Annotated in this window: 208 protein-coding genes, 1 tRNA gene and 2 pseudogenes (2 of these 211 only partly in view); 95 read left to right on the top strand and 116 right to left on the bottom strand. The window is 36.6% G+C overall.

Features of this window, described 5'->3' with window-relative positions; all coding sequences use genetic code 11:
• Positions 1 to 1011, top strand: partial view of a phenylalanine--tRNA ligase subunit beta gene (gene pheT, locus J4771_RS04005; protein WP_224136668.1) — the final stretch only. 1392 nt of this gene lie to the left of the window's left edge; 1011 of the gene's 2403 nt are visible here — the last part of the coding sequence; its start codon lies off the left edge, out of view; its stop codon occupies positions 1009 to 1011.
• A 134-nt stretch (positions 1012 to 1145) separates the two neighbouring features.
• Positions 1146 to 1559 carry an META domain-containing protein gene (locus tag J4771_RS04000; protein ID WP_224136666.1) on the top strand — a complete coding sequence of 138 codons (414 nt, stop codon included), beginning with the start codon at positions 1146 to 1148 and terminating at the stop codon, positions 1557 to 1559.
• 27 nt (positions 1560 to 1586) lie between these two features.
• On the opposite strand, the gene J4771_RS03995 is transcribed toward J4771_RS04000, so the two are convergent.
• Positions 1587 to 2108 (bottom strand): hypothetical protein, encoded by a 522-nt coding sequence (locus J4771_RS03995; protein ID WP_224136663.1) that lies wholly within the window; start codon positions 2106 to 2108, stop codon positions 1587 to 1589.
• A gap of 177 nt (positions 2109 to 2285) precedes the next feature.
• On the opposite strand from J4771_RS03995, the gene J4771_RS03990 reads away from it, so the two are divergent.
• Complete coding sequence (locus J4771_RS03990) at positions 2286 to 4760, top strand: T9SS type A sorting domain-containing protein (protein ID WP_224136660.1); 2475 nt, start codon at positions 2286 to 2288, stop codon at positions 4758 to 4760.
• A 178-nt stretch (positions 4761 to 4938) separates the two neighbouring features.
• On the opposite strand, the gene J4771_RS03985 is transcribed toward J4771_RS03990, so the two are convergent.
• On the bottom strand, positions 4939 to 6273 hold the full coding sequence (locus J4771_RS03985; RefSeq protein WP_224136648.1) for a PDZ domain-containing protein: 1335 nt from the start codon (positions 6271 to 6273) through the stop codon (positions 4939 to 4941).
• Positions 6274 to 6362: 89 nt separating this feature from the next.
• Here J4771_RS03985 and J4771_RS03980 point away from each other — a divergent pair, with 89 nt between their 5' ends.
• The gene (locus J4771_RS03980; RefSeq protein WP_224136646.1) at positions 6363 to 8906 is read left to right on the top strand and encodes a phosphoenolpyruvate carboxylase; all 2544 of its coding nucleotides are present in this window, start codon (positions 6363 to 6365) and stop codon (positions 8904 to 8906) included.
• An 87-nt stretch (positions 8907 to 8993) separates the two neighbouring features.
• Here the strand turns inward: J4771_RS03980 and J4771_RS03975 are convergent, their stop codons facing one another.
• A complete protein-coding gene (locus J4771_RS03975; protein ID WP_224136644.1) occupies positions 8994 to 10598 on the bottom strand; it encodes a S8/S53 family peptidase in 1605 nt (534 codons plus the stop codon).
• A gap of 226 nt (positions 10599 to 10824) precedes the next feature.
• Between J4771_RS03975 and J4771_RS03970 the strand changes: the two genes are divergently transcribed.
• Positions 10825 to 11952, top strand: coding sequence for a DegT/DnrJ/EryC1/StrS family aminotransferase (locus J4771_RS03970; RefSeq protein ID WP_224136641.1), 1128 nt, complete (start codon positions 10825 to 10827; stop codon positions 11950 to 11952).
• 38 nt (positions 11953 to 11990) lie between these two features.
• Positions 11991 to 13010 (top strand): UDP-glucose 4-epimerase GalE, encoded by a 1020-nt coding sequence (gene galE, locus J4771_RS03965; RefSeq protein WP_224136632.1) that lies wholly within the window; start codon positions 11991 to 11993, stop codon positions 13008 to 13010.
• A 63-nt stretch (positions 13011 to 13073) separates the two neighbouring features.
• On the opposite strand, the gene J4771_RS03960 is transcribed toward galE, so the two are convergent.
• The 7 genes from J4771_RS03960 to J4771_RS03930 form a co-directional block, all read right to left on the bottom strand.
• A complete protein-coding gene (locus J4771_RS03960) occupies positions 13074 to 15623 on the bottom strand; it encodes a TonB-dependent receptor domain-containing protein (RefSeq protein ID WP_224136630.1) in 2550 nt (849 codons plus the stop codon).
• A 103-nt stretch (positions 15624 to 15726) separates the two neighbouring features.
• The gene (gene mltG, locus J4771_RS03955; RefSeq protein WP_224136627.1) at positions 15727 to 16764 is read right to left on the bottom strand and encodes an endolytic transglycosylase MltG; all 1038 of its coding nucleotides are present in this window, start codon (positions 16762 to 16764) and stop codon (positions 15727 to 15729) included.
• Positions 16765 to 16844: 80 nt separating this feature from the next.
• Positions 16845 to 17621: a diaminopimelate epimerase gene (gene dapF / locus J4771_RS03950; RefSeq protein ID WP_224136625.1), complete on the bottom strand. Its 777-nt coding sequence runs from the start codon at positions 17619 to 17621 to the stop codon at positions 16845 to 16847.
• 100 nt (positions 17622 to 17721) lie between these two features.
• Positions 17722 to 18384, bottom strand: coding sequence for a nicotinamide riboside transporter PnuC (gene pnuC / locus J4771_RS03945; protein WP_224136623.1), 663 nt, complete (start codon positions 18382 to 18384; stop codon positions 17722 to 17724).
• 137 nt (positions 18385 to 18521) lie between these two features.
• Entirely contained in the window at positions 18522 to 18956 is a 435-nt protein-coding gene (locus J4771_RS03940; RefSeq protein ID WP_224136621.1) for an OsmC family protein, read from the bottom strand.
• A 4-nt stretch (positions 18957 to 18960) separates the two neighbouring features.
• Positions 18961 to 19272, bottom strand: a complete 312-nt coding sequence (locus J4771_RS03935; RefSeq protein ID WP_224136618.1) for a rhodanese-like domain-containing protein — start codon at positions 19270 to 19272, stop codon at positions 18961 to 18963.
• 68 nt (positions 19273 to 19340) lie between these two features.
• The gene (locus J4771_RS03930; RefSeq protein WP_224136616.1) at positions 19341 to 19949 is read right to left on the bottom strand and encodes a Crp/Fnr family transcriptional regulator; all 609 of its coding nucleotides are present in this window, start codon (positions 19947 to 19949) and stop codon (positions 19341 to 19343) included.
• Between the two features lie 213 nt (positions 19950 to 20162).
• Between J4771_RS03930 and J4771_RS03925 the strand changes: the two genes are divergently transcribed.
• From J4771_RS03925 to J4771_RS03855, 14 genes and pseudogenes are all read left to right on the top strand, one after another.
• Entirely contained in the window at positions 20163 to 21848 is a 1686-nt protein-coding gene (locus J4771_RS03925) for an amino acid permease (RefSeq protein WP_224136614.1), read from the top strand.
• Between the two features lie 76 nt (positions 21849 to 21924).
• A pseudogene (locus tag J4771_RS13285) lies at positions 21925 to 23276 on the top strand (IS3 family transposase).
• 85 nt (positions 23277 to 23361) lie between these two features.
• Positions 23362 to 24396, top strand: coding sequence for a WD40/YVTN/BNR-like repeat-containing protein (locus J4771_RS03910; RefSeq protein ID WP_224136612.1), 1035 nt, complete (start codon positions 23362 to 23364; stop codon positions 24394 to 24396).
• Positions 24397 to 24527: 131 nt separating this feature from the next.
• Entirely contained in the window at positions 24528 to 25910 is a 1383-nt protein-coding gene (hemN, locus tag J4771_RS03905; RefSeq protein ID WP_224136609.1) for an oxygen-independent coproporphyrinogen III oxidase, read from the top strand.
• A 182-nt stretch (positions 25911 to 26092) separates the two neighbouring features.
• On the top strand, positions 26093 to 29014 hold the full coding sequence (gene secD / locus J4771_RS03900; RefSeq protein WP_224136607.1) for a protein translocase subunit SecD: 2922 nt from the start codon (positions 26093 to 26095) through the stop codon (positions 29012 to 29014).
• Positions 29015 to 29309: 295 nt separating this feature from the next.
• Complete coding sequence (locus tag J4771_RS03895) at positions 29310 to 30530, top strand: TCR/Tet family MFS transporter (protein ID WP_224136605.1); 1221 nt, start codon at positions 29310 to 29312, stop codon at positions 30528 to 30530.
• Positions 30531 to 30698: 168 nt separating this feature from the next.
• A complete protein-coding gene (locus J4771_RS03890; protein WP_224136603.1) occupies positions 30699 to 33194 on the top strand; it encodes a cation-translocating P-type ATPase in 2496 nt (831 codons plus the stop codon).
• A gap of 45 nt (positions 33195 to 33239) precedes the next feature.
• Positions 33240 to 33563, top strand: a complete 324-nt coding sequence (locus J4771_RS03885; protein WP_224136601.1) for a Sec-independent protein translocase subunit TatA/TatB — start codon at positions 33240 to 33242, stop codon at positions 33561 to 33563.
• Positions 33564 to 33726: 163 nt separating this feature from the next.
• Complete coding sequence (locus tag J4771_RS03880; protein WP_224136599.1) at positions 33727 to 34293, top strand: phosphatase PAP2 family protein; 567 nt, start codon at positions 33727 to 33729, stop codon at positions 34291 to 34293.
• An 80-nt stretch (positions 34294 to 34373) separates the two neighbouring features.
• A complete protein-coding gene (gene polA / locus J4771_RS03875) occupies positions 34374 to 37217 on the top strand; it encodes a DNA polymerase I (RefSeq protein WP_224136597.1) in 2844 nt (947 codons plus the stop codon).
• Positions 37218 to 37282: 65 nt separating this feature from the next.
• Positions 37283 to 37555 carry a YciI family protein gene (locus J4771_RS03870; protein ID WP_224136595.1) on the top strand — a complete coding sequence of 91 codons (273 nt, stop codon included), beginning with the start codon at positions 37283 to 37285 and terminating at the stop codon, positions 37553 to 37555.
• Positions 37556 to 37615: 60 nt separating this feature from the next.
• The gene (locus J4771_RS03865) at positions 37616 to 38521 is read left to right on the top strand and encodes a glycosyltransferase family 2 protein (protein WP_224136593.1); all 906 of its coding nucleotides are present in this window, start codon (positions 37616 to 37618) and stop codon (positions 38519 to 38521) included.
• 266 nt (positions 38522 to 38787) lie between these two features.
• Complete coding sequence (locus J4771_RS03860) at positions 38788 to 40524, top strand: amidohydrolase (RefSeq protein ID WP_224136591.1); 1737 nt, start codon at positions 38788 to 38790, stop codon at positions 40522 to 40524.
• A gap of 12 nt (positions 40525 to 40536) precedes the next feature.
• Positions 40537 to 41661 carry a hypothetical protein gene (locus tag J4771_RS03855; RefSeq protein WP_224136589.1) on the top strand — a complete coding sequence of 375 codons (1125 nt, stop codon included), beginning with the start codon at positions 40537 to 40539 and terminating at the stop codon, positions 41659 to 41661.
• Here J4771_RS03855 and J4771_RS03850 read toward each other — a convergent pair.
• Together J4771_RS03850 and J4771_RS03845 are read right to left on the bottom strand one after the other, a co-directional pair.
• Complete coding sequence (locus J4771_RS03850) at positions 41658 to 43136, bottom strand: lipopolysaccharide biosynthesis protein (protein WP_224136587.1); 1479 nt, start codon at positions 43134 to 43136, stop codon at positions 41658 to 41660. The two genes, J4771_RS03855 and J4771_RS03850, sit on opposite strands and share 4 nt — an antisense overlap.
• Complete coding sequence (locus J4771_RS03845) at positions 43133 to 43945, bottom strand: FkbM family methyltransferase (RefSeq protein WP_224136585.1); 813 nt, start codon at positions 43943 to 43945, stop codon at positions 43133 to 43135. Before J4771_RS03845 ends, J4771_RS03850 begins: the two co-directional genes overlap by 4 nt.
• A 201-nt stretch (positions 43946 to 44146) precedes the next feature.
• On the opposite strand from J4771_RS03845, the gene J4771_RS03840 reads away from it, so the two are divergent.
• On the top strand, positions 44147 to 45772 hold the full coding sequence (locus J4771_RS03840; protein WP_224136583.1) for an alpha-amylase family glycosyl hydrolase: 1626 nt from the start codon (positions 44147 to 44149) through the stop codon (positions 45770 to 45772).
• A gap of 2 nt (positions 45773 to 45774) precedes the next feature.
• Entirely contained in the window at positions 45775 to 46293 is a 519-nt protein-coding gene (locus J4771_RS03835) for a TlpA family protein disulfide reductase (protein WP_224136580.1), read from the top strand.
• A 63-nt stretch (positions 46294 to 46356) separates the two neighbouring features.
• On the opposite strand, the gene J4771_RS03830 is transcribed toward J4771_RS03835, so the two are convergent.
• Positions 46357 to 47022 (bottom strand): DUF2461 domain-containing protein, encoded by a 666-nt coding sequence (locus J4771_RS03830; protein ID WP_224136579.1) that lies wholly within the window; start codon positions 47020 to 47022, stop codon positions 46357 to 46359.
• 149 nt (positions 47023 to 47171) lie between these two features.
• On the opposite strand from J4771_RS03830, the gene J4771_RS03825 reads away from it, so the two are divergent.
• The 7 genes from J4771_RS03825 to J4771_RS03795 all read left to right on the top strand — a co-directional run bounded on the left by J4771_RS03825 (position 47172) and on the right by J4771_RS03795 (position 54579).
• Positions 47172 to 48872 (top strand): DEAD/DEAH box helicase, encoded by a 1701-nt coding sequence (locus tag J4771_RS03825; RefSeq protein WP_224136578.1) that lies wholly within the window; start codon positions 47172 to 47174, stop codon positions 48870 to 48872.
• A 228-nt stretch (positions 48873 to 49100) separates the two neighbouring features.
• Complete coding sequence (locus tag J4771_RS03820; RefSeq protein ID WP_224136577.1) at positions 49101 to 49739, top strand: DUF47 domain-containing protein; 639 nt, start codon at positions 49101 to 49103, stop codon at positions 49737 to 49739.
• 27 nt (positions 49740 to 49766) lie between these two features.
• Positions 49767 to 50909 (top strand): inorganic phosphate transporter, encoded by a 1143-nt coding sequence (locus tag J4771_RS03815; RefSeq protein ID WP_224136576.1) that lies wholly within the window; start codon positions 49767 to 49769, stop codon positions 50907 to 50909.
• Between the two features lie 107 nt (positions 50910 to 51016).
• On the top strand, positions 51017 to 51988 hold the full coding sequence (locus J4771_RS03810) for a polyprenyl synthetase family protein (RefSeq protein ID WP_224136575.1): 972 nt from the start codon (positions 51017 to 51019) through the stop codon (positions 51986 to 51988).
• A gap of 94 nt (positions 51989 to 52082) precedes the next feature.
• Positions 52083 to 53054, top strand: coding sequence for a GSCFA domain-containing protein (locus J4771_RS03805; RefSeq protein ID WP_224136574.1), 972 nt, complete (start codon positions 52083 to 52085; stop codon positions 53052 to 53054).
• 186 nt (positions 53055 to 53240) lie between these two features.
• A complete protein-coding gene (locus J4771_RS03800; RefSeq protein ID WP_224136573.1) occupies positions 53241 to 53759 on the top strand; it encodes a GNAT family N-acetyltransferase in 519 nt (172 codons plus the stop codon).
• A 52-nt stretch (positions 53760 to 53811) separates the two neighbouring features.
• A complete protein-coding gene (locus J4771_RS03795; protein ID WP_224136570.1) occupies positions 53812 to 54579 on the top strand; it encodes a TatD family hydrolase in 768 nt (255 codons plus the stop codon).
• Positions 54580 to 54659: 80 nt separating this feature from the next.
• Here the strand turns inward: J4771_RS03795 and J4771_RS03790 are convergent, their stop codons facing one another.
• From J4771_RS03790 to J4771_RS03765, 6 genes are all read right to left on the bottom strand, one after another.
• On the bottom strand, positions 54660 to 55910 hold the full coding sequence (locus tag J4771_RS03790) for a DEAD/DEAH box helicase (protein WP_224136568.1): 1251 nt from the start codon (positions 55908 to 55910) through the stop codon (positions 54660 to 54662).
• A gap of 205 nt (positions 55911 to 56115) precedes the next feature.
• Positions 56116 to 56673 (bottom strand): 3'-5' exonuclease, encoded by a 558-nt coding sequence (locus J4771_RS03785; RefSeq protein WP_224136566.1) that lies wholly within the window; start codon positions 56671 to 56673, stop codon positions 56116 to 56118.
• Positions 56674 to 56820: 147 nt separating this feature from the next.
• The gene (locus J4771_RS03780; protein ID WP_224136564.1) at positions 56821 to 57585 is read right to left on the bottom strand and encodes an alpha/beta hydrolase; all 765 of its coding nucleotides are present in this window, start codon (positions 57583 to 57585) and stop codon (positions 56821 to 56823) included.
• A gap of 116 nt (positions 57586 to 57701) precedes the next feature.
• A complete protein-coding gene (locus J4771_RS03775; RefSeq protein WP_224136562.1) occupies positions 57702 to 58559 on the bottom strand; it encodes an alpha/beta hydrolase in 858 nt (285 codons plus the stop codon).
• Positions 58560 to 58625: 66 nt separating this feature from the next.
• Positions 58626 to 59594, bottom strand: a complete 969-nt coding sequence (locus J4771_RS03770; protein WP_224137765.1) for a glycosyltransferase family 2 protein — start codon at positions 59592 to 59594, stop codon at positions 58626 to 58628.
• A gap of 83 nt (positions 59595 to 59677) precedes the next feature.
• A complete protein-coding gene (locus tag J4771_RS03765) occupies positions 59678 to 60556 on the bottom strand; it encodes a lysophospholipid acyltransferase family protein (protein ID WP_224136560.1) in 879 nt (292 codons plus the stop codon).
• A gap of 203 nt (positions 60557 to 60759) precedes the next feature.
• Here J4771_RS03765 and J4771_RS03760 point away from each other — a divergent pair, with 203 nt between their 5' ends.
• Complete coding sequence (locus J4771_RS03760) at positions 60760 to 61233, top strand: thioredoxin family protein (RefSeq protein WP_224137763.1); 474 nt, start codon at positions 60760 to 60762, stop codon at positions 61231 to 61233.
• A 122-nt stretch (positions 61234 to 61355) separates the two neighbouring features.
• On the opposite strand, the gene J4771_RS03755 is transcribed toward J4771_RS03760, so the two are convergent.
• Positions 61356 to 62717 carry an aldehyde dehydrogenase gene (locus J4771_RS03755; RefSeq protein WP_224136558.1) on the bottom strand — a complete coding sequence of 454 codons (1362 nt, stop codon included), beginning with the start codon at positions 62715 to 62717 and terminating at the stop codon, positions 61356 to 61358.
• 96 nt (positions 62718 to 62813) lie between these two features.
• On the opposite strand from J4771_RS03755, the gene J4771_RS03750 reads away from it, so the two are divergent.
• The 7 genes from J4771_RS03750 (at position 62814) to purF (ending at position 73162) form a co-directional block, all read left to right on the top strand.
• Positions 62814 to 63620 (top strand): SDR family oxidoreductase, encoded by an 807-nt coding sequence (locus J4771_RS03750; protein ID WP_224136556.1) that lies wholly within the window; start codon positions 62814 to 62816, stop codon positions 63618 to 63620.
• A 236-nt stretch (positions 63621 to 63856) separates the two neighbouring features.
• Positions 63857 to 65284 (top strand): adenylosuccinate lyase, encoded by a 1428-nt coding sequence (gene purB, locus J4771_RS03745; protein ID WP_224136554.1) that lies wholly within the window; start codon positions 63857 to 63859, stop codon positions 65282 to 65284.
• A gap of 192 nt (positions 65285 to 65476) precedes the next feature.
• A complete protein-coding gene (locus tag J4771_RS03740) occupies positions 65477 to 69166 on the top strand; it encodes a phosphoribosylformylglycinamidine synthase (protein ID WP_224136552.1) in 3690 nt (1229 codons plus the stop codon).
• A 278-nt stretch (positions 69167 to 69444) separates the two neighbouring features.
• Positions 69445 to 70050 (top strand): SatD family protein, encoded by a 606-nt coding sequence (locus J4771_RS03735; protein ID WP_224136550.1) that lies wholly within the window; start codon positions 69445 to 69447, stop codon positions 70048 to 70050.
• Positions 70051 to 70752: a DUF3307 domain-containing protein gene (locus J4771_RS03730; RefSeq protein WP_224136548.1), complete on the top strand. Its 702-nt coding sequence runs from the start codon at positions 70051 to 70053 to the stop codon at positions 70750 to 70752.
• Positions 70753 to 70933: 181 nt separating this feature from the next.
• Positions 70934 to 71653: a phosphoribosylaminoimidazolesuccinocarboxamide synthase gene (purC, locus tag J4771_RS03725; protein ID WP_224136546.1), complete on the top strand. Its 720-nt coding sequence runs from the start codon at positions 70934 to 70936 to the stop codon at positions 71651 to 71653.
• Between the two features lie 21 nt (positions 71654 to 71674).
• Positions 71675 to 73162, top strand: a complete 1488-nt coding sequence (gene purF / locus J4771_RS03720) for an amidophosphoribosyltransferase (protein WP_224136544.1) — start codon at positions 71675 to 71677, stop codon at positions 73160 to 73162.
• A 55-nt stretch (positions 73163 to 73217) separates the two neighbouring features.
• Here the strand turns inward: purF and J4771_RS03715 are convergent, their stop codons facing one another.
• Both J4771_RS03715 and aroB read right to left on the bottom strand, forming a co-directional pair.
• Positions 73218 to 73871 carry a porin family protein gene (locus J4771_RS03715; RefSeq protein ID WP_224136542.1) on the bottom strand — a complete coding sequence of 218 codons (654 nt, stop codon included), beginning with the start codon at positions 73869 to 73871 and terminating at the stop codon, positions 73218 to 73220.
• A 305-nt stretch (positions 73872 to 74176) separates the two neighbouring features.
• Positions 74177 to 75217 carry a 3-dehydroquinate synthase gene (gene aroB / locus J4771_RS03710; RefSeq protein WP_224136540.1) on the bottom strand — a complete coding sequence of 347 codons (1041 nt, stop codon included), beginning with the start codon at positions 75215 to 75217 and terminating at the stop codon, positions 74177 to 74179.
• Positions 75218 to 75342: 125 nt separating this feature from the next.
• Between aroB and J4771_RS03705 the strand changes: the two genes are divergently transcribed.
• From J4771_RS03705 to J4771_RS03680, 6 genes are all read left to right on the top strand, one after another.
• Complete coding sequence (locus J4771_RS03705; protein ID WP_224136538.1) at positions 75343 to 76509, top strand: proline dehydrogenase family protein; 1167 nt, start codon at positions 75343 to 75345, stop codon at positions 76507 to 76509.
• 362 nt (positions 76510 to 76871) lie between these two features.
• Positions 76872 to 79319: a replication restart helicase PriA gene (gene priA / locus J4771_RS03700; protein ID WP_224136536.1), complete on the top strand. Its 2448-nt coding sequence runs from the start codon at positions 76872 to 76874 to the stop codon at positions 79317 to 79319.
• Positions 79320 to 79471: 152 nt separating this feature from the next.
• A complete protein-coding gene (gene dacB / locus J4771_RS03695; protein ID WP_224136534.1) occupies positions 79472 to 80920 on the top strand; it encodes a D-alanyl-D-alanine carboxypeptidase/D-alanyl-D-alanine endopeptidase in 1449 nt (482 codons plus the stop codon).
• Positions 80921 to 80999: 79 nt separating this feature from the next.
• Positions 81000 to 82934: a M1 family aminopeptidase gene (locus J4771_RS03690; protein ID WP_224136531.1), complete on the top strand. Its 1935-nt coding sequence runs from the start codon at positions 81000 to 81002 to the stop codon at positions 82932 to 82934.
• 85 nt (positions 82935 to 83019) lie between these two features.
• Entirely contained in the window at positions 83020 to 84213 is a 1194-nt protein-coding gene (gene kbl / locus J4771_RS03685) for a glycine C-acetyltransferase (protein ID WP_224137761.1), read from the top strand.
• 156 nt (positions 84214 to 84369) lie between these two features.
• On the top strand, positions 84370 to 84798 hold the full coding sequence (locus tag J4771_RS03680; RefSeq protein WP_224136529.1) for a DUF4268 domain-containing protein: 429 nt from the start codon (positions 84370 to 84372) through the stop codon (positions 84796 to 84798).
• A gap of 241 nt (positions 84799 to 85039) precedes the next feature.
• On the opposite strand, the gene gldG is transcribed toward J4771_RS03680, so the two are convergent.
• From gldG to J4771_RS03665, 3 genes are all read right to left on the bottom strand, one after another.
• A complete protein-coding gene (gene gldG / locus J4771_RS03675; protein WP_224136527.1) occupies positions 85040 to 86695 on the bottom strand; it encodes a gliding motility-associated ABC transporter substrate-binding protein GldG in 1656 nt (551 codons plus the stop codon).
• 9 nt (positions 86696 to 86704) lie between these two features.
• Positions 86705 to 87433 carry an ABC transporter permease subunit gene (locus J4771_RS03670; protein ID WP_224136525.1) on the bottom strand — a complete coding sequence of 243 codons (729 nt, stop codon included), beginning with the start codon at positions 87431 to 87433 and terminating at the stop codon, positions 86705 to 86707.
• Positions 87434 to 87497: 64 nt separating this feature from the next.
• Entirely contained in the window at positions 87498 to 88043 is a 546-nt protein-coding gene (locus tag J4771_RS03665) for a CopD family protein (protein WP_224136523.1), read from the bottom strand.
• 152 nt (positions 88044 to 88195) lie between these two features.
• Between J4771_RS03665 and J4771_RS03660 the strand changes: the two genes are divergently transcribed.
• On the top strand, positions 88196 to 90346 hold the full coding sequence (locus tag J4771_RS03660; protein ID WP_224136521.1) for a M12 family metallo-peptidase: 2151 nt from the start codon (positions 88196 to 88198) through the stop codon (positions 90344 to 90346).
• 71 nt (positions 90347 to 90417) lie between these two features.
• Here the strand turns inward: J4771_RS03660 and J4771_RS03655 are convergent, their stop codons facing one another.
• A complete protein-coding gene (locus tag J4771_RS03655) occupies positions 90418 to 91245 on the bottom strand; it encodes an SAM hydrolase/SAM-dependent halogenase family protein (protein ID WP_224136519.1) in 828 nt (275 codons plus the stop codon).
• A gap of 127 nt (positions 91246 to 91372) precedes the next feature.
• On the opposite strand from J4771_RS03655, the gene J4771_RS03650 reads away from it, so the two are divergent.
• Complete coding sequence (locus J4771_RS03650) at positions 91373 to 92332, top strand: PhoH family protein (protein WP_224136517.1); 960 nt, start codon at positions 91373 to 91375, stop codon at positions 92330 to 92332.
• 184 nt (positions 92333 to 92516) lie between these two features.
• Positions 92517 to 92996: a porin family protein gene (locus J4771_RS03645; RefSeq protein ID WP_262900186.1), complete on the top strand. Its 480-nt coding sequence runs from the start codon at positions 92517 to 92519 to the stop codon at positions 92994 to 92996.
• Positions 92997 to 93153: 157 nt separating this feature from the next.
• Here the strand turns inward: J4771_RS03645 and ffh are convergent, their stop codons facing one another.
• Positions 93154 to 94521: a signal recognition particle protein gene (ffh, locus tag J4771_RS03640; RefSeq protein WP_224136513.1), complete on the bottom strand. Its 1368-nt coding sequence runs from the start codon at positions 94519 to 94521 to the stop codon at positions 93154 to 93156.
• Between the two features lie 340 nt (positions 94522 to 94861).
• On the opposite strand from ffh, the gene J4771_RS03635 reads away from it, so the two are divergent.
• The 8 genes from J4771_RS03635 (at position 94862) to atpG (ending at position 100918) form a co-directional block, all read left to right on the top strand.
• Positions 94862 to 95143, top strand: coding sequence for an AtpZ/AtpI family protein (locus J4771_RS03635; RefSeq protein WP_224136511.1), 282 nt, complete (start codon positions 94862 to 94864; stop codon positions 95141 to 95143).
• Positions 95144 to 95231: 88 nt separating this feature from the next.
• Positions 95232 to 95633, top strand: a complete 402-nt coding sequence (locus tag J4771_RS03630; RefSeq protein WP_224136509.1) for a hypothetical protein — start codon at positions 95232 to 95234, stop codon at positions 95631 to 95633.
• Between the two features lie 222 nt (positions 95634 to 95855).
• Complete coding sequence (gene atpB / locus J4771_RS03625) at positions 95856 to 96977, top strand: F0F1 ATP synthase subunit A (RefSeq protein ID WP_224136507.1); 1122 nt, start codon at positions 95856 to 95858, stop codon at positions 96975 to 96977.
• 61 nt (positions 96978 to 97038) lie between these two features.
• Positions 97039 to 97233 (top strand): ATP synthase F0 subunit C, encoded by a 195-nt coding sequence (gene atpE, locus J4771_RS03620; RefSeq protein WP_224136505.1) that lies wholly within the window; start codon positions 97039 to 97041, stop codon positions 97231 to 97233.
• A gap of 99 nt (positions 97234 to 97332) precedes the next feature.
• Positions 97333 to 97830: a F0F1 ATP synthase subunit B gene (gene atpF, locus J4771_RS03615; RefSeq protein ID WP_224136503.1), complete on the top strand. Its 498-nt coding sequence runs from the start codon at positions 97333 to 97335 to the stop codon at positions 97828 to 97830.
• Between the two features lies 1 nt (position 97831).
• Complete coding sequence (atpH, locus tag J4771_RS03610; RefSeq protein ID WP_224136501.1) at positions 97832 to 98371, top strand: ATP synthase F1 subunit delta; 540 nt, start codon at positions 97832 to 97834, stop codon at positions 98369 to 98371.
• Between the two features lie 18 nt (positions 98372 to 98389).
• On the top strand, positions 98390 to 99967 hold the full coding sequence (atpA, locus tag J4771_RS03605; RefSeq protein WP_224136499.1) for a F0F1 ATP synthase subunit alpha: 1578 nt from the start codon (positions 98390 to 98392) through the stop codon (positions 99965 to 99967).
• Between the two features lie 93 nt (positions 99968 to 100060).
• Complete coding sequence (gene atpG / locus J4771_RS03600; RefSeq protein WP_224136497.1) at positions 100061 to 100918, top strand: ATP synthase F1 subunit gamma; 858 nt, start codon at positions 100061 to 100063, stop codon at positions 100916 to 100918.
• A 49-nt stretch (positions 100919 to 100967) separates the two neighbouring features.
• Here the strand turns inward: atpG and J4771_RS03595 are convergent, their stop codons facing one another.
• The 3 genes from J4771_RS03595 to J4771_RS03585 are packed head-to-tail and all read right to left on the bottom strand — an operon-like array spanning position 100968 to position 103594.
• Positions 100968 to 102851 carry a tetratricopeptide repeat-containing sensor histidine kinase gene (locus J4771_RS03595; RefSeq protein ID WP_224136482.1) on the bottom strand — a complete coding sequence of 628 codons (1884 nt, stop codon included), beginning with the start codon at positions 102849 to 102851 and terminating at the stop codon, positions 100968 to 100970.
• 10 nt (positions 102852 to 102861) lie between these two features.
• Positions 102862 to 103137 (bottom strand): LytR/AlgR family response regulator transcription factor, encoded by a 276-nt coding sequence (locus tag J4771_RS03590; protein ID WP_224136480.1) that lies wholly within the window; start codon positions 103135 to 103137, stop codon positions 102862 to 102864.
• Positions 103118 to 103594 carry a LytR/AlgR family response regulator transcription factor gene (locus J4771_RS03585; RefSeq protein ID WP_224136478.1) on the bottom strand — a complete coding sequence of 159 codons (477 nt, stop codon included), beginning with the start codon at positions 103592 to 103594 and terminating at the stop codon, positions 103118 to 103120. The genes J4771_RS03590 and J4771_RS03585 overlap by 20 nt, the downstream gene beginning before the upstream one ends.
• Positions 103595 to 103828: 234 nt before the next feature.
• Between J4771_RS03585 and J4771_RS03580 the strand changes: the two genes are divergently transcribed.
• The 6 genes from J4771_RS03580 to J4771_RS03555 all read left to right on the top strand — a co-directional run bounded on the left by J4771_RS03580 (position 103829) and on the right by J4771_RS03555 (position 109367).
• Positions 103829 to 104299 carry a T9SS type A sorting domain-containing protein gene (locus J4771_RS03580; protein WP_224136476.1) on the top strand — a complete coding sequence of 157 codons (471 nt, stop codon included), beginning with the start codon at positions 103829 to 103831 and terminating at the stop codon, positions 104297 to 104299.
• 43 nt (positions 104300 to 104342) lie between these two features.
• Positions 104343 to 106259 (top strand): autotransporter outer membrane beta-barrel domain-containing protein, encoded by a 1917-nt coding sequence (locus J4771_RS03575; protein WP_224136474.1) that lies wholly within the window; start codon positions 104343 to 104345, stop codon positions 106257 to 106259.
• 178 nt (positions 106260 to 106437) lie between these two features.
• The gene (locus J4771_RS03570) at positions 106438 to 107796 is read left to right on the top strand and encodes a hemolysin family protein (RefSeq protein WP_224136471.1); all 1359 of its coding nucleotides are present in this window, start codon (positions 106438 to 106440) and stop codon (positions 107794 to 107796) included.
• 14 nt (positions 107797 to 107810) lie between these two features.
• A complete protein-coding gene (locus tag J4771_RS03565) occupies positions 107811 to 108119 on the top strand; it encodes an ATP-dependent Clp protease adaptor ClpS (protein ID WP_224136469.1) in 309 nt (102 codons plus the stop codon).
• A gap of 50 nt (positions 108120 to 108169) precedes the next feature.
• Complete coding sequence (locus J4771_RS03560) at positions 108170 to 108826, top strand: rhomboid family intramembrane serine protease (RefSeq protein WP_224136467.1); 657 nt, start codon at positions 108170 to 108172, stop codon at positions 108824 to 108826.
• Between the two features lie 85 nt (positions 108827 to 108911).
• Positions 108912 to 109367 (top strand): DUF1801 domain-containing protein, encoded by a 456-nt coding sequence (locus J4771_RS03555; RefSeq protein ID WP_224136465.1) that lies wholly within the window; start codon positions 108912 to 108914, stop codon positions 109365 to 109367.
• Here J4771_RS03555 and J4771_RS03550 read toward each other — a convergent pair.
• The 3 genes from J4771_RS03550 to J4771_RS03540 all read right to left on the bottom strand — a co-directional run bounded on the left by J4771_RS03550 (position 109364) and on the right by J4771_RS03540 (position 112324).
• The gene (locus J4771_RS03550; protein WP_224136463.1) at positions 109364 to 109732 is read right to left on the bottom strand and encodes a winged helix-turn-helix transcriptional regulator; all 369 of its coding nucleotides are present in this window, start codon (positions 109730 to 109732) and stop codon (positions 109364 to 109366) included. The genes J4771_RS03555 and J4771_RS03550 overlap by 4 nt on opposite strands.
• Positions 109733 to 109835: 103 nt before the next feature.
• The gene (locus J4771_RS03545; protein ID WP_224136461.1) at positions 109836 to 111050 is read right to left on the bottom strand and encodes an acetyl-CoA C-acyltransferase; all 1215 of its coding nucleotides are present in this window, start codon (positions 111048 to 111050) and stop codon (positions 109836 to 109838) included.
• Between the two features lie 161 nt (positions 111051 to 111211).
• The gene (locus tag J4771_RS03540) at positions 111212 to 112324 is read right to left on the bottom strand and encodes an MBL fold metallo-hydrolase (RefSeq protein WP_224136459.1); all 1113 of its coding nucleotides are present in this window, start codon (positions 112322 to 112324) and stop codon (positions 111212 to 111214) included.
• Positions 112325 to 112513: 189 nt separating this feature from the next.
• Between J4771_RS03540 and J4771_RS03535 the strand changes: the two genes are divergently transcribed.
• Both J4771_RS03535 and J4771_RS03530 read left to right on the top strand, forming a co-directional pair.
• A complete protein-coding gene (locus tag J4771_RS03535) occupies positions 112514 to 112939 on the top strand; it encodes an SRPBCC family protein (RefSeq protein WP_224136457.1) in 426 nt (141 codons plus the stop codon).
• A 183-nt stretch (positions 112940 to 113122) separates the two neighbouring features.
• Complete coding sequence (locus J4771_RS03530; RefSeq protein WP_224136455.1) at positions 113123 to 113779, top strand: NAD-dependent epimerase/dehydratase family protein; 657 nt, start codon at positions 113123 to 113125, stop codon at positions 113777 to 113779.
• Positions 113780 to 114006: 227 nt separating this feature from the next.
• Here J4771_RS03530 and tatC read toward each other — a convergent pair whose 3' ends face one another.
• Together tatC and J4771_RS03520 are read right to left on the bottom strand one after the other, a co-directional pair.
• Entirely contained in the window at positions 114007 to 114831 is an 825-nt protein-coding gene (gene tatC, locus J4771_RS03525; protein ID WP_224136453.1) for a twin-arginine translocase subunit TatC, read from the bottom strand.
• Positions 114832 to 115008: 177 nt separating this feature from the next.
• A complete protein-coding gene (locus J4771_RS03520) occupies positions 115009 to 115968 on the bottom strand; it encodes a KpsF/GutQ family sugar-phosphate isomerase (protein WP_224136451.1) in 960 nt (319 codons plus the stop codon).
• 147 nt (positions 115969 to 116115) lie between these two features.
• Here J4771_RS03520 and recQ point away from each other — a divergent pair, with 147 nt between their 5' ends.
• The 7 genes from recQ to J4771_RS03485 all read left to right on the top strand — a co-directional run bounded on the left by recQ (position 116116) and on the right by J4771_RS03485 (position 122827).
• A complete protein-coding gene (recQ, locus tag J4771_RS03515; RefSeq protein ID WP_224136450.1) occupies positions 116116 to 118320 on the top strand; it encodes a DNA helicase RecQ in 2205 nt (734 codons plus the stop codon).
• A 185-nt stretch (positions 118321 to 118505) separates the two neighbouring features.
• On the top strand, positions 118506 to 118697 hold the full coding sequence (locus J4771_RS03510; protein WP_224136449.1) for a hypothetical protein: 192 nt from the start codon (positions 118506 to 118508) through the stop codon (positions 118695 to 118697).
• 41 nt (positions 118698 to 118738) lie between these two features.
• Entirely contained in the window at positions 118739 to 119812 is a 1074-nt protein-coding gene (locus J4771_RS03505; protein ID WP_224136448.1) for a glycosyltransferase, read from the top strand.
• Between the two features lie 126 nt (positions 119813 to 119938).
• Positions 119939 to 121342, top strand: coding sequence for a dihydrolipoyl dehydrogenase (gene lpdA, locus J4771_RS03500; protein WP_224136447.1), 1404 nt, complete (start codon positions 119939 to 119941; stop codon positions 121340 to 121342).
• Between the two features lie 111 nt (positions 121343 to 121453).
• A complete protein-coding gene (locus J4771_RS03495; protein WP_224136446.1) occupies positions 121454 to 121708 on the top strand; it encodes a DUF2442 domain-containing protein in 255 nt (84 codons plus the stop codon).
• 11 nt (positions 121709 to 121719) lie between these two features.
• A complete protein-coding gene (locus J4771_RS03490) occupies positions 121720 to 121908 on the top strand; it encodes an RNA-binding protein (RefSeq protein WP_224136444.1) in 189 nt (62 codons plus the stop codon).
• Between the two features lie 94 nt (positions 121909 to 122002).
• Positions 122003 to 122827, top strand: coding sequence for a CvfB family protein (locus J4771_RS03485; RefSeq protein WP_224136442.1), 825 nt, complete (start codon positions 122003 to 122005; stop codon positions 122825 to 122827).
• A gap of 95 nt (positions 122828 to 122922) precedes the next feature.
• Here J4771_RS03485 and J4771_RS03480 read toward each other — a convergent pair whose 3' ends face one another.
• From J4771_RS03480 to J4771_RS03390, 19 genes are all read right to left on the bottom strand, one after another.
• Complete coding sequence (locus J4771_RS03480; RefSeq protein WP_224136440.1) at positions 122923 to 123267, bottom strand: hypothetical protein; 345 nt, start codon at positions 123265 to 123267, stop codon at positions 122923 to 122925.
• A 120-nt stretch (positions 123268 to 123387) separates the two neighbouring features.
• Complete coding sequence (locus tag J4771_RS03475) at positions 123388 to 124344, bottom strand: T9SS type A sorting domain-containing protein (protein ID WP_224136437.1); 957 nt, start codon at positions 124342 to 124344, stop codon at positions 123388 to 123390.
• A 323-nt stretch (positions 124345 to 124667) separates the two neighbouring features.
• Positions 124668 to 126047 carry an NADH-quinone oxidoreductase subunit N gene (locus J4771_RS03470; protein ID WP_224136435.1) on the bottom strand — a complete coding sequence of 460 codons (1380 nt, stop codon included), beginning with the start codon at positions 126045 to 126047 and terminating at the stop codon, positions 124668 to 124670.
• Positions 126048 to 126139: 92 nt separating this feature from the next.
• Positions 126140 to 127633, bottom strand: a complete 1494-nt coding sequence (locus tag J4771_RS03465) for a complex I subunit 4 family protein (protein ID WP_224136433.1) — start codon at positions 127631 to 127633, stop codon at positions 126140 to 126142.
• 3 nt (positions 127634 to 127636) lie between these two features.
• Complete coding sequence (gene nuoL / locus J4771_RS03460; protein ID WP_224136431.1) at positions 127637 to 129532, bottom strand: NADH-quinone oxidoreductase subunit L; 1896 nt, start codon at positions 129530 to 129532, stop codon at positions 127637 to 127639.
• 7 nt (positions 129533 to 129539) lie between these two features.
• Positions 129540 to 129869: an NADH-quinone oxidoreductase subunit NuoK gene (gene nuoK, locus J4771_RS03455; RefSeq protein ID WP_224136429.1), complete on the bottom strand. Its 330-nt coding sequence runs from the start codon at positions 129867 to 129869 to the stop codon at positions 129540 to 129542.
• A gap of 4 nt (positions 129870 to 129873) precedes the next feature.
• Positions 129874 to 130368, bottom strand: a complete 495-nt coding sequence (locus J4771_RS03450; protein WP_224136427.1) for an NADH-quinone oxidoreductase subunit J family protein — start codon at positions 130366 to 130368, stop codon at positions 129874 to 129876.
• Positions 130369 to 130941: a NuoI/complex I 23 kDa subunit family protein gene (locus J4771_RS03445; protein ID WP_224136425.1), complete on the bottom strand. Its 573-nt coding sequence runs from the start codon at positions 130939 to 130941 to the stop codon at positions 130369 to 130371.
• Positions 130942 to 131170: 229 nt separating this feature from the next.
• Positions 131171 to 132247, bottom strand: coding sequence for an NADH-quinone oxidoreductase subunit NuoH (gene nuoH / locus J4771_RS03440; RefSeq protein WP_224136424.1), 1077 nt, complete (start codon positions 132245 to 132247; stop codon positions 131171 to 131173).
• Between the two features lie 28 nt (positions 132248 to 132275).
• Positions 132276 to 133313, bottom strand: coding sequence for a 2Fe-2S iron-sulfur cluster-binding protein (locus tag J4771_RS03435; RefSeq protein WP_224136422.1), 1038 nt, complete (start codon positions 133311 to 133313; stop codon positions 132276 to 132278).
• Positions 133314 to 133367: 54 nt separating this feature from the next.
• Positions 133368 to 134216, bottom strand: a complete 849-nt coding sequence (locus tag J4771_RS03430) for a hypothetical protein (RefSeq protein ID WP_224136420.1) — start codon at positions 134214 to 134216, stop codon at positions 133368 to 133370.
• 1 nt (position 134217) lies between these two features.
• On the bottom strand, positions 134218 to 135573 hold the full coding sequence (gene nuoF / locus J4771_RS03425; RefSeq protein ID WP_224136418.1) for an NADH-quinone oxidoreductase subunit NuoF: 1356 nt from the start codon (positions 135571 to 135573) through the stop codon (positions 134218 to 134220).
• 81 nt (positions 135574 to 135654) lie between these two features.
• The gene (locus J4771_RS03420) at positions 135655 to 136164 is read right to left on the bottom strand and encodes an NADH-quinone oxidoreductase subunit NuoE family protein (RefSeq protein ID WP_224136416.1); all 510 of its coding nucleotides are present in this window, start codon (positions 136162 to 136164) and stop codon (positions 135655 to 135657) included.
• Positions 136165 to 136257: 93 nt separating this feature from the next.
• A complete protein-coding gene (locus J4771_RS03415; RefSeq protein ID WP_224136414.1) occupies positions 136258 to 137481 on the bottom strand; it encodes an NADH-quinone oxidoreductase subunit D in 1224 nt (407 codons plus the stop codon).
• 66 nt (positions 137482 to 137547) lie between these two features.
• A complete protein-coding gene (locus J4771_RS03410; RefSeq protein WP_224136412.1) occupies positions 137548 to 138048 on the bottom strand; it encodes an NADH-quinone oxidoreductase subunit C in 501 nt (166 codons plus the stop codon).
• Positions 138049 to 138052: 4 nt separating this feature from the next.
• Positions 138053 to 138610 (bottom strand): NADH-quinone oxidoreductase subunit B, encoded by a 558-nt coding sequence (locus tag J4771_RS03405; protein WP_224136410.1) that lies wholly within the window; start codon positions 138608 to 138610, stop codon positions 138053 to 138055.
• 53 nt (positions 138611 to 138663) lie between these two features.
• The gene (locus J4771_RS03400; RefSeq protein ID WP_224136408.1) at positions 138664 to 139035 is read right to left on the bottom strand and encodes an NADH-quinone oxidoreductase subunit A; all 372 of its coding nucleotides are present in this window, start codon (positions 139033 to 139035) and stop codon (positions 138664 to 138666) included.
• A 118-nt stretch (positions 139036 to 139153) separates the two neighbouring features.
• Positions 139154 to 139342, bottom strand: coding sequence for a hypothetical protein (locus J4771_RS03395; RefSeq protein WP_224136406.1), 189 nt, complete (start codon positions 139340 to 139342; stop codon positions 139154 to 139156).
• 59 nt (positions 139343 to 139401) lie between these two features.
• The gene (locus tag J4771_RS03390) at positions 139402 to 140535 is read right to left on the bottom strand and encodes a GNAT family N-acetyltransferase (protein WP_224136404.1); all 1134 of its coding nucleotides are present in this window, start codon (positions 140533 to 140535) and stop codon (positions 139402 to 139404) included.
• A 106-nt stretch (positions 140536 to 140641) separates the two neighbouring features.
• Between J4771_RS03390 and J4771_RS03385 the strand changes: the two genes are divergently transcribed.
• A complete protein-coding gene (locus J4771_RS03385; protein WP_224136402.1) occupies positions 140642 to 141328 on the top strand; it encodes a zinc metallopeptidase in 687 nt (228 codons plus the stop codon).
• A 32-nt stretch (positions 141329 to 141360) separates the two neighbouring features.
• Here the strand turns inward: J4771_RS03385 and J4771_RS03380 are convergent, their stop codons facing one another.
• The 11 genes from J4771_RS03380 to rbfA form a co-directional block, all read right to left on the bottom strand.
• Positions 141361 to 141963 (bottom strand): IMPACT family protein, encoded by a 603-nt coding sequence (locus J4771_RS03380; protein WP_224136400.1) that lies wholly within the window; start codon positions 141961 to 141963, stop codon positions 141361 to 141363.
• Between the two features lie 293 nt (positions 141964 to 142256).
• Positions 142257 to 143285 (bottom strand): bifunctional diaminohydroxyphosphoribosylaminopyrimidine deaminase/5-amino-6-(5-phosphoribosylamino)uracil reductase RibD, encoded by a 1029-nt coding sequence (gene ribD, locus J4771_RS03375; RefSeq protein ID WP_224136398.1) that lies wholly within the window; start codon positions 143283 to 143285, stop codon positions 142257 to 142259.
• 217 nt (positions 143286 to 143502) lie between these two features.
• Entirely contained in the window at positions 143503 to 144093 is a 591-nt protein-coding gene (locus J4771_RS03370; protein WP_224136396.1) for a hypothetical protein, read from the bottom strand.
• 11 nt (positions 144094 to 144104) lie between these two features.
• Positions 144105 to 146222: a DUF349 domain-containing protein gene (locus J4771_RS03365; protein WP_224136394.1), complete on the bottom strand. Its 2118-nt coding sequence runs from the start codon at positions 146220 to 146222 to the stop codon at positions 144105 to 144107.
• Positions 146223 to 146296: 74 nt separating this feature from the next.
• Positions 146297 to 147034: a shikimate dehydrogenase family protein gene (locus J4771_RS03360; protein ID WP_224136392.1), complete on the bottom strand. Its 738-nt coding sequence runs from the start codon at positions 147032 to 147034 to the stop codon at positions 146297 to 146299.
• Between the two features lie 87 nt (positions 147035 to 147121).
• Positions 147122 to 150196: a WD40/YVTN/BNR-like repeat-containing protein gene (locus J4771_RS03355; RefSeq protein WP_224136390.1), complete on the bottom strand. Its 3075-nt coding sequence runs from the start codon at positions 150194 to 150196 to the stop codon at positions 147122 to 147124.
• Positions 150197 to 150263: 67 nt separating this feature from the next.
• Positions 150264 to 150998, bottom strand: coding sequence for an outer membrane lipoprotein-sorting protein (locus J4771_RS03350; RefSeq protein ID WP_224136388.1), 735 nt, complete (start codon positions 150996 to 150998; stop codon positions 150264 to 150266).
• A gap of 287 nt (positions 150999 to 151285) precedes the next feature.
• Positions 151286 to 153343: an endonuclease gene (locus J4771_RS03345; RefSeq protein WP_224136386.1), complete on the bottom strand. Its 2058-nt coding sequence runs from the start codon at positions 153341 to 153343 to the stop codon at positions 151286 to 151288.
• Between the two features lie 236 nt (positions 153344 to 153579).
• Complete coding sequence (locus tag J4771_RS03340; RefSeq protein ID WP_224136384.1) at positions 153580 to 154701, bottom strand: endonuclease; 1122 nt, start codon at positions 154699 to 154701, stop codon at positions 153580 to 153582.
• Between the two features lie 75 nt (positions 154702 to 154776).
• The gene (locus tag J4771_RS03335) at positions 154777 to 155991 is read right to left on the bottom strand and encodes an ABC transporter permease (RefSeq protein ID WP_224136382.1); all 1215 of its coding nucleotides are present in this window, start codon (positions 155989 to 155991) and stop codon (positions 154777 to 154779) included.
• Between the two features lie 19 nt (positions 155992 to 156010).
• Positions 156011 to 156373, bottom strand: coding sequence for a 30S ribosome-binding factor RbfA (rbfA, locus tag J4771_RS03330; protein ID WP_224136379.1), 363 nt, complete (start codon positions 156371 to 156373; stop codon positions 156011 to 156013).
• A gap of 100 nt (positions 156374 to 156473) precedes the next feature.
• On the opposite strand from rbfA, the gene mce reads away from it, so the two are divergent.
• The 4 genes from mce (at position 156474) to J4771_RS03310 (ending at position 161091) form a co-directional block, all read left to right on the top strand.
• On the top strand, positions 156474 to 156872 hold the full coding sequence (mce, locus tag J4771_RS03325) for a methylmalonyl-CoA epimerase (RefSeq protein WP_224136377.1): 399 nt from the start codon (positions 156474 to 156476) through the stop codon (positions 156870 to 156872).
• 237 nt (positions 156873 to 157109) lie between these two features.
• Positions 157110 to 158321 (top strand): site-specific integrase, encoded by a 1212-nt coding sequence (locus J4771_RS03320; protein ID WP_224136375.1) that lies wholly within the window; start codon positions 157110 to 157112, stop codon positions 158319 to 158321.
• 128 nt (positions 158322 to 158449) lie between these two features.
• Positions 158450 to 160090: an FAD-dependent oxidoreductase gene (locus tag J4771_RS03315; RefSeq protein WP_224136373.1), complete on the top strand. Its 1641-nt coding sequence runs from the start codon at positions 158450 to 158452 to the stop codon at positions 160088 to 160090.
• Positions 160091 to 160116: 26 nt separating this feature from the next.
• The gene (locus J4771_RS03310; RefSeq protein ID WP_224136371.1) at positions 160117 to 161091 is read left to right on the top strand and encodes a c-type heme family protein; all 975 of its coding nucleotides are present in this window, start codon (positions 160117 to 160119) and stop codon (positions 161089 to 161091) included.
• 209 nt (positions 161092 to 161300) lie between these two features.
• On the opposite strand, the gene J4771_RS03305 is transcribed toward J4771_RS03310, so the two are convergent.
• The 12 genes from J4771_RS03305 to J4771_RS03250 all read right to left on the bottom strand — a co-directional run bounded on the left by J4771_RS03305 (position 161301) and on the right by J4771_RS03250 (position 173405).
• Complete coding sequence (locus J4771_RS03305) at positions 161301 to 161915, bottom strand: hypothetical protein (protein WP_224136369.1); 615 nt, start codon at positions 161913 to 161915, stop codon at positions 161301 to 161303.
• Positions 161916 to 162029: 114 nt separating this feature from the next.
• On the bottom strand, positions 162030 to 163316 hold the full coding sequence (locus tag J4771_RS03300; protein ID WP_224136367.1) for a DUF389 domain-containing protein: 1287 nt from the start codon (positions 163314 to 163316) through the stop codon (positions 162030 to 162032).
• Between the two features lie 122 nt (positions 163317 to 163438).
• The gene (locus tag J4771_RS03295) at positions 163439 to 164746 is read right to left on the bottom strand and encodes a KamA family radical SAM protein (RefSeq protein ID WP_224136365.1); all 1308 of its coding nucleotides are present in this window, start codon (positions 164744 to 164746) and stop codon (positions 163439 to 163441) included.
• 11 nt (positions 164747 to 164757) lie between these two features.
• Positions 164758 to 165627: a mechanosensitive ion channel family protein gene (locus J4771_RS03290; protein ID WP_224136363.1), complete on the bottom strand. Its 870-nt coding sequence runs from the start codon at positions 165625 to 165627 to the stop codon at positions 164758 to 164760.
• Between the two features lie 3 nt (positions 165628 to 165630).
• Positions 165631 to 166461, bottom strand: a complete 831-nt coding sequence (locus tag J4771_RS03285; protein WP_224136361.1) for a mechanosensitive ion channel family protein — start codon at positions 166459 to 166461, stop codon at positions 165631 to 165633.
• A 4-nt stretch (positions 166462 to 166465) separates the two neighbouring features.
• Complete coding sequence (locus J4771_RS03280; RefSeq protein WP_224136359.1) at positions 166466 to 168208, bottom strand: APC family permease; 1743 nt, start codon at positions 168206 to 168208, stop codon at positions 166466 to 166468.
• A complete protein-coding gene (locus tag J4771_RS03275; protein ID WP_224136357.1) occupies positions 168189 to 168359 on the bottom strand; it encodes a hypothetical protein in 171 nt (56 codons plus the stop codon). The genes J4771_RS03280 and J4771_RS03275 overlap by 20 nt, the downstream gene beginning before the upstream one ends.
• Before the next feature lie 18 nt (positions 168360 to 168377).
• Positions 168378 to 169271: an AraC family transcriptional regulator gene (locus tag J4771_RS03270; RefSeq protein ID WP_224136355.1), complete on the bottom strand. Its 894-nt coding sequence runs from the start codon at positions 169269 to 169271 to the stop codon at positions 168378 to 168380.
• 113 nt (positions 169272 to 169384) lie between these two features.
• Complete coding sequence (locus J4771_RS03265) at positions 169385 to 170500, bottom strand: alanine racemase (protein WP_224136353.1); 1116 nt, start codon at positions 170498 to 170500, stop codon at positions 169385 to 169387.
• 168 nt (positions 170501 to 170668) lie between these two features.
• On the bottom strand, positions 170669 to 171112 hold the full coding sequence (locus J4771_RS03260) for a GNAT family N-acetyltransferase (protein ID WP_224136350.1): 444 nt from the start codon (positions 171110 to 171112) through the stop codon (positions 170669 to 170671).
• Between the two features lie 84 nt (positions 171113 to 171196).
• The gene (locus J4771_RS03255; RefSeq protein WP_224136348.1) at positions 171197 to 172105 is read right to left on the bottom strand and encodes a universal stress protein; all 909 of its coding nucleotides are present in this window, start codon (positions 172103 to 172105) and stop codon (positions 171197 to 171199) included.
• Positions 172106 to 172514: 409 nt separating this feature from the next.
• Entirely contained in the window at positions 172515 to 173405 is an 891-nt protein-coding gene (locus J4771_RS03250) for a universal stress protein (protein WP_224136346.1), read from the bottom strand.
• A 247-nt stretch (positions 173406 to 173652) separates the two neighbouring features.
• On the opposite strand from J4771_RS03250, the gene J4771_RS03245 reads away from it, so the two are divergent.
• From J4771_RS03245 to J4771_RS03230, 4 genes are all read left to right on the top strand, one after another.
• Complete coding sequence (locus tag J4771_RS03245) at positions 173653 to 173931, top strand: rhodanese-like domain-containing protein (protein ID WP_224136344.1); 279 nt, start codon at positions 173653 to 173655, stop codon at positions 173929 to 173931.
• 222 nt (positions 173932 to 174153) lie between these two features.
• A complete protein-coding gene (locus tag J4771_RS03240) occupies positions 174154 to 174759 on the top strand; it encodes a TlpA family protein disulfide reductase (protein ID WP_224136342.1) in 606 nt (201 codons plus the stop codon).
• A 10-nt stretch (positions 174760 to 174769) separates the two neighbouring features.
• Complete coding sequence (locus J4771_RS03235) at positions 174770 to 175240, top strand: methyltransferase family protein (RefSeq protein ID WP_224136340.1); 471 nt, start codon at positions 174770 to 174772, stop codon at positions 175238 to 175240.
• A 118-nt stretch (positions 175241 to 175358) separates the two neighbouring features.
• The gene (locus J4771_RS03230) at positions 175359 to 176558 is read left to right on the top strand and encodes an NAD(P)/FAD-dependent oxidoreductase (RefSeq protein ID WP_224136338.1); all 1200 of its coding nucleotides are present in this window, start codon (positions 175359 to 175361) and stop codon (positions 176556 to 176558) included.
• Positions 176559 to 176614: 56 nt separating this feature from the next.
• Here the strand turns inward: J4771_RS03230 and J4771_RS03225 are convergent, their stop codons facing one another.
• The 19 genes from J4771_RS03225 to J4771_RS03135 form a co-directional block, all read right to left on the bottom strand.
• Positions 176615 to 177361 (bottom strand): thioredoxin domain-containing protein, encoded by a 747-nt coding sequence (locus tag J4771_RS03225; RefSeq protein ID WP_224136336.1) that lies wholly within the window; start codon positions 177359 to 177361, stop codon positions 176615 to 176617.
• 36 nt (positions 177362 to 177397) lie between these two features.
• Entirely contained in the window at positions 177398 to 177598 is a 201-nt protein-coding gene (locus tag J4771_RS03220) for a YgaP family membrane protein (protein ID WP_224136334.1), read from the bottom strand.
• An 86-nt stretch (positions 177599 to 177684) separates the two neighbouring features.
• The gene (locus J4771_RS03215) at positions 177685 to 177990 is read right to left on the bottom strand and encodes a P-II family nitrogen regulator (protein WP_224136332.1); all 306 of its coding nucleotides are present in this window, start codon (positions 177988 to 177990) and stop codon (positions 177685 to 177687) included.
• 89 nt (positions 177991 to 178079) lie between these two features.
• Positions 178080 to 181340: an efflux RND transporter permease subunit gene (locus J4771_RS03210; RefSeq protein WP_224136330.1), complete on the bottom strand. Its 3261-nt coding sequence runs from the start codon at positions 181338 to 181340 to the stop codon at positions 178080 to 178082.
• 79 nt (positions 181341 to 181419) lie between these two features.
• Positions 181420 to 182505 carry an efflux RND transporter periplasmic adaptor subunit gene (locus tag J4771_RS03205; RefSeq protein ID WP_224136328.1) on the bottom strand — a complete coding sequence of 362 codons (1086 nt, stop codon included), beginning with the start codon at positions 182503 to 182505 and terminating at the stop codon, positions 181420 to 181422.
• Between the two features lie 22 nt (positions 182506 to 182527).
• Entirely contained in the window at positions 182528 to 183151 is a 624-nt protein-coding gene (locus tag J4771_RS03200; protein ID WP_224136326.1) for a class I SAM-dependent methyltransferase, read from the bottom strand.
• Between the two features lie 2 nt (positions 183152 to 183153).
• Positions 183154 to 184461 (bottom strand): TolC family protein, encoded by a 1308-nt coding sequence (locus J4771_RS03195; RefSeq protein WP_224136325.1) that lies wholly within the window; start codon positions 184459 to 184461, stop codon positions 183154 to 183156.
• A gap of 133 nt (positions 184462 to 184594) precedes the next feature.
• Complete coding sequence (locus J4771_RS03190) at positions 184595 to 185095, bottom strand: cytochrome b (RefSeq protein WP_224136324.1); 501 nt, start codon at positions 185093 to 185095, stop codon at positions 184595 to 184597.
• An 18-nt stretch (positions 185096 to 185113) separates the two neighbouring features.
• A complete protein-coding gene (locus J4771_RS03185) occupies positions 185114 to 185719 on the bottom strand; it encodes a DUF2202 domain-containing protein (RefSeq protein WP_224136323.1) in 606 nt (201 codons plus the stop codon).
• Positions 185720 to 185738: 19 nt separating this feature from the next.
• Positions 185739 to 186374: a DUF2202 domain-containing protein gene (locus tag J4771_RS03180; RefSeq protein WP_224136322.1), complete on the bottom strand. Its 636-nt coding sequence runs from the start codon at positions 186372 to 186374 to the stop codon at positions 185739 to 185741.
• A 559-nt stretch (positions 186375 to 186933) separates the two neighbouring features.
• Complete coding sequence (locus tag J4771_RS03175; RefSeq protein ID WP_224136321.1) at positions 186934 to 188394, bottom strand: NAD(P)/FAD-dependent oxidoreductase; 1461 nt, start codon at positions 188392 to 188394, stop codon at positions 186934 to 186936.
• A 70-nt stretch (positions 188395 to 188464) separates the two neighbouring features.
• Entirely contained in the window at positions 188465 to 189808 is a 1344-nt protein-coding gene (locus J4771_RS03170) for an aminotransferase class V-fold PLP-dependent enzyme (RefSeq protein ID WP_224136320.1), read from the bottom strand.
• Positions 189809 to 189941: 133 nt separating this feature from the next.
• Positions 189942 to 190817 carry an AraC family transcriptional regulator gene (locus J4771_RS03165; protein ID WP_224136319.1) on the bottom strand — a complete coding sequence of 292 codons (876 nt, stop codon included), beginning with the start codon at positions 190815 to 190817 and terminating at the stop codon, positions 189942 to 189944.
• A gap of 1 nt (position 190818) precedes the next feature.
• Positions 190819 to 191181: a rhodanese-like domain-containing protein gene (locus tag J4771_RS03160; protein ID WP_224136318.1), complete on the bottom strand. Its 363-nt coding sequence runs from the start codon at positions 191179 to 191181 to the stop codon at positions 190819 to 190821.
• 54 nt (positions 191182 to 191235) lie between these two features.
• On the bottom strand, positions 191236 to 191865 hold the full coding sequence (locus J4771_RS03155; RefSeq protein ID WP_224136317.1) for a Crp/Fnr family transcriptional regulator: 630 nt from the start codon (positions 191863 to 191865) through the stop codon (positions 191236 to 191238).
• A gap of 62 nt (positions 191866 to 191927) precedes the next feature.
• A complete protein-coding gene (locus tag J4771_RS03150) occupies positions 191928 to 192182 on the bottom strand; it encodes a hypothetical protein (protein ID WP_224136316.1) in 255 nt (84 codons plus the stop codon).
• Between the two features lie 495 nt (positions 192183 to 192677).
• Positions 192678 to 192751 (bottom strand) — tRNA-Ile (locus J4771_RS03145).
• A gap of 212 nt (positions 192752 to 192963) precedes the next feature.
• Positions 192964 to 193770 (bottom strand): hypothetical protein, encoded by an 807-nt coding sequence (locus J4771_RS03140; protein ID WP_224136315.1) that lies wholly within the window; start codon positions 193768 to 193770, stop codon positions 192964 to 192966.
• 362 nt (positions 193771 to 194132) lie between these two features.
• A complete protein-coding gene (locus J4771_RS03135; protein WP_224136314.1) occupies positions 194133 to 195062 on the bottom strand; it encodes a M23 family metallopeptidase in 930 nt (309 codons plus the stop codon).
• A 194-nt stretch (positions 195063 to 195256) separates the two neighbouring features.
• On the opposite strand from J4771_RS03135, the gene J4771_RS03130 reads away from it, so the two are divergent.
• Positions 195257 to 196285, top strand: coding sequence for an NAD(P)H-dependent glycerol-3-phosphate dehydrogenase (locus J4771_RS03130; protein ID WP_224136313.1), 1029 nt, complete (start codon positions 195257 to 195259; stop codon positions 196283 to 196285).
• Positions 196286 to 196297: 12 nt separating this feature from the next.
• On the opposite strand, the gene J4771_RS03125 is transcribed toward J4771_RS03130, so the two are convergent.
• A complete protein-coding gene (locus tag J4771_RS03125; RefSeq protein WP_224136311.1) occupies positions 196298 to 196765 on the bottom strand; it encodes a hypothetical protein in 468 nt (155 codons plus the stop codon).
• 174 nt (positions 196766 to 196939) lie between these two features.
• Here J4771_RS03125 and mqo point away from each other — a divergent pair, with 174 nt between their 5' ends.
• The 4 genes from mqo (at position 196940) to J4771_RS03105 (ending at position 200097) form a co-directional block, all read left to right on the top strand.
• A complete protein-coding gene (gene mqo, locus J4771_RS03120) occupies positions 196940 to 198445 on the top strand; it encodes a malate dehydrogenase (quinone) (RefSeq protein WP_224136309.1) in 1506 nt (501 codons plus the stop codon).
• 61 nt (positions 198446 to 198506) lie between these two features.
• The gene (locus J4771_RS03115) at positions 198507 to 198896 is read left to right on the top strand and encodes a hypothetical protein (RefSeq protein WP_224136307.1); all 390 of its coding nucleotides are present in this window, start codon (positions 198507 to 198509) and stop codon (positions 198894 to 198896) included.
• A gap of 107 nt (positions 198897 to 199003) precedes the next feature.
• Entirely contained in the window at positions 199004 to 199492 is a 489-nt protein-coding gene (locus J4771_RS03110; RefSeq protein ID WP_224136305.1) for a hypothetical protein, read from the top strand.
• Entirely contained in the window at positions 199489 to 200097 is a 609-nt protein-coding gene (locus J4771_RS03105; protein ID WP_224136303.1) for a DUF1684 domain-containing protein, read from the top strand. Before J4771_RS03110 ends, J4771_RS03105 begins: the two co-directional genes overlap by 4 nt.
• 27 nt (positions 200098 to 200124) lie before the next feature.
• Here the strand turns inward: J4771_RS03105 and queG are convergent, their stop codons facing one another.
• Positions 200125 to 201054 (bottom strand): tRNA epoxyqueuosine(34) reductase QueG, encoded by a 930-nt coding sequence (gene queG / locus J4771_RS03100; protein ID WP_224137759.1) that lies wholly within the window; start codon positions 201052 to 201054, stop codon positions 200125 to 200127.
• 72 nt (positions 201055 to 201126) lie between these two features.
• On the opposite strand from queG, the gene J4771_RS03095 reads away from it, so the two are divergent.
• The 7 genes from J4771_RS03095 (at position 201127) to J4771_RS03065 (ending at position 206986) form a co-directional block, all read left to right on the top strand.
• A complete protein-coding gene (locus J4771_RS03095; protein ID WP_224136301.1) occupies positions 201127 to 201414 on the top strand; it encodes a rhodanese-like domain-containing protein in 288 nt (95 codons plus the stop codon).
• Between the two features lie 248 nt (positions 201415 to 201662).
• A complete protein-coding gene (locus J4771_RS03090; RefSeq protein ID WP_224136299.1) occupies positions 201663 to 202226 on the top strand; it encodes a hypothetical protein in 564 nt (187 codons plus the stop codon).
• 90 nt (positions 202227 to 202316) lie between these two features.
• On the top strand, positions 202317 to 203387 hold the full coding sequence (locus J4771_RS03085; protein ID WP_224136297.1) for a glucokinase: 1071 nt from the start codon (positions 202317 to 202319) through the stop codon (positions 203385 to 203387).
• A gap of 68 nt (positions 203388 to 203455) precedes the next feature.
• Positions 203456 to 204028, top strand: coding sequence for a YceI family protein (locus tag J4771_RS03080; protein ID WP_224136295.1), 573 nt, complete (start codon positions 203456 to 203458; stop codon positions 204026 to 204028).
• A 207-nt stretch (positions 204029 to 204235) separates the two neighbouring features.
• Positions 204236 to 204802, top strand: a complete 567-nt coding sequence (locus J4771_RS03075) for a YceI family protein (RefSeq protein WP_224136293.1) — start codon at positions 204236 to 204238, stop codon at positions 204800 to 204802.
• A 63-nt stretch (positions 204803 to 204865) separates the two neighbouring features.
• Positions 204866 to 205507, top strand: a complete 642-nt coding sequence (locus J4771_RS03070) for an alpha/beta hydrolase (RefSeq protein WP_224136291.1) — start codon at positions 204866 to 204868, stop codon at positions 205505 to 205507.
• A gap of 60 nt (positions 205508 to 205567) precedes the next feature.
• Entirely contained in the window at positions 205568 to 206986 is a 1419-nt protein-coding gene (locus tag J4771_RS03065) for an L-serine ammonia-lyase (RefSeq protein ID WP_224136289.1), read from the top strand.
• 7 nt (positions 206987 to 206993) lie between these two features.
• Here J4771_RS03065 and J4771_RS03060 read toward each other — a convergent pair whose 3' ends face one another.
• The 7 genes and pseudogenes from J4771_RS03060 to J4771_RS03035 form a co-directional block, all read right to left on the bottom strand.
• Complete coding sequence (locus J4771_RS03060) at positions 206994 to 208349, bottom strand: phage tail sheath family protein (RefSeq protein ID WP_224136288.1); 1356 nt, start codon at positions 208347 to 208349, stop codon at positions 206994 to 206996.
• A gap of 61 nt (positions 208350 to 208410) precedes the next feature.
• Positions 208411 to 209253 (bottom strand): prephenate dehydrogenase, encoded by an 843-nt coding sequence (locus tag J4771_RS03055; protein WP_224136287.1) that lies wholly within the window; start codon positions 209251 to 209253, stop codon positions 208411 to 208413.
• Between the two features lie 65 nt (positions 209254 to 209318).
• Positions 209319 to 209690, bottom strand: a complete 372-nt coding sequence (locus tag J4771_RS03050; protein ID WP_224136286.1) for a hypothetical protein — start codon at positions 209688 to 209690, stop codon at positions 209319 to 209321.
• A complete protein-coding gene (locus tag J4771_RS03045) occupies positions 209691 to 210884 on the bottom strand; it encodes an alanine dehydrogenase (protein ID WP_224136285.1) in 1194 nt (397 codons plus the stop codon). It lies immediately after the preceding gene.
• Between the two features lie 84 nt (positions 210885 to 210968).
• The gene (gene tsaE, locus J4771_RS03040; protein WP_224136284.1) at positions 210969 to 211376 is read right to left on the bottom strand and encodes a tRNA (adenosine(37)-N6)-threonylcarbamoyltransferase complex ATPase subunit type 1 TsaE; all 408 of its coding nucleotides are present in this window, start codon (positions 211374 to 211376) and stop codon (positions 210969 to 210971) included.
• Positions 211377 to 211670 (bottom strand): immunoglobulin-like domain-containing protein, encoded by a 294-nt coding sequence (locus J4771_RS13245; protein ID WP_317196380.1) that lies wholly within the window; start codon positions 211668 to 211670, stop codon positions 211377 to 211379.
• Positions 211671 to 211745: 75 nt separating this feature from the next.
• Positions 211746 to 212747, bottom strand: a pseudogene (locus tag J4771_RS03035) (isoaspartyl peptidase/L-asparaginase family protein); the annotation flags it as partial.
• A gap of 202 nt (positions 212748 to 212949) precedes the next feature.
• On the opposite strand from J4771_RS03035, the gene dnaG reads away from it, so the two are divergent.
• The 4 genes from dnaG to clpP all read left to right on the top strand — a co-directional run bounded on the left by dnaG (position 212950) and on the right by clpP (position 216418).
• Complete coding sequence (dnaG, locus tag J4771_RS03030; RefSeq protein ID WP_224136283.1) at positions 212950 to 214875, top strand: DNA primase; 1926 nt, start codon at positions 212950 to 212952, stop codon at positions 214873 to 214875.
• 50 nt (positions 214876 to 214925) lie between these two features.
• The gene (locus tag J4771_RS03025; RefSeq protein ID WP_224136282.1) at positions 214926 to 215222 is read left to right on the top strand and encodes a nucleotidyltransferase family protein; all 297 of its coding nucleotides are present in this window, start codon (positions 214926 to 214928) and stop codon (positions 215220 to 215222) included.
• 70 nt (positions 215223 to 215292) lie between these two features.
• Positions 215293 to 215547 (top strand): HepT-like ribonuclease domain-containing protein, encoded by a 255-nt coding sequence (locus J4771_RS03020; protein ID WP_317196368.1) that lies wholly within the window; start codon positions 215293 to 215295, stop codon positions 215545 to 215547.
• 187 nt (positions 215548 to 215734) lie between these two features.
• Positions 215735 to 216418, top strand: coding sequence for an ATP-dependent Clp endopeptidase proteolytic subunit ClpP (gene clpP / locus J4771_RS03015; protein ID WP_224136279.1), 684 nt, complete (start codon positions 215735 to 215737; stop codon positions 216416 to 216418).
• Positions 216419 to 216662: 244 nt separating this feature from the next.
• Here clpP and tpiA read toward each other — a convergent pair whose 3' ends face one another.
• From tpiA to J4771_RS02995, 4 genes are all read right to left on the bottom strand, one after another.
• On the bottom strand, positions 216663 to 217421 hold the full coding sequence (gene tpiA, locus J4771_RS03010; RefSeq protein ID WP_224136277.1) for a triose-phosphate isomerase: 759 nt from the start codon (positions 217419 to 217421) through the stop codon (positions 216663 to 216665).
• A gap of 56 nt (positions 217422 to 217477) precedes the next feature.
• The gene (locus J4771_RS03005; protein WP_224136275.1) at positions 217478 to 217828 is read right to left on the bottom strand and encodes a tellurite resistance TerB family protein; all 351 of its coding nucleotides are present in this window, start codon (positions 217826 to 217828) and stop codon (positions 217478 to 217480) included.
• A gap of 60 nt (positions 217829 to 217888) precedes the next feature.
• Positions 217889 to 218974, bottom strand: a complete 1086-nt coding sequence (locus J4771_RS03000) for a BT_3928 family protein (protein WP_224136273.1) — start codon at positions 218972 to 218974, stop codon at positions 217889 to 217891.
• A 67-nt stretch (positions 218975 to 219041) separates the two neighbouring features.
• Positions 219042 to 219608, bottom strand: coding sequence for a DUF1599 domain-containing protein (locus J4771_RS02995; RefSeq protein WP_224136270.1), 567 nt, complete (start codon positions 219606 to 219608; stop codon positions 219042 to 219044).
• A gap of 101 nt (positions 219609 to 219709) precedes the next feature.
• On the opposite strand from J4771_RS02995, the gene folP reads away from it, so the two are divergent.
• Positions 219710 to 220558, top strand: a complete 849-nt coding sequence (folP, locus tag J4771_RS02990; protein WP_224136268.1) for a dihydropteroate synthase — start codon at positions 219710 to 219712, stop codon at positions 220556 to 220558.
• Here the strand turns inward: folP and J4771_RS02985 are convergent.
• The 7 genes from J4771_RS02985 to J4771_RS02955 form a co-directional block, all read right to left on the bottom strand.
• Positions 220555 to 220791, bottom strand: a complete 237-nt coding sequence (locus J4771_RS02985; RefSeq protein ID WP_224137755.1) for a hypothetical protein — start codon at positions 220789 to 220791, stop codon at positions 220555 to 220557. The genes folP and J4771_RS02985 overlap by 4 nt on opposite strands.
• A 2-nt stretch (positions 220792 to 220793) precedes the next feature.
• The gene (locus tag J4771_RS02980; RefSeq protein ID WP_224136266.1) at positions 220794 to 223310 is read right to left on the bottom strand and encodes a DUF5686 family protein; all 2517 of its coding nucleotides are present in this window, start codon (positions 223308 to 223310) and stop codon (positions 220794 to 220796) included.
• On the bottom strand, positions 223292 to 225382 hold the full coding sequence (gene recG, locus J4771_RS02975; RefSeq protein ID WP_224136264.1) for an ATP-dependent DNA helicase RecG: 2091 nt from the start codon (positions 225380 to 225382) through the stop codon (positions 223292 to 223294). The genes J4771_RS02980 and recG overlap by 19 nt, the downstream gene beginning before the upstream one ends.
• A 178-nt stretch (positions 225383 to 225560) precedes the next feature.
• Entirely contained in the window at positions 225561 to 226094 is a 534-nt protein-coding gene (locus J4771_RS02970; protein WP_224136262.1) for a thioredoxin family protein, read from the bottom strand.
• Positions 226095 to 226188: 94 nt separating this feature from the next.
• On the bottom strand, positions 226189 to 227700 hold the full coding sequence (locus J4771_RS02965; protein ID WP_224136260.1) for a peptide MFS transporter: 1512 nt from the start codon (positions 227698 to 227700) through the stop codon (positions 226189 to 226191).
• 137 nt (positions 227701 to 227837) lie between these two features.
• Positions 227838 to 229343: a peptide MFS transporter gene (locus J4771_RS02960; RefSeq protein WP_224136258.1), complete on the bottom strand. Its 1506-nt coding sequence runs from the start codon at positions 229341 to 229343 to the stop codon at positions 227838 to 227840.
• Positions 229344 to 229479: 136 nt separating this feature from the next.
• Positions 229480 to 230686 carry the 3' portion of a peptide MFS transporter gene (locus J4771_RS02955; protein ID WP_224136256.1) on the bottom strand. It continues 458 nt past the right edge of the window, so 1207 of the gene's 1665 nt are visible here — the last part of the coding sequence; the start codon falls outside the window, past its right edge; the stop codon is at positions 229480 to 229482.

The following is a 230686-nucleotide window of genomic DNA, read 5'->3' as shown; positions in this document are numbered from 1 at the left end:
TACAGAGCGGATGTGACGAGAGAAATCGATGTGATTGAGGAAATTTTGAGAATCTACGGTTACAACAAAATCGATTCGCCACAGAAAATTTCTTTTACTCCCGTAAAATTGAGTTTCGACGACCAAGATGCGTTGGAAAATTCTTGGGCTAGAACTTTGCAGAGCAACGGCTTCAATGAAGTGATGAACAATTCTTTGACGACGGTGAAAGATGAAACCGATGCCGTGAAATTGCTCAATCCGTTAAGCGGGGATCTGGCCTTCATGAGAACTTCTTTGATGGAAGGACTTTTGGAGAATGCAGATTACAACATAAAGAGGAAAAATTCCGACATCAAGTTTTTTGAATTAGGAAAAATTTATCATAAAAGAGAAGGGAAGTACGAGGAAAGAAAGCAATTGGCGATTTTGGTTTCGGGAAGAAATGTGGCGGAAAATTGGCTTCAACCGAAATCGGCGACGGATTTTTATTATTTGAAATCTTATGTGAAAATTCTTTTGGATAAACTGAATTTGAATATCGAAGAAAAATCCTTGGAAGATGCAAGATTTTCCGATGCTTTAGAATTGGTTTCAGGAGGAAAAACTATTGCAAGATTAGGAAAAGTTTCGCCACAGTCTCTAAAAGATGCAGATTTGGATCAAGACTGTTTCTATGCGGAAATCGAATTGGAAACTTGTCAGTCTTTGCGATCAAAAGAGAATTTGAAATTTGTGGATATTCCTAAATTCAACAAAATCAGAAGAGATTTGGCTTTATTGATTGACAAGAATATTTCTTACAACGATTTATACAAATCAGCGAAAAAGAACCCTTCCAAGTATTTGAAAAACATCAACCTTTTCGATGTATACGAAGGAAAAAATCTTCCGGAAGGAAAAAAATCTTACGCGATGAGTTTCGAATTGCTGAACGAGGAAAAAACCTTGGAAGAAAAAGAGATTTCGGAAGTGATGAACTCGTTAATCAAATCCTTCCAGAAAGAATTTTCTGCGGAATTGAGAGGGTAGAAGCTCATCAATATCTTATAAAAAGCATTTCAAATTTGGAATGCTTTTTTGTTTTTGACAAATTATAAAATATGCTAAAATTACTATTTACCTCAATATTATTACTTAAATTTGGTTTCGATAAAATTTTAAGAATGAAAAATTTAAGCATCAAAAATATTTCACTTTCTGTTTTTGCAGTCGCTGCGATGGCTTCCTGTACTACAATGAGCAGTTCGAAAGTGGGAAGTTCGCAAGCAAATATCTCCAATACCAAATGGATTTTGTCGGACAATGTAAAAGGTAAAACCCCGACACTCAATATAGAAAGTGGCAGAGTTACAGGCAATGGAGGATGCAACAATTATTTTGGTGAGCTTTCCCTGGATGCCACTGCGGGAAATTTTGCTGTAAGAAACATTGGCTCTACTAAAATGGCATGTGATAACATGAATGTAGAAACCAATTTTTTCAGCACTTTGAATGAAGTGAATAAGTATGTAGTGAGTGGAAATACTTTGGAACTTTATAAAGGAAACTTGCTACTTCTGAAATTTAATGCCAATTAAATCGAGGTAGATACACTTTAAACTGTTTTACTGTTCGAAATTTTTGATAGATTCTTCGGCAAACTGCCGAAGTTTTTGCATTTCGTTACCAGCTTTCTTTTGCCCTATTCTCGAAGCAACGTAGGTAACGATCATTGCAGACAACATCACAAAAGATAAGGTAAGTGACCACGGAAAATCATTGCTTTTTATCTGCTTTTCAACAAACCAAACAGTGATAAATACCATCCACAGAATACTGAAAACAAAGTAAAGGAACATGAAGAAAGTCCATACCGCAGAACTTGGCCCGAAAACTCCGCGAATCACCGTTTTATTTTCTTCATCAGTTTCTGTTCTTAAGGAGAGATTGGGTTTCCAATATTCATTCTGATTATTTTTCACGGTAATCACGGCGGTTTCATTATTGATGTTGCCGGAAAATTCGTGCGATTTTTCAGTTAGAAACCTTTTTAGAAATGCAGTGTATTCTTCACGCCTAATTTCTGTGATTATTTTGAATCTGGGTCTTGAGCGGATCTGGTCAAGAACTGTTTCTTCGATCTGCATACCGATGTAATTTTTTTATAAAATTAATTCAAATTTGTGATATGTTTAAATTTTTTCGTCAATGATTTTCTAGTACTTATGTATGTTTGGGAGCGAATTCTCATTTTTTTTTAAAAATTATTAACATTATATTGATTTTATTAGTAAATTTGGAAAACAAATCCAATTTTTTTAATCATGAAAAAAATCTATTCAAGCGTAGGAGTTCTTAGCGCACTCTTACTGTCTGCCTTCGCTTTCGGGCAGCAAAACAAAATTACGGAAGCTCAAATTAAACCTGTTTTCGAAAAACTAGAAGTCTTAGGAAAGCAGAATCCAATGGGGGCAGTTCCGCTCGACAAGTTGTCAAAGGAGGAACTTGCTCTTTACCACAACTACCGCATTCAAAAGCAGGAAGAAAAGTCAAATCCCTTCGGTATTACTGAAAAGGAACTGAAAACCAAAATCCCCAGAAGTGCTGTACAACCAATTTTGGACAAAATTAAATCATTGGAATCCGCATTGGCATTTCCTGATGACAAATTTACAAATCAGGAATTACGTCTGTTGAGAATTTATGAGTTGCAGAATATTCCAAAGAGCAATCTGAACGAAAAACTTTTAAATAAAGCTTATGTGAAAGACGGTAGACAAGCAACCAAAAGCTTTGGTACAATGCCGCTAACTCCGCCACACACAGTATCGGTAATTTCATCAATAACCAACAATATTTATTGTGATGAAATCGCGGGGAATGGGAAGTTATATGCAGTTGACAGTGATGCCAAAAATTTGGTAAGGGTTACGCCAACAGGAACTTTAGTCACTGTTGGTCCTCTTGGAGCTGCGGTTGGAACGGGAACCGTATCCGGACTATCATGGAATGCGAGTAACAGCAAGATGTACGTGTTGACAACCGATTACAAATTATGTACCGTCGATATGACAACAGGTGCTTCAACTTTAGTAGCAACTGTAACAGGAATGGCTACAGGAGCGCTTCCTATTTGGTTGGAAATTGACAATGCAGGAAACGCCTATTCTGCAGACATCACGACAGACAATTTATATAAGATTGATCTTGCAACAGGGGTTTCTACTTTAGTTGGTCCATTGGGTATCAATATTAGTTTTGCACAGGATGCAGATTTTAATAAGGAAACTAACGAACTCTACATGGCCGGTTATACAGGTGGTGGAACAGGAGGAATTTATAAAGTGAACCTTACAACCGGAGCTACAACTTTAGTTGGAAGTACTACACCTAATAATGAGGAATATACCATGTTTTCTATTGCGGATACCATTGATCCACCACTTAATAAAGCATTTGTGAAAAATTCTTACCCTACACCAATGAATTTTTCTACTATTCCGTTAACGCCTCCGCATACTCCTACGGTATTGGGTCCTTTAACTAAGAGCATCTTCGCAGATGATTTGGCAGGTGATGGAAATTTATACGGTTTAGACGACACAAGTAAAACCTTGGTAAAAATTTATAATGATGGATCAGTAAGATTGGTGGGATCCCTTGTAAATGTTCCGGCAACTGATACTGTAACTGGCCTTTCTTGGAACAGAGCAAACAATACGATGTACGCAACCAGTACCAGTGGTACAGCTGGAACACTTTATACTGTAAACTTGACGACGGGCGCGGCTACAGTGGTAGGAAGTACTACAGGTAGTAATACACCGATTTGGCTTGAAATTGATAATAATGGACTTGCTTATTCCGCGGATGTTGGAACAGATACATTCAATTCAATTAATCTATCCACTGGAGCTGCAACCTTAGTTGGCTCACTTGGAGTTGATATTGCTTATGCACAAGATGCAGATTTTAATACCAGTAACAATAAACTGTACATGGCTTCCTTCGGTGGAAGTGGAACATACAATAGTGGAATTTATGAAGTAAATGTAACCACAGGCGCAGCTACATTGGTTGGAGATACTGCTGCTACAGAGTACACAATGTTTACCATTGCAGACAGTCTTCCTGCCGCTCCACCAATTCCACCGACAACTTGTGGCGACAACTTCACAGATTCAGGAGGAACCACTGCAAATTATGGCAACAGCGAGGATATTACTACTGTTATTCAACCGCAAAATGCAGGAGATGCGGTAAAAATTACCTTTACTCAAGTTGAAATTGAGACTTCTACGGGTACCGGAACTGCTGCGGGTTGTTGGGATTATTTAAGTATTTACAATGGTCCAACTGTTTCTTCGCCTGTTTTAGCTGCAGTTAAGTGTGGTAGAACGGGAGGTACACCATCGGTTGCATCAAGTTTACTTTCTGTCGGAGACTCGTTTACTTCCACTGATCCTTCTGGAAAATTAACGGTAAGATTCCGTTCAGACAGTAGTTTAAACTATGCAGGATGGCAAGCAACAGTAAGCTGCGCAGTTTTGGCAGTTGATGAAGCTAATCTTAATAACTTTAGTTACTATCCAAATCCAACTACCGGAATTTTAAATATCAGCTCCAAAGGTAGGGTAGAGGCAATTGAGGTAATGAATGTTTTGGGTCAAAAAGTATTAATGATCAATCCTAAAGACAACAAATCCGAAATTGACATGTCCAGATTGGCGCCTGGAGTTTATTTGGTGAAAGCTACCGTAAATGGCAAAGTAATTACTAATAAGGTAATTAAGAAATAGAATACTGTAGAACAGCTTCTTTGGAAGCTGTTCTTTTTAATTCAAAAAAATCAAAGTCAACTTGACTTTGATTTTTTTTACATAAACCACGAGCGGTTTACAATAGAGGGTGGTAGCTTTTTTTAAATTACAGGTACGGTCGTTTCGAATCTAATCGGTTTTAAAAGCGTACGAAAAATCAATAAGTGTCCCGATACGGTATAGGATCCTGTAAAACCAACGAGAATTTCATGACTTGTCCCCCTCTTTCGATTTCGAAATGAACAGTAGTTCCATCTTCGTCTTTCAATAAGTCATTGATTTTTTGTAATGTAAAATCACCCACCTTTCTTTGATTAATGCTCAAAATTTTGTCATCCTTGCGAATTCCGGCAACGTAACAAGGTGAATCTTTTCTACAGCCAGCTACAGAATATTTTGGTTTTAAAATAAAATTATACTGAAAGCCTTCTCTAGCATCATAAACTCGAATTTCGTCCGATGATTCAGTATTCTTTTTTGTTTCAACTTTTACCAGATCTCTTTCCCAGGTTACTCCGTCGTGTTGGATTTCCAGTCCGCTTTTGTTAAACAGGAAAGGATCATTGAAATTTCGGTTTTTTTTCAAATAGATTTTTTTCTGAGGGTAATTAAAAATGACGGTGAAGCGTTTAAGAATATCGCTTCCAATAGAGCCCTTTCTATCTGGAACCAACTTCAGATGTTGAATGGAGTATTCGTCGGGCATTGCAGTTAATGGTTTCTCGAAGGTGAAATCTCCAATATAAAGCCGGTGTATTCGGCTTCTTTTTCCAAAAATATCGCCATTGAAACCCTGTCCCAAGTAATCATCAATATTGGGTCTGTTATACACGAAATCTTTTATAAGTTTTGGGAAAAGCCAAACTGCATCACTGTTTCCAAGATCGATAAGCATTTTAGAGTCCACCCTGTTGTTTGTCATTTCAACACCTGCCAAAATATAGGGTTTGTTACCTTCAATACTAATGGGAAACTCCTTAAATTTTTTACTTTTCTTTGTGAAATTCTTTTCTTCTTTAAAAACAGTAATCTTTTTGGAGTTAAAATTAATTTCGACAGGAAGATTTTGAAAAAACTCATAACCGATTATACCATGTACAGGAATTCCGACGTGTGAAGAAAAGTTAATGCTTTCATCCAAAATGATAAAAACGGTATGGTTAAAATCCTTAAAATTTTTGCCGATTTTTACGATATTGTTTTCAGACTTCAGTCCTTCAATATTTTTGGTCTCACCTAAACCCGAAAACTTTATTTTCTCAACATCATTGAAATTAATTTCCTTATTTTCCAGACTGAAGAGAATGGTTTCGTTCACCCCGGAATCCAACAAAAAAGTAAGGTCAACACCATTGATATTTAACGTTATAAAAATTAAATTGTTGATGAGCTGAAAGGGTATTACTGTTTTTTTCTCATCAATAATCTGAAATCCATTTTGCCCGAAACAAAAAATGGAAAGAAACACAAAAGCAAACCGTAAAAATTTCATTTAATGAAGGTACAATTTTCTAATGAATTTTTGAGTAATTTTAGAGAAGAGTCGTTCATTTACGAAACAAAATACCCTAAATTTGTTCTATGCTAAACGAAGAAAAAACAGAAAAATTTCGGCAGTTGGTTGAAAATAAATTTCAGATTTACAACTCGCTCTTCATGAGTTTGCCGTATGATAAAATGACGAATATCGGCATGCTGCTCCCGTTTTTATACGAAGAAAGCAAAGTCGGTTACGAAAACGGAAAAAGTCCCGAAGAAATCGTGGAAGAATTTTTCGCCAAACATACCGAACTTCAAACCGAAGAACAAAAAACGGAACTTCTCTTTAAAATCATACAATATATTGAAAGACAGGTGGTTTTATTTGATTCCATTGAAGATGCCGCTTTCGAGCAACTTCATTCGGAAAGCGATGCAGGAACTTTGCTTCAACTTCACGAACGTGCGTCGCAGGAACATTTGTTGGAAGCAACCCGCAACAAGATGAAGGATTTTGCGATTAAAGTGGTTTTCACTGCGCATCCAACGCAGTTTTATCCGAATTCTGTTCAAAGAATTCTACACGATTTAAGAGCAGCAATTATGAAAGATTCCGTTTCGGAAATCGACATGCTATTGCAGCAATTGGGAAAAACGCCGTTCGTTAACAAAGAAAAACCAACTCCGCTCGATGAGGCGATGAGCATTATTTTTTACCTTCGGTATGTGTATTACGACACGATTGGTGAATTGTATAAAAAACTAAAAAACTCCTTTGGAACTTCTCATTTTGTGCCACATCAAGACATGATTCAGCTTGGTTTTTGGCCGGGAGGAGACCGTGACGGAAATCCTTTTGTCACCGCGGAAATCACGCAAAAAGTAGCGCAAGAACTTCATTCCTCGATTTTGAAATCTTATTATGCCCATTTGAAAAATTTAAGGAGAAGATTGAGTTTTCGCGGAGTGTCCGAAGTTTTGGAATCTTTAAGTCACGATCTGTACGATGCTATCTTTAAAGAGGAAATCGGTATTTCTACTGAACAAATTCTAAGTAAAATCAACGAAGCTGAAAAAATATTAACGGAGAAACACAATGGACTTTTCAAAAATCTGCTGGATGATTATAGAGACCGGGTGAAAATCTTCGGAACTCACTTTGCGACTTTGGATGTTAGACAAGACAGCCGAGTTCATCAGCAGATCATCGATGAAATTATCAGCAAAAAATCAGGGAAAATTGCAGAAAACCTTTTAACCGATGAAAAGCTGAAATGGCTTATGGAAACTGAAACTGTTGTTAGTCCCGAGGAATTCGAAGGAATTACAAAAGACACTTTACAGAATGTTTTAAATATAAAAAATATTCAAAAGAAAAACGGCGAACGAGGGTTGCATCGCTATATTATTTCAAATTCAGACGAAATTAAGGATGTGTTGAATGTTTTCGGGCTTTTCCGATTGTGCGGTTACAAAGAAGATGAAATCAACATCGACATTGTTCCTCTTTTTGAAACCATGGAAGGTTTGGATAATGCCGAAAAAGTGATGAAAAATCTCTACGAACTTCCTGTTTACAGAAAACATTTGGAACGACGCGGAAACGGACAAACCATCATGCTTGGTTTTTCTGACGGGACGAAAGACGGCGGTTATCTGAAAGCCAACTGGGAAATTTATGAAACCAAAGAACAGCTGACCAAAATTTCGGAAGAAAACGATATCAAAGTTATTTTCTTCGACGGAAGAGGCGGCCCTCCTGCAAGAGGCGGCGGAAAAACACACGATTTCTACGCTTCGCAGGGAAAAACAATTGCAAACAATAAAATTGAATTAACGATTCAAGGACAAACCATCACCTCTGTTTTCGGGAATAAAGACCAGGCAAAATACAATTTCGAGCAATTGTTAACGGCAGGAATCGAAAATGATGTCTTTAAAAATTCCAAAAAAGATTTGACTGAAAAGGAAAGAAAACTCATCGAAGAACTGGCGGAAATCAGTTTTCAAAAGTATTCGGATTTAAAGGCGAATAAGATGTTTGTCCCGTATCTGCAAGAAATGAGCACACTCGAATATTACGGCAGAACGAATATCGGAAGTCGCCCAACAAAACGGGGTGCAGGAAACGAATTGAAATTTGAAGATTTGCGAGCAATTCCTTTTGTAGGTTCTTGGGCGCAGCTGAAGCAGAATGTTCCGGGATTTTTCGGGTTTGGTTTTGCTTTGAAAAAATTGAAAGATGAAGGCAGATTTGATGAGGTGATTTCACTTTACAAAGGTTCGGATTTCTTTAAAACTTTGGTTCTGAATTCCATGATGAGTATGAACAAATCCTATTTTCCGCTGACTTCCTACATGAAAAACAATGAAAAATTTGGAACTTTTTGGAATATTTTGAATGATGAATATGAACTCTCAAAACAAATGATGCTTGAATTGACAGGATTTAAAATGTTGATGGAAGAAGAGCCGCTCTCAAGAAAATCAGTAAAAATTAGGGAGAAAATTGTGTTGCCGCTTTTGAGCATTCAGCAATATGCTTTGATGAAAATCCAAAAACAGGAAGGTAATCGCGAAGCTTACGAAAAATTGGTGATGCGTTCGCTTTTTGGGAATATTAATGCGAGCAGGAATTCGGCGTGATGAATAAAGCAGTTCTGCAAAATATTTATTAAAAAAAACGCAAAGCCAAATGAATGACTTTGCGTTTTTTTGTAATCTTTTGTAGAACTATTCTTTCACGATTTTTTCTACATATTCGCTTTTGTAGGTTTTTACTTTTACAAAGTAAACGCCTGAATTTAAGCGATCGATATTTTGATTCTTCTCACTTTTCAGCGTTTGAATTTTTTGGCCTAAAGTATTATATAGCTCCACTGAAAGTATATTTTCGCTGGTGCTGATGTTGAAAATATTTTTCACAGGATTTGGGAAAATTTTTAGTTCCGTTCTGTTCAAATTATTGTTGGTTGCTAAAACTGCGGAATAAGAATTCCCGAAATTCAAGATACCGTAACCCATTGGATCTGTATGATTTGGATATAGAGATGCTTTTTGGCGTAAAATATTGCTAATTTCTGCTATTGATTTATTAGGTGCAGCCTGTAAAAGACAAGCAACTCCACCTGCAGCGAGCGGCGTCGCAAATGAGGTTCCACTACTTGTTGTAACTCCGTTGTTGTACGCCATTGCCGTTGAAGTTCCGCGTGCACTTCCGTCCGGTTTTACAACACCAACAGAATTGGGACCGTACGAAGAAAAAGAAGAGCTGGCTCCTGTTGAGGTTACGGCTCCAATCGTGAAAACTTTTTCATTGTCTGCAGGAGTGATGATGTAATGCCATGCATTTTGAGCTTCATTTCCTGCGGCAGCAAGTACAAAAATTCCTTTTTCAACTGCAATTTGTGCCGATCTCGCTATAAATGAAGTCGTACCGTTCATGTCGGAATAAAGCATGTTGTATCGCGTGTCATCAAAATCATAATAACCTAAAGATGTTGTAATTAAATCTACACCTTTACGGTCAGCTTCTTCGGCTGCTTCTGCCCAGTAGATCATTTCTTCAGGTTTTTCGTTGGCATAATCTTCAGAGGCATAAAGATAAAAATCGGCATCAGGAGCTGAACCTGCATACGAACCATCTACATAACCTGCGATCACCCCTAAACACATTGATCCGTGGTTGTTGAGCGCCGTATTGTAAATGTCGGTACTTTTATTTACAAAATTATAACCACCCTTAATTTGTCCGTTATTTCTGATTCTTGCATAGGCTGAACCAGTATTTACTCTTGGGAAACCGGTATCAATTACCGCAATGGTGATTCCCGTACCCGTGAAGCCAGCTACATGAAGGGGACGAAGGTTGATTTGGTTTATTTGAGCCAGACCAGTTCCGTAATTAAAATCGGTTTTTCCGACAGTGCTATTAAATAAATCGAATTTGTTTACTTTTTGGGCAGCCGGTTTTCCGCCAGTTGGATGTTTGATAAATCTTTCAACGGCCTGCACGTAACTCAGCCCTTGAAGTTGAGTGATTTGAGCGGCAGTGGCATTCACCGCTACACCATTCATCCATTTTGAATAATCCGTAACCGTAAAGCCAAGATTTCTGATATTTTGAATGTAGCTTGGTTCGATTGGTGCATCCTTATCATCCAAAGCGATTCCGAATTTTGCTCTTCGGTCAAGAGATTTCTGAGTAAGTTCCGAAAGAGGATTCGCATAAAATGCAGCTTTATTTGGCTTATCCTTAAAGAAGACGAATACAAGTTCTGTTTGAGCACTCGCAAAACTAAAGACCACCAAAATAAAAATTGATAACAGTTTTTTCATTTAAATAAATTTATTAGTGAGCAACAAAAATATAAAAAAATGATAAAGCTTTTAGAATTATTTTAGCATCATTCCATTCTTTTGAAGGATTATTTGCATTAGTTGCGTTTTTAAATTGTTATGATCAACATTTTAAATGCCGCTAATAATTTTGAATGGAAGTATTTTTAGTTGTGTTAAATTTTTTCAACGCATTAATTTTCTTAAATTTGAACAAATATTTTTTATGAAGAAAATACAGATGGTTGACCTTCAAAGTCAATACTATAAAATAAAATCTGAAGTTGACAACGCGGTTTTAAATGTGATGGATTCCGCAGCTTTTATCAACGGACCTGAAGTGAAATCCTTCCAAAACGAGTTGGAAAATTACCTTGATGTAAAACACGTGATTCCGTGCGCAAACGGAACAGATGCCCTTCAAATTGCTTTGATGGCTTTAGATTTGAAGGAAGGCGATGAAGTGATCACAGCAGATTTTACCTTTGCCGCAACGGTTGAAGTAATTCATCTTCTCAAATTAAAATCGGTTTTGGTGGATGTTGACTATGACACCTTTACCATTGATATCGACAAACTGAAAGCCGCAATCACTCCCAAAACAAAGGCGATTATTCCTGTTCATCTTTTTGGACAGTGTGCAAACATGGAAGCAGTTTTAAAAGTCGCTAAAGAGCATCAACTTTATGTGATTGAGGACAATGCACAGGCAATTGGCGCTGATTTTACTTTTTCTGACGGAATCGTAAAAAAATCCGGAACGATGGGGATTTTGGGAACTACTTCTTTCTTCCCTTCGAAAAATTTGGGATGTTACGGAGACGGCGGTGCAATTTTTACTAATGACGATGAACTTGCGCACAAAATCCGTGGTATCGTTAATCACGGAATGTATGAAAGATATTACCATGATGAGGTGGGAGTGAATTCCCGTTTAGACAGTATTCAGGCGACCGTTTTAAGGAAAAAACTCCCGCTTTTGGATTCTTACAATGAAGCAAGAAGAAAAGCGGCAGACTTTTACGATGAAGCCTTTGCCAATCATCCACAAATTCTTACGCCGAAAAGAGCAGAAAACTCAACGCATGTATTTCATCAATATACTTTGAGAATCCTAAACGGAAAACGTAATGAACTGCAACAGTTTTTAACGGAGAAAGAAATTCCCGCTATGATTTATTATCCTGTTGCTTTGAGAAAACAGAAAGCGTACTATCAGGAAAGCGATCCCAAAGATTTTGTAAACACCGACAAACTTTTGAATGAGGTAATTTCGCTACCGATGCACACCGAACTGGATGATGAGCAATTAAAATATATTACTGATGCGGTTTTGGAATTTATGAATTCGTAAACTACAAACCTCGAATCTTAAACCTTAAACAAAAATCAATGACCATACTTCTTACCGGCGGACTCGGCTATATTGGATCACATACTGTTGTGGAGCTTTTAAACAATAATTTTGAGGTAATCATCGTGGATGATTTATCTAATTCAGAAAAATTTATTTTAGACAATATTGAAAAAGTCGCAGGAAAAAGACCAACTTTTTATCCGTTTGATTTGAAGCGAAGAGAACTTCTGGTACAACTTTTAGACGCCCATAAAATTGACGGTTGTATTAATTTTGCAGCCTTCAAGGCGGTTGGCGAAAGTCAGGAAAAACCGGTGGATTATTACGAAAACAATTTGTTTTCTTTGATCAATATTTTGCAGGAATTTAAACAGAGAAACATCTCCAACTTTATTTTCAGTTCTTCGTGCACTGTTTACGGACAAGCCGATCAACAACCCATCGACGAAAATACACCTTTGAAAACTCCCGAATCTTCATACGGAAAAACCAAACAGATGGGAGAGGAAATTTTGAAAGATTTTGCAGTGGCTCATCATAAAAAAGTTACTTTGTTGAGGTACTTCAATCCAATCGGTGCGCATCCTTCGGCTTTTTTGGGCGAACTCCCAATCGGCATTCCGAATAATTTGGTTCCTTATGTTACACAAACTGCGGCGGGAATTCGTGAAAAACTTAATATTTGGGGAAATGATTATCCAACCGAAGACGGAACCGCAATACGAGATTATATTTATGTGGTGGATTTGGCGAAAGCTCACGTAAAAGCATTACAAAAACTCATTGCAGATCCTTCTGAAACGGTCATCGACATTTATAATTTGGGAACTGGAAAAGGTTCATCTGTTTTGGAAGTCGTTCACGCTTTTGAAAGCGCAAACAACGTTGAAGTCCCTTACCAAATCTGCGACAGAAGAGCAGGAGACATCACCATCGCTTATGCAAACGCAGACAAAGCTGAAAAAGAACTCGGTTGGAAAGCGGACACTTCTCTTGAAGAAGCATTGAGGACAACTTGGGAATGGCAGAAATATTTGGAGCAAAGAGCCCATTAAAATTTGCCTGGAAAAAATAAAAAACCGAATCAGATAGGGATTCGGTTTTTTGTATGATGACTTTTACATTGGTGGTACTTGATCATCGCCGCCGCTGTCATTGGAGTTGAAATCTTTTTTCCTTTTCGGTGCTTCCACTTTTTCGCCTTGCTTAAATCGATAAGTTAAAGAGAGTGATAAAGTCCTTGGTTGCCATCTCATATAACGATCAGTAGTGTAATCATCTGTAACAACTGAGACTTGTCTCGCTCTTGTATTGAATAAATCCTGTACGTTCAAGCCGATCGTTCCGTCACCTTTCCAAATCGTTTTTGTAGCACCTAAATTGGCAAAATACATTGCTTTCTGATGATTTGCACCTTCCACCTGTGCTCCACGGAAGTTTCCTTGCAACTGTACGCTGAAAGTTTTGTCGATTTTAAAAGTGTTTGACATTCTCAATCTTGTAGACATCCCGTTTCCAGCGTAGGAAATATGTTTATAAATAGTATTCGCTGCGTTGGTTGGATCAGGGTACGAATAATCATACTCTCCGGAAGTTTTATATCCGTATAAATCGACTTCGCCCATAATTTTCCACCAAGAGAAAGGATCAAAAGTATAATTAATGTCCAAACCAAATCTTCTGTCGTAACCTAAATTTAAAGGTACGGTATTAAAAACATAGCGTTTCTCATAGGTGTCGTACACATAAGCAACGGTCATTTTTACATCGTCCTGCTCATTTCTGTAATAGATAGTGGGATTAATGGAGAATTTCTTTTTAGAAAAATTGTAACCAAACTCAAATGAATCGATATAAGCTGGATTCAAGTCGGTGTTTCCTTTAAAAAGGTTTTGGTTGTCACTGTATGACATAAACGGGGCCAAAAACCACGATCTCGGTCGGTCGATTCTACGTGAATAATTTAGTAATAATTGATTATCCTTTGAGAAATTATAGCTCAAGAAAACACTTGGGAAAAGACCGTTGTATTTTTTGTTTTTGTCTAAATCGTCAGTTCCTGTAAGGTTGTGGTATTTAATAGAAATATCGGAAAGCTCATTTCTCAAACCCAATTGGTAACCAAAATTCCCGATTTTACTCTTGAACTGTGCATAAATTGCGTTGATCGTTTCTTGATAATTCGTGGTACTGTTATATCGTGGTAGCGGAACATAGTTTGCTTGACCGGCTAATTTTTCCTGAACACCAAAATCGTAATCATTTTTGTTGTAATCAAGTTTATAACCCGCATTGAACATGGAGTTTTCGCCAATTGGTAATTCGTAGTCAATTTTTCCTACAGTAGATTTACTCACTGTTTTTTGAGTGGTGATATCAGAAAGTTCAAAAATATTTTTGGTAGTTTGCTCGATGAAAGAATCGCCGTCCGAATCATTTTTCTGCAAACTTAAGGACAATGAAATGTTCTGTCCTTTGTCATCAAACTTATGATCTAACCCGAAATCACCCTGTAAACCAAGGTTTTTGTTATTTCCATTGGACGTTCTGTTTCCAAAATAAGACCCGCCCGTTGAAGGGTAATAGGTGTAATCAACCGGTTGATTGTTTTCCATCAAAAATCCTCTCACCGTTCCAGATGCATTTACAGAAGTGTTGTCATTGATTTGATAAACGATTCCCGCAGTTCCGTTGTAATTTTTTGCCTGGTTTTTTCCTTCACTGATTTGGTATTTTCTAATGTTTCCTTCCGTGTCGGGCTTCGTAAATTGAGTATCGGTCCAGTTTTTTCCTTTGCTTTCGCTATAACCGCCGCCGCCGTTTAAGAACCAAGTTAGATTTCCTTTTCTCCAGCTTAAATTGGTGTTAAGCGAGGTTCTGGGTTGAAGTCCCAAATTTCCTGTGACACTTCCGTTGAAACCCATTTTTGTGGTTTTCTTGAGGATGATGTTTAAAATTCCCGCAGTTCCGGAAGCGTCGAATTTTGCGGAAGGATTTGTGATGACTTCAATCCTGTCGATTTGATCGGCAGGAATTGCCTGCAATGCGTTTGCTCCATCATCAATTCCAAGAAGTGCGGAAGGTTTTCCGTTCACTAAAAATTTCACGTTGGAGCTTCCACGCATCGTAACCGTTCCATCTGGATCAACGGAAACTGATGGTACATTTTGTAAAACATCCTGCAGGTTTCCGCCGATTGCAGTTAAGTCACTTTTTACGTCGTACGTTTTCTTATCAATTTCTACTCTTACTGGTTTTGTAGTTGCAACAATCGTGACACCTTCAATATCTTTGGTCTTCGTGTTGGTCATAGAACCTTCACGCTCAACAGTAAAATTTCCTAAACTTCCACCTGCTGAAATCTGTTTGTTTAAAGAAGATTTTTTGTAATCGATGGCCTCTACAGTGATGTCGTAATTTCCTGGAGTCAAAGCCAATTGATAACTTCCTTTTTCGTCTGTTAGTGTTGCATCGCTGAAGAGTTTGTTGGCTTTGTTGCTAAAGGTAACCGAAGCGTAAGGAACCGCCTGATTCTGTTTGTCGACAATTTTTCCTGAAACATTCACTTTTTGCTGTTGTGCGAACGCTAAACTTGCTGCACCTAGAACGAAGGTTAATCCTAAAGTTCTCTTTCTGATCATTGAAGAAATCTCAATTTTTCCCGTCATAAATTTAGTTTATACATATACTGATGCTTTTTTTCGACATTGGTTAAATTAAATGAATTTTTAAACAATGTTAAATCATCAGTAAAAGTGTTAATTCTTTTTTTTATTTAATATTTTTTGAATTCAACCAATCCTGATAAGCTTTTGCATTTGCGGCGTGTTCTGCTGCACTTGCCGTAAATTTATGGTAGCCAAATCTCGCTGGATCTGCACACATGTAGATATAATCGTTCTTTTCGGCATTCAAAACGGCATCTACCGAATTTTTATCCACCACACAAATAGGTCCAGGTGGAATTCCCACATTTGCGTAGGTGTTGTATGGTGAAGGTTCCCTCAAATGTTTGTACAAAACTCTTCTAATAGGATCGCCCTGAAAATTATTGGCTTTTGAAACGGCATAGATTACGGTGGGATCGCTCTGAAGTTTCATTCCCTTTTTATAACGGTTGATGTACAGTCCTGCAACTGTCTTCATTTCGTCAGGTTTTCCACCAGTTTCTTTATAGACCAAAGAAGCCAGAGCATAAATTTGATCTCTCGTAAATCCTGAAGCCTTTTCTTTGGCAACTCGATCAGTATTCCAGAAACTGTTGTATTGATCCTCAAATTTTTTGAAAAATTCTTTGGGAGTTACCGTCCAGAAAAAATTGTAGGTGTCGATGAAGAAATATCTTTTCAAATCTTCCGCATTGGCAAAACCTTTTTCGGTGGCGATTTTATTAAGGTCGGTTGCGAACCTTAAAGAATCCAGTTCGGTTTTCTTCGCCACTTTTCCCACCATTTGGTAAACAGTAAAGAAATCTCCAATTCTGAACGTGTTTTCGGTTTGGTTTCCAGCTTTAATCATGTTCACCAAATCGGTGTTGTTGGTTCCCGATTTAATTCGGTAACGACCTGCGTTAAAGAATTTGTCGAGGTTTTTCTTCTTCGCTACCTCTGCAAAACTTTCCTTGTTTTTTACATAAGGAGAAATAGAATCCAAAATTGAATTGAAGTTCGCAGAATGAGGAATGAGGACATAACCTTCTTTTTCCACGTTATTTCCGTAATATTTTTGATAATATTTAAAGCCAAAAAATCCGCCGATGAGCAGAATTACTAAACCTGTAATCGCAAAAATTGAACAACCCTTCTTCATATTTTGTAAATGATAATTGATGAATGATAATTGATTATAATAGTTTTATTTAAAGTTTTCTTGTAGCTTCCATCTTCCAGCTACAATGAAATCTTTCCCTTAAAAACCTGTTTTGCAGGACCTTCCAACCAAATGTTTTTGAAGGAATTTCCATCTTGTTCTGCATAAACTTTCAGATTTCCGCCCAAAACTTTTACTTGAACCTCTTTTTGATTTTTATCTGTTAAAAAAACCAAAGCTGAAGCGGTAACTCCAGTTCCACAACTGTAAGTTTCGTCTTCCACACCTCTTTCGTAAGTTCTCACGAAGATTTCTTCGGGCGAAATTTCTTCCACAAAGTTCACGTTGATTCCTTCATTCTTGTAAGTCGCAGAATTTCTGATTTCGTTACCGTTTTTATACACTTCAAAATTTTCCACATCATTGACGAACTGTACAAAATGTGGCGAACCTGTGTTTAACTCGAAGTTTTCATTGATATTTTTAATGGAATTTACGTCGCTCATTTTCAGTTTTACGATACCGTTTTTAATTTCGGCTTCGTGTACACCGTCAATAGCTTCAAAAGTGGTTTTGTCTTCGAAAATATCTAAAAAATGGGCAAAAGCGACAATACATCTTCCGCCGTTTCCGCACATGGTACTTTCATTTCCATCGGAATTGTAATACACCATTTTGAAATCTGAATTGTCATCATTTTCCAACAAAATCAAACCGTCGCCACCGATTCCAAACCTTCTGTCGCAAAGCTTTTCGATGAGGTCTCTTTCTTTTGGAAACTGCAGATCACGATTATCAATCATCACGAAATCATTTCCTGTTCCTTGGTATTTGAAAAATTCTATGGTATTTTGCATAAAAAAAGCGGAAAATTCCGCTGTTTGATTGGTCTGCAAAGTTACGCAAAACATATAAATTTCTGAATTGATGTTTGTTAAATTAATCACAAATATCCATCTATACTTTTTTCAAACTTCTTTTCCATTCAAATAGACCAATTATCGCCATCACCGTGAACACCAAATATTGTATGGAAGTAATTCCCAAACCTTTATAAATCATCATCGGAATGCAAATAATATCGCCAATAATCCAAAAAATCCAGTTTTCAATTCTGCGTTTAGCCATAAACCACATCCCGACAAGGAAAATTGCGGTGGTAACAACATCCAGCCAGTTCGCCCAATCCAAATGATCCAAACCGAGCGTTACGTTTTGCATGGAAAATTTATTGTCAATCAACGGTTTGTAATAATAAACGATGGTAACGAGTAACAAGCTTAAAAAAAATAAAATTCCGCCGTAAATCCACTCTTTTTTCTTTGCCCAAGAAACTTCAACATGAACGTGGTCTTGCGAACTTTTTGCCCACAAAATCCAGCCGTAAATGCTCATCACCGTATAATAAAAATTAATCATCATATCGCCGAGAAGCCCGAAATTAAAGAGGATATAGACGTAGAGTGCTGTAGAAATAATTCCCGTTGGATAAACCCAAATATTCTTTTTGATGGAAAAATAAACACTCAAAATTCCGAAAATGGTTGCCGTAGCTTCCAGAAAAATCTGAAGATGCGTGTACGATTCGTAAGGTTTCAGGAATAGGTCATGTAAATTCATGGTTTCAAAGATAAAGATTTGGCTGCGACAAATTGCGGTTGGTACAAAATCCGAAGTGTTTTAACATTCAATTTTCACATTGAAAAACAAAACCCCGAATAAATCGAGGTTTTATTAAAGTGAAAAGTATATGGTTTTTAACCAACAATGATGGTCGTGTTCATCATCACTTTCGATTTGATGGAATTAGAAATTAAGCAAGCCGCTTCCGATTTTTGCAAAACTCGTTCGGCTTTTTCTTTATCTGCTTCATTTACAATCGTTACAGTTGGTTCAAGAAGAATTTCGGTCATTAAAAATTTACCATCCACTTGTTCCAGTTTTCCTGACGACTTGCATTTGAAATCGACAAATTCTAACCTCGAATTTTCTGCAATCGCTAAAAAAGTCGTCATCAAACAACTCGCGACAGCCGAAGTGAAAAGATGTTCAGGCGACCAAATATTTTCGACACCGTTCGGAAATTGTGGCGGTGTTGCAACTTCCATTTTTTCGGAAAGTTCGGGAGAAGACATTTCGCCCTTTCTTCCTTCCTTCCAATTGATTTCTACGTTATAAAAATGTGCGTCCATTTTTTTAGATTTTATTGTTCAAACTCATCCAACCGCCGCCGTTGTAAACTTCTGCATAACCCGCATTTTTAAGGATGTTTTGCGCCGTAGAACTTCTCATTCCCGATGCGCAGCACGTGATTACAGGTTTATTTTTGTCCTTTAAACGGGATAAATTATTGGCAAGTTGGTCAACCGGAATGTTAATTGAATTTTTAATGTGACCTGAAGCGAATTCACCTTTGGAACGAACATCCACAATGATTGCGCCGTTTTTTACGAGTTCCGCATAATCGGTTTTATCGAGTCCGAAAAGATTTTTGATGGTGTCAAACATAATTTTACGATTTTGATTATTGATACCGCAAAATTAATTGGGTTGCAAATTCTGCACAGTAACAAACATCACAAAAGCCGAATTTTATTTCTGGAAAGTTCCACAATTCCGTCTTTTTCCATCTGTTTTAAAACCCGACTCGTTGCTTCACGCGTAATTCCGAGCTCATCCGCCAATTGTTGGTGCGTAACGGAGATTTCTTTGGAACGGTAAAGTTGAGTTTTCTGTCTGATTAAATGTAAAAGTCGGGCATCCAGTTTTTGAAAGGCAACAGAATTCACCACATCCAAAAGTTCCTCGAATCTTTTTTGATAAAGGTTGAAAATAAAGTCGGTCCATTCAGGATATTTTTTTACCCAATCTTTAGCTTTATCGGCTGGAATCATCATGATTTCTGCGTCTTCTTCTACCACCGCCTTTACTTTTGAAGTTTCGTTTTTCATACCCGAAAGTATAGAAACGATGCAACTTTCGCCGGGAGTCAAATAATATAGCAGGATTTCACGGCCGTCTTCTTCAGTTCGGATAACTTTGATGCTTCCAGAAATCACCACCGGAATACTTTTCACATAAGAATCCATATTCAGAATAATTTCGCCTGCTGCAAAAGTCTTTAGATAACCTGCATCAGCAATTTCTTTCTGTAAATCTGATTGAAATAGATCTTTTAAAACCATGGATTAAAGTTAAGGAAAATAATTGTTGAACTGTTAATCAGTAATCATTGTTTTGCTAACATTTAAGTACACTTTCATTTCCAACTTTGCTACTTTAATATGAAAATCAAAATTTTGCGAAACTAATTTCTGTTTTTTAAAAAGAAAATTGACTTGAAATAGTTAATCATTGCTAAAATTTTATATTTTTGGAAATATTTAAAAAATTAAAAAATGTCGAATCTTTGGAGAACGAAACCTTTGAACCAACTTCTCGCAGAAGCGGAAGAATCTGAAAAAGGACTGAAAAAAACCCTGAGTTCCGGTGCTCTTGTTGCGCTTGGGATTGGCGCAATTATCGGGGCGGGATTATTTTCAATCACCGGAATTGCGGCGGCAAATTACGCCGGTCCTGGAATTATGATTTCATTTATAATCGCAGCTTTAGGTTGTGCTTTTGCCGGATTGTGTTACGCAGAATTTGCGTCCATGATTCCAGTTGCAGGGAGTGCATACACGTATTCTTACGCAACGATGGGCGAATTTATTGCGTGGATTATCGGTTGGGATTTGGTTTTGGAATATGCAGTGGGAGCCGCAACCGTGGCTTCGAGTTGGTCGGGATATCTCGGAAAATTGTTCCACAGTTTCGGCGTAAATCTTCCCGAACAATTGTTGATGACGCCTTTTGACGTAAGTTCTTCGGGAGCGGCGGGATTAATTAATCTACCCGCAGTTTTCATTGTGGTGGTGATGTCTTTGGTTTTAATTAAAGGAACCAGCGAATCGGCGTGGGTAAATACGGCGATTGTGATCTTGAAAGTTGCGATCGTTTTGATTTTTATTTTTGTTGGTTTTAAATATGTAAAAGCAGAAAATTTAACACCACTAATTCCTGAAAACACGGGTAAATTTGGGGAATATGGTTGGTCCGGAATTATTCGGGCGGCTGCAGTCGTCTTCTTTGCCTATATTGGATTTGATGCAGTTTCCACCGCTGCACAGGAAACCAAAAATCCTAAAAAAGCAATGCCAATCGGAATTATGGGCTCGCTTTTAATCTGTACGGTTTTGTATATTGTTTTCGCTTATGTGATGGTGGGAGTTGTACACTACAAAGAATTTACTGCAGGTGGTGGTTCCGACCATTTAGCGCCGGTTGCGATTGCGATTGATGCGATGGGAAGTGTAATTAATGGACAAATGGTTCCGGAATATCCTTGGTTGAATACTTCGATTATTATTGCGATTCTTTTGGGTTACGCATCGGTAATTTTAGTAATGTTGATGGGACAAAGCCGAGTTTTCTATTCGATGAGTCACGATGGTTTGTTGCCGAAAGTGTTCAGTGAAATTCACAGCAAATTCAGAACGCCTTTTAAGTCAAATATTTTCTTCTTGGTTTTCGTGAGTTTATTTGCGGCATTTATTCCGGGTAGAGTTGTTGGAGAAATGACTTCCATCGGAACTTTATTCGCCTTCATCCTGGTTTGCATCGGAGTTTTGGTAATGAGAAAAACGCAGCCGGATGCGCCAAGAGCTTTCAAGACACCTTTGGTTCCGCTGGTTCCAATTTTAGGAGTTCTAACTTGTTTCGGAATGATGGCTTTCCTTCCTTTCGACACCTGGATTCGTTTGGTGATTTGGATGATGATTGGTTTGGACGTTTATTTGTGGAGAGGAATCAAGAATTCATTCCTTGGAAAAGCCAATGGTACGACGAATGACCCGAAAAATTACAGTGTTTCCGCCATTTGTGGAGCTGCATTAACATTAATTTTGATCATCTTAACCTATTTCCACCATCAAGCGGCACTTGCTGATAAAGCGGATGATGGCGGATTGGTAATTTTCTCCGTGGTGATGATTGTTATTCACACAATTTTCTACGGATATTATTTCTTTAAAAACAGAAGGTAAATTTTAAAAATAAATTTTGATCCCGGCAATTGGACTGCCCCCAAAAAGTTAGACACTTTTTAGGGGCATTTTTATTATGGGAGAATCAAAGTATAGTTTAGAATTTAAGGTGAGTTGTGTGGAGAAGATTAAGAAAAATGATCTGTCGATCCACTCTTTGGCACAGGAAGTAGGTTTGGATGCGACGGTTGTTCGCAAATGGAAAAGGTTTTATGATTTGTACGGAATTGAAGGACTGCAACGCAGAAGCAATCGCCGTTATGACGTAAAATTTAAGTTAAGAGTTTTGGAAACGATCAAGGCACAAGACTTATCTCTAAAGCAAGCTGCTGCACGGTTTAATATCGCTGCAGAATCCAGCATCACCAATTGGCGGAGCGCTTACGAAAAAAGTGGTATTTTAGGGTTACAGAATAAACCCAAAGGAAGACCAGCAATTATGAGCGATTACCAACGTAAAAAGAAAAAGTCTGGCAAACCATTGACCAGGGAAGAAGAATTGTTACTGGAAAATGAAAGACTGCGAGCCGAAATCGATTTTCTAAAAAAGTTAGACGCCTTAACTCTCAAAAAGAACAAGCAAAAGCCATCGAAGAGTTAAGGCCTAAATACAATCTGTCCGTATTATTGGATTGTACCGGGATGGCGAGAAGCAGTTTCTATTATCATCAAAACAAGGCTCAAACCGACAAATATTCGGACGTAAAAACAATGATAAAACAGATTTATCATCAACACAAAGGAAGGTTTGGATACCGGCGTATTACTTTGACAATGAGAGATAAAGGAATTATTATCAATCATAAAACAGTATTGAGATTAATGAAATCGCTAGGACTGAAAAGCATTATACGGGTAAAGAAATACAAATCTTACCGTGGAGAACAAGGAAAAATAGCACCCAATATTTTGAAAAGAAATTTCAAAGCCGACCAGCCGAACACGAAGTGGGCAACCGATGTAACGGAATTTAATGTCTCGGGAAATAAGCTCTATTTATCTCCGATAATCGATTTATTCAACGGTGAAATCATCAGCTATAATCTCTCAGAAAGGCCTGTCTTTGCACAGATTACAGATATGCTGAAAAAGGGTTTAAAGAAAATTAAAAATACAGAAAACATCATTTTACATTCAGACCAAGGTTGGCAATATCAAATGAAAGCTTATCAAAATATATTAAAAGAAAAAGGAATTGTTCAAAGTATGTCCCGAAAAGGGAACTGTCTGGACAATGCCATAATCGAAAATTTCTTCGGAACATTGAAGTCTGAAATGTTTTATACCAAAAAGTTTGGTTCTATCGACGAACTCAGGAAAGAAATAAAAGAATACATTGATTATTACAACAACGACAGAATAAGGCTTAATTTAAAAGGAAAGAGCCCGGTACAGTACCGAACTCTTTCCTTTAATAATATTGTTTAATTTTGTCTAAACTTTTGGGTGCAGTCTAAATTCGCCGGGATTTTTTTTGCATCAAATTCACTACTTTTGGTTAAAATTGAATTCAATGAAAAAACTGTTCTACTTCTTAGTCATCATTTTTTTTGGAAATTTTTCTTTCGCTCAAAAAGTAGAAATTCAAACTTTGTTGAAGGATAAAATCTCCATTCGTGCGATTCAGATTTATAATGGAAAAGTTTGGTACGCGGGAACGGATTCTAAATTTGGTTATGTGAGTTTGAAAGATTCTTCGGATAAAAAACAGTTGATTTTATCTGAGAAAAAATTGCAGTTCAGGACATTAGCACAAGATTCCAAAAACTTTCATATGCTCGATATTGATTCTTTACCGCATCATTTTATCGTTAATAAGAAAACACTGAAGAAATCTTACGGATTGGTTCGTACACCGAATAATGAAAAATTTTTCTTTGATGCTTTTATGTTCGACAAAGCGGATCGAGGTTTAGCAATTAGCGATCCCTTCAAAGGGGTGACTCCAAATTTTTTAATGATGATTGATAGAGAGTTTAATCATGGTTTAGAAAAAGCAAAACCAGATTTGCCTGCATATTTTCCAGGTGAAGCTCATTTCGCAGCAAGTAATTCGAATATCGCAATGAAAGGAAATTGGGTTTGGATAGCGAGTGGCGGTACCAAAGCAAGAATTTTTAAATTCAATTGGAATAAACCAGTAGATTGGAAGGTTTTTGATACCCCCTTTATTCAAGGAACTTCTTCACAAGGAATTTATTCCATCGACTTCTATGACAATAAATTTGGAATTGCAGTGGGTGGTGATTACACCAAACAATCTGAAAATATCAACAATATCGCAACCACAAACGATGGCGGTGAAACATGGCAAATTCAGGCATCAGGAAAAAATTCAGGTTACAAAACTTGTGTGAAAATCCGTCCAAAATCTAAAGGAAAAGACATCATTGCAGTTGGTGACCAGAATATAGATTTTTCAACTGATTACGGAAAAACTTGGACTAAAATTTCAGATGAAAAAGGTCTTTATGCTTGTGAATGGATTGATAGAAATACATTGGTTTTCGCGGGGAAGGATAGGATTGTGAAAATGACTCTGAAATAAGGTCTCACAGATTACACAGATTTTCACGGATGATCACAAGAGTTTTATCAGTGAGAATCTGTGAAATCCGTACGGAAAAAATTCCCTACTTTTGCACCACGAAACACGAAACTCGTAGCTCGCAACAAATTATGAATTCCCTAATCGACAAATACAACATTCCCGGTCCCCGTTACACTTCTTATCCCACCGTTCCTTTTTGGGACGAAGCCAATTTTTCTTCGGAACAATGGCAAAACTCTGTGATCAGATCTTTCAATGAAAGCAACGATTCCGAAGGAATTTCCATCTATATTCACTTACCGTTTTGTGAGCAATTGTGTACATTTTGTGCTTGTCACAAAAGAATCACGAAACAACATTCCGTAGAAACACCTTATTTGGTTAGCGTTTTGAAAGAATGGGATTTGTACTTAGAATTACTAAAGAGCCAAGAGCCAAGTAAAAAGAACCAAGTGCCCAAAATCAAAGAATTGCATTTGGGTGGTGGAACTCCAACTTTCTTTTCGCCGGAAAACTTGCGAAAACTTTTGGAAGGAATTTTCGCAAAAGCAGAAATCGCTGAAAATCCAGAATTTTCTTTTGAAGGTCATCCGAACAATACCTCGAAAGAACATTTGCAGACGCTGTACGATTTGGGTTTCCGAAGATGCAGTTTTGGGGTTCAGGATTATGATCCGCAAGTTCAAAAAGCGATCAACAGAATTCAGCCCTATGAAAATGTCAAAAAAGTGACAGAATGGGCGCGAGAAATCGGCTACAAAAGCGTTTCCCACGATTTGGTTTTCGGTTTGCCGTTCCACACTTGGGAAAAAATGGAATTCACCATCCGCAAAACCTTGGAATTAAAGCCAGATCGTTTGGCTTTTTATTCTTACGCTCATGTTCCTTGGATCAAAGGAGTTGGACAACGCGGTTTCGATGAAAATGATTTACCAAGCGGTGAAGAAAAACGCAAACTGTACGAGAACGGAAAAAAATTATTGGAAGATTTAGGCTACATTGAAGTGGGAATGGATCACTTTTCTTTGGAGCACGACGACCTTTATCAGTCAATGGTTTCAGGTGATATTCACCGAAATTTCATGGGATATTCTTCAAGCAAAACGCAACTGATGATCGGTTTGGGAATGAGCGCGATTTCCGATTCTTGGTACGCTTTTGCACAGAATGAAAAGACTGTCGAAGAATATCAAAAAAGGGTAGAAGAAGGTAAAATTCCAGTTTTCCGTGGACATATTTTAAACGAAGAAGATTTAATCATCAGAAAACATATTTTGAATTTAATGTGCCGTTTGGAAACATCATGGGACATTCAAAACGCTTTCCCAGAATTGGAAAATGCCTTGGAAACCTTAAAGGAAATGGAAGACGACGGTTTGGTGGAAATTTCAGAAAACTCAATTAAGATTACCGAAAAAGGTCGGGCTTTCACAAGAAATGTTGCCATGACTTTCGATTTAAGAATGATGCGCAACAAACCTGAAACAAGGATTTTCTCGATGACAATTTAGAATTGTTATTGTTATCTTTTTAAAATTCATCAAAATTAACGTCCTCTGGGAATTGCGGAAATTTAATTTTGATGAATTTTTTGTTTTAAATTTTGATCAGAAATTCTTTGTTAAAAATTCTTAATTCTATTGAAAATCATTATATTTGCCGACTATAATTTTAATGTTGTAAACTATTAACAATGCAAGGAAAAGGACTTATTACGCTTGTCGCGGTCATCTTGGGACTGATCTGTCTTAATGAATTGTTGCCGACTTGGTATGCTGGAAAAATTGAAAAACAAGCCACTGAAATCGCAGGAAACGATCCTGTAAAATATCAGAAAGAAATGGCGAGACTTTCTAAAGATACCCTGAATCTCGGCTTTACAAAACTTTATTATTCAAAGGCAAAAGAAAAAGAAATGAAGTTGGGTCTCGACTTGAAAGGCGGTATCAACGTACTTCTAGAGATCAATGAAAGAGATTTGGTAAACGATTTAACCAACTATTCTACCAACCCTATTCTTCTGGAAACCCTCGATAAAACTGATATCGCTCAGAAAAACTCTACAAAAAATTACATCGAAAATTTCTTCGATCAGTTTGCAGCGGTAAACAAAGCGAAAGGAACCAACCTGAAACTTGCAGATCCTGAAATTTTTGGGAATACCAATTTAAGCGAGATTAAATACAACTCTTCCGATGAGGAAGTGAAAAATATCATCAGAAGAAAAATTTCTGCTGCGGAAGGTTCTGCTTATGAGGTAATTAGAACGCGTATTGACAAAATGGGTGTTACGCAACCAAACGTTCAAAGAGTTCCGGGAACGGGTAGAATTTCTGTGGAAATGCCTGGAATTAAAGACATCGACCGTGTAAAGAAAATGCTTCAAACTTCTGCGAAACTTCAATTTTGGGAAGTGCAGCAAGTTCAGGAGATTTATCCTTATTTCGAGCAGTTAAATACAGTGATAGCTGCGAAAGGCGACTCTTTGGGAATTCCTAAAAACACCAATTTCGTAAACTTAATGCAGTTGAACTCCTTGAGATCAAACGGTGTTGGGAACATCAAACTTTCTGACACAGCGGCAGTTAATAAAATTTTAAATTCAGATATTGCTAAAAGACTTCGTCCTGCAAATGTGAAGTACACCCAATTTATGTGGGGTTACAAACCGGAAGCGAACGATGAAAATAATCTGGTTCTTTACGCAATCCGTGGAAACATCAACCAGAAAGCTCCGGTTGATGGTGCTGTAGAATCTGCAAGAGTAAACTACGACGAACTTGGAAGAGTAGTGGTGGATATGCAAATGGACTCAAAAGGTTCTAAAGATTGGAAAACTTTAACTGGTAAAAACGTAAACAAACCTGTTGCGGTAACTTTGGATAATGTGGTTTATACCGCACCAAATGTTGTAAATGAAATTCCAAACGGTAGAACGCAAATCTCTGGTAACTTCTCTCAACAGGAAGCTCAAGATTTGGTGGATGTTTTGGGTGCAGGTAAACTTCCGGCAAGTGCTAAAATTGTTCAGGCAGATGTTGTAGGACCTTCATTAGGAAAAGCGTCGATCGATGCGGGAATGTTGTCGTTTATCATCGCATTCCTTGTAATTATCGCCTATATCATTTTCTATTACGGTGGAGCAGGAGTTTATGCCGTAATCGCAATGGTCATCAACCTTTTCTACATCTTCGGAATCATGGATTCTGTGGATGCAACGCTTACACTTCCGGGAATTGCGGGGATCGTACTTTCCATGGCAATGGCGGTGGATACGAACGTTATTATTTATGAAAGAACAAAAGAAGAACTTTTCGCGGGGAAAAATATTCTTGAAGCTTACAAAGATGGTTTCAAACACGCACTTTCTGCAATTGTCGATGGTCACTTAACTACAATTTTAACTGCGGTTGTTCTTTATATTTTCGGAACGGGACCAATCAAAGGTTTTGCGGTGACTTTAATCATCGGTATCTTGATGACGTTCTTTACTTCCGTATTGTTATCGAGGGTGATGATTTTTGCGAGATTGAACAAAGGGAAACACCTTTCAGTGTGGACTCCGCCTACAAAAAATCTTTTCAGAAATATTTGGATCGACTTTATCGGAAAGAGAAAATATGCCTACATGATTTCTGCTTTCTTAACCGTTGCGAGTTTAATTTCCATCGCTGTTAACGGCTTTAAATATGGAATCGACTTTACCGGCGGTAGAAACTTCGTGGTAAAATTCGATAAACCTGTTGATGCTAATAAAGTAGAGGAAAACCTAATTAAACTTTTCGCTACACAAGATGGTAAAAACTCTGCAGTAGAAGCAAAAACTTTCGGGACAGGAAATCAGCTGAAAATTTCTACCGATTACCTTATCGATGACGAATCTTTGAAAGCCGACCAAATTATCGAGCAGAAATTGTATGAAGGTTTGAAACCAAATCTTCCTGCAAACATGACTTTACAGGAATTCAAATCTGCGGATAAAGATCATTCAGGAATTGTTTCTTCTGCAAAAGTAGGACCTACTGTGGCAGACGATATCAAATCTCATGGAACTTTTGCCGTTATTGCGGCTTTGGCGGGAATTTTCCTTTATATTTTGTTGCGATTCAACAAATGGCAATTCTCACTCGGTGCGGTTGCGGGACTTTTCCACGATGCGATTATCATTTTGGGAACTTACTCTTTGCTGCACAAATTCATGCCGTTTAACATGGAAATCAATCAGGATTTCATTGCGGCGGTTCTTACGGTTCTCGGTTATTCCATCAATGATACCGTGATTGTATTCGACAGAATCAGGGAGTATTTAAGAGAGAAAAAATCGCTTACTTTGGCGGGACTTTTCGATGACTCTATTTCAAGTACTTTGGGTAGAACGTTCAATACCTCATTTACAACTATTCTTGTAATCTTGGCAATCTTCATCTTCGGTGGAGAAAACTTGAGAGGATTTATGTTTTGCTTGTTAATCGGTATTGGTTTCGGTACGTATTCATCTATTTTCATTTCATCGGCAATCGCTTATGATTTCTTGAAAGGAAAAGGAAAAGAAGAAGAAGTTCACGGAAGAAGCTCCATCGACAAAGAAGTCGTTGAGAAAAAGAAAAAGAAATAATTTCTTATCATATCTAAAATTGTCCTTCGAAAGAGGGACATTTTTTTTAATAACTCTACTTTTAATTATAGATGAGATTTTTCTCCAACTTCGTTCGTTCGAAATGAGGGCTATTTTAATTTTGATGCGGGGATTTCTTGGCGCGGCTTCGCCGCGCCAAGAAATCCCCGCATAAATTATAAAAAGTTGGTCATTCCTCATCGATGAAGCAATGAGGAATCTCAAAAATAATTTTACAAATCGATTTAGAAATTGCAATTCACATCTTTCTGAAAAAACTATCTTTGCAACCTCAATGAAAAGAAATCAAAAATCAGCCGCAATCGGTTTCATCTTTATTACTTTGCTCATCGACATTACAGGATGGGGAATTGTAATTCCTGTGGTTCCGACACTAATCCGCGAACTGATTCACAATCCCGATTTAAGCGTCGCTTCACAATACGGAGGTTGGTTGAGTTTCGTTTATGCAGCAATGCAGTTTGTTTTCGCATCAGTTTTAGGCGGATTGAGCGACAAATACGGAAGAAGACCTATTATTCTTTTTTCACTTTTAGGTTTCTCCATCAACTTTTTTATCCAGGCGATTGCACCAACGATTTTTTGGCTTTTCGTGGGGAGAATTTTCTCGGGAGTTACAGGAGCGAGTATTACCACAGCAAGTGCCTACATCGCAGATATTTCCACGGATGAAGACCGGGCAAAAAACTTCGGGATGATTGGAGCCGCTTTTGGTTTAGGTTTCATCATCGGTCCCGTTATTGGTGGAGTTCTCGGACATTACGGAGCCAGAGTTCCTTTCTACGCTGCGTCGATTTTATGTCTGATTAATTTTCTTTACGGATGGTTTATTCTCCCAGAAAGTTTAGACAAAGAACACCGGCGAAAATTTGATTGGAAACGTGCAAATCCCGTCGGTTCCTTACTTCAACTTCGTAAATATCCACAAATATTAGGATTAATTGCCGCATTGGTTTTCGTTTACATTGCAGGTCACGCTGTACAAACCAATTGGACATTCTTCACCATGTACAAATTTGGCTGGACCGAAAGAATGGTCGGAATTTCTCTCGGAGTTTCGGGATTTATGGCGGCTTTGGTTCAAGGATATTTAATCCGAATCATTCAGCCCAAAATTGGTGATGCAAGAAGTATTTTCTACGGACTCACTTTATACGCCATCGGAATGGTTTTGTTCGCATTTGCAAGTCAAAGTTGGATGATGTTTGCATTTTTAATTCCTTATGGTTTAGGCGGAATTGCAGGTCCCGCTTTACAGTCCGTGATTTCATCGGAAGTTCCAAAAAATGAACAGGGCGAATTACAGGGCGCTTTAGCAAGTTTAATCAGTTTGACGGCGATTGTTGGTCCACCTTTAATGACGAATACTTTCTATTATTTCACCCACGACCATGCTCCGTTTAAATTTGCAGGTGCTCCGTTTTTTCTCGGATTTTTACTAATGACGATTAGTGCGGTGATTGTGTATTTTGTTTTTAAAAGGAAGAAAATCTAAAAGAGATGTTACTCTGCTAAGTGAAACGCCTTTGCGAACTTGAAAACGAAAAAGCAGTTTAAAGAGTCGTCGTCTTTGCGTTTAAATTGAGCGATATTTTCTGACCAACTTCATATTCCATTTGCAAATAATTTTCATTATTTTTAACATTCAATTTTTAAAAATAAAATGGATTTCAATATTCCCGAAAACTTCACCGGACTTAATGACACTCAAGTTCTCGAATCAAGGTCAAAATTTGGCGAAAACAAAATGAAGGAAACCGAAAAATCAACTTGGTTTTCGCTCCTTTTAGATATTCTGAAAGAACCGATGCTGATTCTTTTAATCATCATCACGCTAATTTATTTGATTGTCGGAAATTACGGTGAAGCTGCCTTTATGTTTTTCGCAATTGTGGCAGTTTCAGGAATCTCTTTTTATCAGGACAACCGAAGTAAAAAGGCTTTGGAAGAATTGGAGAAGCTCAACGAACCTTTAAGCAAAGTCATTCGGAATTCTAAAATCATTTCAATTCCCACCCATGAAATTGTCGTCGGAGATTTATGCATTACCGAAGAAGGAAAAATGATCAACGCCGATGGAAAAATTCTTCACAGCAACGATTTTTCGGTGAATCAATCTTCTTTGACTGGAGAAAGTTTTTCGGTTTTTAAAGATAGAGATTCTGATGATAACGAAGTCTTCAGCGGAACTTTAACGGTTTCCGGACTGGCTGTTTTCGAGGTTGAAAAAATTGGCAAGGAAACCAAGCTTGGAAAAATAGGAGATTCCCTTCAGAATATTAAGGAAGAAAAATCGCCGTTGCAGATTCAGATTGAGAAGTTTGTGAAAAATATGGCAATCATCGGAATTGTGGTTTTTCTGATGGTTTGTGTTTTCAATTATTACCACACCCGAGATTTCGTCAACAGTCTTTTGAATGGATTAACACTCGCAATGTCGATTCTGCCAGAAGAAATTCCCGTTGCTTTTACCACATTTATGGCATTAGGTGCTTGGAAATTAATGCGGGAAGGAATCATTATCAAGAAAAGTGCAATCGTGGAAACTTTGGGAAGCACGACTGTAATTTGCACCGATAAAACCGGAACAATTACCGAAAATTCCATGAAACTGAATTCGGTTTATGATTTTAAAAACGATAAAACTTATTCTGAAAATGAATTTAATAATCCTGAAATCTCCCAATTAATCAGTTATGCGATGTGGTCGAGCGAGCCAGTTCCTTTTGATCCGATGGAAAAAACGCTGCACGAAGTTTACAAGAAAACGCAAAAAGAAGATTTACGGACTCATTATAACATGTTCCACGAATATCCGTTGGAAGGAAATCCACCCATGATGACGCATTTTTTCGAGAATGAAAAAGGAGAAAGAATCATCGCCGCAAAAGGAGCTCCCGAAGCAATTTTGAATGTTTCAAAACTCTCCGATTCGCAAAAAGAAGCTTTACAACATAAAATCCACCAATTCGGAAGACAGGGATTCCGAGTTTTAGGCGTTGGAAAATCCAATTTTGAAGGAAGCGATTTCCCGAAAAAACAACAGGATCTTAAATTTGATTTTCTTGGTTTTGTGGTATTTTACGATCCACCGAAAAAGGGAATTCAGGAAGTTTTTAAACATATCTACGATGCCGGAATCAAGGTGAAAGTAATTACAGGCGACAATGCTGAAACTACCAAAACCATCGCCGAAAAAGCAGGAATCAAAAACGCTTCACAAACAACTACAGGAACAGAAATTTTCCATTTAGACGAAACCAAACTCCAAAAAGTTTCCGAAGAAAAAACCTTGTTTACCAGAATGTTTCCCGAAGCAAAACTTTCCGTCATCAACGCTTTAAAGAATAATGGGGAAGTAGTCGCAATGTTGGGAGACGGCGTCAACGATGGTCCCGCTTTGAAAGCATCTCACATTGGAGTCGCAATGGGAAAAAAAGGAACGGAAATCGCAAAAGCAGCCGCTTCTGTAGTTTTGACGAATGATGATTTGGGAAATTTAGTGACCGCAATTGCTTCAGGACGAAGAATTTACACCAACATCAAAAAAGCGGTTCAGTACATTATTTCCATTCACATTCCTATTATTCTTACCGTTTCGTTGCCGTTGTTTTTGGGTTGGGTGTATCCTCAAATTTTCACGCCGGTTCATGTCATTTTCCTTGAGTTGGTGATGGGTCCGACTTGCTCCATCGTCTATGAAAACGAACCGATGGAAAAAAACACCATGCTCCGAAAACCACGACCAATGACGGAGACTTTCCTAAATTTGAGAGAATTAGTGGTGAGTATTATTCAAGGTTTGGTGATTACTTTAGGAGTTCTTTTCATTTACCAAATGACGGCAAGAAGTGGCGGAAGTGAAGAACTGACTCGTTCTATGGTTTTCACGACTTTGATTTTTTCTAACATTTTATTGAGTTTCTGTAATCGCTCATTCTTTTACACGACTTTTGAAACATTGAAAAACAAGAACAATCTTTTGATCTACGTGACTTTGATAACTTTGGCGGTACTTTCATTGATGATTTATTTCCCACCAGTTTCCATGTTTTTCAAATTACAAGAATTAAGTTTAATGCAAATCGGAACTGCGTTTTCTGCGGCGGTGATTTCTGTTTTGTGGTTTGATGTCTTTAAACTTTTAAGAAGAATTTAAGTTGAATAACAAATGCTGTTTCATAAACTTTCGTAATTTTGCCGCATGGAATTAAGTATTGGCGAAATGCTTTTGATTGCCGTTGCAATCGTCGTTTTATTCGGACCCGAGAAATTGCCGCAAATTGCCCGTGATTTGGGAGCAGGCGTTCGCAAAATGCGGGGCGCGATGGAAGACGTGAAAACCGAAATTCTGAAAGAAACGGACAATCCCGTTTCCGAAATCAAAAAGGAAATCGAAAAGGTAAAACAGCAGGCAAAGGATTTCAACCCGATGACCGACCTTGAAAAAGATGCCATCGCCGAACGTTCCAAACCGAAAGAAAACCTCGCCGAGAAAGACGACCATGAAGGACCTGTAAGCAGATAAACTTTTTTTTTCTGAACTAGGAAATTTTTTAGCAAAAAGATCCAGTCTTGATTTTTTGGTTACTTTTGCATCAAGGCAAAAGTAACGAAGAGTTTTTTTATTTTTGTTATCTATTTTCATCTTAATAATTTCAATTTTTGAAATAATATTTCAAAAATTTCTTATGCACGAAATCATCCAAGAAGACAAACAAGCATTCCTCTTCCTTAACAATTTGGGGAGCGAACCTTTCGACCGATTTTGGACGATGGTTTCCGGGACTTGGCTTTGGATTCCGCTTTACGTTATTTTTCTGTATTTACTTTACAAAAATTACAAACTCCGAAATTTACTTTTCATTTTGATTTTCATTGCATTAGGAGTAACAGTTTCTGACCAACTTGCCGGAATTTTCAAAACAGGAATTGCAAGATTGAGACCTTGTCACGATCCAAGTTTAGGCCATTTAATGCGTGAAGTTCAATGCGGCGGACAATTTGGATTTTATTCGGCACATGCTTCAAACACGTTTTTTATTGCGACTTTTATGAGTATGTTGCTTTTCAGAAAATATCGGTTTCTTCCATATTTACTTTTCTTTTGGGCAGCAATGGTTTCTTACAGTCGGATTTATCTCGGGGTACATTTTCCGATGGATGTTTTGATGGGGGCAGGAATGGGATTTTTTCTCGGCGGATTTTTCGCGACTTTAGCAATGAAAGTTATCCATAAGCAGAGTAAGATTAAATAATTTGCAATCCTCTATTTATTGCGGTCATTATCTTCCAGCTTCCCTCATCCAGCTTCCAACTTTTCGCTATCTTTGCTGTTATGACACACGACAACAACGACAAACGTCTTTTCCTCATCGATGCCTATGCGATGATTTTCCGAGGTTATTATGCCCTCATCAGAAGTCCCAGAATGACGAGCAAAGGTTTGGATACTTCAGCCATTTTTGGATTTACCAATTCTTTGATTGAACTGATTCGTAGAGAAAAACCTTCGCATTTGGCGGTAGTTTTTGATGTAGGAGAAGCAAGTGTCAGAACTGCAGATTTTTCTGATTATAAAGCCAATCGCAGCGAAACACCCGAAGCGATTAAAATTGCCATTCCTTATATTCACAGAATTTTGGAAGCGATGTACGTTCCGATTTTGGGTGTGGAAGGTTACGAAGCGGATGACGTGATTGGAACCATTGCCTGCAAAGCGGAAGCAGAAGGTTACAAAGTTTTTATGGTGACGCCTGACAAAGATTTTGCGCAGTGTGTCACTGAAAATATCAAAATTTATAAACCGGGATTAAAAGGAGCAGAATTTGAGATTTTGGGAGTTCCGGAAGTTTTGGCAAAATATGAAATTGAAGACCCCAAACAAGTCATTGATTTTCTAGCCATGATGGGCGATTCTGTTGATAATATTCCGGGATTGGAAGGCGTTGGTGAAAAAACTGCCAAGAAATTCCTGAAAGAATACGGAAGCATTGAAAACCTTTTAGCCAACACCGATAAAATTACCGGCAAACTCCGAGAAAAAGTTGAAAATTCTGCCGAACGTGGAATTCTGTCTAAAAAATTAGCCACGATTTTATGTGATGCACCGATCGAATTTCATCAGGAACAATACGATTTAGAAACGCCTGATTTCGAAAAGGTGAAGGAGGTTTTTGACGAAATTGAATTCCGAAGATTGTACGAAAACCTTTATCGTGCATTTTCAAATGAGCAATCAGCAATCAGTAATCAGCTATCGGCTGATCCGAATAAAGTATCGCGATACGACAAAAAAGCGGAGGAAAAAAGCGGTCCTGTTCAATTGGATTTGTTCGCCAATTTTGAAGAGTTGGAACAGGCAACTACAACGAAAACGACCATTGAGAACAACGACCATCTTTACCAATACATCGATTCCCCGAAAGCACAGAAAATTTTAGTTCAAAATCTTTTAAAACAAAATGCGGTTTGCTTCGACACGGAAACGACTTCGTTAAATGAAATGGAAGCCGAATTAATTGGGATGAGTTTCTCCTACAAAAAAGGTTTGGCTTATTATATTCCACTCTCAGAAAATAGAGAGGAGGTTTTGGAGACTTTAGAAATTTTCCGTCCGTTTTTCGAGAAAAAGGAAATCTTGAAAATCGCCCACAATTTAAAATTCGACTACAAAATTCTGAAACAATACGGAATTGATGTTGATGGAGCCATCTTCGACACCATGATCGCGCATTATCTCCTCAATCCCGATGGAAGACACGGAATGGATTATCTATCTGAAATGTATCTGAATTACAAACCTGTCGCAATTGAAACCTTGATTGGTAAAGGAAAAAATCAAACGACACTTCGTTCTGCCTCAGTTGAAGAACAAACGAAATATGCGGGTGAAGACGCCGATGTAACTTGGCAATTGTACGAAATCTTCGCTCCTCAACTGAAAAAAGAAAACTTAGAAGATTTGTTTTATAAAGTCGAAATGCCTTTGATGAAAGTCTTGGCAAAAATGGAATTGGAAGGAATTTCTTTAGATAAAAATTGGCTCGAACAGGAAAGTAAGGATTTGGAAAGTGATATTAGAGAACTTGAAAAAAAGATTTTTGAATTTGCGGGTGAAGAATTTAATATGAATTCACCAAAACAGTTGGGTGAAATTTTGTTTGAAAAAATGCAGCTCGACCCAAAAGCGAAAAAAACAAAAACTGGTCAGTACGCCACTTCCGAAGATGTTTTACAAAAACTTTCCGCGAAACACGAAATCATTAAATACATTCTCGAATACCGAACTTATCAAAAACTGAAATCGACTTATGTGGACGCCTTGCCGAATCAGATTGATAAGGATGATAACCGAGTTCATACCAATTTCTCGCAAACTACGGCTGCAACGGGAAGATTAGCTTCCGTGAATCCGAACTTGCAAAATATTCCGATTCGAACTTTGCGCGGACAACAAATTCGTGGTGCCTTTAAAGCGGATGAAGGAAACAAAATTATTTCAGCAGATTATTCACAAATCGAACTTCGTTTAATCGCCGAAATTTCGAATGAGGAAAATATGATTAAAGCATTCCAAAATGGAGAAGATATTCACGCTTCAACGGCTTCAAAATTGTTTAATGTTCCTTTGGAAGAAGTTACGAAAACCCAACGTTCACAGGCAAAAACGGTGAATTTTGGAATTATTTACGGACAAGGCGCATTCGGTTTAGCCGAACAAACCGGACTTTCCCGAACTGAAGCAAAGCAGATGATTGAAAACTATTTCGCCACTTATCCTCAACTAAAAAAATATATGGCAGAACAAGTCCAAAAAGCGCAGGATTTGGGTTATGTGGAAACGATTTTAAACAGGAAGCGTCATTTGAAAGATATTAATTCTGCCAATTTTGTAGTAAAAGCTCACGCGGAAAGAAACGCCGTAAATGCACCAATTCAGGGAAGTGCAGCCGATGTTATCAAATTGGCGATGATTAAAATTGACGAAAAACTTCAGGAAAAAAATTTGAAAACCAAAATGCTTTTGCAGGTTCATGACGAATTGGTTTTTGAGGCGCCAATCGAAGAAATAGAAACGGCCAAAAAACTCATCAAAACCGAAATGGAGTCCGCATTTGACACCAAAGTTCCTTTATTGGTGGAAGTTGGAGTAGGTGATAATTGGTTGGAAGCGCATTAGTACGGACAAGCCTCGACTTGTCCAAAATCCGCAGGATTTTTAAAGAAACAACATCAAATAAAATCATGAGAACAGTCGTATTCTACGAAAACACAGCCGATGCAACCATGGAAAAATTAATGGAATTTTTTCCGCAGCATCAGGAAAATGAAGACAAATTTGTGAAAGCTGGAAAAGTCATCGGAATTGGCCCTTTTTCAATTCCCGGACAAGGCGCGATGGGAATTTTCACAGACCGGGAATCTGCCGAAGAATTCGTGAAAAACGATCCCTTTGTTTTGAAAGGATTGGTAACGTACACCATGAAAGATTGGGTAGATGATTTGGAAGGTAAATAGATTTCCAATTATGATTTTCCATTTTCATATTTTCAAATTCGCTCATTTTCAAATTATTAAATGAAATTTCTTATCATCATTCCTGCACATAACGAGGAGAAGAATATTTTCTTTACCCTTGAATCCTTGAAGAATCAAACTTTTCAGGATTTTGAAGTGATCGTGGTGAATGATGGTTCTACCGACAAAACTGCGGATATAGTTCATAAGTTTATAAGCACTGTAACGCTGAGCGGAGTCGAAGCGTCAAATTTCAAACTTTCCAATCTCGAATCTTCAGTTCACGAACCGGGAGCAAAAGTGGTAAGAACTTTCAATAAAGGTTTGCAAACGACGGATTTAAATCACTTCGACATCATCTGTAAATTCGACGCCGATATTATTTTTCCTAAAAATTATTTGAAAAGAATTAATGAGGTTTACGAAAGTAATCCGAAAGCAGGAATGGTTTCAGGTTTGGTAAAAATCAAAAAATCAGTTTTTGAAAAATCTTTGGCGTTTGATTTTAAAGACGAAAAACATCAATGGATTTATGAGAACTTATCTTCGAAAAATCATGTTCGTGGACCGATAAAATCTTACAGAAAGGAATGTTTTCTCGCCATGAACGGACTTCGACCTGTTCTCGGTTGGGACAATATCGATGTGATGTTGGCAAAGAAAAACAATTGGGAAACCGTCACCATCAAAGATTTATGGGTGAAACATCTTCGACCAACTGCCTACAAATACAAAAAGCAAAAAGCCGAAAAACTCGGTGAATATTTTTACAACATCGGTTTGAATTTACCTTTAGCAATGATTTCGTCTGCAAAGTCATCATTAAAAAATAAATCATTTTTTGAGTTTTTTACTACTATAAAATCTTTTTTAAAACAAAATGGTGAAAGAAAATTAACGAAAGAAGAAATACAATACATCCGCAACTTAAGATGGAAACAAATGTGGCGTAAGGACAAATCGTGATTTGTCCAAAAATCGAAGATTTTTAGAATGCAGGACAGAAATAGAAATAGAAAATAGGACTTTGATTACTCGAAAGACGCAATCTGTTTTATCACCATCAACACAAAAAACAAAATCCATCCTTTTGGAAAAATCAGAAATGGAAAAATAGAACTTAATGAATTAGGAAAAATTATTGAGACTCAAATTCTTTGGTGATCTGAAAAATACTTGTATTGATAATTACATCACTAATAATCCTGAAAATTGGGATAAATATAAATATTATGGAATTTAATTTTACAAAAAATCGCATTGAAAACCTGCATTTTTCGGACAAATCACGATTTGTCCCTACACTTGTTATACTACTTTTTTCGGTATTCATCTCCGCACAAAATAACGCCGACTTAATCATCCAAAACGCGAAAATCTATACCGTTAATAAGAATTTTGATGTCGCTGAAGCAATGGCAGTTTCAGAAGGAAAGATTTTAGCGGTTGGGAAAAATGCGGAGATTCTGAAAAAATTCAAATCAAAAAACATTCAGAATCTTGAAGGAAAAACGGTTTTTCCCGGATTCATCGATGCGCATTGTCATTTCACAGGTTATGCGACGGATAAATGGAAATGTGAACTTTTGGGAACAAAATCTTGGGACGAAGTAATTTCCCGAATCACCGAATATTCCAAAAACGCACCAATGGAATGGCTTTACGGCAGAAGTTGGGACCAAAATGATTGGCCCATAAAAGAATTTCCAAACAAGGAAAAACTCGACCAACTTTTCCCGAACCGTCCTGTTTATTTAAAGCGAATCGATGGTCACGCTGCAATTGCAAATCAAAAAGCCCTCGATATTGCGGGAATTGATTTAAACACGAAACTGAACGGCGGTGAAATTGAACAAAAAAACGGCAAACTTACCGGAGTTTTAATTGATAATGCGATGCTTTTGGTGGAAAAACATTTGCCGCAAATCAGCGATGAAATGGCGATTAATTATTTTGGAGAACTGCAAAAAGAATGCTTTTCGTATGGCTTGACTTCACTTCACGATTGCGGAATTACGGAGCATACTTTGTCGCTTTTGGAAAAGGCACAGTCGCAGAATAAACTTCAGATGAAAATCTTCGCATTGCTTGAAGACAATCCTAATTATTACGACCGTTGGGTAAAAAAAGGAAGATATACCAATAAAAATATTACGGTTGGAGGATTTAAAGTGTATTCAGATGGTGCGCTTGGTTCGAGAGGAGCGTGTCTCATCCACGATTATTCCGACAAAAAAGATTGGAAAGGGTTTTTGTTGAGCGAGAGAAAACATTTCGAAAATTTAGCCAAAAAACTCAAAAATAGCGACCTTCAAATGTGCACTCACGCGATTGGAGATTCTGCGAACCGGACGATTCTTCAAATTTATGGTGATGTTTTAGGCATTAAAAATAACAGAAGATGGAGAATCGAACATGCGCAAATTGTCGATAAAAACGATTTCAATCTGTTTGCGAAATATTCCATCATTCCTTCTGTGCAGCCAACTCACGCGACTTCCGATATGTATTGGGCGGAAGAAAGATTGGGGAAAGAGCGCCTGAAATATTCCTACGCTTATGAAGATTTGCTGAAACAAAACGGTTGGCTTCCTCTGGGAACCGATTTTCCAGTGGAAGAAATCAATCCTTTTAAAACATTTTTAGCGGCGGTGGCAAGAAAAGATTCTAAAAATTTTCCAGCCAACGGTTTTCAGAAAGAAAACGCATTGACAAGGCAACAAACCATTCGTGGAATGACAATTTGGGCGGCAAAAGCAGCATTTCAGGAAAATGAATTGGGTAGTTTGGAAGTCGGAAAATCGGCGGATTTTATTATTTTGAATCAAAATTTAATGACGATTCCCGAAACTGAAATTTTGAATACAAAGGTTTTGGAAACTTGGAGTAGCGGAAAAAAAGTGTATTTTTTCAAAAGAGAATTTAAAATTGGTGAAGCAAAAAATATTGTTGAAGATGCCAAAAATTAAATAAAGTTGAATTTGAATTTAAAAAAAATAGCCTTTATCGAACTCGACACCCACGCTGAAATTGCGGCAAACTTTATGGAATTAATGAATGATTCCAAAGAGTTTGAGGTAGATTATTATTTCTCTGAAAAAGTTTTAAAGACGATTGGAAAACATCAATTCAACATTTTTCTAACGGAAAATTCAGAGATTCTGAATCAGTTGAAAGGAAATAATTATGATTTGGTCATCATTGGAACGGTTCATCGCTATTTCAATGTTTTTGAGAATATTTGTAAAAATTGCAATACAGCGATAATTGTTCACAACTTGAATTTTACTAAAATTTCTAAACTTCAACTCTTTAAAAATATCTTTAGAAAGGATTTTAAATATCGGTTAAAACTCCTGTTGAAAGAGGATTTACTTTCTGCAACCGATGTTTACAAAAAGGCGAAAAGTCTTTTGGTTTTGGATAAAAGTTTAGTTCAGCAAAACTTCAAATTTCTTCCTTTATTTTTTAATAAGTTTAATGAAAAGTCTGCCTCTGAAAATTTCACCATTGTCATTCCAGGTGCAGTTTCGCAAGCAAGGAGAGATTATAAAAGGGTTTTAGAAATTGTAAATCAAAAGGTGGAGGTGGAGCGGCGAAGCCGCGAAATGTTGGTAGAAGATGCCGTGTCTGAAGAGGAGGTGCGAAGCACCGAAATGTTGGTTAAGAATTTTGAAATCATTTTTCTCGGCAAAGCCAAAGGAAAAGAACTTCATTGGTTAGAAAATTTCGAGAATTCAAGTCCTGAAAATCTATCCATCAAATATTTTACTGAAAAAGTTCCGCAACCCATTTTTGATGAATGGATGAACAAAGCCGACGTTTTGTGGTGTCCCATTCAGCAAGAAACAGAATTTTTCAGCAACAATGAAACTTACGGGAAAACCAAAATGTCGGGAAATATTGGCGATGCCATTAAATATGGTAAATTCGCTTTCTTTCCCGCAAATTATCATTCAGATTTGGATTTTATAATCAACGAAAATAGAAATCGAACGAATGAAATTTTAGATTTTAACGGAGAAAATTCTTACAACTTCCAAGAAAATTTCAACAAAGAAAAGATCAGAAGGGAATTAGAAAATGTTTTGAAAACGCTAATTTAAAATTTAAATAAACTCTGAAAGAATTTCTTGTTCAAATAATCTTCCACAGGAAAAATTTTCATAAAATAATTTCCCGCAAAAATGATCACCAAAACTAAACCTGGCTTAAAAATTAAATTCGCCAAACTGCTTTTAAAATTCGGTAAGATAATCGCCAAAGTAATCGCCAAAGTACAAATAATTGCGGCGTAAATCATTTCAATACTTAATGGTGAAACTTTGAATTTTATGTAATTAAAAACAATTTTAATGATGTTGAACAAAGTGAGCGAAATTGCGGTTGCCATTGCGATTCCCATGATTCCAAAAGTTGTTTTGGTGAGGAAAATCCAGTTGAGAACTATCGTCGTAATCGCCAAGAAAAGCATCACGATAATATTGAAACGGTAATGGTTGGAAAGGGAAATAATATGTCCGTTAAAACCCGTCGCCAAATCAAAAAGCATCGCAAAACCAAGAATCCAAACAACAGGTTCCGCTTTTCGAAGTTGGTCGCCGTTTTTAATGAAGTCGCATAAATAAGGAAATCCCACCAAAATACAGGCAAATAGAACTGCTCCCAAGAAAAACAATGTCAGTGAAGTCTTTTTGTGGAAACGGTCGAGTTCGTCGAAATCGTTTTCTGCAATGGTTTTATTGATGATTGGTGCGGAAATGTTGAACAAACCCATTTGTGGAATCATGATGAAAGAAAGTACCGACAAAATAATGCTGTAAACTCCGTTTTCCTCGAAGTTCAAAAATTCGCCAATCATGAAGTTATCCACTCTGAAAGCGATGTAATTGCCGATATTTCCTAGAAATCCGAAGAAACTGTAATTCAAGACTTCTTGCCACAAATTGTCTTTTTTAATATAGTCGGTACTGAAATCGGGTGTGATTTTTTCAAGTTTATTGGCATAGAAAATATAGCCTAAAAACGAAAGCAAAAACATTCCGAAGAAAAACGCGTAAGAACCTTTTTCTGAAACCCCGATAAAGAAGAACAAACAGAAAGCGCCTAAATTAGCGAGTTTCGGCATTAAATTCTCAAAAATATTGGGAACAACGATTCTCTTAAAATTGGAAATGTATTTATTGAAAACCGCCGAAAGTGCAAGAATGAAGATAAGAGGCAAAATCAACCTTTTCATTTTCCATAGTTCCAAACTTTTAAATTGAGGGAAAATTAGGAAAAATCCAAAAAATAAAATCGTGAAAATCAGGAAATTAACTCCAATTCCCAGCAAAGACAAACTCAAAAAATTTTGATTTTTTCCGTCTTTTTGGGTTTGATGGAAAAATTTCACATTAGAAAAAGAAAGCCCGAAAACCACGATGGGCAAAAGCATTTCCGCAGTCGGCATAATGTAGCGCAGTTTCCCGTAGAATTCCATATCTCTCGGAAATATGAAAATCGCAGAAAAGGTTCCGAGCAAAAACCCGAAATATCCAATTAAAGAATATTTGAAGCCTTGTCGCGCTACAACACTCATTTATCGTGTTTTTTTTGGTAATTCGGTACGAAAATAATATTGTTGATGTACTGATTTTTATTGATCAACTCATTTTCCTTTTGAATTTCATAAAAATCATCTTCAATTTTTTGCAACCGGAAGTTTTCGCGGTTCAGAAAATGAGCGGTGTAATTCCAATTCTCAATTTCGGAAACCATTTCCTGTAAAGGTTTTTCATGGTGGCGTTGTTCCATTTCCACCATCAAAACGGGTTTGAATTTTTTAATTGTTTTTTCTGCGCCACGCAAAGTTTCCATCTCGTTACCTTCCACATCAATTTTAATGAAATCGAGACGTTTTAGGTTTTCAAGTCCTGCCCAATCATCCAATTTCATTACTTTCACTTTTTCCGTGAAATGATTTTCTTCGCCATTTTCGAAAAATTGGGTGTGCAAAGTTCCGCGGGAATTGTAGGTTTCACCGTTGATTACAGGGATTTTAAAATCAGCTGTTTCATTTTTATCCGACAGAGCCAGTCGGTAAATATGCATTTCGGGAAAAATTCTTTTCAAACGGAAATAGAGTTTCGGATTGGGTTCGAAGGCGTAAATTTGATGAGGAGAAAGTCGTTTTTCAAGACGAAAAAGATAAGTTCCCACATTGGCTCCAATATCGAAAAATACAGCAGCTTTTGGGATATAATCTTTAATCCAAAGCAATTCGGGCTCCATATTTTTTTCCGAAAAGTTGTCCGCAGAAAGTTCTTCCAATTTTTTGAAATACCTTTTTTTATAAAATTCGGGTGATATAAACTGTAATTTTTCGGCTATTTTTTGATAAAGCGTCATGAATCTTTTGGGTTAAGGAAAACAAAGATATAAATTTATGTTAAATATATGTTAAATTGAATGTACGATGGAAAATGATTTTTTGTACAGCCGATTTTGTTTTAACTTTATCAGTCGAATAATAAGCAAATGTGGGGCTTTCTTAAGGTTTTATTCATAATACATTAAGATAAAAACTTCCATTTTATAAAAATTAAAAAAATGAAAAAAATCCTTTTTATCGCAGGTTTTGCGTTATTAACTTCTTGTGGTTCTGTTCATAATACCAAAAAACAACCTTTCACTTGGGAAGGTGCAAATCTCTATTTTTTGTTGACGGACCGTTTTCAAAATGGCGACAAATCCAACGATATTAATTTCGAAAGAACGGAAAAAGCTGCTGTTTTGAGAGGTTTTGAAGGAGGCGATTTGCGTGGAATTATTCAAAAAATTGATGAAAATTATTTTACGGATTTAGGAATCAATGCCATTTGGATGACGCCGCTTGTGGAACAAATTCACAGCGCAACCAATGAAGGAACAGGAAAAACTTACGGTTTCCACGGATATTGGGCAAAAGATTGGACGGAACTTGACCCGAATTTTGGAACAAAGGCCGACCTAAAAGAATTGGTGGAAAAAGCCCACGCAAAAGGAATTAGAGTCGTTTTGGATGCCGTTGTAAATCATACAGGTCCCGTTACAGAAGTCGATCCTGTTTATCCAAATTCTTGGGTTCGAACTTCGCCGCAATGTAAGTACAATAATTTCGAAAATACGACTGCGTGTACTTTGGTGGCGAATCTACCGGATATTTTGACCGAATCAAATGCTCCCGCTGAACTTCCACCAATGTTGGTTGAAAAGTGGAAAAAGGAAGGAAGATACGATGCGGAAATGAAATCCTTAAACGAGTTTTTTGCAAGAACAGGTTATCCGAAAGCGCCGAAATATTACATCATGAAATGGCTCGCTGATTACGTGCAGGAATTTGGAATTGATGGATATCGTGTTGATACCGTGAAACATACCAATGAGGATGTTTGGAAAGATTTCCAAAAAATTTGTCAGGAAGCTTTTGACATTTACAAAAGAAACAATTCGTCAAAAGTGCTCGACAATAATTTATTTTTCACAGTTGGTGAAGTTTACGGTTACGGAATTTCACACAAACAGATTTACGATTTCGGTGATAAAAAGGTGAATTATTATCAAAATGGTTTTAAAGGTTTGATTAATTTTGATTTTAAGGGAGATGCGAACAAATCTTATGAAGAGCTGTTTTCAAATTATTCTAAACTTCTTCATTCCGATTTAAACGGTAAAACGGTGATGAATTATTTAACTTCTCACGACGACGGTTGGCCTTTCGATAAAGAGCGAAAAAGAACTTATGAAGCAGGAACCAAACTTTTGCTCGCTCCTGGAATTTCGCAGATTTATTATGGAGATGAAACCGCAAGAAATTTAACAATAAGTGGAGCAGAAGGAGATGCAACTCTTCGTTCCAACATGAATTGGAGCGACGTGCAATACAATTCGGGAACAAAAAAATTATTGGAACATTACCAAAAATTAGGAAAATTCAGAGCTAATCATCCATCAGTTGGAGCGGGAGTTCATCAAATGATTTCTGCGTCACCGTATTGGTTTACAAGAACTTATAATAATGATAAAGTTTTAGTTGGATTGGATTTGAAATCAGGATTAAAGGAAGTTTCCGTTGATGGGCTTTTCCAAAACGGAACAAAACTGCGTGATGCTTATTCAGGAAAGACTACAAAGGTCGAGAATGGAAAAGCGTTGATTGATACAGAATTTTTCATCGTTTTGTTTGAGAAAATTTAGAAATGAAAGAATCAATAAGTTTCATATTATTACTTTTTACAATAAGCGCTTTCGGACAAAAAGTTCCAACGGAAAATAAAAAAGCCTTTTCTAAAGAAGCTCTTGCTCAAAAAATAGTTTCGCTTGATGGTAAAAAACTTTCCGTTTCCGACGTCATTAAAAAGCATGAAGGAAGAATTTTAATTATTGATTTTTGGGCAAGTTGGTGCAGAGACTGTATTCTCGCGCTTCCTTCCACAAAAGAGTTGAAAGAGAAAAATCCTGAAATTGATTTCGTTTATTTTTCGCTCGACCGTAGTCATGAACAATGGAAAAAAGGACTTGAAAAATATAATATTTCAGCGAACGAAAATTATTGGTTTGATGAAGGTTGGAAAAATAATTTCAATAATTATATCGACTTAAATTGGGTTCCGAGATTTATGGTGATTGACCAAAAAGGAGGAATTGCAAATTATTATTCCATCAATCCAAATGATCCTGAAATTCAGAAAGCGATTGATTTGTTAAAACTAAAATAAGCTTGTTTGCCACGAACGCAGAAATAAAAAAGCAATTAATTATTCCTGCATTCGTGGCAATTTTTATAAGAACGGCGCACTCAGAAAATCATTCAACGGTTTGATTGATTTGTAAATTTTCGCAAAATTTTCAGTTGCATTTTCATCCGTTAAATCCAAATCTGAAATCGGATGAATCACCACAAAACTTTTCAGTTTCAGATATTCCGCCATCGCATCGTCTTTTTCAAAACCTTGCGGAACTTTCTGTAACTTATTTTCAACGCTCAATCCACGAAAGTGATGCCTGAAATCGTCTTGTTCAAGAATTTTCAGAAAATCTTTTCCGTTCATTGAAATTTCTTTTCTGATTTGCTTTAAAACTGAACTTTCGGGTTGATAAACTCCGCCCGCTAAAAACGATTTTCCCGGTTCAATATGTAGATAATATCCTGAAACCCGATTTCCTTTTCCCATTCCCAAACTTGCTCCGATATTGGTTTTGTAAGGTGTTTTATCTTTAGAAAATCTTGTATCTCGGTAAATTCTGAACAAAGATTTTTTCGCAGCAAGTTTTCCAATTTCTTCATCAAATTCTGCAATTTTTTCAATGAGGTCTTCAACAAAATTGACTATGTTTTCATTTGCTGCAACATATTTCTCCTTGTTTTCCGTAAACCAATCGCGGTTGTTGTTTTTGGCTAAATCTTTCAGGAATTTTAGGGTAGAATTTTCTATTTTGGGATTCATAAATTCAATATTATTAAAATCAAATTTAAGGAAAAATCAACTTCAGATAATGAACTGATTTCATTTAACAAAAATTTAATGAAAGCCCCATAAAATTATCAAAAATAAAAAACGTATCTTTGCCGCCGAATTATTAGACGATCATTTACATGAATTTATTTACGGAGACCAATCTAAGTCCTGATCTATTGAAGGCAATTGGCGAATTGGGCTTTACAAGTCCTACAGAAATCCAAAAACAGACTATTCCTTTTATCTCTTCAGATATTCGCGATCTCATCGCACTTGCGCAGACAGGAACAGGCAAAACAGCAGCATTTTCGCTTCCGATTTTGGATATGATTGACGACGGGAGTCGCAAAATCCAACTTTTGGTGCTGTGTCCTACAAGAGAACTTTGTTTGCAAATTACCAAAGACATTAAAAATTACTCGAAATACATGCAAAACATCAAAACCACTGCGGTTTATGGTGGAAGCAGTATTACCGACCAAATCCGCTCCTTGAGAGAGAAACCGCAAATTATTGTGGGAACTCCGGGACGTGTGATCGATTTGATTAACAGAAAAGCCCTCGATTTTTCTGAAATTCATTGGTTGGTTTTGGATGAGGCAGACGAAATGCTTTCCATGGGTTTCAAAGATGATTTGGAAACCATTTTAAGAGAAACACCGGAAACGAAACAAACTTTATTGTTCTCAGCAACGATGAATAAAGAGGTGGAAAGAATTTCTAAAAATTATTTAACGAATCCGCACAGAATTTCTGTTGGTTCCATTAATGAAGTGAAGAAAAACATCAAGCACGAATATTACGTGGTTGGTTACCGTCACAAAAAGGAGGCGTTGAAAAGATTAATCGACGCAAACCCTAATCAATACTCGATTATTTTTTGTAGAACAAGAATGGAAACACAAGAAGTTGCCGATTTCTTGATGCAGAACGGTTATGCAGCAGATGCGCTTCACGGCGATTTGTCACAAGCCCAAAGAGATACGGTGATGAAGAAGTTCCGTTTGAAAAACATCGACATTTTGGTGGCGACAGACGTTGCCGCAAGAGGTTTGGATGTGAATTCTTTGACGCACGTAATCCATTATTCACTTCCGGATGATCCTGAAGTTTTCGTCCACAGAAGCGGAAGAACAGGTAGAGCAGGGAAAGATGGAATTTCAATGGCATTGATTAAACCTGAAGAATCAAGAAAATTAAAGCAGATTAAATCTTCTACTAAAATTGATATTCAGGAAAAGAAAATTCCTACGGGTGATGCGATTATAAAAGCTCAAGTTGGAGGTGTTTTTGAAAAATTATTTACAGAACATGAAAACGTTTTCGATTTTGATGATGAGTTAATTCCAGATTTATCGGCATTTTCTAAAGAAGAATTGGTTCATCAGTTGCTTCAGTTGCAATTAAGAGATTTGGCGCTTTATTACAAAGACAAAAATGATTTGGCGGACCAAAAATTCAACACCGACGAAGGCAGAGAAAGTAGAAGAGATCGTGGTAGAGATCGAGACGGAAGAGGAAGAGACCGCGACAGAGGCGACAGAAGAGAAGGCGGAAGAGGCGAATCTCGCGAAAGAAAACCCAGAAGAAACAGTGGCGACATGACAAGATTTTTCTTCAACCTAGGAAAACGCGACAATTTGAAGAAAATGGATATGCTTGAAATTTTGAACAAGGCAACTTCCAAATCAAAGAAGCGTCCCGATATTGGTGACATCGAAATTTTAGAGAAATTCTCATTCTTTGAAGTAGAAAAATCCTTTAAAGACGAAGTTTTGAGAGGTTTGCAGACTCAAAAATTCAAAGGAAAAGAAATGAGGGCGGAAGTAGCAAACTAACCTTTCCAATAAAATAATTAAAATCAGTTTTGATATTCAAGACTGATTTTTTTTTGAGAAATTTTACACCCTTTAGTGTGGGGAAAAGAAAATTCCAGATTTCAGACAAATTTATTCAGGTTATAAAAACGCAATCTTTTAACTCAATGTTAATAAAACTTAACATTAAATTGCGAAAGTTGTGTCTCTTTTTCGGAAATTTGCACCACTAATTATAAACTCTAAAAAATGGGAATCGGAAACATTTTTAAGGCATTCCAACCAAAAGACAAAGTATTTTTTGTATTGTTTCAAAAAGTGGCAGAAGCACTTACCGCAATGTCGAAAGAATTCCACGAAGGATTGATGGATTTCGATATGAATGACGAAACAATGCTGACTCACATGAGCGATTACGAACACAAACTCGATGACCTCACCCACGAAATTTTTGTACAGTTGGGCGAAAATTTCATTACTCCGTTTGATAGAGAGGACATTAATTATTTAGCAAGCGGATTGGATGATATTGCAGATTTCATGTACGCTTCGGCAAAATATATTTATTTATATAAAACGCCCTTAAATCCTGCATATACAGAGTTTTCACTGTTGATTTACAAATCTTGTCAGGAAATTGAGAACGCTATTAGAAACCTGAAAGATTTTAAGAACCCGAAAGAAGTTAAGGAATCTTGCATCAAAATCAATTCTTACGAAAATATTGCAGACGATGTTTTAAGTCAGGCAACTGTGAAGCTTTTCGAGACTGAAGATGCCATCAACATCATCAAAATTAAATCAGTTCTAGAATATCTTGAAACGGTGACCGACAAAGCAGAAGACGTTGCAAACACCATTGAAAGCATCGTCATCAAATACGCTTAATCTATTCAGAATCAAAAAAATTAAAGAATGGATTTACCTATATTATTGGTCGTCATTATTGTTTTAGCATTAATTTTCGATTATATCAACGGTTTTCATGATGCCGCGAATTCCATTGCGACCATTGTTTCCACTAAAGTTTTAACACCTTTTCAAGCAGTTCTTTGGGCTGCAGTTTGGAATTTTGCCGCATTTTTCCTCGCAGCTTATGTTATTGGAGAATTTAAAATCGGTAATACGATTGCGAAATCCGTTAATGAAGATTTCATCAATCTTGAAGTAATTTTTGCAGGATTAATCGCAGCAATCGCATGGAATTTATTAACATGGTGGTTTGGAATACCGTCTTCATCCTCACATACTTTGATTGGAGGGTTTTTGGGAGCGGCATTAATGTACGCTTTGGTTTCCGATTATCACGCAATTGCTATAGCACAGCCTGATTTGGGAATTTTTGAAAAACTCAAACTCGCTTTCCAACAATTATTTACCCAAAATGTCGTCAAGTACGAAAAAGTAATTCCAATATTCCTTTTCATCTTTTTGGCGCCGGTTATTGGGATGATTATTTCGATCATTATCACTTTGATTATTGTATATATCGCAAAAAACTCAAGCCCGAGAAAAGCAGATAATATTTTCAAAAAACTGCAGTTGGTTTCTTCCGCACTTTTCAGTTTGGGACATGGTACAAACGATGCTCAAAAAGTAATGGGTATTATTGGTGCAGCAGTGATTTATTATCATGTTCAAATGTTGCACGACCCGGTTTATCTTGCATTAGACGGTTCGCATCAGTTTACCTATTTCGTGGAGCACTATTTTTGGGTTCCTTTCACTTCATTCTTGATGATTGCATTAGGAACAATGAGCGGCGGTTGGAAAATCGTGAAAACAATGGGAACAAGAATCACCAAAGTAACGCCTCTTGAAGGAGTAAGTGCAGAAACAGCAGGTGCAATTACTTTATTTTTGACAGAACATTTGGGAATTCCAGTTTCTACAACGCATACTATTACTGGTGCAATTATCGGGGTTGGTTTAACCAAAAGAGTTTCCGCAGTTCGTTGGGGAATCACGGTAAGTCTTTTGTGGGCATGGATTTTAACTATTCCGATTTCTGCAATTGTAGCGGGAATTACTTATTTGATTGTTATTTTAGTAAGATAAAAAAATCAATATTATTTCTAAAACCATTTCCACGGAAGTGGTTTTTTTATGCTTTAAATTCCATAAAAAATGATTAAAATCGTACTTTTGTAAAAACAGAAAAATTTATGCAATTTTTAGATGAATATCAGGAAATCGTAGCCAAAGCGGTTGATAAATACATGTTCAAGGATAAGCCGGAAGAACTTTATGCGCCGATGAATTACATTATTTCTCACGGCGGGAAAAGACTTCGACCGATCATGGTTTTAATGGCGAATGATATGTTCAACGGAAATATCGAGAAAGCATTGAAACCTGCTTTAGCTATAGAGTTTTTCCACAATTTCACGCTGATTCACGATGATATTATGGATGAGGCGCCGCTTCGCAGAAACCAACCCACCATCCATACTTTACACGGAATTAATGTAGGAATTCTTTCCGGCGATGCATTGCTTTTCAAAGCCTATAAATTTTTCGAGGACTTGGAGCCCAATCTTTTTAAAGCCTGTGTTCGAGTTTTTACACATACCGGACTTTTACTTTGTGAAGGACAGCAATACGACATCAATTTTGAGACGCAGGAAGATGTAACCTTCAGCGATTATATCCGAATGATTACCTACAAAACCGGAATTTTAAGTGCTTCTTCTTTTGAAATAGGAGCTTTGATTGCAGGTGCCGATTTTAAGGATGCGAAAGCCATTTTCAATTTCGGGAAACATGTCGGAATCGCTTTCCAGATTATGGATGATTATTTGGATGTTTTCGGAAACATGGAACAGTTTGGGAAACAGCATGCAGGTGATATCGTGGAAAATAAAAAAACCGTTCTCTACCTTCTAGCCAAAGAAAACGGAACGGAAGAGGAGCGTAAAGAACTCGATTACTGGTACTCCAAAAAGACGGATAATGTTGATAAAATTTACAGTGTAGAAAAGATTTTCCGCCGTACGAAAGTGGATGAAAAAACGCTTCATTTGATTCAAAAGCATAATGAGATTGCGCAACATTACCTTAATAAAATCAATGTTCCCGATGAAAAGAAAAAACCGTTCATCGAATTGGCGAACTATTTATTGAGAAGGGAATCTTAAATTATAAAAATATCCAAAATCTACCGAGACTATTCCCCCTCTTTGAAGGGGAGGCAAAAATTTGACAAATTTTTGAAGAGGTAGTAAACGAGTTATGAAATTTCGCACCGAAGTAAACATCGAAAACTCATCCAAAAAAATTGAAGTTGAAGACCAAATATTTTCAATCGGTTCGTGCTTTTCTACGGAGATTTCTGACCTCCTTAAAACGGGGCAGATTCAAACTTTCAATAATCCATTTGGAACGATTTTCAATCCATTTTCGATTAATAATTCCATTAAAAAACTCCACGATTCGCAGTTTTATACCGAAGAAGATTTAATCAGTTACAATGAAGAAGTGATTTCGCTCGACCATCACACCAGTTTTAATTCGAGGTTTGCGCATCAAACTTTAGAGAAAATCAACACCAAAATTGAGGATGCGAATCTCTTCCTACAAAATACGGATTGGGTCATTATCACGTACGGAACTTCTTTTGTCTACGAATTTTTACCCAAGAAAAAATTGGTGGCAAACTGCCACAAAATTCCCGGAAAGTTTTTTGAAAAACGACTTCTAACAAATCTTGAATTGACCGATTCCATTTACGAAACAGTTACCCTTTTAAAAGATATCTGCAAAAAAGAAGTGCAGATTTTGTTCACTGTTTCGCCGGTTCGTCACACCAAAGACGGGATGGTTGAAAATAATTTGAGTAAAGCCAAACTTATTTCCGCCATTCATGAAATTTTGCCGCAGTTTGAAAACTGTTATTATCTCCCGATTTATGAGATTTTGATGGATGATTTGCGGGATTACCGTTTTTACAAAGACGACATGATTCACCCCAATTCACAGGCGGTTCAATACATTTGGAAAAAGTTTGGAAACGCGTTTTTCACAGATGAAACCAAAGAATTCATTACTGAAAACTTCAAAATTGCAAAGTCTTTGGAACACCGAACTTTCGATGAAAAAAATCCCAAATACCAGGAATTTCTAGAAAATTTGAAAGGAAGAATTGCATTGCAACAAACCAAAGTAAAGCATCCTATTTTTACAACAATAATTAAAAGTCAATAGGGAAATTTTTTCCACGAAAAGTCTGTGATGAATTTCTATTAAAGCCACGAAGTGGCGAAATCAATAGCCAATGCTGAAGCCATTGGAACAATAAACAGATTGATATCGTAATTGATTCAACAGGAACGGACTTAAGTCCGTTTTATGTAAGAAAAGTTCTATTGGCTTTAGCCAAAACTTAAAAAAATGGGAGAAATTAAAGTTAGAAAAATTACAAGCGTAGATTTAACAGATTTAGTAAAAATCAGTCGTCAAACGTTTACCGAAACTTTCGAGGAAGTTAATTTCGAAGAAGATATGCAAAAATATCTTTCTGAAAACTTAAGCGAAGAGCAATTACAATCCGAATTAGATAATCCTGAATCCGAATTTTATTTTGCCGAAAACAAGGATGAAATTTTAGGATATTTAAAACTAAATTCAGGAAATTCACAAACCGAAAACAAAAATGAAAATTCAATTGAAATCGAAAGAATATATGTTCGCAAAGAATTTCTGCGAATGAAAATCGGTCAACTTCTTCTAGACCATTCCATTCAAATTGCCAAAGAAAAAAAAGCAGAATTCATTTGGCTTGGAGTTTGGGAACACAACGAACGAGCCCTGAAATTCTACGGGAAAAACGGTTTTGAAGTTTACAGCAAACACGATTTCGTACTTGGAAAAGATGTTCAAACCGACTTATTGATGAAAATGAATTTATAGTAAAATTTCAAACGAATTTTTAAACTTAAACCTTGCATCCTGCACCGATTTTATGATTGATACACACACTCACCTATACTCCGAAGAATTCGACCACGACAGAAAGGAAATGATTGAAAGAGCCATTAATAAAGGCGTTTCAAAATTTTATCTTCCTGCAATCGATTCTGAACATCACGAAAAAATGTTGGATTTAGAGAAGGAATATCCCGATCAAATTTTTTCAATGATTGGACTTCATCCTTGTTACGTAAAACCCGAAACTTGGGAAAACGAACTGCAAATTGTTGCAAGTTATTTGAATCAAAGAAGTTTTCCGGCAATTGGTGAAATTGGGATTGATTTATATTGGGACAAAACGACTTTGGATATTCAAGTTAAGGCATTCGAAAAACAAATTGATTGGGCGATTGAAAAAGATTTGCCCATCGTGATTCACACCCGCGAAAGTTTCGATGAGGTTTTTGAGGTTTTAGAAAGAAAAAAACATCCAAAATTACGTGGAATTTTTCACTGTTTTTCAGGGAATTTAGAACAGGCAAAACATGCAATCGACTTAAACTTTCTGCTTGGAATTGGTGGAGTAGTGACCTTTAAAAACGGCAAGATAGACCAGTTTCTGCATGAAATTCCTTTAGAAAAAATCGTGTTAGAAACCGATTCACCTTATCTCGCTCCAGTTCCACACCGAGGCAAACGTAATGAAAGTTCGTACTTGGATTTGGTGGTCGGAAAACTCGTCAATATTTATGGAAAAGATTTTTCAGAAATCGATAGAATTACCACAGAAAACGCGAATCGTATTTTCAACTCAAAATAGAAATCTGCGAAATCCGCTAAATCTGCGAGCGACTATTTTCTCGCAGATTTAGCAGATGACGCAGATTAAGAAGGGATAATTTATTTCTTCCTAAAAAACCCTTTGTTTTTCGGTTTCTTATAGCCAATATTTTCCTTCGATTGTGGTTTCGGCTTTGGAACAAAAGGTTTATTGTTTGAATCTCTCTTTGTCACTACCAAATCATCGGTGTGAAACGGGTGGTCTTTCTCTACCGGAATTTTTTTTCCAATCAGTTTCTCCGTATTTTTCAGGTTAATCAAATCCAAACCATCAACAAAAGAAATCGATTTTCCTTCTGCACCGGCTCTTCCTGTCCTACCAATGCGGTGAACATAAGTTTCGGAAACATCGGAAAGTTCGAAGTTTACCACGTATTTCAGTTCATCAATATCGATTCCTCTTGCTGCGATATCGGTGGCAACCAAAACTCTCGATTTTCCTGATTTAAAGTTGGTTAAAGCGTTTTGTCTTTGATTTTGAGACTTATTTCCGTGAATTGCTTCCGCAGAAATTTTGTGTTTTTGTAGTTTTCTCGCAATTTTATCTGCTCCATGTTTCGTCCTTGAAAAAACGAGAACGGAATCTGAAATATCGTTCTGAAGAATATGCGTCAACAAATCGAGTTTGTCATCTTTTTCCACAAAATATACTTTCTGCTGGATCGTGTCCGCAGTTGCAGAAACGGGCGCAACAGAAACTTTCACAGGATTATTTAGAATCGAATCCGCCAAGTTTTTAATTTCATCGGGAAAAGTCGCCGAGAAAAACAAAGTCTGTCTTTTTGGTGGTAAAAGCTTCACAATCCTTTTCACATCGTGAACAAATCCCATGTCGAGCATTCTGTCGGCTTCATCAAGAACGAAAATTTCCAAATTTTTCAAAGAAATAATTCCCTGCGAGATAAAGTCGAGCAATCTTCCCGGAGTAGCCACCAAAATATCGACGCCTTTTTTCAAAGACGCTTCTTGCGCTCCTTGTTTCACACCGCCGAAAACAACGAGGTTTCTCAATCTCAAATGTCTTCCGTAAGCGTTAAAACTTTCTTCAATCTGAATCGCCAATTCTCTTGTCGGCGTTAAAATCAAAGCTTTAATTTGGTTGTTTCTGACATTCTTTTCAGTCAGATTCTGTAAAATTGGAATAGCAAATGCAGCCGTTTTTCCGGTTCCGGTTTGTGCGGTTCCGAGCAAATCTCTGCCTTGTAAAATGTTGGGAATTGCTTTTTGCTGAATTGGGGTTGGTTGCGTGTAACCTTCCTCCTGTAACGCTTTCGCGATAGGTTCGATTAGTTTTAAGTCGGTAAAATTCAAATGAAATGTTTTTTTTATTAAAAATGAAACTCATGTCATTCTTTTAATGTAACGAAGAAATGAATGAAAAAGAATTTTCAGCTCCGAAAAGAAATCGGATTCATCAAGAATGACTACGTTCATAAAAAATCCTTCCGCGAAGAAGGAATTTTGTGCTGCAAAGATAGTTTAAATAATTTTAGCAACTTGTTTTTGGTTAAAACAATTATAAAACTTTCAAATTTTTCTTCAAAACATCCCGAACTTCGTCATTTCTTGTCAACATTAATTTCTGAAAAGCAAGAAGTGAAATTTTAGCGCAAACTTCCGCATCGTCTCCTGCTCGGTGATGGTTGAAAGAAATTTGGTGTTGTTCTGCCAAACTTTTCAATCCATATTTCGGCAGATTTTTCCAAGATTTTTTGGCTAAAGAAATCGAGCAAAGATAATTGAGTTTTGGTTTAAAAAATCCGTAGTAATCTAGACAGCCGCGCAAAACTCCCGCGTCAAATCCGGCGTTATGCGCAATCATCAAGTTTCCGTACATCAAATTTTCGGCTTCGTGCCAAATGTCTTCAAACGTGGGTGAATCCTGAACATCTTCGGGTGTAATTCCGTGAACATCAATATTTCTTGGATGAAAATAGGGAAAACTCGGCGGTTTAATGAGCCAAGTCTTGGTTTCCACAATTTCGCCATTTTCTACCACGCAGATTCCCATTTCACAAGCAGAGTTTCGTTCATGAGTGGCGGTTTCAAAATCGATGGCGCAGAAATCAAGCATTAGGAAAATTTTGTCTGAATTGGTTTAATGTTATTTGATGTAGCTTGTTTTTGTTTGTTCCAAGTTTTAAGTTTCAGGTTCCAAGTTAGGTTATCAAATTCATTGCGAAGCAAATTGACCCGAAGAAATTGATTATTCACCTTTTTATTATAATATTTTCTTCATTTCTTCTACAAACTCATCATATTTAATCAAGTCTTCATGCGTTCCGCCTTTAATTTCAATAAATTTTTTTGGAATTTTCGGATGTTCCTTTTCGAAAACCTCAAACAGTTTTTTCCCCGATTTTAAAGGAACAACTGAATCTTTCGTTCCATGAAAATGATAAAGCGGAACTTTTATTTTTAGAATATTTTGGTTAGAGAGAAAGTGATAAGTCATCTTCGGGGAAACTTTGTCGGTGACTTTTCCCGGCAACCAACGGTTTACAATGTCTTGAAGATTGTAAAAGGTGGCTTCTAAAATCACCATTTTTGGCTGGTTTTCTCCTGCAATTTTTGTTGCAAATGCGCCGCCTAAACTTCTTCCGTACACAATAATCTTGTTCTCGCCATAATTTTCCTTGGCAAAATCATAAAAAAATTGAGCATCAGAATAAAGGTATTCCTCATTTCTTGGGCCTGAACTTTTTCCGTAACCACGATAGTCCATCACCAAAACATCATATCCAAATTTCGTAAAATCCACTGCAATTTTTCCCCATCGGTGAAGATTATCCGCATTTCCGTGGAAGTAGGCGATGACTCCTTTTGGATTTTTAATCCTGAAATGAAGCACATTGATTTTCCCATCAAAAGGAGTGTCCCAAAGATATTCCTCAAAATCATTTTCAAAATCGTAAGTGTGGTCATTTGGCAAAATAACCGGCAAAAAAACCACTTTTTCCTGAAAATATTTGAGTAATTCGGACATTGTGCAAAGATAGCAAATGCTTTTGGGTTTCGGCAATTGGCTTTCAGCAAAAATAAATCATCCATCATCTATTCATCATTCATCATTCATTATTCATCATTCATCAGTGATGATAATTACTTCCTGTGCGAATAACCCAAACTCGTTGTTTCGGCATTGATGAAGACTTTTCTTTCCTCAAAAATCTCCTCCATCACTCGGTGATATTCTTCAAACTGATGTACGTTGATGTGTCCTGCTCTCAAAATCACGTAAAGCCTAGTCAATTCGGGATTAATTTCTGACAAATCAACTGCAGTGCTTATTGGAACGAGTTTGTCATCACTTCCGTGAATAATTTTTATAGGACAACGAACATTTTTTAAATAATGAAAAGTCGGAATATTGTAGCGCAAAAAAGGTTTTGCAGGCATAAACGGAAGGTAACGGTGAATCGTCCTTAACAAAGAATAAAGTGGAGAAGTGAGAATCAGAAGTCGCGGATTGTTTTTCGCAGCCAATCGCGCCGCAAATCCCGAGCCGAGAGAACGACCGTAAACAACAATTTTGTCTTCTGAATATTGCTTTTTTGCAAGATTGTAGATGAATTGTGAATCACGTTTCATGGCTTCGACGTTGCGTTTTCCGGTGCTTTTCCCGAATCCGCGATAATCCATCATGATGACTTCGTAACCAAGTCGCGTGAAATCGATGGCGAATTTTCCCCAACCTTTGATACTTTTCGTATTTCCCTTTAAATAAATCACGACTCCTTTCGGGTTATCGACGATGAAATGCAGATAATTGATTTTTGCTCCCGGTTCAGGTTCCACGGTGACTTCTTCGGCTTTCAAATTATCGTACGCAAACTTGAAATCGGGTGGAAGTTTTTCTGGCTGGAAGAAAAATTTGTGTTGAAAAAAATAGATGATCAACCCGATAATCAAGGTACTGGCTACGATAATTCCGATGACGAGATAAATATCTATTTTCATAAATCATTACAAAAGTAGAGATTTTTATTGGAATTAATTAAAAAGAAAAAGAATTTTTCAGAAAATCTACAGGAAATGTCTAAAAATCAACCATTTGGATTGAAAGTAATCATGGATTTGATTATTTCCACGACGTTTTATGGTTTCCGGAACTTGGGCATAAAATCCAAAATGAGCCCTTACAACTCCCCAAAAATGAGGGAAACCGTTTTTTAAGCCAAAATAAATTCCGGCAATTGCGTCCAAACACAAACGGAAAAAGATCAACCAAATCAGTTTTCGAAAAGGCAAGTTTTTCAACAACATCGAAAGATTATTTCGGATGTTGAGATAAGTTTTTTCTGCGCTTTGTTTACTCAAAGTTCCACCACCGACATGATAAACAGTGGATTTCGCGGTGTAGAAAATTTTCTTTCCCGAGTTAATCAAACGCCAACACAAATCAATTTCTTCTTGATGAGCGAAAAATCTTTCATCAAACCCTTTTTGTTCCCAAAAATCCTTGGAGCGAATAAAAAAACAGCAACCTGAAGCCCAGAAAATTTCGGTTTCGTCATCATACTGACCTTTATCTTCCTCGGTTTTTTCAAAAACTCTTCCTCTACAATAAGGATAACCAAGATTATCGATAAAACCACCTGCAGCACCTGCAAATTCGAAATAATTTCTTTTGTTGTAATCCAAAATTTTCGGTTGAACTGCAGCAATGTTTTTGTCTTTTTCAAACAAATTTAAAACAGGTTGCAACCAGTTTTCAGTCACTTCTACATCGGAGTTTAGAAGGCAGTAAATTTCGGCATCAATCTTTTTTAAACCTTCATTGTAACCGCCTGCAAAACCAAAATTTTCTTTATTCTGAACAATTTTAACCGTTGGAAAATTCAAGTTTAAAAATTCTACGGAATTATCAGTTGAACCGTTGTCAACTACATAGACTTCTGCATTTTGGGAATAAAGAATGACTTTGGGTAGAAATTTTTCCAACCAATTTTTGCCGTTCCAACTTAAAATGACGATTGCTAATTTATTCAAGATTCAAATATTCAAGATTCCAAATTCGATTTTGATAAAAACAATTAAGTGGTTTAAATTAATCATTATCAATTATCATTTATCAATCATTCTTTGTCCATTACCTTAATCGCATGTTGATATTTCCATCTTCGGTGCGACCACAAATAATTGTCGGGTCTTTTGTTGATCGTATTCTCCAGCAGTTTATGGAATTTTTTCACCACTTCATGTTCCACAAATTTTTCACCGTCTGGATAAATGCGGTAATAGTTGATTTGGTAAAAACCGCGTTTTACTTTCTTCATGTCGCAATACACAAAAGCCAAATCCATCCTTGTAGAAAGCTTGTCGTAGCCGATGAAAGCGGGAGTTTTTTGGTTAAGGAAATTCAATCCATAAGTTATTTCCGAGAAATGTGGAGTTTGGTCGGCAACAAACATGTATACAGAATTTCCGTCGTTTGGATTTCTGAAAATATGGCGAATCACTTCCTTTGCCTCAATCGCATGATTTCCGAATCGATTGCGGATTGATTTTACTTTTTCTTCCCAAAAATTGCTCTGAACTTTTCGGTAAACCGGGAAGCTGTTTTCTTGCGGAATAATCGTTGCCAAAGCATTGAACCACTCCCAATTGAAAACGTGACCGGAAAGTAGGATCACATTTTTGCCTTCTGCTTTTGCCTCGTGGAAGACGGCCTGATTCAGGTGTTGAACTCTGACCCTCAATTCGTGCGATGACATTGTAAAAGATTTTAAAGTTTCAACAATATAATCTGAAAAATTCAGATAAAAATTCTTCCTTATTTTCTTTAATTCTTCGTTTGTTCTATGGGGAAATGAGTTTCTTAAATTTTCGGAAACCACCTCTTTTCGATATCCGGCGATATGATAAATCAAGAAAAAAGTACAATCGGAAAAAATGTACAGGATTTTCAGCGGAAGTTTGGAGAAAAGTAGAATAATCTTAAATAGGAAGTCCATAAACGGTTGCAAATTTAATCATAAATAAATTTATCATTGGTTCTATTTTTGTTAATTTGCAATGATTTACTCTAAAAAAGAATTTAATGAAAAATAGTAAAGTGAAATTGTTCGCATTTTCCTCATTATTTATAATGGGCTTTGCCTGTTCCCAAAAAACAGATGATTTACAGGCTAAAAAAATCGAAACCGACAAATCATTAATGGTAGAAGCAGACAGTGCAGCCATTGCAGAAGCCAAGAAAAAAGCGGCAGCTGAAGAAAAAGCAAAGCTCCCTAAACCTTATAACGACAAGGAAAATGCGGAAGCAAAAATTGCAGAACTGGTAAAAATTGCGAAGAAAGAAAATAAAAATATTATTCTTCAAGCAGGTGGAAACTGGTGTATTTGGTGTTTGAGATTTAATAATTATGTACAGACAACTCCCGAATTAAAGGAGATTATCGACCAAAATTACCTTTATTATCACTTAAATTATTCACCAGAAAATAAAAATGTGAAAGTTTTCGCAAAATATGGAAATCCTGGTGAAAAGTTTGGCTATCCTGTTTTCATAGTTTTGGATAAGGACGGAAAACAAATCCACACGCAGGACAGCGCAGTTTTGGAGGAAGGAAAAGGGTACAGTTTGGAAAAAGTGAAGGAATTTTTCAACGCTTGGAAACCAAAAGGATAAAAGAGAATTTTCGGTTAATAAATAAAAGGTGGTCAATTTTAAACCACCTTTTTTGATGTATTTTTTGCAATAAAATCTGCGAAATCCCCTAAATCTGCGAGAAAATATAACGGCATGAAAAGTTAAAGAACTCGCTTAATCCAAGTCAATTTTTTCTGTGAATAAGGAGGATATTTCAAATCAGGTTCGCCCCAAGTTGTACGTTCCAATATTGCTTTCTGATGAGAAAAAGTATCGAAACCAAATTTCCCGTGATAATTCCCGATTCCCGAATTTCCCACGCCGCCGAAAGGAAGATGGTCATTACTCAGATGCATCACCACGTCATTAATACATCCGCCGCCAAAAGAAATCCTAGAAGTAAATAGATCTTTTTCTTCGGAATTGTTGGTGAACAAATAGGCAGCGAGTGGTTTTTCATGCTTAGAAATTTGAAGAAGCGCTTCGTTGAAATTTTTGTAAGTCAAAACAGGTAGAATAGGACCGAAAATTTCTTCCTGCATCACCGAATCTTCCCAAGTGACGTTCTGCAAAATCGTAGGTTCGATGAATCTTTTTCTAGCATCAAAATTTCCGCCGTAAAAAACATTTTCCGGGTCGATCATTTTTATCAATCGCTCGAAATTTTTCTCGTTAATGATTTGTGTATATTGTTCGGAATCAGCTTTGTAACTGAACTTTTGAATATATTTCTTTAGGGAAGTAACTAAACTGTCTTTCACTCGTTCATCCACCAAAATATAATCAGGAGCAACGCAAGTTTGTCCTGCATTTAGAAATTTCCCCCAAACAATTCTTCTTGCCGCTACTTCTAAATTTGCCGACGCAGCAACGATTGCAGGACTTTTTCCACCCAATTCCAAAGTAACGGGAGTTAGGTTTTTTGCGGCGGCTTCGTAAACGATTTTGCCCACTTTGGTACTTCCCGTGAAAAATATTTTATCGAATTTTAGTTCTAGAATCCCGGTGATTTCTTCCACACCGCCTTCTACAGCAAACAGATATTCTCTCGGAAAATTTTCGTTGATTATTTTCGCCATCGCTTTCATGGAATTTTCCGCCACTTCACTTGGTTTCAAAATACAGGTATTTCCCGCTGCAACTGCTGCAATTAATGGCGAAAGTGAAAGTTGATACGGATAATTCCAAGCACCGATGACCAAAGTATTTCCCAAAGGTTCAGAATAAATTTTGCTCGAACCTAATTGATTTGCCAAATTAGTTCTCACTTTTTTCGGACTTGAAAGTGAATTGAGATTCTTTAAATAAAACTCAATTTCCTTTAAAACAAAAGAAATCTCCGTGGTAAAAGTATCAAACTTTGACTTGCCAAAATCTTTGTAAATCGCTTCATACATTAAGTCTTCATTTTTAAGGATGGCTTCTTTCAGTTGTTGAAGTGCCCTTTTTCGGAACTTAACATTTTTGGTTTTTTGGGAATTGAAAAACTCCTTTTGTTCGTTTAATATCTCTTGAAAATTCATTACTTTTAAAGTTTTAATCTAAAAATTTTAGACCTGCAGATCATTTCTACAATTTTAAAACAAATTTACTTCAAATAAAATATACCAACATTAAAGATGTATTTCAAAAATAAAACGGTACTCATCACAGGCGGCGCTTCAGGAATCGGTAAAATCATGGCGAGAAAATCCTTGGAAAGAGGATGCAAGAATTTGATTATTTGGGATATAGATGAACTTGGTTCTCAAAAAACAAAAGATGAATTTTCCAAAATTGGTGGTGAAATTTTTATTTTTAAAGTCGATATTTCCAATGTTGACGAAATCCGTATTAATGCACAAAAAGTCCGGACTGACATCGGAAAAGTAGATATTTTAATTAATAATGCCGGAATTGTGGTCGGAAAATATTTTCACGAGCACACGCATGAACAAATCCAAAAAAGTATGCAGATCAATGCAAATGCAGCGATGCACCTCACTTTAGAATTTCTTGCAGAAATGATGAAGGAAAATTCTGGCGCAGTCTGCAATATTGCTTCTTCTGCGGGATTAATTTCCAATCCGAAGATGTCGGTTTACGCCGCCTCAAAATGGTCGGTTGTTGGTTGGAGCGACAGTTTGCGCCTGGAAATGGAGCAACTTGGAAAAAATATTTCGCTGACAACGATTATGCCTTTCTATATTAATACAGGAATGTTCGACGGCGTGAAATCGAAACTTCTTCCCATTTTAGAACCTGAAAAAACTTCAGAAAAAATCATTACAGCGATTGAATCAAAAAGAAAAATGTTGGCAATGCCGCTTCCTTATTGGTTCATCCGGTTTTCGCAAGGGATTTTGCCGCTTCCTGCATTTGATTGGGTGATGAAAAATATTTTCGGAATTTACGATACGATGAACGAATTCAAAGGACGAAACTGAAAGAAATCAAATCGGTAACAAAAACATCTTTTAATTCCTCTATTTTTGACCTGGGAGATTTTTGCGTAAAAAGATCCGGTCTTGATTTTTTGGATACTTTTGCATAAAGGCAAAAGTATCATTATTAAAGATGGAGTTTTACTCAATTTCATAATTCTCCATCTTTTGCAGAAAATCATTTTTATTAAACATTAAAAAATCGTATTTTTGGGCATCTAAAAAAGTAAAAAGAAAGCATGGATTCCTACAAAAACCCACTTGAAGAACGCTATTCAAGTGAGGAAATGCTCTATAATTTCTCGCCCAACAACAAGTTCAGAAACTGGCGGAAACTATGGATCGCACTCGCCGAAATCGAGAAAGATTTAGGTCTCGAAATCACCGACGAGCAAATTTCCCAACTCAAAGAAAACGCTGAAAACATCGATTACGACAAAGCAGAGAAATATGAAAAAAAGTTCCGACACGACGTGATGGCGCATGTTCACACCTATGGTGACGCTGCACCTTTGGCGAAAGGAATTATTCATTTGGGAGCAACTTCCGCATTTGTGGGTGATAATACCGATTTAATACAAATTCGTGACGGACTTTTACTCATCAGAAAACAATTGGTGAATGTCATTAAAAACCTCTCCGATTTTGCCCTAAAATACAAAGATTTACCGACGCTTGGTTTTACACATTATCAACCTGCACAATTAACGACCGTCGGGAAACGCGCGACTTTATGGCTTCAATCCTTAATTCTTGATTTTGAAGAACTGGAATTTTTCCTTGAAACTTTAAGATTTCGTGGCGTAAAAGGAACAACTGGAACTGCGGCGAGTTTCTTGGAATTGTTCAACGGCGATTATTCCAAAGTAAAACATTTGGACAAGGAACTGTCGAAACGTTTTGGTTTTGATAAGGTTTTCGGGGTTTCCGGACAAACTTACGACCGAAAAATTGATGCAAAAGTGGTTTCACTACTATCGAATATTGCACAATCTGCACATAAATTCACGAACGATTTACGTCTCTTACAGAATTTAAAGGAAATCGAGGAACCTTTTGAAAAAAATCAAATTGGTTCTTCTGCAATGGCTTATAAGAGAAATCCGATGCGTTCCGAAAGAATTGGTGCACTCGCAAAGTTTGTGATTTCGCTTTCCACAAGCTCTGCAATGGTCGCTTCAACACAGTGGTTTGAGAGAACTTTAGATGATTCTGCAAACAAAAGATTGACGATTCCACAAGCGTTTTTGGCAGTTGACGCCATTCTTTTGATTTGGAATAATATTATGAATGGAATTGTGGTTTACGAAAATCGAATCCAAAAACATATTATGGAAGAACTTCCTTTCATGGCGACAGAATATATCATTATGGAAGAAGTAAAAGCAGGAGGTGACCGACAGGAAATCCACGAAACCATCCGAGTTCATTCCATGGAAGCTTCGAAAAAAGTGAAAATAGAAGGAAAGGAAAACGATTTGATTGAAAGAATTATGAACGATTCTTCCCTCAAAATGGACAAATCAAAAATCACAGAAGTTCTAGATCCGAAAAACTTTATCGGTTTTGCACCCATTCAGACCGAGGAGTTTATTGAGAATGAAGTTCAACCGATTTTGAAAAAATATTCCGACCTAATTGGTTTAGAAGCCGACCTTAAAGTATAAATGTGTGCAGTCTTTTTGGCTGCATATTTTTTATGATACAGTAAAGCCACGAAGTGGCGACATCAATAACAAAGGATAAAGCCCTTTGAATAAAGAAAAAATGAAATAGTAAAGGTGCGAAGCACCGACATCAATAAAATATTATTAGAGATCAAAAACATCTGAAATCTGATAGCTAGAAAATGAAATCTAATGAAAAAAAGAATTTTCGTAGAAAAAAAAGGAATTTTCGATGTAGAAAGTCCAAAAGTTTTTAATGAGATAAAAAATATCGTTCCCGAAATTCAAAACGTAAAAATCTACAATATTTACGATGTTTTCAATTTGGATGAAAAAGAGTTTAATCAAGTGGTTTTCAACACGTTTGTGGATCCTGTCACGGACATCCTTCATCATGAAAATCCAGCCAGAAATCTTTATTTTTCAACTGAATTTCTTCCCGGACAATACGATCAAAGAGCAGATTCTGCGCAACAATGTATTTCGTTATTAACTGAAATCGAAGATTCTACTGTTCGAAGTGGGAAGCTCGTAGAACTTTTCGGAGTTTCTGATAATGATTTAGAAAAAATCAAAAACCATTTAATCAACAAAGTAGAATCCCAAGAAAAAGATTTGTCTAAACTCGAAATTCCTGCGGAAGAAACTCCCGATAAAGTGATTGTTCATGATGGTTTCAAAGACTTTTCAAAACAGGAATTAGAAAAATTTTACCATAATCACGGTTTCGCGTTTGGTTTGGATGATTTGGAATTTATTCAAAACTATTTCAAATCTGAAAATAGAAATCCTACCGAAACTGAATTAAAAGTTCTCGACACTTATTGGAGCGACCATTGCAGACATACGACTTTTGAAACGGAATTAACTGATATTCAGTTTAATGGACATTTCGAAGAAACTTTAGAGAAAATCTTCAACGATTATTTAGAAAAGAGAAAATTTCTTGGTCGTGAAGCAAAATCAATTTCGTTGATGGATTTGGCAACCGTTTCGGCAAGATATTTCCACAAAACCGGCAAACTTCAAAACCTCGTCGTCTCCGATGAAATCAATGCATGCACTATTGAAATTGAAGCAGAATTTGATGGTAAAAAAGAACAGTGGTATTTGTTATTCAAAAACGAAACCCACAATCACCCGACAGAAATTGAGCCTTTTGGCGGTGCTTCCACTTGTTTGGGTGGCGCGATTCGTGATCCGCTTTCGGGAAGAGCGTTTGTTTATCAGGCGATGCGACTTTCCGGTGCAGCCAATGTTCTGGAACCGATTTCTGAAACTTTACCGGGAAAACTTCCGCAACGAACCATTACCAAACAAGCAGCAAATGGTTATTCGTCCTACGGAAATCAGATTGGTTTGGCGACAACATTAGTTAATGAAATTTACCACGAAGGTTATAAGGCAAAGCGAATGGAAGTCGGTTTCGTTGTAGGAGCCGTGAAAAAAGATTGGGTAAAACGTGAAAAACCACAAAACGGTGACATTGTTATTTTACTTGGTGGAGCAACGGGAAGAGACGGAGTTGGAGGAGCGACAGGAAGTTCAAAAGAACAGGACGAAACCTCGATTCACACACTTTCTACAGAAGTGCAGAAAGGAAATGCGGTGGAAGAAAGAAAAATCCAGCGACTTTTTAGAAATCCGGAAGTCACGACTTTAATAAAAAAATCAAACGATTTTGGAGCAGGTGGAGTTTCCGTTGCAATTGGAGAAATCGCTGATTCACTGGAAATTAACCTCGATATTTTACCTTTAAAGTATGAAGGGTTAAATGGAACCGAACTCGCTATTTCTGAATCTCAGGAAAGAATGGCGGTTGTAATCGAAGCAAAAGACAAAGAAAAGTTCATCAATTTTTGTGAAAAAGAAAACATAAAGGCAGTTGAAGTTGCTAAAGTTACCGATTCCGGAAGGATGCAGATGTTTTGGCAGGGAAATAAAATTGTGGATTTAAGTCGACAATTTCTTGATACCAATGGTTGTACAAAAAAACAGCATGCCGAAGTTTCACACTTGCAACCTGTTGAAAGTCAAAATATAATCTTCAATGAAGAAAACTTTTTGAAGGTACTTTCTGAAAAAAACGCTGCTTCTCAAAAAGGTTTGGCTGAAATGTTTGACGCTTCAGTTGGTTGTACAACCGTTGCAATGCCTTTTGGCGGGAAATGTCAGTTGACTGAAATGGAAGGAAGTGTTCAGACTTTACCTATTCTAGATGCAGAAAACATCGAAACCGTTTCTCTAGCAAGTTGGGGTTTTGATGCGGATATTTCTTCACAAAATTCGATGATTGGCGCAGCAAATGCCGTTGTGGAAAGCGTTGCCAAAATTGTCGCAATGGGTGGAAACTACAAAAACATCCGTTTGAGTTTTCAGGAATATTTTGAAAAATTAGGCAATAACCCTGAAAAATGGGGAAAACCGTTGGCTTCGCTTCTTGGTGCGTATGATGCACAAATGAATTTGGAACTCGCCGCAATTGGCGGAAAAGATTCCATGAGCGGGACTTTTCAGGATATTAATGTTCCGCCGACATTGATTTCGTTTGCATGTGCAAATGGCGAAAAGAAAAACATTATCTCACCTGAATTTAAAAAAGCGGGAAACAAACTTTATCTTTTCCATCACATTCCACAAGAAAATGGGTTGCCGAATTATGAGAAATTAAAAGAAATTTTCGAATTTATTCACGAGAATATTCAGAGCAAAAAAATTGTTTCTGTGAAAACGATCAAAGAAGGTGGAATTGCTGTTGCCGTTGCAAAAATGAGTTTTGGAAATCATTTAGGAGCAGAAATCTCTGTTGATGAAATCTTACTTTTAAATAAAAATAGTGGAAGTTTAATCATTGAATCTTCGGAAGATTTAGAAAACGATGTGCTTCAATTAATAGGTGAGGTAAAAAATGATAATAAATTAAAATTTAATAATTTAGAGTTTAATATATCAAATTTAATTGAAGTTTGGAAAAGAACTTTTGAAGAACTTTTCCCAACAAAAGAAAAGAAAAAGATGGTTGTAGAAATCGACGAAAAATTGAATTCAATCCAACCAAGAACGATTGAAATTATCAAACACGGAATTGCAAAACCAAAAGTTTTCGCCCCAATTTTCCCAGGAACAAATTGCGAATATGAAACCCAAAACGCTTTCCGAAAAGAAGGAGCGGAAGTTTCAAGTTTACCTCTGATAAATCTCAATCATCAATTATTAAATGAAAGTTTGGATGCTTGGATTTCCGAAATCAATCAGTCGCAAATCCTTGTTTTTTCTGGCGGATTTTCTTCTGGAGACGAACCGGATGGTTCCGCAAAATTCATCGTGAATGTGTTGAAAAACGAAAAAATGAGAAATGCCGTTCATCAACTTTTAGAAAGGGACGGAATGATTCTCGGAATTTGCAACGGGTTTCAGGCACTCGTGAAATCAGGACTTTTACCTTACGGAGAGATTCGGGATTTGGATGCGGATTCGCCAACTTTAGCTCACAATGCAATTGGGCGACATATTTCGCAAATGGTTGATGTGAAAGTTGTTAATGAAGATTCACCGTGGTTGAAAGGAATGAAAAACCAAGTTTTCACCATTCCAATTTCTCATGGAGAAGGAAGATTTATGTCGTCGGAAAATGGGATTAAAGAATTGTATGAAAACGGACAAATCGCAACGCAATACATTGATTTTGATGGAAATATTGCACATGGAATGCCTTTTAATCCAAATAATTCACTTTTCGGAATTGAGGGAATCACGTCAAAATCGGGAAAAATTTTTGGAAGAATGGGACATCCTGAAAGATTTGCAGATGGCTTGATGAAAAATATTCCAACTGCAAGTTACCATAACATTTTTAAAAATGGTGTCGAATATTTTCAGTAGGGAAAAATCACGATTTGTCCTAAAATCCGAATGATTTATAAGTATTGGTATAAGCAGAAAGTGAGTTCAGTACCTCGACTTGTCCAAAATCCGTAGGATTTTAATGAAGCTTTAAAACAATCTGACAAAGTAATTATAAGTAGATTTGCTTATATTGTTTGATTATAAGTAAATTCGCTAATATTTTAATTTATAAGTTTTATGGCTAATAAAATCTATTTATAAGTAATTTTGCTTATATTTGTGAATTATAAGCTCAAACGCTTATAGAAATTTGAATGAGAGCGATAATTACAGGAGATATCATCAATTCCCAAGAAACAGATTCAGAGAATTGGTTGCCAAAATTGAAGGAACTTCTCGGAAAATGGGGAAAAACACCCTCCGATTGGGAAGTTTACAGAGGTGATGAATTTCAACTCAAATGCAGTATTGATGGTGTTTTTTGGAAAGCTTTAAGCATCAAATCACTCATTAAACAGTTTGAAAATCTGGATGTTAGAATTGCAATAGGAATTGGTGAAGAGCAATATTCTTCCGAAAAAATTACCGAATCCAACGGAACGGCTTACGTGAATTCGGGACGGCTTTTGAATGAAATTAAAAACGAAGGAAAAACTTTCGCCATTAAAACTCCAAATGAAGGAATCAATGCAGATTTCAATATTTTATTTAAATGGAGTTCGCTGGATTTTGATTCGTGGACGGTTGCAGTCTCAGAAATCGTACATTTATTGATGATGGACAAAAATTTAACGCAAGATGACTTGGCGAAAAAACTTAATATATCCCAATCATCAGTCAGTCAGCGAATTAAACGTGCAAATTTCGACTTGATTTTAGAAACTGACTATTATTTTAGAAAAAAAATCGCCGAATTGTAAATGATTTTTATCCCACTCATATTAGCACATCTTTTGGGAGATTTTCTTCTCCAGCCAAATTCTTGGGTTGCTGATAAAGAACAAAAAAAGGGAAAAAGCAAATTCCTCTATTTTCATGTTTTAATCCATATCGCGTTGGTTTTCATTTTCTTATGGAATATTCAACTTTGGTGGATTGCGCTGATTATCGGAATTACGCATTTTCTAATCGATTGGGCAAAACTTCAATTTCAAACTCCGAAAGCAAAAAGAACCTGGTTTTTTGTTGACCAACTCTTGCATATAGTGGTAATCGTCTTATTATCAGTGTTTTACTATCCGTATTTGAAGTGGGAAGATTTGTTTAATCACGACAATTTAAAAATAATTACAGCTGTAGTTTTTCTCACGGTTCCAAGTTCGATTATCATTAAAACTTTAATTTCCATTTGGACTCCTGTTACCGTTGAACACAGCAAAATTCAAACGGAATCATTGGTGAACGCAGGAAAATATATCGGGATTTTAGAACGGCTACTGGTTTTTGTTTTTATCATCGTGAATCATTGGGAAGGAGTTGGTTTTATGATTGCGGCAAAATCTGTTTTCAGATTTAGCGATTTGGCAGAAGCAAAACAGAGGAAACTCACGGAATATGTTTTAATAGGAACTTTATTGAGTTTCGGAATTGCTGTTTTGACAGGGATTTTAGTAAATACATAAATGTAGAAATTTAACCACGAAAGGCACAAAAGAGTTTTAAGGATATAAATCAATTTTTCAAGTAAAAATTAGTTTTTGGGAAATGTTTATTTTTCTCTTTCGTGAGAAAGAATTGAGTTCTAAAAAATGCAGCTTTTGTGAGTTTTGAGGTGGAAATAAAATATCAAAATAAAAAGTAAAAATGACAAAAGGAAACATGCTTTATGAAGGAAAAGCAAAACAGGTTTTCGAGACCGAAAATCCTGATGAAGTAATTGTACGCTTCAAAGATGATGCAACCGCTTTCAATGCTCAGAAAAGAGGAAGCGTCGATTTGAAAGGCGAAATGAATAATGCCATTACCACGCTGATTTTCGAATATTTGAATGAAAAAGGAATTCCCACACACTTCATCAAAAAATTGGACGAAAGAGAACAGTTGGTGAAAAAAGTGAAAATCATTCCTTTGGAAATGGTGGTTAGGAATTATTCCGCAGGAAGTATGGCGCAAAGATTAGGCGTGGAAGAAGGCATCAAATCTCCGGTGACGATTTTCGATATTTGCTATAAAAAAGATGAACTGGGAGATCCGCTTATCAACGATCATCATGCGGTTTTCCTGGGAGCCGCAACTTATGAGGAACTCGACGAAATGTATGAATTAACTTCCGATATCAATGATATTTTGATTGATTTATTCGATAAAATGAATATTATTTTGGTCGATTTTAAAATTGAACTCGGAAAAACTTCCGACGGAAAAATAGTTTTGGCAGATGAAATTTCGCCCGACACTTGCCGACTTTGGGACAAAGACACGAAGAAGAAGCTCGACAAAGACCGTTTCCGCCGTGATTTGGGAGAAGTTACCGAAGCTTATGTGGAAATTTATGAACGATTGAAAAAAATCTTAAACAAATAATTTTTCCGAAAAAAGTAAAAAATGAAAGATTTACAACAGTACAGAAAAAATTATTTAAACCAGTTTAAAGAAAGAACTTACGGCAGAAATCTTTTAAAAACAGAAGATCCGTTTGATTCTCCAACTGAAGAATGTGGGATTTTCGGACTGTATTCTGAAAATGATTTAGATACGTTTTCACTGTCTCAATTTGGTCTTTTTGCACTTCAACATCGTGGACAGGAAGCATGCGGTATTTCGGTGATGAAAAATGGTAAAATTTTCAATATAAAAGATGAAGGTTTGGTTTTGGATGTTTACAAGGAAATTCGAGAACCCGAAACGTTCATGGGAAATTCCGCAATTGGGCACACTCGTTATACCACCGCAGGTGATAAGAAAAAATATAATTTTCAGCCATTTTTTGCAAAGAATGAATACGACCAAATCATCCTTTCCATCGCACACAACGGAAATTTAACAAACGCAAAACAACTCAAAGCAGAATTGGAAGCAGAAGGTGTTGTTTTTAAAGCCACTTCGGATTCAGAAGTAATTTTAAGACTGATTCAAAAAAATCTTGATTTAGGTTTAAGAGGTGCCATTAAGGAAACAATGGAGAAAATTGAAGGAGCTTATTCTGTGGTGGGAATAACCAGGAATAAGTTTTTCGCCTTCCGTGATTTTCATGGAATTCGTCCGCTGGTTTTGGGTGCAATTGATGAAAAAACGTACGTTGTCGCTTCGGAATCCGTTGCCTTAGACGCAGTTGGAGCGCAGTATGTTCGCGATATTTTACCTGGAGAAATTGTTTATACCAACGAAAACGAAACCGGTTTGCAAAGTTTTTTGGTTAAAGAAAATTGTGAACGAAATATCTGCGCTTTCGAATATATTTATTTTGCGAGACCAGATTCGGCTTTAGAAGGAATTAATGTTCATGAAGTCCGTGAAAAATCAGGCGAAAAAATCTGGGAGCAAGCTCCCGTTGAAGCCGATATCGTGATTGGAGTTCCAGATTCTGGAGTTCCTGCTGCGATTGGATTTTCGATTGCATCGGGAATCCCGTTTCGTCCGGTATTGATTAAAAATAGATATGTTGGACGTAGCTTCATAGTACCAACTCAAGATATGCGTGAACGGTTGGTGAATTTAAAGCTGAATCCCATTATTTCCGAAATCAAAGGGAAAAGAGTCGTCATTATCGACGATTCCATTGTTCGTGGCACGACATCAAAACGTTTGGTTAAAATCCTGAAAGATGCCGGTGTGAAGGAAATTCATTTCAGAAGTGTTTCTCCACCGATTATTGCACCGTGCTATTTAGGAATCGACACGCCTTCAAAGGATGATTTAATTTCCGCCAATATGTCAAAAGAAGAACTTCGAAAATATCTCGGGGTAGATTCTTTAGAATTTCTAAGTATGGAAAATCTTAAAGAAATCCTCGGAAGTTCCAACCACTGTTTCGGTTGTTTTACAGAGAAATATCCCGTTCCAAAGGGAGAGGACGTGGATTTGTTCAAATAAAAAAAGGTTGGGAAAATTTCCCAACCTTTTTGTTTTATGTGTAAAGTGTTTTGTATTAGAACTTGTAGTTTAATCCAACTTGGAAAACATTATTCTTAATAGCGTCAGAACCACTTGGTCTGTTTTTCGCAATGTCGGTGAAACCAGCAACATATCTTGCATTAATTCCAACATTTGGTGTGAAATAATAACCTGCACCAAGACCTACACCGAAGTTGAAACCATTAAGATTGTCTTTAATGTCGGTAGAACCTGAAGAAGAAGTAGTTGTGGTAGTTCCGTTAGTTGTTGTAGATGTAGTAGTATCTCCTTTTACTTTTCCGCTCAACAACATACCAAATTCCGGACCAGCTTCAAGGTAAAATTCTGGAGTTGCTTTATACTGGAACATTACCGGTAAAGCTAAATAATCTAAGTTTGTTGAGCCAGTAGTTTTCGAAGTAATCGTACTGTTTCCAAGTGTGTAAGTGCTTGTACTCGTTGATTTGTTACCATATTGAGAATAAATCAATTCTGGCTGAATACTGAAGTTTTCTGCAAGTGGCGCATTCATGAAAACACCTGCATTAAAACCGATTTTTGATTTAGCATCATCCATTGAAGCATCTTTTGACAATGATGAAACGTTCATACCTGCTTTAATACCAAACTGTTGTGCAAATGTCAATGAACTCATTGCGATTGCTGCACCTAAAAATAACTTTTTCATAATTTTAAATTTTAATTTTTTCTAATTGTTTTTTGCAGATTTCGTAATTAGCAGTCGGTTAATCATTGAAAAAATATTTTAATCTTCCAAAAATTAAAATTGCCGATTACTGCTGCATTTTTAAATTTGTTTTACGAAAACAGTTAGACAAATGCTGTGCCAAAAATTAAAATCGAGAGAAAAAGTTAAACGGTAGTTTAAGTAATTTTAAGTCTAATAAATTGCAAATCAAATACTTATTAATTGTATGTTGAAAATAGTTTAGTAGTTGCTCAATTAGTCAAAATATTGACAAGAAGTAATATTTAGGACAATTTTTGATAAAAATGCAATGAATTGATTATTTTTTCAGTCGGAACAGATACATCATAAACGGATTCACCAATATTTTTAAGAAGAGCAAAGTTGATGTGGCCATCAGAATTTTTTTTGTCGTTCATCATTAAAGCCAAAATCTCTTCAATACTGAAGTTTTCAATGTATTGATAAGGATAGAATCTTCTAATGTTGTTAATGATTTTTAGAGCACTTTCTTCTGAAATTAAATTTTCAAGAACAGAAAGATAGGTTTCACAAATCATTCCCAGTGCAACCGCCTCGCCGTGGAGTAATGGTTTTGCTTTTGCCAGGAAAAGACTTTCTAAAGCGTGACCAATGGTATGTCCAAAATTTAAAGTTTTGCGGATATTTTGCTCCTTAAAATCTTTTTCCACCACGTTTTCCTTAATCTTCGTCGAGGTTTCAATGAACAGGAAAATATTTTCAGCAGTTAAATTTTCAATGGAAATCAAATCGTTCCAATGCTTTTCATCGGCGATTAAACCGTGTTTCAGCATTTCTGCAAATCCGCTTCTTAATTCTTCATAAGGTAAAGTTCTCAAAAATTCTGGATACACGAAAATCATTTCGGGATGGGCAAAAGTTCCCACAATATTTTTTAAATATTGATGGTCAATTCCAGTTTTTCCACCGATTGATGCATCGCACATTCCCAAAAGTGTCGTGGGAATATTAATGAATTTAATCCCACGTTTGTAGGTTGAAGCCACAAATCCGCCCAAATCTGTAATTACGCCGCCTCCAAGATTGATGAGCAAGGACTTTCTGTCGGTTTCAAATTCCGACAAAATCTCCCAAAGTTGCGTGGCGGTTGCAATGGTCTTTATTTCTTCGCCCGCCTCGATTTCGATGATTTCAAAAGGAATTTCGGTTTCCAGATTTCCTAAAAGTGTGGGAAGACAATATTCATGGGTGTTCTCATCTACAAGAATCAAAAGTTTTGAAGGTTTCAGCTCTTTTAAATATTTGTTGAGTTGGGAAAAATCCTGGTCTAAAAACGAGATCATATCTGAAATTTTTACAAATTTAAAGGATAACAAACGATTTTCAATACAGAGAAATTTAATTTTAAACAAAACTTTAGAATCCGATTACAATTACTAAATTTGCAAGAATCTAATTCTTTTCAAAAATGAGTATTTTCGATAATACACAAATCGCATTCGCCGACAAAACTACGCCGCAACTCAAAAAAGCGTATTGGATGTTTAAGGCAATCGAGCAACCTGCTTTAACCCATGTTGGAATTTCAATCCTCAATTTCACCGTTAAAAATAATTTCCCTTTTGTTACAGATATTGTTAAGAATACTTTATTTGAACAGTTTTGCGGCGGAGTGACAAGAGAAGAAAGTATGAAAGTGGTAAAACAAATGTTCAGACACCACATCGGGAGTATTTTCGATTATGCGATCGAGGGAAAAGAAGAAGAAGCCACTTTTGATCATACTTGCGAAGAAATCAAGCAGAACATCAAATTTGCGGAAGGAAATCCAGCAATTCCTTTTGTAGTTTTTAAGCCAACGGGTTTTGGTAGACTGGATTTATATGCAGAAGTTCAGGCAGGAAAAGAACTCACTTCCAGCGAAAAAGAAGAATGGAATCGTGTTGTGAACCGTTATGAAGAAGTCTGCAAAATGGCGCACGAAAAAAACGTGGTCATCATGATTGATGCAGAGGAAACCTGGATTCAAGATGCGGTGGACAAATTGGTGAACGAAATGAAATCACGATACAACCGTGAAAAAGCCATCGTATGGAATACCATCCAAATGTACAGAACTGGTCGTCTTGAATATCTTGCAAAAGATTTGGAAAGAGCGAAAGAGAAAAATTACTTTTTGGGTTATAAGTTCGTTCGCGGCGCATACATGGAGAAGGAGCGAAACCGTGCTCAGGAAATGAATTATCCGGACCCTATTCAACCAACGAAACAGGCGACCGACGATAATTTCAACGCGGCGATTGATTTTGTGATGAAAAATTTAGATAAAGTTTCTGCATTTTTTGGCACGCACAACGAAAAATCTACAGAATTGGTGATGGATAAAATGCGCGAACAAAACTTACCAAACGATTTCGACCACATTCATTTCGGGCAACTGTACGGAATGAGCGACAATATCACCTATTATCTTGGTGCGAAAAAATATAACGCGGCGAAATATCTTCCGTATGGACCAGTAAAAGATGTTGTTCCCTATTTGACGAGAAGAGCGCAGGAAAATACCTCAGTTGCAGGACAAACTGGTCGTGAATTGGGATTGATTGAGAAGGAGTTGAAGAGGAGGAAAGCGTAGTTTTGTTTGAGGGTTTGAGAGTTTGAGTGATTGAGTGATGGTGTGATTGAGCTGGGAGTTTATGAGTGCAATTTTATCATTCAATTTGTAGAACTTGTACAGTTCAATATGAATATGCTCTATTCAATCTACTGAAAAGGATATCAAACGAAATATTGCAAGAAGAATATAAAATCTGTACAATTTCCTAAATCGGACAAGTCTGCGAGAAATATGAAAATCAAGTGCTTTACGCTTCGTCTTTTATTGAAATTCAGTAAAATCCACAAATTTTATTTTCTAAATTTGTAAATCAAATTACAATTGCGAGTACGTAGGGATTTTAAAATTACCCAAACTCTCAAACTCTCAAACCCTCAAGCTTGAATTACGCCCAAATCATTTTACCACTCAACCTCAAAGGAACTTTTACCTACAAAATTCCTGATGAGCTTTTGGCTCAAATCCAAGTTGGAATGCGGGTTTTGGTTCCGTTTGGTGGAAAGAAAATTTACACGGGAATCGTTGCGGAAATTCATGATGACAAAGCTGAAACTTTCATTCCCAAAGAAATCATCAATATTTTAGATGATTTTCCAATTTTGCCGAATGAGCAAATCCGCTTTTGGAATTGGCTTTCGGAATATTATCTCTGCAATTTGGGCGAAATATATCGGTTTGCTTTTCCGTCTTCTTTAAAATTAGAAAGCGAAACGTATTTAAAATTAAAACCCAATATCACCGTCGATTTTGAGAACTTGGATGTGAACGAAATGTATCTCATTCAAGCTTTGGAAGTTCGACAACTGATTAATTTGACCGAAATTGAAGCCTTTATTCCGAAAAAGGAAATCGTGAAAACCATAAAATCCCTCATCGATTTACAGTATATTGAAATTGACGAAAAAATCGCCGAAAAATACAAGGCAAAAGAAATCGCTTACCTTCGGGTGAATGATGACGAACTAAAAAGCAGAAACCTTCCAGAAATTTTATCGGAGTTAAAACGTTCACCAAAACAACAGGAACTTTTCCTTTTAATTTTAGAAAAACAAACAGAAAATCCTGAAAAACCCATCAAAAAATCAGGAATTTTCGATGAAGGAAATTACGCTCATAACCAATTGAAATCGTTGATGGAGAAGAATTTGGTTCAAGAGTATTTTCTGCAAAAAGACCGATTAGATTCTTATGAAGGCGAAATCGAAGATTTGGAAACGCTCACCGAATCGCAGCTTCAAGCAAAAAAGGAAATTGATGCGGCTTTTAATGAAGGAAAAAATGTTTTGCTTCACGGCGTAACTTCATCAGGAAAAACGCATATTTATTTAGAGAAAATTGAAGAAACTGTTTCCGAACGAAAAAATGTTTTGTTCCTGCTTCCGGAGATTTCTTTAACCAAACAAATCGTTCAGCGTTTAGAAAAAAAATATGGGAAACAACTCGGTTTTTATCATCAAAAATTGACCGATTTCGAAAGGGTAGAAGTTTGGCGAAAAGTCCGGAACAACGAACTCAAAATCTTAATTGGAACAAGGAATTCCCTATTTCTTCCGTTCCAAAATTTAGGTTTGGTTGTCGTGGATGAAGAACACGACTCTGCTTATAAACCGAAAGAAGTTTCACCGTTTTTCAATGCAAGGGATTCAGCGCAAGTTTTGGCGAAATTCTATCATGCAAATGTGATTTTGGGTTCCGCAACTCCTTCGGTAGAATCCTATTATTCAGCGAAAAATGATAAGTTGAAATATGTTTTTTTGGGTGAAAGATATGGCAATGTGAAACTTCCTGATTTCGAGCTGATTGATTTCAAGGAAGAACAAAATTCAAAGAAAATCATCGGCAATTTTTCTACAAAATTAATTGACGAAATCCGAAACGAACTAGACCGAAAAAAGCAAACCATGATTCTGCACAACCGCCGCGGTTACGCCAATGTGGTGGAATGTGAAACTTGCGGTTACGTAAACTATTGCTCGAATTGCGACGTGGTGATGACTTATCACAAATTTTCCAACGAGATGAAATGTCATTATTGTGGACAAAAAGCGACCAAACCAAAAATTTGCCCAAAATGTCATTCCGAAAATTTAAATGAAAGAGGAGTTGGTGTGGAACAAATTCACGAAGAAGTTTCAAGAATTTTCCCCGAAGCAGAAGTTGATAGAATGGATGTGGATTCCATGCGGAAGAAGTTTGCCTACGAAAAACTGTATGAAAAATTAGAAGACGGCGAAACCGACATTTTGGTGGGAACACAAATGATTTCTAAAGGTTTAGATTTCGACAATATTGAATTGGTCGCGATTCCAAAAGCAGATTCTTTGTTGTATGTACAAGATTTTCGGGCAGAAGAAAGAGCGTACCAACTGATTACGCAGGTTTCCGGAAGAGCGGGAAGAATTTCGGGAGATGGAAAAGTTTTGATTCAAACTTACAACCCACAACATTCAGTTTTTCAGTTGATTAAAGAACGTGATTCTTCAAAAATTTACGAGCATTTTTTGCAGGAAAGAAAGAAGTTCCATTATCCACCGTTTGTGAAACTTGTTTTAATTGAACTGAAACACCGAAGAGAAGACAAAGTTAATCGCGCCTCTCAATTTTTGGGTTCCATTTTACGAAAGTATTTGCCTGAAGAATGTGTTCTCGGTCCAGAGAAATCATCCATTGGAAAACTGAATTTGATGTACCAGTTTCAGATTTTGCTCAAACTTCCTAGAGGGAAAAAGTATTCGGAATTCAAAAATTTAATTCTGAAAAGTTTTGATGAGTTTGATGAAGTCACCGCTTATCAATCCATCAAAAAGTCGGTTTTTGTCGATTTTTAACAAATTTTAACAACTTTTACCCACTTTTATAAGTGTTAAAGACTTGACTTTCAACAATAATTTATATTTTTGACCGTTGAAAAGTTGTCTTGCAATCCACTTTTAAGCATTTTAACCAAAGAGTTTACAGATAATCAAATAAATAAAATTAAATGATTAGACTAAAAAATATATTTGTATCAACAGCGATTTCGCTTTCGGCATTCGCTTTTGGACAAGGAACTTTCACCTCTAATACTTACCCACAATCTTACGAAACTTCATCATCTATAACGACCTCCTCTGAAAAACTGATGAGCGCAAAAGAATTGGTGGATATCAACATCAATGCGATGATGAACGATCCTGTTTTGCGTAATGCAAATTGGGGTTTCGTGATTTACGATCCAAAAACCAAGAAAGTGGTAAGTTCTTACAATGAAAATGCTTCATTAATCCCTGCTTCCACCACTAAACTTTTAACCACAGAAACTGCAATGAGTCTTCTAGGCGAAAAGTTCAAGTGGATTACGCAGTTGGAACATTCGGGAACAATTGATGATGAAGGAAATCTCAACGGAAATCTTTACATTGTAGGGAGCGGCGATCCTTCAATGGGCACAAACAAAGCTGGAGCAGCTTCTTATCGCGACATTATCACTGATTTCATCATGGCGATGGGAGAGAAGGGAATTAAAAAGGTAAACGGCGATATCATTATTCAAACTGCAGTTTTCAAAGCGAATAAGATGCAAAAACTTCCTGAGAATATTGTTTGGCTCGAAAACGGGAATTATTATTTACCGGTTGGAACTACTTCTGAAATCAACCCAGCAAACGAAAAATTAATCGCGAAGTCATCAAACCCTTTTTCCGAAAGCAAAAACTACTATTATATTTCGCCCTACATCAAACAAATGGTTTATGCGGAAAAATTTGACGGTGGTTATTTAACGACTAAACTTCCAGACGCACCTGCATATCTTGCCAATAGTTTGCGAGCAAGTATGGTGAAAAGCGGAATTCCGGTTATTGGAAAAGTGGTTGCCAAAATGACCGATCCAAATCCTGAAAAACGTGAAATGATTACCAATTATCAATCACCAACTTTGTCTGACATCGTTTTCTATACGAATCAACATAGTGACAATGCTTTAGCGGAGGCGACTTTACGAATGGTAGGTTTTCAAAAAAATGGTGATCAAACGTTGGAATCTGGGAGAAATGTGGTAGTGGAACATTTAAAATCTAAAGGTTTCGATACCAATGGTTTGAACTATATGGACGGAAGCGGACTTTCCAGAAGCAATTTGGTGACACCAATTTCTCAGGTGAAGTTTCTTACCAATTTGATGAATGAGAAATATTACAGATCCTATTTTGATTCTTTGCCAATCGCAGGACAAACCGGGACTTTGAAAAAATCATTTTTTGGAAGTGGATATGGGCAAATCAATGCAAAAACGGGAACTTTGAATAAAGTAAAGACACTTGCTGGATACATGAAAACCAATTCTGGCAAAACTTTAGTATTCTCTTTGCTGATTAACAATTATGCTGGTTCTGTGGATCAGGTTAAGGCAAGAATGGAACAATTACTTGATCCTGCCATGAATCTTTAAACATATTTTTAAAAAAAAATCAAAACCTTTCAATGTATGTTGAAAGGTTTTTTTATCTTTAGCACTCAAAAAATAATCAATGAAAAAATTCTATATCCTTGCTTTGGCAACGATTTTTACGCAGTTGTTTTCACAGAATAACGACGAAGCGGACATGAAAAGTTTAAAGCGTTCTGAAATGCAGCGTTACGCAAAGATGATTAATTATAATGTAAACCCCAATACATTAAATTATGATCTAAAATATCAGAGATTAGAGCTTGAACTGGATCCCGCGCAACAATTTGTCAGCGGAACGGTAACCAGCCATTTTGTGCCAAAACAAAATATTTCGAGCATTTACTTTGATCTTTCAAATGTTCTTACTGTTTCAGAAGTAAAATATCACGGTACGAATCTAAGTTTTTCACAACTATCAACCAAGGAAGTGAAAATAGATTTTCCGGCAAGTATTTCTGCTGCAACATTAGATTCACTTTCCATAAAATATTCCGGAGTTCCCGATGTAAACGGAAGTGCAGGTGATGCATTCACCGTTTCCACTCAAGGAGGAACACCTGTTTTATTTACGCTTTCTGAACCTTATGGCGCACAAGAATGGTTCCCAACCAAACAGAGCTTGAACGACAAAATTGAAAAAGTTGCTCTTAAGATTACAACTCCTTCACAATACAACGTTGCTTCTAACGGCAAATTATTCTCTGAAACATTATTGCCGAACAGTAAAAAACTAACTTATTGGCAAACCAATTACCCGATTCCTGCATATTTAATTGCTTTGGGAATCACCAATTATACCAAGATTAATGACACTATGGGAAATCCGCCGTTTCCTTTTGTGAATTATTTATACCCGGCAACAACTTCCAATACAACAACGATGTCGAATATTGCATTCACAAAAAATATAATGGAAACGTTTGAGCAATATTTTGGGCCTTATCCGTATCGCAGCGAAAAATATGGTCACATGCAGTTCGGTTGGGGCGGTGGAATGGAACACGCCACAATGTCATCAATGGGTGCTTGGAGCAGGTCTATAATTGCTCACGAACTTGCCCATCAATGGTTTGGTGATAAAGTTACATGCGGTACATGGAACGATATCTGGATTAATGAAGGGTTCGCAACATTCGGGGAACATCTTGCCAACGAAAAATTGTTGATGACCAATGCACAGTTCATGACTTATCTATCAAATGCTATTAGCAGTATTACAAGTTCTACCAGTGGAAGTGTTTATGTTGCAGATGCAAACTTGGGAAATGTAAACGCAATCTTTAATAGTAGATTATCCTACACAAAAGGTGGCTTTGTTTTGAGAATGATGAAATGGATTTTAGGTGATGCGGCATTTTATCAAGCCATAAAAGAATATCACGACCGTCCACAACTTGCATATGGTTATGCCGGAACAACTGATTTAAAAAATTCGCTGTTGCAATCCACTGGAAAGGATTTTACAGAATTTTTCAACGATTGGATTTATGGGCAAGGCTATCCAACTTACCAAATTAGATGGAACCAAACTACTGATAAAGTTATTCGTTTTAATGTGAAACAAACTCAGAGTCATTCATCGGTAAGCTTCTTTGAAATGCCATTACCAATAAAAGTCACAGGAACAGCAGGTGAAATTGCATATCTAGTTTTGGATAATACGACCAACAACCAAAATTTTGCCAATCAACTCAACTTCACGGTAGCCACTGTTCAGTTTAATTATGAATATCAAATTATCCACAAAGGTTCTACAGTTATCAAAGATACTGCAGTCTTAGCGGTTGAAAATTCCGGGCATGATGTTACAAAAGTATTTCCTAATCCGGTGAAAGATCTTCTTTCAGTGTCGGGAATTAAAAAAGATTCTAAATATGAAATTTATAGTTTAGATGGTAAACTGATTAAGCAAGGAATGTATAATTCGTCAAGCAAAATCAATGTAAACAATTTGAGCAAGGGGACTTATCTTATAAAAATTGGTGAATCAAATCTAAAATTCATCAAACAATAAACTTGATCTATTTATTAACACCTCAAAGCACTCAGAAATGAGTGCTTTTTTTCTTAAATTTACCAACATCAAAAAAGTAAAGATTATGATTTCTACAACCTATCTCGAAACTCTTCAGAACGAACTGCAAAATATTAAAAACGACGGACTCTTTAAGACTGAAAGAATCATTACCTCGCAACAATCTGCTGAAATTGAAGCAAATGGAAAGAAATTATTGAACTTCTGTGCCAACAATTATCTAGGACTTTCCAATAATGCAGAAGTGATGAAAGCTTCGCAAGAAATGGTTGATGAACGTGGTTACGGAATGTCTTCAGTTCGTTTTATTTGTGGAACACAAGATATTCATAAGGAACTTGAGGAAAAGATTTCAAAATTTTTAGGATTAGAAGACACGATTCTTTATGCAGCTTGTTTCGACGCAAATGGTGGAGTTTTTGAGCCATTGTTTACAGAAGAAGACGCCATTATTTCTGATGAGCTTAATCATGCATCAATTATTGATGGAGTAAGACTTTGTAAAGCAGCAAGATACCGCTACAAAAACAATAATATGGAAGATTTGGAAGCTCAATTAAAGGCGGCTTCCGAAAAAAATCACCGTTTCAGAATTATAGTGACCGACGGTGTTTTCTCCATGGATGGAATTGTGGCAAATTTAAAAGGCGTTTGCGATTTGGCTGAAAAATATGATTGTCTGGTGATGGTCGATGATTCACATGCAACTGGTTTTATTGGAAAAACTGGTCGTGGAACGCACCAAGCCAATGACGTAATGGGAAGAGTCGATATCATTACTTCAACGTTAGGAAAAGCTTTGGGCGGTGCTTTAGGTGGATTTACTTCCGGTAAAAAGGAAATCATTGATATGTTGCGACAGCGTTCAAGACCTTATCTTTTCTCCAATTCTTTAGCTCCTGGAATAGTTGGTGCAGCGATAAAAGTTTTGGACATGATTTCTGAGGACACATCTTTAAGAGATAAAGTCATGGAAAATGCCGAATATTTCAGAACCCAAATGAAAGCGAAAGGTTTCGATATTCCGGATGGTGATGCAGCGATTGTTCCAGTGATGCTTTACGACGCACCTTTGTCCCAAAAGATGGCTGAAAAACTCATGGATGAGGGAATTTATGTGATTGGTTTCTTTTATCCTGTCGTTCCAAAAGGGAAAGCGAGAATCCGTGTGCAACTTTCCGCTGCTCATACGAAAGAACAATTGGATCAAGCGATTGCAGCGTTTGAAAAAGTAGGGAAGGAATTGGGAGTGATTTAATTTCGAAGGGACAATTCGTGACTTGTCCCAATCCCAAAGATTTTCAGATAACAAAACAATTTAAATCAGAATATCAGTGCAAACCACCCCGTCAAATATGCATCAGCAAATTTGCCATCCCTCCACCGGAGAGAAATTGTAATTCATATTTCAAAAGTGTTTTCAAAACAAGAAGCCCAACAATTAAAGAAAGAATTCTGGACTGCTTTCGGGAAAAGTTTTCCCAGGAAGTGGATTTTGTATGATACCAAAATCAAGGATTTTTCCTTTAAATTTCATGCGGATCACAAAAAGGCTGAAGTTTCTATCGATATCGAAATGAAAGATGAAATCTTCAGAAATGCGTATTACGAGAAGATATGGTCGCTTGAAAGTTTATTGGAAGAAGAAGTGGGCGAGGTTCAAAAAGATGAATTTTACAGTTTAGAAAACGGTAAAATTATTTCCAGAATTTGGGTAAGGAAAGAAAACGTTTCGATTTATAACAAAAACACTTGGCGGGAAATATTTGAGTTTTTTGTGGCGAAAATGGATGGTTTTGAAAGGTTCTTTTGGGAGTATGAAGATTTTATAAAAGATATTTGAGTGTGTAAAAATCACCTTAAATAGTTAACAAAAGAATTTTTATTTTATTCTCGCAGATTTCGAAGATAAAATGCTATACATCTGCGCAATCTTATAAATCTGCGAGATGTTATCAATTATTGTCTTAAACAATTGTCTTAAAATAGAAAAAGTTTATTCGAGTAAAATTAAATATACTCTTGAATTTTATTTACCACGAATGCACTAATTAATTGATTAAGAATTATTCGTGGCAATTCTATTATCCGAATTTCCTTTTTCGCAACCAGAAAAACAATCCGCCCAAAAATGCGACGATTGCTAAAGGAAGCAGCAAATTAAACCATTGCCAATTGGTTTTTTCCTCATCAATTCTTTGTCGGTCGAGAAGTCGGGCTTCAATATTTCGGTTTCGAAGTTCCATTAAATTGGAATCGTCGAGTAGAAAATCAAGACAGTTTCTTAAAAATTGTTCGTTGCCATAAGATTGTTTGGTCAGCAAATCTTCACCGAGAGGAAGCGGATTTCCTTTGTACATTTGGTTTCTCCCAACATCGCCGTCTGCAATTACAATCATTTTATTTTCAGGACTTTGCCTTTTAAAATTAGGATAAGAACTTCGTTCGCTTCTATTAGCATAAACGGAAGTGAATTTACCTTCCAGACTTACCGCAAAGATTTTCGGCGCAGTGGGTTTGTCGAATTCGCTTAAAGAGTCGGTTTTTACGATTTCCGCCAAAGCCACATAATTTGGAACTTGCTTAATATTGGTCCTTTCACTCGATTGAAAAAGTACGTTGGTTTTAATATTTTTTCTACCCAAAGTGTCAATGGATGTAGGAAACTCAAACTTTACAGGGTTTAAATTTTTGGTGATTGGATTTTTGGTTTCAGCAATTCCAAGCGGAAAATAAGGCCAAAGAAAACTGCTGTATTGGGGATTTCCAGCGACTTCACCGGAAACAATTCTGATGAGTGCAGATTTTTTCATGTCCTTCACCAAACCTGGATTTATTCGCAAACCGTAATTGAAAAAGAAATCGCCAAGATTCGTATCCATCGGATAAGCCATGATTTTCTTGGCGTGGAAAAGTGTGTCCATTTCAGCATTTACCCCATCAATCATCCACAAAGTTTTTCCACCGTTCATAATATACTGGTCTAGAATTACCTTTTCGCCATCGGTAAATGCTTTTCTTGGTTTTGCGATAACGATCGCATCCATTTTGTTGAGTTTTGGAACATCTGCGACCGTAAGTTCCTTTTGATTTTCGGGAATAATTGGTCCTGCGTTGTAATTTTCCAGCGCCATTTCCATAAATCCACGGAATTCATCGGGGCGCAATTCATCTTGATTAATTAATACGCCAATGTTTTTTTTGTGCTCTTCAATGAGGGATTTAATATTTGAAGCAAAATTATATTCCAAGTTTTCGATGGATTTGCTCAATTGTTCGGAAGCGTCAATTCCGCTTTGGTTGATGATTAAAGGTATTGAAGTTCCATAGTTGTTGTACTGCAGCGTTGCATAAGGAAACATCACGATTTCGGAAATTTTCCCGTCCTTCATGTCGGGAAGAATCGAAGGCTGCATTCCCATAGCCGCTAAAGTATCTTTCGACATTTTGGTTTTGACGGGATCAATGAACTTAAAGTCAATTTTTGGATTAATTTTTCTAAATTCTTCGAGCATGAATTTGGTTTCATTCTGCAACTGTCGGAAGCTTGCCGGGAAATCGCCTTCCAAATAAACATCCACAACCAAAGGTTTTTTTATGGATTCTAAAATTTTTACGGTGGATTTGGAAAGGGTGTATCTTTTTTCCTGAGTTAAATCGAAGCGTTTAGAAAATATTCTGAAAACGCCCATCAACAAGAGAGTGGCAAGAATGATATAGATGATATTTTTTTTGTTCATGCTTAAAAATTACTTTTTCTTTTCAACAAAAACTTTCGCTAAAAACAGGCAGATTCCAATGACTAAAAGAAAATAGCAAATGTCTCCCACATCAATCAGACCTCTGGAAAACCCTAGAAAATGCTGATAAAATCCTACATTAGAAAGTACATAATCAGCGCCACCTAAAAGTTTGTAACTCGCCAATTGCTCAATCCCAAAATAGAAAATGAAACAAAGAAAAACGCCGAGCAAATAAGCCATAATCTGGTTTTGAGAAAGGGATGAAGCTAAAATTCCAACAGCTGAAAAAGCGGCGGTCAAAATAATCAGTCCAAAATAACTGCCGAAAGTGGCACCCAAATCAATATTTCCTTCCGGAACTCCTAAAACATAAACGGTGTACAAATAAACCACCGAAGGAAGCAAACATAAAATCCCGACCAACCAAACCGACAAAAATTTTCCCAAAACGATTTCTGAAATTTTCAAGGGTTGCGAAAAAAGCCAGTTCAAGGTTCCTGCTTGTTGTTCTTCCGCCAAAGTTTTCATAGAAATTGCGGGAATGATGAACATCAACAACCAAGGAACGAGTACAAAATAACTCTGCAAACTTGCCGTTCCGATATCGAAAATATTGGAATCGTTCTCGAAGAAAAATAAAAAGAGCGTCCCGATCAAACTGAAAGCACCAATGATTAACCACGCGCTCCAGTTACCGAAATAACTCCAAAGTTCTTTTTTAAATATAGCAATCATAATAAGCTGGAAGATGGGTGTTGAAAGAGGGAAGTTTACAAAACAACTTCAATTCCTGTATTTTTTATTGTTTTTTCTTGTTCACTAACTTTACCGTCATCATTATTAAAAATACCAAAACGAAAAATCCCACGATTAATTGCCACCATAATTCGATAACCATTGATTTTAGGATCACCGTAAAAACCACAAGAAATAAAAGGAAGGTTGCAATTTCGTTGGCTTGCCGAAGTTTAATGTTTTTGATGGGTAAAGGATTTCCGTTAAGATTTTTGATTTGCAACACTTTTTTCCAACACCAATAATGATAAATGGCGAGTCCGACAAGAAAGGTGATTTTCAGGTGAAACCACGGCATTTTCATTAATCCTGAATTGAGAAAAATCATTGCTAATCCGCTGACTGCCATGATTGTTCCTGCGGGAACGGTGATGATGTTCCACAATCTTCGAGCCATGAAAATGTATTGTTCGCGCAGTATTTGTTTTTTAGATTCATCAAAAGCGTCCGTATCTTTATAATAAACAAACAATCTAACGAGATAAAATATGCCCGCAAAGTAGCTCACCATAAAAATGATATGAACCGCTTTAATTATAGTGTAAAGCATGAAAAGAAATATTTGCAAAGATAGTATTTATACCAATTTCTTTTTAAGCAAAAACGGAAGAATGAATTTAAATGTTAAAATTGTAAATCATTCCGTTATTTTCGAAAAAAATCCGTTTTTTTGTAAATATAAATAATTAAATAGTAAAAATTATGAAGAAAATTTTCCAATTGGGTTTCAGTTTGGCATTTTTCGCATTTGGTTTTTCGCAGGAGCTAAAGCCTATTGCAGAAAAAGTTAAGAATGCACAGCTGAAAAACAAAAGCTTTGTGAAATACGATCTCTTTACCACAGATCGTTCGCCGCAGAAGCAAGATCTTTACAAATCTGCTGCAGAAGGTGTTACCGTAATGAACCTCAATAAATTAGAAATTAAGAGAGTTACCAACGAGCGGCCAGAGACAATGGAGATGACTTTCCCTTTTGAAGGAAAGAGCATTACCGTAGAATTAGTGAAAAACAATATTTTCACCAGCGATTTTAAGGTGAATACCGATAAAGGTTCAGTAAATTATACACCGGGTGTTTACTATCAGGGAATTGTGAAGGGAGATGAGGAGTCTTTGGTTGCAATCAGCTTTTTTAATAATGATGTGGTGGGAGTAACTTCTATTAAAGACGTTGGGAACATCATTTTAGGAAAGGCAAAAAATTCTGAAGACTTTGTATCGTACAGTGACCACAAACTGAAAGGAGAAAATCCCTTCAAATGTGCTGCAGACGAGATTGAAGAAAATAAGCTTCCTGTAATAAAATATGATCCAGCGATGCTTACGACCAAAAAGACGGATAATTGTGTCCGCATTTATTATGAAGTGTGTAATCAACCTTACAAAGATAATGGAAGCAACGTAACAACTACAACAAACTGGTTGACTGCAGTACACAATAATATCGGAACACTTTATAACAACGATGCAATTACTGTGGCTTTAAGTGAAATCTACATTTGGACTACTGCGGATCCTTATACCGGGACATACAGCCAAAATTTGGCGGCTTTTAGAACTAACAGACCTACGTTCAACGGAGATTTGGCTCATTTGGTAAATTCACCTGCGACAACCAGCGTTGCATACGTAAATTCGCTTTGTACAACGTCCAAACATGCTTACTCGGGAATTTCCCTAAGTTACTCCAATGTTCCGGTGTACTCGTGGACGATCATGGCGATGACCCACGAAATGGGACACAGTTTGGGATCACCTCACACCCACGCTTGTGCATGGAACGGAAACAGTACAGCCATTGACGGTTGTGGTCCTTCTGCAGGATATAGTGAAGGATGTAATGCACCGCTGCCTACAAATGGTGGTACAATAATGAGTTACTGTCATTTGGTCCCATCTGTAAAAATTGATTTTTTGAATGGATTCGGACCGCAACCAGCCGCATTAATTAGAAATACTGTAAATTCAAAAGGTTGTTTGGGCACAAATTGTACCACCTCTTGTGCCATAACGGTTACAGGAATGAGCATTACGAACGTGACCAGCAATTCTGCAACAGCAACGATTGTTGATAATACTTCCACCAGCTGGAAATACAGGCTTTCTAAGATGGATGGAACAGTTGTAACTGCTGGGAACACCACCAATAAAGTCATTAATTTCACCAATCTAACGGATGGAACGTACTACAAAATTGCGGTAGGAACGGATTGTTCTGGTCCTCAAGCTTTTGCTTTTGAGCAGCTGTTGCTTACCGATGCAAACTGGTGCAGCGGTACTTTATTTACCGATACAGGTGGTGCAACTGGAAATTATCAGGATGGGCAGAATTTTGTAAAAACTTTTTACCCAGCAAATCCTTCCGATAAATTGAAATTAACATTCACGCAATTCGATACAGAGGCTGGTTACGACTTCATGAATGTTTATGACGGTCCTTCAATCGCGTCGCCACGATTTGCAAATGGTTCGTCGTTAAGCGGAACCACCATTCCGGGACCATTCCAGTCAACACATTCTACTGGTGCAATTACCGTGAGATTTACTTCTGATGCAGGATTAACCGGTGCAGGCTGGGTTGCTTCTTTCAACTGTATTACTTTGGCTACTTCGGAATCAACTATCGGCAATTCCGTGAGCGTAACCAAAGTTTCCAAAGATATTTTCAAAATTTTGTCGAAAGAGAAAATTCTTTCATACCAAATGTTTGATACCTCAGGAAAATTAGTCAAAAACTCAGGTAAAATCAGTTCGTACGAAGAAAAAGTTGATTTGTCAGGTTACCCTTTAGGAACTTATGTTGTAAGCATCGTAACTACTAAGGAAACCATTACGAAAAAAGTAATCAGGTAATATATTTTGTAAGATAAAAAAACAGCCGGTTCACTTGAGCCGGCTGTTTTATTTCAAAATTTTATCTTCTGTTATTCAAACTCTATAAAAATATTTTCTCCCACCTTCAGTCCGAATAGGTTTTTCGCACCGCTCGTGTTGTTACCTTTGTAAACGGTAAGCTCCAACAATCCCGCGTCGTTGAAAATGGCGGCAGACTTTCCGTGGTATTCATGCTCCTTGTTCCAATCGGAAACCAAATCCGTGTACTGATTGTAAATTTTTGACAGAGCAAGATTTCTAAATTTTACAATAAAGCTTTGGAAACCAACGGCATTTTTTTCAAAAAACTTCCTGCTTATGTTTGAAACAACATTTCCAAAATTGTCGATATACATAATTTCACCAATGATCATTTTTTCGCTTTCATTAAAAACAGCTCTTGGAAAAGAAAGTTGTTTCGGGTTTTTCAGTTTTCTGCCAATAACTTCTGGTAAGCCCCCATTTTGAAGATGAACAGCAACGGGTACAAATATATCAGTTGATGGAAAATTTACCTCGTCATCAAATCTGTTGTTCAGCGTAATTTCGTAAACAGCTTCAGGTTTGATATCATAGAAAATCAAACTTAATACGCCATTGTCGGCTGCAATAAAATAATGTCCGTCCGCTTGATAAAGGATACATTTCCGGTCTTTGTGGTAAAAGCTGTCGACCGAAATGATGTGCACGGTTCCCGCAGGAAAAAAAGAATAGGCATTTCTTACAACATACGCTGTTTGCAAAAGATTGTATGCCTGAATATCGTGGGAAATATCAATCACTTTAACATCTTCCTTCAGACTTAATACCTTACCTTTCACCGCAGCAACCCTGTGATCAATAAGTCCGTAATCTGAAGTAAAAGTTATAACTGCCATCTAAAATATCGTGAATGGCAAATTTAAGGCAAAAAAATATTTTTTCCCTCAATGTGGAAAAGTAAAAAACATTTATTTGAAAATTATTTGATACATTTAAGCAAAATAATAATTAATACAATTATAGATGTTTGAACTGAATTATGACCTTGCAGGAATTGATGCCAAAACATTTTACGGCGTAAATAACCAATATTTTAATCTACTCAAATCAAGCTTTCCCACCTTAAAAATTACCGGAAGAGATCATTATGTTTTCGCGATGGGAAACCAGCAAGCGCTTGATGTTTTAAAGCAGAAACTTGACGATATTGTAAACTATATTTCGAAAAACAATTCCATTACTTTAAAAGATGTTGAGAATATTTTGAACATTAAAGACGAAACCGAAAAGCAACTGGTTTTCGATCAAGATATCATTGTGAAAGGCGTTAATGGCAAAGTCATTAAGGCCAAAACTACCAATCTCAAAAAATTAGTTAAAGAGACCGAAAAAAAAGACATGGTTTTCGCAATAGGACCAGCTGGAACTGGCAAAACTTATACCAGCGTCGCATTGGCGGCACGGGCTCTGCGCGATAAGGAAGTTAAGAGAATTATTTTGACAAGACCTGCAGTTGAAGCAGGAGAGAGTCTGGGATTTCTTCCCGGTGATTTGAGAGAAAAACTCGATCCATACTTACAGCCGCTTTATGATGCGTTACGGGATATGATTCCGCACGAAAAGTTGGAAGGCTTCATAGAAAAAAAGGTGATTGAAGTGGCTCCCCTTGCTTTTATGAGGGGTAGAACTTTGGATGAAGCTTTTGTAATACTTGATGAAGCACAAAATACAACACACTCTCAAATGAAGATGTTTTTGACCAGGATGGGAGCCAACGCAAAATTTATTATCACAGGTGATCCAAGCCAGGTGGATTTACCGATGAAACAGAAATCTGGTCTGAAAGAGGCCATGCGAATTTTAAAAGATGTGGAGGAAATTGGTTTTGTGCATCTTACGGAAGAGGACGTTGTAAGACATCCAGTAGTAAGGAAAATTATCAATGCTTACGGAAAAGAGGAGAAAAGACTTCGAGATGAATAGCTCCGAAAATTTATATTATTTGGAGGTTTAAGGTTTTACTACGTTATTTTACGTATTTTGAAAAAAAATTCTCTAAAAATTGTTAAAAATTTGTTAATTAGGAAAAACTTTTTATATTTGCTGCACAATTAATATTTTAATCATGAAAAAATTATTTTTAGCAGCTGCATTTGCAGTATTTGGAATGGGGCTATCACAGGCTCAAGTAGTAACAGGTAATTCATTAATTACCGCAAAAATCGGTTTCGGTGGTAACTATGTTGGAGGTGGTGCAAAGGCAGGTTTACCAATGGGACTACAGTATGAATATCAATTAAACGACAAATTCCGTTTGGGAGCTTCCCTTGATTATCAATCTACAAAACTAGCGAATGCATGGGCTGGAAAAGATTGGAAATGGACTCTTCTTTTTGCAAGTGTTGTTGGTAATTACGTTTTTGTAAATGATGCAAAATATGATGCTTATGTGGGAGCAAAACTTGGTTATGTGAATGTATCTTTTGATGACGGAGGTTCAGGACTTCCTTCAACTTCATCAAGTGGTGTAGGATATGGAGGACACGTAGGTGGTCATTACTGGTTTACAAATTCACTTGGATTAAATGCAGAGGTGGGATATAGTTCTTTTTCAATCGCAAATGTAGGTTTAACTTTCAAACTGTAAACAGAATCAATAAGATAATAAATTCCCAACACAATGTTGGGAATTTTTTTATGATTAATATAAAAAAATCAGAAATCAAAAACATCCCGAATCGCAAAATTCGGGAATTTTCATGTTGTTAATTTCTTAATTCTAATTTCGTAATTGGTACTTCAAATTATCTTCCAAAAAGATTTCCGCCCATTCCAGGCATTTTCGGCATTCCTTTGCTCATCATTTCCATCATCTGTTTTCCTTGCGGTCCCTGCATCATCTTCATCATTTTACCCATTTGCTCGAATTGTTTCATCAACTGATTCACGTCTTCGATTTTTCTTCCCGCACCTTTTGCAATCCTGTTTTTTCTTTGGGTGTTGATGATGGATGGTCGCCTTCTTTCATCAGGAGTCATGGAATGGATAATCGCTTCAATATGTTTAAAGGCATCGTCTTGAATATCCACATCTTTAATCGCTTTACCAACTCCCGGAATCATTCCCATCAAATCCTTCATATTTCCCATTTTCTTGATTTGATTGATTTGTTTTAAGAAATCATCAAAACCAAACTCATTTTTGGCAATTTTCTTGTGTAGTTTTTTTGCTTCCTCTTCATCGAATTGTTCCTGCGCTCTCTCCACAAGGGAAACCACGTCACCCATTCCAAGAATTCTGTCCGCCATTCTTTCAGGATAGAAAACGTCAAGCGCTTCCATTTTTTCTCCCGTGGAAATAAATTTAATCGGTTTTTCAACCACGGAACGAATGGTTAAAGCAGCTCCACCACGAGTATCACCGTCTAATTTCGTCAAAACAACTCCGTCAAAATTCAAGGCATCGTTGAATGCTTTCGCCGTATTCACCGCATCTTGTCCCGTCATGGAATCCACCACGAACAGGGTTTCATTCGGTTTGATGAAATAGTGAACGGATTTTATTTCATTCATCATCTGCTCATCAATCGCCAAACGTCCCGCTGTATCGACGATTACCACATCATGATTATTTTCTTTGGCAAACTTCACTGCATTTTCAGCAATCGCAGAGGGATTGGTTGCTCCGGGTTCTGTATAAACAGGGATTCCGGTTTGTTCTCCCAAAATTTTCAATTGGTCAATCGCAGCCGGTCTGTAGACGTCACAAGCGACCAATAGTGGTTTTTTGCTTCTTTTCTGTTTTAAATAATTCGCCAATTTTCCCGAGAAAGTCGTCTTACCCGAACCTTGCAAACCTGCAATCAAAATAACGCTCGGTTTTCCGGAAAGGTTGATTCCTTCGTGAGTTCCACCCATTAAATCCACCAATTCGTCATGAACAATTTTAGTCATCAACTGTCCGGGAGTTAAACTTGTGAGAACATTTTGTCCCAAAGCTTTGTCCTGAACTCTTTTGGTTAAATCTTTCGCAACTTTGTAGTTCACATCGGCATCAACCAAGGCACGACGGATTTCTTTTACCGTTTCTGCAACGTTGATTTCGGTGATTTTTCCACGTCCGGAAATATTGTGAAGAGCTTTATCTAACTTATCCTGTAAACTGTTGAACATTGTTTTTTATTTAAGATTTGCAAAAATACAAAATAGAATCTAACCAAATTGAATTTTAATCACGCAACGAAAGCAATGACATGTTTAGTTGCTATTCATTATATCTACGCTAAGTCGTTTCACTTATCGAGGTAAGACTTTGAAAACCCACCGTTTCTTTATTTTCAAATGATTTTCAATAATCGTAGGATTTGATTCGCTCGTTTTCAATTGCTAATTGAAAAGCCTTCGCGTGTTTTTAAGAGGTTTTATTTTGAATTTTCTTTACGACTATTGCGTCTATATTTCTTAGCTTATATTGCATTCATTAAATAATTCTAAATTTGCAAAAACAAAAAAAATGTCCCACGAAAATCCAACCGAACAGGAATTCAGCAAACAAGACGAAGAAAAATTTGAGAAAAACGGGCTTCGTCAATACGGCGTTTATTCCGCGATAGTTTTCCAAATGCTTGCAACAATGGGATTCGCTTTTTGGGGCGGGAAAAAATTGAACGATTATTTCGAAATTAAAAACAACCTTTTAACAGTCGGCGTTGGTTTTCTCGGAATGGGACTCGCTTTCTATATGCTTTTGAAGCAACTGAAAAATGTTCAGGGTGAAGCTAAAAATAAGAATTAAATCAATTATTCAATAGGAACGGGCTTTAGCCCGTTTTCAATATCATGAAACTCAATCGGCTTTAGCCAAAACTTAAAATATTCATTAAATGAAATTAAAAAACAACACCTTATATATTATTCTCTATTTTTTAATGTTTTTCGTCCATTTCGGGATTTGGCAACTTTTGAAGGTCGGTTTCGAGACGACTTTCATCAAATATTATCTTTTCCTCACGATGCTTTTTATGATGGTGATTACAATTCTTTCCATTATTAAAAAGATTTACCCGACTTATATTGGTTTCGCTTTTATGGGTTTGGTGATGTTTAAATTGATGATAATGTTCTTGATTATGAAGAAGTTAAATTTAAGCGAGGTTCCCAATTATAAAATGCACTTCATCATTCCTTACTTAATTTCACTTTTATTGGAAACCCTCTATTCGGTGAAACTTATTCAGAAGGAAGATTTTTCAAATGCTGAAAATTCCAAGAAAGAATCTGAATAAGTTGTTGCCCAATATTTTGAAGATATAGTTTTTGATTTCATTATTAAAATCAAATAATTTTTACGAATCATTAAAAGTTTCAATGAATATAAACGAAAAATTAAATCCTCTGATTTCCATTAAGAAAGACAAATCCAAAAGATGAAAAAAATCAGTAAAATTTGACTTTTATATTCTGATAATTTGTCCTATTTTTGCAAAACTTTAAAATAAGATATATCAATGCTGAAAAGAGTAGTACTTGTATTAGGTTTTTTATCGACATTTTCAACAGCATTTGCACAGCACGAAACTGCAGTGGCAACCGCACCTGAACACGGAACTGAAGTTGCAGCGCCGCTTTCGGAAAAAGAAAAAGCTCTAGAGGAAGTTAATGCGTTCAAGCAGCACCACATTTTAGATTCTCACAGTTTCAATATCATGGTGGAGAAAAAAGCCGATGGTACTGAAAAACATTGGGGTTTTCCGTTGCCTGTAATTTTCTACGATAAAGCAAACGGACTTCATACCATGATGAGTTCAGCGTTCGACCATGATCAAGTGGCAGAAAGCAAAGGTGGTCACTACAAACTTTTCCATGAAAAAATCTTAAAAACAGATGCTAACGGAACCATCAACCTTGATGAGCATCACCACGCTACCAACGAAAAAGTATTGGACTTTTCCATTACCAAAAGCGTTTTGATGATTATCGTGACGGCGTTGTTGATGTTGTGGATTTTCGGTTCTATGGCGAGAAATTATAAGAAATCTTTAGTTCCGACGGGAGTTGGTAAAATTTTCGAGCCATTAATTCTTTTCATCAGAGACGATATCGCCAAACCAAACATCGGTCCGAAATACAAGAAATACATGGGTTATTTATTGACGGTGTTTTTCTTCATTTTATTCTTAAATATCTTTGGTTTGATGCCATTCGGAATCAACGTTACAGGAAATATCGCGATTACTTTTGCTTTGGCTTTGATCACGTTTATCATAACTCAATTCACTGCGAACAAAAATTATTGGCAGCACATTTTTTGGATGCCGGGAGTTCCTGTTCCAATGAAGTTGATCATGTTGCCAATCGAACTTTTAGGATTATTTATCAAGCCTTTCTCACTTTTAATACGTCTTTTTGCGAATATGTCTGCAGGTCACTTAATCGTGATGAGTTTGATCGGATTGATTTACGTATTTAAAAATGTGATTGCAGGTGTTGCGTTCCCGTTCCTTACTTTCGTACTTTATTTATTGGAAGTTTTGGTAGCGTTTTTACAGGCGTATATCTTCACGATGCTTTCTGCGGTTTACTTCGGAATGGCAAATGAGGAACATCACCATGAGGAAGCACATCATTAAGAAAGAGGAAGAAACAAGTAAAAATAAACAAGTTTAGACTAATTTTTTAAAATTATATATTATGGAAATGCCAAAAATCATTGGTGCAGGTTTAGTAGTAATCGGAACAGGTATCGGTATCGGTAAAATCGGTGCTGCTGCTTTGGAAGGTATGGCTAGACAACCAGAACAAGCTGGTAAACTTCAAACTGCGATGTTGATCGCTGCGGCTCTTGTAGAAGGGGTTGCGTTTGCTGCATTATTCGCTGTAAACTAAGAAGTTGCAAAATCTATCACTTGCCGGGAACGGTTGGTTACGGCAAGTGGTTTTTTAAAAAATTACAAAAATTAATTACAATTTTATTTTATAACTCTTATGGGATTATTAGAAAATTTTTCATCAGGTTTATTCATCATTCAGTCGGTTATCTTTTTAGTACTGATTTTCGTTCTTAGAAAGTTCGCATGGAAACCCATTATGGATGCCGTAAACGAAAGAGAAGTGACCATCGTTGATTCTTTGAATCAGGCAAAATTGGCAAAACAGGAAGTTCAGAATTTGAAGGCTGAAAACGAAGTAATCATCCGTGAAGCAAAAGTGGAGCGTGATAATATTTTGAAGGAAGCAAGAGAAATCAAAGACAGAATCGTAGGTGAAGCTAAAGATGCTGCAAAAGCGGAAGGTGATAAAATGATTGAGCAAGCGAGACAATCCATCCAAGCTGAAAAAGCTTCTGCAATGGCGGATATAAAAAACCAAATCGGTGCACTTTCTGTAAACATCGCAGAATCGATTTTGAAGCAAAAGTTGGATAACGACGGTGCACACAACACTTTGGTGGAAAATATTCTTAACAAATCTAATTTGAACTAAAATGCTTACAAGTAAAGTAGCAAAGAGATACGCACAAGGTTTGCTGAATTTCACGCAGGAAAGTGGAAATACTTCTACTGTTTTTGGTGAAATGGGCGACGTTGTGAAAACCATCGCGGGTTCGAAGGAATTGCAGAATTTTTTCAATTCGCCGATTATCGACGTGAAAAAGAAAATCAGTGTTGCAGGTGAAATCTTCAAAAGTTTTTCTCCGGTAACGCAGAACTTGATTCAGTTGGTCATCAAACACGGAAGAGAAAATCAGTTGCAGAATATCGCACAGGAATTCATCAATAAAGTGGAAGACATGAACGGTGTTCAAAGAATTACATTGACTTCGGCTTCCCAACTTTCCAATGAAAACATCAACAACATCTTGAAATCAACCAACTTGGTGAATCACGACAACAAATTCGACGTGAAATCCATCATCAATCCTGAAATTTTAGGAGGATATATTTTAAGAGTTGGTGACCAACAAGTGGATGCTTCAGTGAGAACCAAATTGAGCAAACTGAAAAAAGAATTTCAATTAAATTAAGACAAAAACAACCATAAAATGGCAGAAATAAATCCGGCAGAAGTATCTGCAATTCTTAAACAGCAGTTGGCAAACTTCGACACACAAAGCAATGTGGAAGAAGTGGGAACTGTTTTGACCATCGGTGATGGTATCGCTTTGGTGTACGGTTTAGAAAATGTTCAGTACGGTGAATTAGTAAAATTCGAAAGCGGTATTGAAGGTATCGTTTTGAACCTTGCTGAAGACAATGTGGGTGTTGCACTTCTTGGTGAATCCAAATTGGTAAAAGAAGGTGATACCGTAAACAGAACCAAAAGAATTTCCTCAATCAAAGTTGGTGAAGGAATGTTGGGAAGAGTAGTAGATACTCTTGGAAACCCAATCGACGGTAAAGGTCCAATCACAGGCGACCTTTATGAAATGCCACTTGAAAGAAAAGCACCGGGTGTAATTTTCCGTCAACCGGTAAATGAGCCACTTCAAACCGGTATCGTTGCAATCGACTCCATGATTCCAATCGGAAGAGGACAGAGAGAATTAATCATCGGTGACCGTCAAACCGGGAAAACTACCGTTGCGATTGACACGATTTTGAATCAAAAAGAATTTTACGACGCAGGTCAACCAGTATATTGTATTTATGTTGCAGTGGGACAAAAAGGTTCTACCGTAGCACAAATCGTTCAAACTTTGGCGGATAAAGGAGCTTTAGCTTACACGGTTGTTGTAGCTGCAAACGCTTCTGACCCTTCTCCAATGCAGGTTTATGCACCAATGGCGGGAGCTGCAATCGGTGAATATTTCCGTGATACAGGAAGACCGGCTTTGATTATTTATGATGACTTGTCTAAACAAGCGGTTGCTTACCGTGAGCTTTCTCTACTTTTGAGACGACCACCGGGACGTGAAGCTTATCCAGGAGACGTTTTCTACCTTCACTCAAGATTGTTGGAAAGAGCGGCAAAAGTTATTGCCGACGACACAATCGCTGCACAAATGAACGATTTGCCAGAATCTTTGAGACCAATGGTTAAAGGAGGTGGTTCGTTAACAGCACTTCCAATCATCGAAACTCAAGCGGGAGACGTTTCTGCATATATTCCAACCAACGTAATTTCAATTACAGACGGACAGATTTTCTTGGAATCCGACTTGTTCAACTCGGGAGTTCGTCCTGCGATCAACGTAGGGATCTCTGTATCGAGAGTAGGTGGTAACGCACAGATCAAGTCAATGAAGAAAGTTTCTGGTACGTTAAAACTTGACCAAGCGCAGTACAAAGAATTGGAAGCGTTTGCGAAATTCGGTTCCGACCTTGATGCTTCTACACTTGCCGTAATTACTAAAGGTGAGAAAAACGTAGAAATCTTGAAACAGCCGGTAAACTCTCCATTAAGAGTTGAAGACCAAGTTGCAATGGTTTACGCAGGAACTGAAAACTTGTTAAGAAACGTTCCTGTAAGAAAGGTGAAAGAATTTATGAAAGAATATACAGAATTCTTGAAATCTAAGCATCCAGAAACGATGTCTGCCATCAAAGCAGGAAAAATTGACAATGCAGTAACTGATGTTTTGAAGCAGTCTGCTACAGAATTAGCTTCGAAATACAACTAAAATAATTGTTTGATGGATTTGGTATTGTTTGACCTTGTTTGAACAATATCAAACCACTTCAGACTTTCAAACCATATCAAACCTTTTTGAGGAATGGCAAATTTAAAGGAAATACGCGGAAGAATTACTTCAATCTCTTCTACAATGCAGATTACGAGTGCGATGAAAATGGTTTCGGCAGCGAAACTAAAGAAAGCAACCGATGCGATTGTAATGTTGAGACCTTACTCCGAAAAATTGCAGGAAATTATCGAAAATGTAAGTTCCACAACCGATTTGGAAGAAGTAGGAACTTATACTGCTGAAAGAGAAGTGAAGAAAGTTCTTTTCATTGTAGTGACTTCAAACAAAGGACTTGCAGGAGCTTTCAACTCTTCTGTAATTAAAGAACTGAACCACGCAATCAGCAATACAAGGCACGAAGTTGAAATTCTTTCCGTTGGTAAAAAAGTATACGAAGCGGTTAGAAAGAACAGAACGGTTTATGACAACCAAAGTGCAATCTTCGATTCGATGAGTTTTGAGGCGGTTTCCAACTTTATGGAACACGTGATGAAGGATTACAGAGAAGGGAAATTCGACAAAGTTTTTGTGATCTACAATAAATTCATCAACGCGGCAACTCAGGAAGTGAAAACCGAGCAAGTTCTTCCAATCAAGATGGCGGAAAAAACTTCAAGTGTAAACACCGACTATATTTTTGAGCCGAATGCGAAAGAAATTCTTGATGTGTTGATTCCTAAATCAATCAAAACGCAAGTTTACAAATCAGTTTTAGATTCCATCGCATCAGAACACGGAGCGAGAATGACGGCAATGCACAAAGCAACCGACAACGCTCAAGCTTTGAAAAACGACCTTGTTATTTTCTATAACAAAGCGCGTCAAGCAGCAATTACCAACGAAATCTTGGAAATTGTAGGCGGAGCGGAAGCACTGAAGAATTCGTAAGAAATTTAGAAATCTATATTGAGAGCATCGAAGTTTTTCGGTGCTTTTTTTATTGTGGGATTTCCAATTGCACAGAAGTTCCTGTCGCATTTTTTTCTTCGTCGGTCAAATCAAGAATTTTTAAAGAATATTCTTTAGCATAAAAATTTTCAAGTCTTCGTTCAGAAATAATTAACCCTTGCGATTCTTTCCGGTTTGAATTTGCGGAGTTAATTTCCTGTGATTTTTTTCTGCCGATTCCGTTGTCAATAATTTCGATGAATAGTCGGTTGTTTTGGATTTTAGAAATTTTCACCATCAGTATTTTATCTCCCTTCTTTAATGCCAAACCGTGCCAAATTGCATTTTCCACAAAGACCTGCAGAAGAAATGCAGGAACTTTTACCGATTCGGAATCTACGGTTTCATCAACTTCTATCTTATAAAAAATTGAACCCCCAAATCTCATATTTTCAATAGAGAGATAATTTTCAATATTTTCCAGCTCTTGCTTTAAAGTCGTTTCTTTTTGTTGTATTCCAGTGAGGATATTTCGGAAAATTCTTGCGAATTTGTTGAGATAAAATACAGAATTTTGGGTGTCATTCTTAACGATGAACGATTTTATTGAATTCAGTGCATTAAAGATAAAATGTGGATTCATTTGCAGGCGGATCAAATCTTGCTCCATCAATAGCATTTTCCTTTCTTGCCTCAACTGTTTTTGCCTGCTTATGAAATAATAAAAAATCCCACCAATAATAAACAACAGCAGCAAGATCGAAAAGACAACTTTGTTGGAGTTCATTTTGATCATCATTTCTTCCTTCGCCGTTTTCAGCTCGTTGATTTCATTTTTTCGTTTTTCCAGGAGATATTTGTTTTTCAGTTCGCTTATGCTTCGCAAAGTGCTCTGGTTGTTGAACTTTTCTTTTTCCGTAGCATAAATTTTATAGTATTTTAATGCCGAATCTGAATTCTTTTCCTGTTGGTAAAGTTGGGACAGCAGTTCATAAGCATCAATTTTTGAAGAAATGAAATCATTTTTTTCGGCAATATTCAATCCTTTTAAAATGGTACTTTTTGCCTTGGGATTACTTTGCAGCAAGTAAAGCCAACCTGTGTTGATGTAAGAAAGCGAAATATAGAAATTATCTTCGATTGCCTCTGCTTTTGGTATCGTAGGTAGAATGTACTTTTCGGCTTTTGCCAGATTGTTTTGTTTTAAATACACGCTCCCAATGCTGTTGTTACAAATGAGTCTGCCTATTTCGGAATTGATTTTTTCGTTGTAAAGAAGTGATTGCTGGTAATTTTTTAATGCGGTTTCCAGGTCATTTTTCTTTTCGAAAATTCCGCCGATGTTTTGGTAATTTATTGCTAAACCTAATTTATTGTTAATTATTTTTTCAATTTTTAGCGACCTTTGAAAGTATTGCAGGGCGTCATCCAAATGGTTCATGGTGAGGTAAACATTTCCCAGGCTGTTGCACGAAATTGCCACGTTTCGTAAAATGGTTTCGTTTGGATTTTTGATGGATTCTGCTAGTTCCAGCGCTTTTTGATGATGTTCAATGGCCGGAATAATTTCATCCTTTCTTCGAAAAACAACGCCCAATAAATTTTCGCTGATGATGATTTGCTCCAGATTGTCATTGCTTTTCGCAATTTTTAGCGCTTTTTGATGAAGATTAAAAGCGTCTGAATATTTAGATTTGTCGCGGTAAAACACCCCAAGTTTATTCAAGAAAAACGATTGGGCAGTCCCATTTCTATTTTTTTCACTTAAGGTCAGGAGTTTTAGCAAAGAAACCGTGTCGCCGGAAATTTTTCTGTAAGTGGTATCTAAAAGAGCGTTGTCGGTTTTTAAATTTCGGGTAATATCCTTGAAGGTCTCCTGCGATTGGAAAAACAACGAAAAAAATGATATGAAAAAAGTAACGATGGGTTTCATCAGGATAAGTTCAGAAACGGTCCAAGAAACTCGATTTTTTCTGCCTTGAAACCGGAATTTTAATATTGTTGCTCAAAATCACATACGAGTCGTTTTTCAAATATTCCTGCACTTTGTTCATGTTGATGATATACGAATGGTGAATCCTGAAAAAATCGTCTGTAAGTTTTTCTTCAAGCTGTTTTAGGGGAGTTGAGATCAAAATTTTTTTTTCGTTTTCAAGATAAATGGTGGAGTAGTTCCCGTCGCTTTCACAGTAGATGATTTCATCGGGCTGCAGAAACATCAGTTTTCCGTCGGTATTGATGATGATTTTTTTTGTGGCCTTCTTTCTCTGCTTTCCGGTAGAGTTTTTCTTCAAAATAATTGATGAAAAGGTGCTCGTTTTTAAAGTTCTTAATTTTATTGATGCACTCCTTTATTGCAGCAGAATCGGTTGGTTTTTGCAGGAAGTCAAGACATTGTTTTTTGATTGCAGGCAAAGCATAATCCTGATAAGCGGTTGTAATGATCACCGCAAAATTCCTTTTAGCAAACTTTTCCAGGAATTCAAAACCGCTCATTTCCGGCATTTCAACGTCAAGAAAAACGGCGTCTGTTTCATTTTTTTGTAGAAATTCAATGGCATTGTGGGCATTGTTAAAGGTTGCAGCAACTCGAATTTCGTCCTTGAAATTTTCCAATTCCCACTGTAAGCATTCTAATGCGTCGGGTTCGTCATCAATTAAAATTGCAGTAATCATCGGTTTAGTTTTATTCAAAGTTAAAAATTAAATGTGAATAATTATTATCCATCTTTTTACCAGTAAATGCAAAACTGTTTTTTTGAGAATTGTTTTTTTCGAAATAAGAAGTTTCCAGAACCATTTATACAGAATTTCGTGCAAACCGTACAAAAAATATTGTAGTATAATTATTTTCTCGTGAATTTTGAACATCAAAAAAACTAATAACCAATTTTTTAAAAAACACTAACCATGAAAACTTTATTTACGCTCTTGGCTTTTGCTGTTTTCTGTAATTGCCGAGCGCAAACTTCGGTGAACGCATCCGGAGGCGATGTAGGGAGCGCTACGGGTAGCCTCAGTTATTCGGTAGGGCAGGTTTTTCAGGAAACTGTAATTGCCGGTAATAATTCTACTATTCAGGGAGTTCAGCAACCTTTTGAAATCACGACACTGGGCGTGGATAATTTTGCATCCATTACGGTGGAAATGAAAGTCTATCCCAATCCCACCTCATCCATTCTATTCTTGAATTTTGCAGATTTTGCCAAAAGAAGTTCCTCTTATGAACTTTTCGACACGTCTGGAAAAATGATTAGAAATGCTAAAATTCAAAGCAAAGAGTCACAAATTGATTTGCAGCAAAGTCCTTCGGGAATATATATCTTGAAAGTTTCAGCTGAAAATGTCGTTTTGAAAACATTTAAAATCATCAAAAAGTAATTTACCAAATCATTAAAAAATAACAACTAAAAACAACATAACCATGAAAAATTTTACTCTTAAAGTGCTTGCGATTTTTATTCTTTTGCTTTTCCAAGGAATTTATGCGCAATCACCGAATCTCATTAGTTATCAAGCGATCGTAAGAGGCGCAGGAAATGCAGTTGCCGCTAATAAAAGTATCGGGGTGAAAGTAAGCATTTTGCAAACTTCCGCATCTGGAACTGTGGTTTACCAGGAATCATTCACCCCAAATCCAACGACCAATGCAAACGGTCTACTTACGTTGCAAATTGGTTCTGGAACTCCAATTACCGGCACTTTAGCTGGAATTAACTGGAACACAGGTCCCTATTTTGTAAAAACGGAAATTGATCCGAACGGCGGGACTGCTTATTCACTTATATCAACTTCTCAACTATTAAGTGTTCCTTATGCATTGAGCGCAAAAACTGCACAATCTGTTGCAGGAATTACAGGGACAAACAATAAAGTACCCAAATTCATTTCAGCAAACAGTTTGGGTGATTCGCAGATTTCGGACAACGGAACATCGGTAGGAATTAATGTAGGGACATTGGACCCCAACATTAGATTCCAGGTTCAGAGTACAACCGGCGCCAATTCATTCAGGAGTACCTTAGTCGGAGTTCCGGCAACTTCTATTGCAACGGCAGGATCAATTTATGGTGAATCCACAACAGGTATCGGGGTCATTGGTGTGAGCAGCTCTCAAAACGGCATTTATGGCCTCGCTTCAGGAACTCTTGGTGGAACTGTAGGTGTCAACACCGGTACCGGAAAAGGAATATGGGGTGTTGCTACAGGAGCAGGAGTTGCCGGTTTTTTTGACGGCGGAACTTCCGGCAAGGGACTTATCGTAAGCAATGGCGCAACCGGAATAGGTACAGAAAATCCTACCGGAAGACTTACCGTAATGCAACCTTCAACCCCAGTCGCCGGAATCGACAATTACCCGGCTATTTCCGGGTACTCTTATACAGCGGCTGCAAGTTTGAAAGGAGGAGTTTACGGTTATTATAATACAGCGAATTACGGTACCGGAATTCACGGTATAGGGTACAATGGGGTGGAATTTACAGATGCCAATTCTAATTTTGGGACTGGTAATCAGGATGTCGGCGTTTTTGGTTCTGCAAATACAGCGGGAGTTGAAGGCGTTTCCACGGCTGGAATAGGGGTTGTGGGATACAACAAAAACAGTTCGTTTGCAGCAACCACAGGAGTTGGAAATACCTATGGAGTTTATGGTTTTGCAAACACAATTGGAGGTGCCACTGTTCCTGCCACGCGTTACGGAGTTTATGGTTTTGCCTCAGGAGCTGCAACAAATTATGCCGGCTATTTTAGTGGTAATGTACAGGTTACCGGATCACTTGCTAAAGGCAGCGGTACGTTCAAAATCGACCATCCACTCGACCCCGAAAACAAATACCTCTACCATAGCTTTGTAGAAAGTCCAGATATGATGAATGTGTACAACGGAAACATCACCACTGATTCCAATGGAACAGCTTATGTGAAAATGCCGGAATATTTCAGTGCCTTGAATAAGGATTTTAGGTATCAGCTAACGGTCATCGGTACTTTTGCGCAGGCAATTATCTCGCAGGAAATCAAAGAGAATACATTTGTCATTAAAACCGATAAACCAAACATCAAAGTAAGTTGGCAAGTGACGGGGGTTCGTCAGGATAAGTTTGCAAATGCTCACCGAGTAATTCCTGAAGTTGAAAAAGAACAGGAAATGAAAGGTAAGTATCTACATGCCAAAGAATGGGGTAAACCTGAAAGTCAGAGCATTGATTTCAAAAGTAGACCCTTGGATAAAATGCCCGAAACCGGCATGAAGGGAAGAACATCGGAAGGCAATGTGAAAGCTGTACAAAATGAGAAAACAGAAAAAGGCGAAGTAGCAGGTGTGACCATTAAAAATTAATCCCAAAAAAATACATAATTATTTAGCAAATCGGCTGTTCTTAATAAGGCAGTCGATTTTTTTTTATTGTTTACATTTATGATTATCAATTGGTTATTAATTACTTGAATGGGTGGACTCAATCCTCGCTGGAATCAATTTTTTAACTATCTTTGCCAAAATATTTTTAAAATTCTCAATGGACTCAGACGTCGTCAAGCTTTTGCTTGCATTATTTCTTGTATTACTCAATGGTTTTTTCGTAGCCGCAGAATTCTCAATCGTTAAAGTTCGTTACTCCCAAATTCAGCTCAAAGCCGCAGAAGGAAATGCTATGGCAAAACAAGCGGAACACATCATCAAACATCTTGATGAATACCTCTCTGCAACACAGCTCGGGATTACTTTAGCTTCCCTTGCTTTAGGTTGGGTCGGCGAAAGTGCGATGCATCACGTCATTGAAAATATATTCCACTACTTTAATTTTGCGATTGATCAAACTACGGTAACCACGGTTTCTTTGGTTCTTAGTTTCCTTTTAATTACGGTAATGCACATCGTTTTTGGGGAATTAATTCCGAAGTCGATTGCGATTAGAAAATCAGAACCTACAACAATGGCGATTGCAATGCCGCTGAGAATTTTCTACACGATTTTCAAACCTTTTATTTGGGCAATGAATCAAATGTCGAACGCATTTTTAAGGTTGATCAAAATTCATCCTGCTTCCGAACAGGAAATACATTCAACGGAAGAATTGCAACTGTTGGTAAAGCAATCTGCAGATTCGGGTGAGATTGAAGAGGAGAATTACGAAATCATTAAAAACGCATTTGATTTTACAGACCATTCCGCGAAACAAATTATGGTTCCAAGACAGAATATTGCTTCAATTGACATAGAGGATTCTGTAGAAGAAATCATCAATAAAATTATGGATGGAGGTTATTCCCGACTTCCTGTTTATGATGGTTCTATCGACAATGTTATCGGGATTTTTTATGCTAAAGAAATCATCCGTGAATATATTCGGAGAAAAGGTGAAATTTCTCACGAAGATTTGAAGAGTTTAATGCGTGAAGCATTCTTCGTGGTGGGAAGTAAAAAGATTTCCGATCTGCTGAAAGTCTTCCAGCAGAAAAAGCAACATTTGGCAGTCGTTATAGATGAATTTGGGGGAACGGAAGGAATTATCACTTTGGAAGATATTTTGGAAGAATTGGTGGGCGAAATTCAGGATGAAGAAGATGATGAAGACAAAATCGTGGACAAAGTAGGAGAGAACGTTTTTTGGGTACAGGCAACGCAACCTTTAGATGAAATTAATGAACATCTTCCCAAGAAATTTCCACTTTCGGAGGATAATGAATACAATACTTTAGCGGGATATATTTTACACGAGCTGGAAGATATTCCCGAAGAAAATCAGGAGTTTGAAATGAACGATTACCACGTGAAAATTCTGAAGATGCAGAATAAAAGTGTGGATTTGGTGGAATTGGTTTACGAAGAACCAAGTATTGTTGATGAAATTTCAGAAGAAATCGGTGAAATTTAAATTTTTATAATTCAATGTTTAGTCATACTAAATTTTCAAGAAATTACGAAGACCCGAAACGTGAACATCAAGAAGATGTCGCCGTTTTAGAACTGGAAGATGAAGTGTACAAACTCGTTTTATGGAACGACGATGTAAATACTTTCGATTTCGTAATCGAATCGTTAATCGAAATCTGCGGACACACTTTGGAACAGGCAGAACAATGCACGATTCTTGTCCACTACAAAGGAAAGTGTACCGTAAAGACAGGCAGTTTGGAAGTGCTGAAACCAATGCACGAAAAATTAATATCACGAAGTTTAACTTCGGAGATTGTTTAATAAAAATCACGATAAAGTTTCACATTGCTGAAACTTTTCATTTATAAAATATGAGTTCAATTCTGTTAATTATCATTGCGGTTACGGCAATAATCAGTTTTATCGCTTTTAATAATCAGCAACTTTTTGAGAAGTATAAATTCAATGTAGGTGCAATTTTACAGAAAAAGGAGTATATCCGTTTGCTTTCTGCGGGATTTTTACACGCCGATTTAATGCATTTGCTCTTCAACATGATGACGCTGTATTTCTTCGGACCCATTGTTGTTGAAGCTTTCGGAGAAATCGGTTTTTTAATGGTGTATTTCGGTTCGATTCTTCTGGGAAATATTTTTTCACTTTACCTCTACAAAAATCAACCGTGGTATTCTGCAATCGGAGCGAGTGGTGGAGTTTCGGGGATTTTGTTTGCGTCGATCGCGATGATTCCAGATTTGGGAATCATGTTTTTCTTTATTCCAATCCCAATTCCGGGTTATATTTTCGGGTTTTTATATTTTGCTTATTCAGTTTATATGATGCTGAATCCGAACCAACACGATAATATTGGACATGCTGCACATCTTGGAGGAGCATTTTTCGGATTGGTTTACGCAATTGCATTACAGCCGGAACGGGCAATTCAAAATGCTCTTTTCTTGGGAATTATGGCTTTACCATTGATTTACATGGGTTTTCAAGTTTTTGTGAAGAAGAGAATAGGATAATTTATTATAATATTTAAAGTTCTTTCCAGCGGTCTTTATTTGAATTCTAATGAATTAGCAAGGTCTAAATTTTAAAGCCAAAATCATGTCCGAAAACAAAACCAAGCCCACAAAATTTTCAGTAGAAGATTTCATCCGATATTCAGATCCGAAAAAAGTGGATGACTCCTTCAAACTCGTCGAAATCATGGAGAAACTTTCAGGTGAAAAAGCGACAATGTGGGGACCTTCCATTATTGGTTTCGGAAAATATCATTATAAATATGAAAGTGGAAGAGAGGGCGATAGGTGTAGAATTGGTTTTTCACCAAGAAAATCTGCATTTTCGCTCTATGTTTTACATTGCGATGATACTGAAAACAAGTTGCTCTCCCAACTTGGCAAAATAAAAATGGGACAGGGTTCCTGCATTTATTTCAAAAAATTAGCTGATTTGAATTTGGACGTTTTAGATAAATTAATCACAGATTCATTACATCAGACAAAAAAAGTTATACGGTTAATTCAAAAAAAAATGCTGAAAATTTTCAGCATTTTTTAGTTTAGTTTTACAGTCGAAATTAGATTTTGTAAATCTTCCATTTCAGATTCCTGATAATTGTACTTCATCGACCACTCCATAAATCCTTTTACAACCGGGACGAGCTCTAGTCCTTTTTCGGTGATGTTGTAATGATACACGAGCTTGTTTTTCTTGCTCTGTGTTTTGGTAATTAAACCTTCGCCGGTCAATCTTTCTAATCGGTCTGATAAAGTATTGGTTGCAATTTTTTCTGGCATTTGCGAAATTTCTTTGAAAGTGGTTTTCCCAAAAGCACTGATGTCGCGAAGAATCAACAATGTCCATTTATCACCCACGATATCTAGACTTCTTGCCAAAGGACAGTTTGAAAGAAATTCTTTCATGGATATTAAATAATTAATTACTTTAAAAATAAAAGTAAACAAGTGTTTGACAAATTTAAAACAATATTACAAACAGTAAACAAAATTTTTGAAAAAATTCTTTCTACTCTTTTGCGTTTTCAAGAACGACCGCATAACCTTGTCCAACACCAATACACATCGTAGCCAAAGCATATTTTTTGCCTGTTTTTTGTAATTCTAGAGCCGCAGAGTAAGTAATTCTTGTTCCGCTCATTCCAAGAGGGTGACCCAATGCAATTGCGCCGCCGTTTACATTCAATCGCGGATCGTCGATTGCAATTCCCAATTCTTTTAAAACTGCTATACTTTGCGCTGCAAATGCTTCATTGAGTTCAATAATATCAATTTGGTCGAGCCTAAGATTTGCTCGTTTTAAAGCCAATTTCGTTGCGTCAACAGGTCCGATTCCCATAATTCGTGGTTCGCATCCGGTAACAGCGGAACTTACAATTTTTGCTAAAGGTCTTAAACCATAATTTTTCACCGCATCTTCCGAAGCTACGATTACCGCCGCAGCTCCGTCATTTAAACCCGAAGAATTTCCTGCCGTTACGCTTCCATTTTCCTTTGCAAATGCAGGTTTTAATTTCCCTAAGATTTCTAAAGTTGAATTAGGTTTGATGAATTCATCTTTATTGATGACAATCGCATCGCCTTTTCTTTGTGGAATTAGGATATCAGAAATTTCTTCCGCCAATCTTCCGCTTTCCTGTGCTTTTGTGGCTTTTAGTTGAGAGTTTAACGCGAATTCATCTTGCTCTTCACGGGAGATTTTATAAAGTTCCGCCAAGTTTTCTGCGGTTTTGCCCATTGCTTCTGTACCGTACATTTTTTCCATTTCGGGATTGATGAAACGCCACCCAAAACTCGAATCGTACATTTTTTGGGCGGTGTCAAATCCATTTTCAGACTTTGAAATCACGTAAGGTCCTCTAGACATCCCTTCAACACCACCTGCAATAAACAAATCGCCTTCTCCTGATTTTATCGCTCTGGAAGCCTGTACAATCGCGCTCATTCCCGATGCACAAAGTCGGTTTACTGTTTCTCCCGGTACATTTATGGGAAGTCCTGCTAAAAGAAGTGCCATTCTAGCAATATTTCTGTTATCTTCTCCTGCCTGGTTCGCACAGCCAATAATCACGTCGTCGATTTTATCTAAAGGTAGATTGGGATTTTTTGCGACTAAACTTTTGATGACAGAAGCAATCAAATCGTCGGTTCTCACTGCAGCTAAGCTTCCTTTAAAACTTCCAATTGCAGAGCGAGTACCGTCGATGATATAGGCGTTTTTCATTTCTAAATTTTATTGAGCGTAAATTTAATGAATTATGATGAAAAGATAGTTCTATATAAAATGCCGAGAATTCACGAATGTGAATTCTCGGCAAACTATATTTACTGTGCACTACAGAGATGGATTCTGTGCAACAATTGGCTCTTTTTATTTGGGTTCTTCTAATACTTCTCCCACCATTTTTCATAAACCTTCGCATCATCTTCCCAATTCACTTTTTCGCCAATTTTAGGATAAAGGATTCTTAGGTTTTCGGTGTTCAGCTCTGCCATTTGTTCCAAAGGTTCTTTCCAGGAATGGGTAGCTAAAGCAAATTTGGAGTTGTGAACGGGAATCATTCTTTTAGCATTGAGTTCTTTCATCGCCTTAATATTTTCTCCCGGCATAAAATGGATGTAGCGCCAATCTTTATTATATTGCCCATTTTCCAAAATCGCCAAATCAAAACTGCCGTATTTATCACCAATTTTTTTGAAATGCGTGTCGTAACCAGAATCACCACCAATATAGATTCTTTGATTAGGGCTTTCAAAAACAAAACTTGCCCAAATTGCCTGATCTCTTTTTAAACCACGCCCGGAAAAATGACGTGCAGGTTCTGCGGTAACCTTAAATCCATCGCCTAAATCTGAACTTTCAAACCAATCCAATTCAATGATATTTTTCGGATTGTAGCCCCAAAATTCCAAATGTTCACCGGTTCCCAAACCTGTAATAATTTTTTTGGTTTTCGGGAAAAGTTTCACGACCGTTTCGTAATCCAAATGATCCCAATGATCGTGCGTAATCACCAAATAATCCAATGCCGGAATATCTTCGGATTTGTACATGTCGCTTCCTTTAAACGCTTTTGTAGTAAAAGAAAATGGTGACGCATAACCACTTAAAACAGGATCAACCAAAATCTTTTTCCCATCAAGTTGAATAAAATAGGAAGAGTGTCCCATCCAAACATAAAAGCTTTCATTGGGATTTAATTTTTTTAAATCAGTTTTCTCGAAATGAAAAGCGTTTTGTGGGGTTTTGTTGGGCGTTTTCCCGAAAAGAAAGCGAAACATTACTTCGGGCATTGAAGTATCTTCTGCCAATTGTGGAGTGAGGTTCAAATTATAGAATCTGCCGTTTTTATAGTGCGGAGATTTTAAGACTCTTTCCAAACGTTGTCCTGAAGGTGCTTTTCCAAATTTTTTCTGTTTCATAATAAAATAGGCGGAAACCGAAACGATTCCAACAAGTAGTAAAATAGCTGCTAATATTTTCTTTAAAATATTCATTTTGTTTGTTTGACGAAAACGGCTGCAAAATTACTTTAAAAAATATTCTGAATTTTATATTTTTTATCAATCGTTGTGATGAACGGAAATTTGGTTTGATAAAAATCAGCTTACCCACATTTTTATTTTTTTTACTTGCCTTATCATAAAAATTTGGCTAATTTTAATCAACCTTAAAAAATAACAGCTATGCACGAGAATGTAGTCGTTAAACAAAAAGTTAACGCACCTTTAGAAAAAGTTTGGAATGCAATTACTGATAAAAACGCAGTTAAAGAATGGTATTTTGATATTCCGGACTTTAATGCTGCTGAAAACTCGGTTTTCAGTTTTTACGGCGGTTCCGAAGACGAGCAATATCATCATTTATGTGAAGTCGTGGAAAATGTTCCGCAGAAAAAATTCAAGCACACATGGACTTATCCTGAAATTTCAAAGGAGAAAACCATCGTTCGATGGGAATTGGAACCCGATGGAGAAGGAACTGTGGTGACTTTGACACACAAAGGACTTGAGAATTTTGAACATCTAGGAAACGATTTCCAAGTGGAAAGTTTTGAAAACGGTTGGAACGGAATCATCGGAAAAAGTTTAAAAGAATACGTAGAAAAATAAAACATTGGTGGAGACACGATTGATCGTGCGTCACGAAATGAAATCAAGAGGAGCGGACTTTAGTCCGCTTTTTTAGTGAATTATTCCATTGGCTTTAGCCAAAATTTATTTGTAATTAAATTAGTTGAAGAAGTATTACAAAAATGTTAATATCGAGTTTCCTATTTTTGCAAAAATTATCAAATGAAAATTATTTTAACCGGCGCAACCGGAATGGTTGGAAATGGTGCTTTAATCAGCCTTCTAAAACGTGAAGATATTGCTGGAATTCTTTCCATCAGTAGAAAACCAAGCGGAATTTCTAACCCGAAGCTGAAAGAAGTTATCCATAAGGATTTTTACGACCTGTGGTCTATTGCAAATGAAATGAGAGGTTACGACGCGGTTTTGTTTTGTTTGGGAATTTCTTCGGTTGGACTTTCAAAAGAGGAATATTTTAAGATCACCCACACTTTGACGCTCCATTTCGCGGAAACTTTCAAAAAAGAAAATCCAAACGGAAAATTTTGCTACATTTCCGGAGCAGGCACGGATTCTAAAGAAAAAGGAAACGGCTGGGCTGCAGTAAAAGGAAAAACGGAAAACGACTTAATCAAACTTTTCGGAAAAAATGCCTATAATTTTCGTCCTGCATTTATGAAACCTGTGGATGGACAAAGTTTTGTCAATAAATGGTATCCGTATTTTTCGTGGATGAATACGATTTTCAAACCAGTATTTCCTTACTATTTCGGAAGCGTTGCCGAGGTTGCAAATGCAATGGCAAATGTGGCAAAAACAGGTTATCCAAGTCAGGTTTTGGAAACGAAAGATATTGCTGTTGCTGCCAAGAATATTTGATTTTTCTCTCACAGATAAGTGGTTGTTCCGAATTTTTAAAAAATGGAAGTGGAATGATTTTATTCCAAAGAGCTTTCAAAGAAGAACCGTAAAGTCTTTTTAGCCCCGATCGAGCGGTATGTTTGAGCTTTTTTTCGGCGGCGGCGAAGCCGCCGCCGAAAAAAAGCGAGTAGCGAGAGCGGGACTGTACTTCAAGCAAATCCCAAACTTTTCACGCTTTTAAAATTTTACGAAGTTTTTACAGGCAAAGAATTTCTTTTCTCCACTTTTTTAAACGTATAAGTACACATCAAAATACTGAACTCATAAAGTAATAGTAGAGGAAAAGCCGCCATCAACATACTCAAAACATCGGCAGGAGTTACGATTGCGGCTACAACCATAATCAAAACGATTGCGTGACGACGGTAGGTTTTCATGAAATTTGGCGTGAGAATTCCAATCGTTGTTAGAAAATACACGATTACGGGAAAAAGGAAAATTACACCCATTCCCAAAACAACCTGCAAAAATAAAGTCGTGTAGTCGCTTAAATCGTAAAGTGGAACAATGATGTCGGAAATTTTAAAGATAACACCAAAATTGATGGCGAAAGGCAAAATCAGAAAATATCCACACAAAATTCCCGCAAGAAAAAGAATCCACACAAAATTGATGAGGAAAACAGAATTTTTTCTTTCATTCGGATGAAGAGCGGGACTGATGAAACGCCACAATTCCCAAATAATGTACGGAAACGCCAAAACCATTCCGCCAAACATGGAAACCGCCATCATTACGTTAAATTGCTGATACAGTTTTTGAACACGAACGGGGAAATCTTTTGGTAAATGAATACTATCTTGACCAAGAACCAACCTTGAAAAATGGTTCACCACCCGGAAAGTTGGGAAATCATTTCGAGTCGGGCCGAAAAAAACATGGTCCATAATCCAATTGATATTGAAACCGATAATGACGGCACCCACAACAATCGCAATGATGGAGCGGATTAAATGTCCGCGCAATTCGCCGATGTGTCCCCAAAATGACATTTCTTTTCCTTCGCTCACGGATAAAGGTTTTTAGTTACGAGGTTCAAGATTCGAGATTCGAAAAATGAGTTGCAAAATTAGTGATTATGTAATCAAATCGAACAATTATAACCATTATATTTTGAAGCAGATTTATAAAAATTCACTGCGAAGCAAATTGCAGCAAAGCGAGTTCACTCTAAAAGAAGTTCACCGTTAATTTATCCCTTCATCCAACAATCTGTGAATATCGATAATCCCAAAATATTTTCCGTTTTCCGTGACAATTAATTGACCGATATTTTTCTCTTTTAAAACCGCCATGGCTTCTTTTGCCAAAGCGTTTTTGTCGATGCTTTTCGGGTTTTTGCTCATGATGTCTTTTGCGATAATTTTTGAAACATCTTGTTCGCTCATCAACATTCGTCGCAAATCGCCGTCGGTAATTACGCCTGTAATTTTTTCGTTATCAGTTACAACCGTGATTCCGTGAGTGGAACCGCTTACAGATATGATGATTTCTCGAATTCCCGAATTTTCGGATACTTGTGGTTTTTGCGAAGAAAGAAACTGATCCACTTTTGCGGTGAGGTTTTTCCCTAAACTTCCACCAGGATGAAATTTTGCAAAATCATTTTCTTTAAAACCATTCAGTTCCATTAAACAAACCGCTAAAGCGTCTCCTAAAGCCATTTGAACCGTCGTGGAACTTGTTGGTGCAAGTTTTATTGGGCATGCTTCTTTTTCAACGTGAGTATTCAAAATGACATCTGAAAATTCAGCAAGTTTGGAATTTGGATTTCCCGTCATTGCGATTAATGCTGAAGAATATTCCTTTAGAAATGGCGCAAGATTCACAATTTCAGGGGAATTTCCCGAGTTGGAAATACAGAGAACCACATCCGTTTTTTGAATCACGCCCAAATCACCGTGAATCGCTTCCGATGCATGTAGAAATTGTGACGGAGTTCCCGTGGAATTCAATGTAGCAACTATTTTATTTCCAACATGAGCCGATTTTCCTATTCCCACGATGATGAGTTTTCCTTTAGCGGAATTAATAATTTCCACCGCCTTCAGAAAATCTTCACTAAGACGGTTTTTGAGGTTTTCAAGTTCGGAAATTTCAATATCGATAGCGTTTTTGGCGAGTTGCAGAATGTCGGGTTGATTCATTTTTTAGGTTTGAATTGGGAATCTTTATCGCTATAAAATAGGAAAAAATTTTAACAATATTTAAATCAAAATAAGAAGGCAATTTTTTTTATTCTGATATTTATTTTTTAACTTTGGGTAATATGCAAATTTAGCAAACAAAATTAAATGAATACAAAAAACGCCGATTTATCGAAGGAACTCAAAAAGTATTTCGGCTTCTCAACATTCAAAGGACAGCAGGAAGAAATCATTCAGAAGCTGCTTGATGGAAATAATATTTTCGTATTAATGCCTACAGGTGGCGGAAAGTCGCTTTGTTACCAACTTCCCGCGCTTATTTCGGAGGGAACTGCAATTGTGGTTTCGCCGTTAATCGCTCTAATGAAAAACCAAGTTGATTCCGTGAACGGACTTTCTTCCGACGAAGGTATTGCACACGTTCTGAATTCTTCACTTAATAAAACGCAAACGAAACAGGTTTTCGATGACATCAAATCGGGGAAAACCAAGCTTTTATATGTCGCTCCCGAATCTTTAATTAAAGAGGAGTATCTTGATTTCTTGAAAGAGGTAAAAATTTCTTTCGTAGCCATCGATGAAGCGCACTGTATCTCGGAATGGGGACACGATTTCCGTCCTGAATACCGTAATTTGAAACTCATTATCGATAAAATTGCGGATGTTCCCGTGATTGCTTTAACCGCTACTGCGACGCCAAAAGTTCAAGACGATATCCAAAAAACGTTGGGAATGCAGAATGCGATTGTCTTTAAGGAAAGTTTTAACCGACCGAATCTTTTTTACGAAGTTCGCCCGAAAGTAAACATCGACAAAGAAATCGTAAAATTCATTAATAAGAATAAAGGGAAATCAGGAATTGTTTACTGTTTAAGCCGAAGAAAAGTAGAGGAATTTGCCCAACTTCTTCAAGTAAACGGAATTAACGCACTTCCGTATCACGCAGGTTTGGATCAAAAAACAAGGGTGGCCAATCAAGATAAATTTTTGATGGAAGAATGCGACATTATTGTTGCAACCATCGCATTTGGAATGGGAATCGACAAACCAGACGTTCGTTTTGTGATTCATTACGACATCCCAAAATCTTTGGAAAGTTATTACCAGGAAACGGGAAGAGCGGGAAGAGACGGCGGAGAAGGACATTGCCTCGCTTTCTATGACCCGAAAGACATTGAAAAACTCGAAAAATTTTTAGCGCAAAAACCTGTTTCCGAACGTGAAATCGGTTTGCAATTATTGAATGAAGTTGTAGGATATGCGGAAACTTCGATGAGCAGAAGACAGTATATTCTGTACTATTTCGGCGAACAGTTTGACCCTGTAAAAGGTGATGGAGCGCAAATGTGTGACAATTCCGTGAATCCGCCAACTTTGAAAGACGCGACCAAAGAATTGAAATTGGTCTTGAAATTAGTGAAAGATTTGGAGGAGAAATTTAAAACTAAAGACTTGATTTCGGTGATCGTTGGAAAAGAAAATCCTGTCACGAAATCTTATAAATTAGAATCAACAAAACATTTCGGAATTGGAAAAACTGAATCGGAAAACTTTTGGAAATCCATCATTCGACAAGCAACGGTTCAAAATTTCTTGCAGAAAGATATTGAAACTTACGGCGTACTGAAAATCACCGAAAAAGGGCAGAAAGTTATCGACGGTAAGAATAAAAATCCATTTCTCATCGCGGAGGACAAAGAATATGATCTTGAGCAAAGCAAAGCAGATTCTGACAAAGTTCAGGTTCAGCAAGGAGGCGGTTTAGACCAAAATCTTTTCAACCAATTAAAAGAATTGAGAAAAACGGTCGCCAAAAAACACGGAATTCCTCCATACACCGTTTTCATGGATCCGAGTTTGGAGGATATGACTGTGCAATATCCGATTACCGTTGAAGAAATTGGCAAAGTTTACGGAGTGGGTGAAGGAAAAGCCAAAAAATACGGAACAGAGTTTGCCGAATTCATCAAAAAATATGTGGAGGAAAACGACATCGAGCGAACCCAAGATATGGTGTTGAAAACTGTTGCGAACAAATCGAGCCACAAAGTGTTCATCATTCAAAGTACCGACAAAAAGATTGATTTGGAAGATATTGCCAAAGCCAAAAATCTTTCTATGGATGAACTGTTGAAAGAAATGGAACGTATTGTTTATCAAGGAACTAAACTTAATATCGATTATTATATTGACGAAAATTTTGATGAAGATATTGTGGAAGAATTCATGGATTTCATGAAGGAATCTGAAAGCGACAGTATGAAGGTTCTTTTGGCAGAGTTTGGTGACGATTTGAGCGACGAGGAAGTAAGAATGTTACGGATTAAGTTTATTTCAGATGTAGCGAATTAAGTTGAAAATGTATTAATTTGAAAGTGGAAACACCTTTAACAAAATAATTAGAGAATGGTGGGGAAAATAAGTTATTCCTCACAATTTGCCCGGCAATTGGCTGAACCCGCTAAAATTTTGTATAGAGAGGAGTATTTTGGATTTATCAAGATTTAGATTTCTATATAGACAAAATTTATGATTTTGTGGAGGAGAAAATTAGTTTTCCAATTGCTAAAGCTGCACCTGAAAACATTAAGAGATATGGTGAAAAATTTATTAGATACAAAGGAAATCATCAAACCTATTGGTATATTTTTTTTGATGAAAATGACGGAAAATTTCTCGTAAATTATATTCTAAACGATCACGACAAAGACTTTCCCGAGTTACACTAAAAACTTTTTCGCACTTTTGCAGGACGGTTTTCTTTTTAAACATGAAAAAAATCTCCATCATCTTCATCCTTCCAGATTTAGAAACAGGCGGTGCAGAACGCATTGTGACGACAATTGCCAATCATCTTCCACGTGAAAAGTTTGAACCGAAGATTCTTTTGTTGAGAAAAGAAGGCGGTTATTTACAGTTTCTAAAAGATGATGTAGAAATTATAGACATTCAAACTCCACGAATCCGTCATTCTTTAAAACCTATTTTACTGGAAATCAAAAGAAGAAAACCCGATATTGTTTTCAGCGGTTTTGGGGAAATTAATGCGTATCTATCTTTATTTATCAAGATTTTTCCGAAAACAAAATTCATTGCGAGAGAAACGAACGTGGTTTCAAAACACGTGACAAGGAAGGAAATCCGTTTTTTCTATAAATTTTACAACAATTATTACCGAATTATTTGTCAGAGCGACGATATGCAGAATGATTTGGTTGAAAATTTCAATATCAAAAAAGAAAAACTCGTCAAAATTAATAATCCTGTCGATTTTGATTTTATCGAAAGTAAACTGGAAATTTCTACAAAACCTGAAAGTTTTAAAAATGATTGCAAAAATGTGGTGGCCATCGGAAATCTTTCTTCCAGAAAGGGTTTTGATAATTTATTAAAGGTTTTTTCTCACCTACGAAATGAAAAAATTCTACTTCACATTTTAGGAAATGGAAGAGATAGAGAAACCCTCCATCAGATGAAAAATGATTTGGATTTGGAAAATGTCTTCTTTCACGGACAACAGGAAAATCCTTACCAATTCCTGAAGTTTGCAGACTTATTTATTCTTTCCTCGCGTTACGAAGGTTTTCCAAATGTTTTGTTGGAAGCAGGCGCGTGCGGAACGTATTCCATAGCCAACAATTGTCCTGGTGGAATTTCGGAAATCATTCAACCAAAAATTAATGGAGAAATTTCAGATATTGAAAACCACGAAAATTTTGCAAAAAAAATTGTGGAGGTTTTAAATGAAAATCATCATCCGCAACAAATTATAAACTCGATTAAATCAAGATTTTCAAAAGAAATTATATTGAAAAAGTATGAGGAGTTGCTTTTGAAAATCTAAAAAATAATTTGCTAAATTTTAATGACTTATACGGCGTGAACTTTGTGTAAATCTTTGTGCCTTTGTGTTAAAAAACGTAATTTTGTAAATCTTAATTTTTAACTAAAAACAAATAAAAAATAAATAATGAGTCAATTCGATGTTACCGTAATCGGTTCCGGTCCAGGAGGTTATGTTGCTGCAATTCGTTGTGCGCAATTGGGTTTCAAAACAGCAATTATCGAAAAATATCCAACAATGGGCGGAACTTGCCTTAATGTTGGCTGTATTCCTTCCAAAGCACTTTTGGACAGTTCCGAACATTTCGAAAACGCCAAACACAATTTCGCCAACCACGGAATCATCATTGATGAACCAAAAGCTGATTTGGCAAGAATGGTCGCAAGAAAAAATGAAGTGGTTGACCAAACGACTAAAGGAATTCAGTTTTTGATGGACAAAAACAAAATTACAGTTTTTCAAGGTGTTGGAAGTTTTGAAGATGCGACTCACGTAAAAATCACCAAAGAAGACGGTTCTTCTGAAGTAATTGAAACAAAATATGCAATCATTGCAACAGGTTCAAAACCATCGAATTTGCCCTTCATTAATTTAGATAAAGAAAGAATCATCACTTCTACGGAAGCTTTAAAACTAAAAGAAATTCCTAAAAAGCTCATCGTAATCGGTGGAGGAGTGATCGGTCTTGAATTGGGTTCTGTTTATTTACGATTGGGTTCAGAAGTTACCGTTGTGGAATTTATGGATAAAATTATTCCGGGAATGGACGGCGCTTTGTCGAAAGAACTAAACAAAGTTTTGAGAAAGCAAGGAATGAAATTCGAACTTTCAACCGCAGTTTCCGCTGTTGAAAGAAATGGCGATTCAGTGAAAGTGACTGCAAAAAATAAGAAAGGTGAAGAAGTAACTTTTGAAGGAGATTACGTTTTGGTTTCTGTGGGTAGAAAACCTTATACAGAAGGTCTTGGCTTAGAAAAAGCAGGTGTTGATTTGGACGAAAGAGGAAGAGTGAAAGTGAACGAGCATCTTCAAACCAATGTTTCTAATATTTACGCAATTGGAGACGTGATTCAAGGTGCAATGTTGGCTCACAAAGCATCTGAAGAAGGCGTTTTGGTGGCTGAACAATTGGCTGGACAAAAACCTCACATCAATTATAATTTAATTCCGGGTGTCGTTTACACTTGGCCAGAAGTTGCAGGCGTTGGAAAAACCGAGGAACAATTAAAAGCAGAAGGAGTTGCGATAAAAGTAGGAAATTTCCCGATGAGAGCTTTGGGAAGAAGCCGTGCTTCTGGAGATTTGGACGGTTTCATTAAAATTATTGCCGATGAAAAAACCGACGAAGTTCTTGGCGTTCACATGATTGGAGCAAGAGCCGCAGATATGATTGCAGCCGCAGTTACAGCGATGGAATTCCGTGCAAGTGCAGAAGATATTGCAAGAATGTCACACGCTCATCCAACTTTTGCGGAAGCGATTAAGGAAGCAGCTTTGGACGCAACGGGAAAAATTGCGATACATTTTTAATCAAACCAATTTTATTTATTTTATAAAAAAAAGAGAAGTTTCGGCTTCTCTTTTTTCTTTTATTTAACACATAATAAATGGTTAACTTTGAGTATATTTAAAATTAAAGTCATGAGTAATATTAAAGTAAGAAACGCAAACTATTTAAAAAATTACGAAATACAGCTCCATTTTGCTACCAATGAAAGAATGACCGTTGATCTTGAACATTTTCTTTCCAAAGACCAATTTTCTGATTTAAAGGACAAAGAAGTTTTCAAAAACTTCAAAATTGAAGATGGGAATTTAGTTTGGGAAAATGGCGCAGAATTTTCAGCGAATTTCCTTTACTCAAGACCAAGTGAAGACGAATTAAGCTGTGTTTAAAATCTTTTTGAATGCAAAATAAAGAATTAAAAGACGGCGATTTCTGTAAAGTCATCGGCGGAACGCACAAAGGAAAATCTGGAACGGCAACCAATTTGAATATCAGTAAAACAGGACATTTAACGATTACAGTTGTTCAGGAAAATGGCGACCGATTCAAAACCTTGGCAAAAAATGTGGAAGTTATTTCAAACGTCTAGAAATAAAATCTTCCAGCATGCCACCTCCGTCTTCCAGCCAAAATAACTTATCTTTGCCATCCAATTATTACTCATTACTAATTGCTCATTACTTATGAACATCGGCAAAACAAACACCCTCAAAATTTCAGAACACAATTCTTCAGGTTTAATCCTAGTTGATGAAAATGGTGAAAAAGCATTTCTACCTAAGATTTTTGCATCAGAAAGTTCATTAATCGGTGATGAAATGGAGGTTTTCGTTTATCAGGACGACGATAAATTAAAGGCGACCACCGAAAAAGCCAACGCAGAAGTAGGAGAGTTTGCGGTGATGACTTGCGTACAGTCGCTTCCGAGCGGAGCGTTTATGGATTGGGGGATTATCAAGGATTTATTTGTTCCCTACAAACAGCAGAAATCTAAAATTGTTGAGGGGAAAAGATATTTGGTGTACGTTTATGTGGATGAAATTTTAGGTTTAATTACGGGAACTACCAAGTTTAAAAGAAATCCACAATACGAAAATCTACCGTTCAAAAAAGGAGATAAAGTGAACTTGATTTTGATGGGCGAAAGTGAACTCGGTTGGAATGTGGTCATCAATAAAGAATACATCGGTTTGATCTACGCTTCTGATGTTTACAAAAAATTATATCCTTTGTCGGAAGAACTTGGCTATATCAAAACCATTCGTGAAGATGGTAAAATAGATGTTTCTCTTCAACCCGAAGGTTATGAAAATATCGACGAATTCCAAAAAATTATTCTTGAGAAGTTACAGCAAAATTATGGCTTGCTCTATGTTTCAGACAAGTCGGATCCCGAAGAAATCAAGCAGGAACTCCAAATGAGCAAAAAGAATTTCAAGAAAGCAATTGGCGGACTTTACAAGGATAAAAAGATTGAGATTTTCGAGGATAAAATTAGGTTGATATAAATTTGGAAATCTATTTTTGGGGGTTTTCAAACAGATTTAGTTATGTTTTTTTAAAAATTTACTTGATTATTTTTAGTTGGTTCCTGGCTCTTTTACTAATCTTTCCTCACCAACAAAATCCAATCCTCCTCTAAAAATTTGTAGCCAATATCGTAAACAAACCGATATTCCGCACCGTTTTTGTAAATGCGCAAACTGGTAAAATAATCGAAATTAAAACCTTCGGAAATCAGTTTATTTTTGGTGGTTTTAGCTTTTCCTTCCACATATTTTTGTTCGGATAAAATCCGGTGATTTTTGCGCAGTTTGTTATTAATGTTGCGCATCAAGTTTGTAGAATCCTTATTGTGTTTGTTGTTGTAAGCATTTCTGCAGCCGTCATTACAAAATTTCTTGTCGCTTCTGCCTATAATTTTGTCGCCGCATTCCAAACATTCCATGATTTGTGTTTTATTCAAAATTAATAAAAAATAATTTATGAGGTAATGCCTTCAATATTACACCAAAAATACCACCAAGTCGATATTTGGTGGTATTTTCTTTAGTAATTATATCAATCTTTATTTTTTGATAAACTGGGAAACTTCAATGTTTCCATTTTTATCAGTGAGCTTTAATAAGTAGTTTCCAATCGGAAGACGTGATACATTCATTGAAGATTTTCCTGATATTTTTTCAGAAGCAACCAATTGTCCCGCAGTATTATAGATGGAATAATTAATATATTCTTTTTCGGATTTTATATTTATAACATCATTTACCGGATTAGGATAAATTACCGGATTCGATCCAATTTTTACTGAACTTGTGGCTAATTGACCATCTGCTGTAATTTCAACCATACAGAAGTTGCCCTGCAATACATTTCCGGTAGATTGCCATAGAGCAGAATATAAAGTTCCGTAACCTGCAGAACTTGTAGATGCAGCTTGTACCGATCGTGATGATATTCCAGTTCCGCTGTGACGCATTTCGATCAAAAGATTTCCGCCATTGTATTGCCATGGCGTGTTAAAGGTAATCTTAAAACTGAAATCATTCGGATTAGAGCCTACTGTTAAAGCACCTGCAGGAATTGCCAAACTTCCTGATCGTACCTGGGTTTGAGTTCCCACAACATTTGCTGCGAAATCTAACTGTCGATTGGCTGGCTCAACTGAATCGCTTAAATACACATTGAATGAATTCATGGTCAAAGCAGTTGGAGGCCAAGCGTCGGCTGTACTTGCCGGTAAACGAAAAGAAATGGAAGTAAGATTTTTTCCAACCAAAGTTGTGAGCAATGTATCGTCAATAATTAATTGAAGTTGTCTTGCCGCATTTCCATAAGGTCCGATGAAAGCGCTTCCTTCATTTGTACTCGGTATAACTAAAGTTGTTTGTGCATTTGAACTCATACTAAAACCAAACAGCATCGCAAAACCTATCGCTGCTGAAAAAATTTTGCTCTTTCCGGATTTATAAGAAATTTTTGATGAATGATTTCGCTTTTTGTAAAAGGTAAATATTCTTTTCATAGGTTAAATTTTAATTGGGTTATGAACAAATTTAGTTAAAATTTAGAATTAGCATTAAAGAAAGTCCGAAAATTTATTAATGAGACAAAATTTTTGGTAAACATTAATTAAAAGACTGAATTAGACGTTTAAAAAATTTTTGTCAACATCAACAGGACCGGCTTTAGCCCGCTTAAAAAAAAATGAATTGATTTGGCTTTAGCCAAAATTTATTATTCAAAAATTTAGTTAATGAATTACTTTCGATATTGGTTAAGTCTCTAATTCAATCAAACAAAAAACGCAAGTCCGAAGAATTGCGTTTTTAAATATTTTAAAAATGTTTACAAACCAAACTGTTTTGCAAACAGATCAGGGAAAATTCCCAATGCGATAATCGCAATCACCACAAAAACTGCGACAATATTGTAGGTTAAAGTCACTTTTTCAGAAGTCTTGAAACTGCTTTCTTTTGGGAAAAACATTGCCATAATCAACCTTAAATAATATGCGATTGAAATTGCTGAACCTAAAACTGCGATTAAAACCAAGAACGGAGTCTTTTCAATGGCTTGTGCGAAGATGGCAAATTTCCCCATAAAACCTGCTGTTAAAGGAATTCCCGCCATTGAAAGTAGAGAAATCGCAGCAGTTACCGCAAGAATCGGTTCTGTGTGTCCCAATCCACGGAAAGCGTTGTAAGAGGTTTCTCTTTTTAATTTTTCTACCCAAATCAAACACATCATCACTCCAACTGTTGCCAATGAATAAGCAAATAAATAAAAGGCGAGATTATAAGCAGAAAGACTGTTCATTCCGAAGAAAATCAACGCAATATAACCTACATGGGATACGGATGAATAAGCCAACATTCTTTTCGCATTGCTTTGAGCAAGTCCCATCGCATTTGCCAAAAACAGCGTGATGATAATCATTACTCCCACAATATTGATCCACTCTCCGATAATTCCTGTGAAAGCAATTGTCATGATTCTGAAGAATGCATAGAATGCAGAAATCTTCACCACCGTCATCATAAAAGTGGTGATTAACGATGGCGAACCTTGATAAACATCGGGACTCCACATGTGAAACGGCGCCATGGAAGTTTTAAAAGCCAGCGCACAAAGAATCAAAACTGCACCCATCGTAAACATCAAATTATTTGGAGCAGCAATTCCGTATTCGTGGATTTTATAAAGGTCGAAACTACCTGAACTTCCGTAAACCAAAGCGATTCCGAAAAGTAGAAATCCTGTTGCAAATGCACCCATCAAAAAATATTTAATGGAAGCTTCGTTGGAACGTAAATCAGTCTTATTACTTCCCGCCAAAACGTAAAGCGGAATGGAAAGAATCTCAATTCCCAGGAAAAGCGTCACCAAATTTTGATAACCAAACATCACGATACTTCCACAGAGTGAAAAAAGCATCAAAGCATACAATTCCGACTGATGGCTTCTGTGGTTGCTGAATGCAAATCCACCCAAAAAGAAAATGAGTAGCGTAATGACAATCGAAATTTTCGTGAACAATGCGGCATTCTGACCAAATTCAAACATAGATTTGTATTGGTTGAAGAAAGCATGTTCAGGCATGAAACTCACATAAAATGCGATAATAAGCCCCAAAATACCAATGTATCTTGAAAATTTTCCCTGTTCAAAAACACCTGCAAACAAGGCGACCACTGCGGTAAGGAATATAATTATTAAAACGCTCATTTAGTTATTATTTTGTTCAAAGTTTCAGGTTTCAAGTTTAAAGTTGGGTACGCTGAATCTCTTAATTTCTTACTATTTTAATTTCTTAATTTCTATTTAACCATTGAAGTGAAAATAAACTTCAATGAACTTTGCACCATTTCGATAATCGGTTGCGGGAAAATTCCGAGCAAGATGACAAAAACCACCAAACTCGCCATGACAGAAAATTCCACATCGGTTAAATCTCCAACAGATGCCAAAACTCTTTCGTCACCTTTTCCGAACATTGCTTTTCCGTAAAATCTGAAAAGATAAACAGCTGAGAAAATCATCGTTAATCCTGCAACAACCGCCGCCAAAACATTGTAATCAAAAATGGATTTAATCAAGATGAATTCTCCAACAAAACCGTTTGTTAAAGGAAGCGCAACGGAACCCAACAGAATCACCATGAATAAAACGGCGAATTTCGGGGCCACTTTTGCCAAACCTCCCATTTGTCGGATGTCTCTCGTTTTGAATCTTTTATACAAAATATCGGCACAGTAAAATAAACCAACCACATTGATTCCGTGTGCAAAAGCCTGAACTAAAGCACCTTCACCGCCTTCAATCATCAAACTCCCCTTCATCGTTAAAATTGCTGAAGCCATAATTCCTGCCACCATTAATCCAACGTGAGAAAGCGATGAATAAGCAATCAATCGTTTTGAATCGTTTTGAATAATCGCAATCAAAGCACCGTGAACAATTCCGTAAATCGCCATAGCCATTACAATTTGTCCTGAAATTCCCAAAATTGGGTCGGGTGTAATCGGCAATAAATATCTCAACAATCCGTAAACTGCCATTTTCAACATGATTCCCGAAAGTAGCATTGAACCTTGAGTTGGTGAATAGGTATAAGTATCGGGTTGCCAAGAATGGAACGGGAAAATTGGCAATTTCACTGCAAATGCAAAGAAGATGAACCAAAATATCACGGTTTGTTCAGATGCGTTTAAATCTGCGTTGTACAAATCAGTCAATGCAAATGAAGCGGAATGCGTGTAAACGTAAATCAATCCAATCAACATGAACAATGAACCTACGAAAGTGTAAACAAAGAATCTCGTTGTAAACTGAATTTTTTTGTTTTCCTGTCCCCAAATTCCTGCAATGAGCCAAATCGGGATTAAAGTTACTTCCCAGAAAATGTAGAATAATAATCCGTCTAAAGCGGAGAAAACTCCCACTAAACCGAACTGCATCAATAAAATTAATCCGTAGAAAGTGTTTCTATAACTTGGTTTTTCATTAAACGAAGAAAGAATAATTAAAACCGATAAAATATTGGTTAGCAAAAGCATCAACATGCTCATTCCGTCAATCCCGAAATGCAGATTACTTTTGATAAAATTAGACCAAGGATAGTTGATTTCGTACTGCAAAACCCCATCAACAGTAGGTTTGAAGTCTAAACTTGAAAGCATGAAAAAGGTGAGAAACATTTCTGCAAACGCAATTCCCAATGCTAAATATTTACTTGCGGGATTTTTCCACGCGAACACCAATGCTGAACCTGCAAGAGGTAAAAGTAGTAATGTTAATAACAGATACGACATTTACTATTGTAATAAAAAGTTAACAATTAAAATAATTCCGATGGCCAAAGACATGATGAGCACGTAATTCTCCACATTCCCGTTTTGAAGGCGTTTTGCGGCTCTTCCTGAATCTTCTGCGCCCCATCCGATGAAATCTACAAATTTATTCAGAACACCTTTATCGAACATATTTCCACCCACACCAAGACCTTCTGTCATTTTAACGAAAGTTGCGTTGTATATCTCGTCTAAGAATAATTTTTTGTTTGAAAGCCTTTCCCAACCTGTGTATTGAGCCTCTTCCAAAGCCATTTTCTTTTTGTTGACGTAGATATTTTTTACCACGAACCAAACCACGAAGAACATTAAAACAGTCAGTCCTAATAAAATCATTTCTGTTCCGAATGGCACTTGAGGAAGCTCGACATCGTAAACGTAAATCGATTTCAACCACTGGTCTAATTTCGCGTAATGACCATGTCCAATAAAATGCGGAAGATTAATGAAACCACCGATTACGGAAAGAACAGCCAAAACAATTAATGGTAAAGTCATATTGGTCGGACTTTCGTGAAGGTGGTGCTTTTGTTCTTCTGTTCCTCTGAATTCACCGTGGAAAGTCAGGTAATACATTCTGAACATATAAATTGCAGTTAACGTAGCCACTAAGAAAAGAACGCCCCAAACAATCGGACTTCTTCCAAAAGTGTTGGCTAAAATTTCGTCTTTAGAAATCATTCCAGAAAGGAAAGGAAAACCTGAAATCGCTAAAGTTCCAATCAGAAAAGTGATATGCGTAATTGGAATTTTTTTCTTCAAGCCACCCATGAATCTCATGTCCTGTTCTCCGCTCATGGCGTGAATTACGGAACCTGAACCCAAGAAAAGAAGTGCCTTGAAAAAAGCGTGTGTCATCAAGTGAAACATCGCCGTTGTATAGGCACCAACTCCCACTGCAACGAACATGAAGCCCAATTGAGAAACTGTAGAGTAGGCGAGAACTTTTTTAATGTCGTTTTGTCTTAAACCAATAAATGCTGCGACTAACGCGGTTAACAATCCCACGAAAAGAATTCCGTCCATGGTTGTTGGTGCTAAAGAGAACAAGAAATTGGACCGAACCACCAAATAAATCCCTGCAGTAACCATGGTTGCAGCGTGGATTAATGCAGAAACAGGAGTTGGACCTGCCATTGCATCAGGAAGCCAAGTGAATAATGGAATTTGCGCCGATTTTCCGACTGCTCCAATAAATAAACTCGCTGTGATGAAAATAATGATGTTGGAATCCAATTCAAATTTTCCTGAATTTTGTGCTACAGATAGAAAATCTACGGCATTCGTTTGATAAGCAATCATCAGAATCCCGATAATCATTCCAAGGTCACCGATTCTGTTCATGATGAACGCTTTTCTTGCAGCAGCACCGTATTCTTTATTTTCATACCAAAATCCGATGAGTAGATAAGAACACAAACCAACACCTTCCCAACCAATGAAAAGAATTAGATAATTGCTTCCCATTACCAATAAAAGCATCGAAAAAATGAAAAGATTCAAGTATGTAAAAAATTTGTAGAAACCTTTGTCGTGGCTCATGTAACCAATCGAGTAGAGGTGGATTAACGAACCGATTCCTGTAATAATCATTATCATCATCAATGACAATTGGTCGATTTGGAAACCGAAATTCACCTGAATTCCATTCACCCGAAACCATTCAAAAGCACGTACAATTGTAGGCGGCGTGGTGGAATCTGTCTTTAAAAATAAACTCACTGCAATACAGAAAGAGGCAAAAACCACCAGTGTTGCAACAGTTCCCACCACCATTTTCGGAAGTTTTTTCCCGAAAAGTCCGTTGAACAGAAATCCTATTAATGGCAAAAGTATAATTGCGTAAACTAAATTTTCCATCCTTTATTTATCCTCTTAATTTATTAAATATACTGATGTCCACTGATTTTGTGTTTCGGTACAACATCGCGATAATCGCTAAACCAACCGCAACTTCTGCCGCTGCAACCACCATGATGAAGAACACTAAAATCTGCCCGTTTCCGTCGCCTTTATAGCTTGAAAATGCTGCCAACAAAAGGTTTACAGAATTCAGCATCAACTCCACACAACCCAAAATGATGATGGCGTTTTTTCTCACCAAAACTCCGAGAACACCAAGACAGAACAGCACCGAACACAACATGATGAAGTATTCCAACGGAACGGTCTGTATAAATGAATTCATTTCTCCCATAATTCTATAAATCTTTTTTACCGATTAAAACCGCACTCACAATTCCCGCCAAAATAAGCAGCGATGCAAGTTCGAATGGCAAAACATATTCGTTAAACAATAATCGTCCGAGATTTTTCGTCAAACCAACTCCTGCATCTGAATTGCCCGCAAAAGTGTTGAATTTCAAACCTCTGAATGCGCCCAAAATTCCTATCAAAAGCAATCCCGCAGAAAACACCCCGATGAATTTCATCAGATTTTGTTTCTTGCTTTCGTCTGCTTTATTCAGATTCAACATCATTAAAATATAAAGGAACAACACCATAATTGCACCTGCATAAACGATGATTTGAACGATTCCCAAAAACTGTGCGTTCAATAAAATATAAAGTCCCGCAATAGAAAACATCGTTACAATCAGCGACAAGATAGCGTATAATGGATTTTTAGCAAACACAAAATAAACAGCACTTGCAACAGCGCAAAATGCGACAAAGAAAAATAATACCTGTTCCATTTATTTCAGCGATTTTTTTTCTAGAGATTCTTCCTGCAATTTCGTCTGTCTGCTCGAAATATCGATTCTCTCGTTAATTTTCTCCACAAGTTTGTCTTTTCCGTAGATGAAACTTCCGCGATTTTCTTCCACATTTACAATTCGGTCGGTCAAGTAAATCGCCGATTTTGGACAAGCCTCTTCACACATTCCACAGAAAATACAACGCAACATATTGATTTCGTAAACCGATGCATATTTTTCTTCGCGATAAAGATGCATTTCGTCTTTCGTACGTTCCGCCGAAGTCATCGTAATCGCTTCTGCAGGACAGGCAACGGCACAAAGTCCGCATGCAGTACATCTTTCTCTGCCCTCATCGTCGCGTTTCAGCACATGTTCGCCGCGCCAAATTTTCACTCTCGGCCGTACTTCTTCAGGATATTGGATTGTGGCAGTGCCATCACCAAAAACCGTTTTCGCAGCGTGCCGCATGGTAATTCCCATACCTTGCAGCACCGCAGGAATGTATAATTTCTCCGCGAACGACATTTTTTTGTTGCTGACCACTTTGGATCTATTCGTTAATTTCATTTTCAGAAATATATTTTTAATTTATTTTATTAGAAGCAAGAAAGTTTTTGCTTCTTTTCAAATTCTGTCCCGCTTTTCGCTGTATCTTTTGCTGCACTTCGTTCCGCAAAAGGATGCCGCTGCAATCGGGGCTAACCAGACAGACAATTCTCTTTTTTTAATGGATGAATTTTTTGCAATCAGCTTTCTGCAATCAGCGGTCAGCAGATCATTCATCAATCATCATTTATCAATGATGAAAAAAATGGTTGTACGCCAAAATCACCGCACCTGTAACCATCAAATTCGCCAATGCAAACGGTATTAATTTTTTCCAACCCAAATGCATTAATTGGTCATATCTAAATCTCGGCAAAGTCCATCTAATCCACATAAAGCAAAAGATTCCGAAGAAAGTTTTGGTCAAGAATGCTACGATGGAAAGAATTCCCGCCGCATTTTCACCCCAATTCTGCGTTACCCAATCAATTCCGGGATAATTGTAACCACCGAAAAACAAAACCGTAATCAACGCATTGGAAATGAACATGTTCACATATTCACCAAACATGTAAAGACCCAATTTCATGGAAGAATATTCTGTGTGATAACCGTTTACCAATTCCGATTCACATTCAGGTAAGTCGAAAGGGGAGCGGTTTGTTTCAGCCAATGCCGCGATAAAAAAGATGATGAATGCAATTGGTTGATAAAATATATTCCAATTCATTCCGGAAACTTCAGGTAAGATTCCCCAAATTTTCCCGTGCGTTTGTTGTTCTACGATAACCTTTAAATCAAGCGAACCTGCCATCATGATAATCGCCAACAAAGAAAGTCCCAATGCGAGTTCATAAGAAATCATCTGCGAACTTGCACGGATTGCTCCAATTAATGAGAACTTGTTGTTTGAAGCCCATCCTCCAATCATAATTCCGTAAACCCCAATGGAAACCATTCCTACCAAATAAAGAACTCCCACATCCACATTCGCAACTTGTAAGTCGAAAGATGTTCCGCCAATATTCAGCGTTTTTCCCCATGGAATAACGGCTCCCGTAATCAGGGAAATAAACATCACCAAAGAAGGTCCCACCATGAACAGGAATTTTTCCGCTTTTGCAGGTGTGAAATCTTCCTTAAAGAAAAATTTTCCACCATCTGCAAGTGGCTGCAAAAGTCCAAATGGTCCTGAACGATTCGGACCAATTCTGTCCTGAATGATGGCAGCAACTTTTCTTTCCGCCCAAGTCGAATAAGCGGCTACAGTAAGCGCCAATAAAAATAAGGTCAGAACCAATATGATTTTAAATGTTAATACATCCATTTTTATAATAATTTGACTCTCGGTGAGTTTACATTAAATTAAAATTACTTTCCGCATCTTTTTGAGATTCCTGCTCATCTTTCGGACTCAATTCTTTTGCATTGGCATTGTCAAGAAGCGAAATCATATCTTTCGGTTTCTCGTAATGGTTCAAAGAAATCACCGAATGTCTGTCGATATGTCTTGGTCCTTCGATTGTCCAATATTTCAAATCTTTACGCTCGAAACGGCATTCGTTACAAATCCATTCTTCTATTTCGTCGTATTGGTCTTTTCTTGCAGTAACACGGATTACTTCGTCGCCCTTCATCCAAAGAACTGCTTTTCCTGAACATTTTTCACATTGGCAGTGAGCGTTCATCGGTTTAGTAAACCAAACTCTGCTTGCAAAACGGGAAGTTTTATCGGTTAATGCACCTACAGGACAAACATCAATCACGTTTCCAATGAAATCGTTTTCCAATGCTTTATTCAAATAAGTGGAAATTTCTGCGTGATCGCCTCTGAACAAAATTCCGTGTTCTCTTTCTTCCGTCAATTGATTGGCAGCGAGTACGCATCTTGCACACAGAATACATCTGTTCATGTGAAGTTTGATGTATGGACCAATATCTTCAGGCTCGAAAGTTCTACGCTCGAATTCAGTTCTCGTTTGCTCAACACCGTGTTCGTAACCCAAATCTTGAAGATGACATTCTCCCGCTTGATCGCAAACAGGGCAATCTAAAGGGTGATTAATCAACAAAAATTCGGTAACGGCTTTTCTTGCTTCCTGTGTTTTTTCGGAAGATAGGTTTTTCACTTCCATCCCGTCCATCACGCCTGTTCTGCAACTTGCCACCAATTTTGGCATTGGTCGTGGATCTGCTTCGGAACCTTTTGAAACTTCTACTAAACAAGTTCTGCATCTTCCGCCGCTTGTTTCCAAAGGTTTATAATAACACATTGCAGGCGGAACCGATTTTCCCCCGATTTGTCTTGCCGCCTCCAAAATGGAAGTTCCGGGCAAAACTTCGGTGGTTTGTCCGTCGATGGTTATTTTAAATTTTTTAATTTCTTCGCTCATATTCTTGTTATCAGCTTTCTGCAATCAGCAGTCTGCTTTATATTTAATTAGAAATTATTTTTTCGTGTTAAAGGTATATCCTATTCCTGCATTAATTTGTGCGAACAGAAAATCTTGCATCGCTTTATCAGGATTATTATTTAATGTCGTTTTAATGTCAAACATATTGATATAACCATATTTTCCTTCCACTCTCAACATCCAATGTTTCCAAAAAATGAAGTTGATGTTTGTTCTTGCATCTACTCCAAATCCCGCCACATGAAAACGGTCGCTTCTTTCGTTGCCAAAAAGTTTCACGTTACTTTTCGGAAACATTACGCCAACTCCGCCACCATAGCTCCAAACAATATCAACATTTTTTTTGCTTGATAGCGTTTTGTATTTCTCTAACCCTGCATTTACATAATTCAAACCGTCGGTATGTTCGAAGGTCAAAAATTTTTCATCTTTAAGATTAACCTCTCCATTACTAACCATTGCTGCATAAGTTGGATTTCCAATCTTTCCTGTCAATTTTACGGTTTGGTCTTGATCCATCACATATTTCATGTGATCCTGTGCAATGACTAAAGCCAAATTGTCTTTCAGAAAATATCCAAGTCTAAAATTAAACTGTGGAATGGAAACTTCCCCAGGATTTATATAATCCCAACTCAAATCTGAAGGACGATCACGTGCGACAACATCATGCAAGACAAAATCATAGTCAGCTCCTTTGAAATGGATGTCTGATCGGGTGAAAAACCCTCTGTTCCATCCCCAAAAGACAAACATTCTGCCTTTTTTGGTCATTGCAGAACCCATGTCACAATTAACAATTCTAGCTGTATCTATTTTCTGTCCGAATGTAAAATTCAATCCTAAAAAAAGGAATACAATAATTTTAAAGAACTTCTTCATTTTATTCTGCTTTCGCAGGAACTGGAATTGGGTCTGCATAATTTGCCAAACCGTAATTTCTTGTCAATGCTTCAGGATTGTTGATGTGCCATTCAAATTCATCACGGAAATGACGGATTGCAGCCGCAACCGGCCACGCTGCAGCATCACCAAGTGGACAAATCGTGTTTCCTTCAATTTTTCGCTGAATGTCCCAAAGCAAATCGATGTCTGCCATTGTTCCTTCACCGTTGTTTATATTTTTCAAAATTTTATACATCCACGGAGTTCCTTCGCGACAAGGTGTACATTGTCCGCAACTTTCGTGGGCGTAAAATCTTGCTAAAGTCATCGTGTGTTCTACGATACATTGGTCTTCATCCAAAACTTCAAATCCACCGGAACCCATCATTGTTCCTGTTGCAAAACCGCCGTCTGCAAGAGATTCGTAGTTCATATAACGAGGTTCGCCATTAATGGTTTTCAAAATCAAATTCGCAGGAAGAATCGGTACAGAACTTCCACCCGGAATGCAGGCTTTCAACTTTTTACCGTTCGGAATTCCGCCGCAATATTCATCGGAATAAATGAATTCTTCAACGGTAATCGTCATGTCGATTTCGTAAACTCCCGGTTTGTTGATGTTTCCACAAGCAGAAATTAATTTTGTTCCTGTGGAGCGACCAACTCCGATTTTAGCATATTCAGCTCCGGTAATATTGATGATTGGAACAACTGCTGCAATCGTCTCCACATTATTTACCACGGTTGGAGATTCCCAAAGTCCTTTCACAGCAGGAAATGGTGGTTTTAAACGAGGGTTTCCTCTTTTTCCTTCCAAAGATTCAAGAAGGGCGGTTTCTTCACCACAAATATAAGCTCCTGCTCCTCTTTGAACATAAATTTCCAAATCGTAACCTGTTCCTAAAATATTTTTACCCAAGAAACCTGCTTTTTTTGCTTCTTCAATGGCTTCCTCTAAAATGTCCGGAATCCAAGAATATTCACCACGAATGTAGATGTAGGACGTATTTGCACCCAAAGCGAATGAAGAAATCAACATTCCTTCAATCAAAAGATGCGGAATAAACTCCATTAAATATCGGTCTTTGAAAGTTCCCGGTTCAGATTCATCGGCGTTGACCACCAAATATCTTGGAACTCCTTCCGGTTTTGCAAGGAAACTCCACTTCATTCCTGTCGGGAAACCTGCACCCCCACGACCACGAAGTCCGGAAGTTTTTACTTCTTCGGTAATTTCTTCGGGTTTCATTTTCAGGGCTTTTTCGGCTGCTTCATATCCGCCTTGTTTGCGGTACACGTCGAAATAGCGAATTCCTTCTATATGTGCGTCTTTAAGTAAAAGTTTTTTACTCATTTTATTTATTGCTATCGGCTTTCGGCAATCTGCTTTCCGCCTTTCGTTATCATTTTTTTAAATATAAAATTTGGAATTAATTTATCCCAAATCCACCGCGCCCTGTCTGCAAAGTTCAAGGATTTCATCCACTTTTTCAGTAGTTAAATTTTCGTGGTAAAATTTACCCAACTGCAACATCGGTGCATAACCACATGCTCCAAGACATTCTGCAGGCTTTAAGGTAAACATTCCATCTGCAGTGGTTTCTCCGTCTTTAATATTTAAAGACTTACGGATGTGGTCAAGGATTTTTTCGGAACCTCTCGTTAAACATGGTCCTGTTCTGCACACTTCCAAAACATATTTCCCTACCGGTTTCATGTTGAACATGGTGTAGAAAGTCGCTACTTCATACACTTCAATTGGTTTAATATTCAAAATTTCCGCAACATAATCCATCACCGGAACATCCAACCAACCACCGAATTCTTTCTGTGCCACATGCAAAATCGGAATCAAGGCAGATTTTTGCTTTCCTTCCGGATATCTTGCGATTATTTTATGAACCTGTTCTAATGTTTCAGGTTTAAAAGCAATAGTTTCGCTCATTCTATCTATAGATTTCAGACATCAGATTTCAGATGTCAGATTTTTATTTTTGATTTTTGTCTGATATCTGCAATCTGATATCCGACGTCTTTTTTATGCGTCTAATTCTCCCGCAATCACATTCAAACTACTCAAAGTTACCACTGCATCTGAAATTACAGAACCTGTAATCATTTCAGGGAAGGCTTGATAATAAATGAAGCAAGGTCGTCTAAAATGCAGTCTGTATGGACTTCTTCCGCCGTCGCTTACCAAATAAAATCCTAGTTCACCGTTTCCGCCTTCTACGGCGTGATAAACCTCTCCTTTTGGAACTTCAGTTTCTCCCATCACGATTTTGAAATGGTAAATCAAAGCTTCCATTTTGGTGTAAACATCTGCTTTTTCAGGGAGATAAAATTCAGGAACATCTGCGTGGAAAGGACCTTCAGGAAGATTATCCAAAGCTTGCTGAATAATTTTTAAACTTTCCCAAACCTCAGTTTGGCGAACCATGAAACGGTCATAAGTATCACCCGCAGTTCCTACAGGAATGATGAAATCGAAATCCTCATAAGAAGAGTAAGGGGTGGCAACACGCACGTCGTAATCAACTCCTGTTGCACGTAGATTTGGTCCCGCAAAACTGTAGTTCAAAGCACGTTCTGCTGAAATTGCACCCGCTCCAATTGTTCTGTCCATGAAGATTCTGTTTCTTTCCAAAATGTTGCAGAAATCTTTGAATCTTGTAGGGAAATCCTTTAAAAATGCTCTTAATAATTCGTAGAATTTCGGGGTGAAATCTCTTTCAAAACCACCAATTCTTCCCATGTTTGTAGTCAATCTTGCGCCACAAACCTGTTCATACATATCGTAGATTTTTTCCCTGTCTTGGAAAGTCCATGTAAAACCTGTCAAAGCGCCTGTATCAACACCGATTACTGAATTACAAACCAAATGGTCGGCAATTCTTGCTAGTTCCATCATGATAACGCGCATGTAATCAACACGTTTTGGAACTTCAACGCCCAATAATTTTTCAACCGTCATGTGCCATCCAAGATTGTTGATTGGTGCAGAACAGTAATTCATTCGGTCGGTTAAAGTCGTGATTTGCGTGAAATTTCTTCTTTCGGAAATTTTTTCAAAGGCGCGGTGAATATAACCAACCGTTTGCTCGGAGTGAAGAATTTTTTCCCCATCCATCGTCAGAATGTTCTGAAAAATCCCGTGCGTTGCAGGGTGAGTCGGACCGAAGTTCAACGTATAAAGTTGCCCGTCGATCTGCTCCTTTGCTTCGTATTGGTTAAGTATATTTGAGAGTGCGTTGTCTTTCATCTTTTTATAATTGATAATTGATTAGCGATAATTGATCATTTATCAATCATCATTTATCATTCATGATTATCTTCCGAACATTTTGTCGTCTTTATCGGTTCTTGTTCCATCTTCCAAACGATATTCCTTTAACATTGGGTGATAACCGAGTTCAGGATCGTTCAGGATTATTCTTAAATCAGGATGTCCTTTAAATTTAATTCCGAAAAAATCGAAAGTTTCTCTTTCCATCCAATTGGCACCTGCATAAAGGTCGGTCAATGAATCAACTTCCGCATTTTCTCTCGGCATGAAAGTTTTCAAACGGATTCTGTGATTATCCACCAAATTATGAAGATGATAAATCACGCCCAATTCTTTTTCAGGAAGTTCGGGATGGTGAATTCCACAAATATCGGTAAGGAAAACATAGTTTAAACTGCTGTCTTTCATGTGGTGAATCACTTTTTTGAGGTCTTCCTTTTTAATTTCTAAAGTCAACATTCCAAAAGGTTCCGAACTCGAAATGACCGACTCTGGAAATTCTCTTGAAAGGGCTTCTAAAACAAAACTATTGGTAAATTCCATAAAATTAATTGATGTTATACGATTCCAATAATTCTTTGTATTGAGGAAGGTCTCTTCTTCTTAAGCTTTCGCTTTGAGATAACGCTTGAACCTGCATGAATCCTTCTAAAATCTGTTCAGGTCTTGGTGGGCAACCGGGAACGTAAACATCTACAGGAATCACTTTGTCAATCCCTTGAAGTACAGAATACGTATCGAAGATTCCACCGCTTGAAGCACATGCACCCACTGCGATTACCCATTTTGGTTCCGCCATTTGGGTGTAAACTTCTTTGAGAATCGGTCCTAATTTTTTTGAAATCGTTCCACAAACCATTAAAACATCGGCTTGTCTTGGCGAGAAACTCATTCTTTCACCACCGAAACGCGCCAAATCGTAATTCGGTCCCATTGTCGCCATAAACTCAATCCCACAACAAGAAGTTGCGAACGGAAGCGGCCACAAAGAGTAGGAACGCGCCATTCCAATCAAGTCGCTCAATTTCGTGGCGAAGAAACCTTCACCCGAAAAACCTGCCGGAGGAGCGACGTTTGTATTTATTTTTGGAGTATTTTCTGACATGATTTAATTCAAAATTTAATATTCAAAATTCAAAATTTTACAACTTTGAAAAATTATTTGTCCCAATCTAATGCTCCTCTTTTCAAAACATAGAAAAATCCTAGAAAGAAAATGGAAACAAAAGTGAGCACAGCAAGGAAACCACCCAATCCGAATTCACGGAAATTCACGGCATAAGGATAAAAAAATACGATTTCAATATCGAAGAGAACGAAAAGAATCGCCGTAAGAAAATATTTGATGGAAAACGGGGTTCTCGCGTCGCCTTCACTTTCAATACCGCACTCGAAGTTTTTGTTTTTCTCAACCGTAGAATTTTTCTGTCTCGGTCCCAAGAAATGAGCACCAAGCAGAGAAACCGCCACAAAACCAATCGCCACCAAAGCTTGGATGATAATCGGTAAATAATTTTCAGGTAAGTTCATTACTACATAATTTTCTCAATCTGCAAATTTAAGTAATTCATATTGAAAGAGGAAATTTATGCTTTGAAAATATGATGTTAGTGGGATTTTTTTTCAATTTAGAACGGTTAAAAATAAATTACTTTTTCCCCGAATTCTTCATTCGCCTCAAAACCAAGTAAGCAACATAACCAATGTAAAGGAAAAGAAAACTAGCGAAGAGGATATTGATTAAAGTATTCAAACGCTCATCCTGCACCTGAAAAAATTGGTTGTAAGCAATGAAGGCGAGAATCATTGCGATGTAGAAGTAGAGTTGGCGTTTCATTTTTTTTTAGTTTCAGGTTTCAAGTTATAAAATTCACGATTGACAGCGAAGCGAATTCACTATTCCCGCTTAACATTCATTGAATACGTTCTTCTCCTTTTATGGTTCACAGGATTGTAATCTTGCCAAAGAAGCTGCACGTTTTTATTTTCTTCCAATTCGGGGTTGGTTTCGGCGAATTTGATGCCCATCTTGCTGAATCTTTCAAATATTTCTTTAAAAATAATCGCAGTCACTCCACGTCTTTGATATTCGGGGTGAATGCCGATTAAGTAGAAATTGGCTCGGTCGTTTTTCTTTCCTGCCTGCAAAAAATGCCACCATCCGAACGGAAATAGTTTTCCTTTTGCCTTCTGTAAGGCTCTTGAATAAGAAGGCATTGTAATTGCGAAGGAAATCAACTGATGGTTTTCATCTTCCACACAAATAATGTAGTTTTTGTCGATGAATGGAAAGTATTTTTCTTTATAGGTTTTCTTCTGTTCATCAGTGATTGGAGTATAAGTGGAAAGTGCACTGTACGTTTTGTCCAACAAATCAAACATCGGGTCAACTAATGGCAGAATTTCCTTTTTGTTTTTAAAGTGGAGCACTTTCAGTTTGTATTTTTGAGCAATCAAGTTGCTGAATTTTTCTACTTTTTCGGGAAGAACTTCGGGGAAATTCATTTCAAATTCTACCCATTCCTTTTCTTTGACCAAACCTAATTTTTCCAAATGTTGTGGATAATATTCGAAATTGTACAGTCCAATCATGGTTGCCAATTTGTCAAAACCCATCGTCAACATTCCTGCTTTGTCAAGATTGGTGAATCCCATTGGTCCTTCAATTTTGTTGATGTTTTTTTCTTTGGCGTATGTAATGGCCACATCGATTAACGCTTTCGAAACTTCCTCATCATCAATAAAATCAAGCCAACCAAAACGTACTTTGCTGATTCCCAAATCTTTCTCCTCTTTATGATTAATCATCACCGCAATTCTGCCTACAATTTTTCCGTCTTTGTAAGCAAGGAATTGTTTCGCCTCCGAATACTGCAAAGCCGCATTTTCATTCGGATTCCAAATGTTTTTTTCATCATTAATTAACGGTGGAACGTAATTTTTGTTATTTTTGTAAAGTTCCATCGGAAATTTGATGAATTTTTTTAAATCATTATCGTTTTTTACTTCAATTATGGAAACTTTTGACATCTTCATTTATTTGGAAAAACAAAGATAATTGATAAAAAGATAAATCAAAACTTTGGCACGTTATTTACTTCTAAAAAGAGAATTTAAAAAGAAAAATTATTAAGAAATGGGGACATATTATCTTATTTTAGGTGCGATTTTTATCATCAGTATGATTGTTCAGAACAGGCTGAAATCTAAATTTGCATACTATTCGCAAGTGCAATTACGAAATGGAATGTCGGGGAAAGAAATTGCCGAAAAAATGCTGAGAGACAACAATATCAATGATGTTCAAGTAATTTCGGTTCCTGGTCAGTTGACCGACCACTATAATCCTGCAAACAAAACCGTGAATCTCTCAGAGGAAGTTTATATGCAGAGAAACGCTGCTGCAGCCGCAGTTGCATCGCACGAAGTTGGACATGCTGTTCAACATGCAGTAGGTTACTCCATGTTGCAACTTCGCTCGAAAATGGTTCCAATCGTGAATATTTCATCTAAATTATTACAGTTTGTATTAATGGCGGGAATCGTGGTGATGGCTTCAAGCGGAAATAAAATGCTTTTAACAATCGGTGTGGTTTTATTTGCAGTGACTACATTGTTCGCATTCGTTACTTTACCGGTAGAATACGACGCAAGTAACCGCGCTTTGAAATGGTTGGAAACTTCGGGAACACTCGACAGGTCCGAACACGACGCAGCGCAAGATTCCCTGAAATGGGCGGCAAGAACTTACGTGGTTGCAGCTTTGGGTTCTTTGGCGCAGTTGATTTATTTTGCCTCGATGTTGAGCGGAAGAAGAGATTAATTGGTAGGGACAAATCGCGATTTGTCCTGTTTTCAAATAAATTTAAAAGAAATATTTTGCATCTCGGACAATTGTTCCGAGATGTTTTCTTTTTGGGAGGTTTTTATTTTAGCGATGATTTTACATTTTTCATCGGTAAAAAAGTCCTGAATTTTCCCGTCAAACTTATTGAGCAAAGTAAAGATTATATTTTGCTGATGAAAGTCGAATTCAATTTCCAAATCAGACTCTAATTCTTTGGTTATGATTTCCGCTTCGTCTAAAGTAAGTTTTGCAGATTCTTTGTAAGTCTTTACCAAACCCGAAACGCCAAGTTTTGTTCCGCCGTAATAACGAACAACGATTAATAAAATGTTGGTTAAATTATTGGCGAGAAGTTGGTTGTAAATGGGTAGACCTGCACTTCCGCTGGGTTCGCCGTCGTCGTTTGCTCGGTAATTTTCGCCGTTCATTCCTAATCGGAAAGCGTAACAATGATGGGTTGCTTTTGGATGTTCTTCTCGAATTTTTTCCAAAGCATTCTTTAATTCTTTTACATTATTCACAGGAAATGCGAAACCGATGAATTTGCTTCCTTTTTCTTTGAGAAGGATGTTTTCGACTGGGAATTTTATGGTTTGGAAGGAAAAATTCATTTAATTCTAGCTTCGCAAATTTAATGATTCTCAATGTAACACAATAAATGCTAAATTCGCTTCAAAATATAGATACGGAAATCATCAATTTAAAATATACCGAGTCTGTCAAAGAAAAATTTATGAAATTCTTGGAATCCTTTTCCAAAAAACGAAATTTCAATCATTGAAGACAGAGCCGCTAGTTTTGAGGCTGCGAAAGCGGAATTGCATCAAGATTATAAAGCCTTAAAAAATGGCGAAATGGAATTAATGTCTTTGGAAGAATTTGAAAAGGAAATGATTATGTAGTTTCAAAACAAAAGATTTTGATAGAATTCAACTTTATTATCTCTAAAATGCTCAACTTTTACAGGCTCATAATCAAATATTGGAGCTTTCGTTCCATTCTCCAAAACAAGGTTTTCGTTTTTAATAATGATGGCTTCGTCCCAAATATTGGTATCAATAAATTGTTGTAAGGTAAAATTTCCACCTTCCACAATTACTGACTGAATTTGATGTTCGTAAAGTTTCCCCATTAAGTTTTCAAGAAAATTTTCCTTTTCGATTTTAATGAATTTAGTGTTTTCTTCGTTAGATTCTTTAACCGAATTAAAAACCAATGTTTCCGCTTCTTCATTATAGATATTGAAATCTCCAGGAATTTTCAAATTAAAATCAATTAGAATTCTTACAGGATTTCTCCCCACAATTTCTCTTGTCGTCAAACTTGGATTGTCATGCAAAGCGGTATTCGTTCCCACCAAAATCGCGTGCTCCTCACTTCTTAAATGATGTACAAATTGTTTGGTAAAAGGATTTCCGATTTGCGTTGGTTTGAAATCTTTGTCCATGAAACCGTCCTTCGATTGTGCCCATTTCAAGATAATAAACGGTCTTTTTTTCTGATGAAAGGTAAAAAATCGTTTGTTCAGTTCTTGACATTCTTTTTCCAAAACTCCTGAAATGACTTCAATTCCTGCATTTTCCAAAATTTTCTTTCCTTTTCCATTTACCTTTTCATGGGAATCCAAAGTTCCGATAACGACTTTCTTAAAACCAATTTCCACAATTTTATTTGCGCAAGGTGGCGTTTTCCCAAAGTGAGAACAAGGCTCAAGCGAAACGTAAATCGTGGATTCTTTCAACAGTTCAGAATTTTTCACTGAATTGATGGCATTGATTTCGGCATGATTTTGTCCCGCCTTTTCATGAAATCCTTCACCAATAATTTTTCCATCATGAACAATAACGCTTCCCACCAAGGGATTTGGATAGGTTTTCCCTAAAGCATTTTGCGCTAGTTCGATGCAGCGGTTGATGTAGATTTCGTGAGACATTAATAAGAATTAAGAAATTAGGGGATTAAGAAATTAAGAAATTAGGGAAATACGGATGCTTAATAAATGAGGAAATTTTAAAGAACGCTTCATTTAAATTTTAAAAGAAATAGTTGAAGTTCAACCAAAACTAATTTCTTAATCTAATCTCCCAATTTCTTAATTTAAAAATTGCAAACACCCAACTTTTGTCGGGTGTTTCAATATGAATTAAAAATTATTTTTTCGTTTCTACAGCCAACACTTTTATTTCGGGAATTTTGTATTCAATCATACCAGTCATCAATTGGTCGCGCTGTTTGGCGAGAAGTTTCGCGGCAGATTTTAGATCACCATAAATTCGCTTTGCGTAATTCAGCATTAGGAAACTTTTTTGAGTGCCATTATCGAACTTTTTGAACCGATAAATATCATATTCAATAAAAGAATCACCTTTTTCGGGAACTTCAGAAATATAGAAATCCACGATATATTCAGTTCCATCGGGACTTTCAGTAACATTTACTTTTGCAAATTTGTCATCTTTTCGCGATTGAACCGATTCTACTTTTTGTCTTACTGCAAGTTCCATCTCAATCTCCTTATTGAAGAATGAAAAATCGATGATTTGGTTGAAATTTTCCAACTGCTCATCTTTCGGAATGTATTGCTGTTGAAATAGTGTTTTTGAACGTTGCTTTGCGCGTGCCAAAAAAAACTCGGTTCCATCATATTCTACAGGATTTGGAATGGAAAGTAAATCGGTTTCCTGCGCTTTAACGAAAGTCAAAGAACCAATCAGAAACAATAAGAATATTTTTTTTAACATGATTTTGTTTATTAATTTTCGCCCGAAAGAATCTGATGCAAACTTTGCTTCATGCTTTCCAACTGTGATTTTTTCTCGTCAATTCTGTCGAAAGTATCTTTCAACAAAGGATTTTCACGTGATGAATTGCTGAAGAACCCAACATTATTTTCCATTTTACTGATTTCAGCTTCCAAATCGGCAATTTGATTTTTGATTTTTCTTGCTTTGTCGGTCAACTGGTTTTCAGAAAGGTTTTCTTCCCTTAAATCATATTCGTGGATTTTGTTGAGTTTCAGTTTATCTCTCAAAGCTTTATTAAACTCTGTATTAATCGACAATTTCTCGCGTGGAACTTTTCCAATGGCGTTCCATTTGTTTTTGATTTCCTCGATTTTTTCAACGCTTCCTTCCTCGTTTCCGATTTCTTTCAGTTCGTCAAGAAGTTGCTTTTTGTTTTTGTAATTCTCTTTCCAATTGTCGTTTACGGCATTGTTTTTTTCGCGGTAATTATTGAAGAAAGTGTTGCAGGCTTCACGGAAATCGTCCCAAACTTTATTGGTCATACTTCTCGGAACGTGACCGATTTTCTTCCAATCTTCCTGCAGTTTTTTGAAGAGCGGAACAATCGTTTCCCAATCTTCGGAAAGCATATTGTCTTTCGCGGTTTGAATGAGTTTAAGTTTTTCCTCAAGGTTGGTTTGCTGCGAATTTTTCAACCCTTTGTAAAACTCATTTTTGGTGGTGTTGAAGTTTCGCAGATGCGTTTTAAATTCATTCCAGTTTTGGTTGGAAACTTTTCTTGGAACGCTTCCCAATTTTAAAAACTCACTTCGCAAATCCTCGATTTTTTTGATGGCGTTTTGCCAATAAACGTGATTTGGAGCTTTTTCTGGAGTGGTAATTTTTTTGATTTCCTCGATGATTTTATTTTTCTTTTCGAGGTTTTCAGTTTGCTCTTTTTCGATTTGTTCAGAAAGTTCGGTTTTTCTCTCGTGAATTTTATTGGAAAGTTCCTTGAATTCTTCCCAAGTTTTTTCACGGAATTCTTCTGCAACAGGTTCTGCTTCCTCTCTCCAAAGTTTGTGGAGATATTGAAGTTCGTTCAGCGCTTTTTGTACAGAAGGTTCAGTCTCCAATTCTTTTGCTCTTTCAATGATGTGTTGTCTTTTCTCCAAATTGTGCGCATATTCCTGTTCCATGTATTCCTTGTTCATATCAAGCATTTGATAGAACTGATTTAAATGGTGGAAATAATTGTTGTTCAATAACTTAAATTCAGATTTTGCGACTTGACCTGCATTTTTCCATTCTTCTTTAATTTCACGAATGGCTTTGAAAAGATTGGTTCCCGCTTCCGTATTGGTATATAGATTTTTAAGTTTCTCGATAATATTTTGTCTCTCCTCTAAATTTTTAGAGTGGCTTTCTTCCTGCTTTTTATTGTATTCATCGTTCTTATCACGGAAAATATTGATGAGTCCCGAAAGTTTCGCCAAAGCTGCATGTTCAAACTTGAAATTTTCCGACTCGTTTCCCGCCGCTACAAATTCCGCCCTTTTATCCTCTAATTCATCATGGATAAAATGATTTGCCTGTTCCTTCAAAGCATTGAATTTTCGGTAAAGCGAACCTGCATCTTCTTTATTGATGATGTTTTCCATTTCTTTCAGAACTTCGGGCAAAGTGAGATTTGCCGCAGGTTCCAAATCTTCTTCGTGTTCATCGTGAGGTTCTCCGTCGTCTGACTTTTCAGGATCAATTTCGGAAAGTACTTTTTCTTCAGGAACTACGGTTGATTTTTGGGTATCAACATCGGCTTGCGTTTTTTTGTCTTCATCTGTTTGTGGATCGCCGTCGTCTGCTTTTTTAGGATCGATTTCAGAAAGGACCTTTTCCTGCGGAATCACCGTTGATTTTTGAGTATCAACATCGGCTTGATGTTCAGGTTTTGGATCTTCGGCAGGAGTTTCTTGGGAGTTTTCCACTTTTTCGGTTGAAACATCCTCCACTGAAACTTCTTTCTCCGAAACCGTTTCGGAGACTTCTTTTTCAGTTTCTGCAGGATTTTCAGCAAGGTTTTCAGGAGAAACTTCTTCAGAAATCGGTTTTTTTTCATTGTGGTCAGAGACTGAATCTTCTGTAATCATAGCAAACTTTTTATTAGAATTAAACGGCAAAACTTTTTCTCGCTTTTTGTCGGTAAACAATGCACTAAATTAACTTATTTTTTTTGAAAATTCCAAATTTCCCAATTTTTTTCCGCTTGCTGTTCGAGCATGTAGAAACCATTCACCGTTTTTGCGCCTTTTTCTGCGGCATTCTTAATGAATTTGGTGTAATTAGGATTGTAAATTAAGTCGATGATTAGATGCTTTTCCGAGATTCCCTCAAACGGAAAATCCAGACAATCTTCCACATTCGGGAAAGTTCCAACAGGAGTACACTGTATAATTAATGGATTTTCTGCCACGATTTCTTTCGTTAAATTTTCAAAATTGAGTTCCGAATTTCTTGCGACCGTTTTAAACGGAATTCCATGTTTTTCAAAAACATATTTCACCGCTTTTGCAGCACCACCATCACCTAAAATCAGAGCTGAAGTATGACAGTCCTTTTTATGTAAAAGTAAAGTCTTCTCAAATCCAACCGCATCGGTATTAAATCCCTTTTTGATGTTGTCATTAATGACGATGCAATTCACCGCACCCATTTTTTCCGCCTCATCACTCAATTCGTCAAGATAAGGAATCACTTTTTCCTTGTAGGGAATCGTAACATTTAAACCAATTAAATGGGGAGTTTTAAATATTTCTTCAACATCTGAAATATCGTTCAAGTCGAAAATGTCATACGAATAATTCTTCAGCATTAAGTTCTGAAACTTGTTTTCAAAATATTTTTTAGAGAAAGAGTAGGAGATGTTCTTGCCGATGATTCCTAATTTTTTTGGTGTTTCCATTCTTCAAAAATAGAAAAAAGACTGCTAAAAAAGCAGTCTTCATAAATGATTTATTTAAGAATTTTGAAAATCGTTCGTTATCAAATTTTAACCATTGATAAACTCATCCTTAGTTTTTATCACAAATGGAATGTTTTCCGATTTTGCTTTATCTTCAATCTTCTTTCTATTTTTGGAATTGAGTTGTTCGAGTTCCTTTAAAGAAGTATCGTACAAATCTTTCACCGTCTCGAAATTCTGCAGCTGCGAGTTGGTTGGTGCAGCAAACTGAGAAGCGATTGAAGCATAAAGCGTCGCCAACTTTTCCCTTAATAGAGGTTCCGCCGAACCAACATAATTGTCGCCAGTTGTGATGACCATTTTTTCTTTTTGCTTTTGAAAATCGTTTTTTATTTTAGTGAAAGATCTATCTTTTTTCTCTAACTCGTCCAAAGTTTTCAAGGTTTCATCCAATTCGTAAACTTTGTATGCTAAATTTTCGTTCATGTCGAAAAGTGTTTGAGCCAAATTCGCCTGTTGTTTTCTGTCTTCCAAAGTGATTTTACTTTTAGGATCGTTTTTCACCACGATATTTTTTGCGTAAACGTCTTTTCCTTTGTTCATCACGATTTTATAGGTTCCTGCAGAAACTCGAAGTGGCGTAAAACCTCCATAAGCAAGCGTTTTTGCCGCTGCAATTTTTGGAGTTTTGGTGGTGAAATTCCAATCGACCACATTGATTCCTTTTTGTTTTCCAGCGTTTAGTGAGGTGATTTTTTTTCCGTTCATGTCCTGAACTTCCAAATCCATTTTTCCGAGAACGTGACGCTTCTTTAAGTAATAAACGATTTTCGCATTGGTTGAAGGGTTTTCTCCCACGAATTCAAGTTCTGATGCATTTCCACCATAGCTTGATTTTTCTTCCATCATCGCGTCAGAAGTATCGAAGAAGTGAACATCTTTTGCCAAAACTTCTGGTGTGATTTGCCTTAAAACCGAAATGTCATCCAAAATAATAATTCCACGACCGTGAGTTGCCATCACCAAATCGTTTGTTTTTGGGTGTAAATCAATGTAATGAATCGCGACATTCGGCATGTTGTTGGTGAAATGCGACCAGTTTTTTCCGCCGTCGATGGTGATGTATAGACCTTTTTCTGTTCCCAGGAAAAGCAATTCTTCATTCTTGAAATCTTCCTGTAAGTTTCTTGCAAATCCTTTAATATCAGGAGTTGAAATCGACGTCCAAGTTTTACCGAAATCTTTGGTTTTGTAAACGTAAGTGTTATAATCTCCCGTGTTGTGTCCGTCGAAAACCGCATAAGCCGTTCCTTCTGCGAAAGAGCTCGCTTCAATATGATGAACCCAGGTATTTTTTGGCAGGTTTGGAATATTTGCGGTAACGTTGTTCCAAGTTTGACCGCCATTTTGGGTAACCTGAACATTTCCGTCATCGGTTCCTGCCCAAATTATTTTTTCGTTTTTCGGTGATTCGGCAACTGTGAAAATCGTGCAGTGGTTTTCCGCTCCTGAATTGTCTTTAGACAAACCGCCAGAATTTTCCTGATTTTGTTTTGCCTTATTATTTGTGGTTAAATCTGGTGAAATTTTCGTCCAGGTTTTTCCCATATCTTCAGATTTGTGCAAAAACTGACTTCCCACAAAAAATCGGTCAGGTTGATGCAAACTCGTGAGAATTGGAGCGTTCCAATTAAATCGAAGTTTGGGGTCGCCTTTTACTGGCAATGGTTGAACCGTTACAATTTCTTTGGTGTCAAGATTGTATCGCCAAACATTTTCCGCTCCCTGCATTTCGCTGTAAATAATGTTTTTTGTAGGATGTTTCACCACACGGAAACCGTCTCCAAAACCAACACGGTTCCAATGCCGCGATTCTACTCCGCCATCGCCTTTTGAAGGACCGTACCAAGAGCCGTTGTCTTGCAATCCACCGTAAATATTGTAAGGTTCGTTGTTGTCTAAACTTACGTGATAATATTGTGAAACGGGTAAATTTCGAACAATATCAAGGGTGTTTCCACCGTCCCAAGAACGGTAAACTCCGCCGTCTGTTCCAACGTACATTCTGTCGCTGTCTAAATTATCGAAAGTGATATCGTGAATATCGGAATGCATCGCTCCCAAATTTTTAAAAGTTTTTCCGCCATCACGACTAATCGAGCCGAAAAGCCCGCCTTTCACGACCACATCGGGATTTTTCGGGTCGACCACAATTCTGGAAAAATAGAAAGGACGAACCACCAAACCGAAATCGCTGTTCAAGTGTTTCCAGGAACTTCCGCCATCTTCTGAACGGTAAAGTCCGCTGGTTTCAGATTTTTCAGTTTCCAAAACGGAGTAGAGGATATTGGAATTGGAAGGAGCAACTGCAATTGCGATTCTGCCCAACTTTCCTCCCGGAAAACCGTTATGGATTTTGTTCCACGTTTTTCCGCCATCCGTGGATTTGTATAATGCTGATTTTTCGCCACCGGAACTGAAAGACCATGGAGATCTACGAAATTCCCAAAAACTTGCATACATGGTACTAGGATTTTTCGGATCGATAATTAAATCCGAGCATCCCGTTTTATTGTCAACACCGAAAACTTTTTGCCAAGTTGTTCCGCCATCGTTTGTTTTATAAATTCCGCGTTCATCACTGTCCGACCAAAGTGAACCTAAAACGCCTACCCAAACTTCGTCGCTGTTTTTTGGATTGACGATGATCGAGGAAATTCGGTCGGATTTTTCCAATCCCATATTTTTCCAGGTTTGACCACCGTCCACTGATTTATAAATTCCATCACCTACTGAAACACTGTTTCTTACCCAGGTTTCACCCGTTCCTACCCAAATATTTTGGTCTGGTTTTGAAGGGTCAATTGCAATGGTTCCGATGGATTGAATATTGTCTTCATCAAAAATGGGAGTAAATGAGGCGCCACCGTTTGTAGATTTCCAAACGCCGCCTCCTGCAGTTCCGACGTACATGACTTTATTGTTGGTTGGGTGCATTTCGAGGTCTGCAATTCTACCACTCATCAAAGCGGGACCGATATGTCGTGCCTTAATGTCGCCGAACAATTCTTTTCCTTTCAAGGTGATACCTGAGTTTTCTTGTGAAAAATAGGAGACTGGAAGCGCCAACATCAATGCTAAAGAAAGTTTTATGATTCTCATTACTTTAAGTTTTAGTTTAAAAAAAAGCCACAGCAAAAGCTATGGCATTAAGATTTTGATCAAAAGATTATGGTGCAGGAAATGCGAACATAACCTTGTCGATGGTTGGGTTTAAAGTAACTTTGTTCACCTTAATTTCCTGACCCATCATTTGCATTGAAAACGGGAAATAAATTCCATCTACTTCTTGATAGTCGCTCATTTTCGAAACAGATTTCTGTCCTTTCATTGGACCTGAATGAATTTCTGATTCAGTAACAATTGGTAAATAGCTGTCTGTGTCAAAATAATAGAAAGAGAAATTTTCCTGAGGTTTTCCTTCAACTTTGATTGGTTTTTTGGTTAATCTTATTTTGAAGGTTTCCGTACCGTCTTTGGTTTCTTTACCCAGGTATTCCACTTTATATCCTTTGGCTTTATAATTTAGGAATCCATCGGGAAAATCTACATTTTGCTTCATGTTTTCGGTAGTTTCCGCATCAGCTTTTTCGGGCTTCATGGTCATGAAATTGGTGGACCACATATCTTTCCCGTCAAAAGCCATTTGTGTAATTTCCTTTCCTTGGAAGTTCAGCTTCAACAGCATTTCGCCATTTTTTGCATTGAACATGGTTACAGGAATTTCCATTCCTTGCGATTTTGCCGTCATTTCCATTTTCACTGCTTCCAGTTTGCCTAGTTTTTTACCAGGATCAACAGTTTCTAGGTATTTGTTTACAATCTCATCTGCAGTTTGTCCGTAAACGTAAACAGATGAAGTTGATATCATTGCGACACTCAAGATGGTTTTGATAATTTTCATATTTCTTTTTTTTATTTAACGGGTTTAAAGTTATCAAAAAAATTGAATGGTGTGTAAAAATATTTTGGGAAAACTTTAATGGCCTGTTTAAATTTGTTTTAAAGCCTAAACTTTCTTTTCCCCGACCCCTAAAGGGAGGAAAATTTCTCTAAAAAACTCATCAAAATTACCCTTTACGGATTGGCAAATTAATTTTGATGAATTTTAAGCAGGCTTTAAGAATCATTAAAAACAAAAAGACCGCTAAAAAAGCAGTCTTTATCATGATTTATTTAATCTTACAAAAATTACTCAACAATGAATTTCGCTGTTGAAGTTCCTGCCTTCAAAATATAAACACCTTTTGGCAAGTTTTTCAAAGCGATTTTGTTTGAATTTTTGAAAGGTTGAGCAATAGTTTGAACCAATTTTCCGCTGAAATCAAAGATATGTGCAGCATCTACTTTGTTCAAATCTTTTCCTGAAACATTCAATTCGCCATTTTTCACAGGATTAGGGAAAACTGAGATTGCGTTTTTGTTTGCCGCACTTTCATTCACCGCCGCTTGTGGAACGTAGCAAGTCCAAGAAAGATCGTCTATTGCAACTCTGTTGCTTGTAGCTCCATTTTGTTGTAATCTAATTTCCACCGTTCCTGCAACATTAATTCCTGTAATAGTGGTGGTTATTGGAGCAGAACCAGTAGCTCCGTAAGGAATGGTTTTTCCGGTATCAATATCATTAACAAAAATTTTCAAGGTTCCTGCACTTCCTGAATATTTCAATTGGAGGGTAACTTTCAAATCGCCAATTCCGTTTGGAACCGAAAGCGCTGTTAAAGATCCGTTTCTAATAGTCAATGCTTTTCCATTGATTGTTTCATCAGTTCTTGAATCTTCTGAAGTCCAAGAAACTCCGTTGCTTACCCAATTGTAAGTTGAATATTGGTTTGCAACTACGACAAGACTGTCGAAGTTTTCATTTCCACAAGTTGTTCCAACAGCAAGCGTTGTTGCAGAAACCGTGTTACTTTGTGGCGAAACGTTTCCTACAGCGTCTTTAGCAACTACATAAATGGTGTAAGTTGTGGTTGGATTTAGGTTAGCAATATTAGTTGATGTGGTGTTTGTAGTTCCCATCAAAGTTCCGTTAACGTAAACATCATAAGCAGCGACACCAATATTATCAGTTGCTGCATTCCACTGTACTGCGATGTTGTTTGTTCCCACAGAAGTTACCGCCAAGTTTGTTGGTGCAGTTGGAGCAACTGTATCGGTTAAAGTCGTTCCAGTTGCCGTATTGCTTTGCGGTGACTCATTTCCTGCTGCGTCTGTCGCAACAACGTAGAAGTTGTAAGTTGTTCCTTGCATTAAGCCTGAAACTGTTGCAGAATTGGTGCTTGAACTCGCTTTGTAAACTCCATCCACGTAGATTTTGTAGGAAGAAACCGCGATATTGTCTGTTGAAGCCGTCCAGGTTAAATTAACAGATGCTGTAGAAGTAGAAGCAACTGCCAAATTTGTCGGAGCTGTAGGAGCCTGCGTATCCGTAACAACAGTTCCCCAAATTGCATTTACCCATTCTGGATGATCAATAAAAGGGTTTCTGTTTTTTTGGAAAACGTATGAAGCGTTGTTTCTTTCAATTTCTGAAGGTGAAACCGGATCTTGTGCAGACCAAGCCAAAAGTACATCTCTTTCCCAAGTCTGAAGTCCCGGAAAAGCAGAGCCACCCAACATTCCGCCGGTTGAAAAACCTGAAAGTTTTGATTCATATCTTGTCACAAAATAGAAAATCATCCTTGCAATGTCCCCTTTGAATTCGTTGATTGGTTCACAAACTGTTCCGCTGTAACCTGTGGAAACACTTGGTCCTACTTTAGTGCCGTTTTTGGAAGTAAATGCAGGGTTTGCAACTGCTCCGAAAGGATAGTTGCTCCTCATTCCGTTTACTTTACCATCGGTGGGACGAATGAAGTGAATGTCGGAAACCATGGGACGTGCAGAATTAAAGAAACTTTGCGGAACAACGTGTTCCCTATTGTAGCAATCGCCTTCAGCGCTATAATTACCACATTTTTTTATGCCGTGTCTGTATGTATAAGGATCTGTTCCACTAGGATTTTCCGAATACATATCCAGAACCGAACCGTCGTTTTCATAATAATGATCGGTGTCGGTCGTTGGATAACCGTTGTACAATCCATCGTAACCGTTGTCAATTGCACCTGCTGTAATAATTTGGCTAAGTTTTGTCTTTAATGCAGCTCCTGTTAATCCTTCAGTTCCGTTATAATAACCTGCGGGAGCTTGCGCTAAAGCAAATGAGAATAGGAAACCTAGCAAAAATGTTGTGAGTTTTTTCATTCTTTAAAATAAATTTGGACGGCAAAGGTAGCGAAAAAACCCATCCAAAAAATGAAATTTATTTTTTTAACATTTTTGAAATAAGCAAGCGCATGATGTTAAAAATCAGCAGATTAAAATAATTAATGATTTTGCGATTTTAGGGTTGGAATTTTAAATTGTCAGTAGAGATAAGGCGTTTAAATATAAAAAAGCTGTCGCAAAAGCAACAGCGTTAATTTTTTATGATCAAAATTTTATTCCACAATAAATTTGATGGATTGATTATTTGCTTTTAGGAAGTAGATCCCTTTTTCAGCATTTTTCAAAATGATTTTATTTGAATTCTTCAAGTTCTGATTTACGGTCTGAACAAGTTTACCATCTATTGCAAAGATTTGTACAGAAGAAATTTTGTCTAACCCATAACCTGAAAGATGAAATTCACCGTTTCTCACTGGATTGGGATAGATCGAAAGTGTTTTGTCAAGACTTGCAGTTTCAGAAGAAGAAAGGGTAGAAGTCCAGATCATATTCACCCATTCTGGATGATCGATAAATGGATTTCTGTTTTTTTGTCTTGCGTAAACTGCATTGTTCCGGTCGATTTCTTTTTGAGAAACAGGATCTTGAGCCGCCCATTTCAACATCAAATTAATGTACCATTGTTTGAAACCACGATCTGTAGATCCATCCAAAGGACTTGAAGCAGTTTGAAATTGCTGGAAAGAGGCTAGTTTGTCTTCGTATCTTGTGATGAAAAACAACTGCATCCTTGCCAAATCACCTTTAAATTCATTAATCGGCTCGAAAATCGTCCCGCTGTAACCAGGAAAGCTTGAAGATCCCACTTTAGTACCATTTGTCGAAGTCCAGCTTGGCGAAGTGGTTTCTCCGTAAGGATAACTTCCGCGCTGATTGTTCACGTAGTAATCGGTTGGGATTACAAAGTGAGCATCATTCGCCATGGGAGTTGCAGTTTGTCCACCGAAATAAGTTTTAGGTAGAGAGTGTTCACGGTTATAACACGAGTTTTCCTGATTTAGGCCGTTTCCGCATTGGTTTCCACCTGCTGAAACTTGTCCGAGTTTGTATTCATAAGCGTCTGGACCGGCCGGTTTTTCGGAATACATGTCGAGCAAGGTTCCGTTGTTTTCATAATAATAGTCGCGATCAGAAGTGAAATAAGTCGTCCATAAACCTCCGGTTCCGCTTCCGTAGCCCAAATCCAATGCTCCGTTTGAAATAATGGTGTTGAGTTTTGTTTTAAGCGCGTATCCCGTTAAAGTTTCGGTTCCGTTATAATATCCTGCCGGAATTTGGGCAAAACTGAATGCCACCACAAATGCTGAAAGTATGAAAGTGTAAATTTTTTTCATTTTTAAAGAATATTTTAAAGCACAAAGTTAGCAATAAAATAACCTTAAAAATCAATGGCTTTAATTAAAAAATTCTTAAATGTTTTTGAAATAAGACTTATTGATTTTACTGAAGATCCATGATATAGACAGCCCGAAAACAGCAGCCGTTGCGGCAACAATGAAGTAGTTAATTAGCCGAATTCTTACAGGAAAAGCAAGATCCGTATTGGCTCCGGCTTTAAAAAAACCGGTCTGTATCTGAAGATAACTTACAACAGTTCCCAAGAAAAGCCCGCAAACAATTCCGAAGAGCACAATTAAAATACCGGTATAGAAATAAATATTGCGAAGAGATTTTAAATTCATTCCTAGTGAAATCAATGATCTGGCTTGTTCTTTTTTATCGAGCTGTAGAATAATGATTGCTCCTGCCAAATTGAACGTAGTGATAAAAATAACCAACGCAAAAATCATGTAAATAAACAGTTTTTCGGTATTAATCATTTTCCAGAAAGCGGCGTTTTCTTCAGATTTGGTCTTCAGTTCATATTTACTGCCCAGAAGGTTCTGCAAATCAGCTTTAACCAGATCAGCATTATCCGGATTTTTTAGCTTGATGACAATTTGGTAAGCCGAATTTTTTGGTAGATTCAAAAGTTGCTGCGCTAACTCGAGTGGTGAAATTATGGTATTGTCGAGCTGTTCGTTGCCGGGGAAAACTCCAGAGGCAAAAACCTCTTTACTGTTAAAAATGTCTTCCTCCTTGCTAATAAGCCCGGTTCCCGGTTTGGGCATCATCAATGTGGCGGAAGTTTGCGTTTCTGTTCCGACGGGAATTGAGAGGCGATTGTCTAGTTTATTTTCAATTAAAATCTCGTTTGAGTACTTAAAGCTTGGGTAAGCACCGTAAAAAATACTTTTATCGATAGGGTTTACGAAAATATAAGCCGAATCAACACTGCGCAAATTCGCGATGTCGCCGTTCTCCATGTATTTTACATAAACTTTCTCCTCAATAACTTTAGAAAAATGGTCGATTTGCGGATTGGAACCTAAAATCTTTACTGCTTTATCGATGTCGGGAAGAGTTTTCCCCTGCTTACTTTTTATGGTTAAATCAGAGTGTAGATTGGCGATTAAATCTTGATTCAAATCCTCCAATCCCGAAAACACTGAAATAATGATAAACATCGCCGTCACAGCAACCATCATCGCCAAAGCAGCGAGCCACGTGATAAACGTAACCGCCGTGCTACCTTTTTTTGCCAAAAGATAGCGGGTCGCAATGTAAAAAGCAGTGTTTTTCAAGAAATACAAATTTGTGGAATTATAGAACTGGGTTGTCGCCTTCGCCTTTCAATTCCTTTTCTATTCTCTCAACATCGTCCAAGGAAGTATCAAGATAGAAATTCAATTCTGGAATTATGCGGACTTGTTTCCCCATTTTCTGGCCAATGAAATTGCGGTAATGAGATTTGTTGGCCTCAATTTCCTTCATGATTTGTTGGCGGAATTCCTGTGGAAAAATGCTTAAATAAATTTTGGCAATGCTTAAATCCGCAGTAACTTTCACATCCGAAACGGTTACCAAAAAGCTCTGTTTACTTTCAGCGGCTTGTTTGCGAAAAAGTTCCGCGAAATCTTCCTGTATAATTTGTGCGACTTTTCTTTGTCTGTTGCTTTCGTTCATGCCGCAAATTTAGTACTTTTGTTTGAAAGAAGCAGGAAGTCTGAAGCAGGAAGTCTGAAGATTTTGACTGCTTTAAAAAATCATTAACCAATCATCATTTATGAAAATAGAACATTTGGGAATTGCGGTGAAATCTTTGAAAAATTCTGACAGTTTATTTGAAAGACTTTTAGGAAAACCAAACTACAAGCAAGAATCGGTGGAAAGGGAAGGAGTGACCACGTCATTCTACCAAGTTGGCCACAGTAAAATTGAACTGTTGGAAGCGACAAATCCCGAAAGTCCCATCGCAAAATTCATCGACAAAAAAGGTGAGGGAATACATCACATCGCTTTTGGTGTAGAAAACATTTATGCCGAGATCGAAAGATTGAAAAGTAAAGGGTTCGTTTTTATTTCAGAACAACCAAAAGACGGAGCCGATAATAAATTGGTGGTTTTTCTTCACCCAAAATCAACGAACGGCGTTTTGGTGGAGCTATGTCAGGAAAAAGCCTAGAAATAAAAAATCCGCAACACTGTTACGGATTAGTGGCCCAGCTTGGGCTCGAACCAAGGACTTGCTGATTATGAGTCATTTAATTTATTTTTTATTATACTTTATATTATTTTATAATATTTTATTTTTAACTGATTATCAATACTTTACAAAATAAAATTTCTTATCCTAATTTACTTTTCTTTATATTTGTAGAGCAAATGTTCGTCAAATGTTCGTCAAAAAAAAGTATAAATAATGACCACTTTTCAGTTTACCTTAAAAAATAACGCTAAATCAAATGGTGAAAAAAGTATCATCATGTCGTTTATCAAAGACAGAAAAAACACAAGTTTGTCACTTCGACATTCATGTACTGACCAACAATGGAGCGCAGAAACGGAACGTGTGAAAAAAAGCCACCCTGATTACGAAAAACTTAATAAGTTTATTGACAAATATAAAGGAATTGCTTCAAAGATCATAGAAGATCTTGAAGATGATAATATCCCCTATACGCTGCAAGATGTAATTTATGAGATTAAGAATTATAAGGGAGACTTGAAAACAATGTCCTACACCAAGTTTCAAGAAATCGTTATTGAAAACCTAAAAAAATCTGATAAAATTGGGTCTGCGCAAGTTGACCAAGATGCATTAAACTCTCTTCAAAAATTTTTTGACAAAAAAGACATCGGTTTTAACGAGATTAAATATCTAACCCTCAAAAAATATGAGGCACATTGTATTGAAAAAGGAAATACACCTGCAACTATAGGAATCCGAATGAGGGCGATTAGAAGCGTTTTTAATCAGGCAATCAAGGCTAAAGTAATTAAGGAAAAACAATACCCTTTCAAGGATTATAAAATTTCTCAAATCAAGAGTAACAGCAAAAAAGAATTCTTGAGCGTAAGCGAAATCGACCTATTAAAAAAATATAAACCAAAGGATCAGTACGAAGAATTTGCTAAAGACATGTTTCTGTTCAGTTATTACTCAAGGGGAATTAATTTCATCGATATGATGCAACTTGAAAAGAATGCACTAATCGATAAGAATATTTCTTACTACAGGGAAAAAACAGGGGTTGCCGTTAAATTCAAATTAAATGACATCACAGAAAAAATTCTAACGAAATATAAATCAGAACCCGATTCCAAATTTCTACTAAGCATCGTAAAAAACAATAACCCTACAAAAACTTATTTGAAGAATAAGTCTCAAAAATATTTGACGATTTATGTCAATAAATATTTGAAGGATATAATGAGCAGTCTTAAAATCAATAAAAACATCACATTTTATTGCGCTAGACATTCCTTTGCGACAGCACTTAAGTTTGAAAATGTTTCAATTGAAATTATTCGAGAAGCATTAGGTCACAAGGATATTAATTCAACTATGTCTTATCTTAATTCACTTCCCGATGCGAAATTGGATAAAATTATTGAGGATATTATAAAATAATCAAAAATAAAATTTGCCTTGCATTTATTTTTATATTGAATTTTTTCAATTTAGCATTCAATTTCTATGTAACTCACGTTACGCACAACCTCCTAAACCCATTGTAACTTTGCATAAAATTCTAAATAATGAAAATCATCATCATTGGTGGTGTTGCAGGTGGTGCAACTGCTGCCACAAGATTGCGAAGACTAAGCGAAGAAAACGAAATTATCATTTTTGAAAAAGGAGAATACGTGAGTTTTGCCAATTGCGGACTTCCCTATCACATCGGCGGAGTTATTGCCGAACGCGATAAACTTCTGTTGCAAACACCTGAAAGTTTGAAAGAACGATACAACCTTGATACAAGAGTTTTCAGTGAAATTCTATCAATCAATAGAGAAGAAAAAACGGTTACTGTAAAAAATCTAAAAACAAATGAAATTTATACAGAGACTTACGATAAACTTTTGCTTTCTCCGGGTGCAGAACCGATAAAACCTCCATTTGAAGGTATCAACTCCGATAAAATTTTTACTTTGCGCAACATTGCCGATATGGACAAAATTATCAAGCAAACCTCAGAAAAAAGAAATTTCGTGGTTGTTGGCGGCGGATTTATCGGTCTTGAAATCGCTGAAAACCTTATTGATAAAGGTAAAAAAGTGCGTTTGGTAGAACTTGGAAATCAGGTAATGGCACCTGTAGATTTTGAAATCGCAAGTTTCGTTCACAATAAAGCCAAAGAAAAAGGTTTGGAACTGCTTTTGGAAACCGGCGTGAAAAAGTTTGAAGACCACGATGAACATATTCGTGTATTTTTTGACGAAAACACCTTCATACAAACCGAAGCCGTTATTTTAGCCATCGGTGTTAAACCTGAAACTGCTCTCGCAAAAAATGCAGGTTTGGAAATTGGCGAAACCGGCGGAATTCTAATCAACGAGTTTATGCAAACTTCTGATGAAGATATTTATGCTGTTGGCGACGCTGTGGAAGTGGCAAATTATATCAACGGTAAAAAAGTCCTCATACCTTTGGCTTGGCCTGCAAACAGACAGGGACGGTTGGTTGCGGACAACATCACTTTTGGAAATCAGCAAAAATATATCGGAAGTTTGGGTTCTTCCATTCTGAAATTTTTTGAACTTTCCGTGGCTTCCACAGGTTTAAACGAGAAAATTCTGAAACAAAATAACATTGATTATCAAACCATTATCATCACCAAAGGTCATCACGCAGGTTATTATCCGGGTGCAAAAGATATTGTCCTTAAAGTTATTTTTGATAAAAACGGAAAAATTTTCGGCGCGCAAGCCGTTGGTGAAGATGGCGTAGATAAACGGATTGACATCATTGCAACCGCAATAAAAGGCAATCTGAATGTTCAGGATTTGCAGGAAATTGAAATTACTTATGCTCCGCCCTATAATTCTGCGAAAGATTTGGTCAATATTGCAGGTTATGCCTCAGAAAATATTTTAAGAGGGGATTTAAAAGTTATTAATTACGATAATTTCAATGAATATGTGAAGGAAAACGATGCAGTAATTTTGGACGTTAGAACACCACATGAATTTGAAAACGGACATATTGAAAACGCCGTCAACCTTAATGTTGATCATCTTCGTGAAGAACTGCCGAATTTAGATAAAAATAGAAAATACGCCGTTTACTGTCAGGTTGGACTTCGCGGATATTTAGCCAACAGAATTTTGCGAAACAATGGATTTGATGTCGTGAATTTGAATGGAGGTTATAATATTTGGAACAAAGTTTTTAATTAAAATTAGAAAAACTGAAAAATCAACTTATGAAAAATTTATATTTAGGAATATTATTTTCCGCAACGGCAATCGTTTCCTGCAACCAACAGAATGGAAAAAAAGGGGAAGTAATTCCCGAAGATAATATTGTAAAACTCTCTGAAAGCGAAACTTTAGAAGGTTTTGGTTTGATGAAAACCAACTGTTACGCCTGTCACAACCCTGTAACTCCCGAAAGTGAACGCGTTGCTCCGCCGATGATTGCGATAAAAGCACGGTATTTGGCACAGCAAAAAACAAAAGGAGAATTTATTGCAGAAATTTGGAATTACGTTCAAAAGCCCGATTCCTCAAAATCAAAATTGCCGGGCGCAGTTCAGCGTTATGGTTTGATGCCGTACCAATCTTTCCATCAAAAAGATATTGAAAAAATTGCTGCATTTATCTACGATTACAAAATTCCTGAACCCGAATGGTTTAAAGAGCATTACAAAAAACAAATGAATGCAGAGTTTAATCAAAATGGAAAACCAATTCCTGCAAGTGCTAAAACCAAGGAAGAAATTGCGATGGATTACGCTTTGGAAACCAAACAGTTACTCGGAAAAAATCTTCAGAAAAAGCTAAAAGAAGAAGGCGCAGAAAAAGCATTGGAATTTTGTAATGTTGAAGCCATTCCTTTAACGAAGAGCGTTTCGGATAAATATAAAGTCGCTATCAAAAGGGTTTCGGACCAACCAAGAAACCCTAGAAATTTGGCAAATGCTGAAGAACTGAAAATCATTAATAAATATAAAGCAGATTTGGTAGCCGGAAAAAGCGTTAAAGGAATGATGTTAAACGACCACCAATTTTATATGCCGATTACAACCAACACGATGTGTCTGCAATGTCACGGAACCGTTGGAAAAGAAATAAAGCCAAATGTTGCCGCAGAAATTAAGAAACTTTATCCCAAAGATAAAGCAACAGGATATCAGGAAAATCAACTTCGCGGAATTTTCAGCGTAACAATGAAGTAACGGAAAAGGGCTTTGCCGAAGTGCGCGCTACTGAAAACTGAAAGTCGAGAGGAGAACCAATCTCTAGCAAAAACTTTTTCCATTTTTTAAAATTACGAAAAAAACTAAAAAATGGAAAAGTTTTTTTGCGGGTATTTTCCATCCCGAAGCTTCGGGATGAGATTTCCTTCAACACCGCATCTTGCAAAACATGTTATGTGCAGTGTTTCTTAGAATTTATAAAATTTTAAATTTTCCTTTTCGTCAAAAGCAATTTCTGCATGTCCACTCGGTGCATCATAGGATGCTTTATCCAAAACTGTTGGATTACTCGGATATGAACCATTTATATTTAATAGTTCCTTCCATTCGCCTTCTGATTTAACTGTCAAAATTTTCCAATCATTTTTAAAAGTAGGTTCTATAAAAATGGGAGGATTAGTTACGGTAAATTTTGTTATCAATTCCTGATTTGGGGAAAGTAGCAAAATAGTGCACCCGCCTGTTCCGCAAAAATAAGGTGAATTTAAATACACAAAAACTTCTTTCTGTCCATCGTTATTTAAATCCGATTGATGCATACTAAATTTTTTATCAATTTCCGACATTACCTTTTTATCTGCAGGCTTTAAAAATTTATTATTAATATAATCTGCAATTAAAGGGGCTAAATTGTCGTCCGCATCGGATTTAGAATTGTTATTTTCAATTAACCTAGTGTTTTCATCTTTTATCTCGTTAGATGCATTTGCGGTGGTAATCTTTTCCTCATTCTTTGTATTTTTGCAAGAATTGAGGGTTAAGCCACTTATTAAAAGTAAGATTGAAATTTCTTTAAAATTCATTTTTTTTATATTTTGTTAGTTATTTATTCGTTGTTTTTTGATAACATTACACATAACAATTTGATTGACGCTAAATTTCAAAAAAATAATTGATGAGAAATAGCAACAACCACTTTATTTCCTGTTAAAAATCTCAATCGTATCCACCTTCAGTTTTGCTTTCAGCCAATTTCTTAAAATGTCCTGTCGTTGCTTGTTTAGCGGTGTTTCGGTTTCATATAGTGCGACAGGAATAATTTTTAGGGAGTCGCCTTGCGAAAAAGTTTGGGATTTTGCTACGGAAAGGGTTTTCAGTTCGGGGATAATTGCCGATGCTTCTTTGTAGATGTTTTCGGTTTCAAAGGTGTATTTTTCCAATTTTTTGTTCAGTTCCGAAATCACGAGGTTGTTGCTGTTCTGAATTTCGTTACTCGCAATTTTCTGTTGTGAGGCATCCGCAAGAAAAGCACTGTCTTGTCTTATGACTAATATAGTGTTTGGAAGCCCAAATTCATTCAGTTTTTTGTTTTCTTCTGCTATTTGTTTTGATGTGAATTTCCGTGTGAGAAATGCAAGTTCAATCTTTCGGGGTTGCGTTGTAGAATACGTGGTTTTTTGATAGACAATGGTGTTTCCTTTGCTCTCAAATTCTTTGTTGACGTACGATTTTACCTTTTCCTGAAAACGCTGTTGCTGTATAAAACGGTAGGCGAAAAAAATACTTGGCGCAATCATCAGAATGGTAATAACGGTAATCCAATTCCGTACTCTTACTTCCTGTTTTTTATCTACAAATCCGACAGAAGGATATTTTAGAAACTTTACAATTGCGTAAGTTGCAATACAAATGAACACACAATTGATGGTATAAAGAAACATCGCTCCTCCGAAAAAAGCGAATTTCCCTGTTGCCAAACCATAACCTGCGGTACAAAGCGGTGGCATTAATGCCGTAGCAATAGCGACGCCTGGAATTGGATTTCCTTTTTCAACTCTTGTAATGGCGATAACACCAACCAAACCACCAAAAAAAGCAATTAAAACATCATAAATATTGGGTGAGGTTCTTGCTAAAATTTCAGATTGTGCTTCCTTGAATGGACTTAAAAGAAAATAAACGAACGATACAACAAGTCCGATAAGCGTTGAAATTAAGAGGTTTTTCAATGATTTTCGCATCAAATCAAAATCATACATTCCCAAGGCGAAACCTGCGCCAACAATTGGTCCCATTAATGGTGAAATTAACATCGCACCAATAACAACTGCCGTAGAATTTACATTTAAACCAACCGATGCAATCAAAATTGCACAAGCCAAAATCCAAACATTGGAACCTGCAAAAGCGATACTGCTTTTCACATTGGCAAGCACTTTTTCTTTCTGCTCTTCGCCGTTGTGAAGGTTGAAAAGATTATACATATTCTGAAAAAATTAAGGTCAACAAATGTAATGATAATAAAAATCTGACAAAAAAAGGGCGCATAAAACTTCAAAATAATCCACTTTACACGCCCCAAAAATTAAAATTATGAAAGTTAAAATTAGGTTTCTTCAAAAAAGAACTGTTCTTCACCAAAAGCAGGTTGCAACTCGTCTAACCAACACGCTTCTTCATCATATTTCGCAAAAAAAGGTTTTCCAACCCAATCTGAATCGCGTCCCTGTAAAAATCGCAATGAAATAATTTTTTCATCTGCCAATTCTGTAACGCCCAAAACCTGTACTTTTCCTGCATCTGCGCTCATACTCGGACCGCGAACCGTTCTGCAAATACCACTCACGTTCTGATAAGCGTTTCTGAAAATCTCCCACGCTTCCACCAATGGAATTTTGAAAAAATGCTGCGCACCCGTATCTCTCGCCAAAAACATATAGTAAGGAATACAGTTTTGGTTCACCTGTTCCCGCCACATTTCAGCCCAAGTTTCTGCGCTGTCGTTAATATGTTTCATCAATGGTGATTGTGTGCGAATTTGTGCGCCTGTTTCTCTAATTTTCTTTATGGCTTCTTTCACCGCATCGGTTTTCATTTCTGCAGGATGATTGAAATGCGCCATAATCGTAAGATTAATGCCTTTTTTCACAATTTGGCGAAAAGTATGAAGCGTGAAATTGGCATCGTCATCGGTTAGGAATTTATAAGGCCAATAAGCAAGTGCTTTTGTACCAATTCTGATGGTTTGTAGATTGGGAATATCGGCTTCTAAAATGGCATCAATATATGTTGAAAAAATTTTGTTTTTCATAATCATTGGGTCGCCACCTGTGAAAAGCAAATCGGTAACTTCGTTATGTTCCTGCAAATATTTTATGAGTAATTCGGTTTCTTTCATTGCGAATTTCCACTCGTCCATTCCTACAAATTGCGGCCATCTGAAACAAAAAGTGCAGTACGCGTGACAAGTTTGTCCCTGACTTGGAAAAAACAACACCGTTTCGTCGTATTTATGCTGCATTCCTGTTAATTTTTGTCCTTCAATCATTGGTACATTATGCTCCAATTGTCCTGCAGGATGCGGATTGAGTTCTGCACGAATTTTATTGGCTTCTTCCTTGATTTCCATTTTAGAAGCGCCACTTTCCAAAACTTTTTTCATTCTTTCGTAATGTTCGGGAATAAGCATTTCTTTTCTTGGAAAAGTGAGGGTAAAAATGGGGTCATTCGGAATATTATTCCAATCAATCAGTTCTTCCACCACATAATTATTGGCTTTGAAAGGAAGAACATTTCCTACGACTTCGATATCTTTTTTCAACTGTTCGGGAATGTGTTCCAATTGCGGAATTTTCCTGAAATTGTGCAAAGCGTAAGATCTGTATTTTATTTCGGTATCTGTAAAATTTTCCATAATATTTTTATTTAGAATTTATTTTTTTGTTTCTCCTCTTCATTATACCATTTCAATTCCTGAATATTTGCAGGCATAGAAATTCCGTTCGCAAGCAGATTTACTTTTACTTGGTCTATCATTTCGCTCCGTATCATCAGTGCATCACGGCGATAATCTTCGGCAGTTACCCAAAAATAAACTTTAATGTTTACTGAATTTACACCGAGTTCATCGGTCATCACAAATGGTTCTCGGTCTGTTTCTCTCAATGTTAAGGGATGCTTCACCAAAGTGTTCATAATGATTTTCTTGGCTTCATCAATATTGTTTTCGTAGGCAATTCCCACCATAAATTCCATTCGGAAATAACCATCTTCAGTATAGTTGAACACTGGTTTTTTGATGACATCGCTGTTCGGAATATAGACATCTTTACCATCAAATGTTTTCAGTTTGGTATAGCGAAATTCCATTGATTTTACTTTGCCAAAAATATCGCCGATGCTTACTGTATCATTCACATTGAAAGGACGGTTGAAGGAAAGAATAATTCCAGAAATAAAATTTTCACCAATATCTTTGAACGCAAAACCCAAAATCACTGCGGAAGCACCTGCTGCCGTAAGAAGTCCTGTTGCAACTCCGCTTAAACCTGCAATTTTCAATGCGAACATTGCGATAATGGTCAACAAAACGAGTTTTATTGTTTTGACTAAAAAATTCGTCATCAATGGGTCGGAAGAATGTCCTTTGATAAATCTTGTGGTAAAATCTACCAATTTGTTCGCAATAAAAATACCGACCGCAAGAATAAAAATTGCCGTCAATATATTTGGAACCTGCTCTAAAAAGCCGTTCCAAGATTCCTGAAAAGAATTGATAAGGGTATCTGTATTCATCTATTAATCATTATTTTGAATGTGCAAAACCCTTTGTGGAAAAGGAATTTCTATATTATTTTCTCGGAACGCCTCAAAATATTTTACCCGCAAATCACTTTTCAGATTTTCAACCCTAAATACATCCGTTGTCCAAAAATAAACATTGAAAATTAGGGCAGAATCTGCATAATCATTAAACCTAACAAACGGTTTCGGATGTTGAGAAATGCGCTCTTCTTTTTCGGTAATTTCTTTTAAGATCGTCATTACTTTATTCACATCGGAATTGTAAGAAACACCAATTTGTATGTCAAATCGGGAATTTCTGTCGCTGTGTGTCCAATTAATCAGGTTATTTTTCGTAAGAAATGTGTTAGGAAGAATGATGTATTTGTCGTCTCGCGTAAGCACCGTTGTTGTGCGTAAATTGATTTCCCGAACCTGACAAACCAAATCGTTCACTTCAATCACATCCCCAACTTTGATGGAAGAATCTAAAAGCAAAACAAATCCCGAAACAAAATCGCTGAAAATATTTTGCAAACCCAAACCAATACCCACCAAAAGTGCGGCAGAAGCGCCCATCAAAACTGTTACATTGATGCCGATAATGTTCATTCCCAAGATAAATCCTATCACATAAATGGCATATTTTACCAAACTGAAAATGGTGAATTTCTTGGATTCATCAAGTTTTTGCGAACGGTAAATGAGTTTGCGAATGCCTTTTGTGAGGAACGTAAGTGCAATAATAAAAACTACGAGAAAGATGATATCGTACAAATCAATATTGGCTTTTCCAATGCTGAAAAGTTTGTAATCTAAAATTTCTTTTATACTTTTTTCCATCATTATTTTACATTATTAATCTTACGCCGCCCAAATCTGCAACCCTGTAACTGAAACGGTCGCTTGGTGAAGCAATGAACATAAAGTTTTTCGGGATTTTCCATTCAGCGGAAAGTTGACTTATTAAATCGGGCGTAAATTCGCCCACAATTTCTATAAATTCTATATCAATTTCGGGATAAGCGCGGTCCAAAACTTCCAAATCAATTTTTAGTTTTTCGTTGTCGTCGCCTTCCTTCATCACATTTACGATTTTTATTTTCCGAGTGGTTTCATTATTCTGCACATACTGCATTACTTTATTCAGAATGGCAACATTGTCTCTTTTTGTAAAAAATACAAATTCCTGCGAGTGGATTTTTCTGTAAATTCTGTTGAGATATCGGTTGCTTACAATAAACATTTTTCGCATTGGTTTGAAAATGGATTCTACTACAGCAATAAGCCCTGAAATCAATGCAGAACGGTGAAGCATAATGTTTACCGCAATAAACGACGGCAATAAATACATTAAAAATGTGTAAAAGGAATCTTTGTTCAAATAAATATTTCCTAAAAATGCCACCGCAATAAATCCAACTGCTATCAAAACACTGATGACAGGTGCTTTTTCGGGGCGAGGAAGTTTTCTTCTTTTTAATTTCAGCAAAATATTTCCGACTCCAAACAATGCCATTACCGAAAGGAAAGAGAACGTATAAACGCCTGCAAGTGCCGTCATATGACCGTTTGTTGCCAACAAAATGGAAACGCACAAAAGCAAAAATGCAATCGCAATGCGGTAATGCGAACCTTTTTTATTTTGTTTCAGAAAATAATTGGGTAAAACACGGTCTAAAGTCATACGGTTTACCAATCCTGAAACGCCCACAAAAGACGTAAGAACCGCACCGCAAAGCACCAAAACCGCATCCACGGAAACCAACCAAGACAGCCAATTTCCGCCCGTTATTTTTGCCAAATATGCCAAAAGCGATTCCTGATGTTCGCCAACAGAAGCCAAAGGCAAAACAAAAATGATGATGAGCGCCAAAACAGGATTGAAAAAACTTACCACCGCCCACATATTTCGCAAAGTTTTGGGAAAAACGCCGTGCTCCTGCTCTTCTACAAAATTCGCGGAACTTTCAAAACCCGAAATTCCAAGCATTGCCGCCGAAAAACCGAGCATCAGTGCAAAACCAATATCTCCATATTTTACAGGTGCAGACCAATTGAGATGAAACGTTTGAAAACCATTATTGCTGATGAACCAAATTCCTGCAATCACCAAAAGCGAAAGTGCTGCCAAATGTGTGAGGAAAATTACCACCGCAACAATTGCAGATTCGCCAATTCCGTTAATCGTTAAAAAAGCAAAAATTGCTAAAACAACTATAGTAGCAATCATTACATTTATACTTGGCAAAAGAGTGTGCAAATAATGCATTGCTTCGGAAGCGGAAAGAACTGCGGTTGCCATATACGACAAAACCGTGAGTGTTGCTGCAAACGAGGCAATTTTTTTGGTGGAAGTATTCAGCAGAACGTTGTATGCACCACCATTCAGAGGAAGTGCGCCTACAACTTCGCCATAAATTTTACGGAAAAGAAATAACACAAGTGCCACTACCAAAAGTGAAATCCAAGCGAATTGACCTGCATACATTATCGTTAAAGCCGAAACATAAAGACAAGACGAGGAAATGTCGTTTCCTGAAATCGCGGTGGACTGTAATTCGTTGAGTTTTTTATGAACGGACTTTACCATTTCTCATATTTTTAAGTTTACTTTTTTCCGTGAAAATCTGTGAGTTGGTAAGCAAACCCAAAACTCCAATCTTTCTGTCGATTGCCGTAGCAACGCCTGTATGAAAGGTGGTTGTGGATTTTGTTTTTAAGATTTTGTCTTTATTTTTCATATTCGTTTATTTTTAAAATTAATCTTCATTTTCTGCTTCTTGCAGGAATTTTTTTCTGTAATTATTGGGAGAATCGTTCGCTACTTTTTTAAAATATTTCCCAAAATGCGATTTGTCGCTAAAACCGAGTTCAAAAGAAATCTCCGTTACGGAAAAATCGGTATTCAGCAAAAGTCTTTCTGCTTCAAGAATGACACGGTTCTGAATGAAAGTTTCCGCAGAAATATCTAACTTGTCTTTCACCACCGCATTAAGATAATTGGGTGAAATATTGAGTTTTGAGGCATAATCGGATGTTCTTTTAAGTTCCTTGAAATGCGCATCCACCAATTTTTTGAAATCTTCCAAATACGTTACTTTTCTATTGGTTTTGAAATCGATATAATTGGCATTCCCAGAACTTCGGATGTATTTCAGCATAATGACCTTCAGCAAAAGGCAAATAATTTCTTTGCTTAAGACATTGTTGTTATCAAATTCGTGATTGATTTTCTTCACACACTGCAAAAAATCCTTTCGCTCGCTTTCTTCAAAATCTACAAAAGATGCCAATGAAGAAAATGCCGTATCGTTTTTAATCTTCATATTTCCCGTGTAAATCAGGTTGTAAAACGAACGTGTGAAGAGCAAAACCTGCCCCGAAAAATTTTTCAGTTCCGAGAAATGAAAGACCTGATTGTAATTGATGAAAAATGTGCGTCCTTTTTTTATCTCAAAAATTTCATTATCCATCATCATTTTTCCCTCACCTTTATCAATAATAAGCAATGTGTAGAACTTACTTTTGAAAGCGTGTCCGTCCGAAAAAACGGAAAGCAAATCCGAAATTTTGAAAATCGTAAACTGCCCATCAAATGAAAATGGCCTTTTCAGCGAACTAATGGTGATGGAAGTAATAGAGGTTTTCAACATTAATGGTATATTTTATTTCTATACACAAAAATAAAACATACCACAGAACTAAAGTGTTATTAATCACACTTTCTGTGGTATGAATTAGCAAAATTTAAAAATATGAAAAAGGGTTAGTTCTTAAATTCCAAAATTTTCAATTCGGAAGCCGGTATTTTATTGCTGATTTTTTTGTCCACATAATCGGAATTCATTGCACGCAAAACCGCCATATAATTAATTGTAAACTTTAGCGAATCGCCTGCTTTCAAGCCGTTTTTGTTTACGCCCAAATCCAAAATCAACATATCCGAACTTGCGCCAATAATTTCTACATCGGGAAAAATCGGCTTAATATTATCAATGTCGATATCCAATAAACCAATGTCCATAATCGCACGAAACGAGGTTTTATGACTTTCGGCATTGCTAAATTGTGGTGTTTCACCGGTAAGATTGGTTCCCGCTTTTCCAAACGGAACTTTTGGTTTTTCCTGCAATTCTATAATCTCGGAAGTAAGCGTGAAAACATCGTGATACATTCCTGAAATCACCGTATCATTGTAAACATCGGTTCCAAAAAATAGCGTTTCGCCCACACGAAAATGGTTAATTTCTTCGGGAACTCTATCCTTAAAAATCAAAGGAATGGTAACGGAAGAACCGCCTGAAATGTAAGGGATTTTTTCACCAAACTTTTTCTCGATAACATTTCGGCAATGGTTCAGTTTCTGAAGTTTCTTTTTGTCGGGCAAAATTCCGTTCAAACAATTGAGATTGGTTCCAATTCCTACGATTTTCAGATTTCGCAACTTTGAAATTTTAGCGTAAAACTGCACCATTTTATTCACCAAAATTCCTTCCCGAAGTTCGCCCATTTCTACCATCAAAACTACTTTATGAATTTTTTTCTGTTTCACGGCTTCTTCAGAAAGGGCTTTCAATGTTCCTAATTCTGTATTGAAACTGACGTCTGCAAATTCTACAATTTCTTTTGCAAGGCGGTTTGCAGGCGGTTTTATATAAATTGTCTGTGTTTTTGGTGAGATTTTTTTTATTGCCTGAAGATTGCTCAATCGAGAATCGCAAATTTCTTTATTTGAAATTTGAAGCAAAGATTTCAGGAAAATTTCGTTTCCGCACAATATTTTCGACACAATCGCCCATTCAATATCGTTTATTTCAAATAAATTATTGAGGTAATCGTAATTGTGAATGAGTTTTGTAGTATTTAAATTAATATAAGCCATTTTATTTTTTATGATCACTCAAAATTTTACCTAATTTTAATTTAATGAATTGAAAATCAATTTCTTTCCCCGACCCTAAAGGGAGGAAATTGATTTTCTTCGCTCCCTTTAGGGTCGGGGAAAACGAAGAAAATTAATTTCCGATTAGGCAAGACATTGAGCAACGAATTATTTTTTCAGTCGCATCTCAAGATATTTGCTTGTGAAGCCAAGTTTTTCGTATAATTTTCTTGCAGGATTTTCGGGTTCGCAATGCAGTGCAATATCGCCATTGGTAACTTCTATCGCTTTCTGCATCAATGCTTTACCAATTCCTTTACCGCGAAGATTTTTATCGGTGGCGATGTACACCAAAATATTTTCGGGAATATAGCCTTTCATTCCTGTTTTGTTGAGAATTACCGCTCCCGAAATCTCCTGATTTTCAGGATTGGTACTGTAAAGAACGGTTCCGCCTGCTTTTTGGTTTTCGCCCATCGCATAATCCAAAGATTTTTTGATGTCGTTTTTTGGGTCGCCGTATTCTTCCAAATGGTGGAACAGAAAATTGATAATTTGTTCCTTTTGAAATTCGTTGGCGACGTTATTTTCGTTGTGTATCTGTATATTCATTTTGTTCTAAATTTTTGGGCTTTTTTAAATTTGCTTTGTGCCGAAATTTTCTTTTCCCAAACCCTAAAGAGAGGAAAATTTCTCTTAAATAGGAATTGGCATCGTTAAATCGTAACTGCCGTAACGTTCCTCCTGAAAGCGTTCTGCGACAATTTTTGGTTTCAAGAAAAACAAAGGAATATCGGTGTAATTAATTATTTTTTTGAAGAAATTTTCTGCAAAAAAAGATTTCCATCGTTGTTCATCTTCGTAATTCAAAAACAATAAATCGGCATCGGTTTTTTCCGAAAAATCGGATATTTTTTTAGCGTTATCGAAAGCATAAACAATTTTTGAACGATGTTTTAATGCAATGAAATTTAATTTGTTACGCACTTTTAAAAATTCTTCTTTGATGGTTTTGATATTATCTTCATTACAAACGCCCAAAACATTGATATTGCTGTCGTTTTTTTCGGTGATTAGCAGACAAAACTTTAGTTTTTCATCAATATTTTCGGAAACTCGAACAGGAAAAAGGATGTTTTTGAAATCATATTTTTCTGAATTTTCGGGAACAAGCATCACGGAACAATTCGCGTTGGAAAGCACCAAATAAGAGTGCGAACCAAGCACAAACTCTTTCCATCCTTGTCTTCCCGAAGTTCCCATCACTACCAAATCGCCGATCTCTTCAGCAATTAAATCATTCACGGAATCGACGATGTTTTCAATTTTTATCTGAACCGAAATTTTCAGTTTGCTATATTCAGAACTTAGTGTCGCTTTTATTGTTTTTAGTTTTCTTTTGGCAACATCAATATTTTGCTGCACCGTTTCGGAACCAATCACCTGTTTTCCACCTCTGTCGATAAGATAATAAGTTTCAACGATGTGAAACAGGACAATTTTGGCATTATGACGCAAAGCAATATGCACCGCTGTTTTCAGCGCATTGTCTGATTTTTTCGTAAAATCGGTAGGAACAATGATGGTTTTGATATTCGTTTTCATTTGAAAAATTTTATGATATTCGTAAAAAATACGTTGCAAAAGTATCGGAATGAAATCAGAAAACGTGTTAGAAAAAAGGCTATAAGTGGTATGAATTACCTTAAAATATAAAAACAAAACACACCACAAAAACAAAGTGGTATGAAACACTTATTTCGTGGTGCGTATTAAGAAAAAATCATTTGTTACTATTAAAAACTCAATTTCTACACAGAAATTATCATAGTTTATTATTAGCAATTCAAAAAAAAGTATTTAATAGTTCATCTGCCAAAAACAAAATTTACTGAAATCACCGTTAATATGAATGGACAAAAGCAGATTAAAATAATTTTTACAAATGTAGAAAACCCTTTAATTAAGATGTATAATGAATTGTGTTTTTTGTGTGATTAATTAGTTGCAATTATTAAAAATGTGCAAGTTTGGATAAATATCTTTCTGTTCCCAAGTGTTTTTTTATGGTATGACTGTTGACAAAGAGAAGTGGAATTTGCTCTTTCAACAAGAGATTTTCAACAAAAGAATTGTTTGCAGCATCCTTCGAATTATTGTTCTTAATGGTATTGATTACAGCCAAATCAGACTTCATTACATTGATATGCTGCAAGATATTTACCGATGGGTTTATCGTTTTTTCGTAGGAATAAGTTGGATGCAGAAATTGATCTTTTTGAGCCTCAATTTGCAAATGTAACAAATTGGTATTCAATGATGTGTGAAAATTTTCTTTTTCCTGATTTTCAAGTCCCAGAAAATGAATTTTTGCCTTTTTATCAAGAAAAAACAGTTTTGCATAATCGTATTTGTACAGTGCGCCCAAAACCTGACGAACAGGATAAAGAAGATTGTAAAATTCCGATTTTTGAAAACCGTACGGAACCGTGAGAACGGGACAAGGAACGCTAGAAATTATTTTTTTATCGGCGAGAAAATCTTTTGATAGCATATGAGTTTTTGAAGTTATGCCCATAATTACTAAGTCCACCTGATATTTCTGTTGCATATCCGTTACAATTTTCAGTTTGTTGCCTGTTTCAATTTCTGTACTAACATGAATCTGAAATTCCGAAACGAATTGCTTTTTCAAAAGATTGAGTTTTATAAAGTTTTCTTCCAAACTAATTTCCTGCTTAAAAAGAAAGACGGAAAAAAAAGATTTCCTAAAAATAGAATTTGGCAAATCTATTACATTCAATAAAATAATTTCGGCAGAATGTTTTTCAGCAAGATTTCCTGCAATTTTTATGATACCATTGTTATTTTTAGAAAAATCTATAATTAGTAGTATTTTTTTCATATTGTGTAATGTGATTTTCATTAGCAAAATTAAAAGGTAACGTGTGAAAACTCGTAGTACCAATCCAATTATTTTTGGTACAAATTATACATATTAATCTTCGTTTTGATGAAATTTCATAGTTTTCTATTACAAAAACTGTAATAATTTCATTTTTAAATGTATGTCACATTTGAAAAAAACTATGTAACTCGTGTTACATTTGCCAATGATTGTCATTTGTAATTTTGCAAAAAATTTAAATAAAATGGAAAAAACCATAAAAGAATGGGTAAACGAAGGCGCAATGATTGTTGACGTAAGAACACCCTCAGAATTTTCGGAAGGAAGTATAGAAAATGCGGTTAATATTCCGCTGAACGAAATTGAGAGCAGAATTTCAGAATTTGAAAATAAACCCGCAGTTATCGTATTTTGCAGGAGCGGAAGCAGAAGTGCGATGGCGAGAACCATCCTTTCAAAACATCAAATTCCAAACTTGTATAATGGAATCAATGAGGAATTTATGCGGATGCAATTACTATAAATTAATGATTACTCAAGATTTTAACTATCATTTATTTAACACTTTTATTTAATACTTTGAAAATCAATTTTATTGCAGTGAAACTTTGAACAACCAACTTATTAATAATCCGTGGTCATCTGTGAAAATCTGTGCGCCGAAAGTCTCACACTGATTTGCACAGATTAGCACAGATTTAAATTGCAGGCGAAACATTAACCAATAAAATATTATAAAATCAGAATGGAGAATTTAAAAATTTGGGTACAAAAGAACGGATTCACGGTAATTCTGGTGGGATTTTTCGCATTAATGCTTTTCAGTCCCGACGCAAAAGCGTGGTTCCTGAGACAAATTGCGTCCACAGGAATTTTAAACTCAAAAATTGAAGCACCAAAAGATAACGCATCCGAAAATATAGAAAATCAACCGATTGCTAATTTCAGCGTTACCGATGTTGCATCGGGAGACCAAATCAGTACCGCCGATTTGAAAGGAAAAGTGGTTTTTATCAATTTTTGGGCTTCTTGGTGTCCTCCTTGTAGAGCCGAGTTTCCGAGCATTCAGAAGTTTTATGAAAAGTACAAATCCAATCAACAAGTTGTATTTTTGACGGTAAATTTGGACGATAATCCGGAATTGGGAAAGAAATATCTTGCAAAAGAAAATTTCAGTATTCCGTTTTTAATTCCATCAAGCGAAATTCCGAAAGAGGTTTTCAGTGGCTCGCTTCCAACGACGGTTGTTTTGGATAAAAAAGGTGTAATTCGTCTTCATCATCAAGGCGTTGCCGATTACAGCACCGCTAATTTTTATGAACAAATTGACGGTTTGATTTCCGAAAAATAAAAAAAGTAAATTGATAAAAACCTCAAAAGATTATCTCTTCGTAAGCATTCAGTTTCTTCTGTTTGCACTCTATCTTTTTGATTTTTTGCCCAAATTTGACATTCTTGTTATCTATACTTATTTAGGATTGTTTTTTGCGACTTTAGGAATGGTAATTTCTGTAATTTCCCTTTCCAATTTAGACGAAAATCTAACTGTTTTTCCTACACCGAAAGAAAATTCAGAACTGATAACCAATGGGTTATATCAATTCAGCAGACATCCGATTTATACAGGAATTCTACTTTTCGTTTTTGGGTTTGCCATCTTTTGGGAATCGTATTACAAACTTCTGATTTCGGTTTTGCTCCTTATTTTGTTTTATTTAAAGACACTTTACGAGGAAAAACAACTGAAGAAAAAATATCCAAACTACATTCATTACCAAAAAGTTACAGGAAGGTTTTTTCCGAAAATCGATTCAATTTTCAGAGACTTCTAATTTGAAACTTCCTTTCTAAAGTATGACGAAACTCATATCAAAATCAGTGCATTAAGTGACCAATGTTACACAACTAATTTTAATTCAGACCTAACTTTGAAGAATAAAATTTAGGAAAATGAAAATTTTAGTAGTGGGTGGAAACTTCGCAGGAAGTACCGCCGCAATGGAAATCAAAAGAAAACTGAAAGAGAAAGCAGAAGTGACCTTAATTGACAGAAACGAAGATTTCGTTTACATTCCGTCGCTAATTTGGGTTCCGATAAAGAGAAGGGAAATTTCTGAAATTGTAGTTCCACGGAGAGCCGTTTTAGAAAAAAAAGGCGTGAAGTTCGTGAAAGATACCGCAATTAAAGTAGAACCCGACGAAAATAAAGTGTATTGCGAAAATGGGATTTACGAATACGACCAACTCATCATCGCGACAGGACCAAAAGTAAACTTCGACATCGCTCCCGGAATTAGAGAGAACTGTTCCTACATTGGAACGCCGCCAAAAGCGATGGAAACTCGGGAAAAATTAGAGGAATTCAAAAAAAATCCCGGTGCAATCGTAATCGGTGCCACTCAAAACGCCGGTTGTATGGGAGCCGCTTATGAATTTCTTTTCAACATCGAAAAATGGCTTCGGGAACAAAATATCCGCAAAAAAGTAGATTTGTATTGGGTAACTCCGGAACCATATCTCGGACATTTTGGAATCGACGGAATGCCTTTAGGAGAAACAATGTTGAAAACTTTTATGCAAATGTTCAAAATCCACTATAGAACAGGCGTCGGAATAAAAGAAGTAGAAAAAGAAAAAGTGATTTTGAGCACAGGCGAAGAAATCGAGTCTAAATTTACAATGTTGATGCCTCCATTTGTGGGTGTTGATTTTATTGCAAATTCTCCAAAACTTGAAACTCCGCCGAACAATTTCATCCCAATTTTACCGAATTACCGACACCAAACCATCAAAAATATTTGGGGAGCAGGTTTGGCTGTTGATGTGAAACCACCGTTCAAACAAGGCGAAATTCCGTTTACCATTCCTAAAACCGGTTATCCGAGTGATGTAACGGGAAAAATAGTTGCCAAAAACATCATCAAAACCATCGAAGGAAAAACTGATTTCGTAGAAAAATCGTGGGGAAGAATTCCGGGACTTTGCGTGATGGATGCAGGAAAAAAAGAAGTTTTATTGGTGAGCAATTCACTATTCAAACCAAGGGTTTTCGCTATTATGGTTCCAAATGTATTTTATGATATTTCGAAAATCCTTTTAGAAAAATATTTCCTTTGGAAATTGAGAAACGGTTATTCATCGTTACTTTAAGCAGGAAGAAATGCAGTGAAAATCTCACTGCATTTCTTTTTAAATAACAATTAAAATTATTGGAGGTTTATTTTTACCACCACCGTTTCCTTCGGCACAAAACCTGTATTTTCCCAAATCAATTTGTTGTTTTGGTATAAATGAAAGACAGGAATTGGGCTTATTTTCAATTCTTTGCAGAGTTCAGCGTTTGCATCTGCATCAATTCTTACGACTTTTACCTTGTCGTTCATCGTTTCAGAAATTTCTTTTAAATAAGGTTCCATCTTTTTACACGGAGCACACCAATCGGCATAAAAATCAACCAAAACCAATTTGTCGGACTGTAACATTTTTTGGTAATCCTGCATTGACATTCCTTTTTTGGCGATGGCTTTATTGGTGGTTTCGGGGAGATTTGCGCTTCGCCAACTCATCATTCCTCTATCTAAATGGAAAATATTTTTAAAACCCTGATTTTTCAAAATTTCGACTGCAGAAGAACTTCTCGCCCCACTTAAACAATACACCAAAATAGGTTTTGACTTATCCAATTTTGAAATATCACTTTCAAAATTTCCGTTGATGTCCATATTTACGGCATTTGCAATATGTCCATCTTCAAATTCTCTTGGAGTTCTCACGTCCAAAATAATGGCGTCGGGATTTTGCTTGATTTTGTCGGAAAATTCTTGTGCAGATAAGTCGGTCTTTTCTTCTGATGACTTTTCAACCGAAGTTTCACCACCCATTTTCTGTGCCTTTTGGCAACCCGCAAAAGAAAACACCGTGAAAACGAATAGCAACATTTTTATCTTATTCATATTCTGATTTTTTTTGTTTGTAAAATTAGTGATTTATCAGCATTTGCAGTTATCGTCTTGAACGCCAAATTTTTCCAAAATATTTCCCAAAAGACACCAATTGGTAAAGGACGACTGCAACAAATTCAAGCCGACAAAACCGGTAAGATAAAACCAATTTTGGTGCACTAAAATTCCTAAAAGTAAACTCGCCAAAATCATCGTTCCGGCAACTGCGTGTATAATTCTTGTTTTCATAATCTTATAATTTGTTTAAAGTTTCAAGTTTGAAGTCTCAAGTTTTTGTAATTTCAAATCTCAAATTTCAAATCTCAAATTTTTAGTTAAACCGATTTCTCAATATTTAAAGTTGATAAATGTATGTGCGAGAGAAACTCTTGTTTTTGGTTGAATTTCTCTACATAATGATACACTTTATCTACATTTTCTTCAGGAACAAATGCCGTGAACAGTAGCGAATCGGTTTCCGAAATCTGCGAAGCGAACCAATTTTCCAAAGAAATTTGCTTTTCGTCCGATTTGTAGCCTTTTACAGGACTGTAGGAAAATGCTGAAACGCCCGAATGAACGAGAATTTCTTTCACATTTTTCTCAAATTCTTCTATTGCGGTGATGAGTAGTAGTTTCATATTTTTATAATTGATAAATGATGGTTGATAATTGATGAAAAACTTCACCGAAAAAATCAATTTTCGGCAAAGTTTCAATTAAAAATAAACTATGGTTTTTCTTTATTTAAAGGTTCATCAAAGAAATCGTCGGAAAATTCTATTGTTTGTTCTGCCTGAATTTTTTCCCACTTTTTCTTTTCGCTCATATAGTAAATCAAAGGAACCACAATTAGCGTCAACAAGGTTGAAACTATCGCTCCAAACACCAATGAAATCGCCAAACCTTGGAAAATTGGGTCAAACAAAATGATGACCGCTCCAATGACAACCGCTCCTGTTGTCAACAAAATCGGCGTTGTTCTTACTGCTCCTGCTTCTATAATTGCCTGTTTCATCGGTATCCCTTCTTTCAGTCGGATTTCTATAAAGTCAATTAAAAGGACTGAATTCCTCACCATAACTCCGGCTAAAGCAATCATCCCGATAAAGGAAGTTGCCGTGAAAAATGCGCCCAAAAGCCAATGTCCCAGCACAATTCCCACCAATGAAAGCGGAATTGCTACCATCATCACCATCGGAGTTTTGAAGTTTTGGAACCAACCGACAATCAACATATATATTATGATAATCACTACGGCAAAAGCAGCACCCAAATCACGGAAAACTTCCAATGTAATTTGCCATTCTCCGTCCCATTTTACGGTGTAATCGCTTTCGTCTGTCGGCTGTTTCATATAAAGTTCGTTCAGCGAATAACCTGCAGGAAGTTGAATTTTTTTCAGTTTTTCTTCCATTCCGAGAATGGCGTAAGCCGGACTTTCCAAACCTCCCGCCATATCTGCAAGCACATAAACCACCCGTTTTTGGTCTTTTCGGTAAATACTTTTTTCCAATTTTTCGCGCTCCACTTTTACCACATCACTTATCGGCATCATATTTCCCTGTTGTCCTTTCACTTTCAGTGCGGTAATGTCTTGAATGGTTGCTTTTTCGGAATTGTCCAATTTCATCACCATATTGATTGGTTCAGCACTTTTTTCGTCATACAAAGTGGAAATCGGATATTCTCCCATTAAATAGGTTAGATTTCCCACCAATTGTTGCGGTGCAATTCCGTTCAACATCGCTTTTTCGTTATCAGGAACGAGTTTGAATTCTGTTTGTGGTGCTTCCACCATCCAATCTACATCAACAACATCGTCGGTTTTTTTCAAAATATTCTGAATTTCATTGGCAATTCTTACCTGTTCATCGTAATTCGGTCCATAAACTTCGGCAACGATGGTTGACAAAACCGGTGGTCCCGGCGGAACTTCGACGATTTTAATGTTGGCGCCGTATTTTTTTGCAATTTTTTGAATTTCAGGACGAATGGTTTTTGCCACATCGTGACTTTGCTTATCGCGGTCTTCCTTATGCAAAAGATTCACCTGAATATCCGCAGTATTGCTCGCTCCACGCATATCGTAATGTCGCACCAAACCATTGAACGTAATCGGCGAAGCGGAACCTACATAATTTTGATAATTGACCACTTCCGGAACGGTTCTCAAATACTGCGCAACATCTTTGGTTACGGCATTTGTTTTTTCTAAAGTCGTTCCTTCCGGCATATCAATCACCACCTGAATTTCATTTTTATTATCAAAAGGAAGCATTTTTACCGCCACCCATTTTGTGAAAAATGCCAACATTGAAATCATCAGCAAAACGCCTGTAATTCCGAGCATTGTCCATCGTTTTTTACCGCTGTCAAGTAATGGTTGCTCAATTTTTTTATACCACTTGTAAATAATTCCGGTTTCCAAACCTTGCTCTTCCTTATGTTCTTCCTCGTCTTTCACTTTTAATAAATGATAACCGAGATACGGCGTCACCGTTAAAGCCACAAAAAGTGAAAGCAACATCGCAATCGACGCACCAATCGGCATTGGCGACATATAAGGTCCCATCATTCCGGAAACGAAAGCCATCGGTAAAATCGCGGCAATAACGGTAAAAGTTGCTAAAATTGTCGGATTTCCTACTTCATTTATCGCATAAATTGCTGCCTGTTTGAACGGCAATTTCTTCATGTGGAAATGCCGGTGCATATTTTCGGCGATAATGATGCTATCATCCACCACAATTCCGACGACGAAAACGAGCGCAAAAAGTGTAATTCTGTTCAGCGTGTAACCGAGCATATAATAACTGAAAAGCGTTAATGCAAAGGTTAAAGGAACCGAGAAAAACACAACTAAACCGCCTCTCCATCCCATTGCGAGCATCACCAAAATGGTTACGGCAATAATTGCAACAGCAAGGTGTAACAAAAGTTCGGAAACTTTGTGCGACGCGGTTTCTCCGTAATTTCGGGTAACTTCCACGTGAACATCGTTTGGAACTAAAGTTTTCTTTAAATTTTCAACTTTATGCAAGATTTCGTCTGAAATTTTCATCGCATCTGCTCCTTTCACTTTGGAAACAGAAATCGTTACGGCAGGATATTCTGCGGGATTTTTCTTGCCTTTTTCGGTCGCCATTCCATAACCGAAACTTACATAATTTGCAGGAGATGATGCGCCATCTTCCACTTTTGCAATCTGCTTCAAATAAACAGGCATATTGTTGGAAGTTCCTACCACAAGGTTTTCCACATCGTCTTTTGAAGTGAGAAATTGTCCTGTCGTCAACAAATATTCTTGGTCGTTGCTTACAAAACTTCCGCTTTGGGAACTGCCGTTGTTCGCCTGTATCATCTGCATTACCAAAAGTGCATCAACACTGCTTTCCGCCATTTTTTCACGGTCTAAAATGATTTTCAGTTGTCGCGGACTTCCGCCAATCACATTCGTTAAAGAAACATCCTTGATTTTTTTAACTTCCGAAGCGAGTTCTTCCGAAATCTGACGAAGTTGAAAATCGCTGTATTTCTCGCTCCAAAGCGTTAAACCAAGCATCGGAACATCGTCGATAGAACGTGTTTTCACCATCGGTTCGTAAACCCCTTTTGGAAACATCATTTTGTTTTTCATCAACTCGTCGTAGAGTTTTACATAAGACCTTTCCGTGTCCTGTCCTACATAAAACTGTACAATCAGCATCGCTTTTCCGTTCATCGCCATTGCGTGAACGTGCTCTACACCTTTAATATTTGAAATAATTTTTTCTAAAGGTTTTACCACGCGGTTTTCTACTTCCGTAGGTGTTGCTCCGGGATAACCGACCATTACGTCTGCCATCGGAACAATAATTTGTGGTTCTTCTTCTCTCGGTATCAGTGTGGAACTGTAAACGCCAATAATCATCAAAGCAATCATCAACAAAATTGTGAGTTTTGAATTGATAAAAAATTCGGCGATACGTCCTGCAAATCCTTTTTCCATAATACTTTTATTTATTCAAGATTCCGAATTCAAGATTCAAAATTTTTACAATCTTGAATTTTGAATGTTAAATTTTGGATTACTTAACTTGAACTTTTGCACCATTAAACAATTTTCCGTTGGCGGAAACGATGTAGGGTTCTTTGGAATTTAATCCTGAAAGAATTTCCACTTGGTCGCCCAAAGTTTTTCCGGTTTTTATCCATCGCAACATTGCGGTATTGGCTGAACTTACCGTGTAAATCCCCGTTAATTGCCCGTTTTCAACAATTGCTGTTTTCGGAACAGTTACAGATTCCTGAAAATCCTGATTGACGCTTCCGCTTCTTTTGAAAGGGAAAACTACATTCACAAACATTCCCGGAAGATAATCGCGACTTTGCGGAACATTGATTTTTACCAGATATTGTCCGCCGGTATTGGTTGCGGAACGACTGATTTCGTCAACAGTTCCTGTGACTTCGTTATTGGTAGATTTCATCAAAACTTTTACAGGCATTCCGCTTTTTATCAAAGTAATGTCCTGCTCCGAAACCAAAACCTGCGCCTGCAAATTCCCTGAACTTTCAATCGTTAAAATCGGCATTCCCGGATTTGCCAAATCTCCTTGGCTTGCGTATTTTGCTGTTATCACGCCCGAAATTGGAGCGGTAATATTCGTGTAACGGTATTGGGAATTGACTTCATTTTTCATCATTTTTGCACCGTCCAAATTGGCTTTTGCTATTTCGTAACGTGCTCTCATATCGTCCAATTCCTTTTGCGACGCACTTTGATTGTTGTATAAATTTTGAAAACGCTGAAAATCTTTCTGCGCAATATTGAAATTCGCTTGAGCCTGTGCAATTTGTGCATTGGCTTGTCCACCTTTTGCCTGAATATCGGTATTGTTGATGCTCACCAAACCTTGACCTGCACTCACAAAATCGCCGACATCGGCACGCAAACTCGTAATGTAGCCCATCATTCTCGTGGACACATTTACCGAATTTTTGGCAACCAATTTTCCGCTTGCTCCTGCATAACCTAAAGCGTCTGTTGTCGCCGAATTGCTGAGTTTTACCTCAATTGGTTTGGCGTTGTCCTTGATTTCATTTTTGTCGGAAGAGCAACTTGCAAGGACGGCAATTGCTGAAAGAAAAATTCCTGTTTTTAGTATGTTCATAATTTTTATTTTTTCGCTTTTTTTACTCTATATTTTTTATTTTTTTACCGAAAAACCTAATGACGGAAGATTGTCCATTATGAAATGTGCCCTCGTTGATTTCAACAACCGATTCTGAGAGTTCTAAAATTTCATAATTGGAGAAATCGTTTTTAATCTCGCCCAAATCGTAGAGCATTTTCAGGTCCTTTGGTCCGCCCAAATTTTTATTTTTACCACTATATTCTAAATGATTTTTGGTGAATGCCTCCAAAATGACATAACCTCCAATTTTCACAAATTCGTCCAATTTCCTGTGATAAAGATTTCTGTTTTCCTGTGGAAAATGTGCAAATATTAATGCCAAAACATCGAAACTTTCTCGGGGATACTCACAATTTTCAATAGAATTTATCCTATAATCAATCAGTACTTTTTCTTTCGAAGCCAAGTTTTCAGCCTTATTTTTTCCTTCAATACTGATGTCGAAAGCAAAAGTTTCCCATCCATTTTTTGAGGCGAAAACCGCGTTTCTACCTTCTCCTTCCGCAGGTAATAATATTTTTGCAGGATTTATTTTTTTCAATTGTTCTTCAAAATATTCGTTAGGTTTTATGCCGTAAGCATATTCTGAATCTGCATATCGTTCATTCCAAAAATTTTCCATAGTTATTTTTCTAAAAATTTATAATATTCCAAAGCGGTATTGTACTCAAAAATGGCTTGCTGATATTCCAATTCCTTTTTGGACATTTGGGTTTCGGCGTTTAGTAAATCGGATGCTTTTTCTAAACCTTGTTCGTAACGGTTTTTGTGAATTCTGTAGGCTTCCGCGGTTTGTTCCCACGCTAATTTTGAGAGATTGACTTTGTTGTCGGCATCCAAAACTTGTCGGTATGATTTGTTGAGTTCCAAGGTGCTTTGTTTTTGATATTGCTCAATTTCGGTTTGGGATTTTTGCAAATCGGCTTTGTATTTTTCTATTTCGCTTTTGGATTTTAAGCCGTCAAAAACATTCCACGCAACTTGAACTCCCACCAAATAACCATTCGCGTTGAATTCATAAGGTTTGTTGTCGTACATTTCAAAACTTCCGAATGCGTTCACTTTAGGCAAAAATTTGGCTTTTGAAGATTTTATCATATAATCGTACGCTTCCAAAGATTTTTGGTAAGCCTGCAAATCTTTTCTATCATTCTTGAGTTGAGGGTTTTGGCTCAACATATTTTCCTGATACTGCAATTTTTCGCTTGGTTTGAATACTTTATTTTCAGAATTTTCATTCAACAAAAAATAGAGATAATCAGAAGCGTTGCGCACATTTGATTTGGCGTACTGAATTTGGTTGTCTATCTCGGAAACCCGCACATTCATATCCAAAACATCGGATTTTTGTATCATTCCGTTTTTAAAATAATTGTCAATCACTTTTTTATTGGCAAGAACTGTATTCTTCGCATTTTCCAAAACTTCCAATGCTTTGTACGCCATCTGAAGTTGCATATATGCTTTGTTGAGTTCAAATTGAAGATAATCTTTGGTGCGTTCCTGTTTCAGTTTGAGGACTTCCACTTTCACTTCGCCTGCTTTTTTTTGATAGACTGCATCTTTGTTGAAAATCGGTTGCTGAACTTCCAATTTTGTGGCGAAATTGAAAATGTTTTTGGGATCGTTCAGATTTGCAGGGTTGAAATCCGCCATTTCTACACGCTCCTGATTGAGTTTAGAACCAAACGCCATCAACGGATTATTGGTAGAAATTCCCGTGTAAGAAGCGGTTACATTCGGCAAATACATTGCTCTGCTCATCAACAAATCGGCTTTTGCAGAATTAATTTCGGCTTCGGAAAGTTTGAGTTGTAGATTTTGGTCGTTTATTTTCTGTTCCAAATCTTTTTTGGAAATGGTTACTACTTCCTGCGCTTGAAACGCCAAAAAAGATAGCAACGCCAATCCTGTAAAAAAGTATTTCCTCATTTTATCATTATTTTGAGGCAAAAGTATTGGGAACAAAAATGGCGGTGCGTAACTTGGGTTACATTTTGTGGCGGAAAAGGAAAAACCACCTAAAAAATTAGATGGTTTGGGAGTTATCTTTAAAAATATTCAACTAAAATATTCTTTTAAAAATATTGTGCTTGTATTGGTAAATGTAGGAAAATGCGCCCGCAATATGAGCAAACAGAAGCACGAAAAACACTTTTACCATCGCTTCGTGTATATGTAAACCGTGACAGTTTTCTTCGTCCAAAGTGAAATTCATATCACCATCCAAAACCGCCTGCAAATAACCGCCTTTCAACAACATCAACATTCCTGACAAAGCCAAAATAAATATTACGAGGTAAAAAATATACTGCACCCAAATAATAATTTTGTTGCGTAAATCACTATTAGTTTTCAATGGAGCAGGTCTATTTCCTTTAAAATGAATAACAACTCTCCAAATCGTTAAAAGTGCGACTAACATTCCTATGATAAAATGTACAATGAGCAGAGAGTAAGAATTTCCATCAATATCTTTCCAAAATTTTCCCGTAAAAATCATCAAGGCGATTAAAACAACTGAAATCCAATGAATTGCAATTGTTTTTTTACTGTATTTTTCCATAATTTTCAAGTTTAAAAGTTAATTTCCGCACTGTTCATTTGCAGAATTCATGATGGACTGAAATTCTGTGGTAGAAATAAATTGTGGTGTGTAAGTATCACCCAAATTGGTAATTCCTGAAACAAAACTTCGCAAATGGTTGCGCGAACCGCATTCTAATTTATTATAAACAGAAACAATGGTTGCGTTTGTGGTATGCTGTTTTAGAGTTTCAAGGTCGTCAATATCAACATCTTCAATGATTGCTCCTGCTTGAAATGCTTGATTTTTTGATAGACTTCCCTGTGCTGTCAACTGATTGTATAAAGTCTGTAAATTTGCGTCGCTGAACTGTCCCTGTGGTAAAATTTGATAAGTAATATTGTATTTTTTCAATAAATTCTCCACGGCGTTCATATGCGACTGTTCGCTGTTCTGAATATTGGCAAACTGCGAAATTCCCCATTTGTTATTGAGAAAAATATAGGTATCTCTCGCCATTTTTTCTTCCTCAAAACTGAAGAGCAAATCATTTTTTTCCTGTGCGGAAAGGTTTGCGTAATTGGTTTCTTCGCTGTTATCTCTACTGCAAAATTGGAGTGAGAAAAGCGCAGAACTGAGCATTATAAGTTTAAAAATTTTCATTGTTTTAGATATTTAAAGGTTAAAATTTTCGCATCATTCCGCATCTTTCGTGGTCGGAATTGAGGATTTCTTGTAATTGATTTTTCGTGATGTATTTCGGAACATATTCAAAACTATATCTTGAAAGTCCGCGATTAAATGCTCTCATATGATTTCTTGAAGCACATTCTAAAAACTTGAAGGATTGAATGATAGCAGGATTTTCTACTTCTTTTATTAATTTTTGAAGGTCAAAAATATCAACATCTTCAATGGTTGCTCCTACTTTCAGTGCTTCCAATTCAGAAATATTTCCCCGTGCAACAAGTTGATTATAAAGTTGTTGAAGTTCAGCATTTTGGTATTTTCCTTTTTCTAAAATTTGATAAGGAATTTTGTATTGAGCCAAATGTTTTTGAACTTCCGCAATGTGCATTTCCTCACTTTGACGTATATTTCCGAATTGCATCGTTCCCCATTTTTCATACATCAAGTTATAGACTTCAAAAGCCATTTTTTCTTCTTCCAAAGAATAGAGCAAAGCAGAAATTTCGGTTTTTGTTAATTTTTGAGTATCTAAATTGGTAGTTTTTCTCACTTGCGAACAGGAAAAACTGAAAAGTGAAAAAATAGAAATCAACACCAATACGGAAATTTTGTGTAGTAGATTTTTCATTGCATTATCGTTTAAAAGGTTCTTTACTATTGGAAATTAATTTTTCAATTTTGTTAAATTCGATGAATAAAAACCGCCATTATCAGAATAAATATTGCCAAAAAAAAGAAAGACGGGGAAACTTATTTTCCACCGCCTTTCCATCATATGAAAACTTTAAAAATTTAGTAAAAAAGTAAATTTTTCCTACATCAAAATTAGTTTAAAGAGCAAATTTGTGGAAGAAATAATGACGCAGAAAATGGTAATATTTATAAAAATTAGCGCAAGAAAAATTTCGCCCATTTCAAAATAGAAAAATGAAAACTTATGTGAAACGTTAAAATCCCACGTCTTAAACAATCAATTTGAAAACAAACAAATTTTAAATTTTCTTATGATTTTCATCCAAACCTCGCGTTCCGCCGTGACCAAGCGCAACTACACGAAGAATTTTTACATTGAGAATTAAAAAACGGAAAAACTGCAAGAACGGATTCTGCATTTTGGATTTCATTGATTTTGTTATTTGTGGTATCATTGTTTAATTTAAAATTTGAAGTTTGAAATTTGAGATTTTTTACTCGGGAATCATATACCAAAACGGTTTCATTTTGGCTTTCCAAAGAAATGCGTAATGCAGGGAATGCTTCACCCAATGTCCGCCTAAACCAATTTCGCCAAAGGTTTTCTTTAAATCGCGACCTTGAGAATCTTTGTATTTTTTGTAATCGGGAACAATCGGAAAAGTCGTAATGGTAATTGCCGAACCTTTCGTAGCACCAAATCCTGCGGAAGCAACACACGCAGCTCCCATATTTCCGAGCGAACCGCGATGTGGCGTTACAATTTTGCCTGCTTTGATGCTTTCTATAATATTGTCTGCAACTAATTTTGCAGTAATTCCCGAAGGCATTCCTGTTCTTGGCGGTGCAGGAAAAATCTCTGTTCCGTTCGGACTTTTTCTTGGTTTTGAAATCGTGTGAGGCGGTGCAAAAGCAATTCCCGGCGCAAAAATATTGGGATAACTTGGATTTTGGTAGGTTTCGGGCCAATCCTGAACCGACCATTCTTCGTAAGGTTTTGGCGTATAATCTGCATCTACCACCATAAATCCACGGAATAATTTCTCGGTAATATCGTTTCCATTTTTGTCAAATCCTTTGAAACCGTGACCTGCAAAAGAAGGAATAAGCATCGCAAAATCAAAATTTTCGGTTTTGAATTCGCCTTCTAAATTCTCATAATGAACCAAACCGTCTTCAATTTTTTTCACGCCTGCTCCTAAAATCCATTTGATTCCTCGGTCTTTGAAAACCATTTCTACCATTGTGCTTGATTTCATAGCGGTTCCGCCATAATCCAATAACATTCCGTCCATTCCAAAATCGCCGAGTTCATATTCATTAGAAATCCACGTAATTTCTGCTTTATCTCTCAATTTACAACGGCGAAGTTCGTTTTCTACATTCAGAATATATTCAAATGCCGCACCTTGACAAGTCGCTTTTGGATGTCCGGTTCCGATTAAAATTTTTAATTTTTCTTTGGATTTTTTGAGTTTCAATTTTAAGTCGGTAAATGCGGCGGAAGCGTGATCTGCGTGGTCATAAGTGCAGACAGAATAGCATTTGTTTGTTCCGGGATTCATTCCCTCTGTAAGTTCAAAAGCCAATTTTGGTCCCGTTGCATTAATAAGATAATCGTAATCTACAATTTCCTGTTTTCCGACATTTTCGCCCCAAACATATTCTACTTTCACATAAGGTTTTTGGTGATTTTCGTCGCCTTCAGGATGAAAGGAAACTACTTTTGCCTGTTTGAAACCGATATTGTGCTTTTTATAGAGTGGTGCTAATGGAAATTTCACGGCTTCAGGATTCATTCTTCCGACTCCCACCCAAATATTGGAGGGAACCCACTGATAATTGCTGTTAGGCGAAACCACCAAAACTTCGTGTTCCGAACCTAATTTTCTGCGAAGATGAGTTGCGGCGGTGTGTCCCGCAATTCCTGCTCCAAGGATGACTACTTTTGACATTTGAATTTTTATTTTATGTAAATGTAGAATTTATGAATTTTTGAATGTGTAACTTGTGTCACACAAAGAACTATCTATCAACAAATTGTGAAACAAATTCTACAAAATAATCGATATCCTGCTTTACCGTTGCAATTCCGAATGAAACTCTCGTTGCGCCACGCATTTTACCAAGGAAGTCGACCATTTCAGAGAAATTTACATTATTGGAGTTTTGATAATATCGTGCTAATTCTTCTTCAGAAATTTCATTATTAATCTCATCAATTCCGGGATTGCAGAAACAGCCGGAACGAATGGAAATATTCTTCAAATTGGCTTCTTTTTCAATTTCTTCAAAAAGATATTTTTCTCCATTTTTGTTGTAGAAAGTAATTATCAAAGTTCCGCCTACATTCTGATGATTTTCGGGACCGAACAAATGCACCAAACTTTTACCGTTTCCGTGCTTCAAAACGCTCAATTTTTGATAGACATATTTTCTTAAATCCGCAATTCTTTGGGAAATTTTTTCCATTTCAACATCTTCCAAAAATTCTAAACCCAATTTCACTGCAGGAATATTGAGATAATCCAAAGTGCCGTCCTCAAATCTTTCGTGGTTGTTTGCAAGAAAAAATTTGGGCTCTTTTACAGATACCATTTTCACGGTTCCGCCTGCAAACCAAGGCTTTTTCAGTTTTTCAAATTTGTCTTTTCTTACGAATAAACAGCCAATTCCCGTAGGAAAACCAAACATTTTATAGAAAGAAACCGACACGAAATCAGGTTGATACAGTTTCAAATCCAAAATATTAGTCGGTACAAAAGCGGCGGCGTCCAAAAGAACGTCCCATCCATTTTGTTGTGCAATCTGTATCCATTTCAAATCGTGTTTTACGCCTGAAACATTGGACTGTGCAGGAATAGCAAACAATTTATCCTTGAAGGAGTTTTTGGATTTCAAAACTTTTTTCAATTCTTTTTCATCAATCCGTAAATCCGTAAAATTAATTGGAAAATAAGAAAATTCTCCGTTTTTATTTTGGCAAAACTCCCGAATTCCATTTACGGAATTGTGATTATCTGAAAGCATCAAGAAATAGGAATTCTCCGAAAAAGGATAACTTTCTCCCACAATTTTCAAGGCGTGGGAAGCGTTTTGGGTAAAGATACAGAAGTAATCTTCGGCGTTGAAAAATTCCAAAACTTTCTTGCGTGTGTTTTCTGCCCAAACCGATGATTTTTGCGACGTAGGATTGGTTGAATGCGGGTTTCCCATCACATTCTTGAGCAGGATTTCAGAATGCTGATGAATTAAACTTTCGGGATAAAGATTTCCGCCCGTAAAATCCAGATAGACCTGATTTTCAGCATCTAATCTTGAAAATTCTTTTTTCCGTAAATCCTCAAAATAATTATTTTCAAATAACATTTCTTATTTTTTTCTCAAAGTTAAGAGAAGATTTTAGGAGAAAATGTAACTTGGATTACATTCATTAGTTGGGTTTGGAATGCAGGTTTTCAATCAATATTTTTGATTATGCCAATCCTCCAAAAAGGTTATTTTATCCATTCACCGAACTGCGAAACTGAAACGGTGTAAGTCCTGTACTTTGTTTAAAAAATTTGGTGAAATAGGAATTATCGTCAAAATGAAGTTGATAAGCAATTTCGGAAACGCTTAACTGTGAATTGACGAGCAATCTTTTTGCTTCTAAAATCACTCTTTCACGAATGAGTTCGCCCGCCGTTTTTCCGATGTAATTTTTGCAAACTAAATTGAGATAATTGGCTGTAATTGCCAATCTCTCGGCATAATATTTTGGATAATGTGCTTCGTAGAAGTGTTTTTCCAATAGTTTTTCAAAATTGGAAATGATGTGCTTTTGATTGGAATATTGTTTTTCTTCCTTCGATTTTTCTTGAAAACCATCCACAATCAGAAAAAGTTCCAAGAGATAAACCCGAAGAAATTCTAGATAATGATGCGGTTTCTCAGAAAATGCTTTTTCAATTTTTGAGAATATTTCGTCTATTTCCTTTTGAGATTTTCGTGCGTCGAAAGAAGAAACTTTTCCGTTTCGGTTGAAGAAAGTGAAATCATCTATAAAATTGATTTTAGAAAGAAAAGCGTTGTAGAAATATTCATCAAAATTTATGAGAAAACCCTCTATTTCAGCGTTTTCAAATCTCAAATCGTGAACTTGCGTCGGTGAAAGAAAGAAAATTTGCGGCGAAGAAATTTCATTTTCCTGAAAATCAATATGGTGAAAACCTTTTCCTTTTTTCACATATAAAACCTGATAAAAAGTATGACGGTGTGGTTTTTTGGGTATGTAAATATCATCCTGCAACAACTCCGAAAGTTGATGTACCACAATATGGTTTTCGCTTTTTTTCTGCGTGAACAAATCGCAGGCATTGATGATTGGGAATGACATTTCAGGAATTGCAGTCTTTGGTTAAAGATAAAGAATGTGATATAAAATCGGGTGGACTTCCCAAAATTTTCATTCCGTTTTGTTGCCATTTTACCAAACCGCCTTCAACAAAAGTAACATTCTCAAAATTTCTTTCCATTAAGTATTTTGTGGCTGTTTCGCTCCGCAAACCGTTGTTACAAATCAAAATCAACAATTTATTTTTCGGTAAAATTTCTAAATTTTCATCAATTTCGCTGAAAGGAATGTTGATTAAGTTTTGAGAATCGGCTTTGTGAGTATCAAATTCAAATTTTTCTCGTATATCAATCAAAAGAAAATCTTCTTTCAGCGACTGTATTTTGTTGGGACAAATGCTTTTCATCTTTCAATTTTCAACAAAAATCTGAAATCTGAAAATACATTTGTGTTACCTAGATTACAAATCTTTCAGAAGTTTGATTTGATTTCGGTAAAGAAGAACTCTGCCTTCGTTTTCCAATTTTTTTAGAAGTCGGCTGATGACCACTCTTGAACTCGCCAAATCTATCGCAATTTGCTCGTGAGAAACATTAATGACAGTTTTACCCGTATTCTTGGATTTTTCTTTAAGATAGTTTAAAAGCCTTGTATCCAAACTGTTGAAAGCAACCAAATCCAATGCTTTCAACATTTCATAGAAACGGTTCTGCATCGTTTTCATCACAAAATTTTTCCACGAAACATATTTGTGCATCCAAATATCCATATATTCCACAGGAATCATCCATAGTTCCGAATCTTCCTCTGCAACTGCCAAAATTTCGCTTTTATGCTCCCGAATACAGCAGGTGAAAGTCATTGCGCAACCTTCGCTTGCGTTCAGGTAATACATCAGCAATTCTTTTCCCGCATCGTCAATCATAGAAACCTTCAGCGTTCCCTCCAAAACTACGGGCATAAAGTGAATCGGTTGACCAACATTAATGACAATATCTCCTTCCTGAACTTTTTTCAGTTTTCCTACAGAAAGAATTTCGCCTATCAATTCCTCTTCAAATAAATCTTTGATTGAATCCTTAATTTCCATAGGGTAAAAATACGAAAATGCAATTGATTAGTCGTAAAGAAAAAAGTCAAAAGGAAATGCTTCTATTTACTCTCAAACCCGTCCTTAAATCTCATAAACTTTTCACCATCTTTTGGATTCTTCTTCATCCATTTATTCATTAAATCCGTGTTGTATTTCAACTGATTGTAATCATCATTTTTGTAAATAGCTTTCCCATCTCTCTTGATTTCATCCAAAATTTCTTGCCGGATTTCACTTTTGGCGCGGATGCTTTCGGAGTACCTTTTGAATAGCATCATCAGTTCTAACTTGCTTTGCAAAAACAAAACGCTCATCATATTTCTTTTCACGAAATTTTCTATAAGCAGCGAGTGGAGTGAATGAATGATCCATTTTTCCTTCCAAAAAAACGAAACATAGAATTTGTAATAAAGTGTAAAAAAGAATTGAGGTAATATCGATTTGAGCTTCTTTTATTTTCTCTAAAATTGATAATCCCCAAAATAAAGAAAGTACAGATGAAATAAAAAATAAACATAGTACTATTATAAATCGGTTGGTATTCCAGTCATTCTACCAATTTTTCTGTTCAGAAGAGTAGTAGTTGATAACAAACGGACTAAAAGCGAACCAAACCCTTCCTGCGAGATAAAGTGGAAAAAATATTGTGATCAATAACACAATTAAATATACCGCTACACAAAAGGTGTCCATTTTTTACCAAAGTATTATAATGCTAATATATGGAGAAATAAAATTCAAATGTTCGTCAAATGTTCGTCAAAATAAAAAAGAAAGGATTTTACATTGCTGTAAAATCCCTTAAAAAGTGGCCCAGCTTGGGCTCGAACCAAGGACTTGCTGATTATGAGTCAGCTACTCTAACCAACTGAGTTACAAGGCCAGAAAAAATAAGTTTTCGACTTAATTTTTACAATTGGTTTGCAAAAATAAACTTTTTTATTGTATTCCAAAAAAAATCATGAAAAGTTCGCAAAATGTTATGAGGGTCTGAAAAAATTTTCTGCAAATAAAATTCACCAATTTACTGCTGCCAAAAATTAGTAGGTGTAAAATTAAAGATGAAAGCAGAAATGTTTAAGAACACAATCCTCGTCACAGCTTTTCAAAGTAAGCTTCAAATACTTCCATTATTTTGACAGATTTTTTTTCGTCGGAGTTTAGCATTAAATCAATATATCGATAAGCAAGGCTAAAAGGCAAAACCCTATGATTTTGCAACCAATCCAAAAATTGTTTGTTTGCAGGTGAGTAGTCATCTATTTCATCCTTTCTCAGCAGTAAGTTCCTGTAATTGGTCTTCTTGCTTTTCGATAAATCTCCAATAATTTCGGCGATCTTTATGCGGTTGTAGGCTTGGTAATGGTATTCGCGTAGGTCTTCTAAATCTAATTTTCCGACTTTTATAAAATCTTTTACAATTGATGCGTATTCCAGAGAATCGAACTCTCTTCTTCCAATAAAGTTTTCTTTACCAAAAAATGTCAACCAGTTGTTGAATGTTTTTGAGTCAACATCAAACTCGTCCACGATCATTTCTTTTCTAAATATTTTTTGTCGTGGAAATTCCTGCTTATCTGCGGATTTTTTAATCAGATTAAGAAATTGAATGATGTTCTCTTCATTTTGGAATAGGGGTTTATTTAACAATGCTTTTTCACAATTCTTTTCAAAGTTTAATAAAAATTCTTTTGGATTGTCGCTTTTAAAATATTCGATTAAAAGATTTCCAAATTTCAAGATATCATTGGCGGATTCTTTATTTAAGGTCATTTTTTTGAGGGTTTCCAGATCTTGTTCTTCAAGAGAACTTAAATACAGTTTTAAAAACTTTTCGGGATTTTTTATTTTAGAGGAATCAAATATTTGATAATCATTAAAATAAGGTGTTAGTTCTTCCATATCTATAAAAAATGCTACCAACTAAGGTAGCAAATTAAACTTAATTTCCCGCATACTCATCATTATTGGGATTGAGTTGGTTGGCGTGATTGTCCATTGCATGTTGATACGCTTCGTTGTTTGGATTGCAGATGTCTGCTTCATGATTTCTTGCCATGATTTTTAAAATTTAAAGGGTTAAAACTATTTTCACTTTCTTCTGGATAAATGTAGAATTCAACCATAAGTTCTTCTTTCATAATGCTTAACATATCCGTAATTTTAAGCAAATGTAAAGACGAAAAATCATCGGAAATGAGAAGTAATCCGCTTTAAGAAAAAAGTTAAAAAAAAATCACCCAAAATTGAGTGATTAAATTTTATTAAAAGTTCAAAAACAGTTTAGGATTTACAGGCGTATTATTTTTATGGACTTCATAGTGAAGATGCGGTCCTGTTGAACGTCCCGAATTTCCTGATTTTGCAATCACGTCATTTACTTTTACAATATCATTGGCTTTCACCAAAACTTGTGATAAATGACCGTAAAGTGTAGCCAATCCATTTCCGTGCGAAATGATCACGCAATTTCCGTAACCTCCTTTTGCTCCTGCAAAAATAACCGTTCCAGTTGCAGCACAACGAACATCAGAACCGAACGGAACTGCGATATCCAAACCTTTGTGAAATTGAATTTGATCTGCTTCCGCAGGTGGATTATTGACTTCAGGCGTTGAATTTTTAGCCAAAGATGTTGAAGGATTTGCCAAAGTTCTTTTCACCACATTTCCAAGACTGTCTTTTTCTTCGATATATTGTGGTTCAGCTTTTACTTCCTGTTTTACAGGTTTTGCTGATGCCAATAAAACATTTCTGAAAGGAATCGGGTTTTTTCTGTTTCCGAAATTAGAAGAAATATATCCATCGGTTGGAATCCCGAGGGGAACCTGTTGCAATTTGTTTTGTAGATCTACCAAATATTGGCTGTAACGGTTGCTTTGTTTTGCAAGATAAACCGCGTTTGAAAGGCTGTCTTGAGCAAGCATTTCGATTTTACCGTCGGAAATATTTTTTGCTTTTAAGAACGAGTTTAGCTCTCGTACGGTGTTGTCAACCAAAGCCAGGTTGTTTTTCATTCCCAAATAATCCACGCTGTCTTTTTCAGTGTTAATTTTAACTAAATTGACTTCGTAAGATTTGCTGTTTTTCTCCGAAAACAGTTTCCCGATGAATAAAGCCTGACCGAAAATCACAAACAATAATGCGCCTAAAAGAAGGTTCACATTCTTTTTCTTGCTTAAAAAATTCTTCATTAATTAATGATTATCAAATTTTGAGTTTGCAAATTTATAAATTATTTTTCAAAACAATTTTCAGAAAAACACATTTTTTCAGTTTCTATTGCATAATATCATGTTAAACTTTTTATAAAACTCTTAAATTCACAATTGTAATGCATATTACATAAACCTTTAATATATTTGTGAATTAAATATGAACGGCAGTCATGGCGAAAAAGAAAACTTCTGAACCGAAATCCGTAAAACACGAAATTCCTGTAGGAGTTGTAGGAAGCGGAACATTTGCAACAGCAATCGTAAAAATGTTGGTGGAAAACTGTAAAACGGTTCATTGGTGCGTAAGAAACGAATATGTAAAAGGAGCGATCGAACTTCGCCATCATAACCCGACTTACCTTACTTCGGTGAGTTTTGCCCCGAAATCTATTAAAGTCACCACCGATATCAACGAACTGGTTTCGGCTTGTGAAGTCATTGTTTTGGCGACACCATCTATTTATTTGTCCGATGCGATGGATAAAATGACTTGCGATTACAAAGACAAAATTTTTGTTTCCGCCATCAAAGGAATAGTGCCGAAAGTGAACGATGTTGTTGCTCATTATTTAAAGGAATGTTTCGATATTGGTTTTCGAAATCAGGCGGTTCTTGCAGGTCCTTGTCATGCGGAGGAAGTAGCGATGGAAAGACTTTCCTATATTACAATTGCAACAGTTGAGGATGAGGTTTCTGAAAAATTATTCAATTTATTTTCATCGCGTTTCATTAATGTGGAGCCGAGCAAAGATATTCTGGGGAACGAATACAGCGCGATTTTGAAAAATATTTACGCAATCGGAGCGGGAATTGCAAGTGGATTGGGTTATGGAGACAACTTCACGGCAGTTTTTGTTTCCAACGCCATCCGTGAAATGGAGATTTTTCTCGAAGCCATTTACGAAGCTCCGCGTGATGTGAATGAAAGTGCCTATCTCGGCGATTTACTCGTAACCGCATACTCACTTTTTTCGCGAAACCGAAATCTTGGTAATTTAATCGGAAAAGGCTACACGGTGAAATCAGCGATTCAGTCGATGAATATGATTGCGGAGGGTTATTACGCGGCAGATTCCATCTACCAAACCTCAAAAGACAAAAAGATGAAAACGCCAATCATCGATACGATTTACGGAATTCTCTATGAGGAAAAAAATGCCGAAAAACAGTTTAAAAAATTGACAACGAAGTTGAATTAAACCAAAAGATCTTTATTTTTCAAGGTTAAATTCCTGAAGTTTTTTCGTGTTCAAATCAAATTCATACAGTTTCTGCGATTTCGGTTCATAAAAAAGCCACTGCATCGTTGATAGATTGTTTCCTGATTTGTTGAAAATTCCAATTTGGGTATAATTCACGTCTTCCCAATCGTTTTCCTCAGTGGAATATCCCAATTCGCCTTCCTTTTTTTCTACATGAAATTTTACCAAATCTTTCTCGGATTTCGCCAAATAATATTCCGCTATTTTTCTCAAACGGTTTTGATAGCCTTTACTGTAAACGGATTGGTCTCGTTTCAGTAAGATCAAATCTTCACCAGGCTTTTTGTAATTCAAAACAGTTCCGTCTTTCTGCTTTATGGTGTCATTCATTGAACCTGAAGCTTTTGCATGTTCCAAATTTTTACTGCAAGAAATCGAAATAATTGCAATTGAAATCAAATAGAAAACCTGTTTCATTTTATAAATATTAAAACATAAAGTTAACGAATCAAAACGATTTTTAACGCACTTTAGAGCAGCATAATTAAAACCTTTAAAATTGGACTTTTGTGACTTTGGGTGGTTAAATTAATCTCAACACTTTACCATCCCAAAACTTTTCACGAAATTCGTGATTCTAAAAAATAAACAATGCCCGAATTTCTAACCAATAAAACCCCGAAACCAAAATACGACGTCGTCTTAATCGGCGGCGGAATCATGAGCGTCACTTTGGCAACACTTCTTCACGAATTCGAGCCCGAACTGGATATCGCCATTTTCGAGCGTCTCGGAAGATTTGCCCGCGAAAGTTCTGCAGCTTGGAACAACGCAGGAACAGGACATTCTGCTTTTTGCGAACTCAATTACACTCCCGAAGATGAAAATGGGAACATCAACATTTCCAAAGCCGAAAAAATTGCAGAACAATTCGAGTATTCCAAGCAATTTTGGTCGTATTTGATTTCTAAAAATTATATCAAAAATCCAAAAGAATTCATCAATTCCTGTCCGCACATGAGTTTGGTTTTTGGGGAAGAAGATTCGGAGTTTTTAAGGAAACGTCACGCAGAAATGATTAAGTCCAACCTTTTCAAGGGAATGCAATTTTCTACTGACCACGACCAACTTCGTAAATGGATTCCTTTAGTCATGAGCAAAAGAAAGGAAAACGAAATTCTTGCCGCCACCAAAATGGATTTGGGAACTGATGTGAATTTCGGAACATTGACGAGGAAAATGGGAAGATTTCTCGCCGAAGATTCCAACGTGGAAATTTTTCTTTACCACGAAGCAAAAGATTTGGATTTAAGAGACGACGGAAAATGGGAAATTGATATTAAAGACCGTCTCCACAATCATTCGCAGGAAGTGGTTGCAGATTTCGTCTTCATTGGAGCAGGTGGTTACGCTTTGCCGCTTTTGGAAAGTTCAGATATTCCTGAAAGTGAAGGTTACGGCGGTTTTCCTGTTTCGGGAGAATGGTTGGTTTCTCACAATCAAGAACTCATCGAAAAACATCACGCCAAAGTTTACACTCAAGCTACCGTGGATGCGCCACCAATGAGCGTTCCACATTTGGATTTAAGGATTATCGATGGGGAAAAAGCTTTATTGTTTGGACCTTTTGCAGGATTTTCAACGAAATTTTTGAAAGAAGGAAGTTACCTCGATTTGCCTGAAAGCATCAACTTTAAAAATATCCGTTCGCTTTTTGGAGCGTGGTGGCATAATTTGCCTTTAACCCAATATTTGGTTCGTCAAGTTGCGATGACAAAATCCCAAAGAATTCAGCATTTGCGGGAATTTGTAAAAGATGCCAAAGAAGAGGATTGGGAATTAAAAGTGGCAGGACAAAGAGTTCAAATCATTAAAAAAGATGCAAAACTCGGCGGAAAATTAGAGTTTGGAACCGAAGTCGTGGTGAACGAAAACGGAACAATCGCCTCACTTCTCGGCGCTTCTCCAGGAGCTTCAACTGCGGCGTATGCGATGATTACGGTTTTGGAAAAATGTTTCGGCGACAAACTTCAAAACGAGTGGAAAGAAAAATTGTTGGAAATCATCCCCAGTTACGGACAAAAACTCTCCGAAAATCCGGAACTTACTGAAAAAATCAGAAACTATTCAAAAGAAAAACTCGAATTAGAATATTAGCAATAAGTAATGAGCAATCAGCAATATTACTCATTGCTCATTACTCATTACTCATCAAAAAATGGAAACCCTCACCAAACCCGAAATCATTACCGAAATCTTGGAATCTCTTCAAACCAAAGTAGAGGAGGAGAAACAGGTGATTGTGCACTGTTGCTTTCCTGCGAGTTTTCAGTTTGGCAATCTGATTCGCATTTGGCAATCGACTTTTTTGATTGATAAAAGCATCAATCATAAAAGCAGCCTCATTCACCACGAAAATATTTCACTTTTTCCCTATTGGACGGAAGTTCCACCAATGCAGGATTTTTGGTTTACGCTCGTTTTTTCGGGTTTGCCGAAAGAATGCAAAAGTTTCGATTTAAAAGAAGAAATTCCTGAAGAAGGCGGCTTCTTCATTCCAAATATCAAACGAAATGGAACGGATGTTTATCGGGTAAGAATTGAGTGAAGAGCCAAGTAAAAAGAGCCTAGTAAAAAGACTAATGAGCCAAGTAAAATGAATTTGTTTATGAAGAAGATTGCAAATAAAATACTATTTAAAAATTACCAAATTTAATGATGAAAAAATTCTCGATACTTTTAGTCTCAATAATTTTTCTAAACAGTTGCAGCTCTTATTACAGCTCGGTTTCTTTAGAAAAAATCAGTTCACAAAAAAAGCTGACCGCTGAAAAATTCGCCCAAACGCTTTTCAAAAAATGTCGTGAAAAAGACTATTCAGAATTCAAAGGATTTAATATTTCGAAGCAATTTGAAATGTTTTTGGTGAAAGATTCTTTGAAAAAGCAATGTGAAAAAATTGAAAAAAAATATGGAAACATCACGGTATTGAAATTGACTTCAGCACATACAGCGAAACACCCACAAGATATTATGGATATCTTAAACTTTAATATCACCACAGAAAAAATCTCTAAACCTTTATTCCTTCACATCGGAATGCATCGGGATCAAGATTTTGTTGATCGGCCTTTTGTGATTAATGATTTTGAGAATTACTTTGGTTACAAGTTGAAACAATACCGTAAATCTAAAAAGAAATGAAAAAACTCATCCTCATTATCTGTGCAATCATCACTTCTTGTGCAACACAATCTTCAGCAATTTCGGAAGCCAGAAAATTTCAGAAAGAGTTAAACGCCGAATATAAAAAATTAAAAACTACTCCGCTTCGTGGCGATAATTTTACCAGTTTTAAGGAGCATCCTTTTTTTCCGATTAACAGTCAATACAGGGTTACCGCAAAATTGGTGAGGACTGAAAACGCGATTCCTTTTGAGAACCCAACTTCCTCGGGAAAGACTCAACCTTACAAAGAATATGGAAAAGCAACTTTCCAACTCCATGGAAAATCTTATTCGTTAACGATATATCAAAGTCTGAATTTGATTAAGAAAGAAGGATTTCACGACCATCTTTTTCTTCCATTCCGCGATGAAACCAATGGAAAAGAAACCTACGGCGGCGGAAAATACATGGATTTAAGGATTCCAAAATCGGATGAAATTGTTTTGGATTTTAACCTTTCTTATCAACCTTTCTGCGCTTATAATGCGTATGATTATAATTGTCCGATTGTGCCTGAAGTGAATTTTTTACCGGTAAGAATTGAAGCGGGAGTAATGTACGACGATGTTTATCACCATTAATAAATGTTTAAAATTTACAAAACCCATTTATTTTTCCAAAAACTCGATATTCCTTTTCAGTCCGGCAAATTTTGTTCTTTTAACGGGAGATTTTCTGAAAATTTCTGAAAACAGGTCTTGCGTAACCTCTTTCCAATCTTCTTTTTTGTAGTTTTTCAAAAACTGATTGGGTCGAAATTTTTCCTCTAAAGTCGGTGCTGAAAAACGATTCCAGGGACAAACATCCTGACAGATATCGCAACCAAACATCCAGTCTTCCATCTTATTTCTAAAGGAATCGGGTATTTCGTTTTTCAACTCGATCGTGGCGTAGGAAATACATTTGCTTCCGTCAATAATTTTATCGGAAACAATCGCGTCGGTTGGACACGCTTCGATACATTTCGTGCAAGTGCCGCAATGGTCGGTGGTGGGTGAATCTTCCTGTAGTTCAAGGTCGCAAATAATTTCTGCCAAAAAATAGAAAGAGCCGCTTTGTTTGGTGATGAGGTTTGCGTTTTTTCCAACCCAGCCAATTCCTGATTTTCTTGCCCAACTTCTTTCTAAAATAGGAGCAGAATCAGTAAAAACTCTGCAATGAAAATCACCAATTTCATCCCGAAGTTCTGCAACCATTTCCCTCAAAATTTCTTTGATGATTTCATGGTAATCTTCACCATAAGCATATTTTGAGATTTTATAATTATCGAAGCCCGAAATTTTTTCTGCTGGAAAATAATTATAAGAAAGTGAAATAACCGATTTAGAACCTTCCACCAATAATCTCGGATCAAGTCGTTTGTCGAAATAATTTTCCATGTACGACATTTCACCATGGAAGTTTTTTTGAAGCCAATTTTCAAAAGGTTTTGCGTCTTCTTCCAAAAAATCTGCTTTCGAGATTCCACAACTTTGGAAACCAAACTTTTTTGCTTTGGCTTTGATTAATTGGGAATATTTTTCAGGATTCGTATTCATTTCGCCTTGCAAAACTAACATTATTTCATAAATTTGGTCATCAAAAATTTTAAAACCTTAAACAAAATTGATATGACTTTAGAAGAAGTATTGCAATCAGGAAATTACGCACTCATCGACGTTCGCGAACCAATGGAACTCGAGATGGATGGAGATATTGACGGAGCAGAAAACATTCCTTTGGGAGAAGTGGCAGATAGAAAAGACGAGATTTTAAGCATTGAGAAACCAGTCGTTCTTTTCTGCAGAAGTGGGAACAGAAGCGGAAAAGCTTTAGATTTTTTAAATAACGAAGGTTTGAAAGACGGCTACAACGGTGGAGGTTGGGCTGAACTGAAAGAAAAAATCGAAAATATTTAAAGAATTTTCAATTAAAAATCAAAGAGTCAAGATAAATTGGCTCTTTTTTGTGTCCAAATTTTAAAAAATGGACAAAAATGACATCAAAATTCGCTTGAAAATATAAATGATTGTTTAATTTTTTAATTAACTTATTATATTGATAATCAAATTACTACAAATAATAGCTACGATTTTTACTCCTATACGAATCTATTTTGGCACGATTTTGACAAGTAACTGTTTCGTAAAACTTAAAATTTAGAATTATGAAATCTATGACAAAGACAATCCTTGCTTTAGGATTAATGACAACGGGATTAGTAAGTGCACAAAGTGCAGATATGAAAAATATGCTTAAAGTGGGTGCCAATGTAGGACTTGCTGTTCCGGCGGAAAACGCTTCTGCAAATTTAGGACTTGATGTTGCGTACCAAAACTTGGTAACTCCAGGATTTGGTTTGGGTATCGCGACTGGTTACAGCCACTTTTTCGGAAAAGATAACAACGGGATTAAAAACAACGACTTCGGAGTAGTTCCTGTTGCCGCTTTAATCAGAGTTTATCCTAAACAAACTGGATTTTATTTAGGAACTGATTTGGGATATGGTTTTATCGTGGGCGATAAAAATGTAGCTTCAAACAGCACAGTAGAAAGACCAGATGGAGGTTTCTACATTAAACCAGAAATCGGTTACCATAACAGAGACTGGAATTTTGCATTGCAATATCAGAAAACTTTCACAGGAAGTACTGGTGAAATCGGTTCGCAAAAATACAGTGCAGGTGCATTGGGATTAGGTGTAGGTTATAATATTCCACTGGGAAAATAATACAGATAATCAAGTTATCAAAAAACCTTTCTGAAATTTTTCAGGAAGGTTTTTTATTTTTTTCATATTTTTTAAAAACAATTATTATCTTTGGTAGATAACATTAAAGGAATGGAAGCTAAAAATAATTTCAAACTCTTTTTGCCGGCTGTTTCCGCCGAATCCAACAATCAAATACAATTAATTTCGGTTGATTTACAGGGCGAAACAACTTCCGTGGCTGTATTTGGAGCCGAAAACGGGAAGGTAGTTTCAAAGAAAGAGACTGCTTATTCAACGACTCAATTTTCATCCGTTTCAGATCTCATCAATAAATTTATTTCTGAACACAGTTTGCAGAATATTTCTAAGATTTCGATTGCAGTTCCCGGTCCGGTCATTAACGGAAAGTCTGCTCCAGAACGACTGCCCTGGAAATTGGATGCGGAAGAAATTAAAAGTAAAACACAAATTTCAAAAGTCTATTTGATTAACGACTTAGAAGCTTCTGCTTACGGATTGGGAAACAGTTGCGAAAATGGGATGGTTACAATTTACGATTCTGGAAATTCATCCAACGGAAATGTCGCCGTTTTAGCTCCCGGTGCAGGTTTAGGGGAAGCCGGACTTTTTTGGGACGGTGAATGTTTGAGGCCTTTTGCAACAGAAGGTGGTCACTGCGAATTTTCTCCAAGAACCAATGACGAGGTGGAGTTTTATCAGTTTTTAAATAAAATTTACGGAATTGTAAGTTGGGAAAGCGTTCTGTCAAAATCTGGACTATTTAATATCTATCGATTTTTAAGAGATGCAAAACAGCAAAGACAACCAGAATTTTTGACGGAAGCCATTGAAAACGGAACGTTTATGGAAGCCGTTATTAATGGAGCTTTAGAAAAAAAAGACCGAATCTGTACGATGACGGTCGATACTTTTTTGATTTTCCTGGCGAGAGAAGCAAACAGCTTGGTTTTAAAATTAAAAGCAACGGGTGGACTTTATTTGAGCGGAGAAATTCCTCTAATGATGCAGAAATTCATCAACAAAGAAAAATTCTACAAAAACTTTATCATCAGCGACAAGATGGAAGGAATACTGAAAGACATCCCAATTTATTTGGTGACCGATACCAAAACCATTATCAATGGAGCCGCTGTTTATGCCGCTTTTTATCACGAATAACAAAATTTCAACTTCGGTTTTTCGCCGAAGTTTTTTATTGGATTAAATTATCTTTACTAAAAATTTATATGAAAAATTTCATTTCAATCTTATTTATATTGTGTTCTTTTTTTGTTTCCGCGCAGACAAAAAATATTACTTCATCCGAAATCCGCTGGAAAGCTTATAAAACATTGAAAGCAGAATCGATGTCGCATGATGGAACAGTAAAATTAAAATCAGGTAATCTTACATTTAACGGAAATGAACTTACCGGCGGGAACTTCATCATCAACATGAACACCATTGACGCGGAAGATATGAATGAAAATCCAAAACAGAAAAAGTTCTTGGAAAATCACCTGAAAAGCGACGATTTCTTTGATGTGGAAAAATTTCCGGTGACTGTTTTTCAGATAAAGTCGGTAAAGAAAATCAACGGTAAAAATTACAATTACCAAATCGGTGGAATTCTCATCATTAAAGGCATTTCTAAAAATATTTCCTTTCCTGTGAAAGTGGCGCAAAACAACAGTGTTTTCACATTAACATCTGCACAATTTACGTTCAACAGAAAACATTTCGGACTGAAATACAATATTTTCGAAGACATGCTCATCAGCAACGATGTTGAAATGAACGTGAAAATTGTGGCGCAGTAACTTTAATCACAAATAATGTTTTTGTTGCGAAGTTAGTGTTGACGTAGTAGAGTTTTTTGCAAAAAGGTACAGTCTTGATTTTTGATTCTTTTGCATCAAAGAAAAAGAATGAAGAAAAATTAGTTTTTAAACTTTTCTTATCATACATCAACACCAACTCTTAATTTCAAACGCTATTTTTGCAACATAATTTTTAAAAAATAATTAATGAAAAAATTAGCATTATTGGCAGTTCTTGCAGGTGGTTTGGCTTTCGGTCAGTCGAAAAAAGTAGTAGCATCCGATGTTCATTGGTGGGGTTACAAAATCGCAAAATCTGAAGCTTCTTCACACGACGGAACTTTAAATGTAAAATCCGGCGAAATTAAAATGAAGGGAAATCAAGTTGTTGGCGGAACTTTTGTTTTGGATATGACTTCTATTAATTCGACCGATTTAACCGGAGAATACCAAACAAAACTCAATAATCACTTGAAAAATGGTGATTTCTTCGAAGTTGAAAAATTCCCGACAGCGACTTATACGATTACTTCTTTAAAGAAAAACAACGATAAAATTTACAACTACATTGTAAACGGAAACTTGACCGTGAAAGGAAAAACAGCTCCGGTTTCTTTCCCTGCGAAAATTTCTTACAGCAAAGGTGTGGTGAGTTTGGTTTCTCAAAAGTTCACTTTCGACAGACAAAAATTTGATGTTGCCTACAAATCGGCGATGAAAGATGTTCTGGTAAAAGACGATATCGATATGTTGGTGAAAGTTACAGCAAAGTAATTTTTAGATAATATTTTAGTTTTAAAGAGCAGAATTTCCTGCTCTTTTTTTTATTTTTGAAGGATGAAGATTTATTTGATTAGCGGATTAGGTGCCGATTTCAAAGTTTTAGAAAAACTGAAATTTCCTGAAAATTTGGAAGTTGTTTTCATCGAATGGCTGATTCCCGAAAAAGATGAAAGCTTTAGCCATTACGTGGAAAGAATGGCAGAAAAAATTGATGTTTCCGAACCTTTTTATTTATTAGGATATTCTTTTGGCGGAATTTTAGTTCAAGAAATCGACAAGATAAAACCTGCCGAAAAAGTGGTAATTCTGGGAAGCATTAAATCGGACAAAGAAAAATCAAAATTTATCAGAATAGGGGATTTTACCAAAATTCCAAAAGTGCTACCCGAAAGAATTTTCAATGAAAAATCAGCCGTTGCTTATTCATTAATCCGAAAATTATTCGACCCCAAAAATCCAAAAATTCTAGATTATTTCACCGTTCGAAATCCTTATTATTTAAAGTGGTGCATCGAAAAAGTGGCATCTTGGAAATTTGAAGAAAACCCAAAAGTCATCCAAATTCTTGGCGATAAAGACATCGTCTTTCCCATCAAATACTCAAAACCCAATTACGTTATACAAAACGGAACCCATCTTTTCCCTGCCACAAAACACAAAGAAGTTTCTAAAATTTTAGCCGAAATTTTTAAGTGAGTTTTTAAACTTATCTTTGTATCATATCATTTACCAATCATCAATTATCATTTATAGTAAATGGAGTCTATCAGTGTTTTTGAAATCATAAAAGTAGGAATCGGACCTTCAAGTTCTCACACCATGGGACCTTGGAATGCAGCATCAAGTTTTTTGAATCTCATCAAAAGAGAACGTCAAATTTCTGAAGTCAAAGAAGTTTTCTTGGAATTTTTTGGTTCTTTGGCAAAGACAGGAATAGGTCACGGAACGGATATCGCAGGAATGCTCGGACTTTCTGGAGAAAATTTCAAAACCATAGATACGACTACTATTGATGAAAAAATTGAAAAGATAAAGTCTTCAAACGAGCTTCATCTTGCAGGCGAAAAATTAATTCCTTTCGTTTACGGTAAAAATTTGATTTTAAATATGAAAGAATCACTTGATTTTCATCCAAACGGAATGATTTTCAAGGCAGTATTTGAAAACGGTGAAGAAGTGGTGCAAGATTATTATTCTGTCGGGGGTGGATTCATTGCAACCCAAAACGAAAATTCTTTAGAAAAACACTGCATCAGAACGCTTTATCCATGTCACAACGGTAAAGATGTTTTAAGAAATCTGGAGAAATTAGGTTTAAATAAAATTTCAGATTTAATTTTTTTGAATGAAGAATCTTGGCGCACCAAAGAAGAAACCGAAGCCGAAGCGCTTTACATTTGGCAGCAAATCAAGGAATGTATTTATAAAGGCGTAAACAAAGAAGGAATCTTACCGGGAGGATTAAATGTTTCCCGTCGTGCTGCAGGTTTGAACCGAAAACTTCTTGGAGAAAAAATCTACAAAAATGTAGATGAATGGTTTCAATTGGTTGTGGAAGCTGAAGAAACCTTTACCAACATCAACAAATGGGTATCTTGTTTTGCTTTGGCGGTGAACGAGGAAAATGCAAGTTTCGGGAGAATTATCACGGCTCCAACTAACGGAGCAAGCGGTGTGATTCCGGCTGTTCTAATGTATTCTCAAGCATTTACGGAGCATCGAAATAATGACGATATCATTCGTTTTCTTTTAGTTGCGGGAGAAATCGGAACTTTATTCAAAAAAAATGCGACCATTTCTGCAGCGATGGGTGGTTGTCAAGCGGAAGTCGGCGTTTCTTCAGCAATGGCTGCAGCAGGTTTGACGGAAATTATGGGCGGAACTCCCGGACAAGTTTTAATGGCGGCAGAAATCGCCATGGAACATCACCTCGGCTTAACTTGCGACCCGATTGCGGGCTTGGTGCAAATTCCGTGTATTGAAAGGAATTCGATGGGAGCAATTAAAGCAATTACTGCGGCAAATATTGCTATAGAAAGCGATCCCACGAAAGCGAGAGTTTCCTTGGATGAAGTCATTCAATCGATGTGGGAAACCGCGTTGAGTATGAACGATCGGTTCAAAGAGACATCAGAAGGAGGTTTAGCCATTGCAGTAAATGTGGCGGAATGTTAGGTTATTTTTATGGTTCTATAGCTAGAATAGAAAAATTAAAAAAGATAAATTCTGCGGGTGTTACGGGAGAAATTCCAATTTGAAGTAGAAGTTTTCCATCAGAAATGTCCTTATTGGTCATGGTTTCATTCAATCCACATTTTACAAAATAGGCGTGTTCTGGTTTTGAGCCCATCAAAGCTCCACTTCTCCACAGATTATACAAATAGTTTTCGGTTATGGATTTAATTTTCGCCCAGGTTGAGGAATTATTTTTTTCATAAACAAATTGATCTAAAGCATTCTGGATTTCTTTTTCAATTTTGTTGGCGAGTCGGCGAATAGGAAAGTACTTCCATTCTGCATCATTTCCTGCCAAAGTTCTGGTTCCCCAAACTCGGTTTCCAACACCCTGAAAATTTCTTATACAATTGATGGATTTTCCTGAAATATCAACATTTAATAATTGTTGGGCGCAATCTGTAATTAAAAATTCCGGAGCAATAATTTGTTTTAAAGGAATTGTAGAAGGTGCTTTCCAAATTCCTCTTTCCATATCATTTTTCAAAATTAATCCCATCACAGAAGGACTTGCCGGAAGAATTACTGAAAATTTTCCGATCGCTGAAACATACTTTAACTTTTTTGTTTCGTCAAAAGAATTTAGAGAAAAACCAAATCCATTTTTCTCAACATTGATGCAGGATTCGTCATATAGATAAGCGGTTGTGGTTTGTAAAGAAGGAAAAAAAGCCGCTCCAAATTTCAAGGAATCTGAATGGAGTTTTTCGCGATAAATCGAAATTTTATTTAGAAAATTTTCCGTATTTGTCCTGGGCGGATCCAAGATGCCGAAATAACGATTCTTATCACAGAATTCTAATATTTTCTGTTGAACCAAATAGAAGTCGTTTTCAGGAAGATTCTGACTTTCCGGAATCCCGATTAACAGATTAGTTTTTTCGTTTTTTAAGGAATCTATTCCCTGAATCAATTCTTCTGCAGAAAGTATTTCGCCAATTTCTTTGAATGTACCTACGGAAACAATTTTACATTTATTTCCACCGCTTTCAAAAAAAAGTTTTATCGAATAATACAGAATATGTTTAGATTTCTCTCCAAAAAATTCAACCGTGATTTTTTCTTCTGTGGATGACGAATGATCTTTAATAATCAAATTCTTTTCAGGTTGCCCAAAACCGAAAGTATTTTCAAATTCAAGAATAGAATTAATTGTTATTGGAGTGAACAGTAAATCTTCGCCATTATCGAGGATGTTCTTTTCGGTATATCCAATAAAAACAGCTATATTGTCTAACGGTTCCACAAAGGGAGACCACATTTTTTCTTCAAGATATACTCCTGGAAATTTATATTTTGCCATGATGATTAGTTTGAAGTAAAATTACTTTTTTAAAACGAATCAACATCAGACCGATACCAAATTATTTCAAGATGCCTCGAATTCGGTTCGCATTTTTAATCAATTCTTCCAAAAGTTCATAATTCTCCTTCTCCAACGCTGATTTGAATTTTCGAAGCTGTGAAATATGCTCATTCAGAACATCCAAAACATTTTCCTTGTTTTGTTTAAATATGGGAACCCACATTTCCGGATGCGATTTTGCCAAACGAACCGTACTCGAAAAACCTGAACTTGCCAACTGAAAAATAGTGTCTTCTTCACGCTCTTTTTCCAAAACCGTATTGGCTAAAGCATAGGAAGTAATGTGTGAAATATGTGAAATATAGGCGGTGTGAACATCGTGCTCATCGGCATTCATGTAGATTAAATTCATTTCGAGATTTTCCGCCACCTTATTTACAAGACTTAAGGCGTCTTCAGCGGAATCTTTTTGGTCGCAAATTACCGCCGCTCTTCCTGAAAAACTCTCTGAAACAGCCGATTTCGGCCCCGAATTTTCCGTTCCCCACATTGGATGAAAAGCGACATAACGATTTCTTTTTTGATGATTTTTAACGGCGTTAACAATTCCCAATTTCGTAGAACCTGCATCCATCACGGTTTGATTTTCATTAACCAAATCTAAAACAGTTGGCAAAATTTTTCGCGCGGCATCAACGGGAATCGCAATGATGATTAAATCTGAATTTTTAACGGCATTTTCAAGCGTGGAAATCTCATCAATAATTCCCAATTCTTTGGCTTCAAGCAAATGATTTTCATTCAAGTCAACTCCAAAGACATAATCTGCAAAATGTTGTTCCCGAAGTTTCATAGCCATGGAACCGCCGATTAATCCGACGCCGATGATCGTAATTTTCATCTTTTAAATAAGTAATGAATAATGAGCAATCCCGAATTCTCGGGACGCTTTGCGTGAGTAATATTTTACCTCAATTTTTTCAATGAGTTGAAAGTGGAAGTCTTGTCGCATTTTTCAAAAGTGACTTCATATCTCGGATTTTTCTTTGGATAAACCAAAACGTAATCAGGACAAGGTTTTTTTTGTGCATGACTTTTTTCGAAATTGATTTCGCCTTTGGTCATGATGCTGTCTTTCAAAAATTTTTCGTCAATTTTTTGGGAAGTCATTTCCGTTTTAAAACTTTCAGAATAGTGGAATTCTTTAGACAAAGTCTCTGCAATCACCCTTGAATTGGGCAAATATCCGCTGCAACTTGCCCCTTTTTTATTTAATACGAAAAACACAATCACCAGACCTGGAATTAAACCGATTAGAAAAAATTTTAGTTTTCTCATTTAAAAAATTAAAAGGTTGATGTCGTGATAAGTAAGGTCGAAACGTTCGCAAATCATTTTTTTCGTGTGGCGACCTTTATACATATAGAGTGACTGCTTCATCTCGTTTTTCTTCACGAGCATATTCTCGAAACCGCCTTCTTCATCGTAGTTTAAAAGATAGCTCAAGAAAAAGTTGGAGATTGCTTTCGTAGTTGTTCGGGGCATTTTGGACGTTAAATTCGGCAAACCGCAATGAATCACGCCATGTTTGATGATGTACGGATCTTCCATATCGGTCAATTCGGAAGTTTCGATAACTTTTCCGTTGTCGATGGTTACGTCGATAATGACGCTTCCTTTTTTCATTTTGGAAACCATTTCTTCCGTAACAATCGGCGTTAAACTCAATTTTGAAAGTGCTCCGATGACGACATCGGCTCTTTTTAAACTTTTTCCCAATTCTTTCGGATCGATGATGGAAGTCGGAACTCGTCCATCGACCATCATGTGAAGTCGACGAAGTTTGGAAAGCGAATTGTCAAAAACTTTAACGCTTGCTCCTAATCCTAAAGCGGCTTTAGTAGCAAATTCGCCTACAATTCCTGCACCTAAAATCACCACTTCAGTCGGACGAACACCCGTAATTCCACCCAGCATCAATCCGTTGGAAAGTGCCAAAAGTTCTGCCGCATATAGCACCGAAATATTCCCTGCAATTTCCCCGATTAAGCGAACCAAAGAAAGTTGCTTGTATTCATCCACAATAAATTCAAACGCAATCGCATTGATTTTTTTTTCGGAAATTCTTTTGAAATATTCCTGGTCACGCAAATTAATTTGTAGCGCAGAAACCAAATAGGTATTCGGTTTTAGATAATCAATTTCCTCGATTGTTGGTGGATTTATTTTTAAAACCAAATCCTGTTCGAACGCTTCTCTAGGATCGTTGGTAATTTTTGCGCCCGATTCCGAATACTGCAAATCGGTGAAAAACGAACCTTCTCCCGCTCCTGATTCCACGATAATTTGATGTCCGTTTGCGACCAAAACCTGCACTGCATCGGGAGTGATGCAAGTTCTGCGTTCGTTGAGGCAAGTTTCTTTAGGAATTCCAATACTGAATTGTTTTCCTTTTTTTACTATTTCCAATTTTTCTTCTTTCGGCATTAATTCCTCTTCAGAAAACGGGGTAAAAACATGTGTATGACTCATCTTTTAATGTTTGATGAATGATGTTTGACAAATGATAATTGGTGCGGCAAAGATACGATGATTTGGTAACTGACAAACTAATTTCTACTTGAAAATGATAACGCGTTCATCACCCAAATTTTCGATTTTCATTTCGTGATGCGGAAAATCAGCGAGTTCTTCCTCGTAAATTTCGGGCCATTCAATGATGCAGAGAAAAGCGTTGTCAAGATATTCTTCCATTCCGATATCGTACACTTCGTCAATGTTTTTCATTCGGTACAAATCAAAGTGGAAAATTTTTCCTTTTGGCGAATGATATTCGTTCACGATGGCATAAGTAGGAGAGGACACCTCATCATTGCTTCCCAATTTTTTGAGTAGAAACTGCGTGAACGTTGTTTTTCCCGCACCAAGATTTCCCTTTAACAAAAAGATATTGTGTTGAAGTTGGGGCAGAATTTCATCAACGACTTTTTGCCAATCTTCTATTTTATTAAGTTTAAATTCCATTTATTCGATTTCAAAAGATGCTGTTAAAGTTTTTTGCTCTTGTTTAGGGGTTTCAAATTCTTTAATGATTCTGTATTTTCCTTTTTTCATGGGATTTAGGAAACTATTTAGGTAGATTGGTTTCGATGCAGTTGAGTAATGTTCCTGAATAATTTCAAGACTTGGAAAAATCAAATTTTTGATGAAAGGAACCTTCTTCCAAGTTTTACCGTCGAACATTTCCACAAAGAAATAAGTTCCATATGAAATTTTTTCAGGCGAATCGTTCTTAACAACTAAATCAAATGATTTCATCTTCTTTAAATCAGATGCTTTCATTTTATTGGGATTTACTGACATTGAAATTTCATTGACAGTATTTAAATCGTCTTTATAAATGCTGATTTCAACCTCGCCATTTTCCGTTATCGCACCGCGATACATTCCCGCAGTATTAAAAGGCATCGCCATATTTCCGTCTTTATCCAAAGCGATCAAACCGCCGTCTCCGCCCATTTTTCCAATGATGTCAATCGTTTCTTGGGTGGCAGTTTTAATGTCTTTATTTTGATATTCCATTTTGGCAGAAACCGTTCTTGCAGCGGTGGAACGAATAAAAAATTCGCCCCATCCTGTTCCTGAAATTCCGACTTGTGAATTTGCGTAAGTTCCTGCTCCGATAATTGGAGAATCACCGATTCTGTTCCACTTTTTATTGGTCATTCCGCCTGTAGAAGTTCCTGCGGAAATATTTCCGTTTTTGTCTAAAGCAACCGCACCAACGGTTCCAAATTTTTGGTCGATTTCGTAAGATTCGGGTAATTTATTTTGAGAAGTTTTTCCTGAATTCTTTAAGGCTTCTTTTTGTTTCAATTTTTGCAAACCATCCCATCGGTCTTTGGTCCAAAAATATTGTGGATCCACGATTTCCAAACCTTGTTCTTTAGCAAATTGTTCTGCACCGCTTCCCGAAAGCATCACGTGTTCGGATTTTTCCATCACCGCAATCGCTGCTTTAATCGGGTTTTTAATCGTATGAACTCCCGCAACTGCTCCCGCTGATTGATCTTTCCCAAACATAATTGAAGCGTCGAGTTCATTTTTTCCATCCGCGGTAAAAACGGCTCCTTTTCCTGCATTAAAAAGTGGAGAATCTTCCAAAATAACGATGGATGCTGCAACTGCGTCAACGGAAGATTTTCCTTTCTGAATTTCGGCGAAACCTGCTTTCAGCGCTTCGGTTAATTTTTCGCGGTAGGCTTTCTCTTTTTCAGCGGTCATATTTTCTTTGGTAATCGTTCCTGCGCCGCCATGAATGACGAGAACGTATTTTTTCTGTGCGAAAACAACCAAAGAAAAAAGAAGTAATAAAAACAAAACCGATTTTTTCATTTTTAATTTTTGTCAAATTTAATTATTTAGTTCTGAAAAGTTTCATTAACAAATAGTTTTATATATGATATTTTTTGTCATGTGCTGAGAATTTTTTTTATTCAACTCAATTGCTGAGTGAAAAGTCCTTGCGTTAAATTATTTAGTTCCAAACTAAATGGAATGATGTTCCATCTTCCCGCAAAATCCTTATTTTTGAAGAATGATTTCCAAACAGACCATCGATAAAATTTTTTCCACGATTCGGGTGGAAGAAATCATCGGCGAATATGTGCAATTGAAAAGGGCAGGTTCAAACTTCAAAGGTTTGAGTCCGTTCCATGATGAAAAAACGCCGAGTTTCGTAGTTTCCCCAAGCAAACAAATTTGGAAGGATTTCTCTTCGGGTAAAGGTGGAACAGCGATTTCTTTTTTAATGGAAATTGAAAACTTCACCTATCCTGAAGCACTCCGACACGCCGCAAAAAAATACGGAATCGAAGTTGAAGAAGACAAACGTGAATATACCGAGGAAGAAAAGCAGCAACAAACCGACAAAGAATTACTGTATAAAATTCATGAAGTTGCGAATGACTTCTTCCAAAACCAACTTTTTGAAACCGATGAGGGAAAAGCAATCGGATATTCTTATTTTAAGGAAAGAGAACTGCGTGATGAAATTATTAAAAAATTTCAGTTGGGTTATTCGCCTGAACAAAAAAATGCTTTTACGGAATTTGCTTTAGACAAAGGCTATTCCAAAGAAATTTTAGAAAAATCGGGACTTTCTATTTTCCCTGAAAATTCTCCGAATGGAATCGACCGTTTCCGAGAAAGAGTAATTTTTCCGATTCACAGTTTTTCGGGAAGGGTTTTGGGTTTTGGTGCGAGAATTCTTAGAAATAATGTCAAAACAGCAAAATATCTCAATTCTCCCGAAACCGAAATTTACCATAAATCAAACGTTCTGTACGGTTTAAACCAAGGAAAACAGGCGATTTCAAGAAATAATCTTTGTCTGCTCGTGGAAGGTTATATGGATGTGATTGCACTTCATCAAGCGGGAATTGAAAATGTGGTTTCAAGTTCAGGAACGGCTTTGACGGTAGAACAAATCAAGTTGATCAAACGTTTGACAGAAAATGTAACGATACTTTTTGATGGTGATGCGGCGGGAATTAAGGCGAGTTTCAGAAGCATCGATATGTTACTTTCCGAGGCGATGAACATTAGGATTTTGCTTTTTCCTGATGGTGATGACCCCGATTCTTTTTCAAGAAAACATCCGCAGGAATTTGTGGAAGATTTTATTAAAAATGAAGCCAAAGATTTCATCGATTTCAAGGCGGAAATTTTACTCAAAGAAGCAGGAGACGACCCGATAAAAAAGGCGGAATCGATTCGAGATATTGTTAAATCGGTGGCATTCGTTCAAAATGCTTTAAAACAGGAAGTTTATTTAAAGGAAGTTTCCACCAAATTCGGACTATCAGAACAGTCGCTTTTTAATGAGTTGAATGTTCAGAAGCAAATCAAAAGTCAGCAAGTTTCTCCGCAACAAAGGCAGGAAACCCAAGCTCAGCCAAAGTTGGAAAAAGTGACTGAACCTTTTATTTCCGTCAATCCACTTTTGGTTTTAGAGGAAAAATTGGTGGAATTAATGCTGAAATATGGTGACCGAATTTTGGACAGAAAAGATGAAGATGAGAATGCTTATCAAATTACGGTTATTGAAGAAATAATAACACATTTGGAAGAAGATTCGTGTGAAATTCAGTCTCCTTTAAACCAAAAAATTATTGAGGAAATCAAGCAGGGAATTGCGAAAAATGAACTTCGTGCAGGAAATTTCTTTATGACTTTAATGGATGAAAATATTTCGGGAAAAATTGCCGATGCATTGGTAGAACCTTATGAAACGAGCAATTGGGAAAAACATCAGATTTTTTTCAGCAAAGAAGAAGAGGTGGTTCCGAAAATTGTGCAGGATGTGATTTTCCGCCACAAAAGAGAATACATCATGAAAATTATAGGTGAAATGAAAACCGAACTTTCAGAGACTGAAAACAATGAAGAAACCTACAAAAAAATCATCAACCTTAATCAATTAAGAAAAGAACTCGACGAAAAATTATTCCGCATTTTATGACAGATTGTCGGATTTTTGGTTGTGGAATATTGTTTGTGTAAATTTGAGAGATGAAGAATTTAGGAAACATCAATGAAATTATTAAACTTTGTGAAACTCATCAAGTTGCGAGTTTATATGTTTTCGGTTCGGTTCTTTCGGAGAAATTTAATGCAGAAAGCGACATCGATTTTTTGGTGAATTTCAAGGAAATCAATCTTTCAGATTACGCTGATAATTATTTTAATCTAAAATTTTCATTGGAAGATTTGCTGAAAAGAAATGTAGATTTATTGGAAGAAAAAGCATTGAAAAATCCTTATTTCATTGAAAGCATTAATCAGCAAAAGGAATTGGTTTATGGATAATGAAATTAAAGTTTGGCTTTTTGATATCCAGAATTGAATTTATGAAATAAGAAGTTATTTTGATGAAGATTTGGATTTTGAAAAATATCAAAACGACATCAAAACCAAAAGAGCAGTTGAGAGAAATTTTGAAATCATTGGTGAAGCAGTCAATAGGATTTTAAAGAAAGATGAAAATTTTCCCATTACGGATTCAAGAAAAATAATTGGTTTGCGAAACAGAATTATTCATGCCTATGATTTTATTTCGGATGAGTTGATTTGGTCAGTTTTAACCGAAAGTCTGCCGATTTTAGAAAAAGAAATAGGTAGTTATTTATATTGAAAGGTCCTGAAAAATCCTATCAGAAAATGCTCGAATTCAAAAGGAAAATGAATTCCGAAATCGTCAGTATAAAAGACGGAAAAATTGTAAAAATAAAACCTTAGAAGATACAAGAGATTTGGAGGTTGGAGAAACGAGACTTGAATCTTGAAGCTTGAAACTTGAAACTTGAAACAAAAATTATAAAATGGACATAAAAAAAGATTTCAGAGATTTCTCTGTAAAACATTTAGGAAACAGCGGATTGGTAACCGACCAATACATGGGAATGTTTAACCCGACCAATCTTACCCCATACATTATGGAGGAAAGGCGTTTGAACGTTGCTCAAATGGACGTTTTCTCACGTTTAATGATGGATAGAATTATTTTCCTCGGAACGGGAATTGACGACCAAGTTGCAAATATTGTGACGGCACAGTTGCTTTTCCTTGAAAGTTCTGATGCGTCGAAAGACATCCAAATCTACATCAATTCTCCGGGCGGAAGTGTTTATGCAGGTTTAGGAATTTACGACACCATGCAAATCATCAAACCAGATGTTGCCACAATTTGTACGGGAATGGCGGCTTCAATGGGTGCAGTTCTTTTGGTTGCAGGTGAAAAAGGAAAACGTTCTGCGTTGAAACATTCTCGTGTGATGATTCACCAACCTTCAGGTGGAGCGCAAGGTGTTGCTTCCGACATGGAAATTAATTTGCGCGAAATGCTGAAACTTAAAAAAGAATTGTACGACATTATCTCTCATCATTCGGGACAAACTTACGAATGGGTGGAGAAAGCTTCCGACAGAGATTATTGGATGACTTCCACTGAAGCAAAAGATTTCGGAATGGTGGATGAAGTTTTGGAAAGAAAAACAGAGAAGTAGTTATCAACAAATAATAGAAAAATCACGCAAATTTTGCGTGATTTTTTTGCTTTTAATCTGCGTTATCTGCAAGAAATAAATTCTTCATTGATACGAAAAAACGCTCGCTGATTTAGCAGATTGCACAGATTTTTTGTTGGATTGAAGAATGAAAAATTATCATTTCTAAATTTACAGCAAAACGAATTGACTGCGAAGAACACCATTTACCAACTTGGCTCTTGGCTCTTTTCACTTGGCTCTTTTAATTAAACCCTTCAATAATTTTCGAGAAATCATCTATTTTCAAAGCGGCTCCACCAATCAAACCACCATCAATATCGGGTTGAGAAAAAATTTCTTTGGCATTGTCAGGTTTTACCGAACCGCCGTAAATAATGGAAACTTCGTCTGCAACTTCTTTTCCGTATTTGTTTGCAATTAGATTTCTTATGTGTGCATGAATTTCCTGCGCTTGTTCAGGAGTTGCAGTTTCTCCCGTTCCGATTGCCCAAACTGGTTCGTAAGCGATTACTACTTTTTTAATTTCGTCGGCAGAAAGTGTAAACAAAGCGACTTCAGTTTGATTTTTCACCACTTCCAAATGTTGTCCGGATTTTCTTTGCTCCAAAGTTTCTCCGTTGCAGTAGATTGGAATTAGGCCTTTGTCTAAAGCCAATTTTACTTTTCTGTTACAATGAGAGTCGGTTTCGCCGTGATATTGTCTTCTCTCGGAATGTCCTATGATTGCTCCGGTCGCATCGATTGATTCTAACATGGATGCAGAAATCTCTCCGGTGTAAGCTCCGCTTTCATGTTCGCTCATGTCTTGTGAAAAAACGCCCACTTCGTCGTTTTCGTATAAATCTTTGGCCATCATCAAATAAAGTGAAGGCGGTGCGATCCAAACTTCGCAGTTGGTTGGATGATTTTTTTTGTACTCCAAAATTTGGAACATCAGTTGTTGAGCCTCAATTACCTCTTTGTTCATTTTCCAGTTTCCGGCTACGATTTTTCTTCTCATTTTATTCTAGGTTTGAAATGGTTTGATTTTATTTGAAATAGTTTGAAAGACCAGATTTAGTCCAAATTCCACATTTTTTTCAAAAGAATGTAGAACTGGTGCTCTCTTTCCGTCACTTCGTCATCCGCTTTGATGAGCGACTTTGCAAACTGGGCAAAATCTTTTCTTTCCTTTTCGGTAGAATCATCGTAGAAACATCTTGCATGGAACTCGAAATGGTCTTTCCATTCTTCGGGTTGAAGTGTTGCAATGATATCGAGTTCGTTGTCTAAATTCATTTTAAACGGAAATTCTTCGGCAAGATATTCCTGAACCTTCATTCCTTCTTCGGGAGCGAACTCGCCATCAACAGAAGAAAGAATCATTAAAAGGTGATAACCTGCGATTGATTTATTTGATTTTTGCATTGAATTTTTAGTTTGATTTTGTTTGAAATAGTTTGATTTTGTTTCAGAATGTTGAGGAAATTATTTTTTTAAATAATCTTCCGCAGATTTTTTGTCCACGATTTTTCCGTTCTGTAAAGTTAAGACAAAAGGATTACTTCTCGCAATAGTTTTTATGGCAGTGCCGTCCATCATTGCATTTTTTATGGTTTTAAAAGTATTCGGATTGGTGGAAACTCCATAAACTAAAGCATCTTTTTCTGAATTAACTTTAGCTTCCGTTTTAGCCAAGATATTTTTGTCGGCTTTTTCAGGATGGTAGGCGAAAACTAAAACTGCTTTTGGAGCTTTCAGGATTTCCTCCGTTAAATCCATTCCTTCTGAACTTTCAGGTTTGAACTTAGCAATTTCTGATTCATAACCTTGTTTCACGATTTTGGAAGTGGTTTTTCCCTCTTCGATTTTCCAGGGCGAACCTTCTTTCCAATATTCCTCTTTATTTACATAATCGTCTTGATTGATATTGATGACTTCGCCTGTTTTCTCGTTTTTTAAAGAGTAGAACGTTTTATATTCAGATGGATTTTTGGCGATTTTTGCTTTCTCAACATTTAAATCAGTTCCAATTTTATAATGTCTAAAATCTATTAATGGCTCGTGTGAAATTCCCCAATTGATAACAAAAACCATGGTTAAAAAAGCAAAAGCTGAGGCGTATTTTTTGAAAGTGCTTTTCTGTTCAGGTTCATTGAAATGTTTTCGGTATAAAATCCACAAAATAATTAACCCTAAAAGAAGCACAATATCTTTTACGAAACTTTGCCATGGTGTAAATTTCAGCGCATCGCCGAAACATCCACAATCGGTCACCACATTGAAATAGGCTGAATAAAAGGTTAGAAATCCGAAGAAAACACACAACGCAATCAATGCAGAAAGCGTGAATTTTAAACGCATCTTCATTAAAAGAAAAAAGCCTAAAACTAATTCTAATACAACAACAATAATAGCAATTGCTAAAGCCTGTTTCTCAAAAAAAGGCATATTGAAAACAGCAGACGAAAAATATTCCTCCAATTTGAAGGAAAAACCAACTGCATCCACCGCTTTTACAAAACCAGAGGCGATGAAAATTAGGGCGATGATAATTCGTAAAATATGTTTCATGTTTTTTTTTTTCAAGTTTAAGTTTTGAAGTTGGAAATTGTAGCACTATTCTTCCAGCTTCCATCTTCTAAATCAACTTCGGTTTAAATTCTTCTTTTTGTTCGGAAAGTTTAATGAGACAGAAAACGGCATAGTTCAACATATCGTAATAATTCGCGTCGATTCCTTCGGAAACCAACGTTGTTCCTGCGTTGTCTTCAATTTGTTTGGTTCGAAGAACTTTCTGGTAAATTAAATCCGTGATAGAAGAAATCCGCATATCGCGCCACGCTTCACCGTAATCATGATTTTTATTCATCATCAGTTCTTTGGCTTTGTGTGCGAATTTGTCGTATAAATCTAAAATTTCATTTCTATCCTGCTTAAAATCATCTGCAAAACCTTTCTCCAGCTGAATCAGTCCGATGATGGAATAATTGACGATGGCAATGAAATTCTCTTCTTCCGATTCACCGACTTTTGAGATTCTGGTGGTCTGGAAATTGCGTAAACTTTTTACTTTAATGAAGATTTGGTCCGTTAACGACGGAGTTCTTAAAACTCGGAAAGAAGCCCCATAATCAGTAAGTTTATTGCTGAATAAGTCCCTGCAAATTCTGATTACTTCATCAAACTGTAGTGCTGTTCTTGTCATAAATTTCTTAATGTTTCAAAGGTAAGAAATTTGGATGGAAGGTGGAAGAGGGAAGCTGCAAGATAGGAGTATCAAAGCAAGTAATTTCCTAAATTTGTATAATGCAGAACAAATCATCATTCATCGATTATCATTCAATGAACTTGAACGGTAAACTCATCGATTTATCTTCCCCGAAAATCATGGGAATCCTCAATGTTACTCCTGATTCTTTTTCAGACGGTGGAAAATTTAATGAAGAAAAGTCGGCTTTAGTTCAAACCGAAAAAATGTTGAAAGATGGTGCTGAAATTATTGATATCGGTGCGCAATCAACTCGACCCAATTCTGAATTTTTAAAAGCTGAAGACGAGATTTCAAGAATTGGAACTGTGATTTCAAAAATTAAAAAGGAATTTCCCGAAGCTTTGATTTCTTTAGATACATTTTATGCCGAAGTGGTGAAATTTGGCTTTAATGAAGGAATCGATATGGTGAATGATATTTCTGGTGGAAATTACGATGATAAAATGTTTAAAACAGTAGGAGAGACGCAACTTCCATACATTTTGATGCACGTCAATCTAACCTACGAATCGATGCATGAAAAAATAATTCAAGAAGATATCATTATCAGTCTCAACAAATATTTTTCGGGAAAAATTCAGCAATTGAGAAGTTTCGGAGTGAAAGATATTATTCTAGATCCTGGTTTTGGTTTCGGAAAAACGGTGGAACAAAATCATCAAATGATTGACGATTTAGAATTCATTGGATTTGGAAGATATCCTTTGTTAGTCGGGATCTCCAGAAAATCTTTCATTTACAAACCGCTGGGAAAATCGCCTTTGGAAATTAATGAGGAAACTCAAAAACTTCATTTAAAAACTTTACAAAAAGGTGCAAAAATTTTAAGGGTTCACGATGTTCTCGAAGCGACAAAAACCATCGAATTATTTTTGCAAAACTAATTTAATCCAGAAAGTTTTTCTGAATATTCTTTCGCAAATTTTTCCCGGTCATTATTGAGCTTTTCCATTGTTTCGGGCAAAATATAATGGAAGAGGACTTTTTCTTCGTCATCCAAAAAAATGATTTCTTTCTCCGCGCCATCAATCATTTGCGAGAAAATTTCCCACATGGAAGTGTCGGAAGCTTTCAATAACTCAAAAAATTGAGATGCCTTAATCTGAATGTTTTTCATCATTAGAATCCTAAAAAATTAAACTTTAACTGTAAACCGAAATTCTCTTTAAACTGGGAAGTTGCATAATAACCAACACGATAGAAAAACCCAAGATTCAGCGGAACGCCAGCAAAATTATTCCACTCCAAACCAACTTCCTGATAAAGATGATCCAATTTCTGGAAATCAAACTGATGGTATTCCGGATTTTTCATTTCGCCGATTACGCCACGGTAAACCATGTCAAAACTCGAAATATTCTTCCCAAAAGTTTTAAAATACCACGGAATTCGGTGCGTAAAATAATAGCCTGCAAATTTGTCGCTGTAATATTTTCCACCTTCCATCGTTGCAAAACCGAGGAAAGAGGTAAGGTTGAAATTCAAACTGTTTTCACCGTTTCCTAAACCGTTCATCGCAAACTGATTCCAAATCGGCGTCTTTCCCAAAACCAAGCCTGCATAAGCGCGAACTCCGGTAACTCCAATGTCGGTTTTAAAGCGGTGCTGCGCAAGAATATCAAAACGGCTGTAATTGAAATCACCACCGAAAGACTGAATTCCCTGCTCGTAATTCAAAAAATATTCTGGGAAATTTTGTTCATAGGTAAACTTTCCAGAAGGAGTCATAATATTTTTGGAACGGGGCGCATACTTTAACGTGAGTTGAGTTGAAAAATTAGTAAACTGTTTCCCCAAATTCATAAAACTGTAATTAAATTTGGCTTCTTCCTGGTCTCGTTTTGCCGAAATAACCATTGTCAAAGCGTTGCTTAAATCATTTTGGTAGGAAACCTTAAAGCCTTCATATTGATAAAAACGGTCGTTATTCAAATCCACTCCGGAATTCATGATTTTCATCCTGAAGTTCCATAGATTTTCGTTGAATCTTCCGGCAGCCATGACATCGTGGTAATATTCGGCACGGAAAAACGAATTTTTTCTTAAGGTGGTTTTTACATCAATTCCGGCTCCATATTTCCAGGCTTCATCTTTAAAACCATAGGCGAAATAAGCGTCGGGAGAAATATAGGGATGAAATTTTTCGTTGAGTTTTGCAGCCAAACCTAATCGAAAACCTTCGTATTGATTGTATTTAAGAATCTGTGAAGCGTCGAAATCTACATTTCCAACACGAACATTTCCTTTGATCAAGCCAGTAAAAATATTGATTTTGTTGTCGAGATTATATTTTTTACCAACGCTGTCGATTTTGTTGTAAGTCATTCTCTCGCGCAAAGTCAAAGAATCTGTTCGAAATTTGTCCAGCGTGCTTCCATCAGCGTTTTTCACCGACATGGAATAACCTTCAAAATCTTTCTTTTTTTCCTGAATCGGAGTCTGAAAATCAAAATAATCAGCAGTTAAAAAAACGTAGTTCCCAAAACCTTTACGATTTTTAACTTCCTCTTTTTTGCCAGTTTTTTGATCGGTTTTATACTTTTCATCCATATAAGTCATGCCCATTCTCATCTTCAGATTTTCCTTTGCCAAAAACCATTTGTTGTGAATCGGCGTCCAAATACTGGTAATACTTCCCTCGCTTTTTTTGTTGCTGTTGCTTTCGATTTTTTTCAGGCCGTAAGTTTCTGCATCTACATAAATATAACCGTTGAATTTTCTTTGTGGAACTGGTTTTTTTATTCCCGCATCGCGAAAACGGATAACAAAGTTTTTCCTCCCGTCGATATCGATACTGTCGGTTAAAAAGAATCGGTACAGCGACCTGTTTTCTTCCCGAATTTCACGTGGAATTCGATTCCTGTTGGATCTTAACGCCATCAATTCATAAACGGGTTCCCTTAATCCGGCAATTCTGTTGTCCAAAATATTTATCTTTTCGCCATATTTTTGCGAATAAAGAAATTCCGAGGCTCTTTCCCAAAGGAAAAGTTTACTTTTCGTGAAAAGTTTCATCACTTTTACACTTTCGATAGAATCTTTTTTGGCTTTTTCGGGCTGGTTTTTTTTTGGAAGAGATTTTAGGGAATCTATTTTTTGATTCAGGGAATTGCTGTAATGCTTGATGCTGTCTTCATCAAAATCCAATGATATTTTCTCATAAGATTTAAAAGCGTAGGAATCCAAACTTTGCGGTGAATTATTTTTGAAATTATCGTTGACTTTCTGCAAAATTTCCAAAGCTCGTGGATCACTTTTATCATTAATCATCACGGTTTCAATGGAATGGGTTTTCGGATCGACTTTAGTTAAAGAAATTTCCATCACTTTATCCACGACCACGTCACTTTCGTAAAATCCAGTGGCTTTTACATCCACTTTCTTACATTTTGTTTTGAATTCTAAAACACCTTGACTGTTGGTTTTCCCCACAACATTTTTTCCACAATAAACAGTTGCATTGAAAATTGGGGATTCGCTTCCTGCTTGCAAAACCGTAAGTTTCGACTGTGAGAAAACGGTCATAAAAAGAAGTGAAAAGAGTAGTAGGGTGAATTTCTTCATGAGAACAAAAATATCTATTTCATTTGTAAAACCGTGTGTTTTGGTAAATAATTTTACGAAATCCGTCCCCATTTATTTTTTCCTTTGTATTGCTTCACGTAATAATTTCTTAAAGAAAAATTATCGGGATTTTGAAGATGCGGATCGCTCTTAATTAAATGTTCCACCGCAGATTTTGCAGTTTTAATAATGTTTCCATCTGCAACCAAATCCAATTTTTTAAAATCGACAACACCGCTTTGCTGTGTTCCCAAAATATCTCCCGGTCCGCGAAGTTGCATATCGACTTCTGAAATTTTGAAACCGTCATTAGTTTCAGTCATGGTTTTAATTCGGGTTCTGCTTTCCTTGGAAAGTTTGTCGGAAGTCAGCAAAATACAGTAACTCTGTTCCGCACCGCGACCAACTCTACCACGAAGTTGATGAAGTTGTGAAAGTCCGAATCTTTCCGCACTTTCTATAATCATCACCGAAGCATTTGGAACATTTACGCCGACTTCAATCACGGTTGTTGCGACCATAATTTGCGCTTTTCCCGACGCAAAATATTTCATGTTGGCTTCCTTTTCATCGGGACGCATTCTGCCGTGAAGCATCGTGACATTATATTCTGAATAGAACTCTAAAATATGGTCGAAATTTTCCATCAAATTCTTGTAATCCAAAGTTTCAGATTCTTCGATTAATGGATAAACGAAATAAATTTGTCGCCCTTTATCAATCTCTTCTTTTGCAAAACGGAAAACCGAAAGTCGGTCTTTTTCCCGTCGATGAGCAGTAATAATGGGTTTTCTTCCAACCGGCATTTCATCGATTATAGAGACATCCAAATCGCTGTAAAAACTCATCGCCAAAGTTCTCGGAATCGGAGTTGCCGTCATCACCAAAATATGTGGCGGAATTTTATTTTTTGCCCAAAGTTTCGCTCTCTGTGCGACTCCGAAACGATGCTGTTCATCAATAATTGCTAAACCCAAATTTTTGAACTGAACGATATCTTCTAAAACAGCATGAGTTCCGACTAAAATAGAAAGTTCGCCGCTCAATAATTCCTCGTGAATGATTTTCCGTTCGGAAGTTTTTGTAGAACCGGTCAACAATCTGACTTTGATATTGGTGTGTTCTAAAAGTTCGGAAATTCCGTTGAAATGTTGCTGCGCCAAAATTTCAGTTGGAGCCATCATACAGCTTTGAAAACCGTTGTCCATCGCAATCAGCATGGAAAGGAGTGCGACCATCGTTTTTCCTGAACCAACGTCACCTTGCAAAAGTCGATTCATCTGAATCGGTTTTTTCATGTCGGTCCGGATTTCCTTTAAAACCCGCTTTTGTGCATTCGTCAATTCAAAAGGAATATTGTTTTCATAAAAGTTTTTAAAGTTTTCACCTACTTTTGGAAACGGATTTCCCACGACAGATGTTTTCTGATGCTGCTTTTTTAATCCATAACCTAATTGGAAAAAGAACGCTTCCTCAAACTTAATTCTTCGGTTTGCATGTTCAAAATGATTGAGATCTTTCGGAAAATGAATATTGTAAAAAGCAGGGATTCGACCGATTAACTTTAAATTTTTCATTAAAGAATCAGGTAGGTTTTCTTCGATTAACGAAGGTAGATTTCTGACGATTTCACTTAAAGTATTCTGAAAAAATTTATTGTTGATTCCTCTTTTCGCCAATTTTTCACTTCCCGGATAAATAGGAAGAAGTGTTCCTGAAAGTGCCTTTTTCTCATCCATTTCAATTTCCGGATGCGGCATGGAAAAATTTCCGTTGAAGAGATTTACTTTCCCGAAAATGAAGATTTCTTGGTTCAAAGGAATCTGCTCCTTCATCCATTTGGAATAGCGAAACCACACCAACTCCAAAGTTCCCGTTTCGTCACGTAATTTTGCAGTCATTCTTTTCTGACCTTTTCCGTAACCGATTTCCTGAATGTCGGTGATTTTGCCTTTTAATTGAATTTCAGCATCGGGTTCTTCCTGTAAAGCGCCAATTTTATGGATTTTACTTTTATCGATGTATCGCAACGGATAAAAAGTCAGCAAATCTTCCACAGTGGAAATTCCCAAAACATTTCTGATGAATTTGGCTCTTTCGGGACCGATTCCTTTTAAGAATTCTATGGATGAATCAAGTGTCAATGGTTAATTTGCTTCGCAATAAATAGTGCATTTTGATAACGAGCGAATTTCGTGAAAATAAAAAAGACTTCCAAATAAATTGAAAGTCTATGTTTTAAGGTTTGGAACTTTAAAATACTTTTGAATATCAACTATAATTTCCTTTGCAAGCTGCATTAATAGAAATCATGTGCAACAGTTATTCCTTAATTGTCGATTTCATCTTGCGTTGATAATTTTCCCATTCTGCACGGGATTTAAATTTTTTATATTCATCGCTCGAAATAATTCTTAAATAAGGGTCAAGTTCTTTTGCAGTGAGAAAACCGTTGATATTCGTAATCGGCATGCTTTGCTCGTTAAGAAAAACAATCGATGGAACTGAATTTACGTTCATGAACTTTGTGAAATCATGCATGGAATTTCTCTTTTTTCCGCTTGAAAATTCGGGGTTCGAAAATATTCGCCCAAAAACTGTTACGCTTTCTTTTCCTTCCGCATCAAACTTTACGGCATAATAATTTTCGTTTAAAAAATTGGCGATTTCTTGATGTCCGTAAGTGTTTTTATCCATGATTTTACACGGGCCGCACCAATCTGCATAAAAATCGATGAAGATTTTTTTTGGCTTTTCTTGCTGCGCTGCAATTGCCTGTTCCAAGGTCATCCACTTGACTTGTGAAAAACTTAAAACAGCAAACAATGCGAACAATAAAAAGGCAATTTTCTTCATCTTATATTGGATTTACATTTGATGCGATTGTTAAAAATGATTTGAAATTAGTTTCATGGAGAAATCACGATTTTACCCTACGAGAAGAATTATATTACCTAACTTCCTGCATGAGTTTTTTCACCATCGGAGATATCAAAATTAAGACCACACCTGCAATTAAGGCGTAAATTCCCAATTGTTTGTAACCGTCGGTATAAGCGATCAGTGCATCCATGTTTGATGCACCTTCTTTTGCGGTCGCCATATTTGCGCCGATAATTCCTGCAACATATTGTCCGTAAGCTGAAGCGAGAAACCACATTCCCATCATCATTCCCTGCAATTTTTCGGTGGAAAGTTTCGTCATAATCGATAAACCGATAGGAGAGAGACACAATTCACCAAAAGTAATGACCAAAAGTGCGATGGTGAAAACATTCAATGAGGTAACTCCCTGTAAATTGGCGAAAAATTTGGTTGCGAACAAAACGTAATAACCTAAACCAAGGAAAATAAATCCAAGTCCGAATTTTATTAAAGTGTTTGGTTCTAATCTTCTTTTGCTCAACCAAACCCATAAAAGTCCAACCAATGGAGCGAGGAAAATAATGAAAAATGCGCCTCCTGAATTATTTACTCCATTTGGGTCGAGTCCAAATAAATCTTTATTTAAGTTTTTTGCGGCGAAAATACTCAATGAACCGCCCGATTGTTCATAAATTCCCCAAAAAAGGATTGAGAATACAATGAAAACCAACGCTGCCCAAAGTTTTTTTCGTTCTGACGAATTTACTTTTGACATTTCGTAGAAAAGATAAATCAGCGTTAAAGGTCCAACTGTCCACATGAAATAATCGGTATATTCAGGAACGGAAACCATCACCATAATCAATGGAACGAAGATTAAAGACAAGACATAAACGCCATATTCCTTCCATTTTTCGAGCGCAACTTTGGTTCCATCGGCCAATATTTTTTGGGGAGCTAACCCAATTGGTCCCATTCTTCTTTGAGTGAAAACAAAATTGATCAAGGAAATCACCATTACGATTGCTGCCAATCCGAAGGCGACATTCCATCTTTTGTTTTCGGGAATTACAGAGGAAAGCATTTCGCCTTTTCCAATCGCGATACACAAATATCCGCCGAGAAGTGCACCAAGATTAATTCCTGCGTAAAACAACGAAAATCCTGCATCTCTTCTTGCATCATCTGATTTGTAAAGTTTACCGACCATGGTGGAAATGTTTGGTTTAAAGAAACCTGTTCCAACAACAGTAAAAGCAATTCCTAAAAAGAAAAATTGGTGGGGTTCAAAGGCTAGAATTAAACTTCCTACAATCATTAAAAGTCCGCCCCAAAACAAAGACTTTCTAAATCCTAAAATCTTGTCCGCAAAAAGTCCGCCCACAAAAGTGAATGCATAAACGAAAGCTTGAGTTGCACCATATTGCAAATTTGCTTTTTGGTCGCCAAATTTTAGTTCGGAAATCATGAAGAAAACGAGCATTCCGCGCATTCCATAGAAGCAGAAACGTTCCCACATTTCGGAGAAAAAGAGAGACCAAATTTGTCGTGGATATTTTCCTTTGAAATCCTGTATTTGTTCGAGGGTTAAGTTCATAATTGATGATTAATAATTGATAATTGATGTTGAGCGTTGTTAGCGCTCACAACGCTTTTTGGCAAACCAACGCACTAAAATAGAAAAAACCACCGAATATTCAGTGGTTTTTATGATAAATTAAGTTTTTTTAAAAATTAGTTGATTCCGTGCATTCTCTTTTCCAACCAACGGCTCAAAACGAATAGAATTGCAGCTGCAACACCACACATTACGATGAATACCATAAAGAAATCGAAAAGATTTGCAATTTGAAAACCTAAAAATGAAGTGGTTTTAGCTGCTTCACCATTTTCTCCACCACCTGGAATCAATGCAGACAAAGTTCCTGCAAATTTGTTCGCAGCTGCGTTTGCCAAGAACCAAGTTCCCATTAATAAAGAGGAGAATCTGATAGGTGAAAGTTTAGACACCATCGATAATCCAATTGGTGACAAGCAAAGTTCCCCCATCGTGTGAATTACGTAAAGTGCTATTAACCAAAACATTGAAACTTTGTCAGCAATTCCTAATCCGTAAACAGCAAATGCAATTACAACGTATCCTAATGAAACCAAAGCCAAACCAATTGCCATTTTCTTAGGCGAAGAAGGTTCTTTTCCTCTGTTTCCTAAATTGAGCCACAATGAGGAGAATAAAGGCGCTAAAAGAATAATTGCCAAAGGATTCACCGATTGGAAATAACTTGCAGGCATTTCCCAACCGAAAAGGTTTCTGTCGGTTTGTCGGTCTGCAAAAATGGTCAATGAAGCTCCTGCCTGTTCGAATGCGCCCCAAAAGAAGATCACGAAAAAAGCAAGGATGAAAATCACCATGATTCGGTCGCGTTCGTCTTTTGTTAAAGATTTGTCGGTTAAAATAATTAAGGGCATCACAATCATCGCTCCATAAATCAAATAACCAATAATATCTAAATCACTGTTGAACATCGTTTTGAAGTTCATGAAAAAGAAAATTACTGCAATGGCTAACAAAACGATTCCGATTTGCGTGATACCAAATGGTTTAGATGGCATACCGATAGGTTTATTGTCTTGGTCAACAAGTAATCTGTTTTTTTGTAAAATGAAGGTAAATAAACCAATCACCATCCCAATTCCTGCAGCAAGGAATCCCCATTTGAAGTCAATTTTTTCTGCCAAAGTTCCACAAATCAACGGCGAGAAAAATGCTCCCAAGTTAATTCCCATATAGAAAATGGTGAAAGCAGCATCAACTCTGCGGTCTCCTTTTGGATAGAGTTGTCCCACCATCGTGGAGATATTTGGTTTAAAGAACCCGTTTCCGATGATGAGCGAAGTAAGACCAATCCACATCAAGGTAATCGCCATCGCTCCCGAACTTGCAGCAGAGAAGAACATTAAAAACTGTCCTATCGCCATCAAAATTCCTCCGATTTCAATACTTCTTCTGTTTCCTAAAAAACGGTCCGAAAGATAACCACCCAAAAGTGGAGTAAGGTAAACCAAACCTGTGTAACTTCCATAAATTTCAGATGCCTTTGCATCATCAAAAGCAAGCATTTTCACCATGTATAACACGAAAATTGCCCGCATTCCGTAGTAGGAAAAACGTTCCCACATTTCTGTCATAAACAGAAGGTAGAGTCCTCTCGGGTGTCCTTTTTGCACTGCTGTATCCATATTTTTTAATTGTTAATTTTTGTTAAGACCAACAAATATAGTTTTTTTTCTGAATTGAAGAGCGATTATTTTAGGTTTTGAAAATAAAAAGTGCCGAATTTCTTCGGCACTTTTTGGTTATTTTATTGAGTTACATTTAATTTACTCCTTTTTCCTTCATGATTTTGTTTAATCTTTTCAGAATTGATAATCCGAGAAGTGTCGCAAGAAGCAATAATCCGAAATTTACGATGAAGAAATTCGCCTTGTTTTCGTAATCATACCAAAAACTTGCTAAAACTCCCGATAATTTATTACCAATAGAGGTCGAAAGGAAAAATCCACCCATCATCAAAGCGGTAATTCTCGGCGGAGAAAGTTTGGAGACCAAGGAAAGTCCCATCGGAGAAAGGCATAATTCACCCACGGTAATCACGCCATAAGCAAAAACAAGCCATAATGCGGAAACTTTCACGGCGCCATTATCACCTGCGTAAACTGCTCCCACCATCACCAAACAGGAAAGTGCGGAAATAAACAATCCTAAAACAATTTTGCTCGGCGTTGTAGGTTCCTTTCCTTTTCTGCGAAGCATCATGAAGAATCCTACGACAATTGGCGTTAAAACAATTACCCAAAACGGATTCACTGATTGAAATAATTCAGTATTATAAAGATAGACTTTCTCGCTCGGATTAGCTTCCATCACCGCTTTTTTCTCAGGCGAAACATTTCGGAAATAAATATCTTTTCCCTGTTCTTTGATTGGATTTCCTGATTCGTCTTTTTGTGCTTGATATTGATTGTCGTAAACATTCACCTCCTTGGTTTGATAATCTTTAGCATCCACTAAATAAATGGCTTCCAAAGGTTTTTCTATTGCTGCAGGAACACTTCTGTCGGTGTAATAATTTGCCCATCTTGTCAACGCCGTTCCGTTCTGTTTGAAAACTGCCCAAAACATTAAGCTCACAGCAAAAATCGCCAACAAAGCGCCGATTGGTTTTTTGTCTTCCGCATTCGCTTTTACCCAAAGCATGACGTAGAAATAAATCACCGGTAAACAGGCAAAAATAAAGGCATCGGTAGAATCACTTCCGAAAATATTTCCCGGAATCATCCAACCAATCACACCCGCAACAATTGCAGGCAAGAAAACTTTAACCAATACATCAGAAATTTTGGTGTCGCCTTCCTGAACAGGTTTCATAATGTTGGCTTTTATAATATGTTTTCTTCCAAGAGAAAAGATAATCAAACCGATGAACATTCCCACTCCGGCTGTGATAAACGCTTCACCCCAACCAAATTTATTCCTCATAAAGGCGGCGATAATGTTACACGCAAAAGCACCGATATTAATT

Origin of the sequence: Candidatus Kaistella beijingensis, assembly GCF_020084865.1 — a bacterium.
Lineage (GTDB): Bacteria > Bacteroidota > Bacteroidia > Flavobacteriales > Weeksellaceae > Kaistella > Kaistella beijingensis.
Note: the sequence above shows the minus strand (reverse complement) of the source record. Positions and strands in the feature narration are given on the sequence as shown.

What these genes read in the sequence shown, in the direction of transcription:
- J4771_RS03885 (WP_224136601.1), top strand. Translation starts at nt 33,240, where the DNA reads ATGGAATTAAGTATTGGCGAAATGCTTTTGATTGCCGTTGCAATCGTC.
- J4771_RS03380 (WP_224136400.1), bottom strand. Translation starts at nt 141,963, where the DNA reads ATGAATTTTTCCTTCCAAACCATAAAATTCCCAGTCGAAAACATCCTT.
- J4771_RS03075 (WP_224136293.1), top strand. Translation starts at nt 204,236, where the DNA reads ATGAAAAAATTAGCATTATTGGCAGTTCTTGCAGGTGGTTTGGCTTTC.
- J4771_RS13245 (WP_317196380.1), bottom strand. Translation starts at nt 211,670, where the DNA reads ATGAAATCATTTGATTTAGTTGTTAAGAACGATTCGCCTGAAAAAATT.
- J4771_RS03245 (WP_224136344.1), top strand. Translation starts at nt 173,653, where the DNA reads ATGGAAAAAACCATAAAAGAATGGGTAAACGAAGGCGCAATGATTGTT.
- J4771_RS03360 (WP_224136392.1), bottom strand. Translation starts at nt 147,034, where the DNA reads ATGGAAACACCAAAAAAATTAGGAATCATCGGCAAGAACATCTCCTAC.
- J4771_RS03565 (WP_224136469.1), top strand. Translation starts at nt 107,811, where the DNA reads ATGTTTAGTCATACTAAATTTTCAAGAAATTACGAAGACCCGAAACGT.
- J4771_RS03740 (WP_224136552.1), top strand. Translation starts at nt 65,477, where the DNA reads ATGAAAAAAAGAATTTTCGTAGAAAAAAAAGGAATTTTCGATGTAGAA.
- J4771_RS03820 (WP_224136577.1), top strand. Translation starts at nt 49,101, where the DNA reads ATGGGAATCGGAAACATTTTTAAGGCATTCCAACCAAAAGACAAAGTA.
- J4771_RS03135 (WP_224136314.1), bottom strand. Translation starts at nt 195,062, where the DNA reads ATGAAGAATTTTTTAAGCAAGAAAAAGAATGTGAACCTTCTTTTAGGC.
- hemN (WP_224136609.1), top strand. Translation starts at nt 24,528, where the DNA reads ATGAATTCCCTAATCGACAAATACAACATTCCCGGTCCCCGTTACACT.
- clpP (WP_224136279.1), top strand. Translation starts at nt 215,735, where the DNA reads ATGGACATAAAAAAAGATTTCAGAGATTTCTCTGTAAAACATTTAGGA.
- J4771_RS03985 (WP_224136648.1), bottom strand. Translation starts at nt 6,273, where the DNA reads ATGAAATTTTTACGGTTTGCTTTTGTGTTTCTTTCCATTTTTTGTTTC.
- tsaE (WP_224136284.1), bottom strand. Translation starts at nt 211,376, where the DNA reads ATGGAATTTAAACTTAATAAAATAGAAGATTGGCAAAAAGTCGTTGAT.
- secD (WP_224136607.1), top strand. Translation starts at nt 26,093, where the DNA reads ATGCAAGGAAAAGGACTTATTACGCTTGTCGCGGTCATCTTGGGACTG.
- J4771_RS03105 (WP_224136303.1), top strand. Translation starts at nt 199,489, where the DNA reads ATGAAAAAACTCATCCTCATTATCTGTGCAATCATCACTTCTTGTGCA.
- J4771_RS03715 (WP_224136542.1), bottom strand. Translation starts at nt 73,871, where the DNA reads ATGAAAAAGTTATTTTTAGGTGCAGCAATCGCAATGAGTTCATTGACA.
- J4771_RS03780 (WP_224136564.1), bottom strand. Translation starts at nt 57,585, where the DNA reads ATGTCCGAATTACTCAAATATTTTCAGGAAAAAGTGGTTTTTTTGCCG.
- J4771_RS03980 (WP_224136646.1), top strand. Translation starts at nt 6,363, where the DNA reads ATGCTAAACGAAGAAAAAACAGAAAAATTTCGGCAGTTGGTTGAAAAT.
- J4771_RS03055 (WP_224136287.1), bottom strand. Translation starts at nt 209,253, where the DNA reads ATGAAAATTACGATCATCGGCGTCGGATTAATCGGCGGTTCCATGGCT.
- J4771_RS04000 (WP_224136666.1), top strand. Translation starts at nt 1,146, where the DNA reads ATGAAAAATTTAAGCATCAAAAATATTTCACTTTCTGTTTTTGCAGTC.
- J4771_RS03550 (WP_224136463.1), bottom strand. Translation starts at nt 109,732, where the DNA reads ATGAAAGAATTTCTTTCAAACTGTCCTTTGGCAAGAAGTCTAGATATC.
- J4771_RS03535 (WP_224136457.1), top strand. Translation starts at nt 112,514, where the DNA reads ATGCACGAGAATGTAGTCGTTAAACAAAAAGTTAACGCACCTTTAGAA.
- J4771_RS03200 (WP_224136326.1), bottom strand. Translation starts at nt 183,151, where the DNA reads ATGGAAAATTTTTGGAATGAACGATATGCAGATTCAGAATATGCTTAC.
- ribD (WP_224136398.1), bottom strand. Translation starts at nt 143,285, where the DNA reads ATGTCTCACGAAATCTACATCAACCGCTGCATCGAACTAGCGCAAAAT.
- ffh (WP_224136513.1), bottom strand. Translation starts at nt 94,521, where the DNA reads ATGTTCAACAGTTTACAGGATAAGTTAGATAAAGCTCTTCACAATATT.
- J4771_RS03795 (WP_224136570.1), top strand. Translation starts at nt 53,812, where the DNA reads ATGATTGATACACACACTCACCTATACTCCGAAGAATTCGACCACGAC.
- J4771_RS03450 (WP_224136427.1), bottom strand. Translation starts at nt 130,368, where the DNA reads ATGGAACAGGTATTATTTTTCTTTGTCGCATTTTGCGCTGTTGCAAGT.
- J4771_RS03660 (WP_224136521.1), top strand. Translation starts at nt 88,196, where the DNA reads ATGAAGAAAATTTTCCAATTGGGTTTCAGTTTGGCATTTTTCGCATTT.
- J4771_RS03775 (WP_224136562.1), bottom strand. Translation starts at nt 58,559, where the DNA reads ATGAAAATAGATATTTATCTCGTCATCGGAATTATCGTAGCCAGTACC.
- J4771_RS03785 (WP_224136566.1), bottom strand. Translation starts at nt 56,673, where the DNA reads ATGCTTGATTTCTGCGCCATCGATTTTGAAACCGCCACTCATGAACGA.
- J4771_RS02970 (WP_224136262.1), bottom strand. Translation starts at nt 226,094, where the DNA reads ATGAAGAAAATTGCCTTTTTATTGTTCGCATTGTTTGCTGTTTTAAGT.
- rbfA (WP_224136379.1), bottom strand. Translation starts at nt 156,373, where the DNA reads ATGAACGAAAGCAACAGACAAAGAAAAGTCGCACAAATTATACAGGAA.
- gldG (WP_224136527.1), bottom strand. Translation starts at nt 86,695, where the DNA reads ATGAACAAAAAAAATATCATCTATATCATTCTTGCCACTCTCTTGTTG.
- J4771_RS03730 (WP_224136548.1), top strand. Translation starts at nt 70,051, where the DNA reads ATGATTTTTATCCCACTCATATTAGCACATCTTTTGGGAGATTTTCTT.
- J4771_RS03755 (WP_224136558.1), bottom strand. Translation starts at nt 62,717, where the DNA reads ATGAATTTTCAAGAGATATTAAACGAACAAAAGGAGTTTTTCAATTCC.
- J4771_RS03155 (WP_224136317.1), bottom strand. Translation starts at nt 191,865, where the DNA reads ATGGAAATTAAGGATTCAATCAAAGATTTATTTGAAGAGGAATTGATA.
- J4771_RS03975 (WP_224136644.1), bottom strand. Translation starts at nt 10,598, where the DNA reads ATGAAAAAACTGTTATCAATTTTTATTTTGGTGGTCTTTAGTTTTGCG.
- dapF (WP_224136625.1), bottom strand. Translation starts at nt 17,621, where the DNA reads ATGCAAAATACCATAGAATTTTTCAAATACCAAGGAACAGGAAATGAT.
- J4771_RS03385 (WP_224136402.1), top strand. Translation starts at nt 140,642, where the DNA reads ATGGGGACATATTATCTTATTTTAGGTGCGATTTTTATCATCAGTATG.
- polA (WP_224136597.1), top strand. Translation starts at nt 34,374, where the DNA reads ATGACACACGACAACAACGACAAACGTCTTTTCCTCATCGATGCCTAT.
- J4771_RS03580 (WP_224136476.1), top strand. Translation starts at nt 103,829, where the DNA reads ATGAAAACTTTATTTACGCTCTTGGCTTTTGCTGTTTTCTGTAATTGC.
- J4771_RS03845 (WP_224136585.1), bottom strand. Translation starts at nt 43,945, where the DNA reads ATGACGCTTTATCAAAAAATAGCCGAAAAATTACAGTTTATATCACCC.
- J4771_RS03430 (WP_224136420.1), bottom strand. Translation starts at nt 134,216, where the DNA reads ATGAAGAAGTTCTTTAAAATTATTGTATTCCTTTTTTTAGGATTGAAT.
- J4771_RS02995 (WP_224136270.1), bottom strand. Translation starts at nt 219,608, where the DNA reads ATGACAAGAACAGCACTACAGTTTGATGAAGTAATCAGAATTTGCAGG.
- nuoH (WP_224136424.1), bottom strand. Translation starts at nt 132,247, where the DNA reads ATGGATGTATTAACATTTAAAATCATATTGGTTCTGACCTTATTTTTA.
- J4771_RS03880 (WP_224136599.1), top strand. Translation starts at nt 33,727, where the DNA reads ATGCACGAAATCATCCAAGAAGACAAACAAGCATTCCTCTTCCTTAAC.
- J4771_RS03405 (WP_224136410.1), bottom strand. Translation starts at nt 138,610, where the DNA reads ATGTCAGAAAATACTCCAAAAATAAATACAAACGTCGCTCCTCCGGCA.
- J4771_RS03655 (WP_224136519.1), bottom strand. Translation starts at nt 91,245, where the DNA reads ATGGCAGTTATAACTTTTACTTCAGATTACGGACTTATTGATCACAGG.
- J4771_RS03800 (WP_224136573.1), top strand. Translation starts at nt 53,241, where the DNA reads ATGGGAGAAATTAAAGTTAGAAAAATTACAAGCGTAGATTTAACAGAT.
- J4771_RS03925 (WP_224136614.1), top strand. Translation starts at nt 20,163, where the DNA reads ATGTCGAATCTTTGGAGAACGAAACCTTTGAACCAACTTCTCGCAGAA.
- J4771_RS03940 (WP_224136621.1), bottom strand. Translation starts at nt 18,956, where the DNA reads ATGGACGCACATTTTTATAACGTAGAAATCAATTGGAAGGAAGGAAGA.
- J4771_RS03225 (WP_224136336.1), bottom strand. Translation starts at nt 177,361, where the DNA reads ATGAATAAGATAAAAATGTTGCTATTCGTTTTCACGGTGTTTTCTTTT.
- mce (WP_224136377.1), top strand. Translation starts at nt 156,474, where the DNA reads ATGAAAATAGAACATTTGGGAATTGCGGTGAAATCTTTGAAAAATTCT.
- J4771_RS03130 (WP_224136313.1), top strand. Translation starts at nt 195,257, where the DNA reads ATGGCGAAAAAGAAAACTTCTGAACCGAAATCCGTAAAACACGAAATT.
- J4771_RS03595 (WP_224136482.1), bottom strand. Translation starts at nt 102,851, where the DNA reads ATGAAACCCATCGTTACTTTTTTCATATCATTTTTTTCGTTGTTTTTC.
- atpE (WP_224136505.1), top strand. Translation starts at nt 97,039, where the DNA reads ATGGAAATGCCAAAAATCATTGGTGCAGGTTTAGTAGTAATCGGAACA.
- aroB (WP_224136540.1), bottom strand. Translation starts at nt 75,217, where the DNA reads ATGATCTCGTTTTTAGACCAGGATTTTTCCCAACTCAACAAATATTTA.
- J4771_RS03480 (WP_224136440.1), bottom strand. Translation starts at nt 123,267, where the DNA reads ATGGAATGTTTGGAATGCGGCGACAAAATTATAGGCAGAAGCGACAAG.
- J4771_RS03065 (WP_224136289.1), top strand. Translation starts at nt 205,568, where the DNA reads ATGGAGTCTATCAGTGTTTTTGAAATCATAAAAGTAGGAATCGGACCT.
- J4771_RS03260 (WP_224136350.1), bottom strand. Translation starts at nt 171,112, where the DNA reads ATGAATATACAGATACACAACGAAAATAACGTCGCCAACGAATTTCAA.
- atpA (WP_224136499.1), top strand. Translation starts at nt 98,390, where the DNA reads ATGGCAGAAATAAATCCGGCAGAAGTATCTGCAATTCTTAAACAGCAG.
- J4771_RS03995 (WP_224136663.1), bottom strand. Translation starts at nt 2,108, where the DNA reads ATGCAGATCGAAGAAACAGTTCTTGACCAGATCCGCTCAAGACCCAGA.
- J4771_RS03690 (WP_224136531.1), top strand. Translation starts at nt 81,000, where the DNA reads ATGAAAAAATTCTATATCCTTGCTTTGGCAACGATTTTTACGCAGTTG.
- atpF (WP_224136503.1), top strand. Translation starts at nt 97,333, where the DNA reads ATGGGATTATTAGAAAATTTTTCATCAGGTTTATTCATCATTCAGTCG.
- J4771_RS03575 (WP_224136474.1), top strand. Translation starts at nt 104,343, where the DNA reads ATGAAAAATTTTACTCTTAAAGTGCTTGCGATTTTTATTCTTTTGCTT.
- J4771_RS03670 (WP_224136525.1), bottom strand. Translation starts at nt 87,433, where the DNA reads ATGATTGCTATATTTAAAAAAGAACTTTGGAGTTATTTCGGTAACTGG.
- J4771_RS03645 (WP_262900186.1), top strand. Translation starts at nt 92,517, where the DNA reads ATGGGGCTATCACAGGCTCAAGTAGTAACAGGTAATTCATTAATTACC.
- J4771_RS03215 (WP_224136332.1), bottom strand. Translation starts at nt 177,990, where the DNA reads ATGAAACTACTACTCATCACCGCAATAGAAGAATTTGAGAAAAATGTG.
- J4771_RS03255 (WP_224136348.1), bottom strand. Translation starts at nt 172,105, where the DNA reads ATGAAAACGAATATCAAAACCATCATTGTTCCTACCGATTTTACGAAA.
- J4771_RS03470 (WP_224136435.1), bottom strand. Translation starts at nt 126,047, where the DNA reads ATGAGCGTTTTAATAATTATATTCCTTACCGCAGTGGTCGCCTTGTTT.
- J4771_RS03705 (WP_224136538.1), top strand. Translation starts at nt 75,343, where the DNA reads ATGAGTATTTTCGATAATACACAAATCGCATTCGCCGACAAAACTACG.
- J4771_RS03545 (WP_224136461.1), bottom strand. Translation starts at nt 111,050, where the DNA reads ATGAAAAACGCCTATATCATCGACGGTACTCGCTCTGCAATTGGAAGT.
- J4771_RS03560 (WP_224136467.1), top strand. Translation starts at nt 108,170, where the DNA reads ATGAGTTCAATTCTGTTAATTATCATTGCGGTTACGGCAATAATCAGT.
- nuoK (WP_224136429.1), bottom strand. Translation starts at nt 129,869, where the DNA reads ATGGGAGAAATGAATTCATTTATACAGACCGTTCCGTTGGAATACTTC.
- J4771_RS03160 (WP_224136318.1), bottom strand. Translation starts at nt 191,181, where the DNA reads ATGAAAAGCATTTGTCCCAACAAAATACAGTCGCTGAAAGAAGATTTT.
- J4771_RS03210 (WP_224136330.1), bottom strand. Translation starts at nt 181,340, where the DNA reads ATGGAAAAAGGATTTGCAGGACGTATCGCCGAATTTTTTATCAATTCA.
- J4771_RS03250 (WP_224136346.1), bottom strand. Translation starts at nt 173,405, where the DNA reads ATGAAAAAAATACTACTAATTATAGATTTTTCTAAAAATAACAATGGT.
- J4771_RS03370 (WP_224136396.1), bottom strand. Translation starts at nt 144,093, where the DNA reads ATGTTAAAAAAAATATTCTTATTGTTTCTGATTGGTTCTTTGACTTTC.
- J4771_RS03505 (WP_224136448.1), top strand. Translation starts at nt 118,739, where the DNA reads ATGAAAAAAATCTCCATCATCTTCATCCTTCCAGATTTAGAAACAGGC.
- purC (WP_224136546.1), top strand. Translation starts at nt 70,934, where the DNA reads ATGACAAAAGGAAACATGCTTTATGAAGGAAAAGCAAAACAGGTTTTC.
- kbl (WP_224137761.1), top strand. Translation starts at nt 83,020, where the DNA reads ATGATTTCTACAACCTATCTCGAAACTCTTCAGAACGAACTGCAAAAT.
- J4771_RS03665 (WP_224136523.1), bottom strand. Translation starts at nt 88,043, where the DNA reads ATGCTTTACACTATAATTAAAGCGGTTCATATCATTTTTATGGTGAGC.
- galE (WP_224136632.1), top strand. Translation starts at nt 11,991, where the DNA reads ATGACCATACTTCTTACCGGCGGACTCGGCTATATTGGATCACATACT.
- J4771_RS03345 (WP_224136386.1), bottom strand. Translation starts at nt 153,343, where the DNA reads ATGAAAAAACTCACAACATTTTTGCTAGGTTTCCTATTCTCATTTGCT.
- J4771_RS03540 (WP_224136459.1), bottom strand. Translation starts at nt 112,324, where the DNA reads ATGAATATTTTAAAGAAAATATTAGCAGCTATTTTACTACTTGTTGGA.
- J4771_RS03630 (WP_224136509.1), top strand. Translation starts at nt 95,232, where the DNA reads ATGAAATTAAAAAACAACACCTTATATATTATTCTCTATTTTTTAATG.
- J4771_RS03050 (WP_224136286.1), bottom strand. Translation starts at nt 209,690, where the DNA reads ATGAGAAAACTAAAATTTTTTCTAATCGGTTTAATTCCAGGTCTGGTG.
- J4771_RS03650 (WP_224136517.1), top strand. Translation starts at nt 91,373, where the DNA reads ATGTTTGAACTGAATTATGACCTTGCAGGAATTGATGCCAAAACATTT.
- J4771_RS03410 (WP_224136412.1), bottom strand. Translation starts at nt 138,048, where the DNA reads ATGGAATTTACCAATAGTTTTGTTTTAGAAGCCCTTTCAAGAGAATTT.
- atpH (WP_224136501.1), top strand. Translation starts at nt 97,832, where the DNA reads ATGCTTACAAGTAAAGTAGCAAAGAGATACGCACAAGGTTTGCTGAAT.
- folP (WP_224136268.1), top strand. Translation starts at nt 219,710, where the DNA reads ATGCAGAACAAATCATCATTCATCGATTATCATTCAATGAACTTGAAC.
- J4771_RS03340 (WP_224136384.1), bottom strand. Translation starts at nt 154,701, where the DNA reads ATGAAAAAAATTTACACTTTCATACTTTCAGCATTTGTGGTGGCATTC.
- J4771_RS03420 (WP_224136416.1), bottom strand. Translation starts at nt 136,164, where the DNA reads ATGAGCGAAACTATTGCTTTTAAACCTGAAACATTAGAACAGGTTCAT.
- J4771_RS03220 (WP_224136334.1), bottom strand. Translation starts at nt 177,598, where the DNA reads ATGAAAACAAGAATTATACACGCAGTTGCCGGAACGATGATTTTGGCG.
- J4771_RS03190 (WP_224136324.1), bottom strand. Translation starts at nt 185,095, where the DNA reads ATGGAAAAATACAGTAAAAAAACAATTGCAATTCATTGGATTTCAGTT.
- J4771_RS03825 (WP_224136578.1), top strand. Translation starts at nt 47,172, where the DNA reads ATGAATTTATTTACGGAGACCAATCTAAGTCCTGATCTATTGAAGGCA.
- J4771_RS03860 (WP_224136591.1), top strand. Translation starts at nt 38,788, where the DNA reads ATGGAATTTAATTTTACAAAAAATCGCATTGAAAACCTGCATTTTTCG.
- J4771_RS03765 (WP_224136560.1), bottom strand. Translation starts at nt 60,556, where the DNA reads ATGGACTTCCTATTTAAGATTATTCTACTTTTCTCCAAACTTCCGCTG.
- J4771_RS03150 (WP_224136316.1), bottom strand. Translation starts at nt 192,182, where the DNA reads ATGAGCGTTTTGTTTTTGCAAAGCAAGTTAGAACTGATGATGCTATTC.
- purB (WP_224136554.1), top strand. Translation starts at nt 63,857, where the DNA reads ATGGATTCCTACAAAAACCCACTTGAAGAACGCTATTCAAGTGAGGAA.
- J4771_RS03185 (WP_224136323.1), bottom strand. Translation starts at nt 185,719, where the DNA reads ATGAAAATTTTTAAACTTATAATGCTCAGTTCTGCGCTTTTCTCACTC.
- J4771_RS03530 (WP_224136455.1), top strand. Translation starts at nt 113,123, where the DNA reads ATGAAAATTATTTTAACCGGCGCAACCGGAATGGTTGGAAATGGTGCT.
- J4771_RS03735 (WP_224136550.1), top strand. Translation starts at nt 69,445, where the DNA reads ATGAGAGCGATAATTACAGGAGATATCATCAATTCCCAAGAAACAGAT.
- J4771_RS03445 (WP_224136425.1), bottom strand. Translation starts at nt 130,941, where the DNA reads ATGAAATTAACGAATAGATCCAAAGTGGTCAGCAACAAAAAAATGTCG.
- J4771_RS03495 (WP_224136446.1), top strand. Translation starts at nt 121,454, where the DNA reads ATGAGTAATATTAAAGTAAGAAACGCAAACTATTTAAAAAATTACGAA.
- J4771_RS03060 (WP_224136288.1), bottom strand. Translation starts at nt 208,349, where the DNA reads ATGGCAAAATATAAATTTCCAGGAGTATATCTTGAAGAAAAAATGTGG.
- mltG (WP_224136627.1), bottom strand. Translation starts at nt 16,764, where the DNA reads ATGAAGAAGGGTTGTTCAATTTTTGCGATTACAGGTTTAGTAATTCTG.
- nuoL (WP_224136431.1), bottom strand. Translation starts at nt 129,532, where the DNA reads ATGGAAAATTTAGTTTACGCAATTATACTTTTGCCATTAATAGGATTT.
- J4771_RS03320 (WP_224136375.1), top strand. Translation starts at nt 157,110, where the DNA reads ATGACCACTTTTCAGTTTACCTTAAAAAATAACGCTAAATCAAATGGT.
- J4771_RS03475 (WP_224136437.1), bottom strand. Translation starts at nt 124,344, where the DNA reads ATGAAAAGAATATTTACCTTTTACAAAAAGCGAAATCATTCATCAAAA.
- J4771_RS03170 (WP_224136320.1), bottom strand. Translation starts at nt 189,808, where the DNA reads ATGTTATTTGAAAATAATTATTTTGAGGATTTACGGAAAAAAGAATTT.
- nuoF (WP_224136418.1), bottom strand. Translation starts at nt 135,573, where the DNA reads ATGAGTAAAAAACTTTTACTTAAAGACGCACATATAGAAGGAATTCGC.
- J4771_RS03435 (WP_224136422.1), bottom strand. Translation starts at nt 133,313, where the DNA reads ATGAGCGAAGAAATTAAAAAATTTAAAATAACCATCGACGGACAAACC.
- J4771_RS03830 (WP_224136579.1), bottom strand. Translation starts at nt 47,022, where the DNA reads ATGAATCCCAAAATAGAAAATTCTACCCTAAAATTCCTGAAAGATTTA.
- J4771_RS03840 (WP_224136583.1), top strand. Translation starts at nt 44,147, where the DNA reads ATGAAAAAAATCCTTTTTATCGCAGGTTTTGCGTTATTAACTTCTTGT.
- J4771_RS03835 (WP_224136580.1), top strand. Translation starts at nt 45,775, where the DNA reads ATGAAAGAATCAATAAGTTTCATATTATTACTTTTTACAATAAGCGCT.
- J4771_RS03590 (WP_224136480.1), bottom strand. Translation starts at nt 103,137, where the DNA reads ATGTTTCTGCAGCCCGATGAAATCATCTACTGTGAAAGCGACGGGAAC.
- J4771_RS02985 (WP_224137755.1), bottom strand. Translation starts at nt 220,791, where the DNA reads ATGAAAAACATTCAGATTAAGGCATCTCAATTTTTTGAGTTATTGAAA.
- J4771_RS03895 (WP_224136605.1), top strand. Translation starts at nt 29,310, where the DNA reads ATGAAAAGAAATCAAAAATCAGCCGCAATCGGTTTCATCTTTATTACT.
- J4771_RS02960 (WP_224136258.1), bottom strand. Translation starts at nt 229,343, where the DNA reads ATGGATACAGCAGTGCAAAAAGGACACCCGAGAGGACTCTACCTTCTG.
- J4771_RS03805 (WP_224136574.1), top strand. Translation starts at nt 52,083, where the DNA reads ATGAAATTTCGCACCGAAGTAAACATCGAAAACTCATCCAAAAAAATT.
- J4771_RS03305 (WP_224136369.1), bottom strand. Translation starts at nt 161,915, where the DNA reads ATGAATTTTAAAGAAATTTCAATCTTACTTTTAATAAGTGGCTTAACC.
- J4771_RS03990 (WP_224136660.1), top strand. Translation starts at nt 2,286, where the DNA reads ATGAAAAAAATCTATTCAAGCGTAGGAGTTCTTAGCGCACTCTTACTG.
- J4771_RS03635 (WP_224136511.1), top strand. Translation starts at nt 94,862, where the DNA reads ATGTCCCACGAAAATCCAACCGAACAGGAATTCAGCAAACAAGACGAA.
- J4771_RS03930 (WP_224136616.1), bottom strand. Translation starts at nt 19,949, where the DNA reads ATGGTTTTAAAAGATCTATTTCAATCAGATTTACAGAAAGAAATTGCT.
- J4771_RS03400 (WP_224136408.1), bottom strand. Translation starts at nt 139,035, where the DNA reads ATGAACTTACCTGAAAATTATTTACCGATTATCATCCAAGCTTTGGTG.
- lpdA (WP_224136447.1), top strand. Translation starts at nt 119,939, where the DNA reads ATGAGTCAATTCGATGTTACCGTAATCGGTTCCGGTCCAGGAGGTTAT.
- J4771_RS03935 (WP_224136618.1), bottom strand. Translation starts at nt 19,272, where the DNA reads ATGTTTGACACCATCAAAAATCTTTTCGGACTCGATAAAACCGATTAT.
- J4771_RS03000 (WP_224136273.1), bottom strand. Translation starts at nt 218,974, where the DNA reads ATGAAACATATTTTACGAATTATCATCGCCCTAATTTTCATCGCCTCT.
- J4771_RS03315 (WP_224136373.1), top strand. Translation starts at nt 158,450, where the DNA reads ATGAAAATCATCATCATTGGTGGTGTTGCAGGTGGTGCAACTGCTGCC.
- J4771_RS03115 (WP_224136307.1), top strand. Translation starts at nt 198,507, where the DNA reads ATGGAAACCCTCACCAAACCCGAAATCATTACCGAAATCTTGGAATCT.
- J4771_RS03295 (WP_224136365.1), bottom strand. Translation starts at nt 164,746, where the DNA reads ATGGAAAATTTTACAGATACCGAAATAAAATACAGATCTTACGCTTTG.
- dacB (WP_224136534.1), top strand. Translation starts at nt 79,472, where the DNA reads ATGATTAGACTAAAAAATATATTTGTATCAACAGCGATTTCGCTTTCG.
- J4771_RS03090 (WP_224136299.1), top strand. Translation starts at nt 201,663, where the DNA reads ATGAAATCTATGACAAAGACAATCCTTGCTTTAGGATTAATGACAACG.
- J4771_RS03005 (WP_224136275.1), bottom strand. Translation starts at nt 217,828, where the DNA reads ATGCAAAAATCAAATAAATCAATCGCAGGTTATCACCTTTTAATGATT.
- atpB (WP_224136507.1), top strand. Translation starts at nt 95,856, where the DNA reads ATGCTGAAAAGAGTAGTACTTGTATTAGGTTTTTTATCGACATTTTCA.
- J4771_RS03280 (WP_224136359.1), bottom strand. Translation starts at nt 168,208, where the DNA reads ATGGTAAAGTCCGTTCATAAAAAACTCAACGAATTACAGTCCACCGCG.
- J4771_RS03760 (WP_224137763.1), top strand. Translation starts at nt 60,760, where the DNA reads ATGGTAGAAGCAGACAGTGCAGCCATTGCAGAAGCCAAGAAAAAAGCG.
- tpiA (WP_224136277.1), bottom strand. Translation starts at nt 217,421, where the DNA reads ATGAGAAGAAAAATCGTAGCCGGAAACTGGAAAATGAACAAAGAGGTA.
- J4771_RS03270 (WP_224136355.1), bottom strand. Translation starts at nt 169,271, where the DNA reads ATGTTGAAAACCTCTATTACTTCCATCACCATTAGTTCGCTGAAAAGG.
- J4771_RS03750 (WP_224136556.1), top strand. Translation starts at nt 62,814, where the DNA reads ATGTATTTCAAAAATAAAACGGTACTCATCACAGGCGGCGCTTCAGGA.
- J4771_RS03125 (WP_224136311.1), bottom strand. Translation starts at nt 196,765, where the DNA reads ATGAAACAGGTTTTCTATTTGATTTCAATTGCAATTATTTCGATTTCT.
- J4771_RS03815 (WP_224136576.1), top strand. Translation starts at nt 49,767, where the DNA reads ATGGATTTACCTATATTATTGGTCGTCATTATTGTTTTAGCATTAATT.
- J4771_RS03890 (WP_224136603.1), top strand. Translation starts at nt 30,699, where the DNA reads ATGGATTTCAATATTCCCGAAAACTTCACCGGACTTAATGACACTCAA.
- J4771_RS03175 (WP_224136321.1), bottom strand. Translation starts at nt 188,394, where the DNA reads ATGTCAAAAGTAGTCATCCTTGGAGCAGGAATTGCGGGACACACCGCC.
- J4771_RS03025 (WP_224136282.1), top strand. Translation starts at nt 214,926, where the DNA reads ATGAAGAATTTAGGAAACATCAATGAAATTATTAAACTTTGTGAAACT.
- J4771_RS03960 (WP_224136630.1), bottom strand. Translation starts at nt 15,623, where the DNA reads ATGACGGGAAAAATTGAGATTTCTTCAATGATCAGAAAGAGAACTTTA.
- J4771_RS03520 (WP_224136451.1), bottom strand. Translation starts at nt 115,968, where the DNA reads ATGAATCAACCCGACATTCTGCAACTCGCCAAAAACGCTATCGATATT.
- J4771_RS03870 (WP_224136595.1), top strand. Translation starts at nt 37,283, where the DNA reads ATGAGAACAGTCGTATTCTACGAAAACACAGCCGATGCAACCATGGAA.
- J4771_RS03355 (WP_224136390.1), bottom strand. Translation starts at nt 150,196, where the DNA reads ATGAGAATCATAAAACTTTCTTTAGCATTGATGTTGGCGCTTCCAGTC.
- J4771_RS03390 (WP_224136404.1), bottom strand. Translation starts at nt 140,535, where the DNA reads ATGTCAAAAGTTTCCATAATTGAAGTAAAAAACGATAATGATTTAAAA.
- J4771_RS03240 (WP_224136342.1), top strand. Translation starts at nt 174,154, where the DNA reads ATGGAGAATTTAAAAATTTGGGTACAAAAGAACGGATTCACGGTAATT.
- J4771_RS03230 (WP_224136338.1), top strand. Translation starts at nt 175,359, where the DNA reads ATGAAAATTTTAGTAGTGGGTGGAAACTTCGCAGGAAGTACCGCCGCA.
- recQ (WP_224136450.1), top strand. Translation starts at nt 116,116, where the DNA reads ATGAATACAAAAAACGCCGATTTATCGAAGGAACTCAAAAAGTATTTC.
- J4771_RS03850 (WP_224136587.1), bottom strand. Translation starts at nt 43,136, where the DNA reads ATGAGTGTTGTAGCGCGACAAGGCTTCAAATATTCTTTAATTGGATAT.
- J4771_RS03465 (WP_224136433.1), bottom strand. Translation starts at nt 127,633, where the DNA reads ATGTCGTATCTGTTATTAACATTACTACTTTTACCTCTTGCAGGTTCA.
- mqo (WP_224136309.1), top strand. Translation starts at nt 196,940, where the DNA reads ATGCCCGAATTTCTAACCAATAAAACCCCGAAACCAAAATACGACGTC.
- J4771_RS03205 (WP_224136328.1), bottom strand. Translation starts at nt 182,505, where the DNA reads ATGAACATACTAAAAACAGGAATTTTTCTTTCAGCAATTGCCGTCCTT.
- J4771_RS03865 (WP_224136593.1), top strand. Translation starts at nt 37,616, where the DNA reads ATGAAATTTCTTATCATCATTCCTGCACATAACGAGGAGAAGAATATT.
- J4771_RS03045 (WP_224136285.1), bottom strand. Translation starts at nt 210,884, where the DNA reads ATGAGTCATACACATGTTTTTACCCCGTTTTCTGAAGAGGAATTAATG.
- J4771_RS03195 (WP_224136325.1), bottom strand. Translation starts at nt 184,461, where the DNA reads ATGAGGAAATACTTTTTTACAGGATTGGCGTTGCTATCTTTTTTGGCG.
- J4771_RS03810 (WP_224136575.1), top strand. Translation starts at nt 51,017, where the DNA reads ATGCAATTTTTAGATGAATATCAGGAAATCGTAGCCAAAGCGGTTGAT.
- J4771_RS03395 (WP_224136406.1), bottom strand. Translation starts at nt 139,342, where the DNA reads ATGAAACGCCAACTCTACTTCTACATCGCAATGATTCTCGCCTTCATT.
- J4771_RS03140 (WP_224136315.1), bottom strand. Translation starts at nt 193,770, where the DNA reads ATGGAAGAACTAACACCTTATTTTAATGATTATCAAATATTTGATTCC.
- J4771_RS03970 (WP_224136641.1), top strand. Translation starts at nt 10,825, where the DNA reads ATGAAGAAAATACAGATGGTTGACCTTCAAAGTCAATACTATAAAATA.
- dnaG (WP_224136283.1), top strand. Translation starts at nt 212,950, where the DNA reads ATGATTTCCAAACAGACCATCGATAAAATTTTTTCCACGATTCGGGTG.
- J4771_RS03910 (WP_224136612.1), top strand. Translation starts at nt 23,362, where the DNA reads ATGAAAAAACTGTTCTACTTCTTAGTCATCATTTTTTTTGGAAATTTT.
- J4771_RS03275 (WP_224136357.1), bottom strand. Translation starts at nt 168,359, where the DNA reads ATGAAAAATAAAGACAAAATCTTAAAAACAAAATCCACAACCACCTTT.
- atpG (WP_224136497.1), top strand. Translation starts at nt 100,061, where the DNA reads ATGGCAAATTTAAAGGAAATACGCGGAAGAATTACTTCAATCTCTTCT.
- J4771_RS03490 (WP_224136444.1), top strand. Translation starts at nt 121,720, where the DNA reads ATGCAAAATAAAGAATTAAAAGACGGCGATTTCTGTAAAGTCATCGGC.
- J4771_RS03290 (WP_224136363.1), bottom strand. Translation starts at nt 165,627, where the DNA reads ATGAATACAGATACCCTTATCAATTCTTTTCAGGAATCTTGGAACGGC.
- J4771_RS03310 (WP_224136371.1), top strand. Translation starts at nt 160,117, where the DNA reads ATGAAAAATTTATATTTAGGAATATTATTTTCCGCAACGGCAATCGTT.
- J4771_RS03165 (WP_224136319.1), bottom strand. Translation starts at nt 190,817, where the DNA reads ATGTCATTCCCAATCATCAATGCCTGCGATTTGTTCACGCAGAAAAAA.
- purF (WP_224136544.1), top strand. Translation starts at nt 71,675, where the DNA reads ATGAAAGATTTACAACAGTACAGAAAAAATTATTTAAACCAGTTTAAA.
- J4771_RS03570 (WP_224136471.1), top strand. Translation starts at nt 106,438, where the DNA reads ATGGACTCAGACGTCGTCAAGCTTTTGCTTGCATTATTTCTTGTATTA.
- J4771_RS03080 (WP_224136295.1), top strand. Translation starts at nt 203,456, where the DNA reads ATGAAAAATTTCATTTCAATCTTATTTATATTGTGTTCTTTTTTTGTT.
- queG (WP_224137759.1), bottom strand. Translation starts at nt 201,054, where the DNA reads ATGAATACGAATCCTGAAAAATATTCCCAATTAATCAAAGCCAAAGCA.
- J4771_RS03300 (WP_224136367.1), bottom strand. Translation starts at nt 163,316, where the DNA reads ATGTATAATCTTTTCAACCTTCACAACGGCGAAGAGCAGAAAGAAAAA.
- J4771_RS03585 (WP_224136478.1), bottom strand. Translation starts at nt 103,594, where the DNA reads ATGATTACTGCAATTTTAATTGATGACGAACCCGACGCATTAGAATGC.
- J4771_RS03485 (WP_224136442.1), top strand. Translation starts at nt 122,003, where the DNA reads ATGAACATCGGCAAAACAAACACCCTCAAAATTTCAGAACACAATTCT.
- J4771_RS03350 (WP_224136388.1), bottom strand. Translation starts at nt 150,998, where the DNA reads ATGAAAATTATCAAAACCATCTTGAGTGTCGCAATGATATCAACTTCA.
- J4771_RS03265 (WP_224136353.1), bottom strand. Translation starts at nt 170,500, where the DNA reads ATGGCTTATATTAATTTAAATACTACAAAACTCATTCACAATTACGAT.
- pnuC (WP_224136623.1), bottom strand. Translation starts at nt 18,384, where the DNA reads ATGAATTTACATGACCTATTCCTGAAACCTTACGAATCGTACACGCAT.
- J4771_RS03180 (WP_224136322.1), bottom strand. Translation starts at nt 186,374, where the DNA reads ATGAAAAATCTACTACACAAAATTTCCGTATTGGTGTTGATTTCTATT.
- J4771_RS03095 (WP_224136301.1), top strand. Translation starts at nt 201,127, where the DNA reads ATGACTTTAGAAGAAGTATTGCAATCAGGAAATTACGCACTCATCGAC.
- J4771_RS03415 (WP_224136414.1), bottom strand. Translation starts at nt 137,481, where the DNA reads ATGAAAGACAACGCACTCTCAAATATACTTAACCAATACGAAGCAAAG.
- J4771_RS03555 (WP_224136465.1), top strand. Translation starts at nt 108,912, where the DNA reads ATGTCCGAAAACAAAACCAAGCCCACAAAATTTTCAGTAGAAGATTTC.
- J4771_RS02965 (WP_224136260.1), bottom strand. Translation starts at nt 227,700, where the DNA reads ATGAACTTAACCCTCGAACAAATACAGGATTTCAAAGGAAAATATCCA.
- J4771_RS03285 (WP_224136361.1), bottom strand. Translation starts at nt 166,461, where the DNA reads ATGATGGAAAAAAGTATAAAAGAAATTTTAGATTACAAACTTTTCAGC.
- J4771_RS03110 (WP_224136305.1), top strand. Translation starts at nt 199,004, where the DNA reads ATGATGAAAAAATTCTCGATACTTTTAGTCTCAATAATTTTTCTAAAC.
- J4771_RS02980 (WP_224136266.1), bottom strand. Translation starts at nt 223,310, where the DNA reads ATGGGGACGGATTTCGTAAAATTATTTACCAAAACACACGGTTTTACA.
- J4771_RS03070 (WP_224136291.1), top strand. Translation starts at nt 204,866, where the DNA reads ATGAAGATTTATTTGATTAGCGGATTAGGTGCCGATTTCAAAGTTTTA.
- J4771_RS03365 (WP_224136394.1), bottom strand. Translation starts at nt 146,222, where the DNA reads ATGATTACAGAAGATTCAGTCTCTGACCACAATGAAAAAAAACCGATT.